The sequence below is a fragment of the Sinorhizobium fredii NGR234 genome (assembly GCF_000018545.1).
Classification (GTDB): Bacteria; Pseudomonadota; Alphaproteobacteria; order Rhizobiales; family Rhizobiaceae; genus Sinorhizobium; species Sinorhizobium fredii_A.
Window position 1 is genome coordinate 3,246,413 of record NC_012587.1, and the last position, 227,645, is coordinate 3,474,057.

The 227,645-nt window shown below is 64.1% G+C and carries 208 protein-coding genes, 2 tRNA genes, 1 pseudogene and 2 riboswitches (2 of these 213 running past the window's edge); of the genes and pseudogenes, 104 read left to right on the top strand and 107 right to left on the bottom strand.

Annotated features, from left to right (window positions below; genetic code table 11):
* From NGR_RS26580 to NGR_RS26595, 4 genes are all read right to left on the bottom strand, one after another.
* Positions 1-879 carry the 5' portion of a formate dehydrogenase beta subunit gene (locus tag NGR_RS26580; protein WP_012709577.1) on the bottom strand. Its footprint begins 678 nt before the window's first position, so only the first 879 of its 1,557 coding nucleotides appear in the window; the start codon lies at positions 877-879; its stop codon lies off the left edge, out of view.
* On the bottom strand, positions 876-1,355 hold the full coding sequence (locus tag NGR_RS26585; protein ID WP_012709578.1) for a formate dehydrogenase subunit gamma: 480 nt from the start codon (positions 1,353-1,355) through the stop codon (positions 876-878). The genes NGR_RS26580 and NGR_RS26585 overlap by 4 nt, the downstream gene beginning before the upstream one ends.
* A 184-nt stretch (positions 1,356-1,539) precedes the next feature.
* Positions 1,540-2,436, bottom strand: a complete 897-nt coding sequence (locus NGR_RS26590; RefSeq protein WP_012709579.1) for a LysR family transcriptional regulator — start codon at positions 2,434-2,436, stop codon at positions 1,540-1,542.
* A gap of 231 nt (positions 2,437-2,667) precedes the next feature.
* Positions 2,668-3,438 carry an SDR family NAD(P)-dependent oxidoreductase gene (locus NGR_RS26595; RefSeq protein ID WP_012709580.1) on the bottom strand — a complete coding sequence of 257 codons (771 nt, stop codon included), beginning with the start codon at positions 3,436-3,438 and terminating at the stop codon, positions 2,668-2,670.
* A 190-nt stretch (positions 3,439-3,628) separates the two neighbouring features.
* Here NGR_RS26595 and NGR_RS26600 point away from each other — a divergent pair, with 190 nt between their 5' ends.
* The 8 genes from NGR_RS26600 (at position 3,629) to NGR_RS26635 (ending at position 12,110) form a co-directional block, all read left to right on the top strand.
* Positions 3,629-4,393: a DeoR/GlpR family DNA-binding transcription regulator gene (locus NGR_RS26600; RefSeq protein WP_012709581.1), complete on the top strand. Its 765-nt coding sequence runs from the start codon at positions 3,629-3,631 to the stop codon at positions 4,391-4,393.
* Positions 4,394-4,522: 129 nt separating this feature from the next.
* Positions 4,523-6,040 (top strand): glycerol-3-phosphate dehydrogenase, encoded by a 1,518-nt coding sequence (gene glpD, locus NGR_RS26605; RefSeq protein ID WP_012709582.1) that lies wholly within the window; start codon positions 4,523-4,525, stop codon positions 6,038-6,040.
* 75 nt (positions 6,041-6,115) lie between these two features.
* Entirely contained in the window at positions 6,116-7,186 is a 1,071-nt protein-coding gene (locus tag NGR_RS26610) for an ABC transporter ATP-binding protein (RefSeq protein WP_012709583.1), read from the top strand.
* Between the two features lie 20 nt (positions 7,187-7,206).
* On the top strand, positions 7,207-8,277 hold the full coding sequence (locus NGR_RS26615; protein WP_012709584.1) for an ABC transporter ATP-binding protein: 1,071 nt from the start codon (positions 7,207-7,209) through the stop codon (positions 8,275-8,277).
* A gap of 1 nt (position 8,278) precedes the next feature.
* Entirely contained in the window at positions 8,279-9,145 is an 867-nt protein-coding gene (locus tag NGR_RS26620) for a carbohydrate ABC transporter permease (protein WP_012709585.1), read from the top strand.
* A 20-nt stretch (positions 9,146-9,165) separates the two neighbouring features.
* The gene (locus NGR_RS26625) at positions 9,166-9,990 is read left to right on the top strand and encodes a carbohydrate ABC transporter permease (RefSeq protein ID WP_012709586.1); all 825 of its coding nucleotides are present in this window, start codon (positions 9,166-9,168) and stop codon (positions 9,988-9,990) included.
* A 28-nt stretch (positions 9,991-10,018) separates the two neighbouring features.
* Entirely contained in the window at positions 10,019-10,300 is a 282-nt protein-coding gene (locus NGR_RS26630; protein ID WP_012709587.1) for a DUF2160 domain-containing protein, read from the top strand.
* Positions 10,301-10,385: 85 nt separating this feature from the next.
* Positions 10,386-12,110 carry an ABC transporter substrate-binding protein gene (locus tag NGR_RS26635; RefSeq protein WP_012709588.1) on the top strand — a complete coding sequence of 575 codons (1,725 nt, stop codon included), beginning with the start codon at positions 10,386-10,388 and terminating at the stop codon, positions 12,108-12,110.
* Positions 12,111-12,488: 378 nt separating this feature from the next.
* On the opposite strand, the gene NGR_RS26640 is transcribed toward NGR_RS26635, so the two are convergent.
* Positions 12,489-12,917 (bottom strand): Fur family transcriptional regulator, encoded by a 429-nt coding sequence (locus NGR_RS26640; protein WP_012709589.1) that lies wholly within the window; start codon positions 12,915-12,917, stop codon positions 12,489-12,491.
* Between the two features lie 123 nt (positions 12,918-13,040).
* Here NGR_RS26640 and NGR_RS26645 point away from each other — a divergent pair, with 123 nt between their 5' ends.
* From NGR_RS26645 to NGR_RS26670, 6 genes are all read left to right on the top strand, one after another.
* Positions 13,041-13,946 carry a metal ABC transporter substrate-binding protein gene (locus NGR_RS26645; RefSeq protein WP_012709590.1) on the top strand — a complete coding sequence of 302 codons (906 nt, stop codon included), beginning with the start codon at positions 13,041-13,043 and terminating at the stop codon, positions 13,944-13,946.
* Complete coding sequence (locus NGR_RS26650) at positions 13,943-14,872, top strand: manganese/iron ABC transporter ATP-binding protein (RefSeq protein ID WP_012709591.1); 930 nt, start codon at positions 13,943-13,945, stop codon at positions 14,870-14,872. Before NGR_RS26645 ends, NGR_RS26650 begins: the two co-directional genes overlap by 4 nt.
* The gene (locus tag NGR_RS26655; protein ID WP_012709592.1) at positions 14,869-15,729 is read left to right on the top strand and encodes a metal ABC transporter permease; all 861 of its coding nucleotides are present in this window, start codon (positions 14,869-14,871) and stop codon (positions 15,727-15,729) included. The genes NGR_RS26650 and NGR_RS26655 overlap by 4 nt, the downstream gene beginning before the upstream one ends.
* Entirely contained in the window at positions 15,726-16,577 is an 852-nt protein-coding gene (locus NGR_RS26660; RefSeq protein WP_012709593.1) for a metal ABC transporter permease, read from the top strand. Before NGR_RS26655 ends, NGR_RS26660 begins: the two co-directional genes overlap by 4 nt.
* 341 nt (positions 16,578-16,918) lie before the next feature.
* Positions 16,919-17,761: a DUF6030 family protein gene (locus NGR_RS26665; RefSeq protein WP_012709594.1), complete on the top strand. Its 843-nt coding sequence runs from the start codon at positions 16,919-16,921 to the stop codon at positions 17,759-17,761.
* Between the two features lie 234 nt (positions 17,762-17,995).
* On the top strand, positions 17,996-19,330 hold the full coding sequence (locus NGR_RS26670; RefSeq protein WP_012707505.1) for an ISNCY-like element ISRsp17 family transposase: 1,335 nt from the start codon (positions 17,996-17,998) through the stop codon (positions 19,328-19,330).
* 210 nt (positions 19,331-19,540) lie between these two features.
* Here NGR_RS26670 and NGR_RS26675 read toward each other — a convergent pair whose 3' ends face one another.
* Complete coding sequence (locus NGR_RS26675) at positions 19,541-19,972, bottom strand: Lrp/AsnC family transcriptional regulator (protein WP_012709595.1); 432 nt, start codon at positions 19,970-19,972, stop codon at positions 19,541-19,543.
* Between the two features lie 126 nt (positions 19,973-20,098).
* Here NGR_RS26675 and NGR_RS26680 point away from each other — a divergent pair, with 126 nt between their 5' ends.
* Positions 20,099-21,202 (top strand): saccharopine dehydrogenase family protein, encoded by a 1,104-nt coding sequence (locus tag NGR_RS26680; protein WP_012709596.1) that lies wholly within the window; start codon positions 20,099-20,101, stop codon positions 21,200-21,202.
* A gap of 350 nt (positions 21,203-21,552) precedes the next feature.
* Here NGR_RS26680 and NGR_RS26685 read toward each other — a convergent pair whose 3' ends face one another.
* From NGR_RS26685 to NGR_RS26715, 7 genes are all read right to left on the bottom strand, one after another.
* Positions 21,553-21,957: a F0F1 ATP synthase subunit epsilon gene (locus tag NGR_RS26685; protein ID WP_012709597.1), complete on the bottom strand. Its 405-nt coding sequence runs from the start codon at positions 21,955-21,957 to the stop codon at positions 21,553-21,555.
* A 120-nt stretch (positions 21,958-22,077) separates the two neighbouring features.
* The gene (gene atpD, locus NGR_RS26690; RefSeq protein ID WP_012709598.1) at positions 22,078-23,595 is read right to left on the bottom strand and encodes a F0F1 ATP synthase subunit beta; all 1,518 of its coding nucleotides are present in this window, start codon (positions 23,593-23,595) and stop codon (positions 22,078-22,080) included.
* A 24-nt stretch (positions 23,596-23,619) separates the two neighbouring features.
* On the bottom strand, positions 23,620-24,501 hold the full coding sequence (locus NGR_RS26695; RefSeq protein WP_012709599.1) for a F0F1 ATP synthase subunit gamma: 882 nt from the start codon (positions 24,499-24,501) through the stop codon (positions 23,620-23,622).
* A gap of 26 nt (positions 24,502-24,527) precedes the next feature.
* Positions 24,528-26,057 (bottom strand): F0F1 ATP synthase subunit alpha, encoded by a 1,530-nt coding sequence (gene atpA / locus NGR_RS26700; RefSeq protein WP_012709600.1) that lies wholly within the window; start codon positions 26,055-26,057, stop codon positions 24,528-24,530.
* Positions 26,057-26,623: a F0F1 ATP synthase subunit delta gene (locus tag NGR_RS26705; protein WP_012709601.1), complete on the bottom strand. Its 567-nt coding sequence runs from the start codon at positions 26,621-26,623 to the stop codon at positions 26,057-26,059. Before NGR_RS26705 ends, atpA begins: the two co-directional genes overlap by 1 nt.
* 250 nt (positions 26,624-26,873) lie before the next feature.
* Positions 26,874-27,260 (bottom strand): hypothetical protein, encoded by a 387-nt coding sequence (locus tag NGR_RS26710; RefSeq protein WP_012709602.1) that lies wholly within the window; start codon positions 27,258-27,260, stop codon positions 26,874-26,876.
* A 119-nt stretch (positions 27,261-27,379) separates the two neighbouring features.
* Entirely contained in the window at positions 27,380-29,584 is a 2,205-nt protein-coding gene (locus tag NGR_RS26715; RefSeq protein WP_012709603.1) for a primosomal protein N', read from the bottom strand.
* Positions 29,585-29,760: 176 nt separating this feature from the next.
* On the opposite strand from NGR_RS26715, the gene fsa reads away from it, so the two are divergent.
* Positions 29,761-30,414, top strand: a complete 654-nt coding sequence (gene fsa, locus NGR_RS26720) for a fructose-6-phosphate aldolase (protein ID WP_012709604.1) — start codon at positions 29,761-29,763, stop codon at positions 30,412-30,414.
* A gap of 262 nt (positions 30,415-30,676) precedes the next feature.
* Here the strand turns inward: fsa and NGR_RS26725 are convergent, their stop codons facing one another.
* Positions 30,677-31,591, bottom strand: a complete 915-nt coding sequence (locus tag NGR_RS26725) for a GNAT family N-acetyltransferase (RefSeq protein WP_012709605.1) — start codon at positions 31,589-31,591, stop codon at positions 30,677-30,679.
* 142 nt (positions 31,592-31,733) lie between these two features.
* Between NGR_RS26725 and NGR_RS26730 the strand changes: the two genes are divergently transcribed.
* Together NGR_RS26730 and NGR_RS26735 are read left to right on the top strand one after the other, a co-directional pair.
* Positions 31,734-32,666 (top strand): tyrosine recombinase XerC, encoded by a 933-nt coding sequence (locus NGR_RS26730; RefSeq protein WP_012709606.1) that lies wholly within the window; start codon positions 31,734-31,736, stop codon positions 32,664-32,666.
* A gap of 245 nt (positions 32,667-32,911) precedes the next feature.
* Complete coding sequence (locus NGR_RS26735) at positions 32,912-33,988, top strand: TraB/GumN family protein (protein WP_012709607.1); 1,077 nt, start codon at positions 32,912-32,914, stop codon at positions 33,986-33,988.
* On the opposite strand, the gene NGR_RS26740 is transcribed toward NGR_RS26735, so the two are convergent.
* From NGR_RS26740 to sdhC, 17 genes are all read right to left on the bottom strand, one after another.
* Positions 33,981-34,466 carry a DUF2867 domain-containing protein gene (locus NGR_RS26740; RefSeq protein ID WP_012709608.1) on the bottom strand — a complete coding sequence of 162 codons (486 nt, stop codon included), beginning with the start codon at positions 34,464-34,466 and terminating at the stop codon, positions 33,981-33,983. The genes NGR_RS26735 and NGR_RS26740 overlap by 8 nt on opposite strands.
* Before the next feature lie 122 nt (positions 34,467-34,588).
* Complete coding sequence (gene lpdA / locus NGR_RS26745) at positions 34,589-35,995, bottom strand: dihydrolipoyl dehydrogenase (RefSeq protein ID WP_012709609.1); 1,407 nt, start codon at positions 35,993-35,995, stop codon at positions 34,589-34,591.
* Between the two features lie 41 nt (positions 35,996-36,036).
* The gene (locus tag NGR_RS26750) at positions 36,037-36,789 is read right to left on the bottom strand and encodes an SDR family oxidoreductase (RefSeq protein ID WP_012709610.1); all 753 of its coding nucleotides are present in this window, start codon (positions 36,787-36,789) and stop codon (positions 36,037-36,039) included.
* A complete protein-coding gene (locus tag NGR_RS26755) occupies positions 36,786-37,289 on the bottom strand; it encodes a hypothetical protein (protein ID WP_012709611.1) in 504 nt (167 codons plus the stop codon). Before NGR_RS26755 ends, NGR_RS26750 begins: the two co-directional genes overlap by 4 nt.
* Before the next feature lies 1 nt (position 37,290).
* Positions 37,291-37,932: a LysE family transporter gene (locus NGR_RS26760; RefSeq protein ID WP_012709612.1), complete on the bottom strand. Its 642-nt coding sequence runs from the start codon at positions 37,930-37,932 to the stop codon at positions 37,291-37,293.
* 164 nt (positions 37,933-38,096) lie between these two features.
* Entirely contained in the window at positions 38,097-39,338 is a 1,242-nt protein-coding gene (gene odhB / locus NGR_RS26765; RefSeq protein WP_012709613.1) for a 2-oxoglutarate dehydrogenase complex dihydrolipoyllysine-residue succinyltransferase, read from the bottom strand.
* Between the two features lie 61 nt (positions 39,339-39,399).
* Entirely contained in the window at positions 39,400-42,396 is a 2,997-nt protein-coding gene (locus tag NGR_RS26770; protein ID WP_012709614.1) for a 2-oxoglutarate dehydrogenase E1 component, read from the bottom strand.
* Positions 42,397-42,630: 234 nt separating this feature from the next.
* A complete protein-coding gene (sucD, locus tag NGR_RS26775) occupies positions 42,631-43,533 on the bottom strand; it encodes a succinate--CoA ligase subunit alpha (RefSeq protein WP_012709615.1) in 903 nt (300 codons plus the stop codon).
* A 17-nt stretch (positions 43,534-43,550) separates the two neighbouring features.
* Positions 43,551-44,744: an ADP-forming succinate--CoA ligase subunit beta gene (sucC, locus tag NGR_RS26780; RefSeq protein ID WP_012709616.1), complete on the bottom strand. Its 1,194-nt coding sequence runs from the start codon at positions 44,742-44,744 to the stop codon at positions 43,551-43,553.
* Positions 44,745-44,857: 113 nt separating this feature from the next.
* Positions 44,858-45,823: a malate dehydrogenase gene (gene mdh / locus NGR_RS26785; protein WP_012709617.1), complete on the bottom strand. Its 966-nt coding sequence runs from the start codon at positions 45,821-45,823 to the stop codon at positions 44,858-44,860.
* A 180-nt stretch (positions 45,824-46,003) separates the two neighbouring features.
* On the bottom strand, positions 46,004-47,158 hold the full coding sequence (zapE, locus tag NGR_RS26790; protein ID WP_012709618.1) for a cell division protein ZapE: 1,155 nt from the start codon (positions 47,156-47,158) through the stop codon (positions 46,004-46,006).
* 152 nt (positions 47,159-47,310) lie between these two features.
* Positions 47,311-47,850 carry a protease inhibitor Inh/omp19 family protein gene (locus NGR_RS26795; RefSeq protein WP_012709619.1) on the bottom strand — a complete coding sequence of 180 codons (540 nt, stop codon included), beginning with the start codon at positions 47,848-47,850 and terminating at the stop codon, positions 47,311-47,313.
* 185 nt (positions 47,851-48,035) lie between these two features.
* Complete coding sequence (gene msrA, locus NGR_RS26800; protein WP_012709620.1) at positions 48,036-48,632, bottom strand: peptide-methionine (S)-S-oxide reductase MsrA; 597 nt, start codon at positions 48,630-48,632, stop codon at positions 48,036-48,038.
* 417 nt (positions 48,633-49,049) lie between these two features.
* A complete protein-coding gene (locus tag NGR_RS26805) occupies positions 49,050-49,829 on the bottom strand; it encodes a succinate dehydrogenase iron-sulfur subunit (protein ID WP_012709621.1) in 780 nt (259 codons plus the stop codon).
* Between the two features lie 18 nt (positions 49,830-49,847).
* On the bottom strand, positions 49,848-51,689 hold the full coding sequence (sdhA, locus tag NGR_RS26810) for a succinate dehydrogenase flavoprotein subunit (RefSeq protein WP_012709622.1): 1,842 nt from the start codon (positions 51,687-51,689) through the stop codon (positions 49,848-49,850).
* 7 nt (positions 51,690-51,696) lie between these two features.
* Positions 51,697-52,077 (bottom strand): succinate dehydrogenase, hydrophobic membrane anchor protein, encoded by a 381-nt coding sequence (sdhD, locus tag NGR_RS26815; protein ID WP_012709623.1) that lies wholly within the window; start codon positions 52,075-52,077, stop codon positions 51,697-51,699.
* 12 nt (positions 52,078-52,089) lie between these two features.
* Positions 52,090-52,482, bottom strand: coding sequence for a succinate dehydrogenase, cytochrome b556 subunit (gene sdhC / locus NGR_RS26820; RefSeq protein WP_012709624.1), 393 nt, complete (start codon positions 52,480-52,482; stop codon positions 52,090-52,092).
* A 304-nt stretch (positions 52,483-52,786) separates the two neighbouring features.
* Between sdhC and NGR_RS26825 the strand changes: the two genes are divergently transcribed.
* The 3 genes from NGR_RS26825 (at position 52,787) to NGR_RS26835 (ending at position 55,946) form a co-directional block, all read left to right on the top strand.
* The gene (locus tag NGR_RS26825) at positions 52,787-53,434 is read left to right on the top strand and encodes a hypothetical protein (RefSeq protein WP_012709625.1); all 648 of its coding nucleotides are present in this window, start codon (positions 52,787-52,789) and stop codon (positions 53,432-53,434) included.
* A gap of 348 nt (positions 53,435-53,782) precedes the next feature.
* Positions 53,783-55,192, top strand: coding sequence for a 3-isopropylmalate dehydratase large subunit (leuC, locus tag NGR_RS26830; protein ID WP_012709627.1), 1,410 nt, complete (start codon positions 53,783-53,785; stop codon positions 55,190-55,192).
* Positions 55,193-55,403: 211 nt separating this feature from the next.
* On the top strand, positions 55,404-55,946 hold the full coding sequence (locus tag NGR_RS26835) for a SixA phosphatase family protein (protein ID WP_012709628.1): 543 nt from the start codon (positions 55,404-55,406) through the stop codon (positions 55,944-55,946).
* A 15-nt stretch (positions 55,947-55,961) separates the two neighbouring features.
* Here NGR_RS26835 and NGR_RS26840 read toward each other — a convergent pair whose 3' ends face one another.
* Positions 55,962-56,510 carry a L,D-transpeptidase family protein gene (locus NGR_RS26840; protein WP_012709629.1) on the bottom strand — a complete coding sequence of 183 codons (549 nt, stop codon included), beginning with the start codon at positions 56,508-56,510 and terminating at the stop codon, positions 55,962-55,964.
* Between the two features lie 143 nt (positions 56,511-56,653).
* On the opposite strand from NGR_RS26840, the gene NGR_RS26845 reads away from it, so the two are divergent.
* The 3 genes from NGR_RS26845 (at position 56,654) to NGR_RS26855 (ending at position 59,556) form a co-directional block, all read left to right on the top strand.
* A complete protein-coding gene (locus NGR_RS26845; protein ID WP_012709630.1) occupies positions 56,654-57,337 on the top strand; it encodes a response regulator transcription factor in 684 nt (227 codons plus the stop codon).
* A 75-nt stretch (positions 57,338-57,412) separates the two neighbouring features.
* A complete protein-coding gene (locus NGR_RS26850; RefSeq protein WP_012709631.1) occupies positions 57,413-57,868 on the top strand; it encodes a cyclic nucleotide-binding domain-containing protein in 456 nt (151 codons plus the stop codon).
* Between the two features lie 437 nt (positions 57,869-58,305).
* Positions 58,306-59,556, top strand: a complete 1,251-nt coding sequence (locus NGR_RS26855; protein ID WP_012707828.1) for an IS110 family transposase — start codon at positions 58,306-58,308, stop codon at positions 59,554-59,556.
* Positions 59,557-59,620: 64 nt separating this feature from the next.
* Here NGR_RS26855 and NGR_RS26860 read toward each other — a convergent pair whose 3' ends face one another.
* The 6 genes from NGR_RS26860 to tesB form a co-directional block, all read right to left on the bottom strand.
* Positions 59,621-60,427 (bottom strand): exodeoxyribonuclease III, encoded by an 807-nt coding sequence (locus NGR_RS26860; protein WP_012709632.1) that lies wholly within the window; start codon positions 60,425-60,427, stop codon positions 59,621-59,623.
* A gap of 163 nt (positions 60,428-60,590) precedes the next feature.
* Positions 60,591-61,253, bottom strand: coding sequence for an outer membrane lipoprotein carrier protein LolA (locus NGR_RS26865; protein WP_012709633.1), 663 nt, complete (start codon positions 61,251-61,253; stop codon positions 60,591-60,593).
* Positions 61,254-61,368: 115 nt separating this feature from the next.
* Positions 61,369-64,014 carry a DNA translocase FtsK gene (locus NGR_RS26870; RefSeq protein WP_164924511.1) on the bottom strand — a complete coding sequence of 882 codons (2,646 nt, stop codon included), beginning with the start codon at positions 64,012-64,014 and terminating at the stop codon, positions 61,369-61,371.
* 340 nt (positions 64,015-64,354) lie between these two features.
* Entirely contained in the window at positions 64,355-65,782 is a 1,428-nt protein-coding gene (locus NGR_RS26875) for an ammonium transporter (RefSeq protein WP_012709635.1), read from the bottom strand.
* A 27-nt stretch (positions 65,783-65,809) separates the two neighbouring features.
* On the bottom strand, positions 65,810-66,148 hold the full coding sequence (locus NGR_RS26880; RefSeq protein ID WP_012709636.1) for a P-II family nitrogen regulator: 339 nt from the start codon (positions 66,146-66,148) through the stop codon (positions 65,810-65,812).
* A 250-nt stretch (positions 66,149-66,398) separates the two neighbouring features.
* On the bottom strand, positions 66,399-67,283 hold the full coding sequence (gene tesB / locus NGR_RS26885) for an acyl-CoA thioesterase II (protein WP_012709637.1): 885 nt from the start codon (positions 67,281-67,283) through the stop codon (positions 66,399-66,401).
* 88 nt (positions 67,284-67,371) lie between these two features.
* Between tesB and NGR_RS26890 the strand changes: the two genes are divergently transcribed.
* Both NGR_RS26890 and NGR_RS32545 read left to right on the top strand, forming a co-directional pair.
* On the top strand, positions 67,372-68,586 hold the full coding sequence (locus tag NGR_RS26890; RefSeq protein ID WP_012709638.1) for a ubiquinone biosynthesis hydroxylase: 1,215 nt from the start codon (positions 67,372-67,374) through the stop codon (positions 68,584-68,586).
* Positions 68,587-68,994: 408 nt separating this feature from the next.
* Entirely contained in the window at positions 68,995-70,245 is a 1,251-nt protein-coding gene (locus tag NGR_RS32545; protein WP_012709639.1) for an IS110 family transposase, read from the top strand.
* Between the two features lie 71 nt (positions 70,246-70,316).
* Here the strand turns inward: NGR_RS32545 and NGR_RS26905 are convergent, their stop codons facing one another.
* Both NGR_RS26905 and NGR_RS26910 read right to left on the bottom strand, forming a co-directional pair.
* Positions 70,317-70,523, bottom strand: coding sequence for a DUF1737 domain-containing protein (locus NGR_RS26905; protein WP_012709640.1), 207 nt, complete (start codon positions 70,521-70,523; stop codon positions 70,317-70,319).
* Positions 70,520-71,425, bottom strand: a complete 906-nt coding sequence (locus tag NGR_RS26910) for an HpcH/HpaI aldolase/citrate lyase family protein (protein ID WP_164924512.1) — start codon at positions 71,423-71,425, stop codon at positions 70,520-70,522. The genes NGR_RS26905 and NGR_RS26910 overlap by 4 nt, the downstream gene beginning before the upstream one ends.
* A gap of 102 nt (positions 71,426-71,527) precedes the next feature.
* Here NGR_RS26910 and NGR_RS26915 point away from each other — a divergent pair, with 102 nt between their 5' ends.
* The 4 genes from NGR_RS26915 to NGR_RS26930 all read left to right on the top strand — a co-directional run bounded on the left by NGR_RS26915 (position 71,528) and on the right by NGR_RS26930 (position 73,730).
* Positions 71,528-71,770: a hypothetical protein gene (locus NGR_RS26915; RefSeq protein ID WP_164924513.1), complete on the top strand. Its 243-nt coding sequence runs from the start codon at positions 71,528-71,530 to the stop codon at positions 71,768-71,770.
* Between the two features lie 99 nt (positions 71,771-71,869).
* Positions 71,870-72,475, top strand: a complete 606-nt coding sequence (gene leuD / locus NGR_RS26920) for a 3-isopropylmalate dehydratase small subunit (protein ID WP_012709642.1) — start codon at positions 71,870-71,872, stop codon at positions 72,473-72,475.
* Positions 72,476-72,486: 11 nt separating this feature from the next.
* Entirely contained in the window at positions 72,487-72,867 is a 381-nt protein-coding gene (locus NGR_RS26925) for a RidA family protein (protein WP_012709643.1), read from the top strand.
* A gap of 5 nt (positions 72,868-72,872) precedes the next feature.
* Positions 72,873-73,730, top strand: coding sequence for an AAA family ATPase (locus tag NGR_RS26930; protein WP_012709644.1), 858 nt, complete (start codon positions 72,873-72,875; stop codon positions 73,728-73,730).
* Between the two features lie 168 nt (positions 73,731-73,898).
* Here NGR_RS26930 and NGR_RS26935 read toward each other — a convergent pair whose 3' ends face one another.
* Entirely contained in the window at positions 73,899-75,191 is a 1,293-nt protein-coding gene (locus tag NGR_RS26935; protein WP_164924685.1) for an IS4 family transposase, read from the bottom strand.
* 286 nt (positions 75,192-75,477) lie between these two features.
* Positions 75,478-75,555, top strand: a riboswitch (SAM riboswitch).
* 61 nt (positions 75,556-75,616) lie between these two features.
* Here NGR_RS26935 and metA point away from each other — a divergent pair.
* The 3 genes from metA to NGR_RS26950 all read left to right on the top strand — a co-directional run bounded on the left by metA (position 75,617) and on the right by NGR_RS26950 (position 78,983).
* Positions 75,617-76,540 carry a homoserine O-acetyltransferase MetA gene (gene metA, locus NGR_RS26940; RefSeq protein ID WP_012709646.1) on the top strand — a complete coding sequence of 308 codons (924 nt, stop codon included), beginning with the start codon at positions 75,617-75,619 and terminating at the stop codon, positions 76,538-76,540.
* The gene (locus NGR_RS26945) at positions 76,540-77,724 is read left to right on the top strand and encodes a vWA domain-containing protein (protein WP_012709647.1); all 1,185 of its coding nucleotides are present in this window, start codon (positions 76,540-76,542) and stop codon (positions 77,722-77,724) included. The genes metA and NGR_RS26945 overlap by 1 nt, the downstream gene beginning before the upstream one ends.
* A gap of 242 nt (positions 77,725-77,966) precedes the next feature.
* On the top strand, positions 77,967-78,983 hold the full coding sequence (locus NGR_RS26950) for an aldose epimerase family protein (RefSeq protein WP_012709648.1): 1,017 nt from the start codon (positions 77,967-77,969) through the stop codon (positions 78,981-78,983).
* 51 nt (positions 78,984-79,034) lie between these two features.
* On the opposite strand, the gene NGR_RS26955 is transcribed toward NGR_RS26950, so the two are convergent.
* Both NGR_RS26955 and NGR_RS26960 read right to left on the bottom strand, forming a co-directional pair.
* Positions 79,035-81,863, bottom strand: coding sequence for a phospholipase D-like domain-containing protein (locus NGR_RS26955; RefSeq protein WP_012709649.1), 2,829 nt, complete (start codon positions 81,861-81,863; stop codon positions 79,035-79,037).
* 187 nt (positions 81,864-82,050) lie between these two features.
* Positions 82,051-82,140: transfer RNA gene (locus NGR_RS26960), tRNA-Ser, on the bottom strand.
* A gap of 313 nt (positions 82,141-82,453) precedes the next feature.
* Between NGR_RS26960 and rplU the strand changes: the two genes are divergently transcribed.
* The 18 genes from rplU to NGR_RS27045 all read left to right on the top strand — a co-directional run bounded on the left by rplU (position 82,454) and on the right by NGR_RS27045 (position 98,529).
* On the top strand, positions 82,454-82,825 hold the full coding sequence (gene rplU / locus NGR_RS26965; protein ID WP_012709651.1) for a 50S ribosomal protein L21: 372 nt from the start codon (positions 82,454-82,456) through the stop codon (positions 82,823-82,825).
* 32 nt (positions 82,826-82,857) lie between these two features.
* Positions 82,858-83,127, top strand: coding sequence for a 50S ribosomal protein L27 (gene rpmA / locus NGR_RS26970; RefSeq protein ID WP_012709652.1), 270 nt, complete (start codon positions 82,858-82,860; stop codon positions 83,125-83,127).
* Between the two features lie 131 nt (positions 83,128-83,258).
* Entirely contained in the window at positions 83,259-83,891 is a 633-nt protein-coding gene (locus NGR_RS26975) for a GNAT family N-acetyltransferase (RefSeq protein WP_164924514.1), read from the top strand.
* Positions 83,888-84,472: a GNAT family N-acetyltransferase gene (locus NGR_RS26980; RefSeq protein ID WP_012709654.1), complete on the top strand. Its 585-nt coding sequence runs from the start codon at positions 83,888-83,890 to the stop codon at positions 84,470-84,472. The genes NGR_RS26975 and NGR_RS26980 overlap by 4 nt, the downstream gene beginning before the upstream one ends.
* A gap of 178 nt (positions 84,473-84,650) precedes the next feature.
* Positions 84,651-85,661, top strand: a complete 1,011-nt coding sequence (gene obgE / locus NGR_RS26985; protein WP_012709655.1) for a GTPase ObgE — start codon at positions 84,651-84,653, stop codon at positions 85,659-85,661.
* Position 85,662: 1 nt separating this feature from the next.
* A complete protein-coding gene (proB, locus tag NGR_RS26990) occupies positions 85,663-86,844 on the top strand; it encodes a glutamate 5-kinase (RefSeq protein WP_012709656.1) in 1,182 nt (393 codons plus the stop codon).
* A complete protein-coding gene (locus tag NGR_RS26995) occupies positions 86,837-88,120 on the top strand; it encodes a glutamate-5-semialdehyde dehydrogenase (protein ID WP_164924515.1) in 1,284 nt (427 codons plus the stop codon). The genes proB and NGR_RS26995 overlap by 8 nt, the downstream gene beginning before the upstream one ends.
* A 35-nt stretch (positions 88,121-88,155) precedes the next feature.
* Entirely contained in the window at positions 88,156-88,743 is a 588-nt protein-coding gene (locus NGR_RS27000) for a nicotinate-nucleotide adenylyltransferase (RefSeq protein ID WP_165447161.1), read from the top strand.
* Positions 88,744-88,828: 85 nt separating this feature from the next.
* Positions 88,829-89,275, top strand: coding sequence for a ribosome silencing factor (gene rsfS / locus NGR_RS27005; protein ID WP_012709659.1), 447 nt, complete (start codon positions 88,829-88,831; stop codon positions 89,273-89,275).
* Between the two features lie 162 nt (positions 89,276-89,437).
* Positions 89,438-89,920 carry a 23S rRNA (pseudouridine(1915)-N(3))-methyltransferase RlmH gene (gene rlmH / locus NGR_RS27010; RefSeq protein WP_012709660.1) on the top strand — a complete coding sequence of 161 codons (483 nt, stop codon included), beginning with the start codon at positions 89,438-89,440 and terminating at the stop codon, positions 89,918-89,920.
* 269 nt (positions 89,921-90,189) lie between these two features.
* Positions 90,190-91,587 (top strand): murein hydrolase activator EnvC family protein, encoded by a 1,398-nt coding sequence (locus tag NGR_RS27015; protein WP_012709661.1) that lies wholly within the window; start codon positions 90,190-90,192, stop codon positions 91,585-91,587.
* The gene (locus tag NGR_RS27020) at positions 91,577-92,899 is read left to right on the top strand and encodes a S41 family peptidase (protein ID WP_012709662.1); all 1,323 of its coding nucleotides are present in this window, start codon (positions 91,577-91,579) and stop codon (positions 92,897-92,899) included. The genes NGR_RS27015 and NGR_RS27020 overlap by 11 nt, the downstream gene beginning before the upstream one ends.
* 188 nt (positions 92,900-93,087) lie before the next feature.
* Positions 93,088-94,293 carry a divergent polysaccharide deacetylase family protein gene (locus NGR_RS27025; protein WP_012709663.1) on the top strand — a complete coding sequence of 402 codons (1,206 nt, stop codon included), beginning with the start codon at positions 93,088-93,090 and terminating at the stop codon, positions 94,291-94,293.
* Between the two features lie 52 nt (positions 94,294-94,345).
* Positions 94,346-94,873, top strand: a complete 528-nt coding sequence (locus NGR_RS27030) for an RNA pyrophosphohydrolase (protein WP_012709664.1) — start codon at positions 94,346-94,348, stop codon at positions 94,871-94,873.
* Positions 94,874-95,123: 250 nt separating this feature from the next.
* Entirely contained in the window at positions 95,124-95,984 is an 861-nt protein-coding gene (locus tag NGR_RS27035) for a tyrosine-type recombinase/integrase (protein ID WP_012708196.1), read from the top strand.
* Positions 95,985-95,996: 12 nt separating this feature from the next.
* Positions 95,997-97,175 carry an IS91 family transposase gene (locus tag NGR_RS27040; protein ID WP_015886711.1) on the top strand — a complete coding sequence of 393 codons (1,179 nt, stop codon included), beginning with the start codon at positions 95,997-95,999 and terminating at the stop codon, positions 97,173-97,175.
* A 402-nt stretch (positions 97,176-97,577) separates the two neighbouring features.
* Positions 97,578-97,937, top strand: coding sequence for a helix-turn-helix domain-containing protein (locus NGR_RS33270; RefSeq protein WP_015886710.1), 360 nt, complete (start codon positions 97,578-97,580; stop codon positions 97,935-97,937).
* Positions 97,876-98,529, top strand: a complete 654-nt coding sequence (locus tag NGR_RS27045; protein WP_012708199.1) for an IS630 family transposase — start codon at positions 97,876-97,878, stop codon at positions 98,527-98,529. Before NGR_RS33270 ends, NGR_RS27045 begins: the two co-directional genes overlap by 62 nt.
* Positions 98,530-98,649: 120 nt before the next feature.
* Here the strand turns inward: NGR_RS27045 and bfr are convergent, their stop codons facing one another.
* From bfr to NGR_RS33690, 5 genes are all read right to left on the bottom strand, one after another.
* A complete protein-coding gene (gene bfr, locus NGR_RS27050) occupies positions 98,650-99,135 on the bottom strand; it encodes a bacterioferritin (protein WP_164924517.1) in 486 nt (161 codons plus the stop codon).
* A complete protein-coding gene (locus NGR_RS27055) occupies positions 99,101-99,412 on the bottom strand; it encodes a (2Fe-2S)-binding protein (RefSeq protein ID WP_164924686.1) in 312 nt (103 codons plus the stop codon). The genes bfr and NGR_RS27055 overlap by 35 nt, the downstream gene beginning before the upstream one ends.
* A gap of 293 nt (positions 99,413-99,705) precedes the next feature.
* Positions 99,706-103,059, bottom strand: coding sequence for an error-prone DNA polymerase (locus tag NGR_RS27060; RefSeq protein WP_012709668.1), 3,354 nt, complete (start codon positions 103,057-103,059; stop codon positions 99,706-99,708).
* Positions 103,056-104,612 carry a DNA polymerase Y family protein gene (locus NGR_RS27065; protein ID WP_348774938.1) on the bottom strand — a complete coding sequence of 519 codons (1,557 nt, stop codon included), beginning with the start codon at positions 104,610-104,612 and terminating at the stop codon, positions 103,056-103,058. The genes NGR_RS27060 and NGR_RS27065 overlap by 4 nt, the downstream gene beginning before the upstream one ends.
* On the bottom strand, positions 104,524-105,477 hold the full coding sequence (locus NGR_RS33690) for an ImuA family protein (protein WP_012709670.1): 954 nt from the start codon (positions 105,475-105,477) through the stop codon (positions 104,524-104,526). Before NGR_RS33690 ends, NGR_RS27065 begins: the two co-directional genes overlap by 89 nt.
* A 168-nt stretch (positions 105,478-105,645) precedes the next feature.
* On the opposite strand from NGR_RS33690, the gene NGR_RS27070 reads away from it, so the two are divergent.
* Positions 105,646-106,080 carry a metallopeptidase family protein gene (locus NGR_RS27070; RefSeq protein ID WP_012709671.1) on the top strand — a complete coding sequence of 145 codons (435 nt, stop codon included), beginning with the start codon at positions 105,646-105,648 and terminating at the stop codon, positions 106,078-106,080.
* Between the two features lie 102 nt (positions 106,081-106,182).
* Here the strand turns inward: NGR_RS27070 and NGR_RS27075 are convergent, their stop codons facing one another.
* The 4 genes from NGR_RS27075 to NGR_RS27090 form a co-directional block, all read right to left on the bottom strand.
* A complete protein-coding gene (locus NGR_RS27075; protein ID WP_012709672.1) occupies positions 106,183-106,371 on the bottom strand; it encodes a Trm112 family protein in 189 nt (62 codons plus the stop codon).
* Between the two features lie 10 nt (positions 106,372-106,381).
* Complete coding sequence (locus NGR_RS27080; protein WP_012709673.1) at positions 106,382-107,062, bottom strand: LON peptidase substrate-binding domain-containing protein; 681 nt, start codon at positions 107,060-107,062, stop codon at positions 106,382-106,384.
* 145 nt (positions 107,063-107,207) lie between these two features.
* Positions 107,208-108,185 (bottom strand): thioredoxin, encoded by a 978-nt coding sequence (gene trxA / locus NGR_RS27085; RefSeq protein ID WP_012709674.1) that lies wholly within the window; start codon positions 108,183-108,185, stop codon positions 107,208-107,210.
* Between the two features lie 59 nt (positions 108,186-108,244).
* On the bottom strand, positions 108,245-108,754 hold the full coding sequence (locus NGR_RS27090) for a prolyl-tRNA synthetase associated domain-containing protein (protein WP_164924519.1): 510 nt from the start codon (positions 108,752-108,754) through the stop codon (positions 108,245-108,247).
* 359 nt (positions 108,755-109,113) lie between these two features.
* Here NGR_RS27090 and NGR_RS27095 point away from each other — a divergent pair.
* Positions 109,114-109,188, top strand: a tRNA-Gly gene (locus NGR_RS27095).
* Between the two features lie 219 nt (positions 109,189-109,407).
* On the opposite strand, the gene NGR_RS27100 is transcribed toward NGR_RS27095, so the two are convergent.
* The gene (locus NGR_RS27100) at positions 109,408-109,920 is read right to left on the bottom strand and encodes a hypothetical protein (protein WP_012709676.1); all 513 of its coding nucleotides are present in this window, start codon (positions 109,918-109,920) and stop codon (positions 109,408-109,410) included.
* 215 nt (positions 109,921-110,135) lie between these two features.
* On the opposite strand from NGR_RS27100, the gene NGR_RS32470 reads away from it, so the two are divergent.
* Entirely contained in the window at positions 110,136-110,297 is a 162-nt protein-coding gene (locus NGR_RS32470) for a hypothetical protein (RefSeq protein ID WP_012709677.1), read from the top strand.
* Positions 110,298-110,312: 15 nt separating this feature from the next.
* Here NGR_RS32470 and NGR_RS27105 read toward each other — a convergent pair whose 3' ends face one another.
* Positions 110,313-111,635, bottom strand: a complete 1,323-nt coding sequence (locus NGR_RS27105; protein WP_432654026.1) for an amidase — start codon at positions 111,633-111,635, stop codon at positions 110,313-110,315.
* 335 nt (positions 111,636-111,970) lie between these two features.
* Positions 111,971-113,263, bottom strand: a complete 1,293-nt coding sequence (locus NGR_RS27110) for an IS4 family transposase (protein ID WP_164924520.1) — start codon at positions 113,261-113,263, stop codon at positions 111,971-111,973.
* 410 nt (positions 113,264-113,673) lie between these two features.
* Between NGR_RS27110 and NGR_RS27115 the strand changes: the two genes are divergently transcribed.
* From NGR_RS27115 to ppa, 4 genes are all read left to right on the top strand, one after another.
* The gene (locus tag NGR_RS27115) at positions 113,674-115,233 is read left to right on the top strand and encodes an alkaline phosphatase D family protein (RefSeq protein WP_012709680.1); all 1,560 of its coding nucleotides are present in this window, start codon (positions 113,674-113,676) and stop codon (positions 115,231-115,233) included.
* Positions 115,234-115,368: 135 nt separating this feature from the next.
* Complete coding sequence (gene typA / locus NGR_RS27120; RefSeq protein ID WP_012709681.1) at positions 115,369-117,195, top strand: translational GTPase TypA; 1,827 nt, start codon at positions 115,369-115,371, stop codon at positions 117,193-117,195.
* A 203-nt stretch (positions 117,196-117,398) separates the two neighbouring features.
* A complete protein-coding gene (locus NGR_RS27125) occupies positions 117,399-117,905 on the top strand; it encodes a GNAT family N-acetyltransferase (RefSeq protein WP_012709682.1) in 507 nt (168 codons plus the stop codon).
* A gap of 202 nt (positions 117,906-118,107) precedes the next feature.
* Positions 118,108-118,641 carry an inorganic diphosphatase gene (gene ppa, locus NGR_RS27130; protein WP_012709683.1) on the top strand — a complete coding sequence of 178 codons (534 nt, stop codon included), beginning with the start codon at positions 118,108-118,110 and terminating at the stop codon, positions 118,639-118,641.
* Positions 118,642-118,694: 53 nt separating this feature from the next.
* Here ppa and NGR_RS27135 read toward each other — a convergent pair whose 3' ends face one another.
* Both NGR_RS27135 and NGR_RS27140 read right to left on the bottom strand, forming a co-directional pair.
* Positions 118,695-119,012 (bottom strand): DUF167 domain-containing protein, encoded by a 318-nt coding sequence (locus NGR_RS27135; RefSeq protein ID WP_012709684.1) that lies wholly within the window; start codon positions 119,010-119,012, stop codon positions 118,695-118,697.
* Between the two features lies 1 nt (position 119,013).
* Entirely contained in the window at positions 119,014-119,307 is a 294-nt protein-coding gene (locus tag NGR_RS27140; protein WP_012709685.1) for a YggT family protein, read from the bottom strand.
* A gap of 131 nt (positions 119,308-119,438) precedes the next feature.
* On the opposite strand from NGR_RS27140, the gene NGR_RS27145 reads away from it, so the two are divergent.
* Positions 119,439-120,686: an MFS transporter gene (locus NGR_RS27145; protein WP_012709686.1), complete on the top strand. Its 1,248-nt coding sequence runs from the start codon at positions 119,439-119,441 to the stop codon at positions 120,684-120,686.
* Between the two features lie 141 nt (positions 120,687-120,827).
* Here NGR_RS27145 and NGR_RS27150 read toward each other — a convergent pair whose 3' ends face one another.
* The 6 genes from NGR_RS27150 to hemC all read right to left on the bottom strand — a co-directional run bounded on the left by NGR_RS27150 (position 120,828) and on the right by hemC (position 126,863).
* On the bottom strand, positions 120,828-121,598 hold the full coding sequence (locus tag NGR_RS27150) for a glutamine amidotransferase (RefSeq protein ID WP_012709687.1): 771 nt from the start codon (positions 121,596-121,598) through the stop codon (positions 120,828-120,830).
* A 2-nt stretch (positions 121,599-121,600) separates the two neighbouring features.
* Positions 121,601-122,086, bottom strand: a complete 486-nt coding sequence (locus NGR_RS27155; protein WP_012709688.1) for a TerB family tellurite resistance protein — start codon at positions 122,084-122,086, stop codon at positions 121,601-121,603.
* 32 nt (positions 122,087-122,118) lie between these two features.
* Positions 122,119-123,744 (bottom strand): heme biosynthesis protein HemY, encoded by a 1,626-nt coding sequence (locus tag NGR_RS27160; RefSeq protein WP_012709689.1) that lies wholly within the window; start codon positions 123,742-123,744, stop codon positions 122,119-122,121.
* Between the two features lie 17 nt (positions 123,745-123,761).
* Entirely contained in the window at positions 123,762-125,057 is a 1,296-nt protein-coding gene (locus NGR_RS27165) for a COG4223 family protein (protein WP_012709690.1), read from the bottom strand.
* A gap of 162 nt (positions 125,058-125,219) precedes the next feature.
* A complete protein-coding gene (locus NGR_RS27170; protein WP_012709691.1) occupies positions 125,220-125,930 on the bottom strand; it encodes a uroporphyrinogen-III synthase in 711 nt (236 codons plus the stop codon).
* Between the two features lie 3 nt (positions 125,931-125,933).
* Complete coding sequence (gene hemC, locus NGR_RS27175; protein ID WP_012709692.1) at positions 125,934-126,863, bottom strand: hydroxymethylbilane synthase; 930 nt, start codon at positions 126,861-126,863, stop codon at positions 125,934-125,936.
* A 175-nt stretch (positions 126,864-127,038) separates the two neighbouring features.
* Between hemC and tsaD the strand changes: the two genes are divergently transcribed.
* The 9 genes from tsaD (at position 127,039) to NGR_RS27220 (ending at position 134,158) form a co-directional block, all read left to right on the top strand.
* Complete coding sequence (gene tsaD / locus NGR_RS27180) at positions 127,039-128,133, top strand: tRNA (adenosine(37)-N6)-threonylcarbamoyltransferase complex transferase subunit TsaD (RefSeq protein WP_012709693.1); 1,095 nt, start codon at positions 127,039-127,041, stop codon at positions 128,131-128,133.
* A gap of 10 nt (positions 128,134-128,143) precedes the next feature.
* The gene (locus NGR_RS27185) at positions 128,144-129,145 is read left to right on the top strand and encodes an NAD(P)H-dependent glycerol-3-phosphate dehydrogenase (protein ID WP_012709694.1); all 1,002 of its coding nucleotides are present in this window, start codon (positions 128,144-128,146) and stop codon (positions 129,143-129,145) included.
* A 34-nt stretch (positions 129,146-129,179) separates the two neighbouring features.
* Entirely contained in the window at positions 129,180-129,473 is a 294-nt protein-coding gene (locus NGR_RS27190) for a YciI-like protein (protein ID WP_012709695.1), read from the top strand.
* A 6-nt stretch (positions 129,474-129,479) separates the two neighbouring features.
* Positions 129,480-129,911 (top strand): EVE domain-containing protein, encoded by a 432-nt coding sequence (locus NGR_RS27195; protein ID WP_012709696.1) that lies wholly within the window; start codon positions 129,480-129,482, stop codon positions 129,909-129,911.
* A gap of 68 nt (positions 129,912-129,979) precedes the next feature.
* Positions 129,980-130,669, top strand: coding sequence for a class I SAM-dependent methyltransferase (locus NGR_RS27200; protein WP_012709697.1), 690 nt, complete (start codon positions 129,980-129,982; stop codon positions 130,667-130,669).
* A gap of 190 nt (positions 130,670-130,859) precedes the next feature.
* Positions 130,860-131,390, top strand: a complete 531-nt coding sequence (gene rplS, locus NGR_RS27205) for a 50S ribosomal protein L19 (protein ID WP_012709698.1) — start codon at positions 130,860-130,862, stop codon at positions 131,388-131,390.
* Between the two features lie 128 nt (positions 131,391-131,518).
* Complete coding sequence (locus tag NGR_RS27210; RefSeq protein ID WP_012709699.1) at positions 131,519-132,328, top strand: basic amino acid ABC transporter substrate-binding protein; 810 nt, start codon at positions 131,519-131,521, stop codon at positions 132,326-132,328.
* A gap of 21 nt (positions 132,329-132,349) precedes the next feature.
* Entirely contained in the window at positions 132,350-133,171 is an 822-nt protein-coding gene (locus NGR_RS27215; protein WP_012709700.1) for an amino acid ABC transporter permease, read from the top strand.
* Between the two features lie 240 nt (positions 133,172-133,411).
* Entirely contained in the window at positions 133,412-134,158 is a 747-nt protein-coding gene (locus NGR_RS27220) for a sulfite exporter TauE/SafE family protein (RefSeq protein ID WP_012709701.1), read from the top strand.
* Here the strand turns inward: NGR_RS27220 and trmD are convergent.
* From trmD to NGR_RS27250, 6 genes are all read right to left on the bottom strand, one after another.
* Positions 134,140-134,862 (bottom strand): tRNA (guanosine(37)-N1)-methyltransferase TrmD, encoded by a 723-nt coding sequence (gene trmD, locus NGR_RS27225; RefSeq protein WP_012709702.1) that lies wholly within the window; start codon positions 134,860-134,862, stop codon positions 134,140-134,142. The genes NGR_RS27220 and trmD overlap by 19 nt on opposite strands.
* A 14-nt stretch (positions 134,863-134,876) precedes the next feature.
* The gene (rimM, locus tag NGR_RS27230) at positions 134,877-135,440 is read right to left on the bottom strand and encodes a ribosome maturation factor RimM (RefSeq protein WP_012709703.1); all 564 of its coding nucleotides are present in this window, start codon (positions 135,438-135,440) and stop codon (positions 134,877-134,879) included.
* 222 nt (positions 135,441-135,662) lie between these two features.
* Positions 135,663-136,037: a 30S ribosomal protein S16 gene (gene rpsP / locus NGR_RS27235; RefSeq protein ID WP_012709704.1), complete on the bottom strand. Its 375-nt coding sequence runs from the start codon at positions 136,035-136,037 to the stop codon at positions 135,663-135,665.
* A 37-nt stretch (positions 136,038-136,074) separates the two neighbouring features.
* A complete protein-coding gene (locus NGR_RS27240; protein ID WP_012709705.1) occupies positions 136,075-136,410 on the bottom strand; it encodes a chorismate mutase in 336 nt (111 codons plus the stop codon).
* A gap of 29 nt (positions 136,411-136,439) precedes the next feature.
* Positions 136,440-137,996, bottom strand: coding sequence for a signal recognition particle protein (gene ffh / locus NGR_RS27245; RefSeq protein WP_012709706.1), 1,557 nt, complete (start codon positions 137,994-137,996; stop codon positions 136,440-136,442).
* 225 nt (positions 137,997-138,221) lie between these two features.
* Complete coding sequence (locus tag NGR_RS27250; protein ID WP_012709707.1) at positions 138,222-138,701, bottom strand: MarR family winged helix-turn-helix transcriptional regulator; 480 nt, start codon at positions 138,699-138,701, stop codon at positions 138,222-138,224.
* A gap of 129 nt (positions 138,702-138,830) precedes the next feature.
* Between NGR_RS27250 and NGR_RS27255 the strand changes: the two genes are divergently transcribed.
* From NGR_RS27255 to NGR_RS27280, 6 genes are all read left to right on the top strand, one after another.
* Complete coding sequence (locus tag NGR_RS27255; RefSeq protein WP_012709708.1) at positions 138,831-139,838, top strand: MBL fold metallo-hydrolase; 1,008 nt, start codon at positions 138,831-138,833, stop codon at positions 139,836-139,838.
* A 92-nt stretch (positions 139,839-139,930) separates the two neighbouring features.
* The gene (gene dapF, locus NGR_RS27260) at positions 139,931-140,836 is read left to right on the top strand and encodes a diaminopimelate epimerase (RefSeq protein ID WP_193377911.1); all 906 of its coding nucleotides are present in this window, start codon (positions 139,931-139,933) and stop codon (positions 140,834-140,836) included.
* A complete protein-coding gene (gene mtaB / locus NGR_RS27265; protein ID WP_164924521.1) occupies positions 140,833-142,107 on the top strand; it encodes a tRNA (N(6)-L-threonylcarbamoyladenosine(37)-C(2))-methylthiotransferase MtaB in 1,275 nt (424 codons plus the stop codon). Before dapF ends, mtaB begins: the two co-directional genes overlap by 4 nt.
* 14 nt (positions 142,108-142,121) lie before the next feature.
* A complete protein-coding gene (gene ftsY, locus NGR_RS27270; RefSeq protein WP_164924522.1) occupies positions 142,122-143,876 on the top strand; it encodes a signal recognition particle-docking protein FtsY in 1,755 nt (584 codons plus the stop codon).
* Positions 143,877-144,146: 270 nt separating this feature from the next.
* Positions 144,147-144,779, top strand: coding sequence for a septation protein A (locus NGR_RS27275; protein WP_012709712.1), 633 nt, complete (start codon positions 144,147-144,149; stop codon positions 144,777-144,779).
* The gene (locus NGR_RS27280) at positions 144,776-145,369 is read left to right on the top strand and encodes a DUF2585 domain-containing protein (protein ID WP_012709713.1); all 594 of its coding nucleotides are present in this window, start codon (positions 144,776-144,778) and stop codon (positions 145,367-145,369) included. Before NGR_RS27275 ends, NGR_RS27280 begins: the two co-directional genes overlap by 4 nt.
* Before the next feature lie 20 nt (positions 145,370-145,389).
* Here the strand turns inward: NGR_RS27280 and NGR_RS27285 are convergent, their stop codons facing one another.
* The 6 genes from NGR_RS27285 to ccmA form a co-directional block, all read right to left on the bottom strand.
* Positions 145,390-145,764 (bottom strand): hypothetical protein, encoded by a 375-nt coding sequence (locus tag NGR_RS27285; protein WP_164924523.1) that lies wholly within the window; start codon positions 145,762-145,764, stop codon positions 145,390-145,392.
* Positions 145,765-145,807: 43 nt separating this feature from the next.
* Positions 145,808-146,419, bottom strand: coding sequence for a DsbE family thiol:disulfide interchange protein (locus NGR_RS27290; protein ID WP_012709715.1), 612 nt, complete (start codon positions 146,417-146,419; stop codon positions 145,808-145,810).
* A complete protein-coding gene (ccmD, locus tag NGR_RS27295; protein ID WP_164924524.1) occupies positions 146,416-146,592 on the bottom strand; it encodes a heme exporter protein CcmD in 177 nt (58 codons plus the stop codon). The genes NGR_RS27290 and ccmD overlap by 4 nt, the downstream gene beginning before the upstream one ends.
* Positions 146,589-147,359, bottom strand: coding sequence for a heme ABC transporter permease (locus NGR_RS27300; protein ID WP_012709716.1), 771 nt, complete (start codon positions 147,357-147,359; stop codon positions 146,589-146,591). The genes ccmD and NGR_RS27300 overlap by 4 nt, the downstream gene beginning before the upstream one ends.
* 142 nt (positions 147,360-147,501) lie before the next feature.
* Positions 147,502-148,161 carry a heme exporter protein CcmB gene (gene ccmB / locus NGR_RS27305; protein WP_012709717.1) on the bottom strand — a complete coding sequence of 220 codons (660 nt, stop codon included), beginning with the start codon at positions 148,159-148,161 and terminating at the stop codon, positions 147,502-147,504.
* Positions 148,158-148,781, bottom strand: a complete 624-nt coding sequence (gene ccmA, locus NGR_RS27310; RefSeq protein ID WP_012709718.1) for a heme ABC exporter ATP-binding protein CcmA — start codon at positions 148,779-148,781, stop codon at positions 148,158-148,160. Before ccmA ends, ccmB begins: the two co-directional genes overlap by 4 nt.
* A gap of 269 nt (positions 148,782-149,050) precedes the next feature.
* On the opposite strand from ccmA, the gene acnA reads away from it, so the two are divergent.
* The 3 genes from acnA to NGR_RS27325 all read left to right on the top strand — a co-directional run bounded on the left by acnA (position 149,051) and on the right by NGR_RS27325 (position 153,509).
* A complete protein-coding gene (acnA, locus tag NGR_RS27315; protein ID WP_012709719.1) occupies positions 149,051-151,741 on the top strand; it encodes an aconitate hydratase AcnA in 2,691 nt (896 codons plus the stop codon).
* A gap of 258 nt (positions 151,742-151,999) precedes the next feature.
* A complete protein-coding gene (locus NGR_RS27320; protein ID WP_012709720.1) occupies positions 152,000-152,773 on the top strand; it encodes a DUF1223 domain-containing protein in 774 nt (257 codons plus the stop codon).
* Between the two features lie 328 nt (positions 152,774-153,101).
* A complete protein-coding gene (locus tag NGR_RS27325) occupies positions 153,102-153,509 on the top strand; it encodes a DUF2794 domain-containing protein (protein WP_012709721.1) in 408 nt (135 codons plus the stop codon).
* 124 nt (positions 153,510-153,633) lie between these two features.
* Here the strand turns inward: NGR_RS27325 and NGR_RS27330 are convergent, their stop codons facing one another.
* The 4 genes from NGR_RS27330 to NGR_RS27345 all read right to left on the bottom strand — a co-directional run bounded on the left by NGR_RS27330 (position 153,634) and on the right by NGR_RS27345 (position 158,533).
* The gene (locus NGR_RS27330) at positions 153,634-154,191 is read right to left on the bottom strand and encodes a GNAT family N-acetyltransferase (RefSeq protein ID WP_012709722.1); all 558 of its coding nucleotides are present in this window, start codon (positions 154,189-154,191) and stop codon (positions 153,634-153,636) included.
* A 115-nt stretch (positions 154,192-154,306) separates the two neighbouring features.
* A complete protein-coding gene (locus NGR_RS27335; RefSeq protein WP_012709723.1) occupies positions 154,307-155,044 on the bottom strand; it encodes a Bax inhibitor-1/YccA family protein in 738 nt (245 codons plus the stop codon).
* A gap of 211 nt (positions 155,045-155,255) precedes the next feature.
* Positions 155,256-157,811 carry an ABC transporter permease gene (locus NGR_RS27340; RefSeq protein WP_012709724.1) on the bottom strand — a complete coding sequence of 852 codons (2,556 nt, stop codon included), beginning with the start codon at positions 157,809-157,811 and terminating at the stop codon, positions 155,256-155,258.
* Entirely contained in the window at positions 157,808-158,533 is a 726-nt protein-coding gene (locus NGR_RS27345) for an ABC transporter ATP-binding protein (protein ID WP_012709725.1), read from the bottom strand. The genes NGR_RS27340 and NGR_RS27345 overlap by 4 nt, the downstream gene beginning before the upstream one ends.
* 68 nt (positions 158,534-158,601) lie before the next feature.
* Between NGR_RS27345 and NGR_RS27350 the strand changes: the two genes are divergently transcribed.
* Together NGR_RS27350 and thpR are read left to right on the top strand one after the other, a co-directional pair.
* A complete protein-coding gene (locus NGR_RS27350; protein WP_012709726.1) occupies positions 158,602-159,243 on the top strand; it encodes an arylesterase in 642 nt (213 codons plus the stop codon).
* A 114-nt stretch (positions 159,244-159,357) separates the two neighbouring features.
* Positions 159,358-159,945: an RNA 2',3'-cyclic phosphodiesterase gene (gene thpR / locus NGR_RS27355; protein ID WP_012709727.1), complete on the top strand. Its 588-nt coding sequence runs from the start codon at positions 159,358-159,360 to the stop codon at positions 159,943-159,945.
* Here the strand turns inward: thpR and NGR_RS27360 are convergent.
* The gene (locus NGR_RS27360; RefSeq protein WP_164924525.1) at positions 159,885-160,358 is read right to left on the bottom strand and encodes a low molecular weight protein-tyrosine-phosphatase; all 474 of its coding nucleotides are present in this window, start codon (positions 160,356-160,358) and stop codon (positions 159,885-159,887) included. The two genes, thpR and NGR_RS27360, sit on opposite strands and share 61 nt — an antisense overlap.
* Positions 160,359-160,453: 95 nt before the next feature.
* On the opposite strand from NGR_RS27360, the gene NGR_RS27365 reads away from it, so the two are divergent.
* The 4 genes from NGR_RS27365 to rlmN all read left to right on the top strand — a co-directional run bounded on the left by NGR_RS27365 (position 160,454) and on the right by rlmN (position 163,592).
* The gene (locus tag NGR_RS27365) at positions 160,454-160,771 is read left to right on the top strand and encodes a 4a-hydroxytetrahydrobiopterin dehydratase (protein ID WP_012709729.1); all 318 of its coding nucleotides are present in this window, start codon (positions 160,454-160,456) and stop codon (positions 160,769-160,771) included.
* A 78-nt stretch (positions 160,772-160,849) separates the two neighbouring features.
* Positions 160,850-161,227 carry a YkvA family protein gene (locus tag NGR_RS27370; RefSeq protein WP_012709730.1) on the top strand — a complete coding sequence of 126 codons (378 nt, stop codon included), beginning with the start codon at positions 160,850-160,852 and terminating at the stop codon, positions 161,225-161,227.
* A gap of 394 nt (positions 161,228-161,621) precedes the next feature.
* Positions 161,622-162,125 (top strand): invasion associated locus B family protein, encoded by a 504-nt coding sequence (locus NGR_RS27375; RefSeq protein WP_012709731.1) that lies wholly within the window; start codon positions 161,622-161,624, stop codon positions 162,123-162,125.
* Between the two features lie 231 nt (positions 162,126-162,356).
* Positions 162,357-163,592, top strand: coding sequence for a 23S rRNA (adenine(2503)-C(2))-methyltransferase RlmN (gene rlmN / locus NGR_RS27380; protein WP_012709732.1), 1,236 nt, complete (start codon positions 162,357-162,359; stop codon positions 163,590-163,592).
* 215 nt (positions 163,593-163,807) lie between these two features.
* On the opposite strand, the gene NGR_RS27385 is transcribed toward rlmN, so the two are convergent.
* Positions 163,808-164,449, bottom strand: a complete 642-nt coding sequence (locus NGR_RS27385; RefSeq protein WP_164924526.1) for a LysE family translocator — start codon at positions 164,447-164,449, stop codon at positions 163,808-163,810.
* A gap of 166 nt (positions 164,450-164,615) precedes the next feature.
* Between NGR_RS27385 and NGR_RS27390 the strand changes: the two genes are divergently transcribed.
* On the top strand, positions 164,616-165,833 hold the full coding sequence (locus NGR_RS27390; RefSeq protein WP_164924527.1) for an argininosuccinate synthase: 1,218 nt from the start codon (positions 164,616-164,618) through the stop codon (positions 165,831-165,833).
* A 59-nt stretch (positions 165,834-165,892) separates the two neighbouring features.
* Here the strand turns inward: NGR_RS27390 and NGR_RS27395 are convergent, their stop codons facing one another.
* The 5 genes from NGR_RS27395 to NGR_RS27415 all read right to left on the bottom strand — a co-directional run bounded on the left by NGR_RS27395 (position 165,893) and on the right by NGR_RS27415 (position 170,740).
* On the bottom strand, positions 165,893-167,131 hold the full coding sequence (locus NGR_RS27395) for a multidrug effflux MFS transporter (RefSeq protein ID WP_012709735.1): 1,239 nt from the start codon (positions 167,129-167,131) through the stop codon (positions 165,893-165,895).
* Complete coding sequence (locus NGR_RS27400; protein WP_012709736.1) at positions 167,128-167,607, bottom strand: MarR family winged helix-turn-helix transcriptional regulator; 480 nt, start codon at positions 167,605-167,607, stop codon at positions 167,128-167,130. The genes NGR_RS27395 and NGR_RS27400 overlap by 4 nt, the downstream gene beginning before the upstream one ends.
* 75 nt (positions 167,608-167,682) lie before the next feature.
* Positions 167,683-169,509 carry an ABC-F family ATP-binding cassette domain-containing protein gene (locus tag NGR_RS27405; RefSeq protein WP_164924528.1) on the bottom strand — a complete coding sequence of 609 codons (1,827 nt, stop codon included), beginning with the start codon at positions 169,507-169,509 and terminating at the stop codon, positions 167,683-167,685.
* A gap of 4 nt (positions 169,510-169,513) precedes the next feature.
* Complete coding sequence (locus NGR_RS27410; protein WP_012709738.1) at positions 169,514-170,164, bottom strand: thiamine diphosphokinase; 651 nt, start codon at positions 170,162-170,164, stop codon at positions 169,514-169,516.
* 96 nt (positions 170,165-170,260) lie between these two features.
* Complete coding sequence (locus tag NGR_RS27415; protein WP_012709739.1) at positions 170,261-170,740, bottom strand: GNAT family N-acetyltransferase; 480 nt, start codon at positions 170,738-170,740, stop codon at positions 170,261-170,263.
* A gap of 155 nt (positions 170,741-170,895) precedes the next feature.
* A riboswitch (TPP riboswitch) is annotated at positions 170,896-171,010 on the top strand.
* A 48-nt stretch (positions 171,011-171,058) separates the two neighbouring features.
* Here NGR_RS27415 and thiB point away from each other — a divergent pair.
* The 5 genes from thiB (at position 171,059) to ampC (ending at position 177,623) form a co-directional block, all read left to right on the top strand.
* Positions 171,059-172,087, top strand: a complete 1,029-nt coding sequence (thiB, locus tag NGR_RS27420) for a thiamine ABC transporter substrate binding subunit (protein WP_012709740.1) — start codon at positions 171,059-171,061, stop codon at positions 172,085-172,087.
* Between the two features lie 7 nt (positions 172,088-172,094).
* On the top strand, positions 172,095-173,717 hold the full coding sequence (gene thiP, locus NGR_RS27425; RefSeq protein WP_012709741.1) for a thiamine/thiamine pyrophosphate ABC transporter permease ThiP: 1,623 nt from the start codon (positions 172,095-172,097) through the stop codon (positions 173,715-173,717).
* Positions 173,714-174,463 (top strand): thiamine ABC transporter ATP-binding protein, encoded by a 750-nt coding sequence (thiQ, locus tag NGR_RS27430; protein WP_012709742.1) that lies wholly within the window; start codon positions 173,714-173,716, stop codon positions 174,461-174,463. Before thiP ends, thiQ begins: the two co-directional genes overlap by 4 nt.
* A 304-nt stretch (positions 174,464-174,767) precedes the next feature.
* A complete protein-coding gene (locus tag NGR_RS27435) occupies positions 174,768-176,279 on the top strand; it encodes a M48 family metalloprotease (protein ID WP_012709743.1) in 1,512 nt (503 codons plus the stop codon).
* Positions 176,280-176,450: 171 nt separating this feature from the next.
* A complete protein-coding gene (gene ampC, locus NGR_RS27440) occupies positions 176,451-177,623 on the top strand; it encodes a class C beta-lactamase (protein WP_012709744.1) in 1,173 nt (390 codons plus the stop codon).
* A gap of 24 nt (positions 177,624-177,647) precedes the next feature.
* On the opposite strand, the gene NGR_RS27445 is transcribed toward ampC, so the two are convergent.
* From NGR_RS27445 to NGR_RS27475, 7 genes are all read right to left on the bottom strand, one after another.
* Positions 177,648-178,514, bottom strand: a complete 867-nt coding sequence (locus NGR_RS27445; RefSeq protein WP_012709745.1) for an RNA polymerase factor sigma-32 — start codon at positions 178,512-178,514, stop codon at positions 177,648-177,650.
* A gap of 482 nt (positions 178,515-178,996) precedes the next feature.
* Positions 178,997-179,566, bottom strand: coding sequence for a CarD family transcriptional regulator (locus NGR_RS27450; RefSeq protein WP_012709746.1), 570 nt, complete (start codon positions 179,564-179,566; stop codon positions 178,997-178,999).
* Between the two features lie 407 nt (positions 179,567-179,973).
* The gene (gene fdxA, locus NGR_RS27455) at positions 179,974-180,312 is read right to left on the bottom strand and encodes a ferredoxin FdxA (RefSeq protein ID WP_012709747.1); all 339 of its coding nucleotides are present in this window, start codon (positions 180,310-180,312) and stop codon (positions 179,974-179,976) included.
* A 371-nt stretch (positions 180,313-180,683) separates the two neighbouring features.
* A complete protein-coding gene (locus NGR_RS27460; RefSeq protein ID WP_012709748.1) occupies positions 180,684-181,094 on the bottom strand; it encodes an RNA-binding S4 domain-containing protein in 411 nt (136 codons plus the stop codon).
* 7 nt (positions 181,095-181,101) lie between these two features.
* The gene (locus tag NGR_RS27465; RefSeq protein WP_164924687.1) at positions 181,102-184,107 is read right to left on the bottom strand and encodes a helicase-related protein; all 3,006 of its coding nucleotides are present in this window, start codon (positions 184,105-184,107) and stop codon (positions 181,102-181,104) included.
* Positions 184,108-184,841: 734 nt separating this feature from the next.
* Positions 184,842-185,567 (bottom strand): beta-ketoacyl-ACP reductase, encoded by a 726-nt coding sequence (locus NGR_RS27470; protein WP_012709750.1) that lies wholly within the window; start codon positions 185,565-185,567, stop codon positions 184,842-184,844.
* A 109-nt stretch (positions 185,568-185,676) separates the two neighbouring features.
* Positions 185,677-186,858, bottom strand: a complete 1,182-nt coding sequence (locus NGR_RS27475) for an acetyl-CoA C-acetyltransferase (protein WP_012709751.1) — start codon at positions 186,856-186,858, stop codon at positions 185,677-185,679.
* Here NGR_RS27475 and NGR_RS27480 point away from each other — a divergent pair.
* Positions 186,857-187,084: a hypothetical protein gene (locus NGR_RS27480; RefSeq protein WP_164924529.1), complete on the top strand. Its 228-nt coding sequence runs from the start codon at positions 186,857-186,859 to the stop codon at positions 187,082-187,084. The genes NGR_RS27475 and NGR_RS27480 overlap by 2 nt on opposite strands.
* Positions 187,084-187,662, top strand: a complete 579-nt coding sequence (gene phaR, locus NGR_RS27485) for a polyhydroxyalkanoate synthesis repressor PhaR (protein WP_012709752.1) — start codon at positions 187,084-187,086, stop codon at positions 187,660-187,662. The genes NGR_RS27480 and phaR overlap by 1 nt, the downstream gene beginning before the upstream one ends.
* Before the next feature lie 265 nt (positions 187,663-187,927).
* Here the strand turns inward: phaR and rpmF are convergent, their stop codons facing one another.
* From rpmF to mtgA, 3 genes are all read right to left on the bottom strand, one after another.
* Positions 187,928-188,113 (bottom strand): 50S ribosomal protein L32, encoded by a 186-nt coding sequence (gene rpmF, locus NGR_RS27490; RefSeq protein WP_003543812.1) that lies wholly within the window; start codon positions 188,111-188,113, stop codon positions 187,928-187,930.
* A gap of 176 nt (positions 188,114-188,289) precedes the next feature.
* Positions 188,290-188,937, bottom strand: coding sequence for a glutathione S-transferase family protein (locus tag NGR_RS27495; protein WP_012709753.1), 648 nt, complete (start codon positions 188,935-188,937; stop codon positions 188,290-188,292).
* 73 nt (positions 188,938-189,010) lie between these two features.
* Positions 189,011-189,784 carry a monofunctional biosynthetic peptidoglycan transglycosylase gene (gene mtgA, locus NGR_RS27500; RefSeq protein WP_164924530.1) on the bottom strand — a complete coding sequence of 258 codons (774 nt, stop codon included), beginning with the start codon at positions 189,782-189,784 and terminating at the stop codon, positions 189,011-189,013.
* Between the two features lie 185 nt (positions 189,785-189,969).
* Here mtgA and NGR_RS27505 point away from each other — a divergent pair, with 185 nt between their 5' ends.
* Positions 189,970-190,884, top strand: a complete 915-nt coding sequence (locus tag NGR_RS27505; protein WP_164924531.1) for a polyprenyl synthetase family protein — start codon at positions 189,970-189,972, stop codon at positions 190,882-190,884.
* 4 nt (positions 190,885-190,888) lie between these two features.
* A complete protein-coding gene (gene hisC, locus NGR_RS27510) occupies positions 190,889-191,944 on the top strand; it encodes a histidinol-phosphate transaminase (RefSeq protein WP_012709756.1) in 1,056 nt (351 codons plus the stop codon).
* Positions 191,945-192,194: 250 nt separating this feature from the next.
* Here hisC and ispG read toward each other — a convergent pair whose 3' ends face one another.
* The 4 genes from ispG to NGR_RS27530 form a co-directional block, all read right to left on the bottom strand.
* Positions 192,195-193,448, bottom strand: a complete 1,254-nt coding sequence (ispG, locus tag NGR_RS27515) for a flavodoxin-dependent (E)-4-hydroxy-3-methylbut-2-enyl-diphosphate synthase (protein ID WP_012709757.1) — start codon at positions 193,446-193,448, stop codon at positions 192,195-192,197.
* A 443-nt stretch (positions 193,449-193,891) separates the two neighbouring features.
* Positions 193,892-195,088, bottom strand: coding sequence for an MFS transporter (locus tag NGR_RS27520; RefSeq protein WP_164924532.1), 1,197 nt, complete (start codon positions 195,086-195,088; stop codon positions 193,892-193,894).
* 28 nt (positions 195,089-195,116) lie between these two features.
* Positions 195,117-195,503, bottom strand: coding sequence for a glyoxalase/bleomycin resistance/extradiol dioxygenase family protein (locus tag NGR_RS27525; protein WP_012709759.1), 387 nt, complete (start codon positions 195,501-195,503; stop codon positions 195,117-195,119).
* Positions 195,500-196,294, bottom strand: a complete 795-nt coding sequence (locus tag NGR_RS27530) for a DeoR/GlpR family DNA-binding transcription regulator (protein WP_012709760.1) — start codon at positions 196,292-196,294, stop codon at positions 195,500-195,502. Before NGR_RS27530 ends, NGR_RS27525 begins: the two co-directional genes overlap by 4 nt.
* Positions 196,295-196,546: 252 nt before the next feature.
* Here NGR_RS27530 and NGR_RS27535 point away from each other — a divergent pair, with 252 nt between their 5' ends.
* From NGR_RS27535 to NGR_RS27550, 4 genes and pseudogenes are all read left to right on the top strand, one after another.
* Complete coding sequence (locus NGR_RS27535) at positions 196,547-197,320, top strand: amino acid ABC transporter substrate-binding protein (RefSeq protein ID WP_164924533.1); 774 nt, start codon at positions 196,547-196,549, stop codon at positions 197,318-197,320.
* A 298-nt stretch (positions 197,321-197,618) separates the two neighbouring features.
* Entirely contained in the window at positions 197,619-198,299 is a 681-nt protein-coding gene (locus NGR_RS27540; RefSeq protein WP_164924534.1) for an amino acid ABC transporter permease, read from the top strand.
* A complete protein-coding gene (locus tag NGR_RS27545) occupies positions 198,296-199,057 on the top strand; it encodes an amino acid ABC transporter ATP-binding protein (protein ID WP_012709763.1) in 762 nt (253 codons plus the stop codon). The genes NGR_RS27540 and NGR_RS27545 overlap by 4 nt, the downstream gene beginning before the upstream one ends.
* A 463-nt stretch (positions 199,058-199,520) precedes the next feature.
* A pseudogene (locus tag NGR_RS27550) lies at positions 199,521-199,601 on the top strand (amino acid ABC transporter ATP-binding protein); the annotation flags it as partial.
* A gap of 336 nt (positions 199,602-199,937) precedes the next feature.
* Here the strand turns inward: NGR_RS27550 and pyc are convergent.
* A complete protein-coding gene (pyc, locus tag NGR_RS27555; RefSeq protein ID WP_012709764.1) occupies positions 199,938-203,393 on the bottom strand; it encodes a pyruvate carboxylase in 3,456 nt (1,151 codons plus the stop codon).
* 233 nt (positions 203,394-203,626) lie between these two features.
* On the bottom strand, positions 203,627-204,367 hold the full coding sequence (locus NGR_RS27560) for a LuxR family transcriptional regulator (RefSeq protein WP_012709765.1): 741 nt from the start codon (positions 204,365-204,367) through the stop codon (positions 203,627-203,629).
* Positions 204,368-204,736: 369 nt separating this feature from the next.
* Between NGR_RS27560 and NGR_RS27565 the strand changes: the two genes are divergently transcribed.
* A complete protein-coding gene (locus NGR_RS27565) occupies positions 204,737-206,494 on the top strand; it encodes a glucan ABC transporter ATP-binding protein/ permease (RefSeq protein WP_012709766.1) in 1,758 nt (585 codons plus the stop codon).
* 177 nt (positions 206,495-206,671) lie between these two features.
* On the top strand, positions 206,672-207,301 hold the full coding sequence (locus NGR_RS27570) for a LysE family translocator (RefSeq protein WP_164924688.1): 630 nt from the start codon (positions 206,672-206,674) through the stop codon (positions 207,299-207,301).
* Between the two features lie 107 nt (positions 207,302-207,408).
* On the opposite strand, the gene NGR_RS27575 is transcribed toward NGR_RS27570, so the two are convergent.
* From NGR_RS27575 to NGR_RS27585, 3 genes are all read right to left on the bottom strand, one after another.
* A complete protein-coding gene (locus NGR_RS27575) occupies positions 207,409-208,593 on the bottom strand; it encodes an OpgC family protein (RefSeq protein WP_012709768.1) in 1,185 nt (394 codons plus the stop codon).
* Between the two features lie 190 nt (positions 208,594-208,783).
* Positions 208,784-217,396 carry a cyclic beta-(1,2)-glucan synthase gene (ndvB, locus tag NGR_RS27580; RefSeq protein ID WP_012709769.1) on the bottom strand — a complete coding sequence of 2,871 codons (8,613 nt, stop codon included), beginning with the start codon at positions 217,394-217,396 and terminating at the stop codon, positions 208,784-208,786.
* Between the two features lie 354 nt (positions 217,397-217,750).
* Positions 217,751-218,644, bottom strand: a complete 894-nt coding sequence (locus NGR_RS27585; RefSeq protein WP_012709770.1) for a LysR family transcriptional regulator — start codon at positions 218,642-218,644, stop codon at positions 217,751-217,753.
* Positions 218,645-218,757: 113 nt separating this feature from the next.
* Between NGR_RS27585 and hglS the strand changes: the two genes are divergently transcribed.
* Genes hglS through NGR_RS27605 form a run of 4 tightly spaced genes read left to right on the top strand, consistent with a single transcriptional unit; the run spans position 218,758 to position 224,394 of the window.
* Entirely contained in the window at positions 218,758-220,158 is a 1,401-nt protein-coding gene (gene hglS / locus NGR_RS27590) for a 2-oxoadipate dioxygenase/decarboxylase HglS (protein WP_012709771.1), read from the top strand.
* Positions 220,159-220,168: 10 nt separating this feature from the next.
* Positions 220,169-221,590 (top strand): FAD-binding oxidoreductase, encoded by a 1,422-nt coding sequence (locus NGR_RS27595; protein ID WP_012709772.1) that lies wholly within the window; start codon positions 220,169-220,171, stop codon positions 221,588-221,590.
* A 30-nt stretch (positions 221,591-221,620) separates the two neighbouring features.
* Positions 221,621-223,153 (top strand): L-piperidine-6-carboxylate dehydrogenase, encoded by a 1,533-nt coding sequence (gene amaB, locus NGR_RS27600; protein ID WP_012709773.1) that lies wholly within the window; start codon positions 221,621-221,623, stop codon positions 223,151-223,153.
* An 8-nt stretch (positions 223,154-223,161) separates the two neighbouring features.
* Complete coding sequence (locus tag NGR_RS27605; protein WP_012709774.1) at positions 223,162-224,394, top strand: pyridoxal phosphate-dependent aminotransferase; 1,233 nt, start codon at positions 223,162-223,164, stop codon at positions 224,392-224,394.
* 231 nt (positions 224,395-224,625) lie between these two features.
* On the opposite strand, the gene NGR_RS27610 is transcribed toward NGR_RS27605, so the two are convergent.
* Positions 224,626-225,174 carry a cupin domain-containing protein gene (locus NGR_RS27610; protein ID WP_040962063.1) on the bottom strand — a complete coding sequence of 183 codons (549 nt, stop codon included), beginning with the start codon at positions 225,172-225,174 and terminating at the stop codon, positions 224,626-224,628.
* Positions 225,175-225,320: 146 nt separating this feature from the next.
* Here NGR_RS27610 and NGR_RS27615 point away from each other — a divergent pair, with 146 nt between their 5' ends.
* Entirely contained in the window at positions 225,321-226,658 is a 1,338-nt protein-coding gene (locus NGR_RS27615; protein WP_012709776.1) for an aspartate aminotransferase family protein, read from the top strand.
* A 140-nt stretch (positions 226,659-226,798) separates the two neighbouring features.
* Here NGR_RS27615 and NGR_RS27620 read toward each other — a convergent pair whose 3' ends face one another.
* On the bottom strand, positions 226,799-227,645 hold the 3' portion of the coding sequence (locus NGR_RS27620) for a dihydrodipicolinate synthase family protein (protein WP_164924535.1). It continues 326 nt past the right edge of the window; the window shows 847 of its 1,173 coding nt (coding positions 327-1,173); its start codon lies off the right edge, out of view; it ends in the stop codon at positions 226,799-226,801.

Sequence of the window (227,645 nt, forward strand, 5' to 3'; positions counted from 1 at the left end):
CAGCGGCGGCTTGGCGCGCACCAGCCCGCGCTTGCCTTCGAGGCTGTTGAGCAACGAGGTCTCCTCGCCGCAGACATAGGCGCCGGCGCCGGTGCGGACTTCCATGTCGAAGGCATGCGCCGATCCGAGAACGGAAGTGCCGAGCACGCCGGCAGCGCGGGCGATCTCGATCGCGGCGCTCATCGCCGCAATGGCATGCGGATATTCGGAGCGGGTATAGACGTAGCCCTTGGTCGCGCCGGTGGCGATGCCGGCGATCGCCATGCCCTCGATCAGAACGAAGGGATCGCCCTCCATGATCATCCGGTCGGCGAAGGTACCGCTGTCGCCCTCGTCGGCGTTGCAGACGATATATTTCTGTGCGCCTTGGGCTTCGAGAACGGTCTTCCACTTGATGCCGGTCGGGAAGCCGGCGCCGCCGCGACCGCGCAGGCCGCTTTCGGTGACCTCGGCGACGATCGCCGCCGGCGCCATGGAGACGGCCTTCTCAAGACCACGCAGGCCGCCATGGCCGCGGTAGTCGTCGAGCGACAGGGGATCGGTGACGCCGCAGCGGGCAAAGGTCAGCCGCGTCTGGTTCTTCAGGAACGGGATCTCTTCCGTCTTGCCGAGACAGAGCGGATGCGCGGCGCCCGAAAGCAGTCCGGCTTCGAGAAGCGTGGCGACATCGCGCGCCTTCACCGGGCCGTAGGCGATGCGGCCCGCGGCCGTTTCGACTTCGACAAGCGGCTCCAGCCAGTGCATGCCGCGCGAGCCGTTGCGGATAATGGCAGCGTCGAGGCCGCGGGCGGCGATCGCCTCGGCCATCGCGGTCGCCACCTTTTCGGCGCCAAGGGCAATCGCTGCCGCATCGCGCGGAACATAGATCTTGACGGTCATCGACGTGCCTCCGCGACCAGCGCCTCAAGTTCCGCGTCGTCAAGCCGCGCATGCACTTCGCCGTCGAGCATCGCCGACGGCGAGCAGGAACAGAGCCCGAGACAGTAGACCGGTTCGAGCGTCACGGCGCCGTCGGGCGTCGTCTCATGGAAATCGATGCCGAGCAGCGCCTTGGCGCGTTCGGCGAGCCGGTCACCGCCCATCGACTGGCAGGCTTCGGCGCGACAGAGCTTCAGAACATGGCGCCCTGCCGGATGCTCGCGGAAATCGTGATAGAAGGTGACGACGCCATAGACTTCGGCGCGCGACAGGTTGAGTTCGCGGGCGATCACCGGCAGACACGCCTCGGGCACATAGCCGAACTCGTCCTGGATCTCGTGCAGGATCGGCAGAAGCGGGCCTTCCAGCCCCTTGAGGTCGCCGACAATCGCCAGCGTCCGCTCGGCCACGTCTGCGCCCGGCAAATGAGTATTCACGCGAAGAGCCCTCCCGGCTCGTGGCGCGTCGCAATCAGAGCCTCGTGCTCGATCGTTCCCGCGCTGGTGTATTCTACGCATATCCGCAGAGGTCGGAGCTCCTTCGGCCTCTACACAGGCAACAAGCTTCGCGCTTAAGGCCAGAAGGGTCAATAATGCTGTTCCGTTGGTCGATAGAAAAAATCTATCGAGCGGCGTTGCGCTCGCTGAGCATGCGTGCCTCGTGCAGCAAGGCCGAGACCAATGGCGTAAACGGCTCACGATAGGTCGCCACCAGGCCGACCGTGTGGCGCACGTCCGGATCGACGATCGGGATCATCCGGATATTTTCGTGAAAGCCGAAGGATTTCGCGACGTTATAAGGCATTATGCTCGCCCATCGCCCGGTCCGGACATGCGAGAAGAGCACGATCATCGAGTTCGATTCGAGCGTCGGGGTCGCCACAGCGCCGGCTTCGGCAAAATGCTGATTGATGATGCGCCGATTCTGCATATCGGCCGTCAATAGACAAAGCCGAATATTGCTAACCTCTTTCCAGGTAACGCTTTCGCGATCCGAAAGCGGCGTTCCGACCGCGGTAACCAGGTGATATTGCTCGATCTGCAGCGGCACGCTGGTGACGCGGCCGAGCGGTTCGTTCTCCAGATAGGTGAGCCCCGCATCGATCTCGAGGTTTTCGAGCAGCGCCAGGATCTGCAGCGAGGTGGTCGACAGCACCGAAAAGGTGACGTCGGGGTGCTTTTCCTGGAAGGGCGCGGTGATCAGCGGCACCATCGACAGCGTCGTCGGGATGGCGGCAAGGCGGATATGGCCGGAAAGCCCCTTGCGCGCCGCCCGCATCTCCTCGCGCATGGTGCGCGTATCGCCGACGATCCGCCGCGCCCATTCGAGCACCCGCTGACCTTCGGGTGTCAGCCCCTGGAAGCGCGAGCCGCGATTGACGAGGATGACGCCGAGCTGGTCCTCGAGCTGGCGGATGGCCGCCGACAGCGTCGGCTGCGTCACGCCGCATTCCTCCGCAGCGCGACCAAAATGCCGTTCGCGGGCGAGGGCGAGAAAGAACTCCAGCTTGTCGATCATGCCTGGCCTTTGAGCAGATGAGCACCACCCCTCGCTCCAATGTTCGTCTGCACGCGGGGTTCGCCCCTCACCCTAACCCTCTCCCCGCGTGCGGGGAGAGGGGACTGAGGCGGCGCAGCCTCTCCCCACACGCGGGGAGAGCGGACTTGGACGGGGCGGCATCTTCCTTCTCCCCGCGTGCGGGGAGAAGGTGCCGGCAGGCGGATGAGGGGCAAAACGCGCATGTCTTTCCTAGAAGATCAACTGCCCGCCATTCACCTCCAGCACCTGCCCGGTGATATAGCCGGAAAGCGGATGCGAGGCGAGGAACAGATAGGCGGGCGCGCAATCCTCCGCGGTTCCAAGCCGCCCGAGCGGAATCGACTTGCGGGTCGCTTCGAGCTTTTCCGGCGTCGAGTAGCGCTCGTGGAATTCGGTGCTGATCGTGCCGGGCGAGACGCAATTGACGCGGATCCCGTCCGGCGCCAGTTCGCGCGCCAGCGCCTTGGAATAGGTGGCGACGAAGGCCTTGGTGGCCGAATAGATCGACGAGCCGGCGCTGCCGCCGGAGCGCGCCGAGATCGACACGGTGTTGACGATCGCCGGATGCGTGCCCTTCAGGAGCAGCGGCAGCATCGCCCGGGTCATCTCGACGACCGAGGTCTGGTTGAGCTGGACGATCGTCCGGTAGGCGTCGTCGCTCAGCTCTGCCGCCGGAAAACGGCCGACCATGGTGCCGGCGTTGTTGATCAGCACGTCGAGGCCGTCGAAGCGGTTCCTCACCTCCTCGGCAAGCGTCTCGACGCCGCCGGCGGCGAGAAAATCCGCGGCCGAAAGGAATGCCCTGCCCTCGGCCACCGCCGATTCGAGAAAATCGGGGCGCGTATCGGAGATCGTCCGGCCAACATGGACCAGCACCCGAGCGCCGCAATCGAGAAACTGCCGGGCGACTTCGAGACCGATACCGCGGCCGGCGCCGGTCACCACCACATTCATGCCTTTGAACAAGGCCGGATGATACATGGACTTACCTTCTTCCTGCTGGCTTCCCTCTGGAAAAACCACGCTGGCGCATCCAACAATGGATTGCAACGGGTGGGTATCGGCGATTGCGACATCGAAGATCGAATCCGCAACCAATCGCTGATTCTGAAATTGCACGGCTTTCGTTTTTGCCTATTATGAAAGAAAACGAAAGCAGAGGGAGCGAAGCATGTATCTCACCGGACGGCAAGAGGAGATCCTGGAACTGGCAAAGGCCGAGGGCCGGGTGCTCGTCGAGGAACTCGCGCAGCGTTTTTCGGTGACGCCGCAGACGATCCGCAAGGATTTGAACGACCTCTGCGATGCAAGGGTCTTGAACCGCATCCACGGCGGCGCGATCTTCCCGAGCGGCAAGGAGAACGTGAAATACGATGCTCGCCGCCAGATTGCCGCTCCGGAAAAACAGGCGATCGGTCGGGCCGCCGCTGCGCTGATCCCCGACAACGCCTCGCTCTTCATCAATATCGGCACCACCACCGAGGCGGTCGGCGAGGCCCTGCTCGATCACAAGGAACTGATGGTCATCACCAATAACATCAATGTCGCCAATCGGTTGCGCGTCTTTCCCTCGATCGAGGTAGTGATCGCCGGCGGGGTGGTGCGCGGTTCGGACGGCGGCATCGTCGGCGAGGCGGCGGTCGATTTCATCCGGCAGTTCAAGGTCGATTTCGCCGTGATCGGCGCCTCCGCCATCGACCATGATGGGGCGCTTCTCGATTTCGATTACCGCGAAGTGAAGGTCGCGCAAGCGATCATCGCCAATGCGCGCCACGTCATCCTGGTGTCCGATTCGACGAAGTTCGAACGCACCGCGCCAGTCAGGATCGGCCACATTTCCCAGGTGCAGACCTTCATCACCGACCGATGCATCGTTGAAAACGTTCGCAAAATCTGTTCGGAGCAGGGCGTCAAGCTGATCGAGACCGAGGCTTGACCGCATCCAAACGGCCCGCTCGAGATTCGGGAAACATTCGTTTGACATTCGAAATGTTTTCGTTTTAACTGCCTTCACTTTCGCGATTGCATCAATTTGTGCATTGCGAAAAGTGGAGGGGAAATCGCAGTGTCAGAGCAGGCAATCTTCGACGTCTTTGTCATAGGCGGCGGCATCAACGGATGCGGCATTGCGCGTGATGCGGTCGGCCGGGGCTATTCCGTCGCGCTGGCCGAAATGGACGATTTCGCCTCCGGCACCTCCTCCGGTTCCACCAAGCTCATCCATGGCGGCCTGCGCTATCTCGAGCATTACGAATTCCGGCTGGTGCGCGAGGCGCTGATGGAGCGCGAGGTGCTCTGGGCGATGGCGCCGCACGTCATCTGGCCGATGCGCTTCGTCCTGCCCTATCACAAGGGCGGCCCGCGCCCGGCCTGGCTTATCCGTCTTGGCCTCTTCCTCTACGACCATATCGGCGGCCGCAAGCTGTTGCCGGCGACGAGCACGCTGGACATGACCCGCGACGCCGCGGGCGGGCCGCTGAAGCGTCTCTTCACCAAGGCCTTCGAATATTCCGACGGCTGGGTCGACGACGCCCGCCTCGTCGTGCTGAACGCCCGCGATGCCGCCGATCGCGGCGCCCGGATCATGGCGCGTACCCGCGTCGTCTCGGCGCGGCGCGAAAACGGTCGCTGGGCGATCGAAACCGAGGACGCCCAGACCGGTGCACGCGAAACCCTTCGCGCTCGCCTGCTCGTCAACGCCACCGGCCCCTGGGTCGACCGCGTGCTCGCCGATACACTCGGCAAGAACGATGTTCACAATGTCCGCCTCGTCCAGGGCAGCCATATCGTCGTGAAGAGGAAATTCGACGACCCGCGCGCCTATTTCTTCCAGAATCCGGACGGACGGATCATGTTCGCCATCCCTTACCAAAACGACTTCACTCTGATCGGCACCACCGACCGGGATTTCACCGGCAATCCCGCGGATGTGCGCATCAGCGATGCCGAGATCGACTATCTCTGCAAATCGGCGAGCGAATATTTCAGCGATCCGGTCACCACGGACGATATCGTCTGGACCTATTCGGCGGTCCGCCCGCTCTATGACGACGGGGCAAGCAAGGCGCAGGAGGCGACCCGCGACTATGTGCTGCGCGTCGAGGGACAGAACGGCCAGGCGCCGCTTCTCAATGTCTTTGGCGGCAAGCTCACGACCTATCGGCGGCTCGCCGAATCGGCGCTTGAAAAGATCGGCGAGGCGATCGGGACCAAGGGCAGTAAATGGACGGCCACGTCCCACCTGCCGGGCGGCGACTTTGCGGCAACCGCCTACGATACCGAAGTCGACATGCTGAAGGCGCGCTACCCCTTTCTCGCGCTTTCGCATGCCCGCCGGCTGGTCCGGCTCTACGGCACCCAGGCTGCAAGTCTGCTTGGCCATGCGGCGAGCCAGGCGGACCTCGGCAAGCACTTCGGCACTGATCTTTACGAGGTCGAAGTGGACTGGCTGATCGGACAGGAATGGGCGCGGCGCGCCGAGGACGTGCTCTGGCGCCGCACGAAACTGGGATTGAAGCTGACGCCGGCGGAGATCGCGGAGTTGGAGGACTACATGCGCGGCGCCGTCAACGCCGCAGCATAGAAGAGTTGGAGCGCTCATCCCGCTCTGATCCGCGATTGAAACTGCCGATGGCTGGGTGGAACACCGGAGAATTCAATGCTTGAAATGAAGAACATAACCAAGGTCGTGGGCGGGGAGACGCATATTCACCCGACCAACCTTGTGCTGGAGAGGGGGTCGCTCAATGTGCTGCTCGGCCCGACGCTCTCCGGCAAGACGTCGCTGATGCGGCTGATGGCCGGTCTCGACAAGCCCGCCTCCGGTTCGATCCATTTCGACGGCGCCGACGTCACTGGCGTGCGCGTGCAGCAGCGCTCGGTCGCCATGGTCTATCAGCAGTTCATCAACTACCCGGCGATGACGGTCTACGACAACATCGCCTCGCCGATGCGCATCAAGGGTGCCGACAACGCCACGATCGACCGGGAGGTCCGCAAGGCGGCCGAGCTCCTGAAGCTCACCCCCTATCTCGACCGCACGCCGCTCAACCTCTCCGGCGGCCAGCAGCAGCGCACCGCGCTTGCCCGCGCCATCGTCAAGAATGCCGACCTGGTTCTGCTCGACGAGCCGCTTGCCAACCTCGACTACAAGCTGCGCGAGGAATTGCGCGAGGAACTACCGAAGATCTTCGCCGCTTCCGGCGCGATCTTCGTCTATGCGACGACCGAGCCCTCCGAGGCACTGCTCCTCGGCGGCAACACCGCCTCTTTGAGCGAAGGGCGCATCACCCAGTTCGGCCGCACCATCGACGTTTACCGCCGCCCGGTCGACATCGTCACCGCCCGGACCTTCGCCGATCCGCCGCTGAATACGATCGGCCTCGCGAAGGCGGGCTCGCACTTCACCCTCGAAGGTAAGCCGGTGCTTTCCGTTCCCGCGCATCTGGCGGCGGTGTCGGATGGACCCTGCACCGTCGCCTTCCAGCCGCACCACATCTCTTTCGACCGGTCCGACGGAGGCAGCACCCCGCTCACCGTCAAGACGGCGATTTCCGAGATCGCCGGCTCGGAGAGCTTCATTCACGTCGGCTTCGCCGATGCGCGCTGGGTGATGCTGGCGCCCGGCATTCACGACATCGAACCGGACGCGACCCTCGAGGTCTTCGTCGACACCCGCCACCTGATGGCCTTTGGGCCGGATGGCCGGGCGATCGGCGGAACTGCCTGAGGGAGGGCCGGGAGGAGACCATGGCACGCATCAATCTCGAACATATCCGCCACGCCTACGGCGCCAAGCCGAAGTCGGAAGCCGAATACGCGCTGAAGGAAGTCCATCACGAATGGAACGACGGCGGCGCCTATGCGTTGCTCGGCCCTTCGGGCTGCGGCAAGACCACGCTGCTCAACATCATTTCCGGGCTGATCAACCCGTCGGAAGGCCGCATCCTCTTCGACGGCACCGATGTGACGCACCTGGCGACGCAGCACCGCAACATCGCCCAGGTGTTTCAGTTTCCGGTCATCTACGACACGATGACCGTCTACGACAACCTCGCCTTCCCCTTGCGCAACCGCCATGTGCCGGAGACCGAAGTCGACCGCCGCGTCAAGGAGATCATCGACATGATCGGCCTCGGCGGCTGGGCGAAGAAGACGGCGCGAGGGCTGACCGCCGACCAGAAGCAGAAGATCTCGCTCGGCCGCGGCCTGGTGCGCTCCGACGTCAGCGCCATCCTCTTCGACGAACCGCTCACCGTCATCGATCCCGAAATGAAATGGGTGCTGCGCTCCCAGATCAAGCGGCTGCACAAGCAGTTCGGCTTCACCATGGTCTATGTCACGCACGATCAGACCGAGGCGCTCACCTTCGCCGACAAGGTCGTCGTCATGTATGACGGCCAGATCGTCCAGATCGGCACGCCGGCCGAGCTTTTCGAACGGCCGCGCCACACTTTCGTCGGTTACTTCATCGGCTCGCCGGGCATGAACGTCCTGCCGGCCGAGATCGCCGGCAACACGGCAGCGGTGGGTGAGCAAAGCATCGCCCTGAACTTCCAGCCGAAGGTCAAGGCCGGTGCCAAGACCGAGCTTGGCATCCGCCCGGAATTCATCTCGCTCGGCCGCGAGGGCATGCCGGTGGCGATCACCAAGGTCGAGGATATCGGCCGCCACAAGATCGTCCGCGCCCGTTTCGCCGACCGGCCGATCTCGATCATCGTCGACGAGGACGGCGAGATCCCGGCCGAGCCGCGCGTCACCTTCGACCCGAAGGCCATCAATATCTACGCCGATTCCTGGCGCGTCGGCGAGGAGGCCTGACATGGAGAAGACCTGGAACAACAAGGCCTGGTTCATGGTCCTGCCGGTCCTGGTGCTTGTCGCCTTCTCGGCAGTGATCCCGCTGATGACCGTCGTCAACTATTCGGTGCAGGACACCTTCGGCAACAACGAGTTCTTCTGGGCCGGCACGGACTGGTTCATGGACGTGCTCGAATCCGACCGCTTCTGGGACGCGCTCACCCGCAACCTGATCTTCTCGGCGATCATTCTGGCGATCGAGATCCCGCTCGGCATCGTCATCGCCCTCAACATGCCGAAGAAGGGCATCGGCGTGCCGATCTGCCTGGTCCTGATGGCGCTGCCGCTGTTGATCCCGTGGAACGTCGTCGGCACCATCTGGCAGGTCTTCGGCCGCGTCGACATCGGTCTGCTCGGACGCACGCTTGCCGCGCTCGGCATCAACTACAATTACGTGCAGAACCCCATCGACGCCTGGGTGACGCTGATCGTCATGGACGTCTGGCACTGGACGAGCCTCGTCGTGCTGCTCTGCTACGCCGGTCTCGTCTCGATCCCGGACGCCTACTACCAGGCCGCCAAGATCGACGGCGCCTCGCGCTGGTCGGTGTTCCGCTACATCCAGCTGCCGAAGATGAAGCGCGTCCTCCTGATCGCCTTCCTGCTGCGCTTCATGGACAGTTTCATGATCTACACGGAACCCTTCGTCGTCACTGGCGGCGGCCCGGGCAACTCGACGACCTTCCTGTCGATCGACCTCGTCAAGATGGCGATCGGCCAGTTCGACCTCGGTCCGGCCGCAGCCCTCTCGATCATCTACTTCCTCATCATCCTGCTGCTCTCATGGATCTTCTACACCGTGATGACCACGAGCGACGCGCAAGGCTGAGAAGAGGAGGGAGGAGCAAAATGATGACCAACAAGCAACCGCTTTCGCAGCGCCTCTCCTGGCTGGTGCCGACGATCTACATCGTCTTCCTGCTCCTGCCGATCTACTGGCTCGTCAACATGAGCTTCAAGGAGACCAGCGAGATCCTCAGCACGTTCTCGCTGTGGCCGCAGAATCCGACCCTTCGGAACTACGCGGTGATCTTTACCGATCCGTCCTGGTATTCGGGCTACATCAACTCGATCACCTATGTCGTCTTGAACACGCTGATCTCCGTGACGGTGGCGCTGCCGGCGGCCTATGCCTTCTCGCGCTACCGGTTCCTCGGCGACAAGCACCTGTTCTTCTGGCTCTTGACCAACCGGATGGCACCGCCGGCGGTATTCGCGCTGCCCTTCTTCCAGCTCTATTCCGCCTTTGGCCTGATCGACACGCACATCGCCGTGGCAATCGCGCATTGCCTGTTCAACGTGCCGCTCGCCGTCTGGATCCTGGAAGGCTTCATGTCCGGCGTGCCGAAGGAGATCGACGAGACCGCCTATATCGACGGCTACTCCTTCCCGCGCTTCTTCGTGAAGATCTTCGTGCCGCTGATCGCGTCGGGCATCGGTGTCGCCGCCTTCTTCTGCTTCATGTTCTCCTGGGTCGAACTCCTGATCGCCCGTACGCTGACGACGACCGACGCCAAGCCGATCGCCGCGACGATGACGCGCACGGTTTCGGCCTCCGGTCTCGACTGGGGCGTGCTCGCCGCCGCCGGCGTGCTGACGATCATCCCCGGCGCGCTCGTCATCTACTTCGTCCGCAACTACATCGCCAAGGGCTTCGCCCTGGGTCGCGTCTAGACCTCCGACTATTCTAAGGAGATTTCCAATGGACTTTTCATGGATGGCATGGACGCTGCCGACGGCGCTGTTCTTCCTGGCAATTGCGCTGATGCTCGTCGGCATGGGCGTCTGGGAATATGTCTCGCCCGGCGGCAATCCGCGCGTCGGCGTGCTGCGCTTCGAGACGACCCGCGGCGACCGGCTGTTCGTGTCGCTGCTCGGGAGCGCATTCATTCACCTCGCCTGGCTGGGGCTGGTCGGCGCAAATCTCTGGTGGGCGCTCGCCCTCTCGGTGATCTACGCCATCGGCGTCTTCCGCTACGTCTGAGGCACCGGAATGAGGGGTGCCCGGCGAAGGGCGCCTTTCGAAACTGCAAGGAAACGCAATCGCAAAACCCAAAGGGAGGAAATTTATGCGACGGCACCTTTTGACAACGACGGCAGCCATGCTGCTGGCACTTACCGGCACGGCCTTCGCCGGCATGGATGAGGCAAAACAGTTCCTGGACAAGGAAGTCGGCGATCTTTCCTCGCTCGACCGCGCGTCCCAGGAAGCCGAACTGCAATGGTTCGTCGATGCGGCGAAGCCCTTCGCCGGCATGGAGATCAAGGTCGTTTCCGAAACGATCACCACCCATGAATACGAAGCGAAGGTGCTGGCCCCGGCCTTCACCGCGATCACCGGCATCAAGATCACCCACGACCTGATCGGCGAAGGCGACGTCGTCGAAAAGCTGCAGACGCAGATGCAGTCGGGCGAAAACGTCTACGACGCCTATATCAATGACTCCGACCTAATCGGCACCCATTGGCGCTACCAGCAGGCCCGCAACCTGACCGACTGGATGGCCAACGAAGGCAAGGACGTCACCAACCCGAACCTCGACATCGACGACTTCATCGGCAAGTCCTTCACCACCGCTCCGGACGGCAAGCTCTATCAGCTGCCCGACCAGCAGTTCGCCAACCTCTACTGGTTCCGCTACGACTGGTTCAACGACCCGAAGATCCAGGAGGAGTTCAAGGCCAAGTACGGCTACGACCTCGGCGTGCCGGTCAACTGGTCGGCCTACGAGGACATCGCCGAGTTCTTCAACGGCCGCGAGATCGACGGCAAGAAGGTCTATGGCCACATGGACTACGGCAAGAAGGACCCGTCGCTCGGCTGGCGCTTCACCGACGCCTGGCTGTCGATGGCCGGCAACGGCGACAAGGGCATTCCGAACGGCCGCCCGGTCGACGAGTGGGGCATCAAGGTCGACGAGAACTCCCGTCCGGTCGGTTCCTGCGTCGCGCGCGGCGGCGACACCAACGGCCCGGCCGCGGTCTATTCGATCGACAAGTACCTGACCTGGCTGAAGAGCTACGCTCCGCCGGAAGCTCAAGGCATGACCTTCTCCGAAGCCGGCCCGGTTCCGGCCCAGGGCGCGGTCGCCCAGCAGATGTTCTGGTACACGGCTTTCACCGCCGACATGGTCAAGGACGGGCTGCCGGTCGTCAACGCCGACGGCACGCCGAAGTGGCGCATGGCCCCCTCGCCGCATGGCGTCTACTGGAAGGACGGCATGAAGCTCGGCTATCAGGACGCCGGTTCCTGGACGCTTCTGAAGTCGACCCCGGACGATCGCGCCAAGGCCGCCTGGCTGTATGCGCAGTTCGTCACCTCGAAGACCATCGACGTCAAGAAGAGCCATGTCGGCCTCACCTTCATCCGCCAGTCGACGCTCGATCACCAGAGCTTCACCGAGCGCGCACCGAAGCTCGGCGGCCTGATCGAGTTCTACCGTTCGCCGGCGCGCGTGCAGTGGACCCCGACGGGCACGAACGTTCCTGACTATCCGAAGCTGGCTCAGCTTTGGTGGCAGGCGATCGGCGATGCGTCGTCCGGCGCCAAGACCGCGCAGGAAGCGATGGACTCGCTGTGCGCCGAGCAGGAGAAGGTGCTGCAACGCCTCGAGCGCGCCGGCATCCAGGGCGACATCGGTCCGAAGCTCGCCGAGGAGCACGATCTCGAATACTGGAACGCGGAAGCCGTCAAGGCCGGCAACCTCGCGCCGCAGCTGAAGGTCGAGAACGAGAAGGAAAAGCCGGTCACCGTCAACTACGACGAACTGGTCAAGAGCTGGCAGACCAATTAAGTCTGCAATACCGCCGCCCGTTCCGTCGGGCGGCGGTACAGTATCAGGAGATGCGGCGCCGGGGCTGGCAACAGCCCCGGTTTTTTGTCGTCTATGCTGAATGACACATCAGAGGGGACAACGTGGAAATCGAGAGGGTGCCGATACCCCTCTGGCCTGCCGGCCATCTCCCCCACAAGGGGGGAGACGACGGATGCGCAGTTGTGCATCACCCTAACTCCTCCAGTGCGGTCGACTTGTCGAGGCGTGAAGGAGAAGAGCGGGGAGCCCGCCGCTTGCATTCTCCCCCTTGTGGGGGAGATGGCCGGCAGGCCAGAGGGGGTATCACCCCGGCAGCTCGCAGATGCCGGCCGTCTCGCCAGACGCCCTTCGCTCAGCTCAATCCTTGCGCTTCCGGCAATAGAGCTCCAGCCGGTGGCGCACCAGGTCGTAGCCGAGTTCTGCGGCGATTTCCGCCTGCAGCTGCTCGATCTTGTCGGAGCGGAATTCGATCACCGCGCCGGTGTCGATGTCGATCAGGTGGTCGTGGTGCGGAGCGTCGGCCGTCTCGAAGCGGGCCGTGGCGTTCTCGAAGGCGTGCCGCTGCACGACCCCCTGCTGCTCCAGCGCCGACAGGGTGCGGTAGACGGTCGAAAGCGACACGGTCGCGTCGATTTCCTTGGCGCGCCGATGCAGTTCGCTGGCATCCGGGTGGTCTTCGGCCTCGGCCAGAATCTTCAGGATAGCAGCACGTTGGCGGGTGACGCGCACCCCTCCTTCACGAAGGATTCCTTCCAGTTCCGCGATCCGATTCTTGCTCTGTGTCATTGCGCGACACTAGCCAAGGGCAATGGCTTTGAAAATAGCCAGTTGCAAATGGTTCTCATGTGCATTGACTTATGCAGGCCATTCGCCTAGGCATTGGGCAGGTTCAAGATTGAGGAGCGATGGATGATCGATCGGACGCGGCGCATGATTCTGACGGCAGCAACGGCAATGGCTGCCCTTTCCCTCCTGTCCGGCGCGGCGGCGGCAGCGGAGAAATTCAAGGCGGTCACCACCTTCACGGTCATTGCCGACATGGCGCAAAACGTTGCCGGCGATGCGGCGATCGTCGAATCGATCACCAAACCCGGCGCCGAGATCCACAACTACCAGCCGACGCCGCGCGACATCCTGAAGGCGCATGATGCCAAGCTGATCCTCTGGAACGGCCTCAACCTCGAGCTCTGGTTCGAGAAGTTCTTCCAGAACTTCGACGACATTCCAGGCGTCGTCGTCTCCGAAGGCGTCGAGCCGATGGGCATCGCCGAAGGCCCCTATACGGGCAAGCCGAACCCGCATGCCTGGATGTCGCCGTCGGCGGCGATGATCTATGTCGACAACATCCGCGACGCCTTCGTGAAGTTCGATCCGGACAATGCCGAGACCTACAAGGCGAATGCCGAGGCCTACAAGAAGAAGATCGAGGCGACCATCGCGCCGATCAAGGCGGAGCTCGACAAGATCCCGGCGGAAAAGCGCTGGCTGGTCTCGAGCGAAGGCGCCTTCAGCTATCTCACGCGGGATTTCGGCCTGAAGGAACTCTATCTCTGGCCGATCAACGCCGACCAGCAGGGCACGCCGCAGCAGGTGCGCAAGGTGATCGACGCGGTGAGAGCCAACCACATTCCGGTGGTCTTCTCCGAGAGCACCATCTCGCCCGATCCGGCCATGCAGGTGGCGCGCGAGACGGGTGCCAAATACGGCGGCGTGCTCTATGTGGATTCCCTGAGCGAGGCCGACGGACCGGTCCCGACCTATGCCGATCTGCTGCGTGTCACGTCCGAAACGATCGCGAAAGGTCTTTCGCAATGAACCTCCAGGTAAAGGCCCGACCTAGCCCGCGGCCGGGCTCCCAGGGCGAAGGAAGCGGCATTCGGGTCCGCAATGCCACCGTCACCTATCGCAACGGGCACCGCGCGCTGCATGATGCGTCCTTCGAGATTCCGACCGGCACGATCGCCGCCCTGGTCGGCGTCAACGGCAGCGGCAAGTCGACGCTGTTCAAGGCCATCATGGGCTTCGTCCGGTTGGCGAAAGGCGATATCTCGGTCCTCGGCCTCACCGTGCCGCAGGCGCTGAAGAAGAACCTCGTCGCCTATGTCCCGCAGGCCGAGGAGGTCGACTGGAATTTCCCCGTCCTCGTCGAGGATGTGGTGATGATGGGCCGTTACGGCCACATGAACATGCTGCGCATCCCGAAACGGGCCGACCACGAGGCGGTCGAGGCGGCGCTGGCGCGGGTCGGAATGAGCGACTTCCGCAAGCGCCAGATCGGCGAGCTTTCCGGCGGCCAGAAGAAGCGCGTCTTCCTCGCCCGGGCGCTTGCCCAGGACGGACGCGTCATCCTGCTCGACGAACCCTTCACCGGCGTCGACGTGAAGACCGAAGATGCGATCATCCGCCTGCTCCTCGCGCTTCGCGACGAGGGGCGCGTCATGCTCGTCTCCACCCACAATCTCGGCAGCGTCCCTGAATTCTGCGACCGGACCGTGCTCCTGAAGAACACCGTTCTCGCCTACGGCCCGACCGAGACCACCTTCACCCGCGACAATCTCGAACTCGCCTTCGGCGGCGTGCTGCGTCATTTCGTGCTCGGCGGCGACAGCCTGCACGACGATGCCGATCCGCGCCAGCTTTCCGTCATCACCGATGACGAGCGACCGCTGGTCATGTACGGCGCGAAGGGAAAAATGGTGACGCAGCCAGCCAAGCTCGAGACCGAGGCGGACAGCGAATGATCGCCCTGCTCGCAGAACCCTTCACCTATGGCTATATGCTGAACGCCATGTGGGTCAGCGCGCTGGTCGGCGCCGTCTGCGCCTTCCTGTCGGCCTATCTGATGCTGAAGGGCTGGTCGCTGATCGGCGACGCACTGTCCCATTCGATCGTCCCCGGCGTCGCCGGCGCCTATATGCTCGGCCTCCCCTTCTCGCTCGGCGCCTTCTTCTCCGGCGGGCTCGCCGCCGGCGCCATGCTTTTCCTGAACCAGCGGACGCGATTGAAGGAGGATACGATCATCGGCCTGATCTTCACCTCCTTCTTCGGCCTCGGCCTGTTCATGGTGTCGCTGTCGCCGACGTCGGTGAACATCCAGACGATCGTGCTCGGCAACATCCTCGCCATCACCCCGGCCGACACGCTGCAACTCGCCATCATCGGCATCGTCTCGCTGCTGATCCTGTCGGCGAAATGGAAGGACCTGATGGTGACCTTCTTCGACGAAAGCCATGCCCGCTCGATCGGCATCAATACGACCTTCCTGAAGGTGCTGTTCTTCACGCTGCTTTCGGCCTGCACGGTGGCGGCGCTGCAGACCGTCGGCGCCTTTCTCGTCATCGCCATGGTCGTCACACCGGGCGCCACCGCCTATCTCATCACCGACCGCTTCCCGCGGCTGATTCTGATCAGCATCGCGATCGGAGCGGCGACGAGCTTCCTCGGCGCCTATGCGAGCTATTTCCTCGACGGCGCCACCGGCGGCATCATCATCGTGCTGCAGACGCTGATCTTCCTGCTCGCCTTCATCTTTGCCCCGAAGCACGGACTGATCGCCGCCCGCCGCCGCGCGGCCGAGGCATTGGAGGCGGTGCGATGATGTCCCTCGACATGCTCACCGCCGTCTTCGAATTCGAGTTCATGCGCAACGCGCTGCTGATCTCGGTCCTCGTCGCCATCCCGACCGCCATGCTCTCCTGCTTCCTGGTGCTGAAGGGCTGGTCGCTGATGGGCGACGCGATCTCGCATGCTGTTTTTCCGGGCGTCGTGATTTCCTACATCGTCGGCCTGCCGCTTGCCCTCGGCGCCTTTACCGCCGGCATGTGCTGCGCGCTCTTGACCGGCTATCTCAAGGAAAACAGCCGTATCAAGCAGGATACCGTGATGGGCGTCGTCTTCTCCGGCATGTTCGGCCTGGGCCTTGTGCTCTACACCAAGATCCAGAGCGACGTGCATCTCGACCATATCCTCTTCGGCGACATGCTCGGCATCGGCTGGGGCGACATCCTGGAGACGGGCCTGATCGCGCTTTTCGCCGCCGGCATTCTTTCCTTCAAGTGGCGCGACCTGCTGCTGCACGCCTTCGATCCGGCCCAGGCGCGCGCCGTGGGCTTGCCGGTCGGCTGGCTGCATTACGGGCTGCTGGCGATCCTGTCGCTGACGATCGTCGGCGCATTGAAAGCCGTCGGACTGATCCTCGCCATCGCCATGCTGATCGCCCCCGGCGCCATCGCCTTTCTGGTGACGCGGACATTTCGCGGCATGCTGATCGTCGCGGTCGCCGTCGCCGTCGCGGCCTCCTTCTCGGGCGTCTACCTCTCGTTCTTCATCGACAGCGCCCCCGCCCCGACCATCGTCCTCCTGATGACGGCGATCTTCCTCGTCGCCTTCGCCTGGTCGACCTGGAGGACGGCGCGGATGGAAGCGCAGCGGACACGCGTGGAGTAGAAAACAGACCCCTCCCCAACCCCTCCCCACAAGGGGAGGGGCTTTCATGCAGCACCCTCGTGCCCTCCTTTCCGTCGCGTTCGTTTCAACGGAATCGACCGGAGTCGAGACTTCATCAGCCTTCGAGGACACCGGCGAAAATGAACGGAGACGGTGCGGCCGCGAAGCCCCTCCCCCTTGTGGGTCCCTTGTGGGTTGGGGAGGGGTTCTTCGCCAACGCCAACCGCGCCCTTCGAACACGTTGCCCCTTGGACGCCGGGCCCCTATTGTGCGCCGTCTTTATCAGGTGACGGGAAGGTGGCGGAGAGCGCCGTGCATTCCCGAGGGCGGAGCAACGGGGCATGGAGAAGAAGCAGAAGGGCCGTTCCGGCGTCGCTTTCTTCCTGACCGCCGTGGCGCTGATCTTCACGGCGATCCTGGCGACCGTGCTGCTTGCCAACGAACAGCGCAACCTGAAACAGTTGCTGACGACGATGGGGCTGCAACACCTGCTCCCTCAAACCGCGCAAATGCCGGCGCCGGAGCCCATCCGCACGCGCCCCACGAAACCGGAGCCGCCGAAGGCGCTGCTGCCGGCCAGGACATTCGGGGACCTGCAGACGCCGGAGCAGCAATTCATCCGCCAGATCCGCAGCGACCCGCGCGCGCTGTGCGATGGCCTGCGGGGGGCCGGCTTCCGCGAGCTTGAATGGAAATCCACCGAAAGCGGCCGATGGGAATGTTCCTCGCTCGTTCCTTTTGTCCGCCCGGGCGTCGAGAAGAGCTCGTCGATTTTCATTCTGGTCAAAGGCAGCGACGCGGATGAAATCACCTCGTTCCGCGTCAAGCTCAACATCGAGCATGCCGAAGACACCCAGGCTGTCACGAGCGCCGCGGCGACGGCAGCTTCGGTCTTCCTGAGGGAAGTTCACTGGGCCGACAGCGAGAGCATCGCGCTGAAGATACAGGCGCTCGGCGAATTCGATCTCAAGCGTTTCGGCAGCCGCATCGAGTTCAAACGGGAATCGGGTGACACGCCCCGCTACAATTTCCTTGCCAATCAGGCGGCGCGCGCCAGACCGAAAAGCATCGCTGAGTTCTATTTCGACCGCGAGAAATGGCTCGCGCCCGGGGATGGCTCGATCGATTCCGTCGTTCGCGGCCCAAGCGCCTGGAACAGGTCATCTTCTGCCGAGCTGCGCTAGAGCGTTTTGCAGTCAGGTGGAATCACCTGACGTCGCATAGATGCGGCAAAACGAAGAGTTAGAGCGGTAGCGCGAACGCATGTGAGCGCATCCGCTCTAGTCTAGTGCCCGTCCACAAACGGTAAACTGCTGAAATTATTGGGTGAATCGCGATATCAAAGCCCGGCGGTTTCAGGTATACTTTAGATCAAGCTACTGATTCTAAAGACAAACCCGTAACCGCCGGAGCCGACAATGCGCCAAGAACGCACCGTCCAAGCCAGCATATTTGATCTTTTCGCCGAACACGAGATCGGTCGTGAACTGAAGGCGATGTCGGAATGGCTGGATGAGCATGGCGAGTTGCTCGGGCTGGTGGCGGGGGACCTGCGCCGGCATGGTCTCAGACAGACCGGCCGCGAGGGGCTACCAGCCGAGGCTGTGCTGCGCTGCGCGCTGCTCAAGCAGCATCGCCAGTTGAGTTACCAGGAACTGGCCTTCCATCTCGAAGACTCCGCCTCGTTCCGGGCGTTTGCCCGGCTGCCGTGGGGCTGGAACCCGAAGAAGTCGGTCTTGCACAAGACGATCAGCGCGATCCGGGCGCAAACCTTTGAAGAGATCAACGGGGTGCTGCTGGCGAGCGCCCGGCAGGAGAAGCTGGAAAGTGGCAAGGTCGTGCGCGTGGACAGCACCGTCACCGCCGCACCGATACATGAACCGAGCGACAGCAGCCTGTTATGGGACGCTGTCCGGGTGACGGTGCGGCTGTTGCAGCAGGCCGAGGCGCTGGGTAGCGCCATCCCATGGCACGACCATCGCCGCGCGGCAAAGAAGCGGGCTCGGGCGATCGAATATACCCGCGGCCGCCCCAAACGAATCAGGCACTATCGCGAACTGCTCAAGATCACGCACACGACTTTGAGTTATCTGCAGCAGGCCAGTGAACAGGTGCCGCTGACGGCGGGCCCGGCCGGCGCACTGTGGCAGGCCCAACTCCGCCATTACCGGCCGCTGATCGAGCGGATCATCGCCCAGACCGAACAGCGGGTCCTGGTCGGGGAGCCGGTCCCTGCCGGCGAGAAGCTGGTGAGCCTGTTCGAGCCGCATGCCGACATCATCGTCAAGGGCAGCCGCGACGTCGACTACGGCCACAAACTCAATCTGACCACCGGCAGAAGCGGACTGATCCTCGACCTCGTCATCGAAGCCGGCAATCCGACCGACAGCGAGCGCTTGCTGCCGATGCTGGAACGCCACATCGCCTTTTACGGCGAGCCGCCGCGTCAGGCGGCGGCCGACGGCGGCTATGCCAGCCGCGAAAACCTGAGCGGAGCCAAAGCCCGCGGCATCCGCGACATGGCCTTCCACAAGAAGCGCGGCCTCAGCATCGAAGACATGGTCAGCAGCCGCTGGGTCTATCGCAAGCTGCGCAACTTCCGCGCCGGCATCGAGGCCGGCATCTCTTGCCTGAAACGCGCTTATGGCTTGGGGCGCTGCACCTGGCGTGGGCTCGACCACTTCAAGGCTTATGTCTGGTCCTCGGTGGTCGCTTACAATCTCGCCCTCTTCGCCCGCCTCAGGCCGACCTGACGCTCCTGATCCGGTGGCGTTCAGAGCAAGGCCGGCGAGCGTCGGCCGATACCCCATGACCCATTGCCGCCAGATCGCTCTTCGGGCCATAACCTGCGCCGCCTTGTGCCATCACGCGTCCCAAGAAACGATGTCAGCCGGCAAACAACCTTGCAAAACCGCAGAAAAACAGGCGTTTATGGATGGGCACTAGTCTAGCGGCACCCCGCATCAGCGATCGATGCGGGTCGAAAGAATGATCGACGACAGCGTTTTTTCGACGCCTTCGATCTCGCCGATGCGATCGATCAGCAGGTCCAGTTCGCTGATCGACGTCGCCGCGACGATGGCGATCAGATCGAAGCTGCCGCTGACCGAATGCAGCGTGCGGATCTCCCGGATCGCGCTGAGTTCCGGCGTGACCCGGCTCAGTGCCCGCGGCGCGATGGTGATCAACACATGCGCCTGCACCAGCCCCTTTTCGTAGCTCTCGGCGAGCCGCACGCCATAGCCGGCGATCACCCCCTCGCGCTCGAGCCGCTCAATGCGGGCCTGCACCGTGGTGCGCGACAGGCCGAGCCGTCGTGCGATCATCGCCGTCGGCATGCGGGCGTTCTCACTGAGGATGGCCAGAAGTTCTCGGTCCTTGTCGCCGACCTGCATATCGTCGATCCTCTTCGGCGATATGCCGAAATCTAATCGGCGATTTAACCATTGCGACGCTTCAAATCAACATGCCTTCGCGGGAAAATAACAACTGAGAAGCTCATACCCTGGGGGAAAAGAAGAATGAAAGACATCGTCGTCATCGGTGCCGGCAAGATCGGCTCGACGATCGCCCGGATGCTGGCCCATACCGGCGACTATCGCGTCTGCATCGCAGACCGCAGCGCCGATCAATTGCAGCAGGTCGAAACCCATGAGGCGGTTTCGACGGCCGTCATCGACATCGCCGACAAAAAGGCACTCGTCGGGCTGCTGACCGGCAAGTTCGCGGTCCTCAGCGCCGCGCCGTTCCACCTGACTGTTGCGATTGCCGAAGCCGCCGCCGAGGCGGAGATCCACTATCTCGATCTGACGGAAGACGTCGAATCGACCCGCCAGGTCAAGGACATCGCGGCACGCGCGAAGACCGCCTTCATCCCGCAATGCGGCCTCGCACCAGGCTTCATCTCGATCGTCGCCAACGATCTGACCAGGCATTTCGACACGCTCGAAAGCGTCCGGATGCGGGTCGGCGCACTGCCGCAATACCCGTCGAACGCACTGAACTATAACCTCACCTGGAGCACGGACGGCGTCATCAACGAGTATATTGAGCCCTGCGAGGCGATCGTCGAAGGGTCGCTGATCGAGGTTCCCGCGATGGAAGAGCGCGAGGAATTCTCGCTCGACGGCGTCACCTACGAAGCCTTCAACACCTCTGGCGGCCTCGGCACGCTTTGCGAGACGCTGAAGGGCAAGGTTCGCACCCTGAACTACAAGACGATCCGCTACCCCGGCCACGCGGCGATCTTCAAGGCGCTCCTGAACGACCTCGGTCTGCGTCATCGCCGCGAAGTCCTGAAGGACATTCTCGAGAACGCCCTGCCGACCACCACCCAGGACGTCGTCGTCATTTTCGTCACCGTTTCCGGCTTCCGCCAGGGCCGGCTCATCCAGGAGACCTATGCCAACAAGGTCTATAGCGGCGTCGTCGCGGGACGCATGCAGAGCGGCATCCAGATCACCACGGCCGGCAGCATCTGCGCCGTCCTCGACCTTCTCGCCGAAGGCAAGATCCCGACTAGGGGCTTCGTCCGCCAGGAAGACATCGCGCTGAACACCTTCCTCGCCAACCGCTTCGGACATTACTACGCCCAGAAGCATGAGACAGAGCGGGCAGCGGGCTGACTTTACGTCCGCACGACGTGCTTCAGCAGATTTGGAAAATGCCCGGACCGCGGTCCGGGCATTTTTTTTGCTCTGGCGTACTTCTCGAGGTGAACCCCCCTCATCAGGCCTGCCGGCCACCTTCTCCCCGCAAGCAGGGCGAAGGGGACTCGCAGCGCTCTCTCTCTTAGTCCCCTCGCCCCGCGTGCGGGGAGAGGGCTAGGGTAAGGGTTAGGGTGAGGGGCTTCTGCAAACGATGAGCGTGCAGACTTGAGATGCCGGGATTGCGGCGCCAGCAAACAGGCACAAAAAACCCCGCTCGGAGCGGGGTCTGATGTCTATCCGTCGTTTCCCTTATCGGGATGTCCCTTTCAGGCGGGGATGACGATCTCCCCAAGCGTCGTCAGTTCGGCGATGAACTGCTCGATGCGGGTCTTCTTCTCGTCGATCGCCCCTTCAAGCTCGGCGCGGGCCTCGTCGATACGGTTTTCGAGAACCGTGCGATCGAGTTCGTCAACGTGGACGGCCGATTCGGCGAGCAGCGTGCAGCCGGTCGGCAGGATGTCGGCGAAGCCGCCGAAGACGGCGAACCGCTCGGTCTTGCCGTCGGCCGTCTTCACCGTGACCACGCCCGGCTTGACGGTCGTCATCGTCGGGGCGTGGTTGGCCATAACGGTCATCTCACCCTCGGTTGCCGGGATGACGACTTCGGTCGCCGATGCGGAAAGCAGCAGGCGCTCCGGGGAAACAAGCTCGAAATTGAAACTGTCGGCCATGACCATTCACTTCTGGTAAGCGCGCCGCAGATCGGCGGCTGTGCATGTTCTCAGCCGCTTGCGGCGCGGCGGAATGAAGACCGCGGCGCGAGAGGCCCGCGCCACGGTCCACGATGCCCATCAGGCGGCTTCGGCAGCCAGCTTCTTGGCCTTCTCGATGGCTTCGTCGATGGAGCCGACCATGTAGAAGGCGGCTTCCGGCAGGTGGTCGTACTCGCCGTTGACGAGGCCCTTGAAGCCCTTGATCGTGTCTTCGAGAGCGACCAGCTTGCCCGGCGAACCGGTGAAGACTTCGGCGACGAAGAACGGCTGCGACAGGAAGCGCTCGATCTTGCGGGCGCGGGCGACGGCCACTTTGTCTTCTTCAGAAAGCTCGTCCATGCCGAGGATGGCGATGATGTCCTGGAGTGCCTTGTAGCGCTGCAGGGTCGACTGAACCTTGCGCGACACTTCGTAGTGCTCTTCGCCGACGATCATCGGGTCGAGCATGCGCGACGTCGAGTCGAGCGGGTCCACGGCCGGGTAGATGCCCTTTTCGGCGATCGAGCGCGACAGAACGGTCGTTGCGTCGAGGTGGGCGAACGAGGTGGCCGGCGCCGGGTCGGTCAAGTCGTCGGCCGGAACGTAGATCGCCTGAACCGACGTGATCGAGCCCTTGGTCGTCGTGGTGATGCGCTCCTGCATCTGGCCCATGTCGGTGGCGAGCGTCGGCTGATAGCCCACGGCCGAAGGAATACGGCCGAGCAGAGCCGACACTTCCGAACCCGCCTGGGTGAAGCGGAAGATGTTGTCGACGAAGAAGAGAACGTCCTGACCTTCGTCACGGAAATGCTCGGCGATCGTCAGACCGGTGAGTGCGACGCGGGCGCGGGCGCCCGGCGGTTCGTTCATCTGGCCGTAAACCAGGGCTGCCTTGGAGCCTTCGCCGCCGCCGTGCTTGTTCACGCCGGATTCGATCATTTCGTGGTAGAGGTCGTTGCCTTCGCGCGTGCGTTCACCGACGCCCGCGAAAACCGAGTAGCCGCCGTGGGCCTTTGCGACGTTGTTGATCAGTTCCATGATCAGAACGGTCTTGCCGACGCCTGCGCCGCCGAAGAGGCCGATCTTGCCGCCCTTTGCGTAAGGCGCCAGCAGGTCGACGACCTTGATGCCGGTGACGAGGATCTGCGCTTCCGTCGACTGCTCGACATAGGCCGGCGCGTCCTGGTGGATGGCGCGGCGCGACGAGGTCTCGACCGGGCCGGCTTCGTCGACCGGCTCGCCGATGACGTTCATGATACGGCCAAGCGTTTCCTTGCCGACCGGAACCGAGATCGGGCCGCCCGTGTCGGTCACCGACTGGCCGCGAACCAAACCTTCGGTCGAGTCCATGGCGATGGTGCGCACGGCGTTTTCGCCGAGATGCTGTGCGACTTCGAGGACGAGGCGGTTGCCCTTGTTGTCGGTCTCCAGCGCGTTCAGGATCTGCGGGAGCTGGCCTTCTTCGAAGGCAACGTCGACGACGGCGCCGATAACCTGCGTCACGCGGCCGACAGCACCCGTAGCCACAACAGCGGTGGTCTTGGCGGTAGCTGCCTTCTTCGGAGCAGCGGGCTTCTTCACCGCTGCGGTTTCTTTGGGGGTAGCTGCCTTAGCCATAATTCTTACCCTCTTCTCGTAACCTTAGAGCGCTTCCGCGCCCGAGATGATTTCAATGAGTTCCTTGGTGATCTGCGCCTGCCGCTGACGGTTGTAGTTGAGCGTCAGCTTGTTGATCATCTCACCGGCATTGCGCGTCGCATTGTCCATGGCACTCATCTTGGCGCCCATTTCGCCGGCGACATTCTCGAGCAGGGCCCGGAAGATCTGGACGGAAATGTTGCGCGGAATGAGATCGGTGAGGATGGCCGCAGCGTCCGGTTCGTATTCGTAGACCGCCGATGCGCTGTCTGCCTCGGCAGCAACCGGGCCGGCCGATGCCGGGATGAGTTGCTGGGCGGTCGGAACCTGCGAAATGACGGACTTGAACTCGGAATAGAACAAGGTGCAGACGTCGAACTCACCCTTTTCGAAGAGTTCGATGACCTTGTGGCCGATCCGGTCAGCATTCTCGAAGCCGATCTTCTTGACCTCGCGCAGGTCGACGCGGTCGATGATCAGCGACGCGAATTCACGCCGCAGGATATCGAAACCCTTCTTGCCGACGCAGATGATCTTGACCGTCTTGCCTTGGGCGAGCAGCTTGCGCACGTGATCGCGGGCGAAGCGGGCGATCTGCGAGTTGAAGCCGCCGCAGAGGCCGCGCTCGGCCGTGCAGACGACCAGCAGGTGCGTATTGTCCCTGCCGGTGCCCGTCATCAGCGCCGGTGCACTGTCGTCCGCGCCGACCGCCTGGGCGATGTTGGCGAGGACGGCGGCCATGCGCTGCGAATAGGGCCGGGCGGCCTCGGCCGCCTCCTGGGCACGCCGAAGCTTCGCCGCGGCGACCATCTTCATCGCCTTGGTGATCTTCTGCGTCGCCTTGACGGAGGCGATCCGATTCTTCAGATCCTTAAGTGAAGGCATCCGTTGTCCGTCCTAATTGAGTCCGCTCAGGCGAAAGACTTGGAGAAGCTGTCGATTGCAGTCTTCAGCTTGGCCTTGGTGTCGTCCGAGATCGCCTTTTCCGTACGGATGGTATCCAGAACGGCCTTGCCTTCCGAACGCAGGTAGGAAAGCAGACCCTGCTCGAACTTGCCGACCTGGTTGACCGGAAGCTTGTCGAGATAGCCGTTGACGCCGGCGAAGATCACCGCGACCTGCTCTTCCGTCTTCAGCGGCGAGAACTGCGGCTGCTTCAGGAGTTCGGTCAGGCGGGCACCGCGGTTGAGCAGGCGCTGCGTGGCGGCGTCGAGATCCGAGCCGAACTGCGCGAAGGCCGCCATTTCGCGGTACTGGGCGAGTTCGCCCTTGATCGAGCCTGCGACCTGCTTCATCGCCTTGATCTGGGCGGAGGAGCCGACGCGCGAAACCGACAGACCGACGTTAACGGCCGGGCGGATGCCCTGGTAGAACAGGTCGGTTTCCAGGAAGATCTGGCCGTCGGTGATCGAGATCACGTTGGTCGGAATGAACGCCGACACGTCGTTGCCCTGCGTTTCGATGACCGGCAGAGCCGTCAGCGAGCCGGCGCCATTGTCGTCGTTGAGCTTGGCGGCGCGTTCCAGCAGGCGCGAATGCAGGTAGAAGACGTCGCCCGGATAGGCTTCGCGGCCCGGCGGACGGCGCAGGAGCAGCGACATCTGGCGGTAGGCGACGGCCTGCTTGGAAAGGTCGTCATAGCCGATCAGCGCATGCTTGCCATTGTCGCGGAAGTATTCGCCCATCGCGCAACCGGCGAACGGAGCGAGGTACTGCATCGGCGCCGGGTCGGAGGCGGTCGCAGCAACGATGATCGAGTACTGCAGCGCGCCGCGCTCTTCGAGCACCTTCACGAACTGCGCAACCGTCGAGCGCTTCTGGCCGATGGCGACGTAGACGCAATAGAGCTTGTCACCTTCCGGACCATTGTCGTGAATGGCCTTCTGGTTGAGGATCGTATCGAGAATGATCGCGGTCTTGCCGGTCTGGCGGTCGCCGATGACCAGCTCGCGCTGGCCGCGGCCGACCGGAATGAGGGCGTCGATGGCCTTGAGGCCGGTCGACATCGGCTCATGCACCGACTTGCGCGGAATGATGCCCGGTGCCTTGATGTCAACGCGCGAGCGCTGCTTGGCGTTGATCGGGCCCTTGCCGTCGATCGGGTTGCCGAGCGCGTCGACGACGCGGCCGAGCAGTTCCGGACCGACCGGGACGTCCACGATGGCGCCGGTCCGCTTGACCGTGTCGCCTTCCTTGATGTCACGGTCGGAGCCGAAGATAACCACGCCGACATTGTCGGCTTCGAGGTTCAGCGCCATGCCGCGAATTCCGCCCGGGAATTCGACCATCTCGCCGGCCTGGACATTGTCGAGGCCGTAGACGCGGGCGATACCGTCACCGACGGAAAGCACCTGGCCGACTTCGGAAACTTCTGCTTCCTGGCCGAAATTTTTGATCTGATCTTTGAGAATTGCGGAAATTTCCGCGGCGCGGATATCCATCAGCCGACCTCTTTCAGTGCAAGCTTAAGGGTAGAGAGTTTGGTGCGAAGGGAGGTGTCAATCTGGCGGGACCCGACCTTGACGATCAGACCTCCAAGAATAGACGGGTCGACGGTGACGTTGACCGCCACGTCTTTGCCGGTGACGCCTTTCAGCGTCGCCTTCAATTCGGTTTCCTGCGCCGCTGTCAGCGCATGCGCCGACGTGACGTCGGCAGTGATTTCGCCGCGGTGGCGTGCGGCGATCAGGCGAAACGCCTTGATGCTGCCCGGCAGCGCGAAGAGGCGGCGATTGCGCGCCACGACCTTGAGGAAGTTGCCGACGAGCCCGGAGAAGCCGAACTTCTCGACGAGCGCCGAAATGGCCTTGAACTGGTCGTCGGCAGAAAAGACCGGGCTCACGACCAGTCGCTTCAGGTCTTCGCTGCCGTCGATCAGCGCCTGGACGCGATCGAGATCGGCACCGACCGCCTCGACCGAACCGGCCTCCAGGGCGAGTTCGAAAAGCGAGGACGCATATCTTTCTGCAACACCGGAAATAAGCTGGGATGTGTCGGCCACGGGCACAAGCTTCTCTCAAAATCATCCAAGAGCGTCAGCAGCGGCGAACCGTTGTCATAACATCTTGAATTTGCTGCAATAACTCGCAGGCTATCGAGGCCTTCCGACCCACTTCCCCCGCAATTCGCGGTTCGTCTAGCATAGGATGTTTGGACTCGCAACACGCCAACGGCAGGAATGCGGCATAACACCGCCCCGTTCGACGGAATTTTGCCGTAAATTGGCGGAGCCCGGATTTGCCCCTGTCCTGGGTTCGTCAGATGAACCCGAAAACATAGGCGAGCGGCAGGATCGCAAGCGCCGACTGGACGACAAGTGCTGCCCAGTTGAACAGCGTCGCGCCGTTGTCGCTCATCATCGACAAGATGCGCCCGAATGCCGCGAGCGCAAAGGCGGCGCCGACGGCGAGATAGACCATCGGCTGGGCAAGCAGGATGGCGCCGAGGCCGAGGCCCACATGCATGCCGCCCATCGTGGAGCGCGCCTCGGCCAGTCCGCCGCGACGCCCGTCGGCAATGCGAATACCGGCGACGCGGAAGATAAGGCGCGGCGCAAAGAGCATGACGAGACCGATCAGCATCGCTGCGCCTGCCGCGCAAAACGCCAGGAACTCCCCGGTTTCCGTCGGAATATAGAACTCCATGCCCATCCCCGCGGCAATTCATCACAGCTGCCGCCGAGAAGCGATTCTCGCCGACGCGCCATTGGTCTAGCGCATGTTCGCGACGATGGGAATCGGCTGCGCGGCACGTCCGGTTGCAATCACAGAAAACTCTGCGGATCGACGTCGAGCTGGACGCTGACCGAACCGCGCTCCTTCGGCCCGGAGGAAATCATCGCCTTCAGGAAAGATTGCATGTCGCTGTTGCGTCGTCCGTGGACGAGCAGGCGAAACCGATGCCGGCCGCGGATCAGCGCGAGCGGCGCCTCGGCCGGACCCAAAACCGAAATGCCGTCGACCCGTGGCGCGGCATTGCGCAGGCCGCGTGCATGCCCCTCGGCATCGCTTCGCGTGTCGGCCGAGACGATAATCGAGGCAAGCCGGCCGAAGGGCGGCAGCACCGCGCGTTCCCGCTCGTGGATCTCGCGTTCATAGAAGGCATCCGAATCGCCCGATACGATCGCCTGCATCACCGGATGCTGCGGCTGATAGGTCTGCAGCAGGCCGAGGCTCTTGAGACCGGTCCGCCCGGCGCGTCCCGTCACCTGCGACAGCAGTTGGAAGGTTCGCTCGGCGGCGCGCGGATCGCCATTGGCAAGGCCGAGATCGGCATCGACGATGCCGACCAGCGTCATCATCGGAAAATTGTGTCCCTTGGCGACGAGCTGCGTGCCGATGACGATGTCCGCCTCGCCGCGGGCGATCGCCTCGAGTTCCAGCCTCAGCCGCTTGACGCCCATCAGGTCGGAGGAGAGCACGATGGTGCGGGCTTCCGGAAAATGCCGCTCGACCTCCTCGGCGATGCGTTCGACCCCCGGTCCGCAGGCGACCAGGTGGTCCAGCGTGCCGCATTCCGGGCAGGCTTCCGGGGTGCGCTCCGAATAGCCGCAATGGTGGCACTGGATCTGGCCGCGAAAGCGGTGCTCGACGAGCCAGCTCGAGCAGTCCGGGCACTGGAAGCGGTGCCCGCAGACGCGGCAGAGCGTCAACGGCGCATAGCCGCGGCGGTTCAGGAACAGGAGCGCCTGCTGACCGCGGCCGATCGCCTTGCCGACCTGGTTCAAGAGCACCGGCGAGAGGAATCCGCCGCGCTCCGGCGGATGACGACGCATGTCGACGACGCCGAGATGCGGCAGCGCCGCATCGCCGAAGCGGGTCGGCAGGTGGATCGGCCGGTAGCGGCCGACCTCGCCGTTGACCCGGCTCTCGACGGAAGGCGTTGCGGAAACCAGCACGACCGGAAAGGCGCTGATCCGGCCGCGCACCACCGCCATGTCGCGCGCATTGTAGAACACCCGGTCCTCCTGCTTGTAGGCGGGGTCGTGCTCCTCGTCGACGATGATCAGGCCGAGCTCCTCGAAGGGCAGGAACAGCGCCGAGCGGGCGCCGGCAACGACACGCACCTGGCCGGTCGTCACCTGCCGCCACACTTTCTCACGCGTACGCGGGGCAAGATCGGAATGCCATTCCGCCGGCTTCGCACCAAAACGGTCCTGGAAACGCTCCAAGAAGCCTGCGGTGAGCGCGATCTCCGGCAGCAGGATCAAGACCTGCTTGCCGGCCCTGAGCGTTGCTGCGATCGCCTCGAAATAAACTTCGGTCTTGCCCGAGCCCGTGACGCCGTCGATCAGCGAGACGGAGAACTTTCCGTCCTCGACGGCGGCGAGCAGATCGGCGGCCGCCTCCTTCTGCACCCCCTCGAGGCGCGGCGCGGCGAAATCCGGATCGGGCACGGCGACCACCGGCGGCGGCGGCATGAACACCGTCTCGAACACGCCTTGCGCGGCAAGTCCGTCGATCACCCCGGAAGAGACGCCGGCCGCATGGGCAAGGCCGGAACGGGTCCAGGAAAAGCCGTCGCCCGCCGTCGCAAGGACCCGCTCGCGGGCGGCGGTCATCCGTTCCGGGCGTCGTTCGGTCAGCCGCAAGGCCTCGACCATCGGCTCGGGATCGAAGGCGGTCGGTGCGCGGAGCGCCATGCGGGCCACCAGGCCGGGGGGCGTAATGGTGTAGGACGCCACCCAGTCGAGAAAGGTGCGCATGTCGCGGGTGAGCGGCGGGCAGTCGAAGACCTTCTCGATCTCCTTCAGCTTCTTCGAATCGACCATGCCATCGTCGTCGCCGTCCCAGACGACGCCGACGACGAGCCGCGGCCCGAGCGGCACCTGCACGATCGAGCCCGGCTCGACCGCCATCCCCTCCGGCACCGCATAGGAATAGGGCCTCGGCGCCGGCATCGGCACCAGGACGGGCACCACGCGGCGGTCGAAGAGAGCGCCGAATAAATCGGTTGAATCAAGAGTCATTTTGCCGTGACCTTGCCACCGCTTTCAGTTAAAGAAAACTGCACAGCGAACCGCTGCCTTTGCAGGAGCAAGGGTTTGTCACGGTTCCACCCGAGTTTCAACGCGCGCGATTTCCGCCTTGGACTTTCCCTTGAGGGATATGCGCCCGAACGGCTGAGTGCCAGAGGAAGACTCCCATGAAATTTTTCGTCGATACTGCCGATGTGAAGGAAATCCGGGAACTGAACGATCTCGGCCTTCTCGACGGCGTCACCACCAACCCGTCGCTGATCCTGAAGTCGGGCCGCGACATCGTCGAAGTCACCAAGGAAATCTGCTCGATCGTCGAGGGCCCGGTTTCGGCCGAGGTGACGGCGACCGAATATAGCGAGATGATGAAGGAAGCGGCCGCGCTTTCGAGGATCGCCGACAACATCTGCATCAAGCTGCCGCTGACGCTTGACGGCCTGAAGGCCTGCAAGGCGCTGACCTCGGACGGCCACCATACCAACGTCACCCTCTGCTTCTCCGCCAACCAGGCGCTGCTTGCCGCCAAGGCCGGCGCGACCTTCGTCTCGCCCTTCATCGGCCGCCTCGACGACATCGCCTTCGACGGCATGGACCTGATCCGCGAGATCCGCCAGATCTTCGACAATTACGGCTACGAGACGGAAATCCTGGCCGCCTCGATCCGCACCGTCAACCACGTCAAGGAAGCAGCGCTGATCGGCGCCGACGTCGTCACCGCCCCGCCGGCCACGCTGAAGGCGCTCGTCAAGCACCCGCTGACCGACAAGGGCCTGGAAATGTTCCTCGCCGACTGGGCCAAGACCGGCCAGAAGATCGGCTGATCGATCTGAAATCACGTGAAGAATTGTGCGGGGCCTCGCAGTGATGCGGGGCCTTCATCATTTCAAGCAGCCTTTTGCGGATTGAGTTCTTTCAAATGGCGAGGCCAGGCGGTGAAAGCAGGCGTGATTGCCCCTCGCCCAAGTCCCCTCTCCCCGCAAGCGGACGCAAGCGGGGAGAAGGTGGCGGCAGCCAGATGAGGGGCAGATTCCGGCGCTATTCGTCCTTCTTCGGAGAAGCGCGGGGCGCCCCCCCAGATTCGCCTCAGTCCCGATGGCGCAGCGCATCGAAGGCGGCATCGCTATCGCGCGCAAGCGCGAAGACGGTATGGCGTTCGAGCGCCCGGGTCACTTCCGTCGGGTCGCCGTCGAGCGCCTCTGGAGGAATGAGGTTGCCGACTCGAAAATCGAAAAGGTCGCCCTTCTTGTTCAGAAGCTCGTGGAACACGGTCATGTCGCGCAGTTCCGTCGACCATTTGGCGAACCAATAGAACAGCCCGGAATTGCGCGCGCTCATATGCACCGGCAGGATCGGCAGATTGTATTTGCGGGCAAAGCTGACGGCGGAACTTTTCCAGGGGCGTTCGTTGAGACGCCCCTCGGCCCAGTAAGCGATGCGGCCGGACGGAAAGAGTACCGTCGCCTTCCCCTCTTCGATGGCCCGGTTGGTGACCTGCAACGTCTCGCGTGCCTTGAGCTTCGACTTGTATTCCTCGCGCCATTCCACGGGGATGACCATCTCGACGAAACGCGGGTTGACGCGGATGGCGTCGCGGTTGGCGAAGAACATCATGTCCGGCCGGCGGCTCTTCAGGAGATCGAAGACGGCAATGCCGTCGGCGATGCCGGTCGGGTGGTTGCTGACGAGGAGAAATCCGCCCTCAGCCGGAATCCGCTCGGCCTTGTCGACGCGGATGTCGAGCGCGAGCAGCGCGCTCAAGTGCTCGAAAGCCTGGAAGCCCGGCATGTTGGCGACCGCGTTGGCGAACTCGATCGCCTTGCGGTAGTTGAGCAGCGTGTGGAGAAAGGGCCGCATCACCGGCCAGAGCGGATGCCGGACGATCTTCTGGCCGCGCTCGGCAATCAGCGTGTCGACGATGTGACCGGGGCGGCCCTGCGAGACCAGCGCAATTGCCCCTGCAAAATGCGCCAGCGCGCTCGCCGAATCACGTCTCGCCATGGTCCCATCCGCGGTTGCTGACCGAACATCGCAATTCAATATGATCGAAGAATGACAAATTCCAAGAGGATGTTAGCAAAAACCTAAGGGCCCGGCGGCATGCTCGGCACTGGAAACCAGCCGAAGCGATCGCAGGACCGAAATGAACGAACTTCTCGTGATCGGCCATCCCGAAGTGATGGCGGAGCGTCACCGTTGGCTCGCAAGCCTTGCCGAAGAACGCCGCCTGTCCGAAAAGACGATCGAGGCCTACGAGCGGGACACGCGGCAATTCCTGACCTTCCTGACCGGGCATCTCGCCGGGCCGCCCCGGCTCGCCGATATCCGCACGCTGAGGCCCGCCGACCTGCGCGGCTTCCTCGCGCAGCGCCGCAAGGCCGGAGCGGGGGCGCGCACCCTTGGACGCGGGCTTGCCGGGCTGCGCTCGTTCCTGCGCTACCTGGAGAAACACGGGCTGGCCAATGCGGCCGGCGCCGGCGCCGTGCGCTCGCCGAAACAACCGAAATCGCTGCCGAAACCCTTGACCGACCGGGATGCCCTGGAGGTTGTGACGGCGGATGCACAGCTTGCCGAGGAGCCGTGGATCGCCGCCCGCAACGCTGCCGTGCTGACACTCCTCTACGGCTGCGGCCTGCGCATATCGGAAGCGCTCGACCTGACGCCGGATGACTTTTCAGGGGCGGCGTCGCTGCGCATCACCGGCAAGGGCGGCAAGACGCGGATCGTCCCGCTGATCGCCGCGGCGACGGGGGCGGTGGCAACCTACAGGAAACTCTGCCCCTACCACATCGGCCCCGGAGAGCCGATCTTCCGCGGCGCCCGTGGCGCCAAACTGCAGCCGGCGATCATCCAGCGCGAGATGCAGAAGCTGCGCTCCGCCCTAGGCCTGCCCGATTCCGCGACGCCGCATGCACTGCGCCACTCCTTCGCGACCCATCTGCTCGCCGGCGGCGGAGACCTGCGCACCATCCAGGAACTGCTCGGCCATGCCAGCCTCTCGACCACGCAGGTCTATACGGGCGTCGATTCGGCACGTCTCCTGGAAATCTACGATCGCGCCCATCCGCGTGCGTAAAATGTTTGCCCGCCGAAAACCGCTCACGCTTTTGCTGATCCCGTTCTACAGCGCCGTGCGTCTTTTCAGACGCACTAAGGACGCTGTAGCACTTTGAATGGCTGCATGTTTTTGTCCCTAAATCGTCTACGATTTAAGGAAACATGCAGTAGAATTCGCGCGCTCGCCCATTAACCACGCGCGTTAAGGAACCCGTGACCGAGGCGGCGTAGGGTTTGAGGTGCATTCTCCGGGGGACCACGCCCATGACGATCACAGAACCCGTTCGCACCGTTTCCGCCAAGGCGACCGACGGCCTGCTGTGGCTGATCGCATTTATTCATGTGCTGACGGTTGCGAGCCTCCTCGTCGTCCTGCTCTCTGTCTCGCAGGCCGAGGCCGCGGAAGATGCCGCGTGCGGTGGCAGCAATATCCTCGCCGGTCTCGAACAATCCGATCCGGTTCGCCTTGCCGCGATACGCCGTGAGGCCGATGCCGTACCGAACGGAAGGGGCCTGCTCTGGAAGATCGAAGGGCAAGGATTGGCGCCGTCCTTCCTGCTCGGCACCATGCACGTCACCGATCCGCGCGTGCTGGCAATGCCCGTCGGCGGCGCCGAAGCCTATGCCGGGGCGAGGACCGTCGTCGTCGAATCCGACGAGATCGTCGACGAGAAAAGGGCGAGCGCCGCCATCATGATGCGCCCCGACCTCACCATGTTCGCCGGCAGCAAGACGATCAACGATTTCCTCGAACCGAAGGACCGGGCGCTTCTCGAAAACGGCCTCAAGGCGCGCGGCATTCCACTGCCCCTGGTCGCCAAGATGAAGCCCTGGATGATCGCCAGCTTCGTCGCCCTGCCGGCCTGCGAATTCACCCGCAAGGCAGCCGGCGCATCCTTCCTCGACAAGAAGCTCGCCGAGGATGCCGTAAGCCAGGGCAAGACCCTGAAAGGGTTGGAAAGCCTGGTCGAGCAGCTATCCGCGATGGATTCGCTTCCCGTCGAGTGGCACCTGAAGGCGCTGATAGAAACGCTGGCGCTCGGCAAGACGATCGATGACGTGCTGGCGACGATGACCGACCTCTATCTTGCCGGCGACACCGGTATGATCATGCCGATGATGCGGTCGGTGGCCGAGAAAATCTCGCCCGGCGATCTCGGCTACGCCGATTTCGAGCAGCGGATCATCATCGACCGCAACAGGATCATGGCGGTACGGGCCGAACCCATCCTGAAAGAGGGCAATGTCTTCATGGCCGTCGGTGCGCTGCACTTGCCGGGCAAGGAAGGGCTTGTCGAACTGCTGCGCCAGCAAGGCTTCAGCCTGACCCCCGTCAAGTGACAGGCCGCGCCGGCTCGTTCAATTGCGCGAGCAATGCCGGGACGATCGCCTTGTGAAAGGGTGTCACGGCGGCGAGATAGAGATAGCCGAACAGGCTCCTACGCCGCACCAGGGTCGTGACGCCGATCACCTGGCTGTCGGCTGGCCCGTCGCGCACCTCCACGACGATACGGAAATCCAGATGGCGGTCGTCGAAGCCGAGAACCGCCTCACCCTCGCTCTCGCGCAGGATCGGAAAGGCGCCGATGAGGCTGGCGTCTCCGGCAGGGGCAGCGGCCTTGAGGCCGAGCGGCGCGACAAGGCGGTTGCGCAAGGCCAGGAGGCTGCCTATCCAGCGCGGCGCGCTGCCAAGCGCCCGCCGTGCCGCTTCATGCGCGGTAAGCCGTTCGCCAAGAAAGAGAAGTTCATAGCAGTCCGCCCAGTTGGCCCCAGGCAGGCAGGTGTTGGGCAGGCGGGCGGCAACGCTGCGAGGTTTCATGAACGCGTCCCTTCGGTTCGACGGGTCGGTCGGACGGCGATGGCCGTCGTGGAGCGCTCATGTTCGCGCTGGTCAGCGACGCAAGACAGGGGGCCGCTTGTCGCAGCCCCCGCGCCGTAGTGTCACATGTGGATCGGCTTGAAGAAGGTCGCGAGCGCCGCTTCCTTCACCGCTTCCGACATGGTCGGGTGTGCATGGCAGGTGCGGCCGAGGTCTTCCGACGATCCGCCGAACTCCATCAGCACGGTAATCTCGTGGATCATCTCGCCGGCACCGAAGCCGATGATGTGGCCGCCGAGCACCCGGTCGGTCTCCTTGTCGGCGAGGATCTTCACGAAACCGTCGGTCTGCAGCATGGCGCGGGCGCGGCCATTGGCGGTGAAGGGGAACTTGCCGACCTTGTAGGCGACGCCGGCGGCCTTCAGTTCCTCCTCGGTCTTGCCGACGGAGGCGACCTCCGGCTGGGTGTAGACGACGCCCGGAATGACGTCGTAGTTCACGTGGCCCGCCTGTCCGGCGATGATCTCTGCGACGGCGACGCCTTCGTCCTCCGCCTTGTGGGCGAGCATCGGCCCGCGCACCACGTCGCCGATCGCGTAGACACCGGCGATGCTCGTCTGGAAATGGTGGTCGATCTCGACCCGGCCGCGCGAGTCGAGGACGACGCCGGCCTTCGCAAGGCCCATATTGTCCGTGCAGGGCTTGCGGCCCGTCGCGACCAGCACCACCTCCGCCTCGAGGGTGCTCGCATCGCCGCCCTTGACCGGTTCGAAGGTCACTTTTGCGCCACCGGCGGACTTCACGACGCCGGTCACCTTAGCGCCGAGCTTGAAGTCGATGCCCTGCTTCGCCAGCATCCGCTGGAGTTGCTTGGCGACTTCGCCGTCCATGCCGCCGAGGATCGTGTCGAGGAACTCGACGACAGTCACCTTGGCGCCGAGGCGCGCCCAGACCGAGCCGAGCTCGAGGCCGATGACGCCGCCGCCGACGACGACCATGCTGGCCGGGACCTTCTCCAGCTCGAGAGCGCCGGTGGACGAGATGATGACCTTTTCGTCGAATTCGACCTCGACGCCGGGAATGCCTGCAACGTCCGAGCCGGTGGCGATGACGATGTTCTTGGCTTCGAGGACCTGCTCCTCGCCCTTGTCGTTGGTGACGGAGACCTTGCCCTGGCCGAGCACCTTGCCGATGCCCTGGAAGCCGTCGATCTTGTTCTTCTTGAAGAGGAAGGCGACGCCGTCGACATTCGCCTTAACGGTGGCGTCCTTGTGGGCGAGCATCTTCTGAAGGTTGAGCTTCGGGCTTGCGACCTCGACGCCGAGCGCATCGAGCCCGTGCGCGGCGTGGTGGAACATCTCGGAAGCATGCAGCAGCGCCTTGGAGGGAATGCAGCCGACATTGAGGCAGGTGCCGCCATAGGTGCTGCGCTTTTCGATCACGGCGACCTTCATGCCCAGCTGCGCCGCCTTGATGGCGCAGACATAGCCGCCGGGACCGCTGCCGATAACGATGAGATCATAAGCCATTTGATATTCCTTCTGGGAGGGTAGTCATCTTGAAAGGGCGGTCATCGCCCGCCGCTGACGTTGAGAATGGCTCCCGTCACATAAGTCGCCTTATCCGACAGGAGATAGAGAATGGCGTCGGCCACTTCGCCGGCCGTGCCGGGACGCTGCATCGGGATCGACGGCGCCATGTCGCGGGCGCGATCCGGCAGGCCGCCGGACGCATGAATATCCGTATCGATGATGCCCGGGCGGACCGCATTCACACGGATGCCTTCGGCGGCAACCTCACGCGCGAGTCCGACGGTGAAGCTGTCGATCGCGCCTTTGGCAGCCGCGTAGTCGACATATTGACCCGGCGCGCCCAGCACGGCCGCGACGGAGGAAAGGTTGACGATCGAACCGCCCTGCCCGCCGTAACGGGTCGACATCCGGAGTACGGCTTCCGCCGCGCAGCGGATGGCGCCGGTCACGTTGACGCGAAACATCCGCTCCAGCCGCTCGGACGAAATCGCATCGACGCGCTGCGGCGGGCCGACGATGCCGGCATTATTGACCAGCCCGTCGAGCCGCCCGAAGGCGGCATCGACCGCCGCAAAGATCGCCTTTACCCCCTCGTCGGAGCCGACATCGCCTTGAATGGCGACCGCCGAGCCGCCGGACTCGGTGATTTGATGGACGACGTCCTCGGCGGCTTGCCGCTGCGAGGCATAGTTGACCGCCACCCGCCACCCCTTCGACGCCGCGGCGAGACATACGGCGGCGCCGATACCGCGGCTGCCGCCGGTGACGAGAAGGACCGGGCCGCCACTCATGCGGCGCATCCCTTGAAGTGGAAGACGTCGGAACTGTCGGCCGTCGCCTTGCCCTTGCCCCAGGCGCTCGACTGGCGCAGCGACGGGCCGAAATCCGGCAGCACTATCTGCCGGGCGGCCGGTGCATCCTCAGCCTGAAGCAATCCGATCGTGCCGGCGTCGTCGACGGCGTAGATCGGGCCCTGCCAGACGGTGCAGGCCGCCAGGTCGGCGCCCGTCACGTCGCCCGTCGGGCAATTGTTCATGACGATACCGTTCGGGCGTTCCGGCTCGCCCGAGGGCAAGACGACGCCGTCAAGCGACAGCCCGGTGCCGACAATGCCGATCTTGAAATGATTGCTGGTCACCGCCGCTTCCGAACCGACCGGCTCGAAACGCAGCTCATAACCGCCGGCCGGGTCGGCATAGATCGCCCGGGCCTGCTTGCATTCCTCGGCAAGCACCGGGAGTGCGGCCAGCGCCAGCGCGGCGGAAGCGAGGATGGCTGGCCGGCCGAGCATCTCAGGCAGCCTTCTCGGTCGCGAGCTTCAGGCCGAGGCCAATGAACACCATGCCGCTTGCCCGGTCGATCCACTTGCTCGCCCGTGTGAAGGCGGCCCGCATCCGCGGCGTCGTCATGAACAGGCTGACGCCGACGAACCAGGTAATGAGAGCGCTCGCCATGACAAGGCCGTAGCCGAACTTCACGACCATAGGCGTGTGCGCGCCGACGACCGTCGAGAAGATCGACAGAAAGAAGAACACCGCCTTCGGGTTGAGCGCATTGGCGGCAAAGCCGAGGCCGAATGCCTTCAGTGCCGACTGGCCGCTGCGCGCCCCGGCATCCGAGCCCGGCTCGACGGCAATCTCCGTCTGTCCGGCCCTCAGCGCCTTGAGGCCGATATAGATCAGGTAAGCGACGCCGCACCATTTGACGATGTTGAAGAGATAGATCGACTGCGAAATGATCAGTCCCAGGCCGAGAACGGTGTAGCTGACATGGAACATCAGCGACGCGCCGATGCCGAAGGAGGTGATGATCGCCGCGCGCCGGCCATGCACCAGCGACTGCCGCATCACCATGGCGAGGTCGGCCCCCGGCGAGACGATGGCGAAGGAAAAGATCGCCATCAGCGATGCAAGTTCGATCAGGTAAGCGCTCATGGTTGCCACCGGTGCGTTGAAGATCAAGACGGAGCCGAAAGACCTGAATGCCCGCATAGCGTGCTTTGCAGCACCCTAGCTTCCGGCTCCATCGCTGTCGAGCGGGCCGTGTCGGCGGCTCAGCGCGGCGAGAAAGAAACGGGGGCTCACGCCCCCGTCCTGTCCTAGAGGTCGAGCACCAGACGTTCCGGGTCTTCGAGGCTTTCCTTGACGCGCACCAGGAAGGTCACGGCTTCCTTGCCGTCGACGATGCGGTGATCGTAGGAGAGCGCCAGATACATCATCGGACGGATGACGACCTGGCCGCCGATCGCGACCGGACGGTCCTGGATCTTGTGCATGCCGAGGATGCCCGACTGCGGCGCATTGAGGATCGGCGAGGACATCAGCGAACCGTAGACGCCGCCATTGGAGATGGTGAAGGTGCCACCCTGCATGTCGGCCATCGACAGCGCGCCGTCGCGCGCCGCCTTGCCGAGACGGCCGATGTCCTTCTCGATCTCGGCGATCGACATCTGGTCGGCGTCCCGCACGATCGGAACGACAAGACCCTTGTCGGTGCCGACGGCGACGCCGATATGGCAGTAGTTCTTGTAGATGATGTCGGAGCCGTCGATCTCGGCGTTGACAGCCGGCAACTCCTTCAGCGCGTGCGTGACGGCCTTGGTGAAGAAGCCCATGAAGCCGAGCTTCACGCCGTGCTTCTTCTCGAAGATGTCCTTGTACTTGTTGCGCAGGCTCATGACGGCGCTCATGTCCACCTCGTTGTAGGTGGTGAGCATCGCCGCGGTGTTCTGGGCGTCCTTGAGGCGCCGGGCAATCGTCTGGCGCAGGCGGGTCATCTTGACGCGCTCTTCGCGGACAGCGTCCTCGGCCGTCGCCGGGGCGCGCGCCTGGACCTTGGCCGGTTCGGCGGCTGCAGGCGCCGAGATCCCCTTGGCGACGGCGGCGAGCACGTCACCCTTCAGCACCTGGCCGCGCTTGCCCGAGCCGTCGACCTGGTCGGCCGAGAGGTTGTTTTCGGCAAGCAGCTTGGCGGCGGCCGGGGCCGGCGGCATCGAGGACTGAGCCTGGGGCGTGCCAACGGCGGCCGGCTGGGCAGCCGGAGCGGCAGCAGCGGGCTCGGGCTTCTTCTCGGCCGCAGCCGGAGCGGCTGCGGCGGCACCGGCGCCTTCGGCGATCTGGCCGAGCAGCGCGCCGAGGCCGACGGTCTCGCCCGCCTGCGCGACGATTTCGCTGAGCGTACCGGCGGCCGGCGCCGGCACTTCGATCGTCACCTTGTCGGTCTCGAGCTCGAGAAGCGGCTCGTCGGCCTTGATCGCATCGCCGACCTTCTTGAACCAGGTCCCGACGGTCGCTTCGCTGACGGACTCGCCGAGGGTAGGAACGCGGATTTCAGTTGCCATGATTTAAGTTCCGTTGATCAGATAGCTGTTTCTGTCGATTGGCAGGCGGCGAGGGGCTCGATCAGCCCCCCAGCGCGTCCTCGAGGAAGGCGTTGAGCTGCGCCATGTGCTTGGACATCAGCCCCGTTGCCGGCGAAGCGGCGGCCGGACGGCCGGTGTAGCGCACCCGCTGATACTTGGCGTCGATATGGGCGAGGACCCATTCGAGATAGGGGTCGATGAACGACCATGCGCCCATGTTCTTCGGCTCTTCCTGGCACCAGACCATCTCCGCATGGCGGAAGCGGCTGAGCTCGTTGATGAGCGCCTTGGCCGGGAACGGATAGAGCTGCTCGACGCGCAGCAGATAGATGTCGTCGATGCCGCGCTTCTCGCGCTCTTCGAGAAGGTCGTAATAGACCTTGCCCGTGCACAGCACGACGCGACGGATCTTCGAATCCTTCTGCAGCTTGATCGGGCCGTCCTTGATGACTTCCGCATCGTCCCACAACAGGCGGTGGAAGGAGCTCTCGCCGGCCATCTCGGAAAGGCTGGAGATCGCCCGCTTGTGGCGCAGCAGCGACTTCGGCGTCATCAGGATCAGCGGCTTGCGGAAGTCGCGCTTCACCTGGCGGCGCAGGATGTGGAAGTAGTTCGCCGGCGTCGTGACGTTGGCGACCTGCATGTTGTCTTCCGCGCAAAGCTGCAAGAAGCGCTCGAGGCGGGCCGAGGAATGCTCCGGTCCCTGGCCCTCATAGCCGTGCGGCAGCAGGCAGACGAGGCCCGACATGCGCAGCCACTTGCGTTCGCCCGACGAGATGAACTGGTCGAAGACCACCTGGGCGCCGTTGGCAAAGTCGCCGAACTGGGCTTCCCAGAGCGTCAGCGCATTCGGGCGAGCCAGCGAGTAGCCGTATTCGAAGCCGAGCACCGCCTCTTCCGAGAGCATCGAATTGATGACCTCGTAGCGCGCCTGGGTCGGCGACAGATTGGCGAGCGGGATGTAGCGCTCCTCGCTCTGCTGGTCGTAGAGGACCGAGTGGCGCTGCGAGAACGTGCCGCGCTCGCAATCCTGGCCCGACAGGCGGATCTTCGTGCCCTCGGTGACGAGGGTCCCGAAGGCGAGCGCTTCCGCCATCGCCCAGTCGATCCCCTCGCCGGTCTGGATCATGTTGGCGCGGTTTTCCATGAAGCGCTGGATGGTGCGATGCGCGCTGAAACCGCTCGGGATTTCAGAGAGCTTGCGGCCGATTTCCTTGAGCTGCTTCATCGGCACGGAAGTCCGGCCACGGCGCTGCTCGTCCTGATTGTCGGCGGTGCGCAGGCCCGACCATACACCGTCGAGCCAGTCAGCCTTGTTCGGCTTGTAGGACTGGCCGGCCTCGAATTCCTGCTCGAGATGGGCGCGCCAGTCGGCTTTCATCTTCTCCACATCGCCCTCGTTCATCAGACCTTCTGCGACGAGGCGTTGCGAATAGACCTGCACGACGGTCTTGTGGGCGCGGATGGCCTTGTACATCTTCGGCTGCGTGAACGCCGGTTCGTCGCCCTCGTTGTGACCGAAGCGGCGGTAGCAGAACATGTCTACGACGACCGGCTTGTGGAACTTCATCCGGAACTCGGTCGCGACCTTGGCCGCATAGACGACGGCTTCCGGGTCATCGCCGTTCACGTGGAAGATCGGCGCTTCGATCATCTTCGCCACGTCCGAAGGATAGGGCGAGGACCGGGAGAAGGCCGGGTTCGTGGTAAAGCCGATCTGGTTGTTGATGATGAAATGCACGGTACCGGCAACGCGGTGGCCACGCAGACCGGAGAGACCGAGGATTTCCGAGATGACGCCCTGGCCGGCGAAGGCCGCGTCGCCGTGCAGCAGAAGCGGCATGACCTTGACGCGTTCGCGCAGCGGAATGATGTCGCCCTCGAACACGGTCGCCATCTGGTCCTGCTTGGCCCGCGCCTTGCCCATGACGACCGGGTTGACGATCTCGAGATGCGAGGGGTTCGCCGTCAGCGACAGGTGCACCTTGTTGCCGTCGAATTCGCGGTCGGAGGAGGCGCCGAGGTGGTACTTGACGTCGCCCGAGCCTTCCACGTCGTCCGGCGCATAGGAGCCGCCCTTGAACTCGTGGAAGATGGCGCGGTGCGGCTTGGCCATGACCTGGGAGAGCACGTTGAGACGGCCGCGATGGGCCATGCCGAGAACGATCTCCTTGAGGCCGAGCTGGCCGCCGCGCTTGATGAGCTGCTCGAGCGCCGGAATGAGCGACTCGCCGCCGTCGAGGCCAAAGCGCTTGGTGCCCTTGTACTTGACGTCGATGAACTGCTCGAAGCCTTCCGCCTCGATCAGCTTCTGCAGGATTGCCCGCTTGCCCTCGGGGGTGAATTCGACGCCCTTGTCCGGTCCCTCGATCCGCTCCTGGATCCAGGCCTTCTCCTCCGGATTGGACATGTGCATGAATTCGACGCCCATCGTCGAGCAATAGGTCCGCTCGAGGATCTCGACCATCTCGCGCACGGTGCCGTATTGGAGCCCGAGCACGTTGTCGAGGAAGATCCTGCGGTCGTAATCCTTCTCTTCGAAGCCGTAGGTCTTCGGGGAAAGCTCGTCATAGTCCTCGACCGGATCGGCAAGGCCGAGCGGGTCGAGCTTGGCATGCAGGTGGCCGCGCATGCGATAGGCGCGGATCATCATGATGGCGCGGACGGAATCGCGCGTCGACTGATGAACCTCGGCCTCGCTGACCGGAACGCCGGTCGCGGCGGCCGCTTCCTCGGCCTTCGCCTTGACCTTCTTCTCGACGATCTTTTCGACCGTGCCCCAGTCTCCATCGAGCGCGGAGACGAGTTCGCCATTGGCGGCGATCGGCCAGTTCTTCTTCTTCCAGGAGGCCCCCTTGGCCGCCTTCACCACATCTTCGGGCCTGTCGGCAAGCGCCTTGAAGAAGGACTGCCATTCGGCCGAAACGGACGACGCATCCGCTTCATAGCGCGCATAGAGCTGCTCGATATAGGCGGCGTTGGCGCCGTCCAGAAACGAAGTGAGCTGGAATTGCTCGTTGGCCTCTTGCCTTGTCATGGTCTCTCGCGGACTCGGGTCCGCCTCCTGACTTTACGTTGGATGCCGGGTATCCCGGTCGTTCATGTTCGTTCGGCGCGCCGGCGCCTGCTGTTCCTACGGCACCGCGCAGCGAAAGGACGCGCCGGGGTCGCCGTGGCACCAAGTTGCCGCGCGTCCTGATCTTCAATCAGGAAACTCGCGGCAGGCAGGTTGTCCGGGCCGGATCGGCCGGCCCGGACAAATGGTTTGAGATCAGCCCTTGAGGACTTCGACCAGCGTCTTGCCGAGACGAGCCGGCGACGGCGACACGCGGATGCCTGCCTGCTCCATCGCAGCGATCTTGGATTCCGCATCGCCCTTGCCGCCGGAAACGACGGCGCCGGCGTGACCCATGGTGCGGCCCTTCGGCGCCGTACGGCCCGCGATGAAGCCGGCCATCGGCTTCTTGCGGCCCTTCTTGGCCTCGTCGATGAGGAACTGCGCCGCATCCTCTTCGGCCGAGCCGCCGATTTCGCCGATCATGATGATCGAGGTCGTGGCCTCGTCCGCCAGGAACATCTCCAGCACGTCGATGAACTCGGTGCCCTTGACCGGGTCGCCGCCGATGCCGACGGCCGTCGTCTGGCCGAGGCCTTCGTTGGAGGTCTGGAACACGGCTTCATAGGTTAGCGTGCCGGAGCGCGAGACGATGCCGACCGAACCCTTGCGGAAGATCGAGCCCGGCATGATGCCGATCTTGCATTCTTCCGGCGTCAGGATACCGGGGCAGTTCGGGCCGAGCAGGCGCGACTTGGAACGGTCGAGACGAGCCTTGACGCGCACCATGTCGGCAACCGGGATGCCTTCGGTAATGCAGGTGATGAACGGGATTTCCGCATCGATCGCCTCGATGATCGCGTCCGCGGCGCCTGCCGGCGGAACGTAGATCACCGATGCGTCCGCGCCGGTCTTTTCACGGCCTTCGGCGACCGACGCGAAGATCGGCAGGGTTTCGCCCTTGGAGCCTGTCCAGCTTTCGCCGCCCTTCTTCGGGTGAATGCCGCCGACCATCTGCGTGCCATAATAGGCAAGCGCCTGTTCGGTATGGAAGGTGCCGGTCTTGCCGGTCAGGCCCTGAACGAGGACCTTGGTGTTTTTGTTGACGAGAATCGACATGAGGTCTGGTCCTTCGGTTAGCCGTTGATCGCGGCGACGATCTTCTTGGCAGCATCGTCCAGATCGTCGGCGGCGGTGATCGCCAGGCCGGATTCGTTCAGGATCTTCTTGCCAAGCTCGACATTCGTGCCTTCGAGACGAACGACCAGCGGAACCTTGAGGCCAACTTCCTGCACGGCCGCGACGACACCTTCAGCGATGACATCGCACTTCATGATGCCGCCGAAGATGTTGACGAGGATACCCTCGACCTTCGGGTCGGCCGTGATGATCTTGAAGGCCGCCGCGACCTTCTCCTTGCCGGCGCCGCCGCCGACGTCGCAGAAGTTCGCCGGCTCCTTGCCGTAAAGCTTGATGATGTCCATCGTCGCCATGGCAAGACCGGCGCCGTTGACCATGCAGCCGATGTTGCCGTCGAGCGCCACATAGGCGAGGTCCCACTTGGAGGCCTCGATTTCCTTGGCGTCTTCTTCGGTTTCGTCGCGCAGTGCCTTGATGTCGTCGTGGCGGAACAGGGCGTTGCCGTCGAAGGACACCTTGGCATCGAGAACGCGCATGCGGCCGTTCTTCATGACGATCAGCGGGTTGATCTCGAGCAGGCTCATGTCCTTCTCGACAAAGGCCTTGTAGAGGATCGGGAAGAGCTTTTCGGCGTCGGCCTTGGCTTCGCCTTCGAGCTTCAGGGCCGAGGTGAGCTTGGCGAGATCGGCGGCGGTGACGCCGGCTTCCGGGTTGATCGCGACGTTGACGATCTTTTCCGGCGTGTCGTGCGCAACAGCCTCGATGTCCATGCCGCCTTCCGTCGAAACGACGAAGGCGATCTGGCCGACCGAGCGGTCGACGAGCAGCGAAAGATAGAGTTCGCGATCGATGTCGGCGCCGTCCTCGATGTAGAGGCGGTTCACCTGCTTGCCGGCAGGGCCGGTCTGCGCGGTGACGAGCGTGTTGCCGAGCATTTCCTTGGCATGAGCCTGGGCTTCATCGATCGAGAAGGCAAGACGAACGCCGCCCTTGGCGTCGGCCGAGAGCTCCTTGAACTTGCCCTTGCCGCGGCCGCCGGCATGGATCTGGCTCTTGACGACGTAGAGCGGGCCCGGGAGCTTCCTGGCAGCCGCTTTGGCTTCGTCGGCGGAGAAGATCGCGACGCCTTCCGCGACCGGTGCGCCATAGCTCTTCAGGAGAGCCTTGGCCTGATATTCATGAATGTTCATGGTGTTTTTCCTGTCTGGAGCATTCTGCAGACAGGTGAAACACCTGCCGTCGCACAAATGCGGCAAAAACAAAGAGGTCGAGCGGATGCCAGCATCCGCTCAACGGGACGCGATTACTGCTTCAGGCTCGGCGCAATGCCGATGCAGGCTTCGCAAAGGCCGGCGACGGCCCCGACCGACTTGTCGAAGGCTTCCTTCTCGCCCTTGTTGAGGTCGATCTCGATGATCCGCTCGACACCGCCGGCGCCGATGACCGTCGGCACGCCGACATACATGTCCTTGACGCCGTACTGCCCGGAGAGGTGCGCCGCGCAGGGAAGCACGCGCTTCTTGTCCTTGAGGTAGGCTTCGGCCATCTCGATCGCCGAAGCGGCCGGCGCGTAATAGGCCGAGCCGGTCTTCAGGAGGCCGACGATCTCGGCGCCGCCGTCACGGGTGCGCTGGATGATTTCTTCGAGTCGCTCCTTGGTGACCCAGCCCATCTGGACGAGATCGGTCAGCGGAATGCCGGCGACGGTCGAGTAGCGGGCGAGCGGCACCATCGTATCGCCGTGGCCACCGAGAACGAAGGCGGTGATGTCCTGGACCGAAACGTTGAATTCCTGGGCGAGAAAGAGGCGGAAGCGCGACGAGTCGAGCACGCCGGCCATGCCGACGACCTTGTTCTTCGGCAGGCCGGAAAATTTCTGCAGCGCCCACACCATGGCGTCAAGCGGGTTGGTGATGCAGATGACGAAGGCGTTCGGAGCATATTTCTTGATGCCGGCGCCGACCTGTTCCATGACCTTCAGGTTGATGCCGAGCAGATCGTCGCGGCTCATGCCGGGCTTGCGCGGAACGCCGGCGGTGACGATGCAGACGTCGGCACCTTCGATCGCCGCATAGTCGCTGGCGCCCGTCAGCGTTGCGTCGAAACCTTCGACCGGCGAGGACTGGGCGATGTCGAGGCCCTTACCCTGGGGAATGCCGTCGGCAATATCGAACAGGACGATGTCGCCCAGTTCCTTGAGGCCGGCGAGATGCGCCAGCGTGCCACCAATCATCCCTGAACCAATAAGTGCGATCTTGTTGCGCGCCATGAAAGTGCTTCCTTTGTGATCCATGATCGAGGCCTGAAACGCGGCAAACGCCAAACCTTCGCGCAAAAGCCCTTAAACGGCAAATGGTAAAATATCAATCCATACTTTTCGACAGAGCAAATTCAATCGGTTAGATCATAAAATTCTTACGTAAAGGTAAGAATTGTCGTCATTGTCACGTCACGGAATGACCGTATTTTCAATATGTTGAGCGGCATATTCTTCGCTTTGCATCTCGATGAGACGTGAAACCGTCCGGTCGAATTCGAAGCCTTCGGTGCCCTTCTTGGCGACCAGGAGCCGCTCGGGCTCGGCGGCGGCCGAAGCGAACAGACGGGCGCCCTGGTCATAGAGCGCATCGACCAGGATGATGAAGCGCTTCGTCTCGTTGCGCATATGCGGGCCGAGATGCGGAACGCGGTCGAGGAAGATCGTCCTGTATTGCGACAGGATTGCCAGGTAGTCGGCCGCACCGAGCGGCTGGGCGCAGAGATCGGCGAAGGAAAAGCGGGCGCACTGGCCGACGGCGCAAGGCACATGGATTTTCCGGCCCTTCCGGCCGATCTCCGCAAAGCTTGCAGGCGCGCCGTTGGTCGCGACATACCAGGCGCGATCCATCGCCGCTTCGGTTTCCGGTCCGAGCGGCGACAGCCAGACGGGATTTCCCTCGGTCTTGCGCAGGCGATAGTCGGTGTCGGTGTCGAGCGAGATGATCCCGGTATGGGCTTTCAGGAGTTCGATGAAAGGCAGGAAGAGCCCGCGGTTGAGGCCGTCGCGATAAAGTTCGGAGGGCTCCACGTTCGAGGTCGCCACAAGCACGCAGCCCTTGGCGAAGAGCTCGCCGAAGAGACGCCCGAGGATCATCGCATCGGCGATGTCGGTCACCGAAAATTCGTCGAAACACAGAAGCCGCGCCTCGGCGAAGAGCTCCGACGCAACCGGCGGGATCGGGTCGGCCTGTTTGGTCTCGCCGTTCTTGAGCTTCTGGCGGTGCTTGTAGATGCGCTCGTGCACATCCGCCATGAATTCATGGAAATGGGCGCGCCGCTTGCGCTGGATGGGCACCGCGTCGAAGAACATGTCCATCAGCATGGTCTTGCCGCGGCCGACGCCGCCATGGATGTAGAGGCCCTTGACCGGCGCCTGCTCCTTCTTGCGGGCAGCAAACAGCCAACCGAGCGCGTTGGCCTTGCGCGACGGCCGGCTGGCGATCAGTTCCGCCGTCAGATGGTCAAGGCGTCTTGCGATGGCGCATTGCGCCGGGTCACGCTGCCGCTCGCCAGCCGCGACGAGCGCCTCGAGCTTGTGGAGAATACTGTCGTCAGGATTGAGCACGATGCACCCTGGATGTGCCAGGGGCTGTTTCGGGATGTGAGACTTAAGGCTGCAGGCGGAAGCCCCACCCCGACGACAGGCCGTCTCCCCGCATGCTTCCTTGGATCCTGGCCGATCCAGGGAAACATGCAGCAACTTAAAGAGCTACAACGTCAGCGGCTGAGGCTGACCGGCTGGCCGCCATTGGTCGAGCCGTCGAAACGCGCATCGGCGGTCTTGTAGAGGCGGGCGATCGGATTGCCGCTGCGGTCCTTGAGCACGACCTGCTTGCCGGCGACCTCCCACGATCCCATCGCCGTCAGTTCGCCGGCGCAGCCGCGCGTGCCGCCGCGCGAGCCGCTGCCGAGATTGGTCAGCGTCAGGAACATGTCGCAGGAACTGCCGGCGCTCGAAACGCGCCAGTTGCCGACCATCGATTCCTTCGTCACGTCGAGCGCACTGCTGGCGGCGGCCACGTCCGTGCCGCCGGGCGCGCCGGCTGCCGGCGTCCCCGTCGGAGCGCTCGGGAATTGCGAAGTGCTCGTCGTCGGATCCGGAAGCTGGCCCGAGGAGACCGATGGCACCGGCTGCGCTTGCAGGGGGGCTGGCGCGGCAGAAACATCCTGAGAACCGAAGCCGCCAAAGGATGTCCGCTGGCATCCGGTCAGCGCAAGCACAATAACAAGCCCCGCCGCCGCATGAAAAACCCGCATGTTTATACCCCCGATATTGTCCGCGAACCATGATGCAATGCGATAATAAAGGCCGAATTACAGCAAATCCACCTGTGAGATCAAGGCACCGCATTTCGGTCTTGGCTGTTGCACGATGGAAACGCTTGCGATGAGGCCCGGAAAAAGCGGTCCCGACGGTTCGCCTGAGAGCGAAGAGCGAAGACTCAGTGGTTGACCCCGGCATAGGCGCGCTCGCCCCAGAGTGCCTCGACGGCCCGGTTTCGGCCGCAACCATTGCGGTAGTACCAGTAGCGGAGCGGATTTCGCGCCGCAAAATCCTGGTGATAGTCTTCGGCCGGCCAGAACGTCGCGGGCCCTTCGACGGGCGTCGCGATCGGCCTGCCGAGTTCGGCCTCGGCCTTGATCTTCTCGGCCTTGGCCTGCATTGCCTGCGGCTCGGTCAGCGCGTAGATCGCCGTCGTATAGGAGAAGCCGCGGTCGCAGAACTGGCCGCCGCCGTCGGTCGGGTCCGTCGTGCGGAACAGCACGCCGACCAGTTCCGCATAGGAGATCTTGTCGGGATCGAACTTGATCCGCACCACCTCGCGGTGCCCCGCCTTCGCATAGTCCTTATAGGTGGGATTTTTCGTCTTGCCGCCGGCGTAGCCGGAAATCGTTTCGAGGACGCCGGACACGTCATCGAAGTCGCTCTCGACGCACCAGAAACAGCCGCCGGCGAAGATCGCATACTGCGGCTCGGCCGCCCGCGCCGGCGACAGGAAAAGGCAGCTCACGGCGATTCCGACAGCCAGGCGAAGCATCGGCGACCCTCCACCCTTTATTACCTATACGCGTCGCTATGGCTTTCAATTCACTTACCGACACGTCGATGTGAGGGCCGTGATAATGCAGACGGCGGGCACCCGGCCCGCCGTCGGATTGCCATGGATTGTCGCCGCAGCCGGGCCGCTAGAGCCTTTCCTGGTTAAATTGAACCATTCTGTTGGCTCAAGCGGAGTGGAATGTTTGCTCGGCTGGCGCGCGGCGTAGCCAAAGCATACGGCCAAGCCAGCCGAGCAAACAGGCCGCCCGCTTCAGCCAACCCGAATGGCCGGGCATCTTTCCGCCAGGATCAGAGGCGATCGCCTCGGCCGTACCTTCGGGTACGACCCTCGACAATCCTCTGCCCTGACGAAAACCTGCTCCGGCAGAATGCTTCAATTTAACCAGGAAAGGCTCTAGAACCGGCGCTCGACCAGCATCTTCTTGATCTCGCCGATCGCCTTGGCGGGGTTCAAGCCCTTCGGACAGGCCTGGGCGCAGTTCATGATCGTGTGGCAGCGGTAAAGCCGGAACGGATCCTCGAGGTTGTCGAGGCGCTCGCCGGTCGCCTCGTCTCGGGAGTCGATCAGCCAGCGATAGGCCTGCAGGAGAACGGCCGGACCGAGATAGCGGTCGCCGTTCCACCAGTAGCTCGGACAGGAGGTCGAGCAGCAGGCGCAGAGGATGCACTCGTAGAGCCCGTCGAGCTTCTGGCGGTCTTCGTGGCTCTGCCGCCATTCCTTGGCCGGCGTCGGCGACACCGTCTTCAGCCACGGCTCGATCGACCGGTGCTGGGCGTAGAAATTGGTGAGATCCGGCACCAGGTCCTTGACAACAGGCATGTGCGGCAGCGGATAGACCTTCACCGAGCCCTTGATCTCGTCCATGCCCTTCGTGCAGGCGAGCGTGTTGGTGCCGTCGATGTTCATCGCGCAGGAGCCGCAGATGCCCTCGCGGCAGGAGCGGCGCAGCGTCAGCGTCGGATCGATATTGTTCTTGATGTAGAGCAGCCCGTCGAGGACCATCGGCCCGCAATCGTCGATGTCGATGTAATAGGTATCGACCCGCGGGTTCTTGCCGTCGTCCGGATTCCAGCGGTAGACGCGGTATTCGCGAAGGTTCGTCGCGCCGACCGGCTTCGGCCAGACCTTGCCTTCATTGACCTGCGAGTTCTTGGGAAGAGCGAGTTCAACCATGTGCCTTAGTCCTCGAGATCAATAGACGCGCGCCTTCGGCTCGATCTTCTTCGGATCGATGCCGCCGGCGATAAGCTCGGTATGAACCGGACGATATTCGAGCCGGACCTCGCCGGTGTCGTTGACCCAGGCGAGCGTGTGCTTGCGCCAGTTCGTGTCGTCGCGGCCGCCGAGCGGGCCGTCCTTGTAGTCCTCGCGGGCGTGCGCGCCGCGGCTTTCCTTACGCGCTTCGGCGCCGTAGACCGTGGTGATGGCGTTGGCCATTAAATTCTCGAGCTCCAGCGTCTCGACAAGGTCGGAGTTCCAGATCATCGAGCGGTCGGTGACCTTGACGTCCGGCAGTTCCTTCCAGATCGCCGACAGGCGCTTGCAGCCGGATTCGAGCGATTCCTGGGTACGGAACACGGCCGCGTCTTCCTGCATGGCGCGCTGCATCTTGTCGCGCAGCACCGCCGTCGGCGTGCCGCCCCTGGCGTGACGCAGCCGGTCGAAGCGCTCCATGATCCGGTCCGAGGCGGCCGTGTCGACCTCCGGCACCGCCTCGTTGCGGTCGATGATCTGGCCGGCGCGGATCGCCGCGGCGCGACCGAAGACGACGAGGTCGATCAACGAGTTGGAGCCGAGGCGGTTGGCGCCGTGCACCGAGGCGCAGCCGGCTTCGCCGACGGCCATCAGGCCGGGCGCGATGCGCTCGGGGTTCTGGGCGTCGGCATTCAGCACCTCGCCCCAATAGTTGGTCGGGACGCCGCCCATGTTGTAGTGAACGGTCGGCAGAACCGGGATCGGTTCGCGGGTAACGTCGACGCCGGCAAAGATCTTCGCCGATTCCGAGATGCCGGGCAGGCGTTCGTGCAGCACCTTCGGATCGAGATGATCGAGGTGCAGGAAGATGTGGTCCTTGTTCTTGCCGACGCCGCGACCTTCGCGGATTTCCATCGTCATGCAGCGCGACACGACGTCGCGCGAGGCGAGGTCCTTGGCCGACGGGGCATAGCGCTCCATGAAGCGCTCGCCTTCCGAGTTGACGAGATAGCCGCCCTCGCCGCGCGCCCCTTCGGTGATCAGACAGCCGGCGCCGTAGATGCCGGTCGGGTGGAACTGCACGAATTCCATGTCCTGCAGCGGCAGGCCGGCCCGGGCGATCATGCCGCCGCCGTCGCCGGTGCAGGTATGCGCCGAGGTCGCCGAGAAATAGGCGCGGCCGTAGCCGCCGGTCGCCAAGACCACCATCTTCGCGGCCAAGCGATGGATCGTGCCGTCGTCGAGGTTCCAGGCGACGACGCCGGTGCAGCGCCCGTCATCCGACATGATCAGGTCGAGGGCGAAATACTCGATGAAGAACTCGGCGTTGTTGCGCAGCGACTGGCCGTAGAGCGTGTGCAGGATCGCATGGCCGGTGCGGTCGGCGGCCGCGCAGGTGCGCTGCACCGGCGGGCCTTCGCCGTAGTTCTGCATGTGACCGCCGAAGGGCCGCTGGTAGATCTTGCCTTCCTCGTTGCGCGAGAAGGGCACGCCGTAGTGCTCGAGCTCATAGACCGCCTTCGGCGCTTCCATGGCGAGATATTGCATGGCGTCGACGTCGCCGAGCCAGTCCGAGCCCTTGACGGTGTCGTAGAGGTGCCACTGCCAGGAGTCCGGCGTCATGTTCTGCAGCGAGGCGGCGATACCGCCTTGGGCCGCCACCGTGTGCGAGCGGGTCGGGAAGACCTTGGTGATGCAAGCGGTCTTGAGGCCCTGCTCGGCCATGCCGAGGGTCGCACGCAGGCCGGCGCCGCCGGCGCCGACGACGACGACGTCGAAGGCGTGGTCGACATACTGATAGGCCTTGCCGTTTGCAGCGGGGGAACTGATCGATGCCATGACGAAATTACCCTGCAAAAGCGATCTTCAGGACGGCGAAAAGACAGAGCCCGCCGATCGCGATCGCAAAGAATGTGTTGAGCATGAGAAGCGCGATCTTGACGCCCTCCGCATGGACGTAGTCCTCGATGATGACCTGCATGCCGATCCGCATGTGGACGAGCGCCGAGATCACGACGAGAGCCATGATTACCGCGACGAACGGATTGGCGAGGGCGGCGACGACTTCCGCATGCGGCGCACCGGCATAACGGGCCACGAAGAAGACGAAGAAGGTTAAGAGCGGAAGGTTGGAGACGGCCGTCAGGCGCTGGCGCCAGAAGTGGTCCGTACCCTCCTTGGCCGAGCCGAGACCGCGAACCTTGCCGAGGGGTGTGCGCATATCCATGGTGATTTCCCCTTAGCGAACGAGAGAACCGACGATCCAGAGAAGGAGCGTCAGCGCGACCGACCCGGCGAGCGTCCCCTTGGCCATCTTCGTCGCGAAATGCTTCTCGTAGCCGTAGCCGAGATCCCAGATGAAATGGCGGATGCCGCCGAGCATGTGATGCACCAATGCCCAGGTGTAGCCGAACAGCACGAGCTTGCCGATCAGCGTGCCGAACAGCCAGTTTACCCAATCGTAATAGGCCGCGCCCGAGGCGGCGGCGATCAACCACCAGGCGACCAGGATCGTGCCGAAATAGAGTGCGCCGCCGGTAATGCGGTGCACGATCGACATGACCATGGTGGGAATGGGCTTGTAGATTTGAAGATGCGGCGAGAGCGGCCGGCTTCTTGTGACATTCGTCATCGGAACCTCACGAAATGACCGGAGTCCACGCCCTTAAACTAGACTAATTTCATCCGGTATCGCACCCGATTGTGCGCAATTCAGTCATCCGGACCTTTAATCACCATATTGCTTAACGACAAGTATGCTTGCGGTGCAAAATAAATAAAATCGATTAGACGAAAAGCGGCATTTTCGGGTCTGGCGGAGACATCCGCCCGTTAACGATATGGGCGGAAAACCCAATCGAATCCGTGACATTTCACTGCGCTTGCATCAGGATGCGATTAAGAATTCGTTAACCGCATCCTGAAGGCAGGACAGAATGAATCTGTTGCGCGCGGTCCATGCGACCAAAGTTCTCCTCCTGGCCTTCACGCTGGCGATCCCGGTCGGCCTGCCTGTGCAAGCGGGCAGCAACAGGGGCCTGTCGGAAGTGGAGACGCGGGTCCGGCATGTCCGGCTCAAGCACCGCTCCCCGGACCACGCCCGCCACAAGGCACATGATCGCCGCCATTTCGCCGGCCATCGGCGCCACCGCTCCTTCAATTCCAGCGTCGATGACTTCTCGTCTTTCGAGACAGGCGGCCTGGGCAACGTCCAAACCCGCGTCCGCCATATCCGACGGAAGCACTGGCCCTCTCACTTCGCGCGCCGTGACCGCCATCGCGGAGACTTTGTATTCATTGACGGAAGGGGCTATGGCGCCGGCAGCTACAGCGGCGACTTCGATGGCGGCTATGATTTTCCGTCCGGGATCCCCGGCCTCGGCACCTATGCCGGCAACCTTTCCGCCTACGAGCAGCCGGGCAACGGCATCTATTTCAGCCAGGCCGGCAGCTATTCCTATGGGATAGAGGACGAAATCGGGGCAGCCCCGCCAGCGGAGCGCCCGAAGATCATCGTCGTCTCGCCGCAGACCAATGCCAGCGCCTGCGCGTGGGAGCACGGGGTCTGCGTCGTCCGGCCATAGGCCGGGACCACGCGACAGGGCGGACGAGGCGTAACTGTCGCGCGGAATTGTGCCCTCCCCTTGCGAGCGAAGCCGTTGACGGGCTTGGGAGCGCAAGCCCTGTTCCGCCCATCTCGCCGATTGCCGAACAATCAAAAAATTGATATGAGCACCGGCCATGGAATCCAAATTTAGATGTCGCGAACAGAAAATCGTCGTGCTGCAGGACCACAAGCGTCTGCCGGCACGTTTTTTCGCGCGTGTCTGCGGCGCGCTCACCAGCCGCCTAGGCTGATCGCTTGATCAGTGTTGTTCCGGCCGCACCGCCGCCGGTTTTCCGTATTCTGAAATTTCGATGGATATATCGCCATGAGCGCACCGCGTACCCTCTATGACAAGATCTGGGACGACCATCTGGTCAATCAACAGGATGACGGCACCTGTCTGCTCTACATCGACCGTCACCTCGTGCACGAGGTGACGAGTCCGCAGGCCTTCGAAGGCCTGCGCATGGCCGGCCGCAAGGTCCGCGCCCCGGAAAAGACGCTCGCCGTCGTCGACCACAACGTGCCGACCTCGCCGGATCGCCATCTCGGCATCAAGAACGAGGAAAGCCGCATCCAGGTCGAGGCTCTCGCCAGGAACGCCGCCGATTTCGGCGTCGAATATTATTCCGAGAACGACAAGCGCCAGGGCATCGTCCACATTGTCGGTCCCGAGCAGGGCTTCACGCTGCCGGGCATGACGATCGTCTGCGGCGACAGCCACACCTCGACGCACGGCGCCTTCGGCGCGCTGGCGCACGGCATCGGCACGTCCGAAGTGGAGCACGTGCTGGCGACCCAGACGCTGATCCAGAAGAAGGCGAAGAACATGCTGGTGCGCGTCGACGGGCAGTTGCCGCCCGGCGTCACCGCCAAGGACATCATCCTCGCCATCATCGGCGAGATCGGCACGGCCGGCGGTACGGGCCATGTCATCGAATTCGCCGGCGAGGCGATCCGCTCGCTGTCGATGGAAGGCCGCATGACCATCTGCAACATGACGATCGAAGGCGGCGCCCGCGCCGGCCTGATCGCGCCGGACGAAACGACTTTCGACTATATCAAGGACAAGCCGCGTGCCCCGAAGGGCAAGGCCTGGGACATGGCGCTCGACTACTGGAAGACGCTCCACACGGACGAAGGCGCCCACTACGACCGCATCGTCGTCCTCGATGCCGCCGACCTGCCGCCGATCGTCTCCTGGGGCTCCTCGCCGGAAGACGTCATCTCGGTCCAGGGCGCCGTTCCGAACCCCGATGACATCCAGGAAGAGACGAAGCGCGCCTCGAAGTGGCGGGCGCTCGACTATATGGGCCTGAAGCCCGGCACCAAGATCACCGATATCGCCGTCGACCGGGTCTTCATCGGCTCCTGCACCAACGGCCGCATCGAGGATCTGCGTGCCGTCGCCAAGGTCGTCGAGGGCCGCAAGGTCGCCTCGACCGTGTCGGCGATGATCGTGCCCGGCTCCGGCCTCGTCAAGGAACAGGCGGAAGCCGAGGGCCTCGACAAGATCTTCAAGGAAGCCGGTTTCGACTGGCGCGAACCCGGCTGCTCCATGTGCCTGGCGATGAACGACGACCGGCTGAAGCCGGGCGAGCGCTGCGCCTCGACCTCGAACCGCAACTTCGAAGGCCGCCAGGGCTTCAAGGGCCGCACGCACCTGGTCTCGCCGGCGATGGCCGCCGCTGCCGCGGTGGCGGGTCACTTCGTCGATATCCGCGAGTGGAAATAAGCCGGTTTTGAGCTTTTCCGGCATGATTGGCCGCCCTTCGGGGCGGCCTTTTTTATTGCATGCGACGGTGCGAGAATATGATCATCGGCCAACCTACAGCGCCGCGCGCCCTATCAGGCGCGCAAAGGTCGCCGTAGCACTTTGAATTGCTGCATGCCTTCGTCCTTAATCGAGGACGATTTAAGGAGACATGCAGTAGGAGGAATGCCCGATGCCTGACGATGCCAGCCCTCCGATGCGCCGCCTCATGCTGCTCCGCCACGCCAAATCCGCCTGGCCGGAGGGGGTTGCCGACCATCGCCGGCCGCTCGCGGGCCGCGGTCGAAAGGCCGCCCCGGCGATCGGCGCCTTCATAGCGCGGCGGGGCCTGATCCCGGACCTCGCGATCGTTTCGACCGCCCGGCGTGCGCAAGAGACCTGGGAGCTCGTTGCCGAGGCTTTGCCGCACAAGGTTGCCGCCCGCGACGCCGTCGGCATCTACGAGGTTGCCGCCAGTGCCATGCTCGACGTGATCCGCAAGGTGGAGCCGTCTGTCGAAAAACTGCTGATCGTCGGGCACAATCCGGGCATGGCGGAACTTGCGCTGCTGCTTGCCGGTGGTGGTGATGCGGTGGCGCTGGAACGTCTCAAGGACAAGTTTCCAACGGCCGGGCTCGCCGTCATGGATTTCACCATCGAACAATGGTCGGAGATCGCGCCCGGCGCGGGCCGGCTCGTCCAGTTCGTGACGCCGCGCCTGCTGGACGGATCATGAGGCGGCAGGCGCATCCTACACGACCCTGACGGCCATCCCCCTGCGCATGTGCCGGATCAGCCGCTTCATCGCCGGCAGGCTGACGGCGATGCAACCCTGCGTCGGCTCATAGCCGGGACGAATGAGGTGGAAGAAGATCGCCGAGCCGGCTTGCCGCCGCCTGGAGGAGATGTTCCAGTCCATGACGAGGCAGACATCGTAGAGCCCGTCATTCCGCATCATCGTTTCGTGGCTCGCGGCAAACGGCGCCCTGACCGGGCGGTTGTAGGACGCATGGCCGGGGGCGTCGCACCAGAGCATGTCGCGACGGATCCCGCGCATCGGCAGTAGCGTCGGCGGCAGCGAGACCCGATCGCGGCGCGTGAAGCCGCCGATCAGTTTCATCGTCGCCCGCGGCGTCGCGCCGTCGCCTTCGCGCTTCATGGCGCTGAGGCCGCTTCGCCCGATCGCTGCCTGCTCCGTTCTACCGTCGAAGCTTAGAAGCGCGCGCCGCCGGTCGCGCGGCGCAGTCCGGACGATAATTGTGGATTTCCGCGATCTTACTCCCGACGTTTTCTTGCGCATTATTCTCACAAATTCTTGCTTTGCCCGTGATCTCGCGGCCACCCTAAGCACGGTTCCAGGGCGACAAGATTGCGTGGCCGCCGCGCTTTGCCAAGGGCGGCATTTGAGCTAGTTTGAATCCAGGAAGCAACAGGAACTGTCCCATGGCGACGCGCACCATCCTCCTTGTCGACGATGACAACGACCTGCGTGAGACGTTGATAGAGCAGCTTTCTCTGTACGAGGAGTTCGACCTCCTGCAGGAAGCGACCGCCGGCAAGGGCATCCAGACGGCCCGGACACGCCAGGTGGACCTGCTGATTGTGGATGTCGGCCTGCCGGACATGGACGGCCGCGAGGCGGTGAAGCTGTTGCGCAAGGGCGGATTCAAGGCGCCGATCATCATGCTGACCGGTCACGATACCGATTCGGACACGATCCTCGGGCTCGAGGCCGGCGCCAACGACTATGTCACCAAGCCCTTTCGCTTCGCCGTGCTGCTGGCCCGTATCCGCGCCCAGCTTCGCCAGCACGAGCAGAGCGAGGACGCGACCTTCAGCGTCGGGCCCTACACGTTCAAGCCCAGCCAGAAACTGCTGACGATGGACAACGGCCAGAAGATACGCCTGACCGAGAAAGAGGCGGCGATCATCCGCTACCTCTACCGGGCCGACCAGAAGGTAGTGACCCGCGACGTCCTGCTCGAGGAGGTCTGGGGCTACAATTCCGGGGTGACGACCCACACGCTTGAGACGCATGTCTACCGGTTGCGTCAGAAAATCGAGCGCGACCCTTCCAATGCCGAGATTTTGGTGACAGAGAACGGCGGCTACAAGATCGTTCCGTAAGTCCCGACCGCGGAAAGTGGGAAGCGGTTTTCCATTCCAGACCCGCTCCTCGACGTCAGCTAGGAGATATGCTGCTTGGCGCTCAATGACGATATCGCGCTTCTGTCGAACGTCTCGCTTTTTGCCGAGATCGGCGACGACAAGCTCCGGCTGATCGCCTTCGGCGCCGAGCGCCGTCGCGTCGCGAAGGGCCACGAGCTCTTTCGCGAAGGCGCGCCGGCCGATTGCGCCTATGCGGTTGCCGTCGGCAGCTTCTCGCTATCGAAGCTCGACGCCGAAGGACGCCCGCAGCACGTCGACACCGTCTCCCGCGGGGCGCTGCTGTCGGAGCTGGCGCTGATCTCGATGGTCGAACGGAAGTTCACCGCGACCGCCGACGAAGACAGCGAGGTGATCCGCATCAACCGGCCGCTCTTCCGCCGCATGCTGGAGGAGTATCCGGAGGTGACGGCCATGGTCGAGGCCCGGATTCGCGACAACCTGCAGACGATGATCCGCCGCGTCGAGGCACTTGCCGGGCGGTTTGCCTGACGCATGATTTTGCCCCTCATCCGGCCTGCCGGCCACCTTCTCCCCGCGAGCGGGGCGAAGCAGACTCGCGGCCCCGTCTCGCACCGCCTATTGTTGTAGGAAGAGCGAGCCGCGCGTTCCTGTCCCCTGTACCTTTTTCCGGCGGTTCTTGGGTTGCACGCCGTCGTCGCGTGTCGTGCGAAGTGAAGCGTAGCGGAATGAAGCATGACCCGCGACGATGGCCGAAATTGGCGTAGCCTTCCTGAACCGAGCCGATTCGTCGGGAGCAACCAATTGTCCCCCGTGGCCCGACCACCTGGAGAGGACGCGTGCCCCGTCGGATTGGCCGTGATCGATGCCCCGTGGGGAGTCCGCGCCGGAGCTGTATCCGTTTCCGAGCGCCAGTACAGGGATCGGCGAAGATCGCGGTGGCTCGCAGGCTTGGACGAGGAGAAGGGATGACCGATCAGAAACAATTCTATGCCGGCGTCGACTGGGCGTCGGAGAGCCATCATGTGTTCCTCACGGATGGTGATGGCCGGAAAATCGGCGAAAGGGTCTTCAGGCACGGCGGCGAAGGGCTCGCCGAGCTGGCGGCCTGGCTGACGGCAACCAGCGGTGCAACCGAGGCCGGGCAAATCCAGGTCGCGATCGAGGTGCCGCACGGGCCCGTGGTCGAGACGCTGATCGAGCGCGGCTGCCAGGTGCATGCCATCAACCCGAAACAAATGGATCGCTTTCGCGACCGGTTCACCCTGGCCGGCGCCAAGGACGACAGCCGCGATGCCGAAGTGATGGCCTCGGCCTTGCGCACCGATCGCCGGTGCTTCCGGCTGCTCGCCGCCGCCGATCCTGTCGTCATCGAATTGCGCGAATGGTCGCGCATGGCCGAGGACCTCGGCGCCGAGCGCAACCGGTTGACCAACCGCATGCGCGAGCAGCTCTGGCGCTACTTTCCTGCGCTGCTCGAGCTCGAAAACGACCTCGGGGCCGAGTGGCTGCTCGATCTCTGGGAAGCCGTGCCGACGCCGGCCAAAGCCGCGCGGATCCGCGCGGCGACGATCGCCAAGCTTCTCAAACGCAACCGCATCCGCCGCGTCGACGCCACCCATGTGCTCGCCGTGCTGCGCACGCCGCCCGTCAAGGTCGCCGCCGGGACGACCGAAGCCGCCAGCGCCCACATTGCCACGCTCATTGCCCGCATTCGCCTCGTGAACCGGCAGCTCAAGCAAGCGCATCAGCGGCTCGATACCCTGACTGCCCGCCTTGTCCCGACCGAGGAGACCGAGCCGGGGCAGAGGAAGCAGCATGACGTGGAGATCCTCGCATCCTTGCCGGGAGTGGGAAGGATCGTCCTCGCCACGCTGCTCGCAGAAGCCTTCGATGCCCTGCAGCGACGTGACCACGCCGCCTTGCGCAGTTTGACAGGAGTCGCGCCCGTTACCAAGCGGTCCGGCAAGAGCTGCATCGTCATCAGAAGACAGGCCTGCCACGACCGGCTCGCCAACGCCATGTACCATTGGGCACGCGTCGCCATTCAGCACGACTCTCGGAGCCGTTTGAAGTACGCCGCCCTTCGAAGCCGAGGTCACAGCCACGGTCGTGCCCTGCGATCCGTCGCCGACCGCCTCCTCAACGTCGCATGCGCAATGCTGAAAACCGGCACCACCTTCAATCCTTCCTTGGCCGAGCAGAAACTCTCTTGCTAAACGGTGGGGAGTCCTCTCCCCGTGAGAACGGGAGAGGGCTAGGGTGAGGGGCAATTGACGTGGCTCACAATTCGAAATGCGCGATCACCGGCACATGGTCGGAGGGGCGCTCCCAGCCGCGGGCTTCCCGGAGGATGTCGACGCGCAGGAGTTTTGCGGCGAGGTCGGCGGAGGACCAGATGTGGTCGAGGCGGCGGCCGCGGTCGACCGCGGCCCAATCCTTCGCACGATAGCTCCACCAGGTGTAGAGTTTTTCCGGCGGCGGCGTGTGCTGGCGCATCAGGTCGACCCAGGCGCCGCCGGTCATGACCGTGGTGAGCCCATCCGTCTCGACGGGCGTGTGGCTGACGATCTTCAGCAGTTGCTTGTGCGACCAGACGTCGTGCTCCAGCGGCGCGATATTCAGGTCGCCGACCAGGATCGACGAGATGCCCGCCTCGGCCTCGGCGTGCAGCAGCTTCATCTCGTCGACGAAGTCGAGCTTGTGGCCGAATTTCGGATTGATCGTGCGGTCCGGCTCGTCGCCGCCGGCCGGTACATAGAAATTGTGCAGGCGAACCGTCTTGCCGCCGATCGCGAAGACGACCGAGAGATGGCGCGCGTCGCCGACGCCGCAGTAGTTGCGGCGATCGGTCAGTTCGGTGAGCGGCAGGCGAGAGATGGTCGCCACGCCGTGGTAGCCCTTCTGCCCGTGCATTTCGATGTATTTGTAGCCGAGCTTTTTGAGCGGAGCTGACGGGAACTGGTCGTCCGGGCACTTGGTTTCCTGCAGGCAGAGGATGTCGGGCTGCCAGTTCACCAGGAGATGCTCCACCAGCGGCATGCGCAGGCGGACGGAGTTGATGTTCCATGTGGCGATGGAAAGGGCCATTCACATTCCTCTGGTAAGTCTCGCCGGTGGCGCGAAAGCAAGTGTCCCGGCAGCACGGGGGGGCAGCACGGGGCGTTTTAATCAGGTCCGCCGCCAATCGACAAGCATGAAAAAGGCCGCCCGAGGGCGGCCGATTCCAGTATCAGAGGCGATGCGTGTCCGGCTATTTGCCGCCCTTGTTGCGCACCTCGTCATAAGGAATGCGGAACACCTTGTCGTCGAGGGCGATGCCGGTCTGCACATTGAAGATCATGACCGACGTGTCCTTCTTCTGCGCGTCGGTGATCGTCCATTGCCGGAGATTGTAGCTCTTCGGATCGAACATCATGGTGATGGTCGAATCGCCGAAAATCGAACGGTCGCCGAGCACGATCGTGATGAGGTCTGGTTCGACCCGGACGTCGCGCACCATACGGCTGCTGAGATCGATCCTCTCGCTCAAAAGCAGGTTGAGCGGCGTCTTCGACAGCGGGTAGATGTCCCAGGTCTTCAGCTTCATGTTGCCGATGACGACCGACCGGCCGTCGGCGATGACCCGCATCGGCGAGGGGGCCTCGTAGTTGAAGCGGATGCGGCCGGGGCGACGGATATAGAACTTGCCGCCGGTCTGCTCGCCGCGCGGCCCGAACTGGACGAATTCGCCGGCCATCGTTTTTACCGACGAGAAATGATCGGCGATCTTCTGGGCGACGGCGGAGGCCTGCGCCGAAGCGGGGGTCGCCTCCAGGGTCGTTCCGGCGATGCCCGCGAGCGCTGCCAGGCCGCAAACGAAGAGGCGCCGCGAGATCGCCCGAGTGTCGCCGGCGCCGTTTCTTGTCTCTGTCATCGCAGTCTCCTTCATATCAGCGTCATGTGGAGCGCAAGTGGGGCGCCTTCAAGGCGTCATTTGCTGCTGCCGCGGCCCCGCCCTCAAATGACCGTTACCGGCCGGCTTTCCGGACTTACCGGCCGGTGATCTCCGCCTCGGTCGGCACCAGGATCTCGCGCTTGCCGGCGTGGTTTGCCGGGCCGATGATGCCCTCCTGCTCCATCCGCTCGATCAGCGAGGCGGCACGATTATAGCCGATGCCGAGGCGCCGCTGCACGTAGGAGGTCGAGGCCTTGCCGTCCCGCAGCACGATCGCCACGGCCTGGTCGTAGGGGTCCTCGGAATCGGCCAGATTCGAGGTGCCGGCCGGCCCGCCGCCGTCGTTTTCCTCGTCGTCGTCCTCGGTGATCGCGTCGAGATATTGCGGCACCCCTTGCGTCTTCAGATAGGCGACAACCTCTTCCACCTCCGTGTCGGAGACGAAGGGTCCATGGACGCGCTGGATGCGCCCGCCGCCGGCCATGTAGAGCATGTCGCCCTGGCCGAGGAGCTGTTCGGCGCCCTGTTCGCCGAGGATGGTGCGGCTGTCGATCTTCGAGGTGACCTGGAAGGAGATGCGGGTCGGGAAGTTCGCCTTGATCGTGCCGGTGATGACGTCGACCGACGGGCGCTGCGTCGCCATGATGACATGGATGCCGGCGGCGCGCGCCATCTGCGCGAGCCGCTGCACCGCGCCTTCGATATCCTTGCCGGCGACCATCATCAGGTCGGCCATCTCGTCGATGATGACGACGATATAGGGCATCGGCGAAAGGTCGAATTCCTCGGTCTCGTACACGGCTTCGCCGGTCTGGCGGTCGAAGCCGGTCTGGACGGTGCGGGTAATCGCTTCGCCTTTGGCCAGCGCCTGCTCGACGCGGGCGTTGAAGCCGTCGATGTTGCGGACGCCGATCTTCGACATCTTCTTGTAGCGCTCTTCCATCTCGCGCACCGTCCATTTCAGCGCGACGACGGCCTTCTTCGGGTCGGTGACGACAGGCGAGAGCAGATGCGGAATGCCGTCATAAACGGAGAGTTCGAGCATCTTCGGATCGATCATGATCAGGCGGCACTGGTCGGGCGTGAGACGATAGAGCAGCGACAGGATCATCGTGTTGATCGCCACCGACTTGCCCGAACCGGTGGTGCCGGCGACGAGCAGATGCGGCATCTTGGCGAGGTCGGCGACGACAGGCTCGCCGCCGATCGTCTTGCCGAGCGCCATGGCGAGCTTCGTCTTTGTCGTCTCGAAGTCGCGCGAACCGATCAGCTCGCGCAGATAGACCATCTCGCGCCGCTGGTTCGGCAGTTCGATGCCGATGGCATTGCGGCCCGGCACGACGGCGACGCGAGCGGCGATCGCGCTCATCGAGCGGGCGATGTCGTCGGCAAGGCCGATGACGCGCGACGACTTGATGCCGGGCGCCGGTTCCAGTTCGTACAGCGTCACGACAGGCCCCGGGCGCACATGGATGATCTCGCCCTTGACGCCGAAATCCTCGAGCACGCCTTCGAGCATGCGGGCATTTTGTTCGAGCGCATCGGATGATAGCGAAGCGTCGCGCGCGACATTCTTCGGCTCCGCGAGGAAATGGATCGGCGGCAGCGTGAAATCGTCGTCCTCGACGAAGGAGCGCTGGGCCTCGCGTTCGATCCGCTGGCCGCTCTTCGGCCGCGTCGGCGGCGGGGCGACCCTGGAGCCGTTGAGCGCCGGCCTTGCCGGGGCCGGCCTCGGTGCCCAGTCGGCGGCAATGTCGTCCTCGTCGTCCGGCAGGATGCCGGCGGGACGGGGTTCGTCGATGTCGAAGGGCGGGTCGTCGTCGGCGGCGAGGATCGGCGGCGGTGTGACGAGGCGGCGCTCAGCGCGATCGAGCGATGGTTCGACGCGCGCAGCGCCGGCCTGTGCCTTCGGCCGGGCCGGCTCGTTGAGCGTGCCGAATTCGTCGTTGTTGAAATCATAGGGCTCGTCGTACTGGCGCTTGGCGCGGCTGGCGCTCAGGCCGAAGGCACGACGCAGCCGGGCTTGCGCCGTGAAGCGCATATGGGCGAGCGAGCCCATCAGGACGGTCAGCGGCCCCTCGTCATCCTCGTCCTCGAGCTCTTCGCGGATGGTGCGGGCCTTGCTCGGAACGGGCTCCGGTGCCGCCTCTTCCTCGCCTTCGTCGCTGACGCCGATAAGCCCGGCGCTGAAGATCAGCGCCCAGGCGGCCGGCGCGGCGAACAGGCAGGCGAGAACGGTCGCGAAGGTGCCGGTCGGGAAGGTGCCGGTGAAGAGCGCCGGGAAGCGCAGGATCATGTCGCCGAAGACGCCGCCGAGACCGTTCGGCAGCGGCCAGGTGATCGGCGCCGGCACGCAGCTCAAGGCCGCGCTTGCCAGCACCGAACCGACGAACCAGAGTGAGAGCCGCTTCACGGCCTTGTCGAAGGGCTTGTTGCCGATCAGCACGAGGGCCCAGGCGACCGCCGGCAGCAGCGCCACGACGCTCGCCAGGCCGAAGAATTGCATGAAGATATCGGCAAAGGCGGCGCCGCCGTGGCCGAGCACGTTGGTCGGCTGCTGCGAGGTGGCATAGGAGAAGCTCGGATCGGAAACGTTCCACGTCGAAAGCGCGGCAACGGCGAGCGCCAATGTGCCGAACAGCGCAAAACCTGCCAGCGACGCGATCTGGCGCCAGAGGAAGGTGGTCAGCACGAACTGGTTGGAACGGCTGTCAAGCGTTGCGGGGTTGCTTCTGCTCATGTTGCCTGCTGCCCGTTTCGATCCGCCGGAGCGCCACGCATCTTCCAAGTGAACGGTGGGAACATTCCAGCCATTGATTGCAGGGCATTCTTGCCGCCTTCCGAAGCCGGAGTGGACACAGAATGCTCCGGGCACATTGCGTGCCATGCAATCAACCTAAGCGGACTAGGGTTAATGCGACATTAACCATGCGTCTGCGGGGCAGAAATAGCAGTGTGTGAGCCGTTGTTTTAGTCAAAAAAAGCCCGGATCGCGAGGATCCGGGCGAAGGGCGATCCGCGAAATATGCGGATCGCGACGGGACTGGTGGCGGCGCCGGTCTGCCGGCGCCGCAATCCGCTTAGCTGGCGTGATAGGCGGCCTCGCCGTGCGAGGAGAGGTCGAGACCTTCGCGCTCCGCTTCGACCGTGACGCGCAGGCCGACGATCGCATCGACAACCTTGAAAAGGATGGCCGAACCGATGCCGGACCAGACGACGGTGACGAGCACGCCCTTGAGCTGCGCCCAGACCTGCGTTGCCGTGCCGGCGTAGCCAGCGGCGAAGTCGGCGGTCGAATAGTCGACGATGCCTGCGCCGCCGAGCGCCGGATTGACGAGGATGCCGGTTGCGATCGCGCCGAGGATGCCGCCGACGCCGTGGATGCCGAACACGTCGAGGCTGTCGTCATAGTGGAACTTGTTCTTTACCACGTCGACGAAGAAGTAGCAGACCGGCGAGACCGCGAGGCCGAGCACGATTGCGCCCATCGGCCCGGCAAAGCCGGCGGCCGGGGTTACGGCGACGAGGCCGGCAACGGCACCCGAGGCGGCGCCGAGCATCGAGGCCTTGCCGCGAACGAGCGTTTCAACGACCGCCCAGGAGACGATTGCGGCTGCGGTCGCCAGGAAGGTGTTGATCATCGCAAGTGCCGCATAGGCATTGGCTTCGAGGTTCGAGCCGGCATTGAAGCCGAACCAGCCGACCCACAGCAGCGAGGCGCCGACCATGGTGAGCGTCATCGAATGCGGAGCCATGATCTCGCGCTTGTAGCCGGTGCGCTTGCCGAGCATGATCGCGCCGACGAGGCCCGCAATGCCGGCATTGATGTGGACGACGGTGCCGCCGGCGAAGTCGATCGCGCCGAAGGAGAAGATCAGGCCGGTCGGTGCCGTATAGGCGCTCGGGCCACCCCAGAACCAGACCATGTGGGCGATCGGGAAGTAGACCAAGGTGACCCACAGGATGACGAACAGCATGACGGCCGAGAACTTGATGCGCTCGGCGAAGGCGCCGACGATCAGGGCCGGCGTGATGCAGGCGAAGGTCATCTGGAAGACGACGAAGACGTATTCGGGGATGAAGACGCCCTTCGAGAAGCTTTCCGCAAGGGTCGTGGTGTCGACGCCCGCCAGGAACATTTTCGAGAAGCCGCCGATGAAGGAGTTGAGCGAGCCGCCATCCGTGAAGGCCAGCGAATAGCCGTAGGTCACCCAGATGATCATCACGACGGCGGTGATCATCAGAACCTGCATCAGCACCGACAGCATGTTCTTGGCGCGCACCAGGCCGCCATAGAAGAGCGCCAGACCGGGAACGGTCATCAGCAGGACGAGGATGGTGGACAGCAGCATCCAGGTGGTGTCGCCCTTGTCCGGAACCGGCGTTGCCGCAACGGCCTCGGCAGCGGCGGGCGCCGCCTCCTGGGCGAAAGCAACGACCGGCGCGAGCAAGGCGGCAGCGGTGGCGCCCACGCGTCGAAGAGAGAGGGAAAGATTGAATGACGACATCGAAAAATGCTCCCTGATCGGCGCTGCTTACAACGCTTCTGAATCGGTTTCGCCGGTGCGGATGCGCACGGCATGGTCAATCGAATAGACGAAGATCTTGCCGTCGCCGATCTGGCCGGTTTTCGCAGCCGAAGCGATCGCGTCGACGGCCTTGTCGACGATCTCCGACGGAACCGCGATCTCGATCTTCAGCTTCGGCAGGAAGCTCACGGCGTATTCGGTGCCACGGTAGATTTCGGTGTGCCCCTTCTGGCGGCCGTATCCCTTCACTTCGGTCACGGTCAAACCCTGGATGCCTACGGTGGTCAGGGCTTCGCGAACCTCATCGAGCTTGAACGGCTTGATAATGGCCATCACAATTTTCATCGGCTTCCCATCCTTGTCTGCCTCGGCCCGGAGGCCGTCTCTCCTTGCTGCTTGAGCGCCTAAAGCGCCGGGCAACCGGAACTTCACATTCAAGGGGCGTGCCAGATTCGATCGAGAAGGCATAAATTCCGAAAAAGACACGAAAAAACCACTTTTCGCGACGCTTCGGCCGCGAAGTGCTAAAAAAGCAGCCAGTAAAGAAGATTAAAAAACAGGCAAAAGAACAAAAAGGCCGACGATCGGCTATTTTTTAATCAACTGCCTTTTTACGGATCAGGCCTTCCTGCGCCACGGAGGCGATCAGCACGCCGGAACGATCGAACAGGCTGCCGCGCGTCATGCCGCGCGCGCCGTGCGCGCTTGGGCTGTCCTGCGTATAGAGCAGCCAGTCGTCCATGCTGGAGGGTCGATGGAACCACATGGCGTGGTCGAGGCTCGCGACCTGGAGCGTTCGGTCGAACACGGAGGTGCCGTGCGCGTAGAGCGACGTGTCGAGCAGCGTCATGTCGGACAGATAGGCAAGGACGGCGGCCTGCAGATGGCGCTCGTCCGGCACCTTGCCGACGGCCTTCACCCAGACGTCCTGCCGCGGCGCGGCCTTGTTGCGTGAGAAATAGTGCTCGAGCGAGGTCGGCCGGATCTCGATCGGCCGCGGCCGCTCCCAGTAGCGGCGGATCGCTTCCGGGGCGTGGACGAGGAATTTCTCCCGCAGCTCCTTTTCGCCTGGCAAGGTCTCCGGCATCGGCACGTCGGGCATGCCGAACTGATGGTCGAAACCCTCCTCGTCATACTGGAAGGAGGCCGACATCGAGAAGATCGCCTTGCCGTGCTGGATCGCCACGACGCGCCGGGTGGCGAAGCTCGATCCGTCGCGGATGCGGTCGACCTCGTAGATGATCGGCACGGTCGGGTCGCCCGGCCTCAGGAAATAGGCGTGCAGCGAATGGACGTAGCGGCCCTCGTCCACGGTGCGTTGCGCGGCGACGAGCGCCTGGCCGATGACCTGCCCGCCGAACACCCGCTGCCAGCCGACCTGGGGGCTGAGGCCCCGGAACAGGTTTTCCTCGAGCTTTTCGAGATCGAGGATCCCGAGCAGCGCATCCATGGGTGTGGCGGATTCGGCGGGGCGCGACATTTTCGGCGGTCTCCGATGGTAGGAACGGCGATGGCATTGATCTATATACGCATGGATCGATGCTCAAGTGCGACGGGAGAGAGGCGGGATGATCGATGTACTGATTGCCGGAGGCGGCTATGTCGGCCTGTCGCTCGCCGTATCGCTCAAGAAAGCGGCTCCCCATCTCGACGTGACCGTCGTCGACGGCGCGCCGGAAGGCGCCTGGAAAAAGGACGAGCGGGCCTCCGCGGTCGCCCTTGCGGCCGAGCGCATGCTCGACGTTCTCGGCGTCTGGGATGCGATCGCCCCGGAGGCAGAGCCGATCCTCAGGATGGTGATCACCGATTCGAAGACGGCCGATCCCGTCCGCCCGGTGTTCCTGACCTTCGAGGGCGACGGCGGCGAAGGGCGCCCCTTCGCGCATATGGTGCCGAACACCGCGCTGGTCGGCGGATTGCGCGAGGCCTGCCGGGAACTCGGCGTGGCGATCCGCCAGGCGGCGATGGTCGAAAGCTTCAAGAGCGGCGATCACGCCGTTGCCGTGACGTTCGCCGGCGGCGAGGTGCTCGAGGCACGGCTGCTGGTCGCCTGCGACGGGGTGCGATCGAAATTGCGCGAGGCCGCCGGCATCAAGGTAGTCGAGTTCGATTACGGCCAGTCCGGCATCGTGACGACGGTCGAGCACGAGCGGCCGCATGGCGGCACGGCGGAGGAGCATTTCCTGCCGGCCGGCCCCTTCGCCACCCTGCCGCTCAAGGACAACCGCTCGTCGCTGGTCTGGACGGAGCGCAGCGCCGACGCCGAGCGCCTGGTCAAGGAAGATGATTTTATTTTCGAGGACGAACTGGAGCGCCGCTTCGGCCACAAGCTCGGCCATCTCAAGGTGGTCGGCGGCCGCCGGGCCTTTCCGCTCGGGCTGACGCTGGCCCGGGATTTCGTGGCGCCGCGCTTCGCTTTGGCGGGCGATGCCGCGCACGGCATTCACCCGATCTCCGGCCAGGGCCTCAATCTCGGCTTCAAGGACGTGGCGGCACTTGCCGAAACGCTCGTCGAGGCGGATCGGCTCGGCCTCGATATCGGCTCGCTTGCCGTCCTCGAGCGCTACCAGACCTGGCGGCGTTTCGACACTTTCCGCATGGGTGTGACGACCGATGTCCTGAACCGGCTGTTCTCCAACGACATCACGCCGGTGAGGGTCATCCGCGACATCGGCCTTGGCCTCGTCGACCGCCTGCCGTCGCTCAAGAGTTTCTTCATCCGCCAGGCCGCCGGCGTTGCCGGCGAAACGGACCCGCGGCTGCTTTCGGGACAGCCGATCTGAAAAGTTTTGGGGGCGCCCAGGAGGCGCCCCTCATCCGCCTGCCGGCACCTTCTCCCCGCAGGCGGGGAGAAGGGATTCGCCGCGTCGCCTCAGTCCCCTGTACCTTTTTCCGGCGGTTCTTGGGTTGCACGCCGTCGTCGCGTGTCGTGCGAAGTGAAGCGTAGTGGAATGAAGCATGACCCGCGACGATGGCCGAAATTGGCGTAGCCTTCCTGAACCGAGCCGATTCGTCGGGAGCAACCAATTGTCCCCTGTGGCCCGACCACCTGGAGAGGACGCGTGCCCCGTCGGATTGGCCGTGATCGATGCCCCGTGGGGAGTCCGCGCCGGAGCTGTATCCGTTTCCGAGCGCCAGTACAGGGATCGGCGAAGATCGCGGTGGCTCGCAGGCTTGGACGAGGAGAAGGGATGACCGATCAGAAACAATTCTATGCCGGCGTCGACTGGGCGTCGGAGAGCCATCATGTGTTCCTCACGGATGGTGATGGCCGGAAAATCGGCGAAAGGGTCTTCAGGCACGGCGGCGAAGGGCTCGCCGAGCTGGCGGCCTGGCTGACGGCAACCAGCGGTGCAACCGAGGCCGGGCAAATCCAGGTCGCGATCGAGGTGCCGCACGGGCCCGTGGTCGAGACGCTGATCGAGCGCGGCTGCCAGGTGCATGCCATCAACCCGAAACAAATGGATCGCTTTCGCGACCGGTTCACCCTGGCCGGCGCCAAGGACGACAGCCGCGATGCCGAAGTGATGGCCTCGGCCTTGCGCACCGATCGCCGGTGCTTCCGGCTGCTCGCCGCCGCCGATCCTGTCGTCATCGAATTGCGCGAATGGTCGCGCATGGCCGAGGACCTCGGCGCCGAGCGCAACCGGTTGACCAACCGCATGCGCGAGCAGCTCTGGCGCTACTTTCCTGCGCTGCTCGAGCTCGAAAACGACCTCGGGGCCGAGTGGCTGCTCGATCTCTGGGAAGCCGGGCCGACGCCGGCCAAAGCCGCGCGGATCCGCGCGGCGACGATCGCCAAGCTTCTCAAACGCAACCGCATCCGCCGCGTCGACGCCACCCATGTGCTCGCCGTGCTGCGCACGCCGCCCGTCAAGGTCGCCGCCGGGACGACCGAAGCCGCCAGCGCCCACATTGCCACGCTCATTGCCCGCATTCGCCTCGTGAACCGGCAGCTCAAGCAAGCGCATCAGCGGCTCGATACCCTGACTGCCCGCCTTGTCCCGACCGAGGCGACCGAGCCGGGGCAGAGGAAGCAGCATGACGTGGAGATCCTCGCATCCTTGCCGGGAGTGGGAAGGATCGTCCTCGCCACGCTGCTCGCAGAAGCCTTCGATGCCCTGCAGCGACGTGACCACGCCGCCTTGCGCAGTTTGACAGGAGTCGCGCCCGTTACCAAGCGGTCCGGCAAGAGCTGCATCGTCATCAGAAGACAGGCCTGCCACGACCGGCTCGCCAACGCCATGTACCATTGGGCACGCGTCGCCATTCAGCACGACTCTCGGAGCCGTTTGAAGTACGCCGCCCTTCGAAGCCGAGGTCACAGCCACGGTCGTGCCCTGCGATCCGTCGCCGACCGCCTCCTCAACGTCGCATGCGCAATGCTGAAAACCGGCACCACCTTCAATCCTTCCTTGGCCGAGCAGAAACTCTCTTGCTAAACGGTGGGGAGTCCTCTCCCCGCTGGGCGGGGAGAGGGTTAGGGTGAGGGGCAAATCTCACGACGATCGCCTCACTGTTCCGACAGCTTCATGTCGGGATGATAATCCTTGCCTTCCACCTCTTTGACCACCGCCTGGGCGCACTGCATGTGCTGGGTGTCGGCGTTGAAGGCGTAGGTCGGCGAGCCGTGCAGGCTCCAACCCTGGTTCAAGGCCGCCGTCACCTTGTGACAGAACGAAGCGTCGTCCGGGCCGGTCAGAAATCGGTAGAGTTTCAAGGTTTCGCCTTTCGTTTTTCGATGATCTCCGCTTTCGCGGCGAGTTTCTGCGCCTGATCGAGATGCAGCCGTTCGACCATCCGGCCGCCAAGGTTGATCACGCCTTTGCCTGCATGCTCCGGCCGGGCGAAGGCGTCGATGATCGCCTGCGCCTCCTCAAGCGCCGCCGGCTCGACACCGAAGCAATGATTGGCCGTGTCGATCTGGGCGGGGTGGATCAGCATCTTGCCGTCATAGCCCATGTCTCGCCCCTGCCGGCACTCGGCCCCGAAACTCTCCGCATCGCGAAAATCGTTGAAGACCGCGTCGATGGCGTCGAGACCGCTGCCGCGCGCCGCGAGGAGCACCTGCATCAGCCAGGGCACCAGATAGGTACGGCCGGCGAGCGCGGGAACGCCCGTCGCCTTGCGCAGGTCGTTGAGCCCGACGACGAAGCAATCGAGCCGGCCGCCGAGGGTGCGACCCATCTCGGCGATCGCCGGCACATTGAGGACGCCACGCGGCGTCTCGATCATCGCCCAGAGGCGCAGGCTGTCCGGTGCGTCGTTTTCAGCGAGCCAATCGAGCACCGTTTGGACATCGGCAGGGCTTTCGACCTTGGGCAGGAGGATCGCGTCCGGGCTCGCCGCAAGCGCGGCGGCAAGATCCGCTTCGCTGAAACCCGATTCCGCCATATTGATGCGGATGATCGCCTCGCCGTCCGGCCGCTCGGCGGACAGATGGCGGACAAGGGCGTCGCGCGCTTGCGATTTTCGGTCGGGTGCGACGGCATCCTCGAGATCGAAGATCACCGCGTCGGCGGCAAGATCCTTGATCTTGGCAAGGGCGCGGGGATTGTCGGCCGGAACGCTAAGCACGGAACGGCGGAGCCGCACGGGATGATGATCGGTCGCTCGTGTCATGCAACCTGTTGTGCCCGCCTTTCTTGCCGTGCGCAAGGTCGAAGGGGCCTCTTGCAAGCGGTGCCGCCAGCCACCACATGCCTTGATAGAAAGGTGACGAACATGCAAAGCATCCGCTCTGTTCTCTTCACGGCCGCAGTCCTGGCCATTACGTTTGCGGCCTTTGTGCTGACCGCCTCGCTTGCCCTGGCACTTGCCGGTATTGCCGCCGTCGTCACGATCGGCAGCGCCATCGCCGCGCGGTTCAACGCCAAGCCGGTGCCAGCGCGTGCCCGCGCATCCACCGGTCACGAGCGCGAAATGCGGATCTGGAACGACGGGCGCGGCACGATCATCGATCTCTAGAGCGCCGCCGAGGCCCGCAAACGCAGATTCCCCTTCATTTCGGCGCGAAACTGATCTAAACGCTCTCGCAACACTTCCGCTGAAATCGAAGGCTAGACCATGGACAAGTTCGTCAAGCTCACCGGCGTCGCTGCGCCCCTGCCCGTCGTCAACATCGACACGGACATGATCATCCCGAAGGACTACCTGAAGACGATCAAGCGCACAGGGCTCGGCACGGGGCTTTTCGCCGAGGCGCGCTACAACGAGGACGGCACGCCGAATCCGGATTTCGTGCTCAACAAGCCGGCCTATCAGAACGCCAAGATCCTTGTGGCCGGCGACAATTTCGGCTGCGGCTCCTCGCGCGAGCATGCGCCCTGGGCGCTCCTCGATTTCGGCATCCGCTGCGTCATCTCCACCTCGTTCGCCGACATCTTCTACAACAACTGTTTCAAGAACGGCATCCTGCCGATCGTCGTCAGCCAGGCCGACCTCGACAAGCTGATGGACGACGCCAACCGCGGTTCCAACGCCGTGTTGTCGATCGATCTCGAAGCCCAGGAGATCACCGGCCCCGACGGCGGCTCGATCAAGTTCGAGATCGACGCCTTCAAGCGTCACTGCCTGCTGAACGGCCTCGACGACATCGGCCTGACGCTCGAAAAGGCGGGTGCCATCGACACTTTCGAGAAGTCGACCGCCGCATCGCGCCCCTGGGCCTGAGCGGCTCGCGCATGCCGCGCCGGCTGATCTCCACCGGTTCGCCCTTCGAGAAGACGGCAGGCTATTCGCGTGCCGTCGTCAAGGGCGACTGGTGCTTCGTCTCCGGCACGACCGGCTACGACTACGCCAGCATGACCATGCCGGAGACGGTCGAGGACCAGGCGCGCAACTGCCTGAAGACGATCAAAGGCGCCTTGAAGGAAGCCGGCTTCTCGCTCGCCGATGTGGTGCGCAATCACTATTACGTCACCGACGCCAGCTTCGCCGACCGGGTCTTCCCGATCTTCGGCGAGGTCTTCGGCGAAATCCGCCCGGCCGCGACGATGGTCGTCTGCGATCTGATCCGCCCGGAAATGCTGATCGAAATCGAAGTCACGGCATTTCGGGGGTAAGCGGGATGGAAAAAGAGCAGGCCACGCAATTCGAAGGCACCGCCGACTATATCGCCGACAAGGACCTGATGGTCGCCGTCAATGCGGCGATCCGGCTGGAGCGCCCGCTGCTCGTCAAGGGCGAGCCCGGCACCGGCAAGACCGAGCTTGCCCGCCAGATTGCCGCCGCGCTCGGCCTCGAGCTCATCGAGTGGAGCGTCAAGTCGACCACCAAGGCGCTGCAAGGGCTCTACGAATACGATGCCGTCTCGCGGCTGCGCGACAGCCAGCTCGGCGACGCCCTCGTCAACGACGTCGGGAACTATATCCGCAAGGGCAAGCTCTGGCAGGCCTTCGAGGCGCCTCGGAAGGTGGTGCTGCTGATCGACGAGATCGACAAGGCGGATATCGAGTTCCCCAACGACCTGCTGCAGGAACTCGACCGGATGGAGTTCCACGTCTACGAGACGGGCGAGACCATCCGCGCCCGGCACCGGCCGATCGTCATCATCACCTCCAACAACGAGAAGGAACTGCCGGACGCCTTCCTGCGCCGCTGCTTCTTCCACTATATCCGCTTTCCCGATGCCGAGACGCTCGCCCGCATCGTCGAGGTGCACTATCCGGGCATCCGCAAGACGCTTCTTTCCGCGGCGCTCACTGCCTTCTTCGGCATCCGTGAGGTCCCGGGACTGAAGAAGAAGCCCTCGACCTCCGAGGCGCTCGACTGGATCCGCCTGCTGGTCGCCGACGACATCGATCCGGCCGACTTGCGCACCGATCCGAAATCGATGCTGCCGAAGCTGCACGGCGCGCTTTTGAAGAACGAGCAGGACGTGCACCTCTTCGAGCGGCTGGCCTTCATGGCGCGCCGCGACGGATGAGCCTGCGGCAGGAGCCGGATCCCCGCACAGGGCGGAAAAATGCCCCTCACCCTAACCCTCTCCCCGCAAGCGGGGCGAGGGGACTGGAGTTTGCCGCTCCGCCTTCCGCGACCACGTGGCGGAGAGAAGCCGAACGGGCGCCGCGAGTCCCTTCTCCCCATCATGATGCTAAGGCATATACACATCGCGCAGCGCCCATCCGTCGGCGCAGGCTCTGAAGTAGGCCAAGCCATTGAAGAAGGTGATCGGTCCGGGCGGTTTTGAGGATGCGTAGCCGTTCCAGCCGCCGAGCTTGGCGATGATCCAGGCGGCCCAGGCGAGCGAGCCCATTGGATGGGGATTGGCTTGAAGGCGGGTCTTGCCCTTGAAGCGCTGCTGCAGGGCGGTGAGCGTGTCGATCTCGCTTGGCGTGAAGACCAGGCTGGCCGACTGCCGGTCCTGACCGCTGCGGGCCTGGACGAGCTGCATGACGATGACGGCGGCCTTGGCGGCGATGGCGACGAGCTTTTCCAGCCGTGCCGCCGACTGCAGCTGGCTATCCTCGACCTTCAGGCCCTGTTGCTTCATCACCCGGAAGAACTGCTCGATCACCCAGCGTTGCTTGTACCAGGCGACGATCTGCCAGGCATCGGCGAACGTCGCCACCGCATGCGTCGTCAGGATCAGCCAGCTGAGCGGCTCGACGCCGGCGGGCGGGGAGGGCTCGACGACCTCGACCCAGCGCAGCGTCACGCCGTCCGGCAGGGCAGCCGCTTCGAGGTTTTGCGGCCGCCGGATCGTCGCCTCGCCGAAGCGCAAGGATAAGTCCGCCTGGCGCGCCGGGCGGTCGGCCCGCTCGCGCAGCTCCACCGTCCGGCTGTCGCAAAACGCCACCTCGGCGGCGGCCCGGCGCAGCGTGCCGCCGCCGCTGAGGGCATGATCGTGCATCACCCGCGACAGCAGATGGAAGCACTCCTCGGGCAGCCGTGCCCACATCACGAAGAAGTCCCCTTCCCGATCGGTGATGGCGGTGACCCGCGTGGCGCTCGCCAGAACCGCCTTGGCGGCCTCGGCCGTCTCGACCCAGCGACGCGATTCCTTGGCGCTCAACGGCCGGCTGGCATGCGGCGGCAGCGCCTCCGTCCCGCGCGTCCACACCCGGCCGCCCACCAGCCCCAGGCAGCTGCCGGTCTCGGCATCGAGCGCCAGCATCGGATGCAGCAGCAGCCCCCAGCAATTGCCCTTCTTGATCTTGCCCAGATCGCGCCGGTTGTCCGGCGTCGTCTGAAACCGGATCTCGCTGGTGTCCTGCAGCGCCAGCACGTGTCGGCCGGCCACCGCCGCCCCGGTCGGCTCCCCCCAGCCGGCGATGATCCACTCCACCGTCACCGCATCGTTGCCGAGAAAACGGCCGAAGCGGATTTCCTGCGAATGGCTGCCCGCCGCAAGCCGGCGCAGGCAGACCGTTTCGCGCAGCACCATGCCCTGGAGCAGCGCCGCCCCCTTTATCGAGACGACGATCTCCAAATCCGCCCAGCGACCAGTCCTGGCCTATCTCCATCGGTGACGCTCCCGCAAATCAAAACGTCACCAAAGGAATCATACACGCCGCTCCCGCGAAATCCGATCCTCACAACCGAGTCAATCCGTCGCACCACTTGTGTATATGCCCTAGCATCATGATGGGGAGAAGGTGGCCGGCAGGCCGGATGAGGGGCCGCAACCCCCGCTCCTTTTTCATTGACCGCGCGGCCTCCGTCGCGCTATCAAGCGTTCCTGTGGTGATTTGGCCGGCCGGCTTGCAGCCACGTTAAACAAATCGCTAAAGGGCCGAGGAAAGAACGGATTTCCGAGGACCGGTCGCGATCATCTCGCCGCCGGTTTTTTTGTATTGATCGAGTGGAACCATGCCCATCAAGATTCCCGATACGCTGCCCGCCTTCGAAACGCTCGTCAACGAGGGTGTGCGGGTGATGACCGAGACCGCGGCGGTCCGCCAGGACATCCGCCCGCTGCAGATCGGGCTCTTGAACCTGATGCCGAACAAGATCAAGACGGAGATCCAGATTGCCCGGCTGATCGGCGCGACGCCGCTGCAGGTGGAACTGACGCTGGTGCGCATCGGCGGCTACCGGCCGAAGAACACGCCCGAGGAGCATCTCTTCGCCTTCTACGAGACCTGGGAGGAGGTCAAGGGCCGCAAGTTCGACGGCTTCATCATCACCGGCGCGCCGGTCGAGACGCTCGACTATGAGGAGGTCACCTATTGGGACGAGTTGAAGAGCATCTTCGAATGGACGGAAACGCACGTGCATTCGACGTTGAACGTCTGCTGGGGGGCGATGGCGGCGATCTACCATTTCCACGGCGTGCCGAAATATCCGCTCAAGGAAAAGGCCTTCGGCGTCTATCGCCACCAGAACCTGAAACCTTCCTCCGTCTACCTGAACGGCTTTTCCGATGATTTCGCCGTGCCCGTGTCGCGCTGGACCGAGGTGCGCCGCGCCGATATCGACCGGGTGCCGAGCCTCGAGATCCTGATGGAATCGAAGGAGATGGGCGTCTGCCTGGTGCACGAGAAGAAGGGCAACCGGCTCTACATGTTCAACCACGTCGAGTATGATTCGACCTCGCTGTCGGACGAATATTTCCGCGACGTGGATGCCGGCGTGCCGATCAAGCTGCCGCACGACTACTTCCCGCACAATGACGCGGACCTGCCGCCGCAGAACCGCTGGCGCAGCCATGCGCATCTCTTCTTCGGCAACTGGATCAACGAGATGTACCAGACGACGCCCTACGAGCTCGAGAAGATCGGCACGGGAGACTGATGTTCATTCCCTTCTTCCTCGAACTGAAGGCCGAGAAGATCCCGGTGACGCTCCGGGAATTCCTGTCGCTGATCGAGGGGATGGAGAAGGGGATCGCCGCCTTCGACGTCGAAGCCTTCTATTTCCTGGCGCGCACGGCGCTCGTCAAGGACGAGCGCTATATCGACCGTTTTGACCGGGTCTTCCGGCGCTCTTTTGCCGGGCTCGAGACGGTTTCGCCGGCGGCGGGTCTCACCGAAACCGCCATCCCCGAGGAGTGGCTGAAGAAGCTCGCCGAGAAATATCTGACCGAGGCGGAAAAGAAACTCGTCGAGGCGCTCGGCGGCTTCGACAAGCTGATGGAGACGCTGCGCCAGCGGCTTGCCGAGCAAACCGGACGTCATCAGGGCGGCTCGAAATGGATCGGCACCGCCGGCACCTCGCCCTTCGGCGCCTATGGCTACAATCCGGAAGGTATCAGGATCGGCCAGGAGGGCTCTCGCCACCGGCGCGCGATAAAAGTCTGGGACCGGCGCGAGTTCAAGGACTACGACGACACGGTCGAGCTCGGCACCCGCAACATCAAGGTGGCCCTGAAACGGCTCAGGCGCTGGGTGCGGGAGGGGGCGGCCGAGGAACTCGACCTTTCCGGCACGATCCGCTCCACCGCCGAGCACGGCTATCTCGACGTGGTGACCCGGCCGGAGCGGCGCAACGCCGTCAAGCTCCTGATGTTCTTCGACGTCGGCGGATCGATGGACGACCACATCCGCATCGTCGAGGAACTGTTCTCGGCGGTGCGCGCCGAGTTCCGCCACATGGATTATTTCTACTTCCACAACTGTATCTATGAGGGTGTGTGGAAGGACAATCGCCGCCGCCGCGCCGACATCACCCGCACGACAGAGCTCTTGCGGACCTATCACGGCGACTATCGCGCCATCTTCGTCGGCGACGCGTCGATGAGCCCCTACGAGATCAGCCATCCGGGCGGCTCGGTCGAACACTGGAACGACGAGGCCGGTGCGCTCTGGCTCGAACGCCTGACCGGGCATTTCCCGCGCTCGATCTGGCTCAATCCGGTGCCGGAGGATCACTGGCGCCACACCCATTCGATCGGCATGATCCACGCCCTCTTTCACGGGCGGATGTTTCCTTTGACGCTCGCCGGCCTGCAGGCGGCGACGAAGGAATTGTCGCGGTGAATGGCGCTACGCGCGGCGGTTTGCCCTCTCCCCGGGTTTAACCCGTTCTGACGGGGGAGAGGGGACTGGGAGCGTGTGGCTTGGCCCTTCGCCCCGCCTGCGGGGAGAAGGTGCCGGCAGGCGGATGAGGGGCAGCCCACTCTCAGACTACGCAGAGGAAACGTATGACTTTCCGGTTGCCGCACCGCCGGAAATGACGCAGTTTGTCGCCCGCCTGGAGCGATGAAACGAGGGGACACAAGATGAGCACCGACACGGAAATCTTCGGCCACCTGCCGTCGGGCGAACCGGTTCACCGGGTGACGCTCAAGGGCGGCGGGCTGACAGCGAAGGTGATCAGTTGGGGCTCGGTCATCCAGGACCTCAGGCTCGAAGGCCATGCGGCCCCGCTCGTCCTCGGTTTTGACGATTTCGACAGCTACCCCGCCCATTCCTCCTATTTCGGCGCCACGCCCGGCCGCAACGCCAACCGCATCGGCGACGGGCGCTTCTCGCTCGACGGCAAGGCCTTTGAGCTCGAGCTCAACGAAAAGGGCGTCACGCATCTGCACGGCGGCAGCGACAATATCGCCAAGCGCAACTGGACGATCGTCGATCGGGCCGAGGACCGCATCACGCTCCGGATCACCGATCCCGATGGCCGCGCCGGCTATCCCGGCAATTGCACCGTCACCTGCACCTATGCGCTGAAGCCCGGCGGCACGTTGAACGTCCTCTACGAGACCGTAACCGATGCGCCGACGCTCGCCAATGTCTGCCAGCACAGCTACTTCAATCTCGACGGTGGGGAGGATGCGCGCGGCCATGACATCATGATCGCTGCCGACCATTACCTGCCGACGGACGAGCGGCTGATCCCGACCGGCGAGATCCGCCCCGTGGCCGGCACTGCCTTCGATCTGCGCGAGATGACCTCGCTCAGGCGGCAGACGGAGGGCGACAGGACCGCCTATGACCACAATTTCTGCCTCTCGCCGGAGCGCATGCGGAAGCGCTCGGTGGCGCTGGTGCGCAGCATCAATTCCGGCGTGTCGCTGGAGGTGCTGACGACGGAGCCCGGCGTCCAGCTTTACACCGGAGCCAAGCTGAACGTACCGGTCCCGGGCCTCGAGGGCCGCCGCTACGGCCCCTTCGCCGGCTTCTGCCTCGAGACGCAAGTCTGGCCGGACGCTGTGAACCATGAAGGTTTTCCGAAGGGGGTGCTCAGGCCCGGCGAAACGCTCCGGCAGGAGACGGACTACGTTTTCGCGAAGAGCTGACCGGTCCCGCACGTCAAGGCGCCGGCGCCGACCCGGTTGCGGTGAGACGCATCAGCGTCCCAGCAAGACCGATCTCGGAACCGCAATGTATCCCGGTGGCGGCACGGTCTCTTCCCCCGGCGATACGAGAATCGGCGGCGGAAGCGTTTCGTCGATCCTGGCCGGTCCGATGCGCTCCCAATCGTATTCGAACAGGGAGCGATAGAATTCGGCGATCTCCCGATCGTAGAAGATCAGGCTGGCATCCCGGTTGAAGCCGGTTCCGGCGGTCGTCCAGTTGTGGCTTCCGACCAGCACCGCCTCGCCGTCCACGATGATGCCCTTCGTATGGCAGTTTTTCTGGATGCGGATCCGCCCGGTGTCGAAACCATAATCCTTGGCGAAGGAGATCGTGTCGCGATCGTCGGGACCGAAGCTGCGGAAGATGACGCGAACGTCGAGCCCTTCCTGTTGCTTGGCCAGAAGCGCATCAAGCAACTTGCCGTAATCGCCGCCGACCGTCTTTGTGTTGAAGCTCTGGTTCTGGAACAATACCGAGCGCTTTGCCGCCTGGATGAAGAGCAGCACGGTCTCGATATAATTGTCCGGTGTCAGGATCGGATGGACATCGAGCATACGGCGACCTTCGAGCGGAGGGAAATAGCGGGGTTTTGCCGCCGCTTCCATCTCGGCCAGCATGCCGGCCGGCACGAGGACAAGCGGCTCGGCCGGAACCGGAGCTTCCTCGGTCTCCCGGGCCTCCTTGAGGTCGCGTTCGATATGCGTCTCGAAAAGCTCCGCGAGTTCAACATTGTCGAGGACCACATGCCATTCGCGGTTGAACTGTCGGAGCGCCGCAGGGGTGCTGTCTTCCGTCAGGGGATCAACATTGGGCTGGTTGGAGGTTTGCCACGAGCCGCTGGAGAGCCATAGCGAGCGACTGTCGCGCACGGCGACCTTGATGTGATAGGCGGAATCGAAAATGCCGGACCTGCCGACACTGGCGGCGGCGAAGTCAAGCTTCGACTTCTTTGCCTCGCGAATCCGATCCACCGTTTCCGCATCGGTGAAATCGTCCTTCTTCGTGCCGCTCCCGACGTGGCCGCCGAGTTGCAGAACGAGGCCGATCGTTTCCTTGGCGCCCTTCACGCCGGCAATCACGCCGTCGACAATGTGCGGAGCGCCAAATTCATACATCGCGATCGCAAGCGACTTGCGCGTCGCCTTCAGGAATTTCGACAATTGCGGCCATCCGGAATCGGGACCCGAATGGACGACGAAACGCATTTGTGCGCTGCGGCGCGTCAGCGGCAGGTCGGGCCGTTTCTGATAGGCCGTATGCCAGCTCGGCACCCGCGCTTCCTCGCCGATCCCGGTGCCTTCGCCGCAAAGATCCGCGGTCGTGGCGACCGCCACATCGACCCGCACGCCGTCGATCTGCGCGGGCAAGGCAAGCACGCCGCGCGATTCGAGCGAGGACCTCTCGATCTTGCGGCGCACCGAGACCACGACCGCTTTCTCGTCGGTGATCGCGCCGTCGGCGAAGCGGTAGCCCGGCTTGATCGCCACCACATCGGCGCGGTTCGCCAGAAGGGCGCGGGCCTTGACGACGGTCTGCGCCAGCCTTTGCCTATCGACTGGGCCTCCGACCTCGGGGCCATGCAGTGCGCCGCCCGCAACGGCCGGCAAGGCTGCCGCGGTGACCGGGGTTGGAGCTATGCCGCCGAGTTCCACCGTGATTCGGAGCGGTATCGTGAAGGTTACACTTCCCGGCGTCGATCCGACCTGAACGACGCCGTCGCTCGCAGACGCGTTCTGGCTCTCATCCTTCGACACGGCTAACCCTCCCACCCCCTGTATCGCGCGCGCCCGTTCGAGACAGCGGTTCAACACCGGCACGGAAACGGCGTCGTTCTCGACGAATTCGATGCCGCGGTAATGCAGGCCCACCACCTCGCCGCTTCCGATGTCGATCACCGGCGAGCCGGAATTGCCGCCGAGTGTCGAGCATCCATGGGTGATTTCGTCGGCGCCCGCGCCGAGGATCTGGCCGACCGCGACCCTTTTCTTGTCGAAGACGCCGCCGAAGATTTTTTCCGCGAGCGCCCGATCGGAGAACCGGCTGTCGCGTGCCGGATAGCCGATGACGGCCACCGGCAATTTCGGCCGCGGCGCCTCGGTGGCACGAAGCAATGCCTTTCGCCCGACCAGCGTCGATGCTGGTGCAAGCTTCAAGAAAGCGACATCGGGTCCGGTCTCCGGCGCCACCCAGACGACCCGTTCGACGGGGACTTCCGCAGACCTGTCATTGCCGAGTTCCTCCAGAAAGTCGACCTTGACCCCGATATTCGTTCGCGCATCGAATCCGAGGCGGAATTTGAAGCCGACGCCGCTTGCCTCGGCAAACAGATTGGCGACATGGCGGTTTGTGACGACCAGGCCGTCGTCGATGACCCAGGCCGTCCCGACATAGGGGCTGTCGTCGATGAAATTGTCGACATCGATGCGGCCGACCGACATCAGGACATTGGCCATCGCGGCGTCGTGCTGGGCAAGGAGTTTGCGCCAGGCCTTCGCCTCGGCACGCGCGCTGTCGAGCTCGATACGCCCATCGCGAACGACGTAGACGGGCGTGCCGACCGCGAAGACGATGGTCTCGCGCACACCGACTTCGTCCATTGGCGCGACGCCCTCGTCGACCGCCGCGGGCCTGATGCCGGCTTCTATGGCAGGCTCGTTGCGCAGGCGTCGCTTCATCGCCTGCTGTGCCTCCCGGAGCCAGGCAGGCCGCTCCTTGCGCTGCTTCAGCAGCGCCTCGATGTCCGCCTGAACATCCGGATTGCTCGCCTCTTTGATCTGCTGAGCAACGGCACTCACTCGCATTGAATCGCTGATCGCCATTTCGTCCCCCGGGGCCGACATGTCCAATTATCAGGAGTATGCAACTTTTGCGAAAGAATAGCGACACGGCACCACCGACCCGGAGGTGGTGTGTCAGAGGCAAGATGCGGGATTGCGCGGTTCGGCAAACACCTGTCTGCGCGGGCGAGCCGGGTCCATGATAAATGCTTTGAATTTCTGACGAAAATGGCGGAGAGGGGGGGATTCGAACCCCCGATGGGCTTGCACCCATGCCGCATTTCGAGTGCGGTGCATTCAACCACTCTGCCACCTCTCCGCGGGGCCGGTTGGAGCTCTGTGAGCGCGGCCGGTTCATAGCGGCAGTTTCCGTCGCTGACAAGGGGCAGAAAGAAGAATATCTTCAACCGGCGGCCTTTCGCCTTGACAAGCACTTGACAAGGAAGGGCGACTCCCGTAATTCGCGCCGTGAAGTGGTGTGGCCTGCCCGCACCGCGCCGGGTACTGGTTTGTGCCCGTCACTGGTGGAGGCCGAGGGTTTCCTTGCGGCGCTCCGCTCAATAGGAACGACTGACAAAAAGACGGCCTTGCTTTCCAGGCAAAGAGCCGGACCGAACATGAAAGGATAAAATATGTTCGCAGTCATCAAGACCGGCGGTAAGCAGTACCGCGTGGCAGCCGACGACGTCATCACCATCGAAAAGCTGGAAGGCGTCGCAGGCGACAAGATCGAATTCACCGAGATCCTGATGGTCGGCGTCGGCGCCGATGCGACCATCGGTGCTCCGTTTGTCGAAGGTGCCGTCGTCAGCGCCGAAGTTGTGGATCAGGGCCGCGCCAAGAAGGTCATCGCCTTCAAGAAGCGCCGCCGCCAGAACTCCAAGCGTTCGCGCGGTCATCGCCAGCATCAGACGGTCGTCCGCATCCTGGACATCGCTGCTGCCGGCGGCAAGGCGAAGAAGGCTTCGAAGAAGACCGAAGCCGCCGCTGAAGCTGCAAACTGAGTCCGGGATCGAAGGTTTAAAGGAGAACACCAATGGCACACAAAAAAGCTGGCGGTTCGTCGCGCAACGGTCGCGATTCTGAGTCCAAGCGCCTTGGCGTGAAGAAGTTCGGCGGCGAAGCCGTCATTGCAGGCAACATCATCGTGCGCCAGCGCGGCACGAAGTGGCATGCCGGCGCCAATGTCGGCCTCGGCAAGGACCATACGATTTTTGCGCTTACGGCCGGCAACGTGGACTTCCGTACGAAGGCCAACGGCCGAGTCTACGTGTCTGTAATGCCGAAAGCCGAAGCAGCGGAATAAGCCGGTAGCGCTCTAAAACAGCCGGCGTCTCATCGACCCGGCTGACGCACCCGCAAGGTTCTGAAGCCAGACTTCAAAGGGGAGATGGGGCAATACCCAACTCCCCTTTTCGCATGTCTGGAGGACGAACCATGCAAACCGAGCTCGTCAGGGAAGACCAATCCCGGTCTCCCGAACAAAGGCTGAGGCCTCAACGGTCAAGGACCGATTGCCCGATATTGTTATCGCCCCGGCTCGTTTTGCGCGCCCCCCACGAAGACGATATCGACGCCCTTGCCCATCTTGCCAACAACGCCAATATCGCCACCATGGTCTCGCGCATGCCGCACCCGTACACCACGGCGGACGCGGCTGATTTCGTGCGACGCACAAAAGCCGGCACGATTGGCAAGTGCGTCTACGCGATCACCAAAGCGGACAATGGCGCATTCCTCGGCTGCTGCGGGATCGAGCCGCATGCCGACCAAAGGACGGTCGAGCTCGGCTATTGGCTCGGCGAGCCCTATTGGAACCAGGGCTATGCCACCGAAGCGGTGCAGGCGCTGACCGACATGGCCTTCCGCACCCGCGACATCGACCAGATCGATGCGCGTTGCCGGGTCATGAACATGGCCTCGCGCCGGGTCATCCAGAAGTGCGGCTTCCAGTTCCAGGGCTCGGGCATGGTCGACAGCCTGGCACTCGGCGGCACCGTCGCCGTCGAATGGTACCGGCTCGACCGCAAGACCTGGGTTTCGCTGAGAAGCTGGGGAGGCATGCGATGAACGCGCTGGTCACCGAAAGGGTGCGGATCGTCGCCCGCCCCGATCCCGGCCCCTGCCCGGTCATCGAGACGAAGCGGCTGAGGCTCCGCCCGCATCGATTGGCGGATGCGGCGGCGATCGCCGAATCGCTTGGCGATTTCCAAGTGTCGCGCATGCTGGCGCGGGTGCCGGCGCCCTATCACCGGCAGGACGCGCTCGACTGGCTGAACAGCCAGGCCGCGAACGTCCTGCCCGACTGGACGCTCGCCGTCACCACCGGCGACGATGTCCATATCGGCTGCGTCGGCATCGAGTTCCTGCGCGGCGAGTGGCATGTCGGCTATTGGCTGAACCGCTTCTACTGGGGCAACGGGCTGGCGAGCGAGGCGGTCCATGCGGCAGTCGAGCGGTTCTTCCGCCGCATGCCGGATGCGGTGCTGCATTCCGGCGTCTTCGCCGACAATCCGGCCTCGCTCAAGGTGCAGGAGAAGCTCGGCTTCAAGATCGCCGGCTGCAGCCAGATCTATGCGCTCGCCCGCAACGCCATGGTGGCGCATATCGAAACGCGGCTGGCGGCCGAGAATCTGCGCCGGCCAGCCTGACGAACCGAACCCGCCGGAGCTTGGCTTTGGCGGGTTCCTTCATGCGATAATCTTTGACCTCGGCCGGAACCGCCTATATCGATGGCGGCGAGCGAGCGGGATGAAGAAACGTCCAGGGCGTATTGCCCGCATCCGCCCGAACTTCGATCAAGCCGAACACGCAAGAAATGGCGAGCCCATGAAATTCCTCGATGAAACAAAAGTCTATATCCGGTCCGGAGATGGCGGTGCGGGCGCCGTATCCTTCCACCGCGAGAAATTCATCGAGTTCGGCGGGCCGGATGGCGGCGACGGCGGCCGCGGCGGCGATGTCTGGGTGGAGGCGGTCAACGGCCTCAATACGCTGATCGACTTCCGCTACCAGCAGCACTTCAAGGGCAAGACCGGCGTCCACGGCATGGGCCGCAACCGCACCGGCGCGAAGGGCGCCGACGTGACGCTGAAGGTGCCGGTCGGCACTCAAATCTTCGAGGAGGACAACGAGACGCTGATCGTCGACATGGTCGCGGAAGGGCAGCGCTATCGGCTCGCCGCCGGCGGCAATGGCGGCTTCGGCAATGCGCATTTCAAGTCCTCGACCAACCAGGCGCCGAACTGGGCCAACCCCGGCCTCGAGGGCGAGGAAAAGACCATCTGGCTGAGATTGAAGCTGATCGCCGATGCCGGCCTCGTCGGCCTGCCGAATGCCGGCAAATCGACCTTCCTCGCCGCCTGCACCCGCGCCCGGCCGAAGATCGCCAACTACCCCTTCACGACGCTGCATCCCAATCTCGGCGTTGCCACCGTCGACGGGCGGGAATTCATCATCGCCGACATTCCCGGGCTGATCGAGGGTGCCCATGAAGGCGTCGGCATCGGCGACCGGTTCCTCGGCCATGTCGAGCGCACCCGCGTGCTCCTGCATCTGGTCTCGGCCCAGGAGGAGGATGTCGCCAAGGCTTACACGACGGTGCGGCACGAGCTCGATGCCTATGGCGGCGGGCTCGAAGACAAGCCGCAGATCGTCGCCCTGTCGCAGGTCGACGTGCTTGACGACGACGAGCTGAAGGCGAAGTCGAAGGCGCTCGCCAAGGCCTGCGGCTCCACGCCGCTCATCATCTCCGCCGTCACCAACCGGGGCATGACCGAGGCGCTGAGGGCGTTGCGCGACGTCATTTCCGCCGCCAAGGCCGGCGAGGAGCAAGCCTGAGATGGCCGCGACCGTCAGACCGCTCGAAAAATACCGCCGGATCGTCATCAAGATCGGCTCGGCCCTGCTGGTCGACCGCAAGAGCGGGCTGAAGAAGAGCTGGCTCGACGCCATGTGTGTCGATATCGCGGCGCTGAAGGCGAAGGGCGTCGAGGTGCTGGTCGTCTCCTCGGGTGCCATCGCGCTCGGCCGCACCGTGCTCAACCTGCCGGCCGGCGCCTTGAAACTCGAGGAAAGCCAGGCGGCAGCGGCGGTCGGCCAGATCGCCCTGGCGCGCGCCTGGTCGGAAAGCCTCTCTACCGATCAGATCATCGCCGGCCAGATCCTCTTGACGCTCGGCGATACGGAGGAGCGCCGCCGCTATTTGAATGCGCGCGCCACGATCAACCAGCTCTTGAAGCTCGGCTCCGTGCCGATCATCAACGAGAACGACACGGTCGCCACCACCGAGATCCGCTATGGCGACAACGACCGGCTCGCGGCCCGCGTGGCGACGATGGTCGGCGCCGACCTGCTCGTGCTGTTGTCCGACATCGACGGGCTCTACACGGCTCCGCCGCATCTTGATCCGCAGGCGCGCTTCCTCGAGACGATCGCCGAGATTACCCCGGAGATCGAGGCGATGGCAGGCGGCGCCGCCTCCGAGCTGTCGCGCGGCGGCATGCGCACCAAGATCGATGCCGGCAAGATCGCCACCACTGCCGGCTGCGCGATGATCATTGCCTCCGGCAAGCCGGAGCATCCGCTGAAGGCGATCGAGGCGGGCGCCCGCTCCTCCTGGTTCGCGCCTTCCGGCTCGCCGGTGACGGCGCGCAAGACCTGGATCGCCGGCCAGCTCCTGCCGGCAGGATCGATTGCGATCGACGCCGGCGCGGAGACGGCGCTGCGCTCCGGCAAGAGCCTGCTGCCCGCCGGTGTCCGACAGGTGACGGGAACGTTCAGCCGCGGCGACACCATTGCGATCCTCAACGCTTCCGGCCGCGAGATCGCCCGCGGCCTTGCCGGCTACGACGCCGACGACGCCCGCCAGATCGCCGGCAAGAAATCGGCCGAGATCGCCGCGATCCTCGGCTATGCGGGCCGCACCGCCATGGTGCATCGCGACGATATGGTGATGACGGCCCCCTCCGGCGCGCGATCCGAAGAGGGGGGAAATGAGAAGAAGGGCAAGCTCCATGCTTGAGACGGCCAGGAATGGCGCGGACGTCGACGCAATGATGCTGGAGATCGGCCGGCGTGCCAAGGCGGCGGCCCGGCCGCTCGCCATTGCGGGCGCCGAGCGCAAACATGCGGCACTCGTCGCCATGGCGGACGCGATCGTCGCGAAGAGCGGCGAGATCCTCGCCGCCAATGCGATCGACCTCGAAAATGCCGATAAGAGCGGCGTCGCCAAGGCCTTCATCGACCGGCTGACGCTGACGGAGGGCCGGATCCGCGACATGGCCGACGGCATCCGGGCGATCGCCGCGTTCAAGGATCCCGTCGGCGACGTCATCGCCGAATGGGACCGGCCGAACGGCCTGCATATCGAGCGGGTCCGCACGCCGCTCGGGGTCATCGGGGTGATCTATGAGAGCCGTCCGAACGTCACGGCGGATGCCGGCGCGCTCTGCCTCAAGGCCGGCAACGCGGTGATCCTGCGCGGCGGCTCCGATAGCCTCCATTCGTCACGGGCGATCCATGCCTGCCTCGTCGAGGGGCTGAAGGCGGCGGGCCTGCCGGAGGATGCGATCCAGATGGTTCCGCTCGCCGACCGCGCCGCCGTCGGCGCCATGCTTTCGGGCCTCAACGGCGCGATCGACGTGATCGTGCCGCGCGGCGGAAAGAGCCTCGTCGCCCGCGTCCAGAACGAGGCCCGCGTGCCGGTTTTCGCCCATCTCGAAGGCCTCTGCCATGTCTATGTCGATGCCTCGGCCGATCTCGACATGGCGCAGAGGATCGTCGTCAATGCCAAGATGCGCCGCACCGGCATCTGCGGTTCCGCCGAAACACTGCTGATCGATCGCAACGCCGCCGACCGGCTGGCAAAACCGCTGCTCCAGGGCCTCCTCGACGCCGGCTGCGAGGTGCGCGTCTCGGAAGAGCTGCAAGGCCTGCTTCCCGGCCTGAAGGCGGCGGTCGACGAGGACTGGGCGACCGAATACCTGGACGCCATCATCTCGGCAAAGCTCGTCGACGGCATTTCCGGCGCCATCGAGCACATCAACAGCTGGTCTTCCGCCCACACCGAGGCGGTGATCGCAGAGGATCCGGCGGTCGTCGAGCGCTTCTTCACCGAGATCGACTCGGCGATCCTCCTGCACAATGCCTCGACGCAATTTGCCGATGGCGGCGAGTTCGGCATGGGCGGCGAGATCGGCATTGCCACCGGCAAGATGCATGCCCGCGGCCCCGTCGGCGTCGAACAGCTCACCTCGTTCAAGTATCGCGTCCGCGGCACGGGACAGGTGCGGCCCTGACGACTCCTGCCGATGTGAAGCCAGGCTATCTGCGCATGCCGTATGTCGAAAGCGGCATGTCGGTCGGCTTGCTCGGCGGATCCTTCAACCCGCCCCACGCCGGCCATGTGCTGGTCGCCGAAACGGCACTGCAGAAGCTCGGCCTCGACCAGCTCTGGTGGATGGTAACGCCCGGCAATCCGCTGAAGGACCACAACAATCTCGCGCCGCTCGCCGAGCGCATCGCGCTGAGCGAGAAGATCGCCCGCAACCCGCGCATCAAGGTCACCGCCTTCGAACAGGCGCTCGGCCAGAGCTATACGGCCCGCACCCTGGAGTTCGTCCGGGCCCGCAACCGCGGCGTCCGCTTCGTCTGGGTCATGGGGGCGGACAATCTCCGCAACTTCCACCGCTGGCAGAACTGGCGCCGGATCGTCCGCACCTTCCCGATTGCAGTGATCGACCGGCCGGGCTCGACGCTCGCCTATCTGTCGTCGCGGATGGCGATGACTTTCGACCATGCGCGAATCGACGAGGACGACGCACCGAGGCTCGCCTTTCGAAGGGCGCCGGCCTGGACCTTCATCCACGGTCCCCGCTCGTCCTTGAGCTCGACGGCGCTTCGTTCCGCCAAATCCGGGTGAATTCCCGTCATTTATTTCTCGCGTCTTGAAACCGCACCGGTTTGGTGCCTACATTTGACACACGGTTCGACCTCACGAACCGGAAGTGCTTGTTCTGTTCATTCGGAAAGGAAAGACCCTGACAACAGCACACGCCAAGGGATATGCGGTCTCCGCATTCCCGCGCAGCACGGGATCGAGCGACGAAGCCGCTGTCCGTGCGCTTAAGCTGGTCCTCGAAAGCCTAGAGGACTCAAAGGCAGAAGACATTATCAGCATCAACATTGCCGGAAAGTCGGCGCTGGGAGACTTCATGGTCGTCGTCTCCGGGCGTTCGAACAGGCATGTGATGGCCATTGCCGACCACCTGGTGACGGACCTGAAGGACGAGGGCCTTGGCAATCCCCGCGTCGAAGGCCTCGAGGGTGGCGACTGGGTGCTGATCGACACCGGCGATGTGATCGTTCACATCTTCCGGCCCGAGATTCGGGAGTTCTACAACATCGAAAAGATGTGGGCGGCTCCGGAGATCGAGGACAGCACTCTGCACTGAGACGCGCCGCCCGCCCCTGACCCATAGCCTCAGGACGGAGCGACGACCGGTGCCGATTTGAGATAGGGCTGTCATCCCCCGATCGGGAGGATGGCAGCAAGAGGGTTTTTGCCGATCGAAAACTCTTCTTCGATCGGACGCCGGTGGGGAAAGAGCGGGTCAATGCGCATCGGACTTTTCGCAGTCGGCCGCCTGAAGGCGGGGCCGGAAAAGGATCTCGCGGCCCGCTATCTCGATCGCTTCGCCAAGGCGGGACCGGCCGTCGGCCTGGAGCTGGCGCGCCTCGTCGAAATCAACGAGAGCCGCGCGGCGAATGCCCAGACGCGCAAGCGCGAGGAAGCGGCCCAGCTCGAAAAGACGCTCGCCGACGGCAGCCTGCTCCTCTTGCTCGACGAACGCGGCAAGGCGCTCGATTCGGAGAGCTTCGCCACGCTGCTCGGCACCTTCCGGGACGGCGGCAAGCGCGACCTGATGATCGCCATCGGCGGTGCCGACGGGCTCGATCCGGCCCTTCATGCCCGCGCCGATGCGGTACTGTGCCTCGGCAAGATGACCTGGCCGCATCAGCTCGTGCGTATCCTCATCGCCGAACAGCTCTATCGTGCCGTGACCATTCTTGCCGGCCACCCGTACCACCGAGCATAGTAAGCGTTGCCGCGAGTTCCCTTCGCCCCGCGTGCGGGGAGAAGGTGGCCTGCGGGCCGGATGAGGGGCATCCCTTGGGCACTTTTCTTTACCGCATGTTTTGATCGGCGACGACTCAACGAAGGGCAGCACCGCCCTGAAGCCCTTGCCGGGCGATAACAACAATATGTATTGGTGGCCTCCGACAAATCGGATTAGGGTTCCCTGATTTAACTGCCAGCCCACGAGACAGGATGACGCGCGTCAGGAACAGAGCCGAGGTGGCCCGGATGAGGTTTGCCATGGGGCAGATCGGCCGGCATGCGGCGATCGCCGCCGTTCTTCTGTCCATAGGCGGCCCGGCATTCGCGCAGGAAGCCGCCAGGGACGCCGCTCCGGCCCCGGCCGGCGCGAAACAGGGCCCGCCGGATCCCGCGGCGAACTTGGCCTTGAGACGTGACAGCACGCGCAGCGAACTGGACGCGCTGTCGAAGACCATCAGCCTCTCGCGCGACCGTGCCGAGGCTCTCGTGCAGACGATTGCCGAGCTCGACAAGAGCAACGAGGCGCTGCGTTCCGCGATCGTCGACTCGGCGGCGAAGCGCCAGGAACTCGAGCGGCAGATTTCCGAGGGAGAAACGAAGCTCAACGAGTTGCGCGTCAAGGAGGACGTCGTCAGGCGTTCGCTCCGGGCCCGGCGCGGCGTTCTTGCCGAAGTGCTCGCCGCGCTGCAGCGCATGGGCCGCAACCCGCCGCCGGCGATCCTGGTGACGCCGGAGGATGCGCTTGGTTCGGTCCGCAGTGCCATCCTGCTCGGTGCGGTCGTTCCGGAAATACGCGAGCAGACCGACAGCCTCGTTGCCGACCTCAAGGCGCTTGCCGACATCCGCGCCGGCATCGCCAGCCAGCGGGACGATCTGACGGCGACGATGACGGCCAATCTCGAGGAAGAGCGGCGCATGTCGATGCTCGTCGCCGAAAAGGACAAGCTGCGGCAGCGGAACGCGACGGAACTCGCCTCCGAACAGCGCAAGGCAGAGGAGCTCGCCCTGCAGGCGACCAATCTCGAAGGGCTGATCTCCTCGATCGAGAACGAGATATCCTCTGTGCGCGAGGCGGCCGCGGCGGCCCGCGCCCAGGAGGAGGAACGGCTGCGGATGAACGAGGCCGAGCGCGAGGCGGCACGCGAATTGGCCAAGAGCGCGGTGCCCGACAAAAACCGCATTGCGCCCGCATACGTGTTTTCGGAATTGCAACAGAGGCTCAGCTATCCGGCCGCAGGCTCGATCCTGCGGCAATTCGGCGACGCGGACGGCACCGGGCACTCGCTGCAGGGGATCATGCTGGAAACCAATGCAGGCGCGCTGGTGACCACGCCGGCGGACGGCTGGGTCGTCTATGCCGGCAGCTTCCGCAGTTACGGGCAGATGATCATCCTCAATCCCGGCGACGGCTACCATATCGTGCTGGCCGGAATGGAGAGCGTGAGCGTCCGCCCGGGCCAATTCGTCGTGGCCGGCGAGCCGGTCGCGACGATGGGTGCAAAAAGAGTGGCGAGTGCGGCGGCCTTGACGCTGGAAACGGACAGGCCAACGATTTACATTGAATTCCGAAAAGACGGAAAGCCGGTTGATTCCCGACCGTGGTGGACCGCAGCAGAAGTTGGAAAGGCGCGAAATGATACGTAGAGCTTCACTTGTTCTGGTCGGGGCGCTGATGGGGGCGACGGCGATGGGCGTCGTCTATTCGGCAACGATCCCGGCCGTGGCGGCCAATTCGTCCACATATCGCGAGCTGGCGATTTTCGGCGATGTGTTCGAGCGCGTGCGCGCGCAATACGTGACGCCGCCGCAGGACGACAAGCTCATCGAGAATGCCATCAATGGCATGCTCTCCTCGCTCGACCCGCATTCGAGCTACATGAACTCGGCCGATGCCGAGGATATGCGCACCCAGACGCGCGGCGAGTTCGGCGGCCTCGGCATCGAGGTGACGATGGAAGAGGATCTCGTCAAGGTGACGAGCCCGATCGACGACACCCCTGCCGCCCGCGCCGGCGTGCTTGCCGGCGATCTGATCTCGAAGATCGACGGCCAGGACGTTCGCGGCCTGAAGCTCGAGGAAGCGGTCGAGAAGATGCGCGGCGCCGTCGGTACGCCGATCAAGCTGACCATCCTGCGCAAGGGCGCAGAGAAGCCGATCGAGCTGACGATCGTTCGCGACGTGATCGCCGTGCGCGCCGTCAAGTACCGCGTCGAAGGCGATGTCGGCTATCTCCGGGTGATCTCCTTCACCGAGAAGACCTTCGACGACCTGAAGAAGGGCATCGAAAAGGTCAAGGCGGACGTCCCGGCCGACAAGCTCAAGGGCTATGTCCTCGATCTGCGCCTCAACCCGGGCGGCCTGCTCGACCAGGCAATCAATGTTTCGGACGCTTTCATGGAGCGCGGCGAGGTCGTTTCGACCCGCGGCCGCAACCCGGACGAGACGCGCCGATTCAATGCGACGCCAGGGGATCTCGCGGACGGCAAGCCTATCGTCGTTCTCGTCAACGGCGGTTCGGCTTCGGCATCGGAGATCGTCGCCGGTGCGCTCCAGGATATGAAGCGTGCGACCGTGCTCGGCACGCGTTCCTTCGGCAAGGGATCGGTTCAGACGATCATTCCGCTCGGCGACGCCGGCGCACTGCGGCTGACCACGGCGCTCTATTACACGCCGTCCGGCAAGTCGATCCAGGGCACCGGCATTACCCCGGACATCAAGGTCGAACAGCCGCTGCCCCCGGAACTCCTCGGCAAGGTAGAAGCGCAGGGCGAATCCGATCTGCGCGGCCACATCAAGGGCCAGAGCGAGAACGACGAGGGTTCCGGCTCGGTCGCTTACGTGCCGCCGGAAGCCAAGGACGATATTCAGCTCAACTACGCGCTCGACCTGCTGCGCGGCAAGAAGACGGATCCGTCCTTCCCGGCCAATCCCGAGCAGGCCGAACTTAAGAAGTGAGCCTCCCTGTGGTTCTTTGGATCGACTGGATCCAGCGAGCCACGCGGTTCGAAGCGAATGAGACAAGGCGCCGGGCTGTTCAACCCGGCGCCGTTATATTATGCATCGGCGATGTAGCCGACTGCCGATGATTCTTCGCGAGCGGGCGCATTCCTCACCGGCAACGTTTCTAAGGTCGAGGCTCCGTTTTGGGAACTGATCTCAACGCCCCGCTTGGCCAAGGCCTGAAGAAGAGGCCGCCCCGCAAGCGCAATCCGCGCCGGATGTTCGGCTACGCCTTTCTTGGCGTCTTTTCGTTAGCCATCGCCGGGCTCTCCGGCTGGGCCGCTTTCGCACCGGACAGCCTGCTCCGTACGGAGGCTCCGGGCACAAGCGTTGAAACGCCCCAGGCGAGCACCGAACGTCCTGCGTCGCCGACCAAGCCCAAGGTTGCAGGCGGCTCGCTTCGCCAGAGTGGTGCCCGTTCGGGAGCCCATGTCGAGGAAATGCTGACGGACGACGGTGCGACGGTTACCAAATACACGCCGAGGTCACGCGACGGCGACGGCCCGGCGCTGATCAGTGCCGGTCCGATGCGCGGCCAGGATCCGCGCATGGCGGCGCTTCCGAACGAGGACCTCATCGAGGACACGCCGCAGGGCCGGTTGCCGATCGTCGGTCCGGACGGATTGCGGCCGATGGATCAATATGCCCGTCCCTGGTCGGGCGCGCGCGGTACGCGCATCGGCCTGGTCGTCGGCGGTCTCGGTCTCAGCCAGACGGGAACGCAGCGTGCCATCCGCGACCTGGCGCCGGAGGTGACGCTGGCCTTCGCCGCGGCCGGCAACAGCCTGCAGCGCTGGATGCAGGATGCGCGGCGCGACGGCCACGAGATCCTCCTGCAGATCCCGATGGAGCCGTTCGATTACCCGGACAACGCCCCGGGGCCGCATGCGCTTCTCGTTTCCCGCGGTGCCACGAAGAATCTGGCCGAACTGCATCGCAGCATGGGCCAGATCACCAACTATACCGGCATCATGAACTATCTCGGCGGCCGGTTTCTCTCCGAGGCGGATGCGCTCGAACCGCTGATGCGCGACCTCGGCAAGCGCGGCCTGCTGTTTCTCGACGACGGCACCTCGGCGCAATCGCTTTCCGGAACGCTCTCCGGCGCCTTCGGCGTACCGCACGGCTTCGCCGATCTGGTCCTCGACAGCGAACTCAGCCGCAACGCGATCCTGCGCAAGCTCGACGAGCTCGAACGCGTCGCACGGCGCAACGGCACAGCGATCGGTGTCGCTTCCGCCTTCGACGAGAGTGTTGCGACGATTGCCGAATGGATGGAGGAGGCGGGCGGACGCGGCATCGAATTCGTCGGTATTTCGGCCGTCGTCAACGATCCGCAACAAAACTGATCTAAGCAGGCAATCGGCTGAAGAACGGCCAGCACATGCAAGGAATGGCGACATGGGTAAGGACAAGGGCAAGGTTTTGAAGGCAGGAGACCTGCCCTATCGGCCGTGCGTCGGCGTCATGGTCCTCAATCATCAGGGGCTTGTCTGGGCCGGGCATCGACTCTCCGTCGGCAACTCGGAATATGACGGCTCGCCGCAGCTTTGGCAGATGCCGCAGGGCGGCATCGACGCGGGCGAGGATCCGCTCGAAGCCGCCTATCGCGAACTCTACGAGGAAACCGGCATGCGCAGCGTCTCGCTGCTTGCCGAAGCGCCCGGCTGGATCAACTACGACCTGCCGAAGCACCTGATCGGCATCGGCCTCAAGGGCAAGTATCGCGGCCAGACGCAGCGCTGGTACGCCTTCCGCTTCGAGGGCGACGAAAGCGAGATCGCCATTAACCCGCCACCCGGCGGCCACGATCCCGAATTCGATGCCTGGGAATGGAAGCCGATGCAGGAGCTGCCGAAGCTGATCGTGCCGTTCAAGCGCAAGACCTATGAGGAGGTCGTCGCCGCATTTGCGCACCTGGTGGGGTAAAGGGGGATGTGAGCGGCCCCTCATCCGCCTGCCGGCACCTTCTCCCCGCTCGCGGGGCGAAGGAGACTCGCGGCGCCCTCCGAAGTCCCCTCTCCGCGCCTGCGGGGAGAGGGCTAAAGCGGGTCGCGATTTTTAGGATTCAGGATTGAACGAAGCCGCTGACGCGGCATTTGGGGCATCTGATTTGCATGGTGTGCCCCTGTTTTGAAGGATTGGGCTGTTTGGCCCAACCTTTGAACAGGAGAGTATCATGAGTGAGATGAGCCCGCTGCGGCGACGGATGATCGAGGACATGACGATCCGCAATTTGTCGCCGGCGACGCAGCGATCGTATTTGCATGCAGTGACGAAGTTTTCGCGCTATTTCGGTCGGTCGCCGGACCGGTTGGGGCTGGAGGATGTGCGTGCCTTTCAGGTGCATCTGGTGTCGTCGGGGCTATCATGGCCGGCCTTGAACCAGACGGTTTGCGCCCTTCGCTTCTTCTTCGGCGTCACGCTTGGACATGCGGAGATACCGGAGCGCATTGCCTATGCCCGAACGCCCGCCAAGTTGCCGACGATATTGAACGGCGATGAGATCGTGCGGTTTTTGGAAGCGGTCCCGAGCCTGAAGACACGAACGGCGCTGACGACGGCTTATGCGGCTGGTTTGCGCGCCACCGAGACGGTCAGTCTCAAGGTCAGCAACATCGACGGCGAGCGCGGCGTCATCCGCATCGAGCATGGCAAAGGCGGCAAGGACCGCAACGTGATGCTGTCGGCGCAGTTGCTTCATATCCTTCGGGTCTATTGGAAGCTGGTGCGACCGCAGGTCTGGTTGTTTCCGGGACGTGACGAGAGCAAACCCATCGATGTCCAGGTTCTGCATTCTGCCTGCCGTTCGGCACGTGCCGCAGCCGGCATCGACAAGCGGATATCGGTGCACACGTTGCGCCACAGCTTTGCCACCCATCTCTTGGAGAGCGGCACCGACATTCGTATCATCCAGGTCCTGCTCGGCCACAACAATCTGTCGACCACGGCGCGTTACACGAAAGTGTCCAACACACTCATCCGCGCCACGACCAGTCCGCTCGACCGGCTGACGCTGGAGGTGGTGCCGACAGGCTGAGGACATTCCGCCATGGCGGCGGGATTGGAGGTGGCGGACATTTTTCGCCGCCACGGGGAAGGATATCGTCAATCGCATGACACGCATCTCGGGCGGGTTGAGCGCCGGGTGATGAGCGCGGTCGAGATGTGTCGGACCGCGCGGCTGGGCGGCCATGTCCAGCAATGCCGGGATTGTGAGGCGCTCCGCATCGCCTACAATTCCTGCCGTAACCGGCATTGCCCAAAGTGTCAGGGACAGGCCAGCCGCGATTGGCTTGCCGCCCGGCAGGCCGACCTGCTGCCGGTCAGCTATTTCCACGTCGTCTTCACCGTGCCGCAAGCGATCGCCGCGATTGCCTTCCAGAACAAGCAGGTGGTCTATGCTGTCCTGTTTCGCGCCGTCGCCGAGACACTCCGCAGACTTGCCGCTGACCCCAGACATCTGGGTGCTGAACTCGGCTTTATCGCCGTGCTGCATTCCTGGGGGCAGAACCTCCATTATCACCCACACATCCACTGCATCGTGCCGGGCGGCGGATTGTCGTTCGATCAAACCCGCTGGGTGGCTTGTCGGAGGAACTTCTTCCTGCCCGTGCGGGTGCTGTCGCGCCTGTTCCGGCGACTGTTTCTCGAATACCTGAAGCAGGCTCATGACGAAGGCCAGCTTCAGTTCTTCGGCAGCATCGCGAGCCTGGCCGATCCAGCTGCATTCACGCGCATGATCAGAGAAGCGCGGCGCGTCAATTGGATCGTCTATGCCAAGCCGCCCTTTGCCGGACCCCAACAGGTGCTGGCCTATCTCGGCCGCTACACCCATCGCATCGCCATCTCCAATTCCCGCCTCGTCAGCATGGATGGTGGTCAGGTCACATTCCGCTGGAAGGATTATCGCAGGGGTGGCAGGCAGAAGCGGATGACGCTCGATGCCCACGAGTTCATTCGTCGCTTCCTGCTGCATACGGTTCCGGACGGCTTCCATCGCATCCGTCACTTTGGCTTGCTTGCCAACGGACAGCGGCAGCAGAAGCTGGAGGCATGCCGCAATCTCCTCAATGTCCCGCAGCCGGAAGAGCCGGTCGAAGACCTGGATACGGTCGAGGCCCCGCCATTTGCACACCGCTGTCCCTGTTGCGGCGGAAGGATGAACATCCTCGGCACCTGGAAGCCGCGTCAACCAGCCTGTCGACCAGCATGGAACGATAGCTCATGACCCTATCAGACCTGGCATCACTCCAACAATCAACGTCGGCAGATCGAAGGGCCGCGAGCGAATGGCTTTGGCCAAGCATGCCGGCGCAACACAAAACGCAGCATCGCCGAAGCCTCGTTCGGCACAGATCAACCAAAAACACCGCCAGACACATCTCAATTGGCGACAAGAACCTTCTTCTCAGCCGCTCTTCCAGCCCCGCCTGGGCTCGCCCCAGCCAAACGCCATCCACCGCTTCGGTTAAATCCCCATAGTGCCAAACAACCCGCGCCTTCGCTCAATCCGGCTTCAATGAGGTCCGATCAGCGAATGCTGCATCCAAAGCGGCCGGACCTCACAGAACCCTCCAGATTCCCGAATCGGGGTTGGCTGTGATTCCCTCGCTTTGACGGGAGGGACACCATGGGCAAATCACATCCGCTTGCTTTGCGTAGTCGTGTCATTGCGTTTGTCGAGGACGGTCACAGCCATCGGGCCGCGGCCCGGCACTTCCGGGTGTCGCCGCGTTTCGTGAACAATCTGGTGAAGCTCAAACGCGCGACCGGATCGCTGGCGCCACGGCGGCAAGGCCATCTGGGTGGCGGCAAGCTGAACGCGCATGGCGAGTGGGTCCGCGAGCGCCTGGCGCAGAATGGCGACCTGACGCTGGACGAACTGTGCCTGGAACTCGCCGGGCGCGGCGTCATCGTGCACCGCTCCAATGTTGGCCGTCTTCTCCACCGCCTCGACCTCAGCCATAAAAAAAAGCCTGCAGGCAAGTGAGCAGCAGCGCCCAGAGATCGCGCGGGCGCGTGAGCTCTGGACCCGGCGACGCCGGCGCTTCTTCAACAAGGCATTGGCGCGACTGGTCTTTATCGACGAGACCTCGACCAATACCAAGCTGACCAAGCGCTCAGGCTGGGCACCAAAAGGGCAACGCTATCGCGCCCACGCCCCCTTCGGTTCGTGGAAGACGCAGACCTTCATCGCCGGCCTGCGATCACATGGCGTGGTCGCGCCCTTTATCGTCAACGCGCCGATGAACCGGCGCATCTTCGAGACCTGGATCGAAACGCAACTCGCCCCGACGCTGTCGCCCGGAGACGTCGTCATTCTCGACAATGTCGGCTTCCACAAGAGCGAGCGGGCCGAACAAATGGTCAAGGCGAAAGGCGCATGGCTGCTCTTCCTGCCACCCTATTCGCCCGACCTCAACCCGATCGAAATGGCCTTCTCCAAGCTCAAGGCGCTGCTGCGCAAGCGGGCCGCCCGCAGTTTCGACGCCATCGCCGATGCACTCGGCGATATCTGCAATCTCTTCTCCGTCACAGAATGCCGGAACTACTTCAATGCGGCCGGATATGAGGCCGATTGAACGCGACACGCTTTAGTCCTCGGGTTAGAACCGAGGTGAGGGGCTGTTTCCATAGTCTCGTTCCTACGAGAAAGTGCCGCGGTGCGAACGCGCGGCACTTGATCGAGATCGAATCGGTTTTTATTCCGCTTCGTTGGCCGGGGCGGCGTTGAGCTGCCCGTATTTCTCCTCGCCGATCGTGTCGAGCAGTTGGAGCTGCGACTCGAGGAAGTTGATGTGGCCCTCCTCGTCGGCGAGCAGTTCCTCGAAGAGTTTCATCGAGACATAGTCGCCGGCCGCGTGACAGACGTCGCGGGAATTCTTGTAGGCCGTGCGGGCGTCGTATTCGCCGGCGAGGTCGGCCTTCAGCACTTCCTTGACATTCTGGCCGATCCGCAACGGTGCGACCGTCTGCAGGTTGGGATGGCCTTCGAGGAAGATGATGCGTTCGATGAGTTTGTCGGCGTGGTGCATTTCCTCGATGGACTCGGCACGCTCCTTCTTTGCGAGAAGCGTGTAGCCCCAGTCTTCGAGAAGGCGGTAATGCACCCAGTACTGGTTTACGGCACCGAGTTCGAGAAAGAGCGCTTCGTTAAGCTGCTCGATTACCTTTGCGTCGCCTTTCAAGATCCGCCCTCCGGTTTTCTTCGTGGAATTGTTTTAGGCGGGTCATGAAATCAAATATCTCGGCTTCCGTCGAGTCGCGGCGGGCGTGATATTGCTCGGTGGTGCGGATGATGATGTCGACGACATTGGGGAAGCAGCCGCAGCAGCGGCCGCGCTTTTCCATCGCGTGATAGACTTTCGCCGGCACGATCAACTGCCAACAGTCGTCGTCGAGGAGACCGATGATCGTGTCCTCAATCTCTTTCTCGGTGATGAAATTGCAGCTGCAAACCAGCATTTCGTCTTGCCTGTCAAACGCAACGTCCTGATTTTGCGATAAAGCAAAAGAGGACATTTGCCGTCAACAAAAAACTCCTCTCCATAAAGTTGAGGAGTATATTAGAGTCGTTCTAATCTTGATGAAAAATTTCGTGTTTTCATCAGATTAGGTGATTCTAAGACGACGATTTTTCTCTCAGGACTTGCAAAGCGGGGAGGACGCCCTGCGACATTTTTACACAGGGACATCCGGAGGCGAAGATCCTGGCGAACCGACGATGCAACGATCGTCGGCAGCAGGTCCGAGCGGGCTCAATGGAAATTGCGCCCCTTCGGCATGACTTCGGCCACCGCGCTTCCCGCCTCGGAGGTTTCCAGTCCCTCCTGTGCAGGCGGCGCCGGGCGCAATTGCCGGAGTGCTTTCTTGTCGCGGGCATCCGCCGTCGGCCTGAGCGCCTCATCGGCCCGATCATTGGCTCCGAAACGCCGGGCCTCGTTGCGCAGCAGGCCGAGCATCGGCGTCATGTCTTCCATATATTCGGCGACCACATGGATGACGCCGCTTTCGCTTTGCAAGCGGCCCCGCACCTTCACGAGCCGCGATCCCATGACCTGCGGCCGATATTTCTGGAACGTCTTTTCCCAGACGATGATGTTGGCGACGCCGGTCTCGTCCTCGATCGTCATGAAGATGACGCCGTTGGCGGAACCCGGCCGCTGGCGGACGAGCACGAGGCCTGCCACCGTCACCCGCCTGCCGGCCGGGGTCCTCGCCAGGTCTCGGCTGGAAAGAATGCCCATGCGCGCGAAATCCCCGCGCATGAATGAAACCGGATGTGCCTTCAGGGAAAGCGTCAGGTAGCGATAGTCATGGATGACATGCTCGCCCGCGGCCATGTCGGGCAGGGCGACCGCCGGTTCGACCTGCAGGTCCGTGGAACCCGCCCCGTCGAAAAGCGGGAGGCGCTCGACCGCCGACTGCTCGTTGAGCGCCTTCACCGCCCAGAGGGCTCTGCGCCGATCGAGCCCGATCGAGCGGAAGGCATCCGCATCCGCAAGACGCTCCAGCACCGCCCGGGTCAGGCCGGAGCGGAGCCAGAGATCGTGGACGGAACGATACCCCTCGCCGCGGCGCGCAACCAGCGCCTCCATATCCGGTTGCCGCAGTCCCTTGACCAGCCGGAAGCCAAGCCGCACCGCCTTCCCGGAGCGGATGACATCCCGCATTTCGCCATGGCGCGGGTCGATCGCCTCCTTGCGGAACATCGCCTCGCCTTCGAGCAGGGCGTCCCAGTCCGAATGGTTGACGTCGACCGGCAGGATCCTGACCCCGTGTTCGCGGGCATCGCGCACGAGCTGGGCGGGCGCATAGAAGCCCATCGGCTGCGAATTCAGAAGGGCGGCGCAGAAGATGTCCGGATAGTAGGCCTTGAACCAGGACGAGGCGTAGACGAGCGAGGCGAAGGAGGCGGCATGGCTTTCGGGAAAGCCATATTCGCCGAATCCCTTGATCTGGTTGAAGCAGCGTTCGGCGAATTCCCTCTCATAGCCGTTCCTGACCATGCCATCGATCATCTTGCGCTCGAAGGTATGGATCGTGCCGGTCCGCTTGAAGGTCGCCATGGCGCGGCGCAGGCGATCGGCCTCGCTCGGCGAGAAGCCGGCGGCGGTGATAGCGATCTGCATCGCCTGTTCCTGGAACAGCGGCACGCCGAGGGTCCTTTCCAGCACCGCCTTCAATTCCGGGCTCGGATAGTCGACCGGCTCTCCCTTACGCTGCGCCTCGCGCCGCTTCAGATAGGGATGCACCATGTTGCCCTGGATCGGCCCCGGACGGACGATCGCCACCTCGATCACCAGATCGTACATTTCGCGTGGACGTAGGCGCGGCAGCATGCTCATCTGGGCGCGGCTTTCGATCTGGAAGACGCCGACCGTATCGGCGCGGCAGATCATGTCGTAAACGGCCGCCTGCTGGTCCTCGTAGAGTTCGGCAAGCGTTTTCGGCTTGCCGTAATGGACTTCCAGAAACCTGAAGGCCCTGGCAAGGCAGGTCAGCATGCCGAGGGCCAGCACGTCGACCTTGAGGATCTTCAACTGGTCGAGGTCGTCCTTGTCCCATTCGATCATGTAGCGGTCGGGCATCGCCGTGTTCATGATCGGCACGACCTCGTCGAGCCTGTCGCGGGTGATGACGAAGCCGCCGACATGCTGGGAGAGATGCCGCGGGAAGTTCATGAGCAGGCTGGCATAGGCAAGGACGCGCCGCGTCAGCGGATCCGCCATGTCGAGGCCCGCCCCTTTCGCCTGCTCTTCGGTGAAGGGCGAGGTGCCCCAGCCCCAGACCGAGCTGACGAGCGCCGACTGGACATCCTCCGACAGGCCGAAGGCCTTGGCGACCTCGCGCCCGGCCGAGCGCGACCGATAGCTGATCACCGCGGCGGTGAGCCCGGCATGCTCCTTGCCATAGGTCCTGTAGATATATTGGATGACCTCTTCGCGCCGCTCGTGTTCGAAGTCGACATCGATATCGGGCGGCTCGTCGCGGTCGCGCGACAGGAAGCGGTCGAACAGCAGCGTGAACTTCTGCGGATCGACATCGGTGATGCCGAGGCAGAAGCAGACCGAAGAATTGGCCGCAGACCCCCGTCCCTGGCAGAGAATATTGACGCTGCGGGCAAATTTCACCAGCTTGTGGACGGTGAGGAAATAGGGTTCGTATTTCTTGTCGTGGATGAGTTCGAGCTCGTATTCGATCTGCCGCGTGACCTTTTCCGGCACGCCGGAAGGATAACGCTCCAGCGCGCCTTCGGCGACGAGCCGCCGCAAGCTTTCGGCCGGCGTCTCGCCCTCGGCATTTTCGTCCGGATATTGGTGGCTGAGCTCGTCGAGACTGAAGGAAAGCCGCTTGAAAAATTTGTTCGCATTGACGATCGCTTCGGGATAGTCGCGGAAAAGCCGCACCATTTCCTTCGGGCCCTTCAGGTGCCTTTCGGCATTCTTCTGGAGGAGGAAGCCGGCGCTGGCGATCGGCACATGCTCGCGGATTGCGGTGACGACATCGGCAAGCGGCCGGTAGTGCGGATCGTGATAGAGCGCGTCATTGGTGGCCAGAAGCCGGACGTCAAGGCTCCGGGCAACTGTGGCGAGAACGGCGAAGTCGTGCCGGTCGAAACTGTCATAGCGGGGCGCCAGGCCGAGATAGAGCCGGTTGCCCGCGGATGCCTTTAGTTTCTCGAGCAGTGCCTCCAAGATTTCCGGCTGCGGCCGGCCTTCGCCCGGCATGACGATCAGGAGCAGATCCTCCTGCCATTCGAGGAGATCGGCAAGGTAAAGCGTGCAGTCGCCCTTTTTCGCGCGCAGATTGCCGACGCTGAGCAGGCGGCAAAGATGCCCCCAGCCCCGCCTGTTTTTCGGATAGGCGAGAATATCCGGCGTCGCATCGGCAAAAACCAGCCGGGCTCCCGGCTGGAAAGGGTAATCCTCCACTTTCGCCTTGGCGTGGGCCCGGACGACCCCGGCCACGCTGTTGCGGTCGGCGACGCCAAGACCCGAAAGCCCGGCCTTCTTGGCAAAGACGATCATCTCCTCGGCCGGGGCCGCCCCTTCGAGGAAGGAGAAATTCGTGCGCGCCCCAAGCTCGTGGAAGGTCGGCTCCCCGCTCATGCGAAAACTCCGTGCATGAACCAGCGGGCCGCGGCCACCTCCCTTCCGTAAAGGCCTTCGCGGAACAGCCAGAAGCGGCGGCCCTCCTGATCCTCGATCCGGAAATAGTCGCGGGTCGGATGGTCCTCCCCGTCGATCCACCATTCGGCGGCGATCCGCTCCGGCCCCTCGGCGCGGGCGACGCGATACTGGGTCCTGCGCCAGTTGAAGCTGCGCGGGGCGCCGTCCGGCACCTCGGCGGTCGCCTCCACCAGTTCGGGGTGGGTGAAAAGCCGAAGCGGACGGTTTTCAGGGAAAACCCTGCCTTCAAAAAGCTTGTCTTCACTCGGGGCGCCGATCACCGCCGCGACATCCCTGACGGCGGCAAAGCCGCCCGCCCGTTCCGGCAGGTGGCTTTCGGCAAGGCTCGCCTGCATCAGGCAATCGGGACCGAAACGGGCGGAAACCTTGTCGATGAAAGCGGCAAGCGGCTGGCTTTCCTCGGGCACGCCGGAAAAATCCTGCTGCGCCGGATCAAGCCGCTCGCTCCGCAAAACCGCCAGCCGGAGGATTTCGAAGCCATATCCGGCATCGAGATCGTCATGGACCGCCTGCAGCCGCTCGCGAAAGAGCGCCGCGATGCGGTCTGCATCGTTCAACGGCATGGCCGCATGCGCCCGGACACGGAACACCCGCCCGTCGACGCGAAACAGCAGGAGCTCGAATAGCCGCCCGCCCTCGCCGTGCCGCTCCAGCGAGGCGCGGACGTCCTTGGCAAGGTGCCTTGTCAGTTCGAGAATGTATTCCTCGTCCATCAGCGGCTCGGCGAGCCGGCGCTCGGCGGAAAAGCTCGGCACCGGCAGGCGCGGCGACAAAGGCTCGTCCGCCTCGCCTCTCGCCTGGTCGAGCCTGAGGAGAAGGAGGGAACCGAAGCGGCGGGCGAGCGGCGCGCGCGGCGCTTCGAGAAGGTCGCCGATCTGTTTCAGCCCGACGCGTTCGAGCGCTGCCGCCGTTTCCTCCGGCAGGCGGAGCGCAGCGACCGGCATGGGTGCAAGAACCCGGCCGGCCGCTTCTGGTTCGATGACGGCGACATTGCCGTAGCGGGCGGCGGCCCAGGAAAGGCCGGCAGCAGAGGAGACGGTTGCCCGCGCCTCGACGCCGAGCGAGAAAAGCCGGGACAGGAGGTCGCTGATAAGCGCCTTTTCGCCGCCATGCAGATGGGCGCAGCCGGTGATGTCGAGAAACAGGCCGTCCTTTCCGTCGAGCGCGACGAGCGGCGTATAGCGGTCGCACCAGTCGGCAAGCCCTTCCAGGAAGGCCTGGTCGGCCGCCGGATCGGCGGCGATCACGTCGAGAGCCGGGCACATGGCGCGGGCCTCCGCAGCCCCCTGGCCGCGCTTCAGGCCGATCCGCTCGGCCAGCGTATCAAGCGCGACAAGGCGCATGGCATTGTCGATCTTGGCGGCGAAAACCACCGGCGGATGGTCAGGACGCCCGCGCGAAAGCCAGGAGGCGCCCCAGCGGCTGCGGGCGACGCGGTCGGCCGGCAGATGCGGAAAGTGGATCGACAGGATTCTCTGGCTGTCCGCTGGCCTGAAGAGCGGCGCTGCGGCGCTCGTCGAGAGGGTAGAAGCGGCGGTCATCGGCGTTCCATTCCAGAAAGATGTCGGCAGCGGCATAAGCCCTGCTTTTTTCGACAAGGAGGTGAAAGGCGGGATGGTCGATGCTGCCGCAAAGCACCGAGCCATCGGGGAGAGGTCGCGCGCCGGCCGGCGCCGGCTTGATCTGGAACCGGAAGCAGGCGCTGCTCGCCTCCTCCTCTCCGGCCTGGCGGAAGAGAAGCAGGGGGACGTGGCCGGCCCGGGCCCGGACATTGAGGCGCCGGCTCTCGCTGAGCGCGAGACAGGCGGGATTGCCGCGGATTTCCAGAACGACCGCGGCGAAGACCGGCACTGAAAGCGCCGTCTCGGCGATCCACAGCGCATCCTTGACGGTGCGCGCCGAGACGAAGAGGAAGCGTTGCGGGTCGAGCCCGTAGGACTTGAGGCCTGGCGCATAGAGCTGCCCCGCCTCGCGGGAGGCGAGCGACTGGCTGATCCACAGCACCGGGGCGAGATTGCCTTTCTCCTTCCTCACTTGCTGGTAAAGTACCGCAAGGGCCGCCACGAAGCCGGCGGCCGCACCCGCATCGCGGGTTTCGGCATTGCGGATTTCCATCATGCCTTCGAGCGGCAGCCCGCCGTTGAGCACATCGTCGAGGGCCGTAATCCCGAAGGGCAGGACCTTGCGCTGCAAGCTCCCTTCCCTGCCGCGGCGAAAGCCGGCGGGATCGGCCGCCTTGGCGGCCCGCACAATTCCAGGCAAGCTGCAATTTTCAATCCGTGCTATGGTGTCACGAAGGAAAAGAATGGTTTGCCGTTGCACGGCGTTCTCGGCCATGACGGTCAGCTCCCATCAAATGTTCATGTTATGTTCTTTATGGATTCCAGAGCTTGGGGGAAGAGTCAACAGCAAAGGATAAGAATTTATTCCTCATCCCCGCCGACAAAATTTCAACACTCGAAAAACAAACGCGAAATCGCTATATGAGGGCAACAAGGAGTGCCTATGGCCCGCATTGACCAGACCGATGATTGGCGGGAACGCCACGCACCGACGCTTACCACATTCGAACAGCTCGCGTTTGAAGCCTATAGCCACCTGCCGCAAGAATTCCGCCAGCTGACCACGGACCTAATCATCGAAGTTGCCGATTTCCCAAGCGACGACGTCTTCGAAGACATGGCGCTCGAGACGCCTTTCGACCTGCTCGGCCTGTTCGAAGGCCGCGGCATCGGCGAACGCTTCACCATGGAAACCGGCCAGTTCCCCAACCGGATCACCCTCTACCGCCGCCCGATCCTCGATTACTGGGCGGAAAACGAGGAGACGCTGGGCGATATCATCACCCATGTGCTGATCCACGAGATCGGCCACCATTTCGGCCTTTCCGACGACGACATGGAGCGGATCGAGGCAAGCGTCGAGCACGTCGGCGGGTAGCCAGCAGCTTTTCCGAAATGCCCCTCATCCGCCTGCCGGCACCTTCTCCCCGCAAGCGGGGAGAAGGGGCATGCCGCGGGATGAGGGGCAAGCAACCGCCGCCTAATCCTCGATCTTGCGCGCCTCCGAGACCAGCATGATCGGCACGCCGTCACGGATCGGATAGGCAAGGCGCGCCTTTTCCGAGACCAGCTCGTGGGCCTCGGCATCATAGCGGAGCCGACCTTTCGTCAGGGGGCAGACGAGCAGTTCGAGGAGTTTCGGATCCACCCGGCTGGCGTTTGCGTCCATTGCTTCGCCTTCACTGCAGAATGTTGTCGAGATCGCCGAAATTGCGGGCAAGCACGATCTCGGTGATCGCGATCAGCGTTTCGGCGCGGGTCCTGAGATCGGGCGCCTCCAGCAGCGCCTGCTTCTCCGCCGGCCCATAGGGCGACATCATCGCCATCGAATTGACGAGCGTACGATTGCTGGCCCGTTCGACGCTTTCCCAGTCCGCTTCCAGCTTGTTGGCGTCGAGATAGGCGCGGAAGGCGGCCAGCAGCGCCTCGCGGTCGACGAGGGCTTCGTCGTCCGGGCCTTCGAGATCGGCTGCGAAGGGGCCGATGCGGAAACGGCGATAGCCGCGCACGCCGGAAATTTCGGCAAACAGCCTGTAGCGGCAGACGCCGGTGAGCGAGGTGATATAGCGGCCGTCGCCGGTCTCGGCGAAGGAGGTGATGCGACCGATGCAGCCGACCTGGCAGAGCGCCGGTACCGGGGAAGAATCGATATCGCTGCGCCCCTCGGCGAAGGAGGGCTGAACGATGCCGATCAGCCGATCACCGGAAAGCGCGTCATCGAACATTGCCAGATAGCGCGGCTCGAAGATGTTGAGTGGAAGTTGTGCACCCGGAAGCAGCAGCGCGCCCGTCAGCGGGAAGACCGGAAGTATCCCCGGCAGATCCTTCGGACTGAGATAACGCGCATTTCCGACATGCATTTCCGATTGCCCCTGCAGATCGCGGCGTTCCCGTCGCATGAAGGCCGGCCGCACGCTCAAGAGATGGTGCATCCCTCGAAAATCTCAAGGAGAAAGCTGCGATCGGAGACGCAAAAAGCGGTTCCGCCTGCCTGCCGCCAAACGGTCAGGAGAAGAGAAGTGCGGAAAGCTTGCGCCGGGCGGCAATCGTCGCCGGATCCTTCGGCCCCCAGACTTCGAAGAAGGACAGGAGTTCACGCCGGGCGGCGTCGTCCTCGAAGCTGCGATCGCGCTTCATGATCAGCAGGAGGTGGTCGGCGGCGCCGGTCCTGTCGCCTTCGACATTGCGGATCTTGGCAAGCTTCAGCCGCGCCGCGTGGTCGTCGGGATTGGCCGCCAGCTGCTGTTCCAGCGCCACGGGATCGCCGAGCTTGCGGGCTTCCTCGATCTGGTCGAGCTTCTTGGAAATGGCGCTCACGGCCGCCGCCTTGGCGAGTTCCTCCGGCAGCTGCGACAGCGCCTGGCGCGCCTCGGCAAGCTGGCCGAGCGCGATCATGCATTCGACCATGCCGGCGATCGCGTCGGTATTTTCCGGCTCCGCCTGCAGCACCGCACCGTAGAGGCCGGCGGCGTTCTGAGCATCGCCGGCTTCGAAGAGCGCCTTGGCGTCGGCGAGCACCGCCTCGACCTCGGCCTTGGCATCGTCCACCGCCGGGCCGGCAATCCGGTCGATGAACTGCTTGATCTGGCTCTCGGGGATGGCGCCCATGAAGCCGTCGACCGGACGCCCGCCGACGAAGGCGATGACCGCCGGGATCGACTGGATGCCGAGCTGGCCGGCGATCGAGGGATGATCGTCGATATTCATCTTGACGAGCTTGACGCGGCCGGCGGCTTCCTTGACCACCTTCTCGATGACAGGCGTCAGCTGCTTGCACGGGCCGCACCAAGGCGCCCAGAAATCGACGAGCACCGGCTGCTGGCGCGAGGCCTCGAGCACATCGCGCGCGAAGGTGGCGGTCGTCGTCTCCTTGACCAGGTCGCCGGCGGCGGCGGCATCCGGTGCCGGCTGCCCGCCGAACGAGGCCGAGGCCGTCATCTGGTTGCCGAAGGAACCTGCATAGGGATTGTCGCTACCGCCCATTCTTCTCTCCTCGCGGGCTTTTCGCCCGACTTGATGCTTTCCGCGCCAAAGATCGTATGTCAGGCCGTGACTTTCAAGACAAGCGGCTCGTGACCGGTCGCCTCCATGAAACGCAGCATGTCCTTGGCGGCGATCGAGGTGGTCTGGTCGTTCGAGAGCGGATGGCAGTTGATCGTGTCGAATTCCATCAGCCCCTCGTCGAGAATGAACTTCACCCTGCCCGAAGTGTCGTTGATCGCTCCGAAGGCGGTCACGGCGCCGGGGATCACGCCCAGATATTCCATCAGCTTCTCCGGTTTGCCGAAGGAGACCTTGCTTGCCGCGCCGATGGTCTGATGAATGGTCTTCAGGTCCACCGTCGCATGCTCCTCGACGGTCAGGAGGAAATAATTGTCCTTTTTGTCCTTCAGGAACAGGTTTTTTGTATGTCCGCCGGGAATTTCGTCGCGCAGCGCCACCGATTCGGCGACGGTGAAGACCGGCTGATGCCGTTTCGTCTGGTGTTCGATACCAAGCTCGTCGAGAAAGCGGAACAGGTCTTCCGCGGTCTTCGGTTGTGCCTCGCTCATGCGTCCTGTCCTTCTGCCGCCTACTGCATGCATGTATCCCTGAATCCTATTCGATTTAGGGATAAAAACATGCAGCGATTCAAAGTGCTACAGCGTCCTTAGTGCGCCCGAAATGACGCACGGCGCTGTAGGTTTCAGCTTGCTTTACGAGGAAGGGCCGGCTTACGCAATCTCAGGGACGGCGGCCAACGACCGGGATCGCGGCATTGCGGCGTTTTGGGATTAGCCCGAAAAAATTCTTGCCTTCCGCGTCATTTCCCTGTTGCATTTGAAAAATCGTTAGGCCATATAGCGCCGGTCGCCGCAAGACGGGGCGGCAACCCACGGCCCACAGACTACCCCGGGCCTGGGTCTGATGAGCGGGTGTAGCTCAGGGGTAGAGCACAACCTTGCCAAGGTTGGGGTCGAGCGTTCGAATCGCTTCACCCGCTCCATTTTTCCAAGACCTTCGAAGCCTCGGTTTTCCGGGGCTTTTGTGTTTTTCGGTTCTGTTGAAATGCGGAGCGGCAGGTTCGACTCCTGCAGCGCCGCGCGCCTTATCAGGCGCGCAAAGGTCGCTGTAGGGTATGCCTTTGGGGCGGCGAAGTCTTCGCCGGGGCCGCGGCGTCAAAGTCCAGGTGAACAAGCCGCCCCGATGTCCGAGGGCAGTTGGTTCAGCGCCGTGCGTTGATCCGCAGCCAGCCCTCCAGGGCGGCAATCACCGACAACCGCAGGCTGGCGCCGCGGGCCAGCGCGCCGGCGAGGGCGCGGTCCTCGGCCGCAAATCCCATTTCGTCCATCACGTCCTGAGGCGTCATTCGGCGCAGGGCCATGATCGCCTTGATCTCGGCGATGGCGGAGGGAAGCAGGTAGCGGCCGCTGGCGATCGGCGTTTGGGCCGGCTGCGGGGCGGAATACGCCGAGGGCGGAGCGGTCAGTTTCGTGGCCGGCGGCCTTGCGCCTGTCGCGGCAAGCCAGCCCATGAAGGCGTCGCGCTCGGCATCCGTGGCTTTCGCCCAGGAGTTCTTGAGCTTGTCGAGGCGGCTGCGCTCCGGCTTGATGCCGGCGGCGACGCAGGCTTTGCGCGCCGAGGCGATCTCACCGGCGAGAAGGGCGCGGTAGATTTCCGGAAACTCGGTCCTCAGGCGCTGCAGCTGGACGTCATCGCGCCGCGTCTTCTTCGACATTATCAACCTCTCGACTTCGGTGGTCCTCTATCCTGCGTGAGCCGCGAGGGCGAGAAAAAACATGAGCGCCAACCGCGCCCTTTGAACGCCCCGGGGGGCGCGACTGCAACAGACGCCGTGGATGACGGGCTTGCCCACCTCAAGCTCGGCACAAGCCGGCCTTGCCATCATTGCGCCAACAGCCGGAATGATACGTGGCGAAGGAAGGACGATGAATGTCTGACATTGTTGAGCACTATAGCGACCCGCAGGACGCAAGCATTGCCCTCTACCTGATGGACAATGACGGCGACGAACTCACCGATCTTCTGGTCGCCGCCCTCGAAGATGCCTTTCGGATCCTCGGCGAGGATTGGGCGTCGCAAACGATGCATTGAGGCGGTCGGCGGACGCTAGCCTTCCTGCAGCAGACGCTCGACGCAAGCGGCCAGCCGCAGCAGCGTCCGGTCGGTGCCGTTCCGTCCCATCAGCATCAGCCCCGCCGGCAAGGCGGCCCCCGGCATCGGCAGCGTGATTGCCGTCAGGTCGAACTGGTTGGCAACCTCGGTGTTGCGCAACAGCAGGCCTTCGATGCGACGATACTCCCGTTTGTCCTCTTCCACGGCAGCGATGCGGACGGCGGGGATCGGTGTTGTCGGCAGGAGGACGAGGTCGAAAGGCGCCAGGCGCCCATCCATGGCGCGGGCAAGCGCATGCCGCGTTTTGAGCAGGTTTTCGAGCGCCGTGTCGGGAACGGCGAGGCGGCGGCGGAGCGGGGATTTGACGCGGGGGTCGACCGGCGCCTCGTCGTCCACCAGCCAGTCCGCATGAATGCGGCTTGCTTCCAGACCGGCGAGGGAGCCGATTGCGGTTGCCTCGGCAAAGCGGGCGAGAAGATCGTCAATCTCAAGTTCGGCGAGTCTTGCGCCGGCACGCGACAGCCTTTGCAAGCCTGCCTCAAAGGCCTTGGCGACGTCTGGAGCGAGCTCTTCAAGCAGGACGCCTTTCGGAATGCCGAGCTTCAGCCCGTCGACCGGCAGCGGCGTCAGCGGCTCCGGCCGGTCACCGGCCATGACGGCATCGGCCAGCGCGCAATCGGCGACACTCAAGGCGAGCGGGCCGATCGAATCGAGACTCGGCGACAAGGGAAAGGCGCCGTCGAGCGGCACGCGGCGGGCGGTCGGCTTGAAGCCGACGAGGCCCTGCAGCGCCGCAGGAATACGCACCGAGCCGCCGGTATCGGATCCTATGGCGATGTCGCTGGTGCCTTCCGCCACCGACACTCCCGCTCCCGAGGAAGAACCGCCCGGAATGAGCATCGGATCGACGGCGTTGCCCGGCACCGGGTAATGCGGATTGAGGCCGACGGCGGTAAAGGCGAATTCCGTCATGTGCGTCTTGCCGATGATAACGGCGCCGGCAGCGCGCAGGCGCCGGACGATTGTCGCATCGGCCGATGCCGGCGGTGCCATGCGGCGGATGATCGAGCCGGCAAGAGTCGGCTCTCCGGCGATGTCGAAGAGGTCCTTGATCGAGACGATGCGGCCGTCGAGCGGGCCGAGGCTCTTTCCTTCCTGCTGCCTGCGGTCGGCCGCTGCCGCTTCGGCGCGGGCCGATTCGGCATAGAGCTTCATGAAGACGCGCTCGTCGTCGCAGCGCCCCGCCAGGCGCGCGAGAACGGCTTCGAGCCGGTCGCGAGAGGGGGTGTTCGATCGGGTCAAGGCGAAGGACCTCATGCAGGTGCGGCGCCGGTCTCACTGCAGATGCACAGGAGGGGTTGCAGCGATCTGACGGCACGGCCAGCAGCGACATGCAACCGTTTGTGGGCTGCACAATTGATATACAATGCAAGCCACAGCGATTTCCAGAATCCAAGCAGGACGACGCCGATGCCGATCCTGAATCGTCTCTGATCCTCGACTCGTCGGCAATCGGCGAAATACGACGCGCGGCGTCGAACGTTGAGCATCTGGTTAGGGCACTGCCCCTCATCCGCCTGCCGGCACCTTCTCCCCGCACGCGTGGCGAAGGATATGCCGCCCCTCACCCTAACCCTCTCCCCGCAAGCGGGCTAAGGCATATACACATCGCGCAGCGCCCATCCGTCGGCGCAGGCTCTGAAGTAGGCCAAGCCATTGAAGAAGGTGATCGGTCCGGGCGGTTTTGAGGATGCGTAGCCGTTCCAGCCGCCGAGCTTGGCGATGATCCAGGCGGCCCAGGCGAGCGAGCCCATTGGATGGGGATTGGCTTGAAGGCGGGTCTTGCCCTGGAAGCGCTGCTGCAGGGCGGTGAGCGTGTCGATCTCGCTTGGCGTGAAGACCAGGCTGGCCGACTGCCGGTCCTGGCCGCTGCGGGCCTGGACGAGCTGCATGACGATGACGGCGGCCTTGGCGGCGATGGCGACGAGCTTTTCCAGCCGTGCCGCCGACTGCAGCTGGCTATCCTCGACCTTCAGGCCCTGTTGCTTCATCACCCGGAAGAACTGCTCGATCATCCAGCGTTGCTTGTACCAGGCGACGATCTGCCAGGCATCGGCGAACGTCGCCACCGCATGCGTCGTCAGGATCAGCCAGCTGAGCGGCTCGACGCCGGCGGGCGGGGAGGGCTCGACGACCTCGACCCAGCGCAGCGTCACGCCGTCCGGCAGGGCAGCCGCTTCGAGGTTTTGCGGCCGCCGGATCGTCGCCTCGCCGAAGCGCAAGGATAAGTCCGCCTGGCGCGCCGGGCGGTCGGCCCGCTCGCGCAGCTCCACCGTCCGGCTGTCGCAAAACGCCACCTCGGCGGCGGCCCGGCGCAGCGTGCCGCCGCCGCTGAGGGCATGATCGTGCATCACCCGCGACAGCAGATGGAAGCGCTCCTCGGGCAGCCGTGCCCACATCACGAAGAAGTCCCCTTCCCGATCGGTGATGGCGGTGACCCGCGTGGCGCTCGCCAGAACCGCCTTGGCGGCCTCGGCCGTCTCGACCCAGCGACGCGATTCCTTGGCGCTCAACGGCCGGCTGGCATGCGGCGGCAGCGCCTCCGTCCCGCGCGTCCACACCCGGCCGCCCACCAGCCCCAGGCAGCTGCCGGTCTCGGCATCGAGCGCCAGCATCGGATGCAGCAGCAGCCCCCAGCAATTGCCCTTCTTGATCTTGCCCAGATCGCGCCGGTTGTCCGGCGTCGTCTGAAACCGGATCTCGCTGGTGTCCTGCAGCGCCAGCACGTGTCGGCCGGCCACCGCCGCCCCGGTCGGCTCCCCCCAGCCGGCGATGATCCACTCCACCGTCACCGCATCGTTGCCGAGAAAACGGCCGAAGCGGATTTCCTGCGAATGGCTGCCCGCCGCAAGCCGGCGCAGGCAGACCGTTTCGCGCAGCACCATGCCCTGGAGCAGCGCCGCCCCCCTTTATCGAGACGACGATCTCCAAATCCGCCCAGCGACCAGTCCTGGCCTATCTCCATCGGTGACGCTCCCGCAAATCAAAACGTCACCAAAGGAATCATACACGCCGCTCCCGCGAAATCCGATCCTCACAACCGAGTCAATCCGTCGCACCACTTGTGTATATGCCCTAGCGTCATGACGGGGAGAAGATGCCGGCAGGCAGATGAGGGGCAAACATTGGCCCCCGCCGCAGCATCGCCTTTCATCCGGGCCCTCGCTCCCTTTCACAGAACTGTCGCCAATCCGTTCAAATAGTTTCATCCGATTGTAAAGCCGCTGACATGCGGTTCGCCAATGGTCCGCTCGCGAGGAACGATGAGTCGCGACACCGGCACCGGAGGCAGGATTTGGCTGACATTCGAAGCACGCTTACCAGGCGTTCTTTTCTCCTATCCGGCGGCGCTGCCGGCCTTGCCGCTTCTTCCGGCCTTGCGACCCCTTTCTATGCGCGCGGCTACGGGCGGCCGGAATTCCTGCACGGCGTGCAGTCCGGCGATGTCGATCCGCAATCGGGGATGATCTGGACGCGGGTCGATCGTCCGGCCCGCGTCGCGGTCGAATATTCGACCACCGAAAGCTTCTCGACCGCCATCCGGCTCCCCGACATCGACGTGACGCCGCAGACGGATTGCGCGGTGAAGTGCCAGCTCGACAAACTCCTGCCGGACCAGGACATCTTCTATCGCTTCACCGCGACCGATCTCTATGACGCCAATCGCGTTTCCGAGCCGATCGTCGGGCGCTTCCGCACCGCGCCCTTGCGGCGACGTTCGGTACGCTTCGCCTGGTCCGGCGACACGGCCGGCCAGGGCTGGGGCATCGACGAGGTCGGCATGAAGACCTATTCGACCATGCGCCTGCACGAGCCGGATTTCTTCATCCATTCCGGCGACACGATCTATGCCGACAATCCGATCCCCGACGAGATCAAGCTACGTGACGGTGGCATGTGGAAGAACCGGATCGTCACGGCCGAGAAGCGCGACGTCGCCCGCACGCTTGGCGAATATCGCGGCCAGTGGAAATACAATCTGCTCGACGAGCATGTGCGGGGCTTGAACGCCGTCTGCCCGACTTTCTATCAATGGGACGACCACGAGGTCCTGAACAATTGGTCGGCCTCCACCGATCTTCGCGACGATCCGCGCTATCCGGAGAAGGATGTAACGGTCTATGCGGCCCGTGCGGCGCGCGCCTTCCATGAGATGACGCCGATCCGCACGCTGCCGACGCAGCCGGGGCGGATCTTCCGCAAGATCGCCTATGGACCGCTGCTTGACGTGTTCTTCGTCGACCTGCGCTCCTATCGCGGTCCCAACCAGGGCGGCGAGGCCGGGCTCTTCGGCTGGCGGCAGATGGATTGGCTGAAACGCGCGCTTGCCGCCTCGCGCGCCACCTGGAAGGTGATCGCCTGCGACATGCCTATCGGCCTCGTCGTCTGGGACGACTATTCGAGGAAGCGCGGCTCGGACGCGATCGCCAATGGCGACAATGGCGCTCCCGGCGGCCGCGAGACGGAATTTGCCGATCTCCTGCGCTTCATCCGCGACAATGCGATCGACAATATCGTCTGGCTGACGGCGGACGTGCATTACACGGCCGCGCATCACTACGATCCGTCGCGCGCCGCCTTCAAGGATTTCCTGCCCTTCTGGGAATTCGTCTCAGGCCCGCTCCACTCCGGCACCTATGGCCCGAAGGAACTCGACATGACCTTTGGGCCGCAGGTGCGCTTCATCAAGGCGTCGGCCGGCGGTATCGACAGCAACCTGCCACCCTCGGCCGGCCTGCAATTCTTCGGCATCGTCGATATCAACGGCCAGACCGAGCAGTTGACCGTGCGGCTGATGGACCGCCAGGATCAGGAACTGTGGCGCGTAACGCTCGACCCGGCAGCCGTCGCTTGAGATCGCAGCGTCCCATGCAGCCCTGCTGTGCACGCCGGCCCCCTTTCGCAATCGCAAAAAAACCTGTATGAGCGCGGCAACTGAAAAAGCGGTACCCGCCTTGTTGCGCGTGGCCAGAGCTTTCCGAGATACACAATGAGCATTCGTAACATCGCGATCATCGCGCACGTCGACCATGGGAAGACCACGCTCGTTGACGAACTTCTGAAGCAGTCGGGCTCGTTCCGCGAAAACCAGCGGGTTGCCGAACGCGTCATGGATTCCAACGATCTGGAAAAGGAACGCGGCATCACCATTCTCGCCAAGGCGACCTCGGTCGAATGGAAAGGGACGCGCATCAACATCGTCGACACCCCCGGCCACGCCGACTTCGGCGGCGAGGTCGAGCGCATCCTGTCGATGGTGGACGGCGCGATCGTGCTGGTCGATGCCTCCGAGGGCCCGATGCCGCAGACCAAGTTCGTCGTCGGCAAGGCGCTCAAGGTCGGCCTGAAGCCGATCGTCGCGATCAACAAGATCGATCGGCCGGACGGCCGCCACGAGGAAGTCATCAATGAGGTCTTCGACCTCTTCGCTGCGCTCGACGCGACCGACGAGCAGCTCGACTTCCCGATCCTCTACGGTTCGGGTCGCGACGGCTGGATGAACGTCAATCCCGAAGGTCCGAAGGACCAGGGAATGGGCCCGTTGCTCGATCTGGTGTTGAAGCACGTGCCGGAGCCGACGGTCGCCGAAGGCCCGTTCCGGATGATCGGCACGATCCTGGAAGCCAACCCCTTCCTCGGCCGCATCATCACCGGCCGCGTCCACTCCGGTTCGATCAAGCCGAACCAGGCGGTGAAGGTGCTGGGCCAGGATGGCAAGCTGCTTGAAAGCGGGCGCATTTCCAAGATCCTCGCCTTTCGCGGCATCGAACGTCAGCCGATCGAGGAGGCCCATGCCGGCGACATCGTCGCCATTGCCGGGCTCACCAAGGGCACCGTCGCCGACACCTTCTGCGATCCTTCGGTGGCCGAGGCACTGACAGCCCAGCCGATTGATCCGCCGACAGTCACCATGTCCTTTATCGTCAACGACAGCCCGCTGGCCGGTACCGAAGGTGACAAGGTGACGAGCCGCGTCATCCGCGACCGTCTGTTCAAGGAAGCCGAGGGCAACGTCGCGCTGAAGATCGAGGAATCCTCCGAAAAGGATTCCTTCTACGTCTCCGGGCGCGGTGAATTGCAGCTCGCCGTGCTGATCGAAACCATGCGCCGCGAAGGTTTCGAACTCGCCGTCTCGCGTCCGCGCGTCGTCATGCACAAGGACGACAACGGCCAGTTGCTCGAGCCGATCGAGGAAGTCGTCATCGACGTCGACGAGGAGCATTCCGGCGTCGTCGTGCAGAAGATGTCGGAGCGCAAGGCCGAAATGGTCGAGCTGCGCCCCTCCGGCGGCAACCGCGTTCGCCTGGTGTTCTTTGCGCCGACCCGCGGCCTGATCGGCTACCAGTCGGAACTTCTGACCGACACGCGCGGCACGGCGATCATGAACCGCCTGTTCCACGACTACCAGCCCTTCAAGGGCGAGATCGGTGGCCGCGTCAACGGCGTGCTGCTCTCCAACGATGCCGGCGAGTCCGTGGCTTACGCCATGTTCAACCTCGAGGATCGCGGCCCGATGATCATCGAGGCGGGCGAAAAGGTCTATGCCGGCATGATCATCGGCATTCACACCCGTGACAACGATCTGGAAGTCAATGTTCTGAAGGGCAAGAAGCTCACCAACATGCGTGCCGCCGGCAAGGACGAAGCCGTTCGCCTGACGCCGCCGATCCGCATGACTCTGGAGCGCGCGCTTTCATGGATCCAGGACGACGAGCTTGTCGAAGTCACGCCGAAATCGATCCGGCTCCGCAAGATGTATCTCGATCCGAATGAGCGCAAGCGCTTCGAAAAATCCCGCACCGCCGGCGCGGCGTAAATCTCGAGAAAATCGACAGATGCATGAGAACCCCGGAGCGATCCGGGGTTTTTTGCTGTGTGTGTCTTTCGCGGCCGGCTTGCGGATAAAGTTAAAAACGCGTTAACCTTCGCGTGGATGCCGTTAAAGTTGCCTGTGGGTTAACGCGGCGCAGTACTCTGGCGGGATTCCGGTTCGCCGTGTCGTGTGATTAGAGTCAGGTCATGAAGACTGTTTCGATCGAGGTCAGGCCCGGAGAGCCGCATGAGGCGGCGGCAATCGCCGATGTGCATCGCGTTTCCTGGCTGCAGGCCTATGGCGGTCTCATCCCGCACCGCCCGCTGGTCAAAATGGTCAACCGGCGCGACGAGACCTGGTGGAGAAAGGCGACGCGCGGGCCGGCGACCTTGCTCGTCGTCGACGTGGCGGGAAAGATAGCCGGCTATGCGACGCTGGGTTTGAGCCGCGCACGGGCACTGCCGCAGGAAGGCGAGATCTACGAGATCTATCTTCGCCCGGAATATCAGGGCCTCGGTCTCGGGCGCATGCTGTTCGGCGAGGCGAAAAGCCTTTTGAAATCGCTCGGTTGCGAGGGGATGGTCGTCTGGTGCCTCGAAGAGAGCGAGCTCGCCTATAACTTCTTCCTGTCGGCCGGCGGTCGCGACGTTGCCGAGGGCATGGAGGATTTCGGCGAAAAATACCTGAAGAAGGTCGGCCTCGTCTGGAAATAGACGCCCTCGGCGTATCCTCCCCAAGACTCACGCTACGCAGACTTATCCAGATAGCCTTTCCCCAGACAAAAATCCGGTCTGCCCCTATTTGGCCGCGACGCCTGCCTACAGCAATTCCGACTGCCCGGACGAAAGTCATGTTGCATCGCGGCATGTTTCCCTTTATCCGACGGGCGACTTTTCAACGGCCCTGGAGGTGCTCATGCGGATCGACGCGATTTCCATCGGAAAAAACCCACCGGAAGATGTCAACGTGATTGTGGAAGTGCCGGTCGGCGGCCACCCGATCAAGTACGAGATGGACAAGGAAGCCGGCACGCTGGTCGTTGACCGCTTCCTCTATACGCCGATGACCTATCCGGGCAACTACGGCTTCGTCCCGCACACGCTTTCCGACGACGGCGATCCGATCGACGTGCTGATCTGCAATACCCGCCCGCTGGTGCCGGGCTGCGTCATCAACGTCCGCCCAATCGGCGTGATGATGATGGAAGACAATTCCGGCCACGACGAGAAGATCATCGCGGTGCCGTCGGCTCACCTCACCCAGCGGTACGACAAGGTTCATGACTACACCGACCTGCCGGAAATCACCTTGAAGCAGATCGAGCATTTCTTCGAGCACTACAAGGACTTGGAGCCCGGCAAGTGGGTGAAGATCTTCGGCTGGAAGGATGCGGGCGTCGCCAAGCAGCTGATCCGCGAAGCGGTCGAGCGCGCCAAGGCGAAGAAGTAACTACAGCGCCGCGCGCCCCAGGCGCGCAAAGGTCGCTGTAGCACTTTGAATTGCTACTCTCCGACGATCTCGGTGAGACGCTTCTGAATAGCCTCCGGGTCGGCTTCGATCCGGAGGATTTTTTTGCGCTGCGTGTCGCCGGAGACGAGCGCTATCCGATTCTTTGCAAGGCCGAACGCCTTGGCCAGCAGGCCGATCAAGGCATCGTTCGCTTTGCCCTTCTCCGGCACTGCGCGCACTCTGACCTTCAGGTGCTCCTCGCCGTCCGCCGCGATTTCGAAACCGTCGATCGCATCACGGCCGCCATTCGGCGTCAGCCGCACCGTCAGGCGTAGATGGTCGCCGAAGCCGGTCAGCGCGGCGCGCGCCATGTCAGCGGATCAGCGCCGGCGCGATCGTCGTGTTCAGGAACAGCTGGATGAAATAGAGGATCACCAGGACGACGAGCGGCGAGAGGTCGACGCCGCCCATATCCGGCAGGAAACGGCGAATCGGCCGGTAGAGCGGCTCGGTCAGCTGGTAGAGCGAGCGGCCGATCATGTTGATCGCCTGGTTGTTCACGTTGATCACGTTGAAGGCATAGAGCCAGGAGAAGATCGCCGACGCGATGATCAGGAACCACGCGATGTTGATGATGAAATTCAAGGTGCCGATGACAGCAATCATGCCCGTCTCCAAATCTTTGTCGCCAGACATGTAGACATTGGGAACCAAACGAGCAAGTACGACACTCACCGCCCGCGCCATCATGTTTAACGATGCGGGGCGCGCTATTTGCCTCGAGGAGTGCTTCCGCCATGCCGGCCGTCCACAATACGCATCGCTTTGCCGCTTTTCGGCATGTGGGTTATCGGCGTTATTTCTTCTCGCGCTTCCTCGCCTATTTCGCCGTGCAGATCCTCTCGGTCTCGGTTGGCTGGCAGATCTACGACCTGACGCGCGATCCTTTCGCGCTTGGCCTGATCGGCCTCTTCCAGTTCCTGCCGTCGCTTGTCCTCATCCTCGTCACCGGCAGTGTGGCGGATCGCTATAATCGCCGCGTCATTATGGGGCTCTGCATGCTCGTCGGCACGCTCTGCGCCGCGGCACTGCTGACCCTCACGGTAACGGGGCTGTTCGCTCCCTGGCCGGTCTACGGCATCCTCATCGTCTTCGGCATCGAGCGGGCCTTTCTGACGCCCGCCGCGCAATCGCTGGCGCCCAATCTGGTGCCGGCCGAGGATCTGCCGAACGCGATCGCCTGGAATTCGAGCTCGTGGCAGACGGCGACGATCGTCGGGCCGGTGGTCGGCGGGCTGATCTACGGCTTCGGTCCGTCCGTACCCTATACCGTCAGCCTTTGCTTCTTCGCGGCTGCGGCGCTGATGGTGTTCGCCGTACCGAAGCCTGCGCAACGCTCGCCCGCCTCGGCACAGAACTGGCAGACGATCACCGCCGGCTTCCGCTATATCAAGGCCGAGAAGGTCGTGCTCGGGGCGATCTCGCTCGACCTTTTCGCCGTACTGCTCGGCGGTGCGGTGGCGCTGATGCCAGTCTTTGCGCGCGACATCCTGGTGCTCGGGCCATGGGGACTGGGCCTGTTGCGTGCCGCGCCGGGGGTCGGCGCTGTCGGCATGGCCGTCTGGCTCGCCGCCCACCCGATCCGCAATCGCGCAGGCCTCTCGATGTTCATCGGCGTCGCGCTGTTCGGCCTGGCGACAGTCGTCTTCGGCCTGTCGGCGACGCCATGGATCTCGATCGCCGCGCTCGTCGTCATGGGGGCGGCGGACATGATCTCGGTCTATGTCCGCGAGAGCCTGATCGCGCTCTGGACGCCGGACGAGTTGCGCGGCCGCGTCAATGCCGTCAACGCGGTGTTTGTCGGCGCCTCCAACGAGCTCGGCGAGTTTCGCGCCGGCACGATGGCATCCGGCTTCGGCGCCGTCTTCGCCGTCGTCTTCGGCGGGCTCGGCACGCTCTTGGTATCGCTGCTCTGGGCGGCAGGTTTTCCGCAATTGCGGCGGATCGACAGGCTGGATGTGCCGGAGGGGGAGCGTACAGGGTGATCAGCGGGAAGCCGCAAAAACCCCTCCCCAACCCCTCCCCACAGGTGGGAGGGGCTTTTGGCGCCCGCTGCGGCCGACTACCATTTCCAAAGAATCGAAGCCTACTGCAACGATCGAGAGAGGCGAAAAGGGTGCGACAGGTTAAGCCCCTCCCACCTGTGGGGAGGGGTTGGGGAGGGGTAAACTGGGTTTTCCCTTGTCGCCGTCGCGCAAGAAGATCAGTTCGAGAAAATTCTCCATCCAGGTCCGCAACGGGTGATCGTGAACCATTCGGCCCTCGAGATGCGCCTTGCCCAGCTGGGCGCCGGGCAGCACGAAGCGGTGGGCGCCGTGCACCACCCAGCGATGCATCATCGCCCGCGTCAGTTCGCCGTGAAACTGGATGCCCCAGGCGTTCTCGCCATAGCGGAAGGCCTGGTTCGGATAGGTGTCGCCGGTTGCCAGCAGCTCGGCCCCCCTGGGGAGATCGAAGCCTTCGCGGTGGAAATGATAGACCATGGCCGGCCAATCGAGCAGCGCCTTGCCGGCTTCGGTGGCCTCGAGCGGATACCAGCCGATTTCTGTCATGCCCTCGTGGTGGGGCGCGACCTTGCCGCCGAGATTGCGGGCCAGCATCTGGGCGCCGAGGCAGATGCCGAGATAGGGCTTGTTTTCGAGGAGCGGCACCGACAGCCAGTCGATCTCGCGGCGGACGAATTCCTCCTCGTCGTTGGCGCTCATCGGGCCGCCGAAGACGATCGTTCCCGAATGGCCCTCGAGCGTCGACGGCAGTTCGTCGCCAAGCGCCGGGCGGCGGATATCGAGCGAAAAACCCTTCTGCTCGAGAATATGGCCGACGCGGCCTGCGCTCGACCGCTCCTGGTGGAGGACGACGAGGATCGGTCTGTTGGCGTCGCGGGCGTCTGGCGGCATCGTCAGCCTTCCTGTTGTGCCTCGTTCTCCTCCTCAACCATGTCGATCTTGGCGGCTGCTTCCTGCCGTTTCAAGACCCGGTCTCGTCCGGATACGCCGAGCAGATCGGCGATCCGCCAGATTGCGTGATCCTCCATTTCGCTGCGCGCGCCGTCGGCATAGACGATGTCCCACAGCATGCCGACAAGCTCGACGCGCTGCTCTTCGGACAGGTGGCGCTTGATCTCGGAGGTGAAGCGGTAGAAGTCGATCGCTTCGCTCTCGGCGGTTTCGCCCGCCGCGACCAGCGCGTTGAGGGCGGCATCGTCGAGCCTGTAATGCTCCTTGATGATCTTGCGCATCTTGCGGCGCTCGGACGTACGGATGGCGCCATCCGCCTCCATCACCTGGAAGCAGAGCCCGATGACGGCGACGCGCGGATCGTCCTTGTCGATCCGCGCCGCCGGACCCTTCAGTTCTTCGAGAAACGCTCGAAACCGTTCAAACATGCCTTGTGCCCACAGCCCCGTGAAACCAGAATTCAGAACAGCCGGAAGCTGGCCTTGTTGCCGTCCTCAACCGCCCCGTCGCGAACACCCGGATCGTCCGGTGGCCGCCCGAAGAAGGGCGCTGCCTCTTCGTCCTCTGCGGCGGTCCCCTCGCTCTTGGACGGCGGGGCGGCGGTTTCCTTCCGCTCCGGCACGGTTATCGCAGTCGGTGTCGGGATTGGGCGTTCCGCTTCCAGCACGGGCCCGTTTTCCTCAGCCTTGGGCGTTGCTGGCGCTTCTCGTACCGCCACCGGATGCTCGGGTGCGACCGGCGGCAGGCTGCGGATTGCCTCGTCGACACTGACGCGACCCTCTTCGGTGGTGCCGGCAAGCGGCGAGGGTGGCTCCTTCCATTCGAAGGCATCGAGCCGGCCGCTGACCGGCGACACCGGCAGCCAGGTTGGCGAGGTCACGCCATCGGCAGTCCAGGCCGGATCGCGCGGGCTCCTGAGCGCCTGCGCCATCCAGTGGCGGATGCGGCCCTCGTCGCCGGTATCGGCCTCCTCGATGTCGGCGATGAGCAGGAAGATGCTCTCGCTTGGCGCCAGCCGGGCGGCGGCTTCGGCCTTGCTTCGGGCGAGCGCCAGCTCGCGCGCCTCGAGCGCAGCCTCGGCGACGGTTGCCAGGCTGACGGCATTGTTGCCGCGCAGCGTTTCGAGCCTCTTGGCCCGCTTCAGCCGGTCGACGGCGGAATCGCCGCCGCGGGCACGGACATAGAGCCGCGCCAGTTCCGGATGGGGGTCCTGTTTCCAGACCTTCTCGAGGACCGAAGCGCCCTTGCGCAGGTTGTCCTCGCGAAACAGCGCCTTGGCGGCGGTAAGCGCTGCCGGCACCAGCCGGTCGTCGAGCTTCAAGGCGGCGAGCGCGTCGTCGCGAGCGGCTTTCGGGTCGGCTTCGAGCTTGCCCGTCGCCCGGGCGGTGAGCAGCACGGCCTTCTTCCGGTTCGCTTCCTTCTTGTCGAGGACGTTGGCGGTGCGGCTCTGGTCGAGGAGACGGATCGCTTCGTCCCATTGACCCGCCTGGCTGCGCTGGTCGAGGGTCGCAAGCGTTGCCCAGGACAGGTGCGGCGCCTTTTCGGCAGCGCGTTCGGCATATTGACGGGCGGCCTCGTTGGCGCCCAACCGCTTCGCCTCGAGATAGAGGCCGCGCAAGCCGAGCTCGCGGGTCTCCGGGTCATCCGCCATCAGCTCGAATTTCTTGCGCGCGTCGTCGTATTTGCCTTCGATCAGCGCCGTCTGGGCCTCGAGCAGATGGATCAGCGGCTCCTGATCGGCGCTGATGAGGCCGCGGGTCCGGCCCGCCATCTTGCGCGCCAGCGCCGCGTCGCCGGCGCCCGCCGCGATCAAACCGGTCGAGAGGGCCTGATAGCCGCGGTCGCGTTTGCGGGCGCGGAAGTAGCGCGTCACGGTGTGCGGCGACAGCCAGAGCGTGCGGATCAGCCAGGCGACGATCAGGATCGCGGCGAACAGCGAGATCAGGATCGTGGCGGCGCGCATCAGGCTCATCTCGATCAGCTGGCCCTGCCAGATCAGCGACAGCTCTCCCGGTCGGTCCGCAAGCCAGGCAAAGCCGAGCGCCAGGGCGAGGACGAGCAGGATGAAGAACAGTATCCGGACCATGTCGTCTTCTTCCTTCTCTAGCCTTGCGTGCCGGTTCGCGTCATGGTCGCCGCCACGGCGGCGTCAATGGCCGTCTCGACGCGCAGACGCCGGTCGAGCTTCGCCTTGAAATTCTGGCCGGCAGTCTTCGCCGCGTCGGGAAGGCCATCCCATTCGAGCGAAGCGCCCTTGAGATCGCCGTTGTTGAGCTTGTCCTCGATGCGGGCGACCACCGCCTCCGGCGTGTCGCCCTCGACGCTGCCGACCGGGCGGACGCGAATACCGGACAGGGCGCTCGAATAGAGCCGGGCGAAGATGCCCTCGTTCGGGTCGGGTTGATTGAGGGCATCGAGCATCGTCGTGGCCGTCGCCGGAAATTCGCTGCGCAAGTCCGTTCGCGTGGCGACGCCGGTCTTGGCGTCCTCGGCCAGTTCCTTCACTGCCGCGTCCTCGGGTGCGATGCTGCGCAGCGCATCGAGTTCGGCGAGGAACGGTCCGCCGCGATCGATGGCGGTCTTCAACGCGGTGACGGCGACGGCCTTGGCCATTTCGATGTCGTTGACCGGCTCATTGAGCTTCTGCTCCGCCTGGTCGATGCGGCCGGCAAGCTCGGCCTTGGCGGTATCCGCCGACTGCCGGGCATCGGCAAGGTCGGTTTTCAGGGCCGCGATTTCCTTGGTCAGGTTGGCGACCTCTGCCTGGAGCGCCGTGACGTCGGGTGCATTCGCACCGGCGGGCGCTTGCGCCGCCTGTTCCAGGGCGGCAAGGCGGCCCTCCAACGGAGCGATATCGACCGCGCCTGCGGGGGCGGCCGGGCGCGATTGAAGCTCGGCCTTGATCGCCTCGATTTCGCTGGTCAGATTCTGTTCGACCGATCCATTGCCGCGATCCGGCCCGGGTGCCGGGACGTAGCCGGCATATTGCAGCACGCCGGCGCCGAGAAGTGCGATGAGACCGCCAAGGATGCCGGCGGCAAGTGCGCCGGCGCTTGTCGCCTTCCTTGCCATCGGCTCGGGTGTCGAGTTTGCGAGATGTGGAGGCTCCTCGTCGAAAGCGGCGGCGGCAGCGTCGGCGCGCTCGTCTTCCCTTTCCGCTTCCTCGCCGCCATCCTTGTCGGCCGTGTTCGGCTTGACGCCGTCGATTTCGGCGTCGCTCGCCACCGTATCCGTCGTGTCCGGCACCGCAGTCGCCGAAATCTCCGCCGGCTCATCGGTCACCGGCTCCTGACTGGCGATCGCCTCCGCCTCTTCGGTGACGGTTCTTTCCGCCTCGAGGTCGATCGTCAGCGGTTCCTTCTCCGGTTGCGAGCGGCGCGGCCGCTTTTCCGATACCATGGTGACCTCTTATCGTTCTGTCGGGCTCTCAAAGCCAAACCTAGTCAGGGAAGCTCGACAGGGAAAGTCCCTGCGGCCCGTTTTTGCGGCATTTGCCTCAGATGACCTCAGCGGCGCCCGGGACGTCAGCGGAAAATCGGCGTCGCCTTTGCTGATCCCGTCTCAAAGGAGGCCCAACAGGCGATCCTCGTCGGGCGCCGCTGCAACGTCGGCAGCAGCGCTGGTGGGCAGCACATCTTGGACGGACGCACTCAGGCAAAGGTAACGTGCGGAAAAGCCGGCGCAATCAAGGCCGCTTTCGCCGATGAGCGCGACGAGGCGCCGAGCCGTCTCGCGCGAATACAGCAGCACCGCGTCGAACGGGACGGACTGCACAAGGGCGGGCAGCGTTTCCGGCGCGTGGTCGATCGCGCCCATCCGGTAGCATTCGACGGTGACGTGATCTATCCCCCGCTCACGCAGCGCATGCTCGAAACCATCGGCGCGCGGCAAGCCGGCGAAATAGAGCAGCGATCCGGTCTCCGGCTCGAGGAAGCCCGCAACCGTCTCCGCCAGCGCTTCGCCCGTTCCGGCCCCGACCCGGATGTCCCTGAAGCCGAGATCGGCGGCGACGCGCGCCGTCGCGGCGCCGACGGCGAAAAACGGTGTCGCCAGATGCGCCTGAAGATCGGGACCGAGCCCGGCCAGAACACGGACGGCCTCGGCACTGGTCACGGCAATGGCGTCATGCGGCCGCGCGAAGCCGGCGCGCACCGCGGCGACGAAATGCTGCGCCTGCATCAGCGGCAGGACGATCGCCGTATGTCCCATCGCCTCAAGCTTCCGCGCCGTTCTTTCGGCTGCGGGTCGCGGTCGGGTGACGAGGACGCGCATCGCTCAGGTCCAGCTCGAAAAGAACCCCGGCCCCGCCTTGTCGCGGATCTGTTCGCCGGCCTTGCGCCCAAGTTCGGTCGCATCCTGGGCCTTGCCGTCGATCTCGACGCGATGCGAGGTGGCGCCGTCAGGCGTCAGGATCATCCCCGAGAAGCGGATATACGTGCCGTCCGATTGGGCGTAGCCGGCAATCGGCGTGCGGCAGGAGCCGTCGAGCGTCGCCAGGAAGCCGCGCTCGCAGGCGACCGCCTCATGGGTGCGCGGGTCGTCGATGGCGGCAAGCAGCGCGTTGACGCGGTCGTCGCCGTCACGGCTTTCGATGCAGATCGCCCCCTGGGCCGGCGCCGGCGGAAATTCCTTGGGGTCGAGCAGTTCGGTCGGCACGTCGGTCATGCCCAACCGCTTCAACCCGGCAAAGGCAAGCAGGGTGCCGTCGACCTGGCCCTCGGCGAGCTTGCGCAGCCGTGTTTCCACCTGGCCGCGATAGGTGATGACGTTGATATCGGGCCTCAGCCGCCGGATCAGCGCCTGGCGCCGCAGCGACGACGAGCCGACGGTGGCGCCCTCGGGCAGCTCGACCAGCCTCGGTGCTGTGCGGCCGACGAAGGCGTCGCGAATGTCCTCGCGCGGCAGGAAGGCGGAGAGAAACAGGCCGTCGGGCAGCTTGGTCGGCATGTCCTTCGACGAGTGGACGGCGAAGTCGAGATCGCCAGAGAGGAGCTGCTGCTCGAGTTCCTCGGTGAACAGGCCCTTGCCGCCGATCTCCGCGAGCGGCCGGTCGGTGATCCGGTCGCCCTTCGTCGACAGCACGACGACCTCGAACATTTCCGGCGGCAGCCCATGGGCGGCGGCCAGCCGGTCGCGCGTCTCATGGGTCTGGGCGAGCGCCAGCGGGCTGCCGCGGGTGCCGATGCGGAAAGGTTTTGTTTGCATCCTTGACCATCCGTTGTTACTGCATGGTCCCTTAAATCGGAATGGGTTTAAGGAAAAACCATGCAGCACTTCAAAGCGTTACAGCGTCCTTTGTACGCCTGAGAGACGCGCGGCGCCGTATGAATTCCGTGTACCCAGCTTTCCGGGTGTCCGCAATCTTTGAGTATACCACGTCATGTCCCCGCCTTTGCGCATCCTCGGCATTGAGACAAGCTGCGATGAAACCGCGGCTTCCGTCGTGCTGCGCGATGAAGAAGGAGCCGGGCGGATCCTCGGCGACGTGGTGCTGAGCCAGCTCGAGGAGCACAGCGCCTATGGCGGCGTCGTGCCCGAGATCGCCGCGCGCGCCCATGTCGAGGCGCTCGATACGCTGATCGCGGAAGCGCTGCTGCGCGCCGGCGTGACGCTTGAGGAAATCGACGCGATCGCTGCGACAAGTGGTCCCGGCCTGATCGGCGGCCTGATCGTCGGGCTGATGACCGGCAAGGCGATCGCCCGGGCGACCGGCAAGCCGCTCTATGCGGTCAATCACCTCGAAGGCCATGCGCTGACGGCGCGGCTGACCGACGGGCTCTCCTTTCCCTATCTGATGCTGCTCGTCTCGGGCGGCCACACGCAGTTGATCCTGGTCAAGGGCGTCGGCGATTACGAGCGCTGGGGCACGACGATCGACGACGCGCTCGGCGAGGCCTTCGACAAGACGGCGAAGCTGCTCGGCCTGCCCTATCCGGGCGGTCCGGCCGTGGAGCGGGCGGCCCGCACGGGCAATCCCGAACGCTTCGACTTCCCGCGGCCGCTCGTCGGCGATGCGCGGCTCGATTTCTCCTTCTCCGGGCTGAAGACGGCAGTGCGCCAGGCGGCGCAATCGCTGGAGCCGGTCGAGGAACAGGATATCGCCGACATCTGTGCCTCGTTCCAGCGCGCCATCGCGCGGACGCTCAAGGATCGCGTCGGTCGCGGGCTGAAGCGCTTCAAGGCGGACTATGCGTCGGTCGACCAGCCGGCGCTCGTCGTTGCCGGAGGTGTCGCCGCCAACCAGACGCTGCGGGCGACGCTGCAGGCGCTCTGCGACGCGCACGGCTTCCGCTTCATCGCGCCGCCGCTTGAGCTTTGCACCGACAATGCGGCGATGATCGCCTGGGCAGGGGCCGAACGCCTGGCAGCAGGCTTGCCGGCGGACGGGCTCGATGTCGCGCCGCGCTCCCGTTGGCCGCTCGACACCCGGGCACAGGCATTGATCGGCTCCGGCAAGCGCGGCGCCAAGGCATGACGGACAGAAGATGAGTGACAATCCAACGATCGCCCCCAAGATCGTCGTCGTCGGTGCGGGCGCCTTCGGAACGGCGCTCGCGGCGGTGGCGGCGGCAAGCGCCAATGCGAATGTGACGCTGCTGTCGCGACGCGAGGAAGTGGCGGAAGAATGCCGCCGGACCGGCCGCAACGAAAGAGCCTTGCCGGGCATAGCGCTTCCGGCCGGCCTTGGCTTTTCCTCCGAGGCCGCCGCACTTGCGGGAGCCGATATCGTGCTTTTCGCCATGCCGTCGCAGGAGCATCGGGCCGCAGCGCAGCAATACGGCACGGCGATCGGCGCCGATGCGACGATCGTCACCTGCGCCAAGGGGATGGAACAATCGACCGGCCGGCTCCTGACCGAACTGCTCGCGGAGGAACTGCCCGGCCACCGGATCGGCGTCCTCTCGGGACCCGGCTTTGCCGCCGACATCGCCAAGGGCCTGCCGACCGCGATGGTGGTCGCCGCGCCCGACATGGCCGTAGCGACTGAACTGGCCGAAGCGCTTTCCGGACCGACCTTCCGCCTCTACCCGTCGACCGACCGCATCGGCGTTCAGCTCGGCGGCGCGCTCAAGAACGTGCTGGCGATCGCCTGCGGCATCGTCGAAGGGGCTGGCCTCGGCGATTCGGCCCGTGCAGCGCTGATCTCCCGCGGCCTTGCGGAAATGTCGCGTTTTATCGCCGCCAGAGGCGGCGAGGCCGATACGGTGCGCGGCCTGTCGGGGCTCGGCGACCTGGTGCTGACGGCGACCAGCCATCAGTCGCGCAACCTGCGCTTCGGCATTGCGCTTGGTAAGAACGGCCGCGCCGACGGGCGCGGCGCCGAGCTTGTCGAGGGCGCCTTCGCGGCGTCAGTGGCGGCGCGGGTGGCCGGGGATCTCGGCATCGAGATGCCGATCACCGAGGCCGTTGCGGCCATTATCGACGGCAAGCTCGACGTCCGCACCGCTCTCGAACAGCTGATGTCGCGGCCGATCACCCAGGAATGATCGCCACCCAGCAATAAACTCTTCAGGAGGAACCATGCTCTTCGCACTCATCTGCACGGACAAGCCGGGCGCCCTGCAGCTCAGGCTCGATACGCGGCCCGACCACCTCGCCTATCTCAACGACCTTAACGTCAAGGGCATCCTGAAGATTGCCGGCCCCTTTCTCGGTGAAGACGGCAAGCCGACCGGAAGCCTGGTGATCGTCAAGGCCGAAACGATCGACGCCGCGAAGGCGATCGCCGAAGCCGACCCCTATGCCAAGGCGGGCCTGTTCGCCAATGTCGAGATCAAGGCCTACAACTGGGTCTTCAACAATCCGGAGGCTTGAGGGGCGATGGCGCATTGGCTCTACAAATCCGAACCGAACAAATGGTCCTGGCAGATGCAGAAGGACGCCGGCGAGAAGGGCACCGAATGGACCGGCGTGCGCAATTATCTGGCCCGCAACAACATGCGGGCGATGAAGATCGGCGACAAGGGCTTCTTCTACCATTCCAACGAAGGGCTGGAGATCGTCGGCATCACCGAGGTCTGTGCGCTTTCGCATCCGGATTCGACGGCCGAGGGTGACGCCCGCTGGGACTGCGTCGATATCCGCGCCGTAAGGGACATCCCGCGGCCGGTCTCCCTGAAGGAGATCAAGGAAAACCCCACGCTCGCCAAGATGTCGCTGGTGACCTCGATGCGCCTTTCCGTCCAGCCGGTGACCGAGGACGAGTGGATCGAGGTCTGCCGCATGGGCGGGCTCGACAATCCGCCGAAGTAGTTTGTTTTTCCGCGTGATTTATCCGAAAACCGGTTCCCACTTTTCGGATCACGCTTGAGAGTCCCCGTTTGAAAACCGATCCGGAAAGCTTCATCCGCGCCAATACCGGCATTCTCTCGCCGCCGCATGTGCCCGAGATCCGCCTGCACCTCGCGAGCGAAGCGCATGACCTGTGGCTGAAGACCGAGGAGGAACTGGAGGCGATCGGCCTGCCGCCGCCCTTCTGGGCCTTCGCCTGGGCCGGCGGGCAGGGCCTCGCCCGCTATGTGCTCGATCATCCGGATACCGTCCGCGGCCGTTCGGTCGTCGATTTCGCCTCCGGCTCGGGCCTTGTCGCCATTGCCGCCATGCTGGCCGGGGCTGCCGAGGTTCTCGCCGTCGACATCGACCCCTGGACCGAAACTGCCGTGCGCCTCAATGCGGAACTGAATGGCGTTCCGGTCGGCTTCCTCGGCAGGGACATCATCGGCCACGAGCGCGCCGCCGACGTCTATCTTGCCGGTGACGTCTTCTACGACAAGGGCTTTGCCGACCTGCTTCAGCCGTGGTTCGACACGCTCCAGCGTGCCGGCGCCGTGGTCGTCGTCGGCGATCCGGGGCGCGCCTATTGCCCGCGTGACCAGCTGACGGCGCTTGCGACCTATGAGGTGCCGGTGACAAGAGCGCTGGAGGATAGCGAAGTGAAGCGGACGACCGTCTGGCGGTTCGGCGCGGGTGATGCTGCCAATCAAGGTCCGCCGGCGCGGGTGATCGGTTGAGAAAAACCGCGATCGGGGATGACAAGCCGCCTCGTTTGGTGTATGTGCCGCCCCGGTTCGGGTAGTTGCCCGTCGACCATCAACAAAGAATGGTGAAACCGCTCCTGCCTGAAAAGGCAAGGCCCGAAGGAAACCGACGGGCCGGTCGAGAGCGCTCTGGCTGTTTCAGAAGAAAGCAAAGGTTAGACCGATGAACATCATTGAGCAGTTGGAAGCCGAACAGGCCGCCAAGATCGCCGCCAAGCGCACCCTCCCCGATTTCTCCGCCGGTGACACCGTCCGCGTCAACGTCCGCGTCGTCGAAGGCAGCCGTACCCGTGTCCAGGCTTATGAAGGCGTCTGCATCGCCCGTTCCGGCGGCGGCCTCAACGAGAGCTTCACCGTCCGCAAGATCTCCTACGGCGAAGGCGTCGAGCGCGTATTCCCGGTTTACTCGCCGCTCGTCGAAAGCGTCGAAGTGGTTCGCCGTGGTAAGGTCCGCCGCGCCAAGCTCTACTACCTGCGCGATCGTCGCGGCAAGTCGGCCCGTATCGTCGAGAACACCGGCACGCGCGCCCGCAAGCTGAACGAAGCCGAGCGCCAGGCCGTTGCCGAAGAGAAGGCGCGCATCGAGGCTGAAAAGGTTGCAGCCGCCCAGGCGCTCGCCGCCGAGAAGGCAGCCGCCGAGGCCGCCGAAAAGGCAGCAGCCGAAGCAAAGGCAGCGGAAGCCGCCGCGGAATAAGTTTTCAAATCCTCGGATTTACGGAAAGGCGGCCTCCTGGCCGCCTTTCTTTTTTAGCACTATCTGCTTGTCTTCCCGACGAAATTCGTGACATTTTCGGTCGCCACAATTTTCGGGAGCTTCTTCCAATGACAATCCGCCGCCACGTGCTCGCGGGCATCGCCGCTGCCCTCGCCGTTCCCTTCGCATTCTCCGCGCCCGCAGTCGCGAGCGACCTGCCGGATCTCGGCGGCAAGACGGTGGTCGTGGTCACCGAGAATGCCTATCCGCCGCTGCAGTTCGTCGACCCGAAGTCCGGCCAGGCGGTCGGCTGGGAATATGACGCGATGAACGAGATCGCCAAGCGGCTGAACTTCCAGGTCGAGTACCAGAACACCAGTTGGGATGCGATGATCCAGTCGGTCTCCGATGGCCAGTATCAGATCGGCATGACCGGCATCACCATCAAGGACGACCGCAAGGAGAAGGTCGACTTCTCCGATCCCTATATGCGCTCGCAGCAGTTCATGCTGGTGCGCGCCGACGAGACGCGCTTCAAGGACGCCAAGAGCTTCGCCGCGGTCGAAGACGGGCTTGTCGGCGCCCAGCCCGGCACCTCGCCCTTCTACACGGCCGTCTACGAGATCCTCGACGGAAACGAGCAGAATCCGCGCATCAAGCTGTTCGAAACCTTCGGAGCCACGGTGCAGGCGCTGAAGGCCGGAGACGTCGACCTGGTGCTCACCGACAGCGTCGCCGCGAAGGGCTATGTCGACGCGTCCGAGGGCAAGCTCAAGGTCGTCGGCGAGCCGCTCGGCACCGAGGATTTCGGTTTCATCTTCCCGAAGGGATCCGATCTCGTCCAACCGGTCAACGCCGCCATCAAGGCGCTGAAGGACGACGGCACCTTCGACGCGCTCAACAAGAAATGGTTCCTCGACTACAAGATGGGCGGCTGATCGCCAGGTCCTGACCCAAAAATGGCGCCGGTGCAATCATCCGACACGTCCGAGAAGGGCGACTATCCCTGGTGGCTGGTCGCCCTTCTCGTAATCGCCGTGGCGCTCGCCGCGGTCATCGTCACCAACGAAATCTTCACCCAGGTCTTCACCGTTGTCCTCAAAGGCCTCGGCGTCACCGTCTTCGTGACGCTGGTCGGCTTCGCGCTGGCGACCCTGCTTGGCCTCGGCGTTGCACTGATGGCGCTTTCCGAGCACCCAGCGCTGCGCCAGATCGCGCGCTTCTACACCGAGGTCATCCGCGGCGTGCCGATCCTCGTGCTGCTCTTCTACATCGCCTTCGTCGGCGCGCCGGCGCTGGTCGTGGCCGTGAACTTCCTGGCGGCGCCGCTGATCACCTGGGGCTTTATGGAACCGCTCGTCGTTCGTGATATCTCGCTGATGTGGCGGGCGATCATTGCCCTGATGATCGGCTATTCGGCCTTCATCGCCGAGGTGTTCCGCGCCGGCATCCAGTCGGTCGACAAGGGACAGGTGGAAGCGGCCAAGACGCTGGGGCTGACGCGTTACCAGCGCTTTCGCCTCGTTGTTTTTCCGCAGGCGATCCGTGTCATCCTGCCGCCGCTCGGCAACGACTTCGTGGCGATGGTCAAGGATTCCTCACTCGTCTCGGTGCTCGGCGTCGCCGACATCACGCAGATGGGCAAGGTCTACGCCTCCGGCTCGTTTCGCTTCTTCGAGACCTATTCGATCGTCGCCTATGTCTATCTGATCCTGACGATCGGCCTGTCGCTGGCCCTCCGGGGGCTTGAACGGCGGCTGAGAAGGGCTGAGGCGCGGTAGATCCGTTCCCTTTGTACGCCGCTCCAACCCCGTCCGCTTGAGCGGCGAGCGGGGAGAGGTTGGGACGCCCATGCCTGCCGCGGGCTTGCGGTCGATTGCTTCAGCCGCTATCCCCGAAGCGACTGCATGTTTCCTTAGATCGCAGCCGGTTTAAGGAAACATGCAGCAATTCAAAGGGCTAGGGCGACCTTTGCGCGTCTGAATGACGCGCGGCGCTGTAGGCGGATACGAGGACGGGCCATGACTATTTTCCAGGCGTTGTTGCTTTTCGTTGCGGGATTCCTGTCCGGCGCCGTCAATGCCATTGCCGGCGGCGGCACGTTTCTCACCTTCGGCGCGATGACGCTTGGCGGCGTGCCGCCGATCGTCGCCAACGCCACGTCCTCGATCGTCCAGTTTCCCGGCTACGTCACCTCGGCGCTCGCCTATGCCAAGGAGATCCGCGCCGACCGCAGGAACGCCATTCTCCTCGGCGTCATATCGGCGATCGGCGGGCTCGCCGGCGCGCTTCTCCTGCTCTCGCTTTCCAATCCGTCGTTCCGCGCCATGGTGCCCTGGCTGCTGATTGCCGCGACGGCGATCTTTGCGGCCGGCCCTCTTTTGAAGGTGAAGGCCCGCAGCGATGAGCACCGGATCGGCCCGCTCGGCGTCGCGAGCCAGATGGCGACATCCGTCTATGGCGGGTTTTTCGGGGCCGGCATGGGCATTATGATGCTCGCGGTGCTCGGGCTTGCGACCGGCGGCAGTTACCACCGGCTGAATGCGCTGAAGAACTTCATCTCGATCGTCATCGCGCTGATCGCCATCCTCGTCTTCGCGGCGGGCGGCGTCGTTTCCTGGCTGCATGCGGCGATCATGGTGCCGGGTGCGGCACTTGGCGGCTATTGCGGCGTCTGGGCCGCCCGACGCGTTCCGCAGGCGGTCATTCGCTCGATCGTCGTCGCCGTCGGCCTGCTGCTCGCCGCCTATTACTTCTTCACCGGCTGAGCCGGATCACGCTCGACATTTTGATTGTGCTCCAGCAGATCGGGGCGGCGCTCCGCCGTCAGCCGCCGCGCTTCGGCCTCGCGCCATTTGGCGACGGCGCCGTGATTGCCGGAGGTCAGCACGGCCGGGATCTCCTGGCCTTCGAAAAGCTGCGGCCGGGTATAGTGCGGGTGCTCGAGCAGCCCGCCCTCGAAGCTTTCGTGCAGGCCGGACAATTCATTGCCCATCACCCCCGGCAGGATACGGACAATCGCGTCGAGCACGACCAGCGCCGCCGGTTCGCCACCGGAAAGGATGTAGTCGCCGATCGAGACCTCTTCGAGATTGCGTGTGTCGATCACCCGCTGGTCGACGCCCTCGAAGCGCCCGCAGACGATGACGACGCCGGGGCCGGCGGAAAGCTCGCGAACGCGAGCCTGTGTCAGGGGCCGGCCGCGTGGGCTCATCAGCAGGCGTGGACGGTCCTCATCCGCCGAGACCTGGTCGATGGCGCGGGCGAGCACATCCGGCTTCAGCACCATGCCGGCGCCGCCGCCGGCCGGCGTATCGTCGACCGTGCGATGCTTGTCCTCGGCGAAATCGCGAATCTGCACGGCCTCGATCGACCACTGGCCGCGCTCCAGCGCCTTGCCGGCGAGCGATGCGCCGAGATGGCCCGGGAACATCTCCGGATAAAGCGTCAGGACCGTCGCGCGAAAGGGCATCGTTAGACTAGAGCTCACTTGCGCTTCGTCGGGAATTGCTTGTCGAGGCTCTCGTCCTTGTCTTCGACGAGGCCGGCGGCAACCGGGTCGACCAGCAGCTTTCCCGCTTCTAGATCGATCTCCAGCACCGACCACTCGGTGAACGGGATCAGCACCGGCCGGCGGCCAGGGCCCTTGAGCTCCAGGAGATCGCCCGCGCCGAAGTCGAATACGCCGGTCACCGAGCCGTAGCTCTTGCCGGTGCCGTCGACCGCTTCGAGGCCCTCGAGATCGGCATAGAAGAACTCGTCTTCGTCGAGATCGTCGTCGGGGAGATTGTCGCGCTCGATGAACAACTCAAGGCCGTTCAGTGCTTCGGCCGCCGAGCGGTCGTTGATGCCGCGAAAGCGGACGATGACGACGTTCTTCGTTTCACGGACTTCCAGCACTTCGAAGACGCGGCCGTCCTCGCTGTGGAGATTGCCGTAGTCGCCGAGCGCCGTCGGATCGTCCGTAAAGGATTTCACCCGCACTTCGCCGCGCAGGCCTTGCGCCGCGCCGATCGTCGCCATCAGTACAGGGTTTTCGAGCTTCGTCATTCGGCATCCAGGCGGGCGGGGTTTGCTACCCGGTCCCGCTCCAATTCTTTCTACTGCATGTTTCCTTAAATCGTAGCCGATTTAAGGATAAAAACATGCAGCGATTCAAGGTGCTACAGCGTCCTCGGTGCGTCCGAAAATACGCACGGCGCTGTAGGTGCACATAAAGCAAAACGGGCGGCATGAAAATGCCACCCGTTCGCCACACCGTTTTGACGGTGATTATTCTGCGGCAGATTCCGCAGCGGCAGCGGCTGCGTCTTCAGCCTTCTGCTTGGCTTCGGCGGCGCGCTCCTGAGCCTTCTTGCCCGGTACAGCCTTGGTCGGGTTGCTGCGGGCAGGACGCTTGGCAAGGCCGGCCTGGTCGAGGAAGCGCAGGACGCGGTCGGTCGGCTGGGCGCCCTGGGCGATCCAGTGGCTGACGCGCTCGGCATTCAGCTCGATACGCTTTTCGTCGTCCTTGCTGAGCATCGGGTTCCAGGAGCCGATCTTCTCGAGGAAGCGGCCGTCACGCGGGCTGCGCGCATCGGCAACGACGATCTGGTAGTAGGGACGCTTCTTGGAACCGCCACGGGCGAGACGAATTTTCAGTGCCATTTCTATTACTCCTTGCAGGCTTTCTTGACCGCATCTTTCAAGCGGAACGGGTGGTGTCGGCGCTGCTCGCGGGCTGCGAGCGATCGGCGGCGATGGCTTCATGATGCCGGATGACTTCCTTGATGATGAAGTTCAGGAACTTCTCGGCGAAATCCGGATCCAGATTGGCATCCTTGGCGAGGCGCCGAAGGCGTTCGATCTGGTATTCTTCGCGCGCCGGATCGGCCGGCGGCAGCTTGTGCTTGGCCTTGAGAACGCCGACCGCCTGGGTGCAGCGGAACCGTTCGGCCAGCATGTGGACGAGCGCGGCATCGATGTTGTCGATCGACTGCCGGTAACCCGCCAATTCTTCTTTGATCTCGGGATCAAGCATTCGTCGCGATCCTCACTTCTTCTTGGGCCTCACTTCTTCTTGGGTAAACCGGGAAGACCCGGGAAACCGCCACCGAGGCCGGGCAGACCGCCTCCGGGCAAACCGCCGCCGCCGAGGCCCGGAAGGCTGCCGGGCTTGCCGAGACCGGCGGCTTCCGCCTGCTTCTGCAGCGCTTCGAGCTGTTTCGGGTCGAGCTTCGAGAGATCAGGCATACCGCCGCCCATTCCCCCGAGGCCCATCTTGTTGGCAAGGCCGCCCATCATCTGCTTCATCATGCCGCCTTTGCCCTTGCCGCCCATCATCTTCATCATGTCGGCCATCTGGCGGTGCATCTTCAGAAGCTTGTTGATGTCGGCGGCGTCGGTCCCGGAGCCGCTGGCGATGCGCTTCTTGCGCGAATGCTTGAGCAGGTCCGGATTGGCGCGCTCCGCCTTGGTCATCGAGGAGATGATGGCGAGCTGCCGTTTGAACAGCCTGTCGTCGAGGCCGGCGGCGGCCATCTTGTCCTTCATGCCGGCCATGCCGGGCATCAGCCCCATGATGCCGCCCATGCCGCCCATCTTCTGCATCTGGCGCAACTGGTCGGCGAGGTCGTTGAGGTCGAACTTGCCCTTCGCCATCTTGGCGGCCATGGCAGCCGCCTTCTCGGCGTCGATGTTTTCCGCCGCCTTCTCGACCAGCGAGATGATGTCGCCCATGCCGAGGATGCGGTCGGCAACGCGGCGCGGATGGAACTCCTCGAGCTCGTCCATCTTTTCGCCGACGCCGATCAGCTTGATCGGCTTGCCGGTCACGGCGCGCATCGACAGCGCCGCACCGCCGCGGCCGTCGCCGTCCATGCGGGTCAGCACCAGGCCGGTGATGCCGACGCGGTCGTCGAAGTTGCGGGCGAGATTGACGGCGTCCTGGCCGGTCAGCGCATCGGCGACGAGCAGGATCTCGTGCGGATTGGACTTCCGCTTGATCTCCGCCATCTCGATCATCAGCGGCTCGTCGATATGGGTGCGGCCGGCGGTATCGAGGATGACGATGTCATGGCCGCCGAGCTTGGCCGCCTGCACGGCGCGCGCGGCGATATCGGTCGGCGACTGGCCGGCGATAACAGGCAGCGTGTCGACGCCGGTCTGGACGCCGAGCTGGCGCAACTGCTCCTGGGCGGCCGGGCGGCGCGTGTCGAGCGAGGCCATCAGGACCTTCTTCTTGTCCCTGGTCGTCAGCCGCTTGGCGATCTTGCCGGTCGTCGTCGTCTTGCCCGAGCCCTGCAGGCCGACCATCATGACGACGACGGGGGCCGGCGCATTGAGGTCGATCGTCACGCCCTCGGAGCCGAGCATGGCGATGAGTTCGTCGTGGACGATCTTGACGACCATCTGGCCGGGCTTGATCGACTTCAGGATTTCGGCGCCGACCGCCTTCTCGCGGACCTTTTCGGTGAAGGAGCGCACGACGTCGAGCGCGACGTCGGCTTCGAGCAGCGCACGGCGAACCTCCCGGAGCGCCGCGGAAACATCAGCTTCCGACAGGGCGCCGCGGCCGGTCAGTCCATTCAATATGGAACCAAGACGGTCCTGGAGGCTCTCGAACATTCTCTCTTCCTTCTGGTTTCCGGTTGCGCCAGTGGCTCAGCCGGAAACGTGGGTTCCTTCGCACGGAAAACAAGACGCAAAGCCAAAAACCACCCGAGGGCGCAACGCGCTGTCGGGTGTTGACCTCCGGGCTCTCTTTATACCTTTGCGGGGCCCGGTCGGCGGCTTCGAAGTCATCACTTGCGAAGGAATTCTGCCGGGATAAACAGGAAAGCGACCGGAAAGTCAAGCTGGAGGCGGAGCCGCCTCGCCCGCCTGCCGGGCAAGCGCCTCGAAGGCTTGATCGATTCGCGTCATGACCCGCAAGGCGACGACCACCTCGGTCTGGTTGATATCGCCGAGCACCGCATGCAGCATTTCGAGTTCTCGCTGATGGATGACAGTGAAGAGATCCCGGCCGGCTGGGCTCGGTGCGCAGAAATAAGCCCGCCGGTGTTCCGGATTGGGCTTCCTCTCGAGCAATCCTTTGCTGATGAGGCCGGCGGCGATGCGCTGCACGAACTGGCGCTTCATCGACAGCCGCCTGGCGGCCTCCGGCACCGTCGACGGCGCCTCGCAGATGAGTTCCAGCACGGCGCGCTCGGCAACGGTGATCCCGGCGCCCTCGAGCATCTTCTCCACCGTCCTGCTGACGTTGAGATGCACCGGGCGGACGAGCTTGACCGCCTTGTAGAGGCGTTCCTGTTTGTCGAATCGGACCAGCATCCGTGTATGATAGCAATCGAGTTGCCGTTCTCAAGAAATTCTTAACGGATTTTGCCGCAGCCCTGTGATCGGACGCGAAAGCGCTTATCTTTCTCGCACAAGAGAGGCGTTCGACGGCTTGGGGCGACGATGAGCAAAGGCGGCAACCGCTATTACAACGGACCCGTTTCGGACCATTTCGACGGCGTCCGCTTCTTCAATCCCGGCGGGACGCCTCCGCGCGGTCTCGCGCACCTGCTGCGCTGGCAGTTCGGCGGCAAACGCGTGCGATGGCCCGGGCGCTACGACAGCCCCTTCCTCGAGGTACGGCCCGAACTCAGTGTCGACGGAGACCGCCTGCGGGTGACCATGGTCGGTCACGCAACGCTGCTGGTTCAGGTGGCCGGTCTCAACATCCTGACGGACCCGGTCTGGTCGCACCGGGCGAGTCCTTTCGCCTTCGCTGGACCGCAACGCCGCAACGCACCCGGCATCCACATGGACGACCTGCCGCCGATCGACGTCGTGCTCGTCACCCACAACCACTACGACCATCTCGACCTCGAAACGCTGGGCACGCTGCATGCCGAACATGCGCCGCATGTCATAACGCCGCTCGGCAACGACACGATCATCCGCCGCGCCGCACCGGACGCTGAGATTTCCGTGGTCGATTGGGGCGATCGGATCGACACGGGCGACGGCATCATCATCCATGCGGAGCCCTGCCACCATTGGTCGGCCCGGGGCACGCGCGACCGTCGCATGGCGCTTTGGGCCGCCTTCGTCATCGAGACGCCGGCCGGCAAGATCTATCATATCGGCGACACCGGCTTCCACGGCGGCATCAACTATCGCGCCGCCCGCGACAAGCACGGCCCCTTCCGCCTCGCCAACCTGCCCTTCGGCTGCTACGAGCCGCGCTGGTTCATGGAAAGCCAGCACCAGAACCCCGAAGAGGCAGTGATGGGCATGCTCGCCTGCGGCGCCGGTCATGTGGCGGGGCACCATTGGGGAACATTCCGCCTGACCGACGAGGGCATCGAGGAGCCGCTGAGAGCGCTGGAAGCCGCACTCGACAAGGCCGGTATCGAGCCGAGCCGGTTCCGGCCGCTGCGACCCGGTGAAGTCTTCGACGTTCCGGCTGGAGCGGGATAAAGCCGGCACTGGTAATTTTCGGCCTTTTCCGCCATATACAGCCCGAATGAAAGGCGCCTCCCGGTCGGAGGCCGAGTTTGGACAATCGCGACATGGCCGACCACGTGCAATTTGCCAGGATGAACGGGCTTGGAAACAAGATCCTGGTCGTCGACATGCGCGGCCGCAAGGATCGTGTCACGCCCGGGGCCGCGATCGCCCTCAACGCCGATCCGGCAACCGAGTTCGACCAGATCATGGCGATCCACGACCCGAGGGCCCCCGGCACCGATGCCTGGATCGACATCGTCAATTCCGACGGTTCGATGGCCCAGGCCTGCGGCAACGGCACCCGCTGCGTCGTCCAGGCGCTCGCCGCCGAGACCGGCAAGAAGGCCTTCCTCTTCCATACGGTCGCCGGCCTGCTCGAAGCCAGGGAGCACGACGACGGCTTGATTTCGGTCGACATGGGAAGCCCACGCTTCGGCTGGAACGAAATCCCGCTCGCCGAGGAATTTCACGATACGCGCCGCATCGAGCTGCAGATCGGCCCGATCGACGACCCGGTGCTGCATTCGCCTTCGGTCGCCTCGATGGGCAACCCGCATGCGATCTTCTGGGTCGAGAACGACGTGTGGAGCTATGAGCTCGACCGTTTCGGACCGCTCCTCGAAAACCACCCGATCTTCCCCGAGCGCGCCAATATCTCGATCGCCCATGTCCGCTCCCGCCAGGAGATGGATCTGAGGACTTGGGAGCGCGGCGCCGGGCTGACGCTGGCCTGCGGCTCCGCCGCCTGTGCTGCCGCCGTCAGCGGCGCCCGGACCGGGCGAACCGATCGGATCGTGACGGTGAACGTGCCGGGCGGGCCGCTGAAGATCGAGTGGCGCGAAAGCGACGACCACGTCATCATGACCGGACCGGCCGAATGGGAATGGACGGGCACCGTCGATCCCGCCACCGGCGCCTTCGAGCGCGATGCCGCGGCGACCAGCGAAAGCGGAGCGCGGGCGCTTTGAGCGGCGTCGAGGTCATAACCTTCGGCTGCCGCCTCAACACCTATGAATCGGAAGTGATGCGGGCGGAGGCCGAGAAGGCGGGGCTGAACAACGCCATCCTCGTCAACACCTGCGCCGTTACAGCCGAGGCCGTGCGCCAGGCGCGCCAGGCGATACGCCGGGCACGGCGCGACAATCCGCATGCCCGCATCATCGTCACCGGCTGCGCCGCCCAGACCGAGAAGGAAACCTTCGCCGAAATGGCCGAGGTCGACGCGGTTCTCGGCAACGAGGAGAAGCTGAAAAGCGCCTCTTATCGTTCGCTGCCGGATTTCGGCGTCTCGGCCGAGGAGAAGCTGCGCGTCAACGATATCATGAGCGTGCGCGCCACCGCGCCGCAGATGATCAGGCATATCGACGGGCACGTGCGCGCCTTCATCCAGGTGCAGAATGGCTGCGACCATCGCTGCACCTTCTGCATCATCCCCTACGGCCGCGGCAATTCCCGCTCCGTGCCTATGGGCGCCGTCGTCGACCAGGCGCGGCGGCTTGTCGAAAGCGGCTATCGCGAGATCGTCCTGACGGGTGTCGACGCCACCAGCTACGGCGCCGATCTGCCCGGAACCCCGACGCTCGGGTTACTCGCCAGGACGCTTCTGAAGCAGGTGCCGGACATCCTGCGCCTGCGCCTTTCGTCGATCGACAGCATCGAGGCGGACCGGCATCTCCTCGACCTGATCGCCGATGAGCCGCGCTTCATGCCGCATCTGCACCTATCGCTGCAGCACGGCGACGACCTGATCCTGAAGCGGATGAAGCGTCGCCATTCGAGTGCCGAGGCCCGCGCCTTCTGCGCCGAGGTGCGCCGCCTGCGCCCCGAGATCAGCTTCGGCGCCGACATGATCGCCGGCTTTCCGACCGAAACGGAAGCGATGTTCGACAACGCCGCGCGGCTTGCCGAGGACTGCGGCATCGCCTATCTGCACGTCTTCCCCTACAGCCCCCGCCCCGGTACGCCGGCGGCGCGCATGCCGCAACCCGACCGGGCGCTCGTCAAGGAGCGGGCCGCGCGGCTGCGGGGCAAGGGGGCGGAGCTCTACGCGGCTCATCTCGACCGTATGGTCGGCAGCGAGCAGACGATCCTCGTCGAGATGAACGGGCTGGCGCACACCGAAAACTTCACCCTCGTCGATGCGGCCGGCCTTGCGCCGCGCGCGCTCATCGAGGTCAAAATCACCGGCCACGACGGCAAGCATCTGACGATGCACAGAGAACAGATGGCTGCGGCCTGACACCGGACATTCCCATGGCGATTGGTTTCATCAAGAAGATCTTCTCCTTCGGCAAGGACACCGTCGAAGAGAAACCCGTGCCGCCGGCAGAGACGATGCCTGTTGCCGATGAGATACCGGAAACCCCCTCTGTCCCTGCGGGACATCTCCCCCACAAGGGGGGAGAGGACGTGGTCGCGGCACCCGCCGAGGATGACCGCGCCGCCTCGAACGAGGACAGGGCCGCCACGGAAGAGGCGAAGACCGGCGCGCACGATCTCGCTATTCCGCCTGCGCCAGCCGAACCAACACCTGACGTCAAAAGGGAAGAAGCCCCGGAAAGCGCTCGTCCCGCCGAAGATGATGCCGTTCCGGCGGAGGACGAGAGCCCGCCACCTCCGATCTCCCCCCTTGTGGGGGAGATGCCCGGCAGGGCAGAGGGGGGTGAGGCCCCGATCGGAGACGCTGCACTTGGTGATGGGGCCGCGATACCCCCCTCTGTCCCTTTGGGACATCTCCCCCACAAGGGGGGAGAGCAGAGGGCGGTCGAGGCCGCCGCTGAGGCAGGCCGCGCGGCAATCGAGGAGGAAAAGGCTGGCTCAGACGATATCGCGCCATCGCCCCAGCGCGCGACAGAAGAGGTCGCCACCCCTAGTGAAGACGTCGTGGCAGTTCCCGACATCACCGCGCACGAAGACGTTGTAATGGAGGACGAGCCCGCGGCTCTTCCGATCTCCCCCCTTGTGGGGGAGATGCCCGGCAGGGCGGAGGGGGGTGAAACTCCCGAAAACCTCGCCCCCGCCCTCCCCAAAGGCTTCGCCGCCGCCGACCAGCGCCCGAAGGAGGCCGCCCCCGCCTCGCAGCCAAAGCTTTCCTGGTACCAGCGGCTGCGCCACGGCTTGGCTCGCACCTCCTCGCAGCTCACCGGCCAGATCGCCAGCCTGTTCACCAAGCGGAAACTCGACGAGGCGACGCTGGAGGATCTCGAGGACCTGCTGATCCAGGCGGACCTCGGGGTCGAGACGGCGATGCGCATCACCGACACGCTCGCCTCGGAACGCTACGGCAAGGACGTGACCGGCGAGGACGTCTCGCGCATCATGGCCGGCGAGATCGCCAAGGTGCTGGCGCCGGTCGCCAGGCCGCTGGAGCTCGACCTCAGCCAGAAGCCGCACGTGATCCTCGTCGTCGGCGTCAACGGCACCGGCAAGACGACGACGATCGGCAAGCTCGCGGCAAAACTTTCCGGCGCGGGCCTCAAGGTGATGTTGGCGGCCGGCGACACGTTCCGGGCCGCGGCGATCGAGCAATTGAAGATCTGGGCCGAGCGGACCAAGTCCGACATCGTCGCCTCGAAGCTCGGCGCCGATGCGGCCGGTCTTGCCTACGAGGCCTTCCAGCTCGCCCGCGAGAAGAAGTCGGACGTGCTGATCATCGACACCGCCGGACGGCTGCAGAACAAGGCCGAACTGATGGCCGAGCTCGAAAAGATCGTCCGCGTCCTCGGCAAGCTCGACCCGGATGCGCCGCATACGGTCCTGCAGACGCTTGACGCGACGACCGGGCAGAATGCCCTGCAGCAGGTGGAGATCTTCCGCAATGTCGCCGGCGTCAGCGGCCTGATCATGACCAAGCTCGACGGCACTGCGCGCGGCGGCATTCTTGTGGCGATCTCCGCCAAGCACAAGCTGCCGGTCTATTTCATCGGCGTCGGCGAGGGGATCGACGATCTCGAACCCTTCGAGGCGAAGGATTTCGCCGAGGCGATCGCCGGCGTTGGCGCCGCCTGATCAAGGGACGGGAAGCTTGCAGCCGCAGCGCTGCTGCGCAATTTGAAGTGCCACAGCGACCTTTGCGCGCCGGATGAGACGCGCGGCGCTGTAGTGATATGGTTTTGCCGCAATGCTGGTGTTATGAGCAGCCAGAGAGCGGGACAGGAAAAGTGTGAAGCGGTTTTCCGCCCGCGTCCCGCAGGAATTCGAAAGCTACAGCGACCTTTGCGCGTCTGGTAAGACGCGCGGCGCTGTAGAAGGCGCGAAATGCAAGAACAGGATCCGCACATGTCGACAATCGAGGCCGAGAAGCCGCGGACGGAAGTTAGCCCGCGCCTGAAGCTCGTGCTGGAGCTCGGGCCGCTCATGGTCTTCTTCTTCGCCAATTCCCGCGGCGACTGGCTGGCAAGCCGCTTTCCCGTGCTTGCCGAGCTCGGCGGGCCGATCTTCATCGCCACCGGCCTGTTCATGGCGGCGACAGCGACAGCGCTCATCGTTTCCTGGATCATGACGCGCACTCTGCCGATGATGCCGCTGATCTCCGGTATCGTCGTCTTCGTCTTCGGCGCGCTGACGCTCTGGCTGCAGAACGACACCTTCATCAAGATGAAGCCGACCATCGTCAACACGCTCTTCGGCGCCATCCTGCTCGGCGGTTTGCTGTTCGGCAAATCGCTGCTCGGCTACGTCTTCCACGCCGCCTTCAAGCTCGACGAGGACGGCTGGCGCAAGCTGACGATCCGCTGGGGCGTGTTCTTCCTGTTCCTCGCGGTCCTCAACGAGATCGTCTGGCGCTCCTTCTCGACCGACTTCTGGGTCGCCTTCAAGGTCTGGGGAACGATGCCGATCACCATTCTCTTCACCCTTGCCCAGATGCCGCTGATCATGAAGCATTCGCAGGAACGGGAGAGTGCCGAGTGACGATCGCCGCCGGGACGGACGACAACAGGCAACGCAGCACCTGGATCTGGCTGATCGCCTGCCTCGGCGTCGTCGCCATCCAGATCCTCACGCAACACCTGATGGGGCGGCTGTGGATCTGCGAATGCGGCTACGTGAAGCTCTGGGAGGGTGTCGTCAATTCCAGCGGCAACTCGCAGCATATCTCCGACTGGTATACGCCGTCGCACATCATCCACGGCTTCCTCTTTTACGGCCTCGGCTATCTCCTCTTGCGCGGCAAGCCGCTCAGCGTCCGCCTGCTGCTGGCGACGCTGATCGAATCCGCCTGGGAGATCGCCGAGAACACGCCGATGGTGATCAACCGCTATCGCTCGGCGACGATCTCGCTCGACTATTTCGGCGACAGCATCCTGAATTCCACCATGGATACGCTCGCCATGGCGGCCGGATTCCTGCTCGCCTCGCGGCTGCCGGTAGCGGTGACGGTGACGATTGCCATCGTCCTAGAGCTCTTCACCGGCTGGATCATCCGCGACAACCTGACCCTCAACGTGCTGATGCTCGTCTGGCCGCTCGATGCGGTGAAGGCGTGGCAGGCGGGCCTTTAGCCAAATGCCGGTTGAAGAACTCAGAATTCTTCCAGCCGATATGGCGCGGACTTGTCCCGATCGTTGCCGAAGAAGTTTATGCGCTTGAAGACTCCTTGGACGTAGCCTTTTTCGCGCAAATACTGAACCTGATAGTCCGCTCCCATGTGACGGTGCGTAGCAAAGGGGACGCCCATGTCGCGTAGCGTCTCGCACATCCTGAACACGGCCGGTTCCGCAGCGGCGAACCCGTAAACGTCAGCGTAGTTTTCGCTCTTCTTGAAGCCGAGTCTCGTGAAGGTTTCGATCGAATCTGAGTCGCCAATCGCAATCACGAGACGTTCGCTTTCAACAATGGTCACCCTCGTTGGCCGTTTGGCGCGTTGACCTTGAGGCTGAAACGTTTGCTCATTCATGAGGCTGCACCTGTCACCATGACTGCTCCGATGGCTTCGCCGCTCACGATCCCGCCAGCGCCTTCTCGATCGCGGGCATGAGCCCTTCCTTCAAGGTCTGCTCGTCGAATGGACCGGCGCGCTTATACAGGATCGTGCCATCCGCTCCGACCAGAAACGACTCCGGGATCCCATAGACGCCCCAGTCGATCGCCGCCTTGCCGTTCGGATCCGTGCCGATCGCCGCGAACGGATTGCCGAGTTCGCCGAGGAATCTCAGCGCATTGTCGTTGCGGTCCTTGTAGTTGATGCCGACGACGGTCAACCGCGGGTCCTTGGAAAGTTCGAGGATGATCGGATGCTCCTGCCGGCAGGGCACGCACCAGGAGGCCCAGACATTGACGAGCGTCAGCCTGCCCTTGAGCGCCGCATCGGTGAGCGCCGGCATCGGCTGGCCGGAAGGTGACATGGCGCCTTCGAGCGGCGGCAGGTCGAGCTTCGGCGCCTTGGTGCCGATCAGCGCCGAGGGGATTTCGCTGATGTCCTTGCCGGAGTTCAACTGGCTCCAGAAGATCAGCGCAAGTGCTGCGAAGATCAGAAGCGGAAGGGCCGCGAGCAGGTAGCGCAAGGCCCCGGGCCCGCGCTCGTCCGGTTGCGGCGCCTGGGTGCTCGTCATAGGGCTTCTCCGCCCGGCGCTTCCGCCGAACGGCGGCGAATGCCGGCGGCTTCGAGCGTTTTCAATTCACGCTGCCGGGCGCGACCATCGCCGACGACCCAGATGACGAGCCCCGCAGCGACCGCGAAGGCGACCGCATAGCTGGCAATCACATAGGCTGCATGGCTCATCATGGCGCCAAGCTCTCCCGGCCGGCATTGCGGGCCGCCTGGCGCCGGAGCGACGTCACCCGGCGGCGCCAGATTTCGTTGCGCATCGCCGCGATGTGCAGCGTGAAGAACAACAGCGTGAAACCGATTGCCATGACGATGAGCGGCCACAGGAATTCCGGATCGATCGACGGCCCGTCGAGGCGCATGACGCTGGCCGGTTGGTGCAGGGTGTTCCACCACTCGACCGAGAATTTGATGATCGGAATATTGACGAAGCCGACCAGCACCAGCACCGCCGAGACGCGTGCCGAGCGGGCCGGATCGTCCATGGCACGGTTGAGCGCCATCAGCCCGAGATACATGAGGAAGAGCACGAAGACCGAGGTCAGCCGCGCATCCCATACCCACCAGGTTCCCCACATCGGCTTGCCCCAGAGCGAGCCGGTGACGAGCGCCAGGAAGGTGAAACAGGCGCCGATCGGCGCCGCCGCCCTGGCCGAGACATCGGCGAGCGGATGGCGCCACACCAGCGTGCCGAGTGCCGAAATCGCCATCACCGAGTAGCACATCATCGACAGCCAGGCGGAGGGCACGTGCACATACATGATGCGCACCGTCTCGCCTTGCTGATAATCACTCTCGGTGGTGAAGGAGAGCCAAAGGCCGGCTGCGAAGGTGAGCACCGTAAGAACGGCAAACCACGGCAAGACGCGATCGGCCAGCGCCAGGAACCGGGTCGGGTTGGCGAGGTCGCTGAACTTGCGGATGGCCAGGCTGTTTTCGCTCATGACGGCTCTTTAACGCGGAAGACGTCCTTCGGCAATTGACCCCGGTCAATCACGATTGCGTCAGTATAGCGGTTTTGAGACAACGCATGCACAAAACAAGGACGTGAAGGCTGCCATCTGGCCTGTCGAAGCGCAGCAGCCTTCAATCGGCCGAGTGCCTCAGCGCGGCGGCCGCCGCCACCGGTCCAATCACCGCGAAGAACAGGGTTATCGCCATCAAAATCATGAAAGGCGGCAGGAAGGGGGCGGGATCCTCGATCGCCGCATAGACCGCACTGACCCCGAAGATCAGCACCGGGATGGCGAGCGGCAGCACGAGGATCGAGACGAGCAGCCCGCCGCGCGGCAGGGCCACCGCAACGGCTGCACCGACCGCCCCGATGAAGGTGATCGCCGGCGTCCCGGCAAAGAGGGTGAGCATGGTCGCGCCGATGGCAAGCTCGTCCATGTTCATGAACAGGCCGAGAAACGGCGAGGCGACCACCAGCGGCAGGCCGGTGGCGGCCCAATGGGCGACGCATTTGACGAAGACGGTGAGAACGAGCGGCGTCTCGTGCATCAGCATGAGATCGAGCGAACCGTCCTCGCGCTCCGCCTGGAAAAGCCGGTCGAGGCCGAGCAATGAGGCGAGCAGCGCGCCGATCCAGAGGATCGCCGGGCCGATGCGGGCGAGCAGATTGAGATCCGGCCCGACGCCGAACGGGATCACCGAGACGACCGTCATGAAGAAGAGCACGCCGATCATCGCGCCGCCGCCGGCGCGCACCGAGAGCTTCAGGTCACGGAAGAAGAGAGCGATCAATGCGCGAACCCCGTCATCTGCAACGCCTTCGCCTGGCCGATCCCCAGCGACTGGTGGGTGGCGGCGATGACGATGCCGCCACGCTCACGGTGGCCTGCGACGAGCCCGGCAAAGAGCCTGTCCGCCCCGGCATCGAGCGCGGCCGTCGGCTCGTCGAGAATCCAGATCGGCCGATAGGCGACAAGCAGCTTCGCCATGGCCATGCGCCGCTGTTGCCCGGCGGAAAGATAGCCGAACGGCAGATGGGTGACGCCGGCAAGGCCGACGGCCGCGGCGGCCGCTGCGAGATCGAGGCCGGAGCCGCCCGGCGAATTGCCGAGGAAGCGTTGCCAGAAACAGAGATTTTCCTCGACCGTCAATTCCCGCTTCATCGCATTGCGGTGGCCGAGATAATGACTGAGCTCGCGGGGATGCTCGAAGCCGGAAGGCCCGTCCTTCAGCGATACCCGCCCCGATTCGGCCTGAAGAAGGCCCGCCAGAACGCGCTGCAGAGTCGATTTTCCCGAGCCGTTCGGACCTGTCACAACCAGTGCTTCGCCGGTTGCAAGGTCGAAGGAAATATCGTGGAAAATCAAGTCTTCACCGCGCCTCGCGCTCAAACTCTCTACCAGCAGGCGCATCAACTTTAGGCTTTCCCTGACGCTCTCTTCTGAAGAGCAAAAAAAGTTCCGATTGACCCTTGGTTGGTCTGGCACGATTTCAAGAAATTATCTATAAGGCGGCCAACACGCCAGCGGTCGGCGTGAATTTCATCCAAGCGCCGAACCTGGAATGACATTCCACGTACGGACAGCGGAAATGGCCGCACCCGCATCCCATTTCGCGCCTCACAGGCGCTCGGGCGTTCGTACGTCAGTTTTTGGCGATCAGACGGAACGGGGTATTTCCAGTGTCCAAGTCCCTAGACAGCTTCAATTGTCGCTCCACGCTCACGGTCAACGGCGTGGACTATGTCTATTACAGCCTGCCGAAAGCGGAAGCGAACGGGCTCGCCGGTGTGTCGAAGCTTCCCTATTCGATGAAGGTGCTGCTGGAAAACCTGCTGCGCAACGAGGACGACCGCTCGGTCACCAAGAAGGACATCGAGAACGTCGCCGCATGGCTCAGCGACAAGGGCACTGCGGAAAACGAAATCGCCTACCGCCCGGCGCGCGTGCTGATGCAGGACTTCACCGGCGTTCCGGCCGTCGTCGACCTCGCGGCGATGCGCGACGCCATGGTGTCGCTCGGCGGCGACCCGGAAAAGATCAACCCGCTCGTGCCGGTCGATCTCGTCATCGACCACTCGGTGATCGTCGACGAATTCGGCACGCCGCAGGCCTTCGCCCGCAACGTCGAACTCGAATACCAGCGCAACGGTGAGCGCTACCGCTTCCTGAAATGGGGCCAGCAGGCCTTCAAGAACTTCCGCGTCGTGCCGCCCGGCACCGGCATCTGTCACCAGGTCAATCTGGAATATCTCGGCCAGACCGTCTGGACCCGCGAAGAGAACGGCGAAATCACCGCCTACCCGGATACCTGTGTCGGCACCGACAGCCACACGACGATGATCAACGGCCTCGGTGTGCTGGGCTGGGGCGTCGGCGGCATCGAGGCCGAAGCCGCGATGCTCGGCCAGCCGGTCTCGATGCTCCTGCCGGAAGTCATCGGCTTCAAGCTGACGGGCAAGCTCAAGGAAGGCGTCACCGCGACCGACTTGGTGTTGACCGTCGTGCAGATGCTGCGCAAGAAGGGCGTCGTCTCGAAGTTCGTCGAATTCTTCGGCCCGGGCCTCGACAACATGACGCTCGCCGACCGCGCCACGATCGGCAACATGGGTCCGGAATACGGCGCTACCTGCGGCTTCTTCCCGGTCGACGCCGAAACCATCAACTACCTGACGATGTCCGGCCGTGAAGAGCAGCGCATCGCGCTGGTCGAAGCCTATTCGAAGGCTCAGGGCATGTGGCGCGAAGGCGACGGCTCGGAACTGGTCTTCACCGACACGCTGGAACTCGACCTCGGCGACGTCGTGCCGTCGATGGCCGGCCCGAAGCGTCCCGAAGGCCGGATCGCGCTCGAGAACATCGCCTCGGGCTTCGCCACCGCGCTTGAGAACGACTACAAGAAGCCCGGCCAGCTTGCGAACCGCTATGCCGTCGAAGGCACCGATTTCGACCTCGGCCACGGTGACGTCGCGATCGCCGCGATCACCTCCTGCACCAACACCTCGAACCCGTCGGTGCTGATCGCTGCCGGCCTGCTCGCCCGCAATGCCGTAGCCAAGGGCCTGAAGACCAAGCCCTGGGTCAAGACCTCGCTGGCGCCGGGATCGCAGGTCGTCGGCGAATATCTGGCCAAGTCCGGCCTGCAGACCGATCTCGACGCGCTGGGCTTCAACCTGGTCGGCTTCGGCTGCACCACCTGCATCGGCAATTCCGGTCCGCTGCCGGCGCCGATCTCGAAGACCATCAACGACAAGGGCCTGATCGCCGCCGGCGTTCTCTCCGGCAACCGCAACTTCGAAGGCCGCATCTCGCCGGACGTCCAGGCGAACTACCTCGCCTCGCCGCCGCTCGTCGTCGCCTATGCGCTCGCCGGCACGGTCCAGAAGGATCTGACCAAGGAGCCGATCGGCGAAGACAGGGATGGCAAGCCGGTCTATCTCAAGGACATCTGGCCGACCTCGCAGGAGATCCAGGAGTTCATCTTCAAGTACGTGACCCGCGATCTCTATGCGTCCAAATACGCGGACGTCTTCAAGGGCGACGAAAACTGGCAGGCGGTTCAGGTTCCGGCCGGTCAGACCTATGCCTGGGACGAGGGCTCCACCTATGTCCAGAACCCGCCCTATTTCGTCGGCATGGGCAAGAAGGGCGCCGGCATTTCCGACATCAAGGGCGCCCGCGTCCTCGGCCTCTTCGGCGACAAGATCACCACCGACCATATTTCTCCGGCGGGTTCGATCAAGGCGGCGTCGCCGGCAGGCTCCTACCTGCTCGGCCATGGCGTCACCGTTGCCGACTTCAACCAATACGGCACCCGCCGTGGCAACCATGAAGTGATGATGCGCGGCACCTTCGCCAATATCCGCATCCGCAACCACATGCTCGGCCCGAACGGCAAGGAAGGTGGCTACACCATCCACTATCCTTCCAAGGAAGAGATCTCGATCTACGATGCGGCCATGACGTACAAGGAAGAGGGCGTTCCGCTGGTCATCTTCGCCGGCGTCGAATACGGCAACGGTTCGTCGCGCGACTGGGCGGCCAAGGGCACCAACCTGCTCGGCGTCAAGGCCGTCATCGCCCAGTCCTTCGAGCGCATTCACCGCTCGAACCTCGTCGGCATGGGCGTCATCCCCTTCGTCTTCGAAGCGGGCATGACCTGGGAATCGCTGGCCTTGAAGGGTGACGAGGTCGTGACGATCGAAGGTCTCGCCAATGTCCAGCCGCGCGAAAAGCGCGTCGCCAAGATCACCTATGGCGACGGTTCGGTGAAGGAAGTACCGCTGATCTGCCGCATCGACACGCTGGACGAGGTGACCTACGTCAACAATGGCGGCATCCTGCAGACGGTTCTGCGCGATCTGGCGGCCTGATCCGGTCGCCTGACTGCAGGGGGATAGAAGCTTTCCGCCGCAGTCCGCGCATCACTCGATCTGGTTGCCAATCGACCTGGCCGGGGCATCAGCCGATGCCCCGGCCTTTTGCTGTCCGCCGCTGCCCGGGCGTCCTTCGCCGTTTTTCCCCAACGGAACGGCAGGTCACTCCAACGTGACTTTCCGTTGAAACCGGGCCGTCGTATGTAATGTACTCCCCTGATGAGAGACGCCCGCCCGACAAATGCAAGGGAAGCCATGACTTTCGCCTCGATGCCAATGATCCGCCGCCTGGCCCTGACGATAGGGCTTCTCGGTGCCATTGGCGGCACGGCGGCGGCAGACAACGGCAAGGCGTTCAAGGGTGTCGTCGAACTCTTCACCAGCCAGGGCTGTTCTTCCTGTCCGCCGGCCGACGCCGCACTGAAGAAACTCATCGACGACGGCGACGTCGTGGCGCTCGCCTATCACGTCGACTACTGGAACTATCTCGGCTGGACCGACACGCTCGCCACCAAGGAGAACACCGAGCGGCAATACGCCTATGCCCGGATGCTTGGCCGAAGCGGCGTCTACACGCCCCAGGTGGTCCTGAACGGCCGTGACCACATGAATGGCTCCGACCTGCAGGCGATCAAGACCCGTCTGACGACGATGAGCGCCAGCGGCGGCGGCCTCGCCGTGCCGGTCGATGCCTCGATGGGTGGCGAGGAAATTTCCATCAGGGTCGGCGCCGGCGAGGGCAAGGCGAATGTCGTCGTCGTCTATTTCGACCGGGCCCGGGAGGTCAAAGTCGAAAGAGGCGAAAACAAAGGCAAGGAGATCGCCTACTGGCACGCGGTCAAGGATATCCAGACCATCGGCATGTGGGACGGCCAGCCCGCCCAGTTCACGCTGCCCGCCTCGGTGCTGATCGAGGGGCGCGGCAACAGCGGCTGTGCCATCCTGCTGCAGTCGATGAAGGATGCGGAAACGCCGGGCCCGATCATCGGCGCCGCAACCCTGCTCGCCGGCCCGCAGGGCAAGCTTTAGACGATACGGGTGGGAAAGACGCCCTGGCGATTGGCTAGAGGAATGGTTCGGCCCGGCAGCATCGAGGGGCTGGGGCTGAGGGTTCGAAGTTACCGGACCGAACCGGCCATGACCGCGTTTGGAAACCTCCCGCAGCATGACAACCTGTCCGGACATACGGTGGCAACGACTCTGTCCGGCAGCGGTCGGAGTTTTGCGGTGAATTGGGGCGGCGATTTGACTGAATTGCGGCAAGGGCAAGAATTGCCCGCCTTACCAACAGCTTCCGGCTTGCTTTTCGTCTCCCGTCAGGCACACTGTCATCGTCCTGTCACATCAGAAGGCCGAAATGCCGATGACCGATCAATCGGATTTGCCGGAGGGCGAAGCGCATCACCAGGGCCAGACCACCAACGTGGTCGTCGATTTTCACGAATACAAGCAAGCCAAAAATCCCCCGCCTATAACCTTCCATCGGCGCGAACTGGACATGATTCTGAGGCTCTACGGCCGCATGGTCGGCGAGGGCGAATGGCGCGACTATGCGATCGACCATATGCGGGACCGCGCCGTATTCTCGGTGTTCAAGCGCGCCGGGGAGGTCCCCCTCTACCGCATCGAGAAGAACCCGAAGCTCGCCGCCAAGCAGGGCGCCTACAGCGTGCTCAACGCCCACGGCACGATCCTGAAGCGCGGCCACGAGCTGACACAGGTCCTCAAGGTCTTCGACAAGGTGCTGAAGCTCGTCGAAACTTGAGTTAAGTTTCTGCGGCGGCGCTGTTTGCCCGTTCTGCCCCTCATCCGCCTACCGGCACCTTCTCCCCGCATGCGGGGAGAAGGTGCCGGTAGGCGGATGAGGGGCAGCGAACCGGACCACCCACTCAACTGCGATAGAGCGTATCCGGATAAACGCCCTCGGGAGGCAGGGTGTCCGTTCCCTCGCCGAGCGGAAGCTGCATGATCGCGGTGTCGAGCCAGCGCCCATGCTTGAAGCCGGTTGCCTTCATCGTCCCCTGGTGCGCAAAGCCGACGGCGCGATGAACCGCGATCGAGGCCGGATGGGCGCCGCCGATCACCGCCACCATCTGGCGGAAGCCGAGCGCCGTGGATCGCCTGACGAGTTCCTCGAGCAGCGCCCTGCCGATGCCTCGGCCGCGCGCTTCCGGCGCCAGATAGATCGAATCCTCCACCAGGAACCGATAGGCGGCACGGGTGCGGAATGCGAAGGCATAGGCGTAGCCGAGCACGATTCCCCGCTCATCCACGGCGGCGACATAGGGATAGCCGCTGCCGGTGATGGTCGAGAAGCGCAGCGCCATCTCCGCCTCGGAAGGCGGCGTCAGCTCATAGGTGGCGACCCCGTTCAGGACGGATTCGCGGTAGATCTCGGTGATTGCGGGAAGGTCGGCGGCGACGGCGTCGCGAAGCGTGAAAGTCATGGCAGGTTTCGTCGTTGCGATTGCCACAGCCTTCGCATGAAGCAACGCGATCGATCAAGATTCGCCGCAACAAAAAAGGCGGCCGAAGCCGCCTTCTTCGTCAATTCGGTCCCGACTACTCGTTCTTGTTGCCCATGAACTGCAGCAGGAACATGAACAGGTTGATGAAGTCGAGGTAGAGCGTCAGCGCGCCCATGATGGCCTTGCGGCCGGCAACGGCGACATCATCGGCCTCGAAGTACATTTCCTTGATCTTCTGCGTGTCGTAGGCGGTCAGGCCGGCGAAGACCAGGACACCAATGACGGAGATCGCGAAGCTAAGCGCCGAAGAGGCAAGGAAGATGTTGACGATCGACGCGATGATCAGGCCGAACAGGCCCATGATCAGGAACGTGCCGAAGCCCGACAGATCCTTCTTCGTCGTGTAGCCGTAAAGCGAGAGCGCCCCGAACGAGGCGGCCGTCACGAAGAACGTCTGCACGATGCTCTGCCCGGTGAAGACCAGGAAGATCGAGGACAACGAAAGGCCCATCAGCGCGGCGTAGATCCAGAACGTCGTCTGGGCGGCGGAAACGCTCATGGAGTTGATGCGGAAGCTCATGAAGAACACCAGCGCCAGAGGTGCCAGCATCACGACCCACTTCAGCGGCGAGGCGTAGATGAGCTGGGCGAATGCCGGATTGGAGACGGCAAGCGCATAGGTTCCGTAAGCTGCCACGCCGGTGATCGCCAGCCCCAGGGCCATCAGGTTGTATACCTTCAGCATGTAAGCGCGAAGGCCTTCATCGATCACGGCACCCGCCTGAGCGCCGGCGGGCGACATTCGGGTTTGGTAGTTTCTCAGATCAGCCATTGTTTCCTCTTTAAGCCCCGATTGGAACTACGGTGTCGGGCGGCAGGTGTCTGTGCCAGCGCACGCCCAGGCGCCGCTGCGGGGCTCCAGCATGCCTGTGGACAAATATGATGTTGAAAACCGCGCTGCACAAGACCTGGCCCCTTCGGATTCGCGCGAATCCGGGCGTTTGAGCGATCAAACAAGGGTGATTTACGGTTAATCGCCACCGCTACAGCTCGCGCAGGACCGGAGCGGCCTTCTGCCCGAGAATGCGCCAGGTTCCGGCAAGACCGATGCCGACGGTCACGACGAGGGCGACGGCGATCGTCGCGACGGCCACGTCCGGCAGAAAGCTCGAGGGCAGCGTCATGATCCGGCTGACGACGAACCAGGCGGCAACACCGCCGGCCAGCAGCGCGAAAACGGCGGTGGCCAGGCCGAGAATGAAGTATTCGTAGCTGAAGGCGCGGATCAGCGTTCCCCGCGTCGCCCCGAGGGTCTTCAGCACCACCGCGTCGTGGATGCGCGCCCGGTTTCCGGCGGCGAGCGCCCCGGCGAGAACGAGCACCGATGCGACCAGCGCCACGGCGGCGGCGGCGCGGATTGCCGTCGCGAGCTGGCCAAGCAGCGAATTGACGATATCGAGCGCGTCCTTGACGCGGACGCTGGTGATCGTCGGATAGGCATTGGTGACGGACTTCAACACCGCCGCCTCCTCGGCCGCCGTCGCATCCGGATCGATGATCGTCGCGAGCCACGCATGCGGCGCCCCGGCGAAAGTGTTCGGCGAGAACACCATGACGAAATTGATCGACAGCGATTCCCACTCGACATTGCGGAAATTGGCGATCCGGGCGGTGACATTGCGGCCGAGCACGTTGACCGTGACCGTGTCGCCGAGCTTCAGGCCAAGCTCGCCGGCTTCCTCCGCCGAGAAGGAGACAAGCGGCTCGCCGCTGTAATTCGCCGGCCACCAGGCGCCCTCGGTGAGCGTCGAATTCTCGGGCTTGTTCTTCGCATAGGTAATGCCGCGGTCGCCGCGAAGCACCCATTGCCCGCCGGGCGGCACGGTGCGGCTGTTCACGTCCTGACCGTTCAGCGCGACGATGCGACCGCGCAGCATCGGCACCTCGATGACCTTGCCCTTCGGCATGGCGTCGCCGAGCAGCGACCGGAAGCCGTCGATCTCGTGACCCTGGATATCGACGAAGAAGAAGTTGGGCGCGCGCTCGGCCATGTCGCCGGTCAGTTCGCGCCGCAGATTGCCGTCGATCAGCGCCAGCGTGACCAGAAGCGCCAGGCCCAGCCCGAGCGACAGGACCACCGACGGCGTCAGAGCACCGGGGCGGTGGATGTTGCCGATCGCCAGCCGGAGGGCCGGCGAGTGGACGTGCGGGCTGCGCCGCGCCAGCCAGCCGATCAGGAATGCCACGGCGCGCAGGACGACGAAGGCGAAGGCGATCGCGCCGAGGAAGATCAGCGAGATGTAGCGGTCATAGGCCGTCCAGACGGCGAGACCGGCGAGCACTGCCAGGCAGATGAGCGCGCCCGCGAGATAAGGCCAGGCGGGAAAACCGCTCGGCTCGAAACCCTGCTGGCGGAAAAGCGCCGTGGCCGGGATGCGGCGGGCCCGGCCGAGCGGCAGCACCGCAAAGGCAAGCGCCGTCAGGAAACCGAAGAGCGCCGCAAGGCCGAGTGCCGAGGGATAGAGCTCGAAGGCGGTCGAAACCGGCAGGACATCGGCCAGGAACTGGGCCGCCACGAACGGGATCAAGGCGCCGATGACGAGGCCGACGGCGATGCCGATCGACGCGATCATCAGGATCTGCGCGAGGTAGATCGTTGCCACCAGCGAAGCCGGCGCGCCGAGGCACTTGAAGGTGGCGATGACGCCGCGCTTGCCGTCGAGATAGGAGCGCACCGCATTGCCGACGCCGACGCCGCCGACGATCAGAGCCGTCAGCCCGACGAGTGTCAGGAACTGCGAGAAGCGGGTGATGTTGGCGTCGAGCGACGGGGCGGCGTTGCTGCTGGTGCGGATCGACCAGCCGGCCGCCGGGAAGCGGGACTGCGCCTCGGTCCGCACGGAGGCGACGCGCGACGGGTCGGCGAGCTTGAGCTTGTAGCTGTGCTCGACGAGGCTGCCGGTCTGCACCAGGCCGGAAGCGGCGAGCGCATCGGCCGACACCATCAGCCGCGGCGCGAAGCCGAAACCGTCGGAGAGCGCATCGGGCTCTCGGACGAGCGTGGCAATGATCCGGATCCGGGCGTTGCCGATGAGGACCTCCGTACCCGGGGCGATGCCGAGCCGATCGAGGAGCAGCGGCGCGGCGACGGCGCCGTACACGTCACCCTGTTTCGACAGCAGGTCGGAGAGCGGTTTTGCCGGCTCGCTTTCGAGCACGCCATAGAGCGGATAGGCGCTGTCGACCGCCTTCAGTTCCACCAGCGCCTGGTTCGATCCGTCCGGAAGGCGCGCCATGGAGCGCAGCCCGGCGGACGCCGAGACATCGCCGAGCCCGTCGAGGAAGGCACGCTCCTCGGAGGTCGCGACGCGGTTGTTGAGCTCGAAGCGGATGTCGCCGGCAAGGATCTCCTGACCCCGCGAGGCGATCGTCGCGCTGATCGACTGCGACAGCGAATTGACGCCGGCGATCGCCGCGGTGCCGAGCGCGATGCAGGCGAGAAAGATGTAGAAACCCTTGAGACCGCCGCGCATTTCCCGCAGCGCCAGGCGAAGGGCAAGAAGCGGTCGTAGCCTGCGGATGACGGTCGCCGCGCTCATGCCGATGCGGCCTCCTGGCGGGTCGGCTCGGTGAGAGGCGCGGCCTCGGCGCCCGAGACGATCTCGCCGGAGCGCACCCGCACCTGCCTTGTGCAGCGCCCGGCGAGTGCCGCGTCATGGGTGACGAGAATGAGCGTCATGCCGCGCTCGCGCTGCTCGGCAAAGAGCAGGTCGGCGATCTGCCGGCCCGTCTCGGCGTCGAGATTGCCGGTCGGCTCGTCGGCGATCAACAGTTTCGGCGACGGCGCCAGCGCCCTGGCGATCGCCACGCGCTGCTGCTCGCCACCGGAAAGCTGCCCCGGATAGTGCGTCAGCCGTTCGCCGAGCCCGACGGCGACAAGCTCCCGGCGAGCGATGTCGAAGGCGTCGCGGACATTGGCAAGCTCGAGCGGCACCGCGACATTTTCGAGCGCCGTCATGTTGGGGATGAGGTGGAAGGACTGGAAGACGATGCCGATATTGCGGCCGCGGAAATCGGCGATCTCGTCCTCGCTCATGCGGTGCAGCGCCGTGCCGTCGATGACGATCTCGCCGCCATCGAGCTGCTCCAGGCCGGCCATGACCATCAGCAGCGTCGATTTTCCCGAACCGGACGGCCCAACGATGCCGACGGATTCGCCGGCATCGACGGTCAGGCTCACGCCCTTCAGCACATGCACCGAGGCCGCCGCCTCTCCGAGGGTCAGGTCCGCATTTTTCAGTTCGATGATGGTTTTTGCCACGCGGAACGACCCTATATGAAAGACAGTGGAATGACGAAAAGATTGCCCGCCGATTTAGGAACGAACTTATGCGATTAAAAGATTTTCTGCCCTTTTTCTTCTGCCTGGCAATGACAATCGTGTTATCGGCGCCGGCCCGTGCCGAAAGCGTGAGTCTCGTCGGCTTCGGCGACAGCCTGATGGCCGGCTATCAGCTTCCGCCGGGGGATGCCTTTCCCGCCCGGCTCGAAAAGGCGCTCAAGGACAAGGGTTTTGATGTCACCATCGCCAATGCGGGGGTTTCGGGCGATACGACGTCCAGCGGACTTGCCCGCATAGACTGGTCGGTACCGGGCGGGACGAAAGGCGTGATTCTCGAGCTCGGCGCCAATGACGCGCTGCGCGGCATCCCGCCCGAAGAAACCGCCAAGAACCTGGAGGCGATGATCCTGCGGCTCAAGGAGCGCGGTGTCGCCGTGCTGCTGGCCGGCATGATGGCGCCGCCGAACATGGGCGCCGACTACGCGGCCCGGTTCAATTCGATTTATTCCGGCCTTGCGAGGGAACACAACCTCGCCTTTTACCCTTTCTTCCTCGACGGCGTCGTGACCAAGGCGGGGCTGCAACTCGAAGACGGCATGCATCCGAACGGCGATGGTATCGCCATAATGGTGGAGCGCTTTCTTCCGACGGCCGAGCAATTCGTCCGGTCGCTTCAGAAAGGAGAGTGACACAACATCCACAAATTAAGCAGGCGTTAATATCTGAACCCGCCAAATAACTGTTGCGTGCAGAGTCGATGCGTGATTCGCTAAGACATCTGCAAGAGATTCGGGGAGCTCGCCATGCCGAGACTATTCACCGCCCTCGAAATTCCGCGCAATGCAGCAATGAGCCTTTCACTGCTGCGCGGAGGTCTTCCCGGAGCTCGATGGATCGATGTGGAGAACTACCACATCACCCTGCGTTTCATCGGCGACGTCGACTGGCGCACCGCCAATGAGATCATCGACGGGCTCGACCGCATCGAACGGCCCGAATTCCAGCTTCAACTGACCGGCACCGGCGCCTTCGGCTCCAAAAAACCGCATTCGGTCTGGGCCGGCGTCAGCAACAATCCGGACATGTTCGCGCTGCAGGCGGAAATCGAGCGCATCTGCCAGCGTCTCGGCCTGCCGCCGGACCCGCGAAAGTTCACGCCGCACGTGACGCTGGCGCGACTACGCGCCTCACGTGTCGACGATGTTGTCGAATATCTATCGGGGCGCGGCAATTTCATGACCGCGCCCTTTATCGTTCCGCGCTTCGTCCTGCTGTCCTCACGCGACTCGGTCGGCGGCGGGCCCTATCTGACGGAAGAGGTGTTCCCGCTTTACGAAGGGCCCTCAAGCTTCGCAAGCAGCGAGGAGCAACCGGCCTCCAACGTCTGGTAAAGCGCCTCGAAGGCATCTGCCGGCTCGTAGTAGGGATCCGGAACGTCGTCGTTCCGGCCCGTGGCGAATTTCATGAAGAGATGCACCTTGTGGGCCGTTTCCGGCGAGGCGAAACTCGACAGCTCGCTGGCGTTGTGGCGGTCCATGCAGAGGATGAGGTCGAAACGGACAAAATCCGCCGCGTCGATCTGGCGGCCGCGCAAATCCGTGATGTCGATGCCGTGGGCCTTGGCGACCGCGATCGAGCGCCGGTCGGGCGGATGGCCGATATGCCATGCGCCGATGCCGGCGGAATCGACCGAGACCACGTCGCCACAACCGGCGCGGCTTGCCAGCTCGCGCATCACCCCCTCGGCCAGAGGGGACCGGCAGATATTGCCGAGACAAACGAAGAGAATTCTGACGGGTTTCATGGTATCCATTGGCATATAGGCGACCTGCATTCAGGGAGCGCGACCGCTCGTCCATCGCGGCATGGTTAGACCGAATTGGCCAGGGAGAAAACCGCATGAGGCCCGAAAAGCTCGATGCCGAAGCCATCGCCGAACAGCTGCACAGGATGGAAGGCTGGGTTCTCGCCGAGGACGGCGCCTCGATCTGGAAGGCGTTCCGCTTCCGCAATTTCGCCGAAGCCTTCAGCTTTATGACGCAATGCGCCCTTGCGGCGGAGAAGCTCAACCATCACCCGGAATGGTTCAATGTCTACAACAAGGTGGATGTGACGCTGTCGACGCACGATGCCAGCGGGCTGACGGAGCTCGACTTCAAGCTGGCGGCGAAAATGGATCAGGCGGCCGCCGGCCGGATGCCAGACCATTTGAAATAGGCCATTTGAAGTAGCGCCATTTGAAATAGCACCCCGCCCATCCCATATCGAGCTTCGGCGAAAGGCGGAACGGACGCGATGGACGATATCAAGATCGGTGAGATCCTTCTTCCCGGCGAGGAATCCGAACAGGAGCGCCGCGAGCGCAAGGTGCGCCGCAGCTTCTGGCCGACCTTCCGCCGGGCCGTGCGCCAGGTCCCCTTCAGCCGCGACCTCGTCGCCGCCTATTATTGCGCGGTGGACCCGCAGACGCCGACGCGCACCCGCGGCATTTTGCTCGCCGCACTCGCCTATTTCGTCCTGCCGCTCGATTTCGTGCCCGACGTGCTCGCCGCCGTCGGCTTCTCCGACGACGTCGCCGTGCTGACTGCGGCCTTTGCGGCGATCAGCGGCCAGATCAAGGAAACGCACTATCGCAGGGCCGACGAGACCATTGGCGATCGCCCCGGCGAATAGCGACGGCGAGCATCGCCGCATCGCCGCCCGCAACGACAAACTCTTGCCCGATTCTTTGTGACATAGATTCCGGAAACGTGACCGCTGCGAGCAGAAAAGGCAGCAGGACGGCGCGTCCGACGAGATTTGAGACAGGATAACCACCGGGCAGGTCCTCCAGTACCGACGTTCGACCGAACCGGCAGGTCCGCACGAAAGAACCGCAATGCCCCAGAATGGCCAATGCTGTACGGGCTACGATCGGTCCGCCTCCCGGGGAGCAGGCGACGCCATTGCGGCGTTCGTTGACGGATTGGTAACCTGAATTAAGTCAAAATATATTCAAATCGTGTCTATGCAGTGCCCGTGAAAGCCTGGTTCGGGCAACCGCAAGCTAGAAAATCGGCAGGAACACATGTTTGCAAGAAAGATCGCAACTGCAATCGCACTCGTACTGGCGGCAGCCGGCGCAGCTTCCGCGCAATCGCCGACGCGAATCCAGCAGTTCAACGCCTGGGGCGCCTACTCCTACCAGTCCGGCGGCGGCAAGGTCTGCTACGTTCTCTCCATCCCCAAGGAGAAGACTCCTGCCGGTGTCGACCACGGCGACATCTTCTTCCTCGTCTCGCAGCGCCCGGGGCAGAACATCAGCTATGAACCGCAGGCGATGATGGGGTATCAGCTGCAGGACAACTCCAAGGTCAATGTCGTTATCGACGGACGCACCTTCGTGATGTTCACCAAAGGCAACTCGGCCTGGGTGGAAAATGCCGCGGAAGAGCCGGCGCTGGTCGCCGCCATGAAGTCCGGCAAGGACATGTCGGTCAACGCGAAGTCCCGCAAGGGGACGGCAACGTCCTACTCCTATTCGCTCTCCGGCATCTCGGCTGCCCTGAAGCAGATCGAGGCCTGCAAGTAAGCCGCGATAGTGCTTGTCGATCGCCAAGGCCGGCCGCTGCGCCGGCCTTTTTGCTTTCCGGTGACGCGCTCATGGTGACTCGCCGCCGAAAGAATGCTAAAGCGCCGGCAATTCAGAGCCCTGCGCCCCTTCGAGCGCGCACCGAGGCTCGCCCATACTTCAATTCGAGCATCGGAAGATGATCCGGAGACGCACTCCGGACAGGCCCCGCTCCATGACAGGACCACGAGCATGCCAGCCACTGAGATCTTGAACAGGGCGGACATCGTCAAGGCGCCGCAGGTGCGGCCTCAGCCGCAAACGGAAAAGCCGTCGCTGATCGGCCTGTTGCGCGAGGACATGGCCAAGCTCCTGGTCGAAAAGGGCGTGCCTGAGCGGCAGGTCAAGATGCGCGTCAGCCAGCTCTGGCACTGGCTCTATGTCCGCGGCGTCTCGGACTTCGACCAGATGTCGAACGTATCGAAGGACATGCGCGAGATGCTCAAGGAGCATTTCACCGTGGCCCGGCCGGAGATCGTCGAGGAGCAGGTTTCGGGCGACGGCACCCGCAAGTGGCTGCTGCGTTTCCCGCCGCGCGGCGCCGGCCGGCCGGTCGAGATCGAGACCGTCTATATCCCGGAGGAAGGCCGCGGCACGCTCTGCATCTCGAGCCAAGTCGGCTGCACGCTCACCTGTTCCTTCTGCCACACCGGCACGCAGAAGCTGGTGCGCAACCTGACGGCCGAGGAGATCCTCGCGCAGCTTCTGCTCGCCCGCGACCGGCTTGGCGACTTCCCCGAGCGCGACACGCCGCAGGGGGCGATCGTGCCGGCCGAGGGCCGCAAGATCACCAATATCGTCATGATGGGCATGGGCGAGCCGCTCTACAATTTCGACAACGTCAAAACGGCGCTGCTGATCGCCTCGGACGGCGACGGCCTGTCGCTGTCGAAGCGGCGCATCACGCTCTCGACCTCGGGGATCGTTCCGGAGATCTACCGCACCGGCGAGGAGATCGGCGTCATGCTGGCGATCTCCCTGCATGCGGTGAATGACGAGCTGCGCGACATGCTGGTGCCGATCAACAAGAAATACCCGCTGAAGGAATTGATGGAGGCCTGCCGCGCCTATCCGGGCCTTTCCAACGCCCGCCGCATCACCTTCGAATATGTGATGCTGAAGGACGTCAACGACAGCCTGCAAGACGCCAAGGAACTGGTGAAGCTGTTGAAGGGCATTCCGGCGAAGATCAACCTGATCCCCTTCAATCCCTGGCCCGGCACGAACTACCAGTGTTCGGACTGGGAGCAGATCGAGGCCTTTGCCGATTTCATCAACCAGGCCGGCTACGCCTCGCCGATCCGCACCCCGCGCGGCCGCGACATCCTGGCCGCCTGCGGCCAGCTCAAGTCGGAATCGGAACGCATGCGCAAGGTCGACCGCCTCGCCTTCGAGGCGATGATGATCGCCAATCACGGCGAGGATTGAGGGGGTTTCTGCCCCTCATCCCGCTGCCGCGACCTTCTCCCCGCCTGCGGGGAGAAGCGGCATACCGCAATGACAGCGCTCCAATATGCGCCTTGAAGTACGGCCTGCTGTCATAAAGATGAGAGAACGGGGAGCGTCCCACTCGTCTCTTCTCCCCGCCTGCGGGGAGAAGATGCCGGCAGGCAGATGAGGGGCAAACGCCGCTCGGACTCGCGTTACCGCGACTGGGTCAGAAAGATCTTCACCGCAAACACCGAAAAGACCCCGGCGAAGCTGTAGTCGATCGCCCGCATCGCCCGCCTGTTGCGCTGCAGCCATGCCGCCAGCCAGTCGGCGGCGAGCACCACCAGCGCGTTGACCGGCATGCCGATGGCGATGAAGAAGAAGCCGAGGAACAGCAGCTTGCCGGTCACCGCCGGATCGTCGGCGCTGACGAATTGCGGCAGGAAGGTCATGAAGAAGATCACCACCTTAGGGTTGAGGATGTTCACCGAGAAGCCGGTGGCGATATTCGACAGGGCCGAGCCCTTCGCCTCGGCGACTTTCGTCACCGACAGGCTCGACCCGTAGCGGATCGCCTGGATCGCCAGCCACAGAAGATAGGCGGCACCGCCGGTCTTCAGGACCAGGAAGGCTGTCGGCGAGGCGGTGATCAACGCCGAGATGCCGAAGGCGACGAGCAGCGTGTGGACGACGATGCCAAGCCCGGTGCCGACCACGACGAAGAGGGCCGCCTTCTTGCCCTGCGCCAGCGCCCGGCTGATGGAGAGGGTCATGTCGGGGCCCGGTGTCGCGGCGAGCAGCAGGCTGGCGGCGGCAAAGGCGAGGAGTGTCGGCAGGCTGGGGACGAATTCCATGGCGTTTTCCCGGTCGGTGATCCTTGGTGATACCGCCGGGCACGCGCTTTTGCCAGCCGATTCATGCATACGACGCTGGTTCCGCTTGTATCGCTTCAAGTTCTGGCTAAAGTGCCGCAGATTTTGCACGGCGGCTTCGCCGCCCCGAAAAGCACGGACAGACATCATGGCATCGCACAAAGACGTGAAGAAGGTCGTTCTCGCCTATTCCGGCGGTCTCGACACCTCGATCATCCTCAAGTGGCTGCAGACGGAGCTGGGCGCCGAAGTGGTGACCTTCACCGCCGACCTCGGCCAGGGCGAGGAGCTGGAGCCGGCCCGCAAGAAGGCCGAGATGCTCGGCATCAAGGAGATCTACATCGAGGACGTCCGCGAGGAATTCGTGCGTGACTTCGTCTTCCCGATGTTCCGTGCCAATGCGGTCTATGAAGGCGTCTACCTGCTCGGCACCTCGATCGCCCGCCCGCTGATTTCCAAGCACCTGATCGACATCGCCCGGAAGACCGGAGCCGACGCGATCGCCCATGGCGCAACCGGCAAGGGCAACGACCAGGTGCGCTTCGAACTCTCGGCCTATGCTCTGAATCCGGATATCAAGATCATCGCCCCGTGGCGCGACTGGTCGTTCAAGAGCCGCACCGACCTGCTCGAATTCGCCGAGAAGCACCAGATCCCGGTCGCCAAGGACAAGAAGGGCGAGGCGCCCTTCTCCGTCGACGCCAACCTCTTGCACTCCTCGTCGGAAGGCAAGGTCTTGGAGGACCCGGCCCAGGAGGCGCCGGAATATGTGCATATGCGCACGATCTCTCCGGAGGCCGCGCCGGATCAGGCGACCGTCATCAAGATCGGCTTCGAGCGCGGTGACGCGGTTTCGATCAACGGCGTGCGTCTGTCGCCGGCGACGCTGCTCGCCAAGCTCAACGACTACGGCCGCGACAACGGCATCGGCCGCCTCGACCTCGTCGAGAACCGCTTCGTCGGCATGAAGTCGCGCGGCGTCTACGAGACCCCCGGCGGCACGATCCTGCTCGCCGCCCACCGCGCCATCGAGAGCATCACGCTCGACCGCGGCGCCGCGCACCTCAAGGACGAGCTGATGCCGCGATATGCGGAGCTCATCTATTACGGCTTCTGGTTCTCGCCGGAGCGCGAAATGCTGCAGGCGGCGATCGACAGGAGCCAGGAACATGTCGAAGGCGAAGTGACGCTGAAGCTCTATAAGGGCAACGTCATGGTCATCGGCCGCGAGAGCGACAAGTCGCTCTATTCCGACAAGCTGGTCACCTTCGAGGACGACCAGGGCGCCTACGACCAGAAGGATGCCGCCGGCTTTATCAAGCTCAACGCGCTGCGCCTGCGCACGCTTGCCGCGCGCAACCGTTAAAGGTCGCCTTTTCAGATGGAAGCCGCGGCGGAGCGATCTGCCGCGGCTTTTCGTTGCGGCTATTCTGCCGCCTCCCGCAACGCCTCCTCGGAGGAGGCCGGCACCGTCAAGGGGCGCAGCCGGACGGTCCGGCAATACCACACATAGCTTGCTATGGAAATGACGCCGAACCCCGGGATGATCGTTCCGAGCGCCAGCGCCGGGGCGCCGACCAGGGCCGCCAACGCGCCGCCGAGGAGACCGGAGCCCATCTGGATGAAGCCCATCATCGCCGATGCGGTGCCGGCGATATGCGGGAAGGGCGCCATCGCCGCGGTCATCATGTAGGGCATGACGAAGGCGATGCCGAAAGCATAGAGGCCGATCGGGACCATCACCGCGAGAAAGCTCGGGCTCAGCGCATGCATGGTGAAGGCAAGAATGAGGCTCGCCATGCCGATGAAATTCAATCCGGCCGGCACCAGCGCCTGCGGCGTAAAGCGCCGCATCAAGAGCCGCACGGTCACCGTGCCGGAAAAGAACAGGCCGGACTGCATCAGCATGCCGACACCGAATTCCGTCGGCGTCAGCCCGACTTCGCTGATCAGCACGAAGGGTAGCATGGTCGCCCAGGCATAGAGCGCGCCGACCGCCCCGGCGATCACCAGCGTCGACGAGACGAAGCGGCTGTCCGACAGCAACTCGCGATAGGCGGCAAGGATGGGCTTGAGGTGCCCCTTGCCGCGGTCCGGCGTCACCGTCTCGGCCATGAAGAACTGTACGGTGAAACAGGCCATCGCCGCGAAGCCGACCATCAGGAAGAAGATCGACTGCCAGCCGAAAAGGCCGAGGGCGATGCCGCCGAGCGTCGGCGAGACCGCCGGTCCTAGCGCCAGCATCATGCCGATCATGTTCATGATGCGGGCGGCCGTGGTGCCGGTGAACTGGTCGCGGACGATGGCGCGCGCCACCGTCATGCCGACCGAGGCGCCGATCCCCTGCACGAGCCGGCCGGCCAGCAGCACCGCGACCGATGGGGCAAAGGCGGCCATCAGGCTGCCGGCGAGATAGATCGCCATGAAGATCAGCGTCGCCGGGCGCCGGCCGATGACGTCGGAGAGCGTGCCGGAAACGAGCTGGGCGAAGGCGAAGCCGCCGAAATAGAGCGACAGCGTCATCTTGATCGCCGCTTCGCTCGAGGCAAAGGCGCGAACGAGCTCCGGCATTGCCGGCGTATAGAGCGCCATGGAGACGGGCCCGAGCGCCACCAGGAAGGCGCCGATGATGCTCGTGCGCCGTTCGCTCATCCGCAACGTCATTCCGCCGCCCCCTTCTCCTTGCCGGCGAGACAAGGGTCGAGGCGGCGAAGGTTGTCGCGCAGGATGCGAAGATTGGCGCGCAGCAGCTCCCGTCCCTCGTCGCCAAGGCCGTCGGTGTAGGCGTTCATCATCTCGCGAAGCCCAACGATCAGCTCGGAAAGCAGCGGATCGGCCTTGTCGGTGATGACGACATTCTTGGCGCGGCGGTCGGCCGGGTCGGGCAGACGCGCCACGAGCCCGAGCGCCTCGAGGCGATCGAGATAGGCCGAAAGCGTCATCGGCTCGATCCCCATACGGGTGGCGATTTCCGCCTGCTTGATGCCCTCCGTCATGGCCACCTGCATCAGCGTGCGCGCCTCGCCCGGTGTGATTCCGAGCGCCATCGCATTGACCTTGCGGTCGAAGGCACCGCGCAGCAGCCGCGAGACATCGGTGAGCAGCAATCCGATCGTGTCGGATTCGAGTTTTCTGGGCATCTGGATCGTTCACAGGGAAAATAATAAGGTTTCCTTATCATATTCCGGTGAAGCGTTCAACACGAGCTGGATGCCTCAGCCCTCGAGCTCCTCGCGCAGCATTTCGAGCTCCAGCCACTCCTCCTCCATGCGCGCCAGACCCTCTTTCAGCTTTTCGAGTTCGGCGGCCAGTTTGGCGAAACCGTTGGGATCGCGGGAAAAGAGAGCGGGATCGTGCATCTTCTCTTCGCGCTTGGCGATCTCGGCCTCGGCCTTGGCGATCTCCTTCGGCAAGGTCTCCAATGCGAATTTCTGCTTGTAGGAGAGTTTGCCCTTGGCCTTCTGCGGCTCGGCTGCTTCGCCGGGCGCATCGCTCGTTTTGGCCCGCTCGGACTTTTCGGCCTTGCGTCGCTCCTCGATCGCGCCGCGGCGCTGTGCCATCATGTCGGAATAGCCGCCAGCATATTCGATCCAGCGGCCGTCCGGGGCTTCCGGATTGGCCGGCGCGATGGTCGAGGTCACGGTGCGGTCAAGAAAATCGCGGTCGTGGCTGACGAGGATGACCGTTCCGGCAAAGCCGGCGACGATCTCCTGCAAGAGGTCGAGCGTCTCGATGTCGAGATCGTTGGTCGGCTCGTCGAGGATCAGCAGGTTGGTGGGCCGCGCCAGGATGCGGGCAAGGATCAGCCGGGCCCGCTCGCCGCCGGAAAGCTCGCTGATCGGCGTGCGCGCCTGCTCCGGCTGGAAGAGGAATTCCTTCATGTAGCCGGTGACGTGGCGCTGTTCGCCGTTGACGAGAAGCGTCTCGCCCCGCCCGTCGGTCAAGTAAAGCGCCAGCGTCTCGTCGAGGTTCAGATCCTCGCGCTTCTGGTCGAGCGTGGCGATCTCAAGGTTTGTGCCGAGCTTCACCGTCCCCGAATCCGGCGCGAGCTGCCCGGTCAAGAGCTTGAGCAGCGTCGTCTTGCCGGCGCCGTTCGGGCCGACGAGGCCAATCCGGTCGCCGCGATGGACGCGGATCGAGAAGGGCGCGACGATCGTCCGATCGCCATAGGCATTGGTGATCTTTTCCGCCTCGATGACCAGCTTGCCGGATTCCCTGGCATCGGCGACGGTTGCCTGGATCGTGCCCTGCGGCCCCTTGTGGCCGCGATAGCGGGCCCGCATGTCCTGCAACTCGCCGAGCCGGCGCATGTTGCGCTTGCGCCGCGCCGTGACGCCGTAGCGCAGCCAGTGCTCCTCGCGCTCGATCGCCTTGCCGAGCTTGTGCTGTTCGAGTTCTTCCGCCTCCAGCACCTCGTCGCGCCAGGCCTCGAAATGGGCAAAGCCCCGGTCGAGCCGGCGCGACTGGCCGCGATCGAGCCAAACGGTGGCCGTCGAGACCTGCTCGAGAAAACGCCGGTCGTGCGAGATCAGCACGAGGGCCGAGCGGCTGCGGGTCAGCTCGTCTTCCAGCCACTCGATGGTCGGCAGGTCGAGATGGTTGGTCGGCTCGTCGAGAAGCAGGATATCCGGCTCCGGCGCCAGAACGCGGGCGAGTGCGGCGCGCCGCGCCTCGCCGCCGGAAAGCCGCTTCGGATCCTCCTCGCCGGTCAGGCCCAGATGCTGCAGCAGGTAGGTGACGCGGTAGTGGTCGTCGCCGGGTCCGAGACCCGCATCGGCATAGGCCTGCACCGTATCGTAGCCGTCAAAATCCGGGGCCTGGTGAAGATAGCGGATCGTCACCGAGGGATGCCGGAAGATCTCGCCGGACTGCGGCTCGGCAAGGCCCGCGGCGATCTTCATCAGCGTCGACTTGCCGGAGCCGTTGCGGCCGACGAGGCAGATGCGGTCGCCGGGCTCCACCTGCAGGTTGGCGCCGGCGAGAAGCGGCGTGCCGCCGAAGGTCAGGAAGATATCGTCAAGCTTCAGGATGGGGGGCGCCAAGGCGTCAGGCTCCGGAAAGATCATAGGGCCGTGCGAGAACCACCGCCCGGCCGGATTTCAGGGAAAAGCGAACCGGACCTTCCGCGACATTGGAAATCGTCCGGGAGGAGCCGAAGGGCAGCGCGAAGTCGTCGAGCGGATAGCGGGCATTTCCGATCGACAGGCCGGAAAGCGCGGTGAAGCCGAGGACCGAGAACAGGCTGCCCTTCGGCAGGTCGATCTCATGGGTGCCCGGCATCAGCGCGTAGGCTTCCTCCTCGCCGGAGGTCATGAAGGCGGCATGCCCCTCTTCCGCGAGCGCCGCGAGCTGCAAGAGATGCAGGAAGGCATGGTCGCTGCGGGTGCCGCCGAGTGCCCCGGCGAAGATCAACGCGGTCGCGCCCCGCGCAATCGCGGCCTCGACGGCGAGTTCGCCATCGGTGGCGTTCTTGGCAGCCGGATAATTTTCCCGCGGGACCTCGGCGAAGTCCGCCAGCAGCGCTTCGTCGGTCGAGTCGAAATCGCCGACCCAGAGATCCGGCACGACGCCCAATGTCTTCGCATGCCGCATGCCGCCGTCGGCCGCGATGAACCGGCTGCCGGAAAGCTGCGCCGCCAGCCGCGCCGTGAGGGTCAGCGCGCCGCCGAGAAGAATGGTGTAGGTCGATCGGGTCATGGCTGAAGCCCATAGCGCAAAGCGGCTCCCAAGGAAAAGGGCAGAACGCCTTTTCGGAACCCGTCACCGCCATTTGGCCAACGCGACGTGCGCGGATCAGGTTCCCGTTTCGTCCGGCGAAAGCATGTCCGCATAGATGCCGGGCGTCGAATCCGGAATTTCCACCGCCCCGACGGCCCGCGCATAAAAATCCGCCGGGCCAACGCCGCCGATGATCGCATAGGCATAGCCGGCAGCGCGCATGGCGGAGAGACTTTCGAAGAGCAGGGCCTCGCCTATGCCGCGGCCGCGCCTCGCTTCGTCGACGCCCGTCGGACCGAAGAAGCCGAGCGCCGTGACGTCGTGGCAGGCAAAGCCCGAAAGTTCTCCCTTGCAGAGCGCGATATGGATCCGCGTCGGCGTCGACGAAAGGGCCGCCTCCGCCTCGCCGGCCCAGAGGGAACCGAACCGTTCCTCGATCCAGGCGACGACGGTCCTGCGTTCGGCCGCGAGGGCTCGGCGAATGGTGACGTCGGTACCGAGCCGGGAAGCGCGGCCCTCGGGCAAGGCATAGAGGCGAACGAGCATATCCGGCATGAAATGGCCTCGCTTGGCGAACAAAACCCCGCCGCCGTTGTTTGTAATCCAGAGCTTTCCGGCTTCCGGAAACCCTTGATAGCGCAGGCGGCGCCTGGGGCCAATGCTCGGCCGAAACTCCGCTTGCCTTGGCCGCCGCCGGAAGCTAAATCTTGGCTGCTCTAACGGGGTGCCTGAGGCCGCTTGCGGTCCCATGGCTGAGAGGCTTCGAGCCAACCCGCGGAACCTGATCCGGCTCGTACCGGCGGAGGGATTAGAAGCGATCGGAACGATACGCGCTTTTCCCGTACAACATCAACACAGGGAGAGGTGCCCATCATGTCCAGTTCACGCCATCGCAAGATCCTTAGCCGGCTCGCCATCGCAACTCTGGCTGCAGCCGCATTTTCGGCGAACACTGAGGCCGCGGAAAAAACGCTGACGATCTACACCTATGAGAGCTTCATCACCGAATGGGGACCGGGCGCCAAGGTCGCCGAAGCCTTCGAAAAGACCTGCGACTGCAAGGTAAATTATGTCGGCGTCGCCGACGGCGTCGAGCTGCTGACGCGGCTGAAGCTCGAAGGCGAGGGGTCGAAGGCCGATGTCGTCGTCGGCCTCGACACCAACCTCGTCGCCGAGGCGAAGGCCACCGGCTATTTTGCCCCGCATGGCGTCGATACCAAGGACGTGAAGGTTCCCGGCGGCTTTTCCGACGACACCTTCGTTCCCTATGACTACGGCCATTTCGCCGTGATTTACGACACCGAAACCCTGAAGAACCCGCCGAAGAGCCTGAAGGAGCTGGTCGAGGGCGATCCTGCACAGAAGATCGTCATCGAGGATCCCCGCACCTCGACGCCCGGCCTTGGGCTGCTTCTCTGGGTGAAATCGGTCTATGGCGACAAGGCCGGCGAGGCCTGGGCCAAGCTCAAGGAGCGCGTGTTGACGGTGACCCCGGGCTGGTCGGAGGCCTATGGCCTGTTCACCAAGGGCGAGGCGCCGATGGTGCTCTCCTACACCACCTCTCCCGCCTACCACATGGTGGCGGAAGGAACCGACCGTTATCAAGCCGCGCCCTTCGCCGAGGGTCACTACATCCAGATCGAAGTGGCCGGCCTAACGAAGAACGCCAAGGAGCCCGAACTCGCTCGCACGTTCCTCGCCTTCATGACGGGCTCGGAATTCCAGTCGATCATCCCGACCACCAACTGGATGATGCCAGTCGGCGCCACCAAGGAACCGCTGCCGGAGGCCTTCGGCAAGCTCGTCAATCCGCAAAAGACATTCCTCTTGCCTTCGGAAGAGGTGGCCGCCAACCGCAAGGCCTGGATCGACGAATGGCTGGCCGCGATGAGCAAGAACTGAGGCCGGCTTGATTGACGCCAGCGAAAACAGGACGACGATCGCCGCCGCGGCCCTCTGCCTCGGCGGCATCCTGCTTTTCGTCGGCCTGGCAGCCGCCGCGCTGCTCGCCCAGTCCGGCGAGGGCGGCGCCAACGGGCTGTTCGACGCCTATATCTGGCGCGTCACCCGCTTCACCCTGCTGCAAGCCGGCCTCTCGACCGGCCTGTCGATCCTTTTCGCCATACCCGTCTCGCGCGCCCTGGCACGCCGCACATCCTTCCCGGGCCGGATCTGGATGTTGCGGCTGATGGCGCTGCCGCTCGGGCTGCCGGCTCTGGTTGCTGCGCTCGGCCTCATCGAGGTGTGGGGCCGGCGGGGCCTCTTGAACACTGCTCTGGCGGCAATGGGCGTTGAGCAGCCGATCAGCATCTACGGCCTGTTCGGCATCCTCATTGCCCATGTCTTCTTCAATATGCCCCTCGCGGCGCGGCTTATGCTTGCCGGCCTCGATCGCGTTCCGGCGGAATATTGGCGCAGCGCCGCCAATCTCGGCATGGGCTCGCTTGCCATCTTCCGCTTTATCGAATGGCCGGCGATCCGGGGTCTGTTGCCGGGCATTGCCGGCCTCATCTTCATGCTCTGTGCCACCAGCTTCACGCTGGTGTTGACGCTTGGCGGCGGCCCGGCGGCGAGCACGATCGAGGTGGCGATCTACCAGGCGCTACGCTTCGATTTCGACCCGCCCCGGGCGATCGCCCTGTCCGGCCTCCAGGTCGTGCTGACCGGAACGCTGCTTGTCGCGCTCAAATATCTCGCTCCGCCCCCCGAAGAAGGCACGACGAGCGGCAGAACGACCCGCCGTTTCGATGGTCTCAGCCGTGTGTCGCGCCTTACGGATGGCGCTTGGCTTATCCTTGCATTCCTCTTCGTCGGTCTGCCCTTCGCCGCCATCGCCGTTTCCGGAATTAAGGCGGATCTCGCCCGACTCGTCGGGGAGCCGGCGTTGCATCGGGCGCTCGCCACCAGCATCGCGATCGCCCTGCCCTCCGCCATCATCTCGGTTGCCATCGCCGCGCTGATGATCCACACGCAACGCCTGCTTATCGCCCGGCGACGCCCTGGAAGGCCGGTCCGCCTGTTTGCCGGTACGTTCAGCGCCAGCACCTCCTTCATCCTGCTCGCCCCGCCGGTCGTCCTCGGCGCCGGCTGGTTCCTGCTCTTGCGGCCCTTCGGCGACGTCGCCCGCTTCGCTCCCTTCGTCGTCATCGCCATCAATGCGCTGATGGCGCTGCCTTTCGTCCATCGCGTCCTTCAGCCGGCCATGGCGACCCATGCGGTGCGCACCGGGCGCCTCGCCGCCAGCCTCGGCATCGGCGGCTTCCATCGCCTGCGATGGATCGATTGGCCGGGGCTGCGCAAGCCGCTCTCGATGGCCTTCTCCTTTGCACTGGCGCTGTCGCTGGGCGATCTCGGCGCCGTCGCGCTGTTCGGTTCGCAGGATCTCGCGACCCTGCCCTGGCTGCTCTATAGCCGGATGGCCAGCTATCGCACCGCCGATGCGGCCGGGCTTGCCCTGATCCTGGGGCTTATCTGCCTGGCGCTCACCATGCTCGGCACCGCGGGAGAGAATGCGGAGGGACGACGCGGATGAGTTCGCTTGCCCTGTCGCTCAAGGACGTCAAGGTTCGTTTCGAAACGACGACGCTGGCGTTCGATTGCGCGGTTTCGGCCGGTCAGATCGTCGCGGTCATTGGCCCCTCCGGCTCGGGAAAATCGACGCTTTTCAACGTCATCGCCGGCTTCGAGACGCCGGAAGCGGGCGAAGTGCGAATCCTCGGCGAAGACACGGCCGGGCGCATGCCGGCGGATCGCCCGGTGTCCTTCATTTTCCAGGAAAACAATCTCTTCGCCCATCTCGATGTCGCGACCAATATCGGCCTCGGGATCAGCCCGTCGCTCAGCCTCGCCCCGTCCGATCGGCAAAGGATCGACGAGGCGCTGGGGCGGGTCGGGCTCGCCGGTTTTGGCAAGCGCTTGCCGCCGACGCTTTCCGGCGGCGAGCGCCAGCGGGTGGCGCTTGCCCGCGCGCTGGTGCGGCACCGGCCGCTATTGCTGCTCGACGAACCTTTCGCCGCGCTCGATCCTGGCATGCGCGCAGAGATGCGCGCCCTGCTGAGCGAGCTTCACGCCGAGGAAGGCAACACCATTCTGATGATCACGCATCATCCCGAAGACGTGAGGAGTCTCGCCGACAGCGTGCTTTTCCTCGACCAGGGGCGTATCGTCGCCCATGACGCTCTGGACCGCTTTCTGGCGCGGCGCGACCTTAAGGCGGTCAACCGGTTTCTCGGCAACGAGGAGGATCAGGTGAGGCAATGGCGTCCTTCGACCCGGTGATGGCAATCGATCGGGAGCGCGTCAGTATTTTTGAACAATGGGTGGTTCGCCACAATTTGACCGCCCCGTTGTGCGACGCGCGGAACGTCCGGCCGGGTGGCGCGTTACTCGCGCATCCGTTGCTGTGATACCACGGGGCAACTATTTCTACTGGGATCAGCTAGGCAGGCGGCGCTTAAATCGATACAGCAGGGTTATGGCTGAAAAACCTGCGCCGGAGACCTTATGCGGCTGAAAAAGTAGGATTTTTCTACGCTGGCGACTGTTTGCGCAGGGCGCATCGGCGGATGGAACGGGCTGAGGAATGGCAAGGCAGACAGTCACGAAAGGCTGGTTTCCGACGCGGCGGGGCGGCATCGCGGCGCGCGCTGTGGTTGCGCTGTCTTCGTTGAGTCTTCTGTCCGCCTGCCAGTCGATCATCGAGCAGACCTACGAGCCCGCCGTCTCGCCCTCGTCCAATCCGCAGATCGTCGAGGAGGTGCAGAAGAACGATCCGCGCGCCCAGCTCGGCGCGCGCGAGCATCCGCGCATCGTCGCGAGCTACGGCGGCGAGTACAAGGACGCCAGGACGGAACGGCTCGTTGCCCGCATCACCGGCGCGCTGACGGCGGTCTCGGAAAACCCGCAGCAGTCCTACCGCATCACCATCCTGAATTCCCCGGCGATCAACGCCTTTGCGCTGCCGGGCGGCTATCTCTACGTCACGCGCGGCCTGCTGGCGCTGGCCAACGACGCCTCGGAAGTGGCCGCCGTGCTGTCGCACGAAATGGCGCATGTCACCGCCAATCACGGCATCCAGCGCCAACAGCGCGAGGAAGCCGAGGTGATCGCCAGCCGCGTGGTCTCCGAAGTGCTGTCGTCCAACCTTGCCGGCAAGCAGGCGCTCGCCCGCGGCAAGCTGCGACTGGCCGCCTTTTCGCGCAACCAGGAACTGCAGGCCGACGTCATCGGCGTCCGAATGCTCGGCGAAGCCGGCTACGATCCCTATGCCGCCGCACGCTTCCTGGATTCGATGGCTGCCTATAGCCGCTTTACGGCGGTCGATCCCGAAGCGGACCAGAGTCTCGACTTCCTGTCGAGCCACCCGAACGCGCCGCAGCGCGTCGAGCTGGCGCGCCGCCACGCCCGCGCCTTCGGTCCGGAAGGAACGAGCGGCGACCGCGGCCGTGACTATTATCTCGCCGGCATCGACGGGCTGCTCTATGGCGACAGCCCGCAGGAAGGCTATGTCCGCGGGCAGACCTTCCTGCACGGCCAGCTCGGCATACGCTTCGACGTGCCTCAAGGCTTCCAGATCGACAACAAGGCCGAAGCCGTGCTCGCCACGGGCCCGGGTGAAGTCGCCATCCGCTTCGACGGTGTCGCCGACAATGGCCGCCGCAGCCTGACCGACTACATCGCCAGCGGCTGGGTGACCGGCCTGCAGCCGGACACAATTCGGCCGGTTGCCGTCAACGGCCTCGAAGCCGCGACGGCGCGGGCCTCTGCCGATCGCTGGGATTTCGATGTCACCGTCATCCGCATCGGCGAGCGCATCTACCGATTCCTGACCGCCGTTCCGAAGGGTTCGACAGCGCTCGAAGCGACGGCCACCCAGCTGCGCAGTTCCTTCCGCCGCATGTCGCCGACCGAGGTCCAGGCCTTGAAGCCGCTGCGCATCCGCGTGGTCACGGTGCGGCCGGGCGACACCAGCGCCACCCTGGCGGCACGCATGATGGGAACGGACCGCAAGCTTGACCTCTTCCGGCTCATCAACGCGATGCAGGTCACCTCCACCGTCAAGCCGGGCGACAAGGTGAAGATCATCTCCGAATAGACGACCGGGTCCCGGATCGGGCATACCTCGGTCCGTTTTGTCGCGCCACGCGTCTTATCAGACGCGCAACGGTCGTTGTAGCCTTCGAATCGCTGCATTCTTTCCTTGAATCGGCCTTCGATTGGAAGAAGCATGCAACCCGCAGACGCGGCCATTCGACGGGGATCAAGCATGAGATATATTCGCCTTCGGAAGCTTGGAGTTTTCGCAGCCGTCTGCCTTTTCATCGGCCATGGCACAGAGGCGCTCGCCAGCGATAGCCGAGGACATTTCGAAAGCGTCGTTGACGAGGCGATCCGCCCGCTCATGAAGGAATACGACGTCCCCGGCATGGCTGTCGCTGTCACGATCGAGGGGAAAAGATACGTCTTCAACTATGGCGTCGCCTCGAAGGAGAGCGGCCGGAAGGTCGGCGATGAGACGCTTTTCGAGATCGGATCGATCAGCAAGACCTTCACGGCGACGCTCGCAGCCTATGCTGAAGCGCGTGAAACCCTGTCTCTTTCCGACAAGGCCAGCCAGCATCTTCCCGCACTTGTCGGGAGCAGTTTCGACAGGATCAGCCTTCTCGAACTCGCAACCTATACGGCCGGCGGCCTGCCCTTGCAGTTTCCGGCTTCGGTCACCGATCAGGAAACGATGGTCGCCTATTTCAAGGGCTGGCAGCCAGGCTACGCCGCGGGCACCCATCGGCTCTATTCGAACCCCAGCATCGGCCTGTTCGGCTACCTCGCCGCCAAGAGCATGGGGGAGCCGTTCGACGAGCTGATGGAGAAGACGCTGTTCCCGGAACTTGGCCTGACACGGACCCATATCAGCGTTCCCGAAGAACGCATGGGCGACTACGCCCATGGCTACTCGAAAGCCGGCAAACCGGTCCGGGTGAGTCCCGGCGTCCTCGACTCGGAGGCCTATGGCGTGAAGACGACCGCGTCCGATTTGATCGGGTTTGTCGAAGCAAACATGGACGGCGCGGAGTTGGAGGACACGCTCCAACGCGCCATCGCCGCAACGCATACGGGCTACTTCAAGGTCGGCGACATGACGCAGGGGCTCGGCTGGGAGATGTATCCCTATCCGGTCGATCTCAAACAATTGCTGGAGGGAAATTCGCCCGAGGTGAGCTTCAAGCCGAACAGGGTGACAAGACTTGATCCGCCGCTGCCGCCCCGGGACGATGTGCTGATCAATAAGACCGGCTCGACGAGCGGGTTCGGGGCCTACGCCGCTTTTGTTCCGGCCGAGAAGATTGGCGTCGTCATCCTCGCCAACCGGAACTATCCCATCCCGGCCCGCGTAAAGGCCGCCCACCAGATCCTGGCCGAGCTGCAACGCGCCCCGTAATGCGTCGGAAAGGGAGTGGTCGATTCAATGCATGGCGGCGGTCAATGCCGGCGCCCTCGACGCCAGTGCCGTTCTGAGCTTCTCGAGCGCCCGCGTTTCGATCTGCCGAACCCGTTCCTTCGAGATGCCCAGCGCCAGGCCGAGCTCCTCGAGGGTGGCGCCGTCCTCCGACAGGCGGCGCGCCCGTATGATCTTCATCTCCCGCTCGGTGAGCTGCGTCAGGGCGACCTGCAGCCAGCGGCGCGCCCGCTCGCCGTCGATCATGTCGCTCACCTGCTCGTCGGGAAGCGGCGCATCGCTCGGCAGAAAATCGAGGCGCGCACCGCCGTCGGAATCGCCGTGGCCGACCGGCGCCTGCAACGACGCATCGTTGCCGGAAAGGCGGGCATCCATCGTCTGCACATCGGCGAGGCTGACGCCGAGAGCGGCGGCGATTTCCTGATGCATGGCAAGCGATGTAAGCTGCCGGTCGCCCTGGGCGAGCCGCGCCCGCAACCGGCGCAAATTGAAGAACAGCGCCTTTTGGGCCGAACTCGTACCGCCCCGCACGATCGACCAGTTGCGCAGCACGAAGTCCTGCATCGATGCACGGATCCACCACGTCGCATAGGTCGAGAAACGGACCTCGCGGCTCGGCTCGAAACGTGCCGCCGCTTCCAGCAGCCCGATATGACCCTCCTGGACGAGATCGCCCATCGGCAGGCCGAAGCTGCGGAACTTGGCCGCCATGGCGATCACCAGCCGCATATGCGACATGGCGATCTTGTTGCGGGCTTCCTGGTCGTGGTCGTTCCGCCAGGCCTCGGCCAGCGCATGCTCCTCGTCGCGCTCGAGATAGGGGGCATCCATTGCGATCTTGATCAAACGCCTGTCTGCTGTGAGGGTCTTCATCGATCTGCTCCCTGGCTGGCGCTGAACGCCACACTGTTGATCTTGAAGAGCCGAACGCGTGTCGCAGCGATCGGTTGAAGGGCGGCCGGCGCTGCTTGACGAATTCAGGCAGTGCCCTAAATCGAAGAATACGAACCTGAGACGGTGAGGACTCACAGCACCAAGATCGCGCGGGAAAACAGGCGCAAGCCCGCCCCCGTGAACGCGAAACGTGCGCAGGGTCGAAAAGTTCCCTTCGGTGATGACGATTTTAGATTGCATGCCGCGTGCGATGCCACCGGCTCCAGACCTGCTCGCGGCAGGGAACCCGCAACGACAGAAGCATGCAGCAATCCCAAGCGCTCCAGCGACCCTTGGTACGCCTGAGAAGACGCACAGAGCTACACCGCGCAAGGCACGAAAAAAGGCCCGGCGTCAACACCGGGCCTTCTTCAAATGCGGAGCATGGGCCTCGCCCGCGTCGAGCGGGCCGGCAGCCGGCCTTAGGCGGCTTCGTCCTGCGTATCGTCTTCTTCGATGGCCTTGCCGCGCTTCGGCCCCTTGTTCAGATTGGCTTCGACGAGGCGCACGGCTTCCGTTTCCGACATCTTGTTCACGGCAGCGATTTCGCGCGCCATGCGGTCGAGAGCGGCTTCATAGAGCTGGCGCTCGGAATAGGACTGTTCCGGCTGATTTTCGGCACGATAGAGGTCGCGCACCACTTCCGCGATGGAAATGAGATCGCCGGAGTTGATCTTGGCATCGTATTCCTGGGCGCGCCGCGACCACATGGTCCGCTTCACGCGTGCCTTGCCCTGCACAACCTTCAATGCGCGATCGACGAAATCGGTTTCGGACAGTTTGCGCATGCCGATGCTGACGGCCTTGGCCACCGGCACTTTGAGACGCATCTTGTCCTTGTCGAAATCGATGACAAAAAGCTCGAGCTTCATGCCGGCGACTTCCTGCTCCTCAATCGCCACGATCTGACCAACGCCATGAGCCGGATAGACGATCGATTCACCGGTCTTGAAGCCTTGGCGCGTTGAAGATTTTTTCTGCTGGGTCGTCATTCGTTTCAAACACTCCCTAGTGCGCACCGGCCTCAATCGGCCGGGCCGGGTCGTGAGGCCCGGATAGACGGGGATACCGCCGGATGGGGTCAATCCTGGTCCGTCCAACGAAATGCAAATGGCATCCTGCGTCGCAGTCACGAGCAACGGAACGTTGCCTATTTTGAAAGTGCCGCGCCGTGGAAATCGATTTGCTTTCGTGCTGGTTTTCGGGCGCGCAAAGGCACCCTCTGTGGATCAGTGTGTGGAACGTAGCACAAAAAAGAGCGGAAATCAATAATTTGCTGCATGGCAACGATCAAGCCACCATGCTCGCACCTGCGAGGCACCGGCGGGATTTCCCCAGATTTCCAGCCTCGCGCTTTTTCTGTCGTGCGTCAGCCGCCACGAACCGGGCGGCCGAGGCTTCAGTCGCCCTGGCCGGGTTTCTCGGAGAAATACTGCTCGTATTTCCCTTCGACCCCGTCCATCTCCTTGGCCTCCGGCAGAGGGTCCCGCTTGACGGTGATGTTCGGCCACTGGGTCGCAAAATCAGCGTTCAATTTCAACCACATATCGAGACCCGGCTCGGTATCCGGCTTGATCGCGCCGGCAGGACATTCCGGCTCGCACACGCCACAATCGATGCACTCATCCGGATGGATGACGAGGAAATTCTCGCCTTCGTAGAAGCAATCCACCGGGCAGACTTCCACACAGTCCGTGTACTTGCAGCGAATGCAATTGTCGGTCACGACATACGTCATGAGGTACTCCAGCCAAGCTCACATTTGACGGCAGACGGCAAATCGCGGTGATGCTCGATCGGCCGCGCATGCTAGGAATGCCCGGCGCGCATAGCTGCCCGAAGCAAACCACGAACGCCACCTTCTGCATGGTTCCTTAGACAGGGCACCGATTTACGGATGAGACCATGCAGCAGTTCAATTCTTGCAGCGACCTTTGTGCGCCTGAACATGCGCACGGCGCTGCAAACTGGCTTGTGACGTAAAGGCTTTGGGCGGCCTTTGCAAGAATAATCCACGCGCAATTTGCCCCGAAAAGGGCAGAGTTTTCCAGCCTGGCCACGCTATCGGATCGAAGCATCCAAAACCCGGTTTCCGACACCGGACAAGGCCTACTTGTCGTCCTCGAAGCCGGGCTTGAGGCGCTCGGTGTCGCGCCGCTCCCGCTTCGTCGGCCGTCCTGCGCCGCGCTCGCGCGTCGCCTGTTCGAAGCGCGTGAGACGCTCGGCGGGTGCTTCCGGCGTCAGGTCCTCGTAAAGCAGCCGCGCCTCTTCAAAGGGGCCGCGCCGGGTTCCGGGCAGCAGCACCCGTACGACGAGGTCGCGGCGCTCGAGCGAAAGCTCCAGCGTGTCACCCGCCTTGACTGTTGCGGACGACTGCGTCGCCCGCGCTCCGTTGACGGCCACATGGCCCGCCTCGATCGCCTTCTGGGCGAGCGAACGCGACTTGATCAGCCGGGCGAAGAACAGCCACTTGTCGAGCCGCTGGCGTGCCGCGGGCGGGGACGGTGGCTGTTTCTCCATGGTCCGCCTACTTCTTCAGTTGCTCCTTGAGCGCGGCGAGCTTCGCGAAGGGCGAATCCGGATCGATCGGCTTCTCCTTGCGCGGCGGGCGATTGTCGAACTTGACGGCCCGGTCGTGGCGCTCGTGTCGGTCCTGACGCTCCTTGCGCTGGCCGCCCGGCTTGCCATCCTGAGGCTTGGCGCGCCCCGGGGCACCGCCCTTGCGGCCGCCCTCCCGGGCTTCCCCCTGGCCGTGCCGCTGACCGCCACGGCGCTGGTCGCCCTGCTGATGGCGTCCGCCGCGCTGGTTGTCCTGGCGGGTGCCGGGACGCCACAGGAGCACCGGCTTCGGCTCGGCTGGCTCTTCCGGCTGCGCGGCTGCGGGAGCTTCCTCGCCGCCAGCCTCAGCCGGCGCCGCTTCCGTCGGAGCAGCTTCTGCCAGTTCGGCTTGTGTCGACGCCGTTTCCGCCGGTGCCGCATCCGCATCGGATGGCTCCGCTGCGTCATCTGCATCCGCCTCGACGTGCTCGGTCGCCGCTTCCGGCGCTGCGCTCGCCTCTGCCGGCGTGCCGTCCTGCTTCGCAAGGAAGGCTGCCGCCTCCTCCGCGGTCACGCTGTCGGCGCGATAGCCGAGACCCTTCAGGATCTCCTCCATATCATCCGGCGTCGCGCCGAGGATCGACAGCATCGACGTCGTCGCCGTGAAGCGACGGCCGTCATAGGCACCCTCGGGCCGCTGCGTCGTGCCGGGCTTCCATTGGAGGAGCGGGCGGATCAGGTCCGCGAGACGCTCCAGGATGTCGATCCTGACCGCCCGCTTGCCGAGATAGCGAAATCCGGCGAGCTTGTAGAAGGTCCGCTCGAAGGACGGGTCGGTGACGACCGAAGTCCGGCCGGCGGCAAGAATCGGGATCAGTTCGCCGTAGCCGGGCTTGTCCAGGCCGTCGTTCTTCAGCGCCCAGAGAAGCGTGATCAGTTCGGCCGGGGCCGGCTTCAGGAGGGCCGGCAGGAAGATGTGGTAGGCGCCGAAACGAACGCCATACTTGCGGATCGACGCCCGGCTTTCCTGGTCGAGCGACTTCACCTCTTCGGCGACGTCGCGCCGGAAGAGCACGCCGAGATTCTCGACGATCTGGAAGGCCAGCCCCTTGGCCAGCCCCTCAAGATCCTCGGCGCGCGAAATATCGTCGAGCGGCTTCAGCACCGTGCTGATGTGATGGTTCACGTAGCGCTCGATCCGCGCCACGACATGGTCGCGGGCATTGGCCGTGAGCTGCTCGTCGGCAAGCAGGATGACGCGGGGCCGCATGACGTGGTCGCTGGCCGCAAGCCGCGCCACCGGATCGCCGAGCCAGCGCACGAGACCGTCCGACGAAAGCGCCAGGTCGTTGTTGCCGGCCGCATGCAGACGGGCGGCGCGCGCCTCGAATTCCAGCGCAAGCGCCTTCTGGGCAGCGCCCTGAACGGCCTTTGCGTCCGTTCCCTCGCTGCCGGCGACAAGCGTGAACCGGAAACCGGTTAGCTGACCCACGTGGTGCCCTTCGACGAAGACATCACCATTCACACTGATTTCTGCTTCCAGCATCGCATTCTCTCTCAGGCGCTTCATGAGCACAGATGTCCTGCGGTCAACGAAGCGTTTCGTCAACCTTTCATGTAACGCGTCGGACAATCGATCTTCGATTTCCCGCGTCTTTTCTTGCCAGTGTGTCGGATCGGCAAGCCACCCGGGCCGGTTGGACACATAGGTCCAGGTCCTGATCTGCGCGATTCGCGCCGAAAGTGTGTCAATCTCGCCATCCGTATGGTCGGCGCGGCGGACCTGCTCGGCCATGAAGTCCTCGTTGACAGTGCCATGGCGAACGAGATCGGCATAGATGCTCGCAATCAGGTCGGCGTGCTGCGCCGGCGCGATGCGACGGTAGTCGGGCAGCGCGCAGGCTTCCCAGAGCTTCTCGACGCGTTCCGAAGTCGTGGCCACGTCCACGACCTCCGGATATCGGGCCAGGTGCTCCAGTGCCTGCTGGTCGACGGCCGGAAGGGCGCGCGTCAGGCCGGACACCGCCGGTGCCGCCTCGAGGCTGTGCTTCAGCGCCTTCAGGGAGGAATAGTCGACCGCCTTGGAGCGCCATTGCAACACCCGGACCGGATCGAACTCATGCGACTCGATCCGCTGCACCAATTCGTCCTCGAAGGGATCGACGCGACCGGTGACGCCGAATGTGCCGTCACGGACATGACGGCCGGCGCGGCCGGCGACCTGGGCAAGCTCAGCCGGATTGAGATTGCGGTACTGGTAGCCGTCGAACTTGCGGTCCTGCGCGAAGGCGACGTGATCGACGTCGAGGTTGAGCCCCATGCCGATCGCGTCGGTCGCCACCAGATAGTCGACGTCGCCTTCCTGGTAGAGCGCCACCTGGGCATTGCGGGTGCGCGGCGAGAGAGCGCCGAGCACCACCGCGGCGCCGCCGCGCTGCCGCCGGATCAGCTCGGCGATGGCATAGACCTCGTCGGCCGAGAAGGCGACGATCGCCGAGCGATGCGGCAGCCGGGTGATCTTCTTCGAGCCCGCATAGAGAAGCTGCGACATGCGCGGCCGTTCGACCACCGTTATACCGGGCAAGAGGTGCTCGAGGATCGGCCGCATGGTCGCGGCACCAAGCAGCAGCGTCTCTCCCCTGCCGCGCAGATGCAGGAGCCTGTCGGTGAAGATATGGCCGCGCTCCAGATCGCCGGCGAGCTGCACCTCGTCGATCGCCACGAAGGAAGCCGTCGTCTCGCGCGGCATCGCTTCCACCGTGCAGACCGAGTAGCGGGCCCGATGCGGGGCGATTTTCTCCTCGCCGGTGATCAGCGCGACGTTGTGGTGTCCGACCTTCTCGACGAGACGCGTATAGACCTCGCGGGCAAGCAATCGAAGCGGCAGCCCGATGACGCCGCTGTCATGCGCGACCATGCGCTCGATGGCGTAATGCGTCTTGCCGGTATTGGTGGGTCCGAGCACCGCGGTCACGCCGCGGCCGCTCAGGATCATGGATTGGAAGGACAAGGTCATCGATCCCGGGCAGTCTCTACAGCGCCGCGCGTCTTTCAGACGCACAAAGGTCGCTGAAGCACTTCTGATTGCTGCATGTTCTATCCTTAAATCGGCGCCGATTTAAGGATGGAACATGCGATAGGAGCCAAGCGCTGACGCACTCCGGCGGGCAACAGATGCCCACCCGGAGGCCCGAGCGCAAGGGGGCGCGAGCAATTAAAAGCATCAGGCTGCCGCCGGCCATATCTTGGGGCTCTTTTCATCTGCAAAAATTGACACGTGGAACAGTGGTGGAACGAATCGGAGACGAATCGCTGACTCGCGCCGATTCACTGTATGTTCACGACTATATATAGATTTCAACGACTGGACTCGCACCATATGCTGAATCTTCCGTCGCCCCAGGCGTCGCACCATGAACGAGGCGGCACATTAGGGCCGCCGACGACGGAATCAGCTCAAAGGATTCCGAATCCAAGAGTCTGGAATAGCTGGAAAATTTTGACCAAGATTCGTTTTTCGGCACTCCGATTCCGGGAATACGAATCGCCACATCGCAGGCGCGGCCGAGTTGAGGCGACTCCGCTCGGACTCGCGGAGTGCGTAGTCCCTGCCTCTGCCCGCTACAACATATAGTGGTCACGTGCTTCGTTGATGCAGGGATTTCGACGGCGCAAAAATGAAAAGCGGCGCCCCGAAGAGCGCCGCGCAACAACCGACGATCGAAAATGTCAGGCGAAATACTGCCCGCCATTCGCCGAGATCGTCGAACCGGTGATGAAGCCGGATTCATCCGAGGCCAGGAACACGACGCAGCGGGCGATTTCCTCCGGCTCGCCGAGGCGGCCGACGGGGATCTGCGGGATGATCCTTTCGTTCAAGACCTTTTCCGGCACCGCCCGCACCATCTCCGTGCCGATATAGCCGGGGCATATCGCATTGACGGTGACGCCCTTTGCCGCGCCTTCCTGGGCCAGCGCCTTGGTGAAGCCGAGATCGCCGGCCTTGGCGGCCGAATAGTTCGCCTGGCCCATCTGGCCCTTCTGGCCGTTGATCGACGAGATGTTGATGACGCGGCCGAAGCCGCGGTCGCGCATGCCCGACCAGACCGGATGCGTCATGTTGAAGAGGCCGGTGAGGTTGGTGTTGATGACCTCGCCCCACTGTTCCGGCGTCATCTTGTGGAACATCGCATCACGGGTGATGCCGGCATTGTTGACGAGAATGTCGACCGGCCCGAGATCCGCCTCGACCTTGGCGATGCCGTCGACGCAGGCCTGATAGCTGGAGACATCCCATTTGTAGACCGGGATGCCGGTTTCCTGCTTGAAGGCCTGAGCCTTCTCGTCATTGCCGGCATAGTTCGCGGCCACCTTGTAGCCGGCCGCCTTCAGCGCGACGGAAATTGCAGCGCCGATACCGCGGGACCCACCCGTAACCAATGCTACCCTGCTCATGTTCGCCTCCCATTGGGTTAAGTCTGCCAAAACTGTCCTTCCACGGCCCGGAGGTCCGGGCCGTGCTCTCGTTTGATAGGGCGGGTAGCCCTTGCATGCCGCTGGCCGGTTACAGGCGCTCGACGCACATGGCGACGCCCATGCCGCCGCCGATGCACAAGGTTGCAAGGCCCTTGGAAACGCCGCGCCGCTTCATCTCGAAGAGCAGCGTGTTGAGGACGCGGGCACCGGAAGCGCCGATCGGATGGCCGATGGCGATCGCGCCGCCGTTGACGTTGACGATCGACGGATCCCAGCCGAGATCCTTGTTGACCGCGCAGGCCTGCGCCGCGAAGGCTTCGTTGGCCTCGACGAGTTCGACGTCGCCGATCGGCCAGCCGGCCTTCTCGAGCGCCTTGCGGGAGGCGGGAATCGGGCCGGTGCCCATGATCTGCGGGTCGACGCCGGCCGTCGCCCAGGAGACGATGCGGGCGAGCGGCTGGATGCCGCGTTTGGCAGCCTCGGCCTCGGTCATCAGCAGCGTCGCGGCGGCGCCGTCATTGAGCCCGGAGGCATTGCCGGCGGTCACCGTTCCTTCCTTGTCGAAGGCCGGCCTGAGCTTGGCAATCGACTCGAGCGTGGCGCCGTGGCGGATATATTCGTCCTGATCGACGGTGACGTCGCCCTTGCGCGTCTTGACGATGAAGGGGACGATCTCGTCGGCGAAGCGGCCGGCCTTCTGCGCCGCCTCGGCCTTGTTCTGCGAGCGGAGCGCGAATTCGTCCTGCTCCTCGCGGGTCAGCTGCCACTTGCGCGCCACGTTCTCGGCGGTGGTGCCCATGTGGTAGCCGTAGAAGGCGTCGGTCAGGCCGTCCTTGATCATCGTGTCGATCATCTTGTAGTCGCCCATCTTCACGCCGCCGCGCAGATGGGCGCAATGCGGCGCCATCGACATCGACTCCATGCCGCCGGCGACGATGATGCTCGCATCGCCGGTGGCGATCTGCTGCATGCCGAGGGCGACGGCGCGCAAGCCCGAGCCGCAGAGCTGGTTCATGCCCCAGGCGGTCTTTTCCTGCGGGACGCCGGCCTTGATCGCCGCCTGGCGGGCCGGGTTCTGCCCTTCGCCGGCCGGAAGCACCTGGCCGAGGATCACCTCGTCGACCTCTGCCGCATCGACACCGGCCCGTTCGAGGACCGCCTTGATGACCGTTGCACCCAGTTCATGAGCGGGAGTGTTGCCGAAGGCGCCGTTGAAGGACCCGACTGCGGTGCGAGCGGCGCTGGCGATCACGATGGAGGGATTGCTCATGGGACGTTTCCTCTTGTTTCCTTTGCCTGGAGAAGCAGACTGGCAAAGCCAAGAGCGCAAGTCAAACGCCTTTGATGCCCTGCAACAAAAGCTTCACGGGCGCGCCGTTCATCACGTTTTGCACCTGCGTCGCCGCAACGCACAAAGAGATTGTCAGCGGTGCTCTTTTGCGGATACTCTTAAAAAACACAATAAAGACGGGACGATGGGTAAGAGGAGACCCTGATGGCGAAGAATGAAGGCCAGATCGTTATCAAAAAATACGCTAACCGGCGGCTCTACAATACCGGCACGAGCACCTATGTGACCCTCGACGATCTGGCCGTGATGGTGAAGAGGGGCGAGGACTTCATCGTGCAGGATGCCAAGTCGGGCGAAGACATCACGCATTCGGTCCTGACGCAGATCATCTTCGAACAGGAATCAAAAACCGGCAACACGCTCCTGCCGATTTCCTTCCTGCGCCAGCTCATCTCCTTCTACGGCGACCAGATGCAGATGGTCGTGCCGAGCTATCTTGAACATTCGATGCAGGCCTTCACCGAGCAGCAGTCGCAGATGCGCGAACAGATCAACAAGGCCTTCGGCGACTCGCCGCTCGGCAAGAACCTGCAGGTGCCCTTGCAACTGGTCGAGGAGCAGGTCCGGCGCAACACCGAAATGTTTCATCAGGCCATGCAGATGTTCTCGCCCTTCATGGCCGCTCCTCCGGCCAAGGAGACCAAGAAGGCGGAGGCGAAGGACATCGACGAGCTCAAGGAGCAGCTGCGCGCCTTGCAGACGAAGCTCGACAATTTGGGCTGAGAGTCCCGGCGAATCTCGTGATCGCGATCTTACGGCAAATGCCCCTCTCCTCGGGTTTAACCCGAGGACTAGCCCTCTCCCCGCAAGCGGGGAGAGGGGACTTGCGCGGCCGCCACGATTCCCCTTCGCCCCGCTAGCGGGGAGAAGGTGGCCGGCAGGCCGGATGAGGGGCAGTCGCTCACGCCAGCAGCCGTAATCCTATCACTCCAATAAAAAAGGGCCGGCAGAGCCGACCCTTCTCATTTCCTCCGCACACGAAGAGCGCTTATGCGCTTTCCTTCGGCGTCAGGACCTGACGGCCGCGGTACATGCCGGTCTTCAGGTCGATGTGGTGCGGGCGGCGCAGTTCGCCGGAGTTCTTGTCTTCGACGTAGGTCGGAGCCTTGAGGGCGTCAGCGGAACGGCGCATGCCACGCTTGGACGGGCTCGTTTTTCTTTTGGGTACAGCCATTTCATTCTCCACTTATCGGGCAAAACACTGTTCAGCAGCCGAAAATGGCCGGGTCAAACAGATGTCGATCTCGGAATTTCGCGCGCTTATACATGCCCGACCACGGTTTGACCAGTCCCTGCGCGCAAATTTTCGAATCGGCCAGCAGGCGCAACCGCCGGCACTCCTTGAGAACCTCAGGCCTCGTCCTCCGGCACGATCCACGGTTCCGCCCTTGCGGCTTCCTCCCATTTGCGGAAGGCCGGATGCGCCTTGACCGCCTCCATATAGGCGAGCGTCCCCGGATCGGTCGTCAATTCGTAGACCTCCAGGCGGTTGACGACCGGGGCGAACATCGCGTCGGCGGCGGTGAAGCGGCCGAAGAGGAACGGTCCGCCGGAGCGGGCGATCGCCTCGCGCCAGATCGTTTCGATCCGCGCGACATCGTCCATCACGCCGTCGGGAAGGGCAATCGCCTTCACCGGCCGGCGGATGTTCATCGGGCAGGCGCCGCGCAGCGCCCGGAAGCCGGCAAGCATCTCCATCGAATAGCTGCGCGCCCGGGCCCGGTCCTCGCGGTTCTCGGGCCAGATACCGGCATCCGGAAAAAGCTCCGCGACATATTCGATGATGGCCAGCGATTCCCAGACGCGGATTTCTCCGTGGTGGAGCACCGGCACGCGACCCGTCGGCGAAATCTCGCGAAAACGCGGATTGCCCGCCGGAAAGTCGAAGGGGATGACGACGTCTTCGAACGGGATGCCGCAGCCTTCGAGCGCCAGCCATGGCCTAAGCGACCAGGACGAATAATTCTTGTTGCCGACATAAAGAACGAGCTTGGCCATAGATCCCCCATTGCGCTGATTGGCCAGAGGATTGCCACATCACCGGCGACAACACCAATGAATTGCCTTCATCTCAATCATAAAGACATGTGATGTAGCCGCCGGACCGGCTGGCGCGGCGCTCGATCACCGAGGCAAGGCGCCTGAGGCCCCGCCCCGGCTTGCCGGCATTGCGATCGATCGGGTTGGGGAGCGCCACGGCAAGCAGCGCGGCCTGGCGGCGCGAGAGCTTCGCGGCGGAAACCCCGAAATGATGCCGCGCGGCGGCCTCGATGCCGTAGATGCCGTCGCCCCACTCGGCGACGTTCAGGTAGATTTCCATCATCCGCCGCTTGCTCCAGACGAGATCGGCGACGACGGCAAGCGGCAGTTCCATGCCCTTGCGAATGAAGGAGCGCCCGTTCCAGAGATAGAGGTTCTTGACCGTCTGCATCGGGATGGTGCTTGCGCCGCGCGTCTGTTCGCCGTCCAGGGCGTCCTCGACGACGCCGCGCATCTGGCCCCAATCGACTCCGTTATGAGCGCAGAACTGGCCGTCCTCGGACATCATCACCGACTGGACGAGGACCGGGGCGATGTCGTCGAACTCCACCCATTGCCGGTCGTAGCCGCGCAGCAGCACGAGGTCGCGCAGCATCAATGTCGAGACCGGATGGATGAAGCCGGTGAGATAGACGAAGATCAGCAGATAGGGGAGCAGGAGAATGGAAAGCGCCGCGAGAATGAAACGCCGGCGCCGTGTTCGCCAGGTGCGGCGCAGCGCGGACCAGCGGCCGGCGGGCAACTCGCCCTCCTCACGTTCGTGCGGAACGATGTCCACGGCCTGACTGTCCACCCCTCTGTCCATGCCCCCACTCTTATTTCATGGCCCACTCTTATGTCATGGCCCCACTCTTATTTCACGGATCGCGAAAGTTGAACGGCCTTTCTTGGAAAAGACAAGGCGCCTGTGCGCTCATCCCGTACAAAACGCGCGGCCTCAGACGCGAAAGTCCGTTGAAAGCCGCTCTCCCCCGTGCCAAAGAGCCTCTCATGCAAGACGAGACACCATTTTTTCCGGAACGCCTCAAGGCCGCGGCGCTGGCGGTGGAGAGCCTGCTTTCGAACCTCCTCGGGCCTTCCGCCCAAGCGGACGAAATCGCCCGGCCGGCTCAGCTCCTCGATGCCATGCGCCATGGCGTGCTCAACGGCGGCAAGCGACTGCGCCCCTTCCTCGTCGCCGAAAGCACCGCCCTGCTCGGCGGCAGCGCCGATGCGGCGCTCCGGATCGGCGCGGCGCTCGAATGCGTGCATTGCTATTCGCTCGTCCATGACGACCTGCCGGCGATGGACGACGACGACCTGAGGCGCGGCCAGCCGACCGTGCATATCGCCTTCGACGAAGCGACCGCCATTCTCGCCGGCGACAGCCTGCTGACCTTCGCCTTCGACATTGTCGCCGCGCCGGAAACGCCGCTCTCCGATGGCCAGAAGACGGCGCTCGTGCTGGCACTGGCCCGCGCCGCCGGTCTTGGCGGCATGGCAGGCGGCCAGGCGCTCGACCTCGCGGCCGAGAAGACCGCGCCCGACGAGGCGGCGATCGTCACGCTGCAGGCGATGAAGACCGGCGCCCTCATCCGCTTCGCCTGCGAGGCAGGGGCGATCATCGCCGACGCGGGCCTCGAGGACCGCCGACGGCTGCGCGCCTTCGGCGAGAAGATCGGCCTTGCCTTCCAGCTTGCCGACGACCTTCTCGACCTCACCGCCGATGCCGAGGCGATGGGCAAGGCGACCGGCAAGGATGCCGCCCGCGGCAAAGGCACCCTCGTCGGCCTCCATGGCCAGGCCTGGGCCGAGCGCCAGCTCGAAGGCCTGGTGACCGAGGCCAAAGAGCTGCTTCGGCCCTACGGCGCCCGTTCGGCCATTCTTGTCGAAGCCGCCCGCTTCGTTGCCAATCGCAGGAACTGAGTTCATGAGCAAATTCTGGTCGCCGATCGTATCCACGCTGAAACCCTATGTTCCGGGCGAACAGCCGCGTATCGCGAATCTCGTCAAGCTCAACACCAATGAAAGCCCCTACGGACCCTCCGAACAGGCGCTCGAAGCCATCCGGGCGGCGGCAAACGCCGATCTGCGGCTCTATCCGGACCCGGTCGCGCTCGGCCTGAGGGAGGCGATCGCCGCACGATACGGCATCTCGGCCGGCGAAGTCTTCGTCGGCAACGGTTCCGACGAGGTGCTGGCCCATGCCTTCGCCGCGCTGCTGAACCACGACGCGCCGCTGCTCTATCCGGATATTTCCTACAGCTTCTATCCGACCTATGCCGGCCTGTTCGACATCGAGGCGATCGAAGTGCCGCTCGATGCGGCCTTCCGCATCGATATCGCCGACTACCGCCGCGCCTCAGGCGCGATCATCCTGCCCAATCCCAATGCGCCGACCGGCATCGGCCTGCCGCTCGCCGAGATCGAGAGGCTGGTCGCCGAGCATCCCGACCAGCCGGTGGTGATCGACGAGGCCTATGTCGACTTCGGCGGTGAATCGGCGATTGCGCTCGTCCCGAAATACGCCAACCTGCTGGTCGTCCAGACCTTCTCCAAGTCACGCGCGCTGGCGGGCCTGCGCGTCGGCTTCGCGATCGGCCAGCGGGTGCTGATCGAGGCGCTGGAACGGGTCAAGGACAGCTTCAACTCCTACCCGCTCGGTCGCGCCGCCCAGGCCGGCGCGACCGCCGCGATCCAGGACGACACATGGTTCGAGGCGACGCGCGGCAAGATCATCGCGACGCGTGCGGGGTTGACGAGCGAGCTGGAAAAGCGCGGCTTCGAGGTCCTGCCGTCGCAGGCGAATTTCGTCTTTGCCCGTCATCCAAGCCATGCCGGACAGACGCTCGCGGCCAAGTTGCGGGAGCGCGCGGTGATCGTCCGCCATTTCGCCAAGCCGCGGATTTCCGATTTCCTGCGCATCACCATCGGCACCGACGAGGAATGCAAAAGGCTGGTTGCAGCACTCGACGAGATTCTTTGAAGCGGGGGCCGGCGACGGGGTGAAAAGAAGAACGGCATGTCTGGCCCCTCACCCTGACCCTCTCCCCGCGCGCGGGACGCGCGCGGGGAGAGGGGACTTGGACGGCGCGGCATACCTTTTCCGCTCACGGTATCTTAGGCTCGGATCGGCGACGCCGCCGCGCGTCCCCTTCGCCCCGCTTGCGGGGAGAAGGTGGCCGGCAGGCCGGATGAGGGGCGATTCGGACCGGGTAACTGGTTGACGCGAAGCGTTATTCGGCCGCCGCCTGGCCGTGGCCGAAGCGCTTTTCGATATAGTCGGCGACGAGAAGCTGGAACTCCTCGGCGATCTTCGGGCCGCGCAGGGTCATCGCCTTCTGGCCGTCGATGAACACCGGTGCCGCCGGCGTCTCGCCGGTACCGGGCAGCGAAATGCCGATATCGGCATGCTTGCTCTCGCCCGGGCCGTTGACGATGCAGCCCATGACGGCGACTTTCAGCGCCTCGACGCCCGGATATTTCTCGCGCCAGACCGGCATGCTGGTGCGGATATCCTCCTGGATCTTCTGGGCAAGCTCCTGGAAGACCGTGGAGGTGGTGCGGCCGCAGCCGGGACAGGCGGCAACCACCGGAATGAACTGGCGGAAGCCCATGACCTGCAGGAGCTCCTGCGCCACCTGCACCTCGCGGGTGCGGTCGCCGCCGGGCTCCGGCGTCAGCGAGATGCGGATCGTATCGCCGATGCCCTGCTGCATCAGGATGCCGAGCGAAGCCGAGGAGGCAACGATACCCTTCGTGCCCATGCCGGCCTCGGTCAGGCCGAGATGCAGCGCATGGTCGGAGCGGGCGGCAAGCATCGCGTAGACGGCGATCAGGTCCTGGACGCCGGAGACCTTGGCGGAAAGGATGATGCGGTTGCGCGGCAGGCCGAGTTCTTCGGCGAGCTCCGCCGAGAGAAGCGCCGACTGCACGATCGTCTCGCGCGTCACCTGTTGCGCTGTCAAGGGCGAGCCCGCGGCCTGGTTCTCGTCCATCAGCCGCGTCAGCAGTTCCTGGTCGAGCGAGCCCCAGTTCACCCCGATGCGCACCGGCTTGTCATAGCGGATCGCCATCTCGATGATCTCGGCGAACTGCTTGTCCTTCTTGTCCTTGAAGCCGACATTGCCTGGATTGATGCGGTACTTCGCCAGCGCCTCGGCGCAGGCCGGGTGATCGGCCAGGAGCTTGTGGCCGATATAATGGAAGTCGCCGACGAGCGGCACGTCCATGCCGAGCCGCAGCAGCCGCTCGCGGATCTTCGGCACGGCGGCGGCACTTTCGTCACGGTCGACGGTGATGCGCACCAGCTCGGAACCCGCCTTGTGGAGCGCCGCCACCTGCGCAACCGTCGCGTCGATGTCGGCCGTGTCCGTGTTCGTCATCGACTGGACGACGACCGGCGCGGCACCGCCGACGATGACGCCGCCGACATCGACGGCCACCGAGGCGCGGCGCGGCATTGGCTCGAAATCGAAGGCAGACGACATGAAGGCCTCTTCGTAGTCCCATTTGCGGGACGGATCCTCGTCCCAAGCATTCGCCTTTCAGGTGGCGAAGGAAAGCGTGCTTGTCAACGGCAACATCATGTGCTGACGGCGAATTGATGGCAGGGTAGGTGTCGAGCGCGCGATGGCCCCCCATCCGCCTGCCGGCACCTTCTCCCCGTTCTCACGGGGAGGAGGGACTTGCCGCACCGTTGAAGTCCCCTCTCACGCAGGCGCCAGCGGGAGTCGAGACGCATGCTGCGAGTCCCCTTCGCCCCGCCTGCGGGGAGAAGGTGGCCGGCAGGCCGGATGAGGGGCAATCGCCTCCGCGGCGCATCGTGCCAATGTAGAGCATTGCAGTCAGGCGGAATCACCTGACGTCGCACAAATGCAGCAAAACCAAATGGTTAGAGCGGCGGCGCGATCATATGTGAGCGCACTCCGCTCTAGGAATGCCCATTCCCATGATCCGCATGGACGGCGTGGTGCGACAGGAGAAGCACGACTATGAAGAGAACGGGGATGGAGGCAAAGATCACCGCGAAGCCGCTATGCTCGGCAATGAAGCCGATCAGCGACGGCGCGAACAGCATACCGGAATAGCCCATCGTCGTCGCAACCGCGAGGCCGATCCCCGGCTGCAGGCCCGGCATGTTGCCGGCCGCCGAAAAGGCGATCGGCACCATGTTCGAAATACCGATGCCGGCCACGGCAAAGCCGAGGATCGCGAGCGACGCGCTCGGCGCGAGCCCTGCGGCGACAAGGCCGACAAGCGCCGTGACCGTGCAGATCCGCAGCGTCTTCGTGGCACCGAAGCGATCGCGGACATGATCGCCGGCAAAACGCATCGTCGCCATGGTGGCCGAGAAGGCGGCGAAGCCGAATCCCGAAAGCTCGACCGAGGCGCCGAGTTCGTTGCGCAGATAGAGCGCACCCCAGTCGAGCACCGCCCCTTCCGGCACCATCGAGAACAGCGCCATCAGGCCGATCAGCCAGGGCAGCGGCGTCATCGGCAGGCGCAGTTTCTCTTTGGCGGCGGCCGGGTGCGGCTCATCGGCGAGGATCAACGGCCAGGCAACCGCAAGGATCGCGGCGCAGAGGCCGGTGACCAGGATCGCATGCGGCAGCACGCCGACGCGGGCCATCAGGAAGCCGCCGATGCCGGCACCGATCAGCCCGCCGAGGCTCCAATAGGCGTGGCAGGAGGACATGATGGCGCGGCGCATCGATTTCTCGACCTCGACGGCATTGGCATTCATCGCCACGTCCATGGCGCCGACGAAGCCGCCGAGCAGGAACATGCCGATCGCCGCCGTCCAGACATCAGGCACCAGCGTCAGGAGCAGAAGCAGGGGCGAGAGGATGATCGCCGTCACCTTGGCGACCTTCTGCGAGCCGATGCGGGCAATATAGCCGCCGGCGATCGGCATCAGCACCAGCGATCCGATACCGAACACCAGGATCAACAGGCCGAGCACGCTCTCGCCGATTCCGAGCCGGTCCTTGAATTCCGGGATTTTCGGCGCCCAGCTGCCGGTGACGAAACCGTTCATCAGGAACAGGAGCGAGACGGCGAACCTGTTCCTGGACATATAGCCCTGCCGGGTTGCGGCCGTCGGGCCGGTCTCTGTGCGCTGGTCCATTTTGATCTTCCTGATTGCCGGTTCCGGCTCAAATGGTGATTTCGATGAGGTTGCCGTCGGGATCGCGGATCACGGCTTCGTAGAAACCGTCCCCCGTCCACCGGGCTCCCGATAGGAGCAGGCCCTGCCGGTCGGCCCGCGCCGCCATCTCGTCCACGGCCTTGCCGCCGCCGAGCGAAAGGGCGATGTGCGCGTAGCCGGCGCGCTCCACCCTCACGTCGTCATGCGGCTCCAGCCACGGCCCCTCCATGACCTCGATCGATGGCCCGGCACCAACGGTCAGGAAGCGCGAGCGGAAACCGGGCCGACGCCGGCTTTCATAGATCGAGCCAGCTTCGGCGCCAAGGAATTCGACCCAGAAGTCCGCCATTCGCTCAAGATCCCTGGTCCAGAGCGCGACATGGGCGATGCTCATCCTTGTTCCCTCGCAACGACTACGCGCGCGCCTTGCGCGGTGAATGCGGCGATCTGAGCCTCCGGCGCACTCGCCTCGAGGACGAGCGTCGAACCGGCAGCGATGTCGATCACGGCGTGCGGAGCGGCGGTGCCGAGCTTGTCGCTGGTGACGGCGGCGAGCACGGAGCGGCTCCGCGAGGCGATCAACCGCTTGAACTCCGCGTCCTCGAAGTGAGAGGCCGTCAGCCCCGCTTCGGCGTCGGCACCGCAAGTGCCGAGAATGCAGAGATCGGGCCTCAGCAGTTCCGCATCGCGCTGCGCCCTGGCGCCGACCGCCGCGCCGACGGTGCGGTCGAGCGTTCCGCCGATCAGGATGAGATCAAGGCCCGGCTTTTCCATCAAGGCAGCGGCGATCAGCGGTGTATTGGTGACGATCGTTGCCGACAGATCCGGGCCTATCGCCCGGGCAATCGCCAGATTGGTCGAGCCCGCATCCAGAAACACCGTCATGTCGCGTTGAATGAAGCCGACCGACGCCAGTGCCAGCGCCGCCTTCCGTTCCGGGGCAAGTGCGGCCCGCTCGCTGAGCGAGCCCGAATCCGGAGCGATCGGCAGGGCGCCGCCATAGACGCGCTCGCAGAGGCCCGCCGCTGCCATTTCGCGCAGGTCCCGCCGGATCGTGTCCTCGGAAACGTTGAGTTCGCGCGCCAGGTCGGCGGCGAGAACGCGGCCATCGGTCCTCAGGCGGTCCTGAATGAGGGATTTTCTTTCGCGGAGCAGCAGGTCGGTCGACACTTTAGAAACCGTCATAAACGTGCATGATCAGATAAAATCGTGCATATCACTCCCGTCTTGCGATTTCAACCTTCGATCGTCCGGAACAGGCAAGCCGGTTGGGCGGTTTCTATGGCGGCCGTCCCGATGGAGCGTGGTTTGATTGAGAAAATATTCTATCGAAACAGCCGAGAATTGGTCTTTTATGCGCTCAGGTGGTTCGGAATTTGTGCGAGTCTCGCCGCAATCCGGATGACGGGCCGGAGAACAGAGAGATGGAAAAAAGATATGAAGCTCCTTCCGACACTTTTCGCTGCCGCCCTCGTGCAACTGGCCGCCTTCGCGCCGGCCGAGGCCGGATCGAACCTTGATGAGGTCAAATCGGCCGGCGTGCTGAAGATCGGCACCGAGGGCACCTACGCGCCCTTCACCTATCACGACGCCAACGGCGCGCTCGTCGGCTTCGACGTGGAGATCGGTGAGGCAGTCGCCAAGCGCCTCGGCGTCAAGGCCGAGTTCTTGGAAGGCAAGTGGGACGGCCTGATCGCCGGCCTCGACGCCAACCGCTACGACACCGTCATCAACCAGGTCGGCATCACCGAGGAACGCAAGAAGAAATATGATTTCTCCGAGCCCTATATCGCCTCCAAGGCGGTGCTGATCGTCAAGGGCGACAACGAGGAGATCAAGGACTTCGCCGACTTGAAAGGCAAGAAGTCCGCCCAGTCGCTGACCAGCAATTTCGGCAAGCTTGCCGAAGCCTCCGGCGCCGAGCTCGTCGGCACCGACGGCTTCGACCAGTCGATCCAGCTCGTCCTGACCGGCCGCGCCGATGCGACGATCAACGACAGCCTCTCCTTCCTCGATTTCAAGAAGCAGAAGCCGAACGCCAACGTGAGGATCGCTGCCGAAAAGCCTGACGCGGATTATTCCGGCATCATCCTGCGAAAGGACGAGCCGGAACTGCTGGCGGCGATCAACAAGGCGCTGGCCGAAATCAAGGCCGACGGCACCTATGAGAAGATCTCGCAAAAATATTTCGGCGCCGACGTCTCGAAATAGCGTTCGGAAGACGCCGCTTCGGCCCCTCATCCGCCCGCCGGCACCTTCTCCCCGCAAGCGGGGCGAAGGGACAAGCGGCAACGTCTCACCCCACGCGGGCGCTTTGGACGAAGTCACGCATCGCGACATCCTCGTCCCCTCTCCCCGCAAGCGGGGAGAGGGCTAGGGTGAGGGGCAATTCTTCACATCACCCGCGGCCGGCGGACGGACTTCCAGCTCACCGCTTTCCCCATCCCGCTCCATGAACTACGATCCGCTCCTCTCCGGAGCGGATCCGCGCGTTTTGAAAGGCTGTCCCTTGCCAAACTGGCTCAACCTCATGGCGGAATCGCTGCCGACCCTGCTCTGGGCCGGGCTGATCTTCACTGTTCCGCTGACCCTGCTTTCCTTCGTTCTCGGTCTTTCGCTGGGACTTGTCACGGCACTCGTCCGTCTCTTCGCGCCGGCTCCCTTCGTCGCCGTAGCGCGCTTCTATGTCTGGGTGATCCGCGGAACGCCGCTCCTCGTTCAGCTCTTCGTCATTTTCTATGGCCTGCCGAGCATGAACATATTGCTCGATGCATTCCCCGCGGCGCTGATCGGCTTCACGCTGAACATCGGCGCCTATACATCCGAAATCATCCGCGCCACGATCTCGTCCGTGCCGCGCGGCCAATGGGAAGCGGCCTATTCGATCGGGATGAGTTGGAGCCAGGTCATGCGACGCACGATCCTGCCGCAGGCGACCCGGGTCGCCGTGCCGCCGCTGTCGAACACCTTCATCTCGCTCGTCAAGGATACCTCGCTGGCCGCGGCGATCACCGTGCCGGAGCTCTTCCAGACGGCGCAGCGCATCGTCGCCACCACCTACGAGCCGCTGATCCTCTACATCGAGGCGGCGCTGATCTATCTTGCCATGAGCTCGGTGCTTTCGGCGCTGCAGGTGAGGCTGGAGAAACGCTTCGCCCGCTATGGCGGCTTCCTGGAGGCGCGCGCATGATCGAGCTCACGCATATCGTCAAGCGCTTCGGCACCAACACGGTCCTGAACGACATCAGCGTCAGCCTGGCGGAAGGCACCGTGACGGCCCTCGTCGGCCCGTCCGGCGGCGGCAAGAGCACGCTGCTGCGCTGCGTCAATCTTCTGGAAGTACCGACCAGCGGCACGATCCGCCTCGGCGACGAGCGGCTGGAATTCGCCCCGGACCGCACGGTCGGCTGGAGGGCGATCCAAAAGCTGCGCCGCCAGACCGGCATGGTGTTCCAGAATTTTCAGCTCTTTCCCCACCAGACCGCGCTCGGCAATGTCATGGAAGGCCTCACGACCGTCCTCAAATGGCCGGCCGACCGGGCCCGCGCCCGAGCGCTCCAGCTTCTGGAAAAGGTCGGCATGGCGCACAAGGCCGACGCCTGGCCGTCGACGCTTTCGGGCGGCCAACAGCAGCGCGTCGCGATCGCCCGCGCGCTCGCCCCCTCGCCGCGCGTGCTGCTGTGCGACGAACCGACCTCGGCCCTCGATCCGGAGCTGGCGGAAGAAGTGGTCGAGGTCCTCAGCCGTCTCGCCCGCGAAGGCACGACGATGATCATGGCCACCCACGACCTCCGCCTCGCCTCGCGCGTCGCCGACCACGTGATTTTCCTCGACGCCGGCGTCGTGGTCGAAAGCGGCCCGCCACGCAGGATTTTTTCAACGCCGGAGCGGGAGCGAACGAAGCGGTTCATTGCCTCGCTGAGTGCGCCGATGAGTTACGATATTTGAGGGAACGTTCGGGCAGCGGGCAGATTTCAAATCGCACTGCGACGCACATTGTGGATCGGCACTTTTCCCTCTCCGCCGTCATCGTCGGGCTTGACCCAGGGCTTGACCCGAGGATCCACGTGCAAGCATTCCGTCTGCAGAGCACGCTTCGATTGGGGCCACCGTCTCTCGAACTTCACTGGGCTCGTGAATGGATCCTCGGGTCAAGCCCGAGGATGACAATGCGGGTGAGACTGAGGCCCGGATCAAGCGCCAAGTAGGACCACGACGTCCTGTCGAGTATTGCTCCCTACCCTTCGGGCCATGGACCCGATAGTCGGATAAGTCCTGCGATGCCCCCACCACAGCAAACAGCAGCGCGCCGCACAGCTACGATGTTTGAACGCTCTTCCAGAGCTTAACTGGGAAAACTATCGCTGCCATCAACCAAACCAGCCCTACAAGATAGGCAGTGGCGTTGGCCAAGATTTTTTCGACGCCGGAGCGGGAGCGAACGAAGAGGTTTATTGCCTCGCTGGGTGCGCCGCATAGCTACAGTATTTGAGCGAAAATTCGGGCGCGCGGGCGGATTGCCAATTGCACTGCGACGCGCCTTGCGGATGGGCTTTCCCCTCTCCACCGTCATCCTCGGGCTTGACCCGAGGATCCATTTACAAGCCGCAGCGAAAATTAACAGACGTGGGCGTACGCTGACGTGTAGCGACGCATATGCTGCCCTCGGTGGGCCGCATGCGTGCGTGTGGATCCTCGGGTCAAGCCCGAGGATGACAGTGGGAGAGAGCGTGTCTGGCGGCTTCCGCAGGCCTGGCCCCTTCACCTTACACTCAAAACAAAAACGGCCGGATCGCTCCGGCCGTTCGCGTTCGAAGGGCTGCACGTATCAGCCAAACACGATCAGCAAATCCTTCGCGTCGATCTGGTCGCCAGCGCGGACCAGCACCTCGGCGATCATGCCGTCCTTCTCGGCGTGCAGCGCCGTCTCCATCTTCATCGCCTCGATCGAGAGCAGCACGTCGCCGGCCTTGACCGGCTGGCCGGCGTGGACCGCGACGGTCGAGATGACGCCGGGCATCGGCGCTCCGAGCTGGGCGGCGTTGCCGGCCTCGGCCTTGCGGCGGATGGCGGCGGAGGCGCCGCGGTTGCGGTCCGGCACCTTGATCGAGCGCGGCTGGCCGTTCAGCTCGAAGAACATCTTGACCATGCCCTTCTCGTCGATCTCGCCCTGCGCCTGGTTGAGGATGACAAGCGTCTTGCCCTTCTCGATGTCGGCGAACAGTTCCTCGCCCGGGCCCATGCCGTAGAAATAGGCGGGCGTCGGCAGCACGCTGACCGGACCGTAGGTCTCGGCGGCCAGCGCATAGTCGGTGAACACCTTCGGATACATCAGGTAGGAGGCGAACTCGAAGTCGTCGACATCACGCTCGAGCTTGTCCTCGATGGCTTTGCGCTCTTGATCGAGATCGGCGGCCGGCAGCAGCGAGCCCGGCACGGCGGTATAGGGGGCTTCGCCCTTCAGCGCCTTCTTCTGCAGCGCCTGCGGCCAACCGCCCGGCGGCTGGCCGAGGTCGCCCTTCAGCATCGAGACCACCGAGTCCGGGAAGGCGATGTCCTTGGCCGGGTTCTCGACGTCGGCGACCGTCAGGTCCTGGGAGACCATCATCAGCGCCATGTCGCCGACCACCTTGGAGGACGGCGTCACCTTGACGATGTCGCCGAACATCCGGTTGGCGTCGGCATAGGCCTGCGCCACCTCGTGCCAGCGGGTCTCGAGCCCGAGCGAGCGGGCCTGTTCCTTCAGGTTCGTGAACTGGCCGCCCGGCATCTCGTGCAGGTAGACTTCCGAGGCCGGTCCCTTGAGGTCGCTCTCGAAGGCCGCATATTGGTGGCGCACCGCCTCCCAGTAGAAGGAGATGCGGCGGATCCATTCCGGGTTCAGGCCCGGGTCGCGCTCGGTGCCGGACAGCGCCTCGACGATCGAGCCGAGGCAGGGCTGCGAGGTGTTGCCGGAGAGCGCGTCCATCGCCGCATCGACGATATCGGCGCCCGACTCGACGGCGGCAAGCACCGTCGCTGCGGCAATGCCTGACGTGTCGTGGGTGTGGAAGTGGATCGGCAGGTCGGTCGCCTCCTTCAGTGCCTTGAACAGCACCCGCGCCGCGGCCGGCTTCAACAGCCCGGCCATGTCCTTGACGGCGATGATATGGGCGCCGGCCTTCTCCAGCTCGGCGGCAAGCGCCGTGTAGTACTTCAGATCGTATTTCGGCCGGGCCGAATTCAGGATGTCGCCGGTATAGCAGATCGCCGCCTCGCAGATCCGGTTCTCCTCGCCGACGGCGTCCATCGACACGCGCATGTTGTCGACCCAGTTGAGGCAGTCGAAGACGCGGAACACGTCGATGCCGCCCTTGGCCGCCTGGCGGACGAAGTATTTGACGACATTGTCCGGATAGTTCTTGTAGCCGACGCCGTTGGCGCCGCGCAGCAGCATCTGCAGTAAGAGGTTCGGCGCGCCCTCGCGCACCATCGCCAGCCGTTCCCACGGATCTTCGGTCAAAAAGCGCATCGACACGTCGAAGGTGGCGCCGCCCCAGCATTCCAGCGAGAACAGGTTTGGCAGCGCCCGCGAATAGGTGCCGGCGATGCGGGCGATGTCATAGGTGCGCATGCGGGTGGCAAGCAGCGACTGATGGCCGTCGCGCATCGTCGTGTCGGTGAGCAGCACCTGCGGCTGCGCCTTCACCCATTCGGCGAATTTCTTCGGCCCAAGCGCATCGAGCTTCTGCTTGGTGCCGGGCTTCGCCTCGCCATTGATGAACGGCACGACGGGTGCGGCGATATCGTCGTTCGGCTTCGGCCGGCCCTTCGCCTCCGGGTGGCCGTTGACCGTGACGTCGGCGAGATAGGTGAGGAGCTTGGTGGCGCGGTCCTGGCGCTTCACCTGCTGGAACAGCTCGGGCGTCGTGTCGATGAAGCGTGTCGTGTAGCTGTTGTCCTTGAACTTCGGGTGGCCGATGATCGCCTCGAGGAAGGTCAGGTTGGTCGCCACGCCGCGAATACGGAATTCGCGCAGCGCCCGGTTCATCCGCTGGATCGCCTCGTCCGGCTTCGGCGCCCAGGCGGTGACCTTTTCCAAGAGCGGATCGTAGTAGCGGGTGATCACCGCGCCGGAATAGGCGGTGCCGCCGTCGAGGCGGATCCCGAAGCCGGTGGCGCCGCGATAGGCGGTGATGCGACCGTAGTCGGGAATGAAATTCTGTTCGGGATCTTCGGTGGTGATGCGGCACTGCAGCGCATGGCCGTTCAGCCGGATGTCTTCCTGGTCAGGCACGCCCGATTCCGGCGAACCGATGGCAAAGCCGTCGAGGATGTGGATCTGCGCCTTGACGATGTCGATGCCGGTGACGACCTCGGTTACCGTGTGCTCGACCTGGATGCGCGGGTTGACCTCGATGAAGTAGAACTTGCCGGTGTCGGAATCCATCAGATACTCGACCGTTCCGGCGCCGATATAATTGGTCGCCTCGGCGATCTTCAGCGAATAGTCGGCGAGTTCGGCGCGCTGCGCTTCGCTGAGATACGGCGCCGGCGCGCGCTCGACGACCTTCTGGTTGCGCCGCTGGATCGAGCAGTCGCGCTCGAAGAGATGCACGACGTTGCCATGCGTGTCGCCGAGGATCTGGCTTTCGACGTGGCGGGCCCGCTCGACGAGCTTCTCCAGATAGACCTCGTCCTTGCCGAAGGCGGCCTTCGCCTCGCGCTTCGCCTCGGTCACCTCGCGGATCAGGTCCTTGGGATCGCGGATCGCCCGCATGCCGCGGCCGCCGCCGCCCCAGGAGGCCTTCAGCATCACCGGATAGCCGATCTCCTCGGCAAGCCTGGCGATCTCGGCCGGATCGTCCGGCAGCGGCTCGGTCGCCGGCACGACCGGCACGCCGATCGAGATGGCGAGATTGCGGGCCGCCACCTTGTTGCCGAGCTGGCGCATCGTCTCCGGCTTCGGGCCGATGAAGGTGATGCCGTTTTCAGCACAGGCCTCGGCGAATTCCGGGCTTTCCGACAGCAGGCCGTAACCGGGATGGATGGCATCGGCGCCGGACAGCTTGGCGACGCGGATCACCTCGTCGATCGACAGATAGCTCTCGATCGGCCCGAGATCGCGGCCAAGATGCGGGCCGCGGCCGACCTGATAGCTCTCGTCCGCCTTGAAGCGGTGCAGCGCCAGCTTGTCCTCCTCAGCCCATATCGCGACCGTTTTAAGCCCCAGTTCATTGGCCGCGCGGAAGACGCGGATGGCGATTTCGGATCGGTTGGCAACAAGGATCTTTGAGATGGACAAGTCGGACTCCTCAATAGACTTGAAAACGCGGGAATGCTGCACCCGCGAAAAGAACTATTAGCGAGTCATGGAATGAAGTGCAATTTCAGATGCGACACGAAGCCTAACCCATTGGGTCAGGACGGCCCTAAAGCGCGGCGCGTTCAAACGTATTCACGCGGCGCGCTTTAGGACTTTGTTTCTGTGCATGTCGTCATCCCAAAACCGCTGCACACTTTTGGGGCGACATGCATTTAGGAGATGAGGCCGAGCCGGAAGGCGATGGCGACGGCATGATGCCGGTTCTTTGCCTTCAGCTTCTCCTGGATGCCGTTCATGTACCAGTCGACGGTGTGGCTCGAAATGTCGAGCACCTTGCCGATGTCGTTTGAGGTCATGCCGTCGGCGAGATAGTTGAGCGCCTCCATTTCGCGCCGCGTCATCTGGACTTCGACGCGCGAGACGAGCTCGGCCATGATTTCCGGATCGGTGAGCTCGAGCAGCTTCCAGAACAGCCGTTTGGCAATCGCATCGAAGAGGCTCAGCTCCACCGGGCTCAAATCGACCACCCGGCCGCCGACGGTCAAGTTGCCCATCAGCCCGCGCCGGCCGTGCACCGGAAAGATATCGCCGTCGAAAAGCCCGTGATTGCGCGCCTCGACCATCATGCTTTCCATGCGCTTGCGGTGCGGGTCCGAGCGGAAGGCGACCAGCGTGTCGCGCCAGCGGAAGCCGCGCTGGGCGTGGCCGAGATAGCGGATCGTCGGATCGATGACGACGTATTTCTTGCGGATGTAGATCTGCGGCCAGCTCTCGGGCCAACGCCCGGCGAGCAGCAGCCTCAGCGGGTTCTCGTGCGGTTTGGGCTGGCGCACCACGCCGTAGAAATCGAAACCGCAGCGATCGAGCAGCCGTTCGAACTCCGGCAGGATTTCCTCGCGTGTCTTCATCTCCTCGAGAAGCGCCAGAAACTGTACGAGCAACGTTATATTCATGGAACACCTTGAACTCAGAACGGACGGCGAGCGCTTGCGAATTCTTCCATGAACGCGCCGTTCAGAAGCCATTCATGTTGCAACCGCGATAATTCTTCTTATCACGCCCGGTCCTGTACGGAACCTGCAAAAATTCGGAGTCGTGGCAAGAGATAGCGAACGATGGATCGTCCACCAATTCCTCCCTTGGACCCGGATGATCAAGCCGTCTGATTTGCCCGTTTCGCGTTTTCCGCAGGTTTTTCTAGAGGGTCGTCTCGCGCGGCTTTGTCGGTCCTGCAGGGCAATCCTGCGTTGATCGCCAAAGTCGCAACGCATTGCCGCATTGCTGGTGCGGCGAAGAATCCGATGCCCAGAAGGGGTGAGACAGTGTCTTTATTCCAGGTGTATGCAAGAGCGCTTCAGTATCTTGCTGTCCACAAATATCGTGTCGGGGCGATCGTCATCGCCAATATCGTCCTGGCCGTCATCACGATCGCCGAGCCTATCCTCTTCGGCCGGATCATCGACGCGATCTCGACGCAAAAGGACGTCGCGCCGATGCTGCTGCTATGGGCCGGCTTCGGTGTCTTCAACACGATCGCCTTCGTACTCGTCTCCCGAGAGGCCGACCGCCTTGCGCATGGCCGCCGGGCGACGCTCTTGACCGAAGCCTTCGGCCGGATCGTCTCCATGCCGCTCTCCTGGCATAGCCAGCGTGGCACCTCGAACGCGCTGCATACGCTGCTGCGCGCCTGCGAGACCCTCTTCGGCCTGTGGCTCGAATTCATGCGGCAGCACCTCGCGACCGCCGTCGCGCTCGTCCTGCTGGTGCCGACCGCCTTCGCCATGGACTTTCGCCTGTCGATGGTCCTCGTCGTGCTCGGCGCCGCCTATGTGCTGATCAGCAAGGTCGTGATGAACCGGACCAAGGACGGCCAGGCCTCGGTCGAGAACCATTACCACACGGTCTTCTCGCACGTCTCCGATGCGATCAGCAACGTCTCGGTGGTCCACAGCTACAACCGTATCGAAGCGGAAACGCGCGAACTGAAGAAGTTTGCCGAGCGGCTGCTCTCGGCCCAGTATCCGGTGCTCGACTGGTGGGCGCTGGCGAGCGCGCTCAACCGCATCGCCTCGACCATCTCGATGATGACGATCCTTGTCATCGGCACCATTCTGGTGCAGCGCGGCGAACTCGGCGTCGGAGAGGTCATCGCCTTCATCGGCTTCGCCAATCTGCTGATCGGCCGTCTCGACCAGATGAAGGCCTTCGTGACGCAGATCTTCGAGGCCCGCGCCAAGCTCCAGGATTTCTACCAGCTCGAGGATTCGGTGCGCGAACGCGAGGAGCCGGCTGGCGCCGCGGATCTCAGCGGCGTCGTCGGCGAGGTGGAATTCCGCGACGTCTCCTTCGACTTCGCCAATTCCGCCCAGGGCGTGCGCAACGTCTCCTTCACTGCCAAGGCCGGCCAGACGATCGCCATCGTCGGCCCGACCGGCGCCGGCAAGACGACGCTCGTCAACTTGCTTCAGCGGGTCCATGAGCCGAAGCACGGCCAGATCCTGATCGACGGCGTCGACATCTCGAAGGTCACCCGCAAGTCGCTGCGCCGCTCGATCGCCACCGTCTTCCAGGATGCCTGCCTGATGAACCGCTCGATCGGCGACAACATCCGCCTCGGCCGCGAGGACGCCTCGCTGGAAGAGGTCATGGGCGCCGCCGAAGCGGCCGCCGCCAGCGACTTCATCGAAGGCCGCCTCAACGGCTACGAAACCCTCGTCGGCGAACGCGGCAACCGGCTCTCCGGCGGCGAGCGCCAGCGGATCGCCATTGCCCGCGCCATCCTCAAGAACGCGCCGATCTTGGTCCTCGACGAGGCGACCAGCGCTCTCGACGTCGAAACCGAGGCACGCGTCAAGGAAGCGATCGATGCGCTGCGCAAGGACCGCACGACCTTCATCATCGCCCACCGGCTGTCGACGGTGCGCGAGGCCGACCTGGTGATCTTCATGGATCACGGCCGGGTCGTCGAGATGGGCGGCTTCAGCGAGCTCAGCCAGAGCAACGGCCGCTTCGCCGCCCTGCTGCGCGCCAGCGGCATCCTGACGGACGAGGACGTCCGCAAGAGCCTCACGGCGGCATAAGTTCTTCGGTCTAGGATAGAACGACGGACTACCAGCGGCCATGAAACGGAAGCCACCCGCAAGGAAACGCGGGTGGCTTTTTCGTCGCGGGGACTTGCCTGCAACGCCCGAGCAGCCTTGTCATTCCCGAAAATCTTGATAGACCGGAATTCCGGCTTCAATTCCAAGGGAATCAACATGCCGGATTTCTCCACCCTCCTACTTTTCGCCACCGCGTCTTTGGTGCTCACCGCCACCCCGGGCCCCGATATGCTGCTCATCGCCTCACGCAGCATTAGCCAAGGGCGCACCGCCGGGTTCCTCACCTATGCCGGAATCGCGCTCGGCACCTATTGCCATGCGCTCGCCGCCGCCCTCGGCCTCTCGCAGCTCTTTGTGGCCGTGCCGGTCGCCTATGAGATCGTGCGTTGGGCGGGCTGCGCCTATCTTCTCTACTTGGCCTACAAGACAGTCCGCTCGGACGGGTCGAACTTTTCCCCGACATCGGCGCTAAAGCGACTTTCACCTAAGCGGATTTTCGGGGAGGGCCTCCTGACCAACCTCCTGAATCCGAAGATGGCCCTCTTTGTTTTGGCTCTGTTCCCGCAGTTCGTGCATCCCGACGGCGGATCAATCGTCACTCAGATGCTTCTTCTCGCAACGATACTGAATGGGATCGGCTTTCTCGTGAACGGCTCGGTCATCCTTCTCGGAAACCATGTCCGCACGCGACTTTCCGGACTCCGCTTCCCGAAGCTGCCCCAGTATCTTCTCGCGAGCGTTTTCACGGGCCTGGCGTGCCGACTTGCCCTGGACGCCAGGAACTAACGCATGTCGCCCAAAAGTGTGCAGCGGTTTGGGGAGAACGACGTGTAAAAGCGGAGACCTAAAGCACGCCAAATCAGCGACGTGCTTTTAAATCGGGCCGGCGTCCCTCACGCCGCCCTGAGTGGCTTCGCGCCGGCCATTTCCCGAAGCCAGTCGAGGTAATAGGCATAGACGAAGTGCAGGCCGATGCCGGCGACGACGAAGAGCGAGCCGACGATCGGGTTCTTGCCGGTGACGAAGAGCAGCACCTGGCCCGCCATGGCGAGGATCGTTCCGAAGATGAACACCGCCAGCGAATGCCGGCCGACCATCACTAGCGGATGGTTGGTGTCGAGCCGCGTCAGCCGGCTGACGAGCGGGGTGATCGCCAGCAAATAGGCGAGCGCCAGCACGTGCAGGAGCCGCGTCAGCGACAGGAACGTCTTGTCGAAGCCGGTCAGTACCGCGGGCAGCCCGAAGGAGAAGTCGAGGCTCCACCAGGAGAACAGCACCCAGGCGCCCGAGACCAGCAGATAGGCTGCGGAAGGCACGATGAGCCACCAGCTTCGCGGCAGGCGACCGCCGCGGCGCACATGACCGATTGCGAGGATGCCAATCACGAAGAGGAACTGCCAGGACCACGGATTGAGGAACCAGTAGCCTTCGTCGAGGAAATTGTACGGCACCAGCTTGAAGCAGCCGGCGGCAAGCCAGAGAGCGGCCGAAAGGACGAAGAGCAGCGATGGACGCAACGCATTCAGCCATAAGAGGCCGGGCAGCATCAGGAACAGCACCGCGTACATCGACAGGATGTTGTTGTAGCCGAGCTGGTGGCCGAGCAGAACCATGGCGACGATGCCCTGCTCGGCCTGATCGACGATCGGGCGGATGTTGATTTCGCCGATCAGATCCTGGCGGCCGAAATAAAGCGCGCCGCCGGCGAAGATCGCCAGCGTCACCACGCTCGTCATGATATGGGCGACGTAGAGCGTCAGCGCCCGGCGCCAGATCTTCAAGCTCAGCGCCAGCCGCTGACCGGCCACGAACCTGCCGCCATAGGCGACGCCGACCGACAGGCCGGAAATCAGCACGAAGGCCTCGGCCGAATCGGAAAAGCCGATGTTCTTGTGCGTCAGATATTCGAGATACTGACCCGGAACGTGGTTGACGAAGATCGTCAGCAGGCAGAGCGCCCGGAAGACGTCGAGGCGCGTGTCGCGCCCATTCGTGACCGGGTTTGTCGTGACCGGGTTTGTCGTGACCGGGGCGGTTCCGATCCGGTCTCTGACGCCCCAAGAAGTCTTTTGCAGCATACGGCCCTTATCCGGGATTTGGCGCCCCGCCCGACCCCCTGTTGAAACCGGACGCCGCCGCCACAGGGGGCTTTTCGGCATCAATGAAACCGCAACCCGCAATGGGTCGCGATACCTGAACTGACGGCAAAGAAAAACCGGCCTCGCACGTTCGTACAAAGCCGGTTCCTCTCCGATTCACTTCCGGCGCTTACAGCAAAATGCCTTCATGCGCGTTTTTTGTGACACTATTATTGACGCTGACGATCAACTCACCGGTTTTTTTGTCGCGGCTGACGGAAATCCGGTGCGTGGCGCCGTTCAGCCGGACCTCGGCCGAATAGCCGTCCCAGGCTTCCGGCAGCACCGGCTGGATCGCCAGCCTCTCGCCCCGCTGGCGAATGCCGAGGATCCCCTCGACGCCGGCGCGGTAGAGCCAGCCCGCCGAACCGGTATACCAGGTCCAGCCGCCGCGGCCGGCAAGCGCGCCCTCGCCGTAGATATCGGCCGCCACGACATAGGGCTCGACGCGGTAGTGTTCCGCATCGTCGCGATTGCGCGCATGCGAGATCGGGTTCAGCATCTGGAATGCCCGCCAGGCTTCCTCGGGCCGTCCCTGGGCGGCAAAGGCCAGCACGACCCAAGTGGCAGCGTGGGTATATTGGCCGCCATTCTCGCGCACGCCCGGCGGGTAGGACTTGATATAGCCAGGATCCTGCTTGGTCTTTTCGAGCGGCGGCGTGAACAGCCGGACGATGCGCTTTTCCGGATCGACCAGTTCCGCCATCACCGCATCCATGGCGCGCCTGGACCGCTCCGGGTCGCCCTCGCCCGAAAGCGTGCTCCATGATTGCCCGATCGAGTCGATCCGGCACTCGTTGCTTTCCGCCGAGCCGAGCGGCGTCCCGTCGTCATAATAACCGCGGCGATAGTAGTCGCCGTCCCAGCCGGCCTCGTCGAGCCCCCGCTTAAGGATATCGAGGTGCGATTCCCAGAGGGCCGCCCGCGGCTCGTCCTGACGCTCGCGCGCATAGGGCAGGAAGGCGCGCAAGGCGCCTGCCAGGAACCAGCCGAGCCAGACGCTCGTGCCTTCGCCCGCCTCGCCGACGCGGTTCATGCCGTCGTTCCAGTCGCCGCCGAGAATCAGCGGCAGGCCGTTGGCACCGGTGCGCTTGATGGCGAGATCGAGCGCTCGCGCGCAATGCTCGTAGATGTCGGCAACCTCGTCGGAGATCTCCGGCGTGTAGAAGCTGTCGTGCTGTCCCTCCTCGAGCGCCGGTCCGGTGATAAAGGCCAGCTTCTGATCGAGAAGGTCCTTCGTCCCCGTGACGGTGCAATAATGGGCGACCGCATAGGCGAGCCAGACAACGTCATCGGAAATCATCGTCCGAACCCCCGCCCCCGAACCCGGCAGCCACCAATGCTGCACGTCGCCTTCGACGAACTGCCGGGAGGCGGCGTTCAGCACCTGCGCCCGCGCCAGTTCCGGCCGGTGCGTCAGGAAGGCGAGCGTATCCTGCAACTGATCGCGGAAGCCAAAGGCACCGCTCGCCTGATAGAAGGCCGAGCGCGCCATGATCCGGCACCCGAGGCTCTGGTAGGGAAGCCAATGATTGACCATGTGGTTGAAGGCCCGGTCGGGGGTCTCCACCTTCACGACACCGGTGAACTCGCTCCAGAAGGTCTTTGACGCCTCCAGCACCTTGTCGAAGGCACCGGCCCGCAATTCCCCGAGAATGTCCTCTACCTTGTCGCTGCTGTCGGCATCGCCGAGGAAGAAGGTGACCTGCCGCTCGGAGCCGGGCTCGATGCTGAGATCCGTCGCCAGCGCCGCGCAGGGATCGCCATCCACTTCGGTCGATCCGGAAAGTGCGCTGCCCGAGAGGACCGCCTCAGGGGCGAGGATCGCGCCGCTCCCGCCGAGGAACTCCCGGCGGCTCGCCGTATAGCTCGCCGTCTCGCCATCCATCGCGAAGAATGCCGTGCGGCCGGCATAGTCGATGCTGTAGGGATTGGTCGCAAGCAGCGCCTTGGCGCCTTCCTGCCATTCGCTGAGCACGAAGGGCGCGGTGCGGCTGCGGTTGTTGCCGAGAACCCACTCGGCATAGCCGTAGACGCGCAGCTTGCGGGCGGACGAACCGCGGTTGCGGATCGACAGCCGGACGAGCCTTGCCGGCAGCGACCGGTGCACCGTGTGGGTTGCCTCGATCTCGAGGTCGTCCTGCCTGCTTCGGAACAGCGAATAGCCGAGGCCATGGCGCGCTTCGAACAGCGCCGACTTGCGCCGCGAAAGGGCGGCGTAGGGCGTCAATACCGAACCGCTCGCCATATCGCGGATGAAGATCGCTTCGCCCGGGCGGTTGACGACGGCGTCGTTGGTCCAGGGGGTCAGCTGGTAGTCGCGCGAATTGCGGCTCCAGGAGAAGCCGGCTCCCTCGGCCGACACGTGGAAGCCGAAACCCTCGTTGGAAATGACGTTGATCCACGGGTGAGGCGTCGCCTCGCCGCCGCGCAGCCGCACGACATACTCGCGACCATCCTCCGCAAAGCCGCCGAAGCCGTTCCAGAATTCGAGGTCGTCACCGGAGACGACCGCAGCGGGGCGGCCGGACCTGTCCTCGATAACCGGCAGCAGCATCCGCGCGCTCTCCTCCGCCTTTTCCGCAGGCTTTGCGTAAAGGGCGGCGGCGCGGGCGATCTGGTCGGTGATCGTGCCGTTGCGGGCGTGGAAGACGGCGCGCGACGCCGAGATCAGCGTCGACCAGGTCTCCGGCTCCATCAGGTCGCGCCGCACCGCGAAAATGTGCTGGCGCGGGCCGTCCGAGAGGCCACGCAGCCTGAGATTTTCGCACATCGAATCCAGCGTGTGCTGCAGGTCCTGCGCATAGGACGAGGCGCGCTCGTTGATGACAACCAGATCGGCGGTGATGCCGCGGGCTCTCAGATACTCCTGCGCGCGCAGCGCCTCGCGGGCGATGCCGAGATCGCCGTCGTCGTTGATCCTCAGGCAGAAGATCGGGAAATCGCCGGAGATCGCCAGCGGCCACAGCGCCGCCTGGGTGGCGAGGCCGGCCTTGACGCTCGCCGCATCGGCGCGAAGGTGCATGTCCGGATAGACCAGGTAGCGGCCGAGCATCTGGAAGCTCGCCGCCTCCTTGGAACTGATCCCGACATGGCGCATCTGCACCTGGCTGCGGGTCCAGGCATGGATGAGCTCATGATTGAACGTTTCCGGGTGGCGGTAGCGGTCGATCGCCCGATCGACGCCCTCACGATCCGGGGCAGCGATCGTCCAGAAGATGACGCTGACCTTCTTGCCTGCCGGAACCCTGACGACGCGCCGGAGCGCCATGATCGGATCGAGCGTGTAGCCGTCCGTGCCCGACAGGCTCGCCCCCGGGTCGAAGGCGGCGGCCTCCGAAAGCGTCCGGCCCTGGCCGAGGAAGCGGCGGCGGTCGGTTTCCGCCTGGGTATGGCGATCGCTGCCGGCATTGTCGGTGACGAGATGCGCGACTTCGATATCCGGATCGCCGGGACCGCGCTTGTTGCGCGACACGCGGATGACATCGCCCTGCCGGCTGATTTCCGTACGGATGAACATCTTCGAGAAGGCCGGATGCGAGCTGTCGGCGTCGTCAAAGGACAACACCGGCTCGGCATAGGAGGTGACCTCGATGAACCGGTCTTCCGTGCCCGTATTGAGCAGGATCACCCGGCGGCCTTCCGCGTCGTGTTCGGTGGCGACGATGCATTCCACTTCGCTCGTCAGATCGCCGACGGTCTTGACGAACTCGGCCTTGTCGTCGCCGAAGCGGGTCAGCGTCTTCTCGCCTTCGACGCGGCGCGGCTCGGCGGTCGCCGACCACCACTCGCCGTTCACGGTGTCGCGCAGGAAGATGAACGTCCCCGTCCTGTCTTCCACCGGATCCGGCTTCCAACGGGTGACCGACTGGCCGTTCCAGCGCCCATAGCCGGCCCCGGTCGCCGTCAGCATGATCGAGTAATGGCCGTTCGACAGGAAGACCGTCTCGCGGTCCTGCGACAGCGGGTCCTCGATGACCCGGACTTCCGGGCGCAGCAGGTCGGCCTGGCCCTTGCCGAGCGATTCCGGCTCGCGCTTGGCGGCCATCAGCGGAATGTCGCGCGGCGCCTTCTCCTGCAGCAGCAGCTCCGCCGCCTCGATCACCGGATCGGCATGGAACCATTCGCGCAGCTGCCCGGTGAAGACAACGTTTGCCACGGCCGCGATCGACATGCCGTGGTGGTGGGCATAGTAGTTGCGAACCACGGCGCATTTCTGCCCTTCGGGCACGCGGGTCGGCGTGAAATCCACGGCATCATGGTAGCCATAGGCCCCGACGGCGCCGACGTCCCTGAGCCGCGCCAGATTGGCGAGCGCCGACTTCGGATCGTACATGCAGGCAAGGATCGACGCATAGGGGGCGATCACCGCATTCTGGCCGAGGCCGCGTTTGAGGCCCAGCGTCGGCACGCCGAAATTCGTGTACTGGTAGGTAAGCTCGTGGTCGCGGGCGTTGAAGGCGGCCTCGGAGATGCCCCAGGGGGTACCGAGGCGGCGTCCGTGGTTGATCTGCTCCTGCACCACCAGATTGTTCGTCTGGTTCAGGATGCCGCCCTGCCGCTCCTGCATGACGAGCGGCGGCATCAGATATTCGAACATCGAGCCGGACCAGGAGACGAGCGCACCGCGCGCGCCGATCGGCACGATCGGCCGCCCGAGCTTGTACCAATGCTCCGTCGGCAGGTCCCCCTTGGCGATCGCAAAGAGACTCGTCAGCCGCGCTTCCGAGGCCAGGAGGTCGTAGCAGGCCTCGTCGAGTTCGTTGGCGTTGACCCTGTAACCGATCGACAGCAGCCGCCGCTCCGGCCGGAACAGGAAGCTGAAATCCATCGAGAAGGCGATGTCGCGGGCCCGGTCCTTCAGCACCAGCAGGCGCTGGCGCAGCGCGTCGATCGCGCCGAGATCGAAGACGCCGTCGGCGATATGCGCCTCGCAGGTCGCCACCAGCGAGCTTGCCCATTTCGCCACCTCGCCGCTTTGGGCGGTGCGCACTTCATGGTCGAGATTGACGGTAAGCTTGTGCATGTCGCGGGCGAGCACCGCCAGGTTGATGACCCGGATCGAGGCGAATTCGTGCTCCCGCTTGACCGCGGCGAGCGCGTTCTGGAACCCGGCGATGCGCTCTTCGATCAGCCGCCTGAGCGGTCGCACCGTCTTGCGGTCGTCCGGCAGCTCGTTCAACACCTCGGCGAGAATCGCCGCGACATCGCCGATGCCGTCGAGGCTGCCCTGGACATGGGCGGAAGGCGCCTCGGCCCATTCCCGGCACATGGACGAGACCGAGATCAGGTGGCCGGCGAGATTGCCGCTGTCGACCGACGAAATATAGCGCGGCTCCATCGTTTCGAGGCCCCGCGTGCGGTACCAGTTGAACAGATGACCACGATATTTCGGCATGCGGTCGATCGTCGCGATCGTCTGCTCGAGCCGGGTGATCGTCTCCTCGAAGCCGATCCAGCCGAAGGAGCGCGCCGACATCACCGACAGGAGATAGACGCCGATATTCGTGGGCGAGGTGCGTTCCGCCAGCACCGGCTGCGGGGTTTCCTGGAAATTGTCCGGAGGCAGGAAGTTCTGCTCGGCGGTGACGAAGCTCTCGAAGTAGCGCCAGGTCCGCCGGGCGATCTTGCGCATCTCGTCGATCGCCTCGTCGGAGACGACCAGCTGGTCTTCGGTTTCGGCCGACTGGCTGACGAACCATGCGACCGCCGGCGACGCCGCCCACAGAAGAGCGAAGGGAATGCCGATGAAGGGCAGCCCGGTATCGGAGATCGCCGCGAGCGCCAGCGAGACGATGGAAAGAGCCGGCGCCGCCCACATGGCGCGGAAATAATCGCCGATCGAGCCGTGGCCGGCGCTCTGCACCTGTGCGGCCGTGCGCCATTCGAGCATCAGCTTGCGGCTGACGAAGGTGCGGTAGAGCGACCGGACGATCGCGTCCGCCATCATCGCCGCGTTGTGGGCGATGAAGACGATCCGCAAGGCGACCTGCGCATTGGCGGCGCGGATGTCGGAAAGCACCGTATGGATATGGGCTCTCGCGACGATATCGTTGCGCCGCGGCATGATTCCGGAGATCAGCGACAGCGTCGGCGCGACGAAAAGGCTGAAGATCAGCACGATCTGCCAGATCAGCGCATCCGTCGGCTGCATGTAGTACCAGCCCATGACCGAGGCGGCGAGCCAGGCGACGGGGATCAGCGAGCGGCGCAGGTTGTCGTACATCTTCCAGCGGCCAAGCATGGAGAGCCCGTTCGTCAGGCTGAAGATGTAAGGCAGGAGCTGCCAATCGCCGCGCGCCCAGCGGTGCTGGCGCGACATCTCGACCTCGTAGCGGGTCGGAAAATCCTCGACGAGTTCGATATCGGTCACCAATGCGCAACGCGCATAGGAACCCTCGAGCAGGTCGTGGCTGAGCACCGCATTTTCTTCGATGCGGCCCTTGAGCGCGGCCTCGAAGGCATCGACGTGGTAGAGGCCCTTGCCGGTGAAGCTGCCTTCACCGGTGATGTCCTGATAGACGTCGGAGACCGTGAAGATATAGGGATCGATGCCGCGGTTGATCGAGAAGATGCGCTGGAAGGCGGAGGCCTCGTTGCCGGTCGTCAGCGACGGCGTGACGCGCGGCTGCAGCAGGCTGTAGCCGGCGACGACGTTCTGCGTGCGGGGGTTCACGACCGGCCGGTTGATCGGGTGATAGAGCTTGCCGACCAGCTTCGTCACCGCGTCGCGCATCAGCCGCGTGTCGGAATCGAGCGTCATGACATATTGCACGCCCTCCGGCACCATATTGGCGCCCTGCAGGAACGAGGTGTCGCGATCGCCGCGCAGCAGGAGGTTCAACTCGTGCAGCTTGCCGCGCTTGCGTTCCCAGCCCATCCAGACGCCTTCGGCCTCGTTGAAAAGCCGGCGGCGATGCAGGAGGAAGAAGCGGGTCCTGCCGTCATAGGCGTAACGGGCCGTGAGCGCCGCCACCTCGCGCTTGGCGTATTCGAGCACGTCCGAATCGGCAGGCGTTTCCTCGAACTTGCTGTCGGCCCAGTCGCTCACCAGCGCGAAAGAGATCTCGCCGCGCGGATTGGCGAGATAGTGAACCTCTAGATTGCGCACCAGTTCGTCGACATGGTCGCGCTTGGCGATCAGGCAGGGCACCACGACGAGCGTGCGGGCGTCCTCCGGGATGCCGTCGAGAAATTCGTAGCCGACGAGCCGCGACGGTTTGACGAACAGCGTGACGAGCGTGTTGAACAGGCCCATCGCGCCCTCGGACGCCGGCAGCGCGAAAAGCAGCAGCATGATCAGCTTGGCGCCGCTCGGAATGTCCATCGGGTTGACGAAAACGAAGACGGCGATCATCGCCAGGATGGTCAGCAGGATGTTCGGCCCGGCGATCGCAAACCAGTCCAGCTTGCGCACCAGGCGGACCATCCGCTGCAGCACCGACGGCGAATAGCCGATCCTTCTCTCGAGGTTTTTCCGCTGTTTGCCGACCAGGAAGGCGCCGACATTCGGTTCCTGCAGCGGCGCCTCGACCGCGGCGGCGGCCCTTGCCTCGCCGACCATCTCGATCGCCGTTTCGGTGACCTCGTGCTCGCTGTAGCCGGAGCGGCGGGCGAGTTTTTCGATCGTGTCGCGATACTTGTTGCGCGAGCCGAAGTCGAGTGCCGCATAGTCGGAGCCGTCGCGCAGCGTCGCATCGATCTTGCTGACGCTCTCGAACCAGACGGCCCAGTCCGTGTCGTCGATCTCGCGCAGGCTGCGAATGATGTTGCTCATCGTCGCATTGCCCGACGACAGGCGGTTCTGCTCCGCGACCAGTGCCTCCTCGACGTCGGTGCCGCGCTGCTCCAGCCGTTCCTCGATCCAGGCGATGACCGCTCCGGAGGTCTGCGACCCGTCGCGCATGCGGTAGAGAAGCTGGGCAATGAATGTGTTGTCGGCGGCGAGCGCCTCGGAGTCCGCCAGCAGCGCCCGGCATCGTTCCGGGTCGCTCACGCGGATGATCTGGTCGGCGACCTCGTTCGCCTTGCGCCGCATGCCGCGCGAGCGTTCGACGCGGATCGCGATGCGTCTGAGGTTTTCGATGAGCGCGAAGCGCAGGATCGACGGCAAGGCCCACAACTCGCCGATCCTGAAAGTCTCATGCTCCTGGAAGCCCTGCACCATCGCGGTGATGGTCTCGCGCGAGACGGTGCTGTGCGTATGGGCCACATAGAGCCAGGCAAGCGCCATGCTGCGCGGGATCGTCGTTCCGGAAACCGACAGCGTCGGCAATTGGCGATAGAACCTGCGCGGGAAGTCGCGCCGGACCTCCTGGATCGCTTCCTCGACGACGTGGTGGTTGTCGAGCAGCCACTCGGCGGCCGGGGTGATCGAGGCGCCGGCTTCGACATCGGCCGCCGTCGCCCGGTAGACGCGAAAGATTTCCTTCTCGTTTTCCCGATGCCTGGGGCGGAACTCGAAGGGAAAGAATCCCGGAAGGGAGGAAACCCCGTTTAACGCAAGCTCGGCACCGCAGGCCCTGAGATCGTCGATCGAATAATAGGTCGAGCGGATCGAGTCGTTGTAGTCGATCTGCTTCGCTTCCGGTTCGCGCGGTGTATTGGACGACGTCGTATGTTGGAGCATGGGTATGGATTCTGGTTCCAACCGGGGTTGATCGGCCCGGTTCTCGTTGATCTGCCGAAGTGGCTGCGGCCCTGAAGATCCAGGCGTCGCCGGCGCGTTTCTAGACACGGTCATGTGTCCCCCCATCCGCGGTCGTCATCCTGGAGCAGGAAACCCGCGGAAGCAGGCGCCGGCCGGGACTTGGGGCTTAGAGATCGCAAAGCCGACGGCGCGTTGGATGTCACGGCCGCGTGCTGCATGAAAGTGGCATTTTTTAGCCGTAGTGCCAGCGGCTTGCAAGGATTGCGAGCAGCGCCCGGGACGATTTGCGCGGGACTGCCGTGGCGGCAATGCGGCGCGGCGGCACCCTGCCGCTGGCTCGATGAATGCTTCTCTCAAGTCCGGCCCCTTCCTGGTATGCGGCAGCGTGGCGATCCCCAAGAGGATCGCCCGGAAAGCCGCCCTCCACCCTCCCCGGCAGCGTCGGTTTCAGTCGACCTGCTCGCTGATCCATTCGCGGAAGGCGCGGCTGATCGGATTTTCCAGTTTGCCTTCCGGTACGACGAGATAATAACTGTTTTCCGTCTGCATCGGTCGGTCGAGTACGATCCGCAGCGTGCCTGCGGTGAGTTCCTGTTCGATCAGATAGCGGGGCAAAAGGGCAAAACCGAGACCTGCGGTCGCCGCTTCGATCACCATCGAGAATTGGTCGAACCGGTTGCCCCGATAGGCGCCGTGATTGTCGACGCCGTTCGCGTCGAACCATTGCGCCCAGAGCTTCGGTCTTGTCGCAAGGTGAAGCAGCGGTCCCCCGCCGATGTCCTCGGGCCCCTCGACCGAATTTGCCGCAAGAAGCCCCGGACTTGCGACCGGCACGATGACCTCGCTGCACAGATAGCTGCAGGTGGCGCGCGCCCAGACCGGTTGGCCGTAGTGGATCGCCAGGTCGAAGTTCTGCTCGTCGAAATCGAACGGCGCGGAGCGCGACGCGAGGTTGAGAACCGTGCCGGGAAAACGCCTCAGGAAATCGGGCAGGCGCGGCACCAGCCAACGGCTGCCGAAGGTCGGCAGCGAGGCGACGGACAGGCTTGAATCGGCCCGTGCCGAGGCCATGGCGCGCACCATCAGTTCCTCCGTCTGGTGCAGCAGACGGCGGACCTCCGGCAGGAATTTCTGGCCCGCATCCGAGAGGATCACCCGTTGCCGGACCCGTTCGAAGAGCAGCACGCCCAATTGCGTTTCGAGGTCCTTAATCTGCCGGCTGACAGCGCTTTGGGTAAGATTGAGCTCGGCGGCGGCCTGGGTGAAGCTGCCGTGGCGCGCCGCGCATTCGAAGGCCTGCAGCGTCGTCACGTCGGGAACCAGTCGGCGGCTCAACTTCATTCCGGCCTCGCATCAACATAGTCAGAAGCAACGCGATCCAAGCCCGTCACCTTCGCATATGATCAGAATTAAGAATGATCTTGTCCGTCACCCATAGCGCGAGGCGAGCCCCAGTGAAAGAGAATAGTTTCGTATCGACCGACCATATCCGCTCGGCCTTTTCCGCCGCGATGTCGCTCATGTACCGTGACGAGGTTCCAGCGTACGGCACGTTGATGGAACTGGTGGCGAAGGTCAATGCCGACACCCTGGCGGCGGACGCGACCCTCAAGGAACGCCTCGATGCGACCGACACGCTCGAGCGTATCTCCGAGGAGCGACATGGCGCGATCCGGCTCGGCACTCCGGCAGAGCTTTCGATGATGCGCCGCGTCTTCGCGGTCATGGGCATGTATCCGGTCGGTTACTATGACCTTTCGACCGCCGGCGTGCCGGTGCATTCCACTGCCTTCCGCCCGGTCAGCGAGGCGTCGCTGAAGCGCAATCCCTTCCGCGTCTTCACGTCACTGCTCAGGCTCGATCTGATCGCCGACGAGACGCTGCGGGCCGAGTCGGAAGCAATTCTGAAAGAGCGCCGGATATTCACTCCGGAGGCGATCGAGCTCACCGAGATAGCCGAGCGCGACGGCGGCCTCGGCAAGGCCGATGCCGAGCGCTTCGTGGCGCAGGTGCTGGAAACCTTCCGCTGGCACGACACGGCCAATGTGAGCGCCGACATGTACAAGCGCCTGCATGACGCGCACCGGCTGATCGCCGACGTCGTCTCCTTCAAGGGACCGCACATCAACCATCTGACGCCGCGCACCCTCGACATCGATGAGATCCAGGCGCTGATGCCCGAATACGGCATTGCCCCGAAGGCCGTCGTCGAAGGCCCGCCGACCCGCAAATGCCCGATCCTGCTTCGGCAGACCTCCTTCAAGGCGCTCGAGGAGCCGGTTTCCTTCCGCGACGCCGAGGACGGCTGGAAGGCCGGCTCGCATACGGCCCGCTTCGGCGAGATCGAGCAGCGTGGCATCGCCCTGACGCCAAAGGGCCGCGGCCTTTATGACCGGCTGCTCGGCGACTCACGCAAGATCGTCCGCCCCGCCGCCGACGGCTCCAATGCCCGGGACTATGAAACGGCACTTACCGGAGCCTTCAAGGGCTTCCCGGACAGCTGGGCGGAAATTCGCGAGGCAGGACTCGGCTATTTCAGCTATTCTCTGACGGAAAAGGGCCGGCAGACGAAGCTCCCCGGTCGCCGCGATCCCGAAACGCTGATCGCCGACGGCCTGGTTCAGTTCGATCCGATTGTCTACGAGGACTTCCTTCCGGTCAGCGCCGCCGGTATCTTCCAGTCGAACCTCGGCGACGGCGCACAGCAGGAATTCGTCGCGAGCCCCAACCAGAAGCGCTTCGAAACGGATCTCGGCGCCGCCGTGCTCGATGAATTCGCGCACTATGCCGGCATTGAAAAGGCATCGGTCGAGAGCTGCCTCAAGGCCTTGACCGCCGCCGTGGCAGCGGAATGATACGCCGACAATGATGGACGAACAGCATATCGACGCGCTGGCGAAGCTCCTTGGCGACAAGGGCGTCGTCACGCGTCCCGAGGACAAGGAAGCCTATGAGACGGGGGCCCGCTACGACCGCGGCCGCGCCGCCGCCGTACTGCGACCGACAACGACGGCGGAGGTTTCCGCCGCTGTCTCCTATTGCGTGCGCAACGGCATCGCCCTGATCCCGCAAGCCGGCAATACCGGCCTCGTTTCTGGCTCGACGCCGGACGTCTCCGGCAGTGAAGCGGTGCTCAGTCTCGACCGGCTGACGCGGCAATTCGAGCTCGATCTCGACAACCGTTCGGTCCGTGTCGATGCGGGCTTCCGCCTGTCCGACCTCAATCGGACGCTCGAGGAGCACGACCTGTTCTTCCCGATCGACCTCGGCGCCGACCCACGCATCGGCGGCATGGTCGCCACCAATACCGGCGGCTCGCGCTTCCTGAAATATGGAGACGTGCGCCGCAACACGCTGGGGCTGAAGGTCGTGCTCGCCGACGAGGCGGGCACCGTGCTCGACCTCGATTGCGACCTCAGGAAAAACAACACCGGTGTCGACTGGAAGCAGATTTTCATCGGCACCTCCGGCGCCTTCGGCATCGTCACCGAATGCGTGCTCAATCTCGAGCGACTTCCGAAGCAGGTGGCGACCGCATTCCTGGTGCCGGCCGGCGGCGCGCAGGTGCTGCCGCTGCTGAACGCCATGGAAGAGCGGCTCGGCGCCTATCTTTCCGCCTTCGAGGGCATGTCGAAGAACGCCATCGCCGCCGCCTTCACGCATGTCCCGTCGCTCAAGAACCCCTTCCAGGGCGGCCACATTCCCGACTATGTGATCCTCGCGGAAATCTCCCGCAGCTCAGCACCGCGCGCGGAAGAACAGCCGCTCGATGCGGTGCTCGAAACGGCGCTGGCGGAAATCTGGGAGTTGGAGGAAGCGCCGCTCGCCGACGCCTTTGTCGGTCCGCCGCACGAGACCTGGGCCTTGCGGCACGCCCTTTCCGAGGGCGTCAAGCATCTCGGCAAGCTGATCGCCTTCGATGTTTCCTTCCGCCGGGGTGACATCATGGCCTTCTGCGACCATATGAAGGCGGAAATGCCGGAGAAGTTTCCCGGCGTCACGGTCTGCGACTTCGGTCATATCGGCGACGGCGGCGTCCACTTCAACCTGGTGGTGGCGAAGGATAGCCCGCTATTGACCGATCCGAGCTTCGAGCAGCGCCTGCGCGAATGGGTCTTCACTGTCGCGGTCGAGCAATATCGCGGCAGCTTCAGTGCCGAGCACGCGATCGGCCGCCGCAACCAGGCCTATTACGATTTCTATACACCGGAAAAACTCAAAGAGATGGCCGCTGGCCTGAAGACGGTCACCTCGCCGGGCAAGCTCGGCAGCGTGCGATTCGGCTAGGCCATCCAAGCAAGACGGGAGTCAGATGAGATGAACATTGCAGCCAAGAAAGTCGACGTCGCCAAGGAGGCAGCCGCCCTCCTCGACAAGATGGGTGTCGCCAGGGAACTCTATACGGGCGGCGACATGCCGTCCTTCAGCCCGGTCACCGGCGAGCAGATCGCCAGCCTGAAGACCGTGTCGGTTGCCGAGGCGGCCAGGAAGATCGAGAAGGCCAATGAGGCTTTCCGCGCCTGGCGGCTGGTGCCCGCACCGAAGCGTGGCGAACTCGTCCGCCTGCTCGGCGAGGAGCTGCGCGCCTTCAAGGCCGATCTCGGCCGCCTGGTCTCGCTCGAAGCCGGCAAGATCCCGTCCGAAGGCCTCGGCGAAGTGCAGGAGATGATCGACATCTGCGATTTCGCCGTCGGCCTGTCCCGCCAGCTCTACGGCCTGACGATCGCGACCGAGCGTCCCGGCCACCGCATGATGGAAACCTGGCACCCGCTCGGCGTCATCGGCATCATCTCGGCCTTCAACTTCCCGGTCGCCGTCTGGTCGTGGAACGCCGCACTGGCGCTCGTTTGCGGCAACGCCGTCGTCTGGAAGCCGTCGGAAAAGACGCCGCTCACCGCCCTTGCATCGCAGGCTATCTTCGAGCGCGCCCTGGCCCGCTTCGGCGACGCGCCGGAAGGCCTGTCCGAGGTGCTGATCGGCGACCGCTCGATCGGCGAAGTGCTCGTCGACCATCCGAAGGTGCCGCTTGTCTCGGCGACCGGCTCGACCCGCATGGGCCGCGAGGTGGGGCCGCGCCTTGCCAAGCGCTTCGCCCGCGCGATCCTCGAGCTCGGCGGCAACAATGCCGGCATCGTCTGCCCCTCGGCCGATCTCGACATGGCGCTCCGCGCCATCGCCTTCGGTGCCATGGGCACGGCCGGCCAGCGCTGCACGACGCTGCGCCGCCTCTTCGTCCATGAAAGCGTCTACGACCAGCTCGTGCCGCGGCTGAAGAAGGCGTATCAGTCGGTCTCCGTCGGCAATCCGCTGGAATCGGCTGCGCTCGTCGGCCCGCTGGTCGACAAGGCTGCCTTCGACAACATGCAGAAGGCGATCGCCGAGGCCAAGGCGGAGGGCGGCGCGGTCACCGGCGGCGAACGCGTCGAACTCGGCTACGACAACGGCTACTACGTCAAGCCGGCGCTCGTCGAAATGCCGAAGCAGGCCGGCCCGGTTCTCGAAGAGACCTTCGCGCCGATTCTCTATGTCATCAAGTACAGCGACTTCGACGCCGTGCTTGCCGACCACAATGCCGTCGCGGCCGGGCTTTCCTCGTCGATCTTCACCCGCGACATGCAGGAATCCGAGCGTTTCCTCGCGGTCGACGGCTCGGATTGCGGCATCGCCAACGTCAATATCGGCACGTCCGGCGCGGAAATCGGCGGTGCGTTCGGTGGCGAGAAGGAAACCGGCGGCGGCCGCGAATCCGGCTCCGACGCCTGGAAGGCCTATATGCGCCGCGCCACCAACACGATCAACTATTCGAAGGCTCTGCCGCTGGCGCAGGGCGTCTCGTTCGATATCGAATAGGATCGACCATGACCATCAATACAACGGTCAGGGAGGCGGGCTTTCTGCCCGCCTCGCGGATTGCCTCTATCGGCGTTTCGGAAATCCTCAAGATCGGCGCGCGTGCCAGCGCCATGAAGCGCGACGGCAAGCCGGTGATCATCCTCGGCGCCGGCGAGCCGGACTTCGATACCCCGGACCATATCAAGCAAGCAGCCTGGGAGGCGATCCAGCGCGGCGAGACGAAATATACGGCGCTCGACGGCTCGCCGGACCTGAAGAAAGCGATCCGCGAAAAGTTCCAGCGCGAGAACGATCTCGCCTATGAACTCGACGAAATCACCGTCGGCACCGGCGCCAAACAGATCCTCTTCAACGCCATGATGGCGACGATCAATCCCGGCGACGAGGTGATTATCCCGACGCCCTACTGGACCTCCTATTCGGACATCGTCCAGATCTGCGAAGGCAGGCCTGTCCTGATCGCCTGCGATGCATCGTCCGGCTTCCGCCTGACGGCGGAAAAGCTCGAAGCGGCAATCACGCCGAAGACCCGCTGGGTGCTGTTGAATTCGCCCTCGAACCCGTCGGGCGCCGCCTACAGCGCGGCCGACTACCGGCCGCTGCTCGACGTGCTGCTCAGGCACCCGCATGTCTGGCTGCTCGTCGACGACATGTACGAGCACATCGTTTATGACGATTTCCGCTTCGTCACCCCCGCCCAGCTCGAGCCCCGTCTCAAGGCGCGGACGCTGACCGTCAACGGCGTCTCCAAGGCCTATGCGATGACCGGCTGGCGGATCGGCTATGCCGGCGGCCCGCGACCCCTGATCAAGGCGATGGCCGTCGTCCAGAGCCAGGCGACCTCCTGCCCGTCATCCGTGAGCCAGGCAGCCTCGGTCGCCGCACTCAACGGCCCGCAGGATTTCCTGAAGGAGCGCACCGCGAGCTTCAAGCGTCGCCGCGACTTGGTGGTGAACGGCCTGAACGCCATCGACGGCCTCGATTGCCGCGTTCCGGAAGGTGCCTTCTACACCTTCTCCGGCTGCGCCGGCATGCTCGGCAAGGTGACGCCCGACGGCAAGCGGATCGAGACGGATACGGACTTCTGCGCCTACCTCCTCGACGACGCCCATGTCGCCGTCGTCCCGGGCTCGGCCTTCGGCCTTTCGCCCTATTTCCGGATTTCCTATGCGACGTCGGAGACGGAGCTAAAGGAAGCGCTGCAGCGCATCGCTTCGGCCTGCACGCGGCTTTCCTGAGTCAGTTGAAAGAGGCGCGGATAAGACCCCTCCCCAACCCCTCCCCACAGGTGGGAGGGGCTTAACCTGCCGCACCCACTTGGCCTCTTTTTGACCGTTCCGGCAGGGGGCGAGCCTGGGAAATGGCAGTCGGGCGCAGCGAGCACCAAAGCCCCTCCCACCTGTGGGGAGGGGCTGGGGAGGGGCATTCTCGCGCTCTCGTCGCCACCGCCTTCTCAGCCAATACGCCTCTCAAAACGTCGGCGGCGTGCAGGCGCTGATCACCTCGCACGGCACCGGCCCGACGCAGCGGAAGCGGTGCGGCCGGCGGCTTTCGAAGTAATAGGCGTCGCCCGGCCCGAGAATCCGTCGTTCGTCGTCGACGGTCACCTCCAGCCGGCCGGAAAGCACGATGCCGCCCTCCTCGCCCTCATGCACCAACAGCACCTTGCCGGTGTCTGCCCCCGGCTGGTAGCACTCCTTGAGGATCTGCAGGCTGCGGCCGAAGAGATTGTCGCCGATCTGCCGATAGGAAATCGGCCCCTTGCCGATCTCCACCAGTTCCTCCGCGGCATAGAAGGCCTTGCGCGGCCGTTCCGGCTCGAAGGAGAAGAACTCGGCAAGCCCGATCGGGATGCCGTCGAGAATACGCTTGAGGGCGCCGACCGATGGGTTCGAGGCGTTCGATTCGATCAGCGAGATCGTCGAGTTGGTGACGCCCGCCCGTTTGGCCAGTTCCCGCTGGGAGAGGTTGTGCATCAGCCGCACATGGCGCAGGCGGTTGCCGATATCGACGCTCATCGCAGTTACCGGTGTTGACGTTGTTCGAAATATCGAAACTGTATCAAACTCGATCCATGAAATACAATGACTTAGGCAAACAAAGAAAAGGACTTGTTCGGCATCCGAAATCATGGCGTCAATCCCGCACCTGACAGGAGGATGCCATGGACGCCCACAACAAGCCCAACACCCCGGCTCTCGACAGCTACTGGATGCCGTTTACCGCCAACCGCCAGTTCAAGGCGGCACCCCGCCTGCTCGCCTCGGCCGAGGGCATGCACTATACCAGCGTCGACGGACGCAGGATTCTCGACGGCACCGCCGGCCTCTGGTGCGTCAATGCCGGCCACGGCCGCCGGCAGATCGCCGCCGCCGTCGAGCGGCAGTTGACGACGATGGACTTTGCCCCGTCGTTCCAGATGGGCCATCCGATCGCCTTCGACTTCGCCGAGCGGCTCGCCGAGATCGCGCCGGGCCCCGAGGGCCAGAAGCTCGACCGGGTGTTCTTCACCGGCTCCGGCTCGGAATCGGTCGACACGGCGCTGAAGATCGCGCTCGCCTATCAGCGCTCGATCGGCCAGGGCACCCGCACCCGGCTCATCGGCCGCGAGCGCGGCTACCACGGCGTCGGCTTCGGCGGCATCTCGGTCGGCGGCATCCTCAACAATCGCCGTGTCTTCCCGCAGCTTCCGGGCTCCGACCATCTGCGCCACACCCATGATCTTGCGAGGAACGCGTTCGTCAAGGGCCAGCCGGACCATGGCGCCGAGCTTGCCGACGACCTCGAAAGGCTGGTGGCGCTGCACGGCGCCGAAACGATCGCCGCCTGCATCGTCGAGCCGGTGGCCGGCTCGACCGGCGTGCTGATCCCGCCGAAGGGCTATCTCGAGCGGCTGCGCGCCATCTGCAACAAGCACGGCATCCTGCTGATCTTCGACGAGGTGATCACCGGCTTCGGCCGCCTCGGCGCCGCCTTCGCCGCCGACTATTTCAACGTGACGCCGGACCTCGTCACCACCGCCAAGGGGCTGACCAACGGCGCCATCCCGATGGGCGCGGTATTCGCCAGCCGCAAGGTGCACGACGCGCTGATGCACGGGCCGGAAGGCCAGATCGAGCTCTTCCACGGCTACACCTATTCCGGCCACCCGGCCGCCTGCGCCGCCGGCATCGCGACGCTCGACATCTATCGCGACGAGGGCCTGATGACCCGCGCCGCCGAGCTTCAGGACGACTGGCACGAGGCGATGCATTCGCTGAAGGGCCTGCCGCACGTCATCGACATCCGCACCATCGGCCTCATCGCCGGCATCGAGCTGCAGTCGCGCGACGGCGCACCCGGCACCCGCGCCTACGACGTCTTCGTCGATTGCTTCGAGAAGGGCCTGCTCATCCGCGTCACCGGCGACATCATCGCCTTCTCGCCGCCGCTGATCGCCGACAAGAGCCATTTCGGCGAGATCGTCTCGATCCTCGGCGATGCACTGAAGCGGGTGAAGTAACCGGATGGATACTTGAGCGAACAAGCCCCTTCTCCACAAGGGCCCCACAGGTGGACACCTGTGGGGAAGGGTTGGGGGGTGTATTGCCCCGCCACAAGGAACGGGGCGCGTGAAGCCAATAGGCGCCAGCGGCGGCGGTGCTATCCCGCCTGCTCCACCCCCAGAACTCCCAGCAGATTGCGCATCCGTGCTGCCGCCAGTTCCGGCCTGTCGAGCACATTGGCCTGGTCGGCGAGGCGGAAGATATCCGCATAGTGCAGCAGTCCGCGGGCCGATTGCAGGCCGGCCGGCAGGGTGAAATGGCGCTGGTGGCCGTTCAGCCAGGCGAGAAAAACGACGCCGGCCTTGTAGTATTGCGTCGGCGCCTCGAAGATCTTGCGTGACAGCGGCACGGTCGGCTCGATGACGCCGCGGAAGGTGGCGAGATCGCCGGCCGCAAGCGACGCGAGCGCCTTCGAGGCGGAGGGCGCGACGGCGTCGAAGATGCCGAGCAGTGCGTGGCTGTATTTCGTACCGTCTCCCTCGATCAGTTCCGCATAGTTGAAGTCGTCGCCGGTGAAGCAGAGCACGCCCTCCGGCAGCCGATTGCGCAGCGCCACTTCCTTGGCGTTGTCGAGCAGCGAGATCTTGATGCCTTCGACCTTGGCGCTGTTCTCGCCGATGATCGACAGCACCGTTTGCAGAGCCTCGTCGAAATTCTCGGAGCCCCAATAGCCCTTGAGCTGCGGGTCGAACATGTCGCCGAGCCAATGAAGCACGACCTTGTCCTTCGCCTCACGCAGGATATGGCCGTAGACGCGGCGGTAGTCATCTCCGGAGCGCGCCACGCGGGCCAGTGCCCGGCTGGCCATTATGATGGCGCGGCCGCCCTCCCCCTCGACGAAGCCGATCTGTTCCTCGTAGGCCGCGATGACGTCGTCGATCGAACGGGCTTCCGTTGGAGGGAGATGGTCGGTGCCGGCGCCGCAGGCGAGATCCGCACCCGGG

What these genes read in the sequence shown, in the direction of transcription:
- NGR_RS26590 (WP_012709579.1), bottom strand. Translation starts at nt 2,436, where the DNA reads ATGATCGACAAGCTGGAGTTCTTTCTCGCCCTCGCCCGCGAACGGCAT.
- NGR_RS26595 (WP_012709580.1), bottom strand. Translation starts at nt 3,438, where the DNA reads ATGTATCATCCGGCCTTGTTCAAAGGCATGAATGTGGTGGTGACCGGC.
- NGR_RS26600 (WP_012709581.1), top strand. Translation starts at nt 3,629, where the DNA reads ATGTATCTCACCGGACGGCAAGAGGAGATCCTGGAACTGGCAAAGGCC.
- NGR_RS26610 (WP_012709583.1), top strand. Translation starts at nt 6,116, where the DNA reads ATGCTTGAAATGAAGAACATAACCAAGGTCGTGGGCGGGGAGACGCAT.
- NGR_RS26615 (WP_012709584.1), top strand. Translation starts at nt 7,207, where the DNA reads ATGGCACGCATCAATCTCGAACATATCCGCCACGCCTACGGCGCCAAG.
- NGR_RS26620 (WP_012709585.1), top strand. Translation starts at nt 8,279, where the DNA reads ATGGAGAAGACCTGGAACAACAAGGCCTGGTTCATGGTCCTGCCGGTC.
- NGR_RS26625 (WP_012709586.1), top strand. Translation starts at nt 9,166, where the DNA reads ATGATGACCAACAAGCAACCGCTTTCGCAGCGCCTCTCCTGGCTGGTG.
- NGR_RS26630 (WP_012709587.1), top strand. Translation starts at nt 10,019, where the DNA reads ATGGACTTTTCATGGATGGCATGGACGCTGCCGACGGCGCTGTTCTTC.
- NGR_RS26635 (WP_012709588.1), top strand. Translation starts at nt 10,386, where the DNA reads ATGCGACGGCACCTTTTGACAACGACGGCAGCCATGCTGCTGGCACTT.
- NGR_RS26640 (WP_012709589.1), bottom strand. Translation starts at nt 12,917, where the DNA reads ATGACACAGAGCAAGAATCGGATCGCGGAACTGGAAGGAATCCTTCGT.
- NGR_RS26645 (WP_012709590.1), top strand. Translation starts at nt 13,041, where the DNA reads ATGATCGATCGGACGCGGCGCATGATTCTGACGGCAGCAACGGCAATG.
- NGR_RS26650 (WP_012709591.1), top strand. Translation starts at nt 13,943, where the DNA reads ATGAACCTCCAGGTAAAGGCCCGACCTAGCCCGCGGCCGGGCTCCCAG.
- NGR_RS26655 (WP_012709592.1), top strand. Translation starts at nt 14,869, where the DNA reads ATGATCGCCCTGCTCGCAGAACCCTTCACCTATGGCTATATGCTGAAC.
- NGR_RS26660 (WP_012709593.1), top strand. Translation starts at nt 15,726, where the DNA reads ATGATGTCCCTCGACATGCTCACCGCCGTCTTCGAATTCGAGTTCATG.
- NGR_RS26665 (WP_012709594.1), top strand. Translation starts at nt 16,919, where the DNA reads ATGGAGAAGAAGCAGAAGGGCCGTTCCGGCGTCGCTTTCTTCCTGACC.
- NGR_RS26670 (WP_012707505.1), top strand. Translation starts at nt 17,996, where the DNA reads ATGCGCCAAGAACGCACCGTCCAAGCCAGCATATTTGATCTTTTCGCC.
- NGR_RS26675 (WP_012709595.1), bottom strand. Translation starts at nt 19,972, where the DNA reads ATGCAGGTCGGCGACAAGGACCGAGAACTTCTGGCCATCCTCAGTGAG.
- NGR_RS26680 (WP_012709596.1), top strand. Translation starts at nt 20,099, where the DNA reads ATGAAAGACATCGTCGTCATCGGTGCCGGCAAGATCGGCTCGACGATC.
- NGR_RS26685 (WP_012709597.1), bottom strand. Translation starts at nt 21,957, where the DNA reads ATGGCCGACAGTTTCAATTTCGAGCTTGTTTCCCCGGAGCGCCTGCTG.
- atpD (WP_012709598.1), bottom strand. Translation starts at nt 23,595, where the DNA reads ATGGCTAAGGCAGCTACCCCCAAAGAAACCGCAGCGGTGAAGAAGCCC.
- NGR_RS26695 (WP_012709599.1), bottom strand. Translation starts at nt 24,501, where the DNA reads ATGCCTTCACTTAAGGATCTGAAGAATCGGATCGCCTCCGTCAAGGCG.
- atpA (WP_012709600.1), bottom strand. Translation starts at nt 26,057, where the DNA reads ATGGATATCCGCGCCGCGGAAATTTCCGCAATTCTCAAAGATCAGATC.
- NGR_RS26710 (WP_012709602.1), bottom strand. Translation starts at nt 27,260, where the DNA reads ATGGAGTTCTATATTCCGACGGAAACCGGGGAGTTCCTGGCGTTTTGC.
- NGR_RS26715 (WP_012709603.1), bottom strand. Translation starts at nt 29,584, where the DNA reads ATGACTCTTGATTCAACCGATTTATTCGGCGCTCTCTTCGACCGCCGC.
- fsa (WP_012709604.1), top strand. Translation starts at nt 29,761, where the DNA reads ATGAAATTTTTCGTCGATACTGCCGATGTGAAGGAAATCCGGGAACTG.
- NGR_RS26725 (WP_012709605.1), bottom strand. Translation starts at nt 31,591, where the DNA reads ATGGCGAGACGTGATTCGGCGAGCGCGCTGGCGCATTTTGCAGGGGCA.
- NGR_RS26730 (WP_012709606.1), top strand. Translation starts at nt 31,734, where the DNA reads ATGAACGAACTTCTCGTGATCGGCCATCCCGAAGTGATGGCGGAGCGT.
- NGR_RS26735 (WP_012709607.1), top strand. Translation starts at nt 32,912, where the DNA reads ATGACGATCACAGAACCCGTTCGCACCGTTTCCGCCAAGGCGACCGAC.
- NGR_RS26740 (WP_012709608.1), bottom strand. Translation starts at nt 34,466, where the DNA reads ATGAAACCTCGCAGCGTTGCCGCCCGCCTGCCCAACACCTGCCTGCCT.
- lpdA (WP_012709609.1), bottom strand. Translation starts at nt 35,995, where the DNA reads ATGGCTTATGATCTCATCGTTATCGGCAGCGGTCCCGGCGGCTATGTC.
- NGR_RS26750 (WP_012709610.1), bottom strand. Translation starts at nt 36,789, where the DNA reads ATGAGTGGCGGCCCGGTCCTTCTCGTCACCGGCGGCAGCCGCGGTATC.
- NGR_RS26755 (WP_012709611.1), bottom strand. Translation starts at nt 37,289, where the DNA reads ATGCTCGGCCGGCCAGCCATCCTCGCTTCCGCCGCGCTGGCGCTGGCC.
- NGR_RS26760 (WP_012709612.1), bottom strand. Translation starts at nt 37,932, where the DNA reads ATGAGCGCTTACCTGATCGAACTTGCATCGCTGATGGCGATCTTTTCC.
- odhB (WP_012709613.1), bottom strand. Translation starts at nt 39,338, where the DNA reads ATGGCAACTGAAATCCGCGTTCCTACCCTCGGCGAGTCCGTCAGCGAA.
- NGR_RS26770 (WP_012709614.1), bottom strand. Translation starts at nt 42,396, where the DNA reads ATGACAAGGCAAGAGGCCAACGAGCAATTCCAGCTCACTTCGTTTCTG.
- sucD (WP_012709615.1), bottom strand. Translation starts at nt 43,533, where the DNA reads ATGTCGATTCTCGTCAACAAAAACACCAAGGTCCTCGTTCAGGGCCTG.
- sucC (WP_012709616.1), bottom strand. Translation starts at nt 44,744, where the DNA reads ATGAACATTCATGAATATCAGGCCAAGGCTCTCCTGAAGAGCTATGGC.
- mdh (WP_012709617.1), bottom strand. Translation starts at nt 45,823, where the DNA reads ATGGCGCGCAACAAGATCGCACTTATTGGTTCAGGGATGATTGGTGGC.
- NGR_RS26795 (WP_012709619.1), bottom strand. Translation starts at nt 47,850, where the DNA reads ATGCGGGTTTTTCATGCGGCGGCGGGGCTTGTTATTGTGCTTGCGCTG.
- msrA (WP_012709620.1), bottom strand. Translation starts at nt 48,632, where the DNA reads ATGCTTCGCCTGGCTGTCGGAATCGCCGTGAGCTGCCTTTTCCTGTCG.
- NGR_RS26805 (WP_012709621.1), bottom strand. Translation starts at nt 49,829, where the DNA reads ATGGTTGAACTCGCTCTTCCCAAGAACTCGCAGGTCAATGAAGGCAAG.
- sdhA (WP_012709622.1), bottom strand. Translation starts at nt 51,689, where the DNA reads ATGGCATCGATCAGTTCCCCCGCTGCAAACGGCAAGGCCTATCAGTAT.
- sdhD (WP_012709623.1), bottom strand. Translation starts at nt 52,077, where the DNA reads ATGGATATGCGCACACCCCTCGGCAAGGTTCGCGGTCTCGGCTCGGCC.
- sdhC (WP_012709624.1), bottom strand. Translation starts at nt 52,482, where the DNA reads ATGACGAATGTCACAAGAAGCCGGCCGCTCTCGCCGCATCTTCAAATC.
- NGR_RS26825 (WP_012709625.1), top strand. Translation starts at nt 52,787, where the DNA reads ATGAATCTGTTGCGCGCGGTCCATGCGACCAAAGTTCTCCTCCTGGCC.
- leuC (WP_012709627.1), top strand. Translation starts at nt 53,783, where the DNA reads ATGAGCGCACCGCGTACCCTCTATGACAAGATCTGGGACGACCATCTG.
- NGR_RS26835 (WP_012709628.1), top strand. Translation starts at nt 55,404, where the DNA reads ATGCCTGACGATGCCAGCCCTCCGATGCGCCGCCTCATGCTGCTCCGC.
- NGR_RS26840 (WP_012709629.1), bottom strand. Translation starts at nt 56,510, where the DNA reads ATGCGCAAGAAAACGTCGGGAGTAAGATCGCGGAAATCCACAATTATC.
- NGR_RS26845 (WP_012709630.1), top strand. Translation starts at nt 56,654, where the DNA reads ATGGCGACGCGCACCATCCTCCTTGTCGACGATGACAACGACCTGCGT.
- NGR_RS26855 (WP_012707828.1), top strand. Translation starts at nt 58,306, where the DNA reads ATGACCGATCAGAAACAATTCTATGCCGGCGTCGACTGGGCGTCGGAG.
- NGR_RS26860 (WP_012709632.1), bottom strand. Translation starts at nt 60,427, where the DNA reads ATGGCCCTTTCCATCGCCACATGGAACATCAACTCCGTCCGCCTGCGC.
- NGR_RS26865 (WP_012709633.1), bottom strand. Translation starts at nt 61,253, where the DNA reads ATGACAGAGACAAGAAACGGCGCCGGCGACACTCGGGCGATCTCGCGG.
- NGR_RS26870 (WP_164924511.1), bottom strand. Translation starts at nt 64,014, where the DNA reads ATGAGCAGAAGCAACCCCGCAACGCTTGACAGCCGTTCCAACCAGTTC.
- NGR_RS26875 (WP_012709635.1), bottom strand. Translation starts at nt 65,782, where the DNA reads ATGTCGTCATTCAATCTTTCCCTCTCTCTTCGACGCGTGGGCGCCACC.
- NGR_RS26880 (WP_012709636.1), bottom strand. Translation starts at nt 66,148, where the DNA reads ATGAAAATTGTGATGGCCATTATCAAGCCGTTCAAGCTCGATGAGGTT.
- tesB (WP_012709637.1), bottom strand. Translation starts at nt 67,283, where the DNA reads ATGTCGCGCCCCGCCGAATCCGCCACACCCATGGATGCGCTGCTCGGG.
- NGR_RS26890 (WP_012709638.1), top strand. Translation starts at nt 67,372, where the DNA reads ATGATCGATGTACTGATTGCCGGAGGCGGCTATGTCGGCCTGTCGCTC.
- NGR_RS32545 (WP_012709639.1), top strand. Translation starts at nt 68,995, where the DNA reads ATGACCGATCAGAAACAATTCTATGCCGGCGTCGACTGGGCGTCGGAG.
- NGR_RS26910 (WP_164924512.1), bottom strand. Translation starts at nt 71,425, where the DNA reads ATGACACGAGCGACCGATCATCATCCCGTGCGGCTCCGCCGTTCCGTG.
- NGR_RS26915 (WP_164924513.1), top strand. Translation starts at nt 71,528, where the DNA reads ATGCAAAGCATCCGCTCTGTTCTCTTCACGGCCGCAGTCCTGGCCATT.
- leuD (WP_012709642.1), top strand. Translation starts at nt 71,870, where the DNA reads ATGGACAAGTTCGTCAAGCTCACCGGCGTCGCTGCGCCCCTGCCCGTC.
- NGR_RS26925 (WP_012709643.1), top strand. Translation starts at nt 72,487, where the DNA reads ATGCCGCGCCGGCTGATCTCCACCGGTTCGCCCTTCGAGAAGACGGCA.
- NGR_RS26930 (WP_012709644.1), top strand. Translation starts at nt 72,873, where the DNA reads ATGGAAAAAGAGCAGGCCACGCAATTCGAAGGCACCGCCGACTATATC.
- NGR_RS26935 (WP_164924685.1), bottom strand. Translation starts at nt 75,191, where the DNA reads ATGGTGCTGCGCGAAACGGTCTGCCTGCGCCGGCTTGCGGCGGGCAGC.
- metA (WP_012709646.1), top strand. Translation starts at nt 75,617, where the DNA reads ATGCCCATCAAGATTCCCGATACGCTGCCCGCCTTCGAAACGCTCGTC.
- NGR_RS26945 (WP_012709647.1), top strand. Translation starts at nt 76,540, where the DNA reads ATGTTCATTCCCTTCTTCCTCGAACTGAAGGCCGAGAAGATCCCGGTG.
- NGR_RS26950 (WP_012709648.1), top strand. Translation starts at nt 77,967, where the DNA reads ATGAGCACCGACACGGAAATCTTCGGCCACCTGCCGTCGGGCGAACCG.
- NGR_RS26955 (WP_012709649.1), bottom strand. Translation starts at nt 81,863, where the DNA reads ATGGCGATCAGCGATTCAATGCGAGTGAGTGCCGTTGCTCAGCAGATC.
- rplU (WP_012709651.1), top strand. Translation starts at nt 82,454, where the DNA reads ATGTTCGCAGTCATCAAGACCGGCGGTAAGCAGTACCGCGTGGCAGCC.
- rpmA (WP_012709652.1), top strand. Translation starts at nt 82,858, where the DNA reads ATGGCACACAAAAAAGCTGGCGGTTCGTCGCGCAACGGTCGCGATTCT.
- NGR_RS26975 (WP_164924514.1), top strand. Translation starts at nt 83,259, where the DNA reads ATGCAAACCGAGCTCGTCAGGGAAGACCAATCCCGGTCTCCCGAACAA.
- NGR_RS26980 (WP_012709654.1), top strand. Translation starts at nt 83,888, where the DNA reads ATGAACGCGCTGGTCACCGAAAGGGTGCGGATCGTCGCCCGCCCCGAT.
- obgE (WP_012709655.1), top strand. Translation starts at nt 84,651, where the DNA reads ATGAAATTCCTCGATGAAACAAAAGTCTATATCCGGTCCGGAGATGGC.
- proB (WP_012709656.1), top strand. Translation starts at nt 85,663, where the DNA reads ATGGCCGCGACCGTCAGACCGCTCGAAAAATACCGCCGGATCGTCATC.
- NGR_RS26995 (WP_164924515.1), top strand. Translation starts at nt 86,837, where the DNA reads ATGCTTGAGACGGCCAGGAATGGCGCGGACGTCGACGCAATGATGCTG.
- NGR_RS27000 (WP_165447161.1), top strand. Translation starts at nt 88,156, where the DNA reads ATGCCGTATGTCGAAAGCGGCATGTCGGTCGGCTTGCTCGGCGGATCC.
- rlmH (WP_012709660.1), top strand. Translation starts at nt 89,438, where the DNA reads ATGCGCATCGGACTTTTCGCAGTCGGCCGCCTGAAGGCGGGGCCGGAA.
- NGR_RS27015 (WP_012709661.1), top strand. Translation starts at nt 90,190, where the DNA reads ATGAGGTTTGCCATGGGGCAGATCGGCCGGCATGCGGCGATCGCCGCC.
- NGR_RS27020 (WP_012709662.1), top strand. Translation starts at nt 91,577, where the DNA reads ATGATACGTAGAGCTTCACTTGTTCTGGTCGGGGCGCTGATGGGGGCG.
- NGR_RS27030 (WP_012709664.1), top strand. Translation starts at nt 94,346, where the DNA reads ATGGGTAAGGACAAGGGCAAGGTTTTGAAGGCAGGAGACCTGCCCTAT.
- NGR_RS27035 (WP_012708196.1), top strand. Translation starts at nt 95,124, where the DNA reads ATGAGTGAGATGAGCCCGCTGCGGCGACGGATGATCGAGGACATGACG.
- NGR_RS27040 (WP_015886711.1), top strand. Translation starts at nt 95,997, where the DNA reads ATGGCGGCGGGATTGGAGGTGGCGGACATTTTTCGCCGCCACGGGGAA.
- NGR_RS33270 (WP_015886710.1), top strand. Translation starts at nt 97,578, where the DNA reads ATGGGCAAATCACATCCGCTTGCTTTGCGTAGTCGTGTCATTGCGTTT.
- NGR_RS27045 (WP_012708199.1), top strand. Translation starts at nt 97,876, where the DNA reads ATGTTGGCCGTCTTCTCCACCGCCTCGACCTCAGCCATAAAAAAAAGC.
- NGR_RS27055 (WP_164924686.1), bottom strand. Translation starts at nt 99,412, where the DNA reads ATGCTGGTTTGCAGCTGCAATTTCATCACCGAGAAAGAGATTGAGGAC.
- NGR_RS27060 (WP_012709668.1), bottom strand. Translation starts at nt 103,059, where the DNA reads ATGAGCGGGGAGCCGACCTTCCACGAGCTTGGGGCGCGCACGAATTTC.
- NGR_RS33690 (WP_012709670.1), bottom strand. Translation starts at nt 105,477, where the DNA reads ATGGCCGAGAACGCCGTGCAACGGCAAACCATTCTTTTCCTTCGTGAC.
- NGR_RS27070 (WP_012709671.1), top strand. Translation starts at nt 105,646, where the DNA reads ATGGCCCGCATTGACCAGACCGATGATTGGCGGGAACGCCACGCACCG.
- NGR_RS27075 (WP_012709672.1), bottom strand. Translation starts at nt 106,371, where the DNA reads ATGGACGCAAACGCCAGCCGGGTGGATCCGAAACTCCTCGAACTGCTC.
- NGR_RS27080 (WP_012709673.1), bottom strand. Translation starts at nt 107,062, where the DNA reads ATGCATGTCGGAAATGCGCGTTATCTCAGTCCGAAGGATCTGCCGGGG.
- trxA (WP_012709674.1), bottom strand. Translation starts at nt 108,185, where the DNA reads ATGGGCGGTAGCGACAATCCCTATGCAGGTTCCTTCGGCAACCAGATG.
- NGR_RS27090 (WP_164924519.1), bottom strand. Translation starts at nt 108,754, where the DNA reads ATGAGCGAGGCACAACCGAAGACCGCGGAAGACCTGTTCCGCTTTCTC.
- NGR_RS27100 (WP_012709676.1), bottom strand. Translation starts at nt 109,920, where the DNA reads ATGTCGAAGAAGACGCGGCGCGATGACGTCCAGCTGCAGCGCCTGAGG.
- NGR_RS32470 (WP_012709677.1), top strand. Translation starts at nt 110,136, where the DNA reads ATGTCTGACATTGTTGAGCACTATAGCGACCCGCAGGACGCAAGCATT.
- NGR_RS27105 (WP_432654026.1), bottom strand. Translation starts at nt 111,635, where the DNA reads ATGAGGTCCTTCGCCTTGACCCGATCGAACACCCCCTCTCGCGACCGG.
- NGR_RS27110 (WP_164924520.1), bottom strand. Translation starts at nt 113,263, where the DNA reads ATGGTGCTGCGCGAAACGGTCTGCCTGCGCCGGCTTGCGGCGGGCAGC.
- typA (WP_012709681.1), top strand. Translation starts at nt 115,369, where the DNA reads ATGAGCATTCGTAACATCGCGATCATCGCGCACGTCGACCATGGGAAG.
- NGR_RS27125 (WP_012709682.1), top strand. Translation starts at nt 117,399, where the DNA reads ATGAAGACTGTTTCGATCGAGGTCAGGCCCGGAGAGCCGCATGAGGCG.
- ppa (WP_012709683.1), top strand. Translation starts at nt 118,108, where the DNA reads ATGCGGATCGACGCGATTTCCATCGGAAAAAACCCACCGGAAGATGTC.
- NGR_RS27135 (WP_012709684.1), bottom strand. Translation starts at nt 119,012, where the DNA reads ATGGCGCGCGCCGCGCTGACCGGCTTCGGCGACCATCTACGCCTGACG.
- NGR_RS27140 (WP_012709685.1), bottom strand. Translation starts at nt 119,307, where the DNA reads ATGATTGCTGTCATCGGCACCTTGAATTTCATCATCAACATCGCGTGG.
- NGR_RS27145 (WP_012709686.1), top strand. Translation starts at nt 119,439, where the DNA reads ATGCCGGCCGTCCACAATACGCATCGCTTTGCCGCTTTTCGGCATGTG.
- NGR_RS27150 (WP_012709687.1), bottom strand. Translation starts at nt 121,598, where the DNA reads ATGCCGCCAGACGCCCGCGACGCCAACAGACCGATCCTCGTCGTCCTC.
- NGR_RS27155 (WP_012709688.1), bottom strand. Translation starts at nt 122,086, where the DNA reads ATGTTTGAACGGTTTCGAGCGTTTCTCGAAGAACTGAAGGGTCCGGCG.
- NGR_RS27160 (WP_012709689.1), bottom strand. Translation starts at nt 123,744, where the DNA reads ATGGTCCGGATACTGTTCTTCATCCTGCTCGTCCTCGCCCTGGCGCTC.
- NGR_RS27165 (WP_012709690.1), bottom strand. Translation starts at nt 125,057, where the DNA reads ATGGTATCGGAAAAGCGGCCGCGCCGCTCGCAACCGGAGAAGGAACCG.
- NGR_RS27170 (WP_012709691.1), bottom strand. Translation starts at nt 125,930, where the DNA reads ATGCGCGTCCTCGTCACCCGACCGCGACCCGCAGCCGAAAGAACGGCG.
- hemC (WP_012709692.1), bottom strand. Translation starts at nt 126,863, where the DNA reads ATGCAAACAAAACCTTTCCGCATCGGCACCCGCGGCAGCCCGCTGGCG.
- tsaD (WP_012709693.1), top strand. Translation starts at nt 127,039, where the DNA reads ATGTCCCCGCCTTTGCGCATCCTCGGCATTGAGACAAGCTGCGATGAA.
- NGR_RS27185 (WP_012709694.1), top strand. Translation starts at nt 128,144, where the DNA reads ATGAGTGACAATCCAACGATCGCCCCCAAGATCGTCGTCGTCGGTGCG.
- NGR_RS27190 (WP_012709695.1), top strand. Translation starts at nt 129,180, where the DNA reads ATGCTCTTCGCACTCATCTGCACGGACAAGCCGGGCGCCCTGCAGCTC.
- NGR_RS27195 (WP_012709696.1), top strand. Translation starts at nt 129,480, where the DNA reads ATGGCGCATTGGCTCTACAAATCCGAACCGAACAAATGGTCCTGGCAG.
- rplS (WP_012709698.1), top strand. Translation starts at nt 130,860, where the DNA reads ATGAACATCATTGAGCAGTTGGAAGCCGAACAGGCCGCCAAGATCGCC.
- NGR_RS27210 (WP_012709699.1), top strand. Translation starts at nt 131,519, where the DNA reads ATGACAATCCGCCGCCACGTGCTCGCGGGCATCGCCGCTGCCCTCGCC.
- NGR_RS27215 (WP_012709700.1), top strand. Translation starts at nt 132,350, where the DNA reads ATGGCGCCGGTGCAATCATCCGACACGTCCGAGAAGGGCGACTATCCC.
- NGR_RS27220 (WP_012709701.1), top strand. Translation starts at nt 133,412, where the DNA reads ATGACTATTTTCCAGGCGTTGTTGCTTTTCGTTGCGGGATTCCTGTCC.
- trmD (WP_012709702.1), bottom strand. Translation starts at nt 134,862, where the DNA reads ATGCCCTTTCGCGCGACGGTCCTGACGCTTTATCCGGAGATGTTCCCG.
- rimM (WP_012709703.1), bottom strand. Translation starts at nt 135,440, where the DNA reads ATGACGAAGCTCGAAAACCCTGTACTGATGGCGACGATCGGCGCGGCG.
- rpsP (WP_012709704.1), bottom strand. Translation starts at nt 136,037, where the DNA reads ATGGCACTGAAAATTCGTCTCGCCCGTGGCGGTTCCAAGAAGCGTCCC.
- NGR_RS27240 (WP_012709705.1), bottom strand. Translation starts at nt 136,410, where the DNA reads ATGCTTGATCCCGAGATCAAAGAAGAATTGGCGGGTTACCGGCAGTCG.
- ffh (WP_012709706.1), bottom strand. Translation starts at nt 137,996, where the DNA reads ATGTTCGAGAGCCTCCAGGACCGTCTTGGTTCCATATTGAATGGACTG.
- NGR_RS27250 (WP_012709707.1), bottom strand. Translation starts at nt 138,701, where the DNA reads ATGCTGGTCCGATTCGACAAACAGGAACGCCTCTACAAGGCGGTCAAG.
- NGR_RS27255 (WP_012709708.1), top strand. Translation starts at nt 138,831, where the DNA reads ATGAGCAAAGGCGGCAACCGCTATTACAACGGACCCGTTTCGGACCAT.
- dapF (WP_193377911.1), top strand. Translation starts at nt 139,931, where the DNA reads ATGGCCGACCACGTGCAATTTGCCAGGATGAACGGGCTTGGAAACAAG.
- ftsY (WP_164924522.1), top strand. Translation starts at nt 142,122, where the DNA reads ATGGCGATTGGTTTCATCAAGAAGATCTTCTCCTTCGGCAAGGACACC.
- NGR_RS27275 (WP_012709712.1), top strand. Translation starts at nt 144,147, where the DNA reads ATGTCGACAATCGAGGCCGAGAAGCCGCGGACGGAAGTTAGCCCGCGC.
- NGR_RS27285 (WP_164924523.1), bottom strand. Translation starts at nt 145,764, where the DNA reads ATGAATGAGCAAACGTTTCAGCCTCAAGGTCAACGCGCCAAACGGCCA.
- NGR_RS27290 (WP_012709715.1), bottom strand. Translation starts at nt 146,419, where the DNA reads ATGACGAGCACCCAGGCGCCGCAACCGGACGAGCGCGGGCCCGGGGCC.
- ccmD (WP_164924524.1), bottom strand. Translation starts at nt 146,592, where the DNA reads ATGATGAGCCATGCAGCCTATGTGATTGCCAGCTATGCGGTCGCCTTC.
- NGR_RS27300 (WP_012709716.1), bottom strand. Translation starts at nt 147,359, where the DNA reads ATGAGCGAAAACAGCCTGGCCATCCGCAAGTTCAGCGACCTCGCCAAC.
- ccmA (WP_012709718.1), bottom strand. Translation starts at nt 148,781, where the DNA reads ATGCGCCTGCTGGTAGAGAGTTTGAGCGCGAGGCGCGGTGAAGACTTG.
- NGR_RS27320 (WP_012709720.1), top strand. Translation starts at nt 152,000, where the DNA reads ATGACTTTCGCCTCGATGCCAATGATCCGCCGCCTGGCCCTGACGATA.
- NGR_RS27325 (WP_012709721.1), top strand. Translation starts at nt 153,102, where the DNA reads ATGCCGATGACCGATCAATCGGATTTGCCGGAGGGCGAAGCGCATCAC.
- NGR_RS27330 (WP_012709722.1), bottom strand. Translation starts at nt 154,191, where the DNA reads ATGACTTTCACGCTTCGCGACGCCGTCGCCGCCGACCTTCCCGCAATC.
- NGR_RS27335 (WP_012709723.1), bottom strand. Translation starts at nt 155,044, where the DNA reads ATGGCTGATCTGAGAAACTACCAAACCCGAATGTCGCCCGCCGGCGCT.
- NGR_RS27340 (WP_012709724.1), bottom strand. Translation starts at nt 157,811, where the DNA reads ATGAGCGCGGCGACCGTCATCCGCAGGCTACGACCGCTTCTTGCCCTT.
- NGR_RS27350 (WP_012709726.1), top strand. Translation starts at nt 158,602, where the DNA reads ATGCGATTAAAAGATTTTCTGCCCTTTTTCTTCTGCCTGGCAATGACA.
- thpR (WP_012709727.1), top strand. Translation starts at nt 159,358, where the DNA reads ATGCCGAGACTATTCACCGCCCTCGAAATTCCGCGCAATGCAGCAATG.
- NGR_RS27360 (WP_164924525.1), bottom strand. Translation starts at nt 160,358, where the DNA reads ATGAAACCCGTCAGAATTCTCTTCGTTTGTCTCGGCAATATCTGCCGG.
- NGR_RS27365 (WP_012709729.1), top strand. Translation starts at nt 160,454, where the DNA reads ATGAGGCCCGAAAAGCTCGATGCCGAAGCCATCGCCGAACAGCTGCAC.
- NGR_RS27370 (WP_012709730.1), top strand. Translation starts at nt 160,850, where the DNA reads ATGGACGATATCAAGATCGGTGAGATCCTTCTTCCCGGCGAGGAATCC.
- NGR_RS27375 (WP_012709731.1), top strand. Translation starts at nt 161,622, where the DNA reads ATGTTTGCAAGAAAGATCGCAACTGCAATCGCACTCGTACTGGCGGCA.
- rlmN (WP_012709732.1), top strand. Translation starts at nt 162,357, where the DNA reads ATGCCAGCCACTGAGATCTTGAACAGGGCGGACATCGTCAAGGCGCCG.
- NGR_RS27385 (WP_164924526.1), bottom strand. Translation starts at nt 164,449, where the DNA reads ATGGAATTCGTCCCCAGCCTGCCGACACTCCTCGCCTTTGCCGCCGCC.
- NGR_RS27390 (WP_164924527.1), top strand. Translation starts at nt 164,616, where the DNA reads ATGGCATCGCACAAAGACGTGAAGAAGGTCGTTCTCGCCTATTCCGGC.
- NGR_RS27395 (WP_012709735.1), bottom strand. Translation starts at nt 167,131, where the DNA reads ATGACGTTGCGGATGAGCGAACGGCGCACGAGCATCATCGGCGCCTTC.
- NGR_RS27400 (WP_012709736.1), bottom strand. Translation starts at nt 167,607, where the DNA reads ATGCCCAGAAAACTCGAATCCGACACGATCGGATTGCTGCTCACCGAT.
- NGR_RS27410 (WP_012709738.1), bottom strand. Translation starts at nt 170,164, where the DNA reads ATGACCCGATCGACCTACACCATTCTTCTCGGCGGCGCGCTGACCCTC.
- NGR_RS27415 (WP_012709739.1), bottom strand. Translation starts at nt 170,740, where the DNA reads ATGCCGGATATGCTCGTTCGCCTCTATGCCTTGCCCGAGGGCCGCGCT.
- thiB (WP_012709740.1), top strand. Translation starts at nt 171,059, where the DNA reads ATGTCCAGTTCACGCCATCGCAAGATCCTTAGCCGGCTCGCCATCGCA.
- thiQ (WP_012709742.1), top strand. Translation starts at nt 173,714, where the DNA reads ATGAGTTCGCTTGCCCTGTCGCTCAAGGACGTCAAGGTTCGTTTCGAA.
- NGR_RS27435 (WP_012709743.1), top strand. Translation starts at nt 174,768, where the DNA reads ATGGCAAGGCAGACAGTCACGAAAGGCTGGTTTCCGACGCGGCGGGGC.
- ampC (WP_012709744.1), top strand. Translation starts at nt 176,451, where the DNA reads ATGAGATATATTCGCCTTCGGAAGCTTGGAGTTTTCGCAGCCGTCTGC.
- NGR_RS27445 (WP_012709745.1), bottom strand. Translation starts at nt 178,514, where the DNA reads ATGAAGACCCTCACAGCAGACAGGCGTTTGATCAAGATCGCAATGGAT.
- NGR_RS27450 (WP_012709746.1), bottom strand. Translation starts at nt 179,566, where the DNA reads ATGACGACCCAGCAGAAAAAATCTTCAACGCGCCAAGGCTTCAAGACC.
- fdxA (WP_012709747.1), bottom strand. Translation starts at nt 180,312, where the DNA reads ATGACGTATGTCGTGACCGACAATTGCATTCGCTGCAAGTACACGGAC.
- NGR_RS27460 (WP_012709748.1), bottom strand. Translation starts at nt 181,094, where the DNA reads ATGGAGAAACAGCCACCGTCCCCGCCCGCGGCACGCCAGCGGCTCGAC.
- NGR_RS27465 (WP_164924687.1), bottom strand. Translation starts at nt 184,107, where the DNA reads ATGATCCTGAGCGGCCGCGGCGTGACCGCGGTGCTCGGACCCACCAAT.
- NGR_RS27470 (WP_012709750.1), bottom strand. Translation starts at nt 185,567, where the DNA reads ATGAGCAGGGTAGCATTGGTTACGGGTGGGTCCCGCGGTATCGGCGCT.
- NGR_RS27480 (WP_164924529.1), top strand. Translation starts at nt 186,857, where the DNA reads ATGGGACGTTTCCTCTTGTTTCCTTTGCCTGGAGAAGCAGACTGGCAA.
- NGR_RS27475 (WP_012709751.1), bottom strand. Translation starts at nt 186,858, where the DNA reads ATGAGCAATCCCTCCATCGTGATCGCCAGCGCCGCTCGCACCGCAGTC.
- phaR (WP_012709752.1), top strand. Translation starts at nt 187,084, where the DNA reads ATGGCGAAGAATGAAGGCCAGATCGTTATCAAAAAATACGCTAACCGG.
- rpmF (WP_003543812.1), bottom strand. Translation starts at nt 188,113, where the DNA reads ATGGCTGTACCCAAAAGAAAAACGAGCCCGTCCAAGCGTGGCATGCGC.
- NGR_RS27495 (WP_012709753.1), bottom strand. Translation starts at nt 188,937, where the DNA reads ATGGCCAAGCTCGTTCTTTATGTCGGCAACAAGAATTATTCGTCCTGG.
- mtgA (WP_164924530.1), bottom strand. Translation starts at nt 189,784, where the DNA reads ATGGACAGAGGGGTGGACAGTCAGGCCGTGGACATCGTTCCGCACGAA.
- NGR_RS27505 (WP_164924531.1), top strand. Translation starts at nt 189,970, where the DNA reads ATGCAAGACGAGACACCATTTTTTCCGGAACGCCTCAAGGCCGCGGCG.
- hisC (WP_012709756.1), top strand. Translation starts at nt 190,889, where the DNA reads ATGAGCAAATTCTGGTCGCCGATCGTATCCACGCTGAAACCCTATGTT.
- ispG (WP_012709757.1), bottom strand. Translation starts at nt 193,448, where the DNA reads ATGTCGTCTGCCTTCGATTTCGAGCCAATGCCGCGCCGCGCCTCGGTG.
- NGR_RS27520 (WP_164924532.1), bottom strand. Translation starts at nt 195,088, where the DNA reads ATGGACCAGCGCACAGAGACCGGCCCGACGGCCGCAACCCGGCAGGGC.
- NGR_RS27525 (WP_012709759.1), bottom strand. Translation starts at nt 195,503, where the DNA reads ATGAGCATCGCCCATGTCGCGCTCTGGACCAGGGATCTTGAGCGAATG.
- NGR_RS27530 (WP_012709760.1), bottom strand. Translation starts at nt 196,294, where the DNA reads ATGACGGTTTCTAAAGTGTCGACCGACCTGCTGCTCCGCGAAAGAAAA.
- NGR_RS27535 (WP_164924533.1), top strand. Translation starts at nt 196,547, where the DNA reads ATGAAGCTCCTTCCGACACTTTTCGCTGCCGCCCTCGTGCAACTGGCC.
- NGR_RS27545 (WP_012709763.1), top strand. Translation starts at nt 198,296, where the DNA reads ATGATCGAGCTCACGCATATCGTCAAGCGCTTCGGCACCAACACGGTC.
- NGR_RS27560 (WP_012709765.1), bottom strand. Translation starts at nt 204,367, where the DNA reads ATGAATATAACGTTGCTCGTACAGTTTCTGGCGCTTCTCGAGGAGATG.
- NGR_RS27570 (WP_164924688.1), top strand. Translation starts at nt 206,672, where the DNA reads ATGCCGGATTTCTCCACCCTCCTACTTTTCGCCACCGCGTCTTTGGTG.
- NGR_RS27575 (WP_012709768.1), bottom strand. Translation starts at nt 208,593, where the DNA reads ATGCTGCAAAAGACTTCTTGGGGCGTCAGAGACCGGATCGGAACCGCC.
- ndvB (WP_012709769.1), bottom strand. Translation starts at nt 217,396, where the DNA reads ATGACCGTGTCTAGAAACGCGCCGGCGACGCCTGGATCTTCAGGGCCG.
- NGR_RS27585 (WP_012709770.1), bottom strand. Translation starts at nt 218,644, where the DNA reads ATGAAGTTGAGCCGCCGACTGGTTCCCGACGTGACGACGCTGCAGGCC.
- NGR_RS27595 (WP_012709772.1), top strand. Translation starts at nt 220,169, where the DNA reads ATGATGGACGAACAGCATATCGACGCGCTGGCGAAGCTCCTTGGCGAC.
- amaB (WP_012709773.1), top strand. Translation starts at nt 221,621, where the DNA reads ATGAACATTGCAGCCAAGAAAGTCGACGTCGCCAAGGAGGCAGCCGCC.
- NGR_RS27605 (WP_012709774.1), top strand. Translation starts at nt 223,162, where the DNA reads ATGACCATCAATACAACGGTCAGGGAGGCGGGCTTTCTGCCCGCCTCG.
- NGR_RS27610 (WP_040962063.1), bottom strand. Translation starts at nt 225,174, where the DNA reads ATGAGCGTCGATATCGGCAACCGCCTGCGCCATGTGCGGCTGATGCAC.
- NGR_RS27615 (WP_012709776.1), top strand. Translation starts at nt 225,321, where the DNA reads ATGGACGCCCACAACAAGCCCAACACCCCGGCTCTCGACAGCTACTGG.